Genomic DNA, 230,686 nt, shown 5'->3' with positions numbered 1-230,686 from the left:
TATCAATACGTTGGTATCGAGCACGTAAAGGATTGGCTGGTTAGTGGAAGGGGTGCGTCCGTGGTCATCCATACTCGCTCACCTTTTTAGAAGCCGGGCGACGCAGAACCACGACAGTACTGCGCCACGAAAAGGCCGCCGGATTCTTCCCTTCAGGCAGGGGAGAAATGTCGCTCAAGGTGGGTCTTGGAAGACGCCACCTGTGTTGCAGGTTTCGGCGGTCTGTATTCGTAATACAGCAAAAGGGATGACAGAAAAAAGCTCTTTGACAGTTTTTTGAAGTTTATTTCACAGCCTGACGAATAGAGCTTGGCGGACGTACACAGCACGTTTAAAGTCGGAAGTCCGCCCACGCCGAATCTGCCTTCATTCCCCCTCGGGCGCAGCCTTTTCACTGCTCTGCGGTCCTTGTTCTACGGGGCTTTCAGAGATATTCCGGCAATCGTCCCAGATCAACTCGCTTTGCGCGGTATTGGCCAGCAGCAATGGCAGTGCAGACTGCGCCTTGTTGGCCACGTCGTGGAAGACCACCGTGCCCTTGCGCCAGAGCAGCATGAGGGTTAGTACGCGGTCGCCAACCTGCTCTGCCGAAAGCCGCCCGGTATTGTCCTCGGCATCGATGTTCCACAATGACACGCGTAAATGCTCGGCGCGGAAAAAGTCGCCGCTGTCGGCCCGCCGATGGCCGTAAGGCGGGCGAAACAGAGGCACGAAATTATCCGGCAGCACACGCTGAACCAGTGCCGCACTGCGTTGCACTGAATCCTGCCAGTCCAGCCACTGGCTATGCGAACGATACTCCCACCCTTGAATGCCCACGCACTGCTGGCGATACAGCGCCTGCAAGCTTGTGGTCGATGTGCTGTCGAGGCGTTCCTGAAGACTTTTGCCCAGCACAAAGAAGGTGGCGGTCATCTTCTGCTGACGCATGAAGTCGGCCAACCAGTCGGTTCCGCCATCGACCGGACTCGGGCCGCTTTCGAAATTGAGCATGAAGGTGCGGTCCGGCATCTCGTCGCCACTCATCTCATCAGAGTTGTAGCGCTCGATCTCGCTGCTGGTCTGCGGGAACAAGGCAGCCATGAATAGCAGCTCGTTCAAATAACGCTGATGGAACACAGCGCCGGGTCTGGCCCAGTTGGCGTAGAACGAATCGTTCGACACCTGAAATTCTTCAGCGCGCTGACGCAGCTGGTCCATATCCTCGACCAGCACGCAAAAGTTGGCATCCTGCTCGCAGCTCTTTTGAGCATTCTGATAGTTTTCCAGCAAGCGCAGCCACAGACGATGGCGGACCACGTTCAACGAAGGCACGTTGACGAAGCGCAGGCCGAGGCGCTGCTTGAGCCCTTCCTCGTCCAGCTTCTCGCTGAGGTACAGTTCGTGGGCAAAGGCAAGGATTTCCGCGCGCGACGCGACGTCGAACAACCCCGGCGTTTCAAGGCGCTCAGGCCACACACTGCGGTCTATGGTGGCAGTGACCGGCACTGCCGCCTGCGCCTGGAGCCAGAACAGACCTGCACACACTGCTAAAACAATACGCAAATCCGATGCCCTCTCGATCAACCATTAACATCATGACCAGCGCGCCACTATAGCTGATATGAGCCTGGCTTCTTATGTCGGAGCGCATACAAAGCCGCATGGCATGTTGACGTGGCACACACGGCCTGACTCTATCGCCACCATAGCTGGAGTCGTGGGCCATCAGCCCATAGAATCCCCGGACGATCAAAGGAGACGACTTCATGCTGATGGTGATTTCCCCGGCAAAAACCCTCGATTTCGAGACCCCGCCCACTACCGGACGCTTCACTCAGCCGCAGTATCTGGATCACTCTCAGGAGTTGATCACCCAACTGCGTGAACTGACGCCAGCGCAGATCAGCGAACTGATGCACCTGTCCGACAAGCTTGCCGGGCTGAACGCGGCACGCTTCGGCAGCTGGAACCCGGCCTTCACGCTCGACAATGCCAAGCAGGCGCTGCTGGCCTTCAAGGGCGATGTGTATACCGGCCTACAGGCCGAAACACTAAGCGACGCGCAGCTCGACTATGCACAGGATCACCTGCGCATGCTGTCCGGACTTTATGGGCTGCTGCGCCCGCTGGACCTGATGCAGCCCTATCGCCTGGAAATGGGTACGCGACTGGCAAACGCTCGCGGCAAGGATCTCTACGCGTTCTGGGGCACGCAGATCAGCGAATGGTTGAATGAAGCGCTGGCAGCCCAGGGCGACGACCTGCTGCTCAATCTTGCGTCTACCGAGTACTTTTCTGCGGTCAAACGTTCAGCGCTCAAAGCCCGGATCATTGACACCGAGTTCAAGGACTTCAAGAACGGTCAGTACAAGATCATCAGCTTCTATGCCAAGAAAGCGCGCGGCATGATGAGCCGTTTCGTCATTGAGGAACGTATCAACAGCCCCGAAGCGTTACAGGCGTTCGATGTTAAGGGCTATCGTTATAACCGTGAGCAGTCGACGCCCGACAAGTTGGTGTTTTTGCGCAACGTCGTAGAAGACTAGACACTGTAACCGTCGTGTAACGCATCGCTGTTACACGACCTGTCCTACGATCCAACAGCAAATGCCAACATCGTGACGCCAGATAAACGTCAACTTTTCGACGACGCAATCTCGCCTGATTTTTTCATTAAAAAAAATCCACTTTTTTACGTAGTGGCTTTTTGGCTTTTTGCAGTAGTAGCACTTTCATATCCACCCCGCTGAAGTCCCCGCGCAATAAGGCTTTTAAGAAAAACGCCATCACCGCGATACTGCCCCTGTCACAAACTGGCTACAGCAAAATCCGCAAATCAGGACGAGTGGCCCGGAACTAAATGCGAATTCCTACGCTCCTACATCCCGTAACAATTCTGGACTGACGTGTAAGAGATCACTTACAGGTCGACTGGAAAAATGGGAAGTTACCGACAGGGAAGCCAGGTTCATGTAACGCTGGCGTCAGGTACCAGAACTAAACTCACATCACTAGTTGATGTTGTAGACAGGCGAAGCGCCCAACAGGTGTGATGCGCAGGATTCGACAAGGTCAGCCAAGGCTCTAGCCGGAGGCTTTCCGAACGAGGTCCGCCGTCGATCGTCAAACAGGAGTGGTTTACTACATCCAAGGAGAGCAGGGCCCTGCCCACCGGACAGGTCACTTGCCGCTTGTACTTAGTGTCATTTGAGTTCGCCTCACCTATTTGGGCACTCACTCATTAAATATGCCTGCGTTAGTTCCACGGCGTTGTTAGCCGTAGAGGATGGCGTGTGACATCTGCTGGCCAAAATTAATATCCAGCCAATTTATGGCGTGAAAAATCGAGGAGAATACGATGCGTATCAGCATATTTGGTTTGGGTTATGTCGGTGCAGTCTGTGCCGGCTGCCTGTCTGCCCGCGGTCACGATGTAGTTGGTGTGGATATTTCCAGCACCAAGATCGATCTGATCAACAACGGCAAATCACCTATCGTTGAACCGGGTCTGGAAGAACTGCTGCAGAAAGGTATCAGTACCGGAAAACTGCGCGGCACTACCGACTTCGCCGAAGCCATTCGCGCCACTGACCTGTCGATGATCTGTGTCGGTACGCCGAGCAAGAAGAACGGCGATCTGGAACTCGATTACATCGAGTCGGTGTGCCGCGAAATCGGCTATGTCCTGCGTGACAAAGCCACCCGCCACACCATCGTTGTTCGCAGTACTGTGTTGCCAGGCACGGTTGCCAACGTGGTCATCCCGATTCTGGAAGACTGCTCCGGCAAAAAAGCCGGTGTTGATTTCGGTGTCGCCGTAAACCCTGAGTTCCTGCGTGAAAGTACCGCAATCAAGGACTACGATCTGCCGCCAATGACCGTGATCGGCGAGTTCGATAAAGCCTCGGGCGACGTACTGCAATCGCTGTACGAAGAACTCGACGCACCGATCATCCGCAAGGACATCGCCGTTGCCGAAATGATCAAGTACACCTGCAACGTGTGGCACGCCACCAAGGTTACTTTCGCCAACGAAATCGGCAACATTGCCAAGGCCGTCGGCGTCGATGGTCGTGAAGTGATGGACGTGGTCTGCCAGGACAAGGCGCTGAACCTGTCCCAGTACTACATGCGCCCAGGCTTCGCATTCGGCGGCTCCTGCCTGCCAAAAGACGTTCGCGCCCTGACCTACCGCGCCAGCAGCCTGGATGTCGAAGCGCCGTTGCTCAACTCGCTGATGCGCAGCAACACCTCGCAAGTGCAGAACGCTTTCGACATGGTTGCCAGCTACGACACCCGCAAGGTTGCACTGTTGGGCCTGAGCTTCAAGGCAGGTACTGACGACCTGCGCGAAAGCCCGCTGGTAGAACTGGCCGAAATGCTGATCGGTAAGGGCTTCGACCTGAGCATCTTCGACAGCAACGTCGAATATGCACGCGTTCACGGTGCCAACAAGGACTACATCGAATCCAAGATTCCGCACGTATCGTCGCTGCTGAATTCGGACTTCGATCAGGTCATCAACGACTCTGACGTGATCATCCTTGGCAACCGCGATGAGCGTTTCCGCGCCCTCGCCAACAAGACTCCCGAAGGCAAGCGCGTCATCGATCTGGTGGGTTTCATGACCAACGCCACCAGCGAAGACGGTCGCGCCGAAGGTATCTGCTGGTAAATCAGCCGCAAGCCACAAGCGCCAGGCTCCAGGCCACAGGCTCAAGCAATGTGCTTGCAGCCTGGGGCTTGAGGCTCGCAACTGACTTAGGGATACGATTATGCAGAGGCTCAAGCACGGCCTGTTACAGGCCGCAGGTTGGCTGTTCTATTTAAGTTTACTCATGGGCCTTGCCGCGGCATTGCCTACCAGTATCTTCGACTCACAATCGAAGAACTTTATATTCCTGATTGGTGCCGTTGGTATCTGGCGCTACTCGATGGGAATCACGCACTTCGTACGCGGGATGATTTTCCTGTACATCGTCTACCCGCACTTGCGCCGCAAGGTTCGCAAGCTGGGCAGTGCAGCAGACCCGTCCCATGTGTTTCTGATGGTCACCAGCTTCCGCATCGACGCGCTGACCACCGCACAGGTCTACAACTCGGTTATCCGCGAAGCCATCGACTGCGGCCTGCCGACGACTATCGTCTGCTCGCTGGTGGAAATGTCCGATGAGCTGCTGGTCAAGAGCATGTGGGCGAAGTTCAACCCGCCGGAGCGCGTCAAGCTGGACTTCGTACGCATTCCGGGCACCGGCAAGCGCGATGGTCTGGCCTATGGCTTCCGCGCCATCTCGCGTCACTTGCCTGACAGCCGTGCCGTGGTTGCAGTGATCGACGGCGACACCGTGCTCAACGAAGGTGTGGTCACCAAGACCGTGCCGTGGTTCCAGCTGTTCGACAATGTCGGCGGCCTGACCACCAACGAGTTCTGCGAAGTACGTGGCGGCTACATCATGAGCGAGTGGCACAAGCTGCGTTTCGCTCAGCGTCACATCAACATGTGCTCGATGGCCCTGTCCAAACGCGTATTGACCATGACCGGTCGCATGTCGGTATTCCGCGCAACCGTGGTAACCGACCCCGAGTTCATTGCCGACGTGGAAAGCGACTCGCTCAATCACTGGCGTCTGGGCACCTTCCGCTTCCTGACCGGCGACGACAAGTCCAGCTGGTTCAGCTTGATGCGCCTGGGGTACGACACGTTCTACGTGCCGGACGCAGCGATCAACACCGTGGAACACCCGCCCGAAAAGAGCTTCCTGAAGGCCAGCCGCAAGCTGATGTATCGCTGGTACGGCAATAACCTTCGTCAGAACTCGCGTGCACTGGGTCTGGGCGTACGTCGCCTGGGGATTTTCACCAGCATCGTACTGTTCGACCAGCGGGTGTCGATGTGGACCTCCATCCTCGGTCTGACCGTCGCCCTGATCGCCAGCTTCAAGTATGGCGGCGCGTTCCTGTTGATGTATCTGCTGTGGATCGGCATGACCCGTCTGATCCTCACCCTGCTGCTGTCCCTCTCGGGACACAGAATCGGGCCTGCCTACCCGATCATTCTCTATTACAACCAGATCGTCGGCGCGCTGATGAAGATCTATGTCTTCTTCCGGCTGGACCGCCAGTCCTGGACACGCCAGGACACCAAACTGAGCCGCGACATGGCCAGCTTTCAAGGCTGGTTCAACACGTGGTCGTCCCGAACCATGACTTTCTCGGCTGGCACCATCTTCGTCGCTGTGCTGTTGACGATGGTTTGACCGGGCCAACGGATTAATCGCTTAAGTAGGAAAATTAGCCATGAATACAGCCGTGAATGCGAACGTCGTACATGAATCCGAAGCCCAGCGCCAACACGCGCGGATCAAGATCCCTGCCAAGCTGCGCCTGCTGAATGATCAGCCCAACGCGCCACTGGTACGTATCGAAGACCTGTCGGCCGGTGGCCTGAGCTTCGTTGCTCCGTCCGGGCAGAAATTCAGCGAAGGGCAGATCGTCAAGGGACGCCTGCAATTCATCATCGACAACCTTGGCCTGGCCATGGACGTCGATCTGCAGGTGCGCTCGATCGACAACGCCAGCAACCGCATCGGTTGCCAGTTCCAGAATCTGGAACCTCAGGACATCGCTACCCTGCGCCACCTGATCACCTCGCACCTGTCCGGCGAAGTCGTCACCCTGGGCGAAGTGCTGGCCACGCTGCAGCGCGACAACTTCACCAAGGCACGCAAGGTCAAGGGCAAGGACAGCGGCATGAGCGCCATGGGTCGCCTGCGCGCCTTGACCTTCAGCCTGGGCGTGTTCATTGTCGGTCTGGCCGCTTTCGGCTTCATCTTCAAGACAATCTACGGCCTGTACTTCGTCAGCCATGCGTCGGCCGGTCTGGTCACCATTCCAAGCATGGACGTGACCATGCCACGTGAAGGTACCGTACAAAGCCTGGTCGCCCAGAATGGCGAAGCCGCCAAAGGCGCGCCACTGGCAACCTTCAACACCAGCATGCTGGAAATGCTCAAAGGCAGCCTGACCGGTGAAGACCTGCAGCCCGCCAAGATCGAAGAGCTGTATGGCAAGCAGATGAGCGGCACAATGACTAGCCCGTGCGATTGCGTCGTGGCTCGCCAACTGGTTGCCGACGGTCAGTTCGCGTCCAAGGGTCAGGTGATCTTCCAACTGGTGCCACGCAACGCGCCGGCCACTGTTGAAGCTCGCTTCACCTATCGCCAGTTCAACGACGTCAAGCCAGGCACACGTGTCAGCTTCCAGATCGCTGGCGAAGACAAACTGCGCACTGGTCAGATCGTCAGCAGCACCAACCTCAGCGACGCCGACCTGTCCACTGACATCCGCGTGCAGATCAAGCCTGACGAAAGCCTGAGCAGCTCGCTTGCCGGTCGCCCTGTCGAAGTGGTCAGCGATCGCGGCCCGTCCGTGAACTGGCTGATCGATAAAGCAATGGCTGCGGGTCTGTAACCATGAACAGCCCACTACGACGCCTGTCGACCCCCACGCTACTGAGCCTCGCCGTCGCGCTCGGCCTGAGCGGCTGTGCCGGCCTGCCTGATCAACGCCTTGCCAATGAAGCCCTGAAAAACGGCGACACTGCATTGGCGGAGCAGAACTATCGGCAGCTGGCGGACCTGGGCTACAGCGACGCGCAAGTCGGCCTTGCTGATATTCAGGTCGCGACTCGCGACCCGGCTCAGCTCAAGCAGGCCGAGGCTACCTACCGCGCTGCCGCGCAGACCTCCCCTCGGGCGCAGTCGCGCCTGGGCCGTCTGCTGGCGGCCAAGCCCGACGCTACCGAAGCCGAACATCGCGAAGCCGAAGGCCTGCTGAAAAAGGCCTTCGCCAATGGCGAATCCGGCACCCTGATCCCGCTGGCGATGTTGTATCTGCAATACCCGCACACCTTCCCTGAAGTGAATGCGCAACAGAAGATCAGTGAGTGGCGCGCTGCCGGTTATCCGGAGGCAGGTCTGGCTCAGGTGCTGCTGTATCGCACGCAAGGCACTTATGCTCAACACCTCGATGAGGTCGAGAGCATCTGCAAACAGGCACTGTCAGCCACGGATATCTGCTACGTCGAGCTGGCTACTGTCTACCAGACACGCGGCCAGGCCGAGCAGCGCACTGCCTTGATCGAAAAGCTCAAGAGCGACTACGCCGCTGGCCGCGTCAATGCCCAACGAGTGGACAGCGTCGCGCGCGTACTGGGTGACTCCACCATCGGTACGCCAGACGAAAAGACCGCTCAGCAATTGCTGGAAAGCGTTGCGCCTGGCTACCCGGTCTCGTGGGTCACGCTGGCCAAACTGCTTTACGACTTCCCCGAACTGGGCGACGTCAACAAGATGATGGAATACCTGAACAACGGCCGCGCGGCCGATCAGCCTCGCGCCGAGCTGCTGCTTGGACGCCTGTACTACGAAGGCAAATGGGTCACGCCCGATGCCTTCAAGGCCGAGGAGCACCTGAAGAAAGCCACAGCAACGGAGATTTCCGCCCATTACTACCTGGGTCAGATCTACCGCCGTGGCTACCTCGGTCAGGTCTACTCGCAAAAAGCCGTGGACGAGTTGCTGACCGCAGCCCGTGGAGGCCAGAACAGCGCAGATTTCGCCCTCGCGCAACTGTTCTCGCAGGGCAAGGGCACGATGCCCGACCCGGTCAACGCCTGGGTGTTCGCGCAACTGGCGCTGGCCAGTCAGACCCCGCAAGCGACCGAGCTTGCCGAGGCCCTCAATACACAACTGCCGCCTGAAAAACTCGCCACCGCCAAAGACCTGTTGGCACGCGAGCAAAAAGTCCGGGGCGCTACCGCTACTCAGAACGCGATGGCGATGCAGGCCCTGCAAGAAGAAAAAGACGGTGAGGAAGCATTATGAAGTTGAATCCCCTGATGGCTGCTGGCATGGGCCTTGGCTTCACCCTGTTGTGGGCCTGCCCGACGCTGGCAGCGCTGACCGAAGAACAGAATTTCGGTATCGAAGTGAAAGCCACGGCACAGGCCGAGGATGATCGCGATCTGGGCACCCGTTCGGGCGGCGACGTCAACGGTGTGGGCCTGGACCTGCGCCCTTGGGTCTATGGTGAGCGCGGCAACTGGAGCGGTTATGCCATGGGTCAGGTGGTCACCGCCACCGACACCATTCAGACCGACCCGCTGGAGCAGAGCAACAGCGACGGCAGCGGCACGCAAACCTCCCGTGGCACTGCCAGCGAACGCGAAGTCGACAAGTCCTATGCTGCGCTGCGTGAATTCTGGATCGGCTACAGTGGCTTCACGCCCTACCCCGGCGAAATCCTCAAAGTGGGTCGTCAGCGTCTGCGCAACGACGATGGTCAGTGGCATGACACCAATATCGAGGCCATCAACTGGAACTTCGATACCACCTTGCTGCGTGCCGAACTGGGTGCCGCCCAGCGCTTCAGCGAATACCGCACCGACCTGACCGAACTGGCACCCGACGACGAAGACCGCAAGCACCTGTTCGGTTCCGCCAGCTACCAGTGGACCCCCGGCCATTGGGCAGGCGTGCGCGCTCATTACAGTCATGACGACGGCAAGCTCAAGTCTCAGGGCGAGCAACTGGATGATCTGGACAAGACGTCCAATGGCAACCTGACCTGGCTGGGTCTGCAAGCCGACAGCGATGCCTACAACTATCGCAACACCACCCCGCTCAATTACTGGGGCAGCCTGACCTGGCTGAACGGTACACGCGACGAAATCGGCGTGACTTCCGCAGGCAACGACCAGTTCATCGCCGGCGAGAAAAACGACCGCGACATGAATGGCTGGGCCACTGACCTGGGTCTGCGTCTGCGTCTTGACCCGCAATGGCAAGTCGGTGCGGCTTACTCGCGCGCCAGCAAGGATTACGTCCAGAACGGTCTGGAGAGCAACCGCTCGAACTGGACCGGCACGCGTTCGCGCATTCATCGTTTCGGCGAAGCGTTCCAGGGCGAAATGGCCAACGTGGAAAGCGGCTCGCTGTTCGCCTCCTGGCAGATGAACGAGGAATACGACGCGTCGCTGATCTACCACAAGTTCCGTCGTGTGGACGGCAACACTGGTATCGGCGGTTCGGGTATCAATGCCGTGCGTGAAAACGGCAACAGCAACACATTCAGTTCACTGCCGCTGGAAGACGGGCGCAAGGACCTGGGTCAGGAAATGGACCTGGTCGTGACCAAGTACTTCAAACAAGGCTTGCTGCCCGCCTCGCTCAGCCAGTCGTTCGACGAACCTTCGGCACTGGTGCGCTTGCGTGCAGGTGTCTTCAAGCCCGGCGATGCGTATCACAACGGCGTGGATGAATACATGCACCGCGCAGTTGTCGACGTCATCTGGCGCTTTTGATGCGAACCGCCAAAGGAGTGCCAGAGATGAACAGTCATACAAGCAATGGGCGTAGCCGAAGCTGGCCGCATGCCCTGCTCGAAAGCGCACTGCTGACCAGCGCTCTGCTGATGGCCAGCGGTGTGGCGCTGGCTAACGCCCCTGTCGTAACCGATGCACAGAAGGCGGTGGTCAAGGAGTTGCACCAGGCCAAGACCTACACCATCACCAGCCCGCCGACCGAGCCCTTGGAAATGTCCAAGCCGGTGTTGCCCGACCTCAAGGGCTATACCGCAGAAGCCGCCTTGAAAAAGATCGTGCGCAACAAGCCGGGCAAGGTCACTGTCTCGCGGATGATGGAAGAAACCGGCCTGAAGGAATTCATCGGCGGTGACAACAAGATGGCCGAATGGGTCAACCGTCAGCGCGGCATCCCGCAGGCCATCATGATTTCCGACGGCTACGTGAACCTGCAGGACCTGGCCAAAAAGGTCCCCAAGCAGTTCCTCAATGAAGTGTCGCCGGGTGTCTATGTGGCGCGCCTGCCGATTCTGATCAAGGAGACCGGGATCTTCGAGATCGACAGCAAGACCAAGGAATTGCGTCTGTCTCAGGAAAAAGGTTCGTTCATCGTCAGCGAAGGCAAGATGCTGATCACACACACTCAGGTCAACGCCTGGAGTGAAACCCGCAACAGCCTGGCGACCTATCGCAAGCCTGACGAGTTTCGTCCGTTTCTGTTGACCTGGGGTGGCTCGGAAACCTGGATCGCCAATACCAAAATGGCGAGCATGGGTTACGACCAGAGCAAGTCCTACGGCATCAGTATTTCCCAGTACACGCCCAACACCGCGAAGATTCTCAAGCGTGCCGAACCGACAGGCTGGATCATCGATTCAGAGTTCTCGGACATGTGGTACGGCTTCTACTGCTATGAAACCCGCGACTTCGTGGTCAAAGGCAACACCTACCGCGACAACATCATTTACGGCATTGACCCGCACGACCGCTCGCACGGGCTGATCATCGCCGAAAACGATGTTTACGGGACCAAGAAGAAGCACGGGATCATCATTTCCCGGGAAGTCGACAACAGCTTCATCTTCCGCAACAAGAGCCACAACAACAAATTGTCCGGCGTGGTTCTGGACCGTAACAGCGTCGGCAACATCGTCGCCTACAACGAGATTTACCAGAACCACACTGACGGCATCACCCTGTACGAAAGCGGCAACAACCTGCTGTGGGGCAATCGCGTGATCGCCAACCGCCGCCACGGTATCCGCGTGCGTAACAGCGTGAATATCAAGCTGTACGAGAACGTCGCCATGGGCAACGGTCTGATGGGCGTTTACGGCCACATCAAGGACTTGAGCGACACCGACCGCGACATTGAGCTCGACCCGTTCGACGCTCAGGTATCGCTGATCATGGTCGGCGGCGAACTGTCCAGCAATGGCTCCGGCCCGCTGTCCATCGACTCGCCATTAAGTGTCGAGCTATATCGCGTCTCGATGCTGATGCCCACCAAAGAAGTCGGTATCAGCCTCAACGGCATCCTCGGTGAGCGCCAGGACGAGATCCTCGACCTGCTTGTACGCCAGAAAAAAGCCGTATTGATCGACCCCGTCGAAAGCCAGACCGAGCTGCGGGAATGAGGAAGGGTATTGTTATGCACGCACATCTGATCAAGCTGTTGAGCCTGTCCAGCCTCACCGCCGCCTTGATGGCCGCCGCTGGTGTCGCTCGGGCGGATGACTCACAAGCGCCGACGTTCAAGGCCGAGCCTTGCTGCTCTCTGTGCCCGGCCGCGCATGACGCGAAAAACTACACCACGCGTTATCAGCAGAACTTCACCACACTGGTCCAGGCTCAGGGCGACTGGCTGTTCCGGACTCAGGAAGACCTGCGCACCGAATTCGACACCACGCCTGCCGGCTACCGCCGCATGAAAGAACTGCACGATGCGTTCAAAAGCAAAGGCGTTGAACTGGTAGTGGTCTATCAACCGACCCGTGGTCTGGTAGATCGCAACAAGCTGTTTCCAGCCGAGCGCGATAAGTTCGACTACGACAAGGCGCTGAAAAACTATCAGGCCATGCTCGGCCGCTTCAGCAAGATGGGTTACTGGGTCCCGGACCTGTCGCCGTTGACCAACGAGCAGCAGGCGCATGACTTCTACTTCCGCGGTGACCAGCACTGGACGCCTTATGGCGCACAACGCACGGCGAAGATTGTCGCTGAAACCGTGAAGAAGGTTCCGGGTTACAGCGACATCCCCAAGCGTGAGTTCGAAAGCCATATTTCCGGACGCATGGGCAAAACGGGCACTTTGCACAATATGGCGGGTCAATTGTGCGGCACCAGCTACGCGATCCAGTACATGGATCAGTTCACCACCGAACCCAAGGGTGAGGCGGGCGACGGTGACCTGTTCGGCGATTCCGGCAACCCGGAGATCACGCTGGTCGGCACCAGTCACAGCGGCAAGAACTACAACTTCGCTGGTTTCCTGCAGGAATACATGGGTGCCGACGTGTTGAACGTAGCGTTCCCTGGTGGTGGTCTGGAAGGTTCGATGCTGCAGTACCTGGGCAGTGAAGACTTCCAGAAGCGTCCGCCGAAAATTCTTATCTGGGAATTCTCGCCGCTGTATCGCCTGGATCAGGAAACCATCTATCGCCAGATGATGGCGCTGCTGGACAACGGCTGCGAAGGCAAGCCTGCGGTAATGAGCGCCAGCACCACCCTCAAGCCGGGCACCAACGAAGTGTTGGTCAATGGCAAGAATGGCATCAAGGATATCCGCAACGGCAGCAATCAGATCGATATCAAGTTTGACGATACTTCGGTGAAAGTCCTTCAAGCCAGGCTCTGGTACATGAACGGGCGTCACGAAGATCTGAAAATCGAAAAACCGGAAACGTCCGATACTGACGGACGCTTCGCGTTCGAACTGCGTGAAGACGAGGACTGGGCTAACCAGCAATTGCTGGCGCTGGAGATCCAGGGACCGGAAGCAGGCACGGCACCACAGAAAGTCGAAGCCAAAGTATGCAAACGCAACGTGTTCCCGAGCGCTGCGACACACACCGCTCAAGCCGGACTATGAGGTGACTTATGCAGACTCCTAAACTGATACGCCCTACCCTGCTGTCGATGGCAATTCTGTCATCGATGGCTTGGGCTACGGGTGCGTCCGCCGCACTGGTTCCACCCAAGGGCTATGACGCCCCGATCGAAAAAATGAAGACTGGCGATCACAATTTCAGCTGTGAAGCCATTCCAAAGCCGTACACCGACAAGCTGGTTTTCCGCAGCAAGTACGAAGGTTCGGACAAGGCACGTGCGACCCTCAACGCCGTGTCGGAAGAAGCCTTTCGCGATGCGACCAAGGACATCACCGACCTTGAGCGCGGCGTCAGCAAAGTCGTGATGCAGTACATGCGCGACGGTCGTCCGGAACAGCTCGATTGCGCGCTGAACATGATGACTACCTGGGCCAAGGCCGATGCGCTGGAATCTCGCGAGTTCAACCACACCGGCAAGTCCATGCGCAAATGGGCACTGGGCAGCATGTCCTCCGCCTACCTGCGTCTGAAGTTCTCCGAGTCGCATCCGCTGGCCAATCGTCAGCAGGACGCCAAGATCATCGAAGCATGGTTCAGCAAGCTGGCCGACCAGGTGGTCAGCGACTGGAGCAACCTGCCGCTGGAAAAAATCAACAACCACTCGTACTGGGCCGCCTGGTCAGTGATGGCAACCGCCGTCGCCACCAATCGACAGGACCTGTTCGACTGGGCTGTGAAGGAATACAAGGTCGCCGCCAATCAGGTGGACAAGGACGGTTTCCTGCCTAACGAGATGAAGCGTCGTCAACGCGCGCTGTCGTATCACAACTACGCCCTGCCGCCGCTCGCGATGATCGCCAGTTTCGCCCAGGCCAACGGTGTCGATCTGCGTCCGGAAAACAATGGTGCCTTGAAGCGTCTGGGTGACCGTGTGCTGGCCGGCGTCAAAGACCCTTCGATTTTCGCTGAACACAACGGCGAGAAACAGGACATGACGGACTTGAAGAAAGATCCGAAATTCGCTTGGCTCGAACCGTACTGCTCGCTCTACCCCTGCAGCCCGGATGTGCTGGAAGAGAAACACGAAAAGCAGCCGTTCAAGACTTTCCGCCTGGGCGGTGACCTGACCAAGGTCTACGACCCGACGCACGAGAAAGGCGACAAGGGCGAGGGCGACAACGACGGCTCCTGATTCACTGTTGTTATTTGTAGGAGCGGACTTGTCCGCGAAGCCCCACGCCCAGGCGATGCATCCATGAGACCGGACCTCGCCTGAGCTGCTTCACCGACAAGCCGTAAAGCGACGTGTTTACCCCCCAATTTCAACGGGGAGTTGGGGGGGCTTTGAGCCCTTGAATGTTGGACAAACGGAGAGATAAGGATGGTTTTCTCATCCAACGTGTTCCTGTTCCTGTTCATGCCGATCTTCCTCGGCTTGTACTACCTGAGCGGGCAACGCTATCGCAATCTGCTGTTGCTGATTGCCAGCTATATCTTCTACGCCTGGTGGCGTGTGGACTTTCTGGCGTTGTTCATCGGCGTGACCGTCTGGAACTACTGGATCGGTCTAAAGGTAGGCGCAGCAGGCGTGCGGACCAAACCGGCACAGCGCTGGCTGCTGCTCGGCGTAATCGTGGACCTGTGTATTCTGGGCTACTTCAAATACGCCAACTTCGGTGTGGACAGCATCAACGCAGCCATGACCTCGATGGGTCTTGAACCGTTCATCCTGACACACGTGCTGTTGCCGATCGGTATCTCGTTCTATGTCTTCGAGTCCATCAGCTACATCATCGACGTTTACCGCGGCGACACCCCGGCCACGCGCAACCTGATCGACTTCGCTGCATTCGTCGCGATCTTCCCGCACTTGATCGCCGGCCCCGTGCTGCGTTTCCGCGACCTGGCCGACCAGTTCAACAACCGCACTCACACGCTGGACAAGTTCTCTGAAGGTGCAACGCGCTTCATGCAGGGCTTCATCAAGAAAGTGTTCATCGCCGACACCCTGGCGGTGGTCGCCGACCACTGCTTCGCCCTGCAAAACCCGACCACCGGCGATGCCTGGCTGGGCGCCCTGGCCTACACCGCGCAGCTGTACTTCGACTTCTCCGGTTACAGCGACATGGCCATCGGTCTGGGTCTGATGATGGGTTTCCGCTTCATGGAAAACTTCAAACAGCCCTACATCAGCCAGTCGATCACCGAGTTCTGGCGTCGCTGGCACATCAGCCTGTCCACCTGGCTGCGTGACTACCTGTACATCACCCTGGGCGGCAACCGTGGCGGCAAGTTCGCGACTTATCGCAACCTGTTCCTGACCATGCTGCTGGGCGGTTTGTGGCACGGTGCCAACGTCACCTACATCATCTGGGGTGCCTGGCACGGCATGTGGCTGGCCATCGAGAAGGCGGTCGGCATCAACACCAAGCCTTACAGCTTCAACCCGATTCGCTGGGCACTGACCTTCTTGCTGGTGGTCATAGGCTGGGTCATCTTCCGCGCCGAAAACCTGCATGTCGCCGGTCGTATGTACAGCGCCATGTTCAGCTTCGGCGAGTGGCAGCTGTCGGAACTCAACCGCGCCAGCCTGACCGGTCTGCAAGTTGCGACACTGGTGGTGGCTTATCTGACGCTGGCGTTCTTCGGTCTGCGCGACTTCTACCAGAACCGCGAAAAAGACACCGGCAAGAGCGCCAAGGCTGACGGTCCTGCGACCGCACAACCGGGCACCATCAAGGCCGTTCCCGGCGATGCTCCCGGCAGTCTGCACCTGCCGGGCTACACCGTGGGCAGCGAAGCCCAGGTGCAGCCCGCGTACTGGGTTGCCGACTGGCCACGTTACGCCATGCGTGCACTGATCCTGCTGCTGTTCGTGGCTTCGATTCTCAAACTCTCGGCGCAAAGCTTCTCGCCGTTCCTTTACTTCCAGTTCTGAGGAGCCTGACATGACCCGTTCATTACGAATCCTCTATATCGCCATCTTCCTGGCCATTTTGTTGGCCCTGGGCATCTGGTCGCTGCGCAGTTTCAGCACCTTCTCGACCTCGGCCGAGACCACCGTGCTCAACGGCAAGTGGACCAAGGCGGCGGAAACTCATTACGACGATGAGTTCCCGATCAAGCGCCTGGGCACCAACCTCTGGGCAGCGCTGGACTTCAAACTGTTCAACGAAGGTCGTCCGGGTGTTGTGCTTGGCAAAGACCAGTGGTTGTACACCGACGAAGAGTTCGACGCGGTTGCCAACGGCGAGCAGAACGAAGCCGACAACCTGGCAATCATTCAGGGTGTGCGTGACGCGCTGGAAAAACAGGGCACCAAACTGGTCTTGGCGATCGTTCCGGCGAAGACCCGTCTGTACCCGGAGCATATCGGTGACAGCAAGCCTGCCAGCCTGCACACCGACCTGTATCAGCAGTTCCACGCTCAGGTCGCCAAGGCCGGGATCTTTGCCCCGGACCTGCTGGCACCGCTGCAAGCTGCCAAGCAACAGGGCCAGGTTTTCCTGCGCACCGACACCCACTGGACGCCAATGGGTGCCGAAGTCGCCGCGCAGCAACTGAGCGCCGCGATTGCCCAGAAAACGCCACTGGAAGGTGAACCTGAGCAGTTCGTCACACAAGCCAAGGGAACCGAAGCCTACAAAGGTGACCTGACTACATTCCTGCCGCTCGATCCGCTGTTCAGCAACATGCTGCCCAAGCCGGACGAGTTGCAGAAACGCAGTACCGATCCGGTAGCAGGCGAAGCGGCAGGCGGTGACGCACTGTTCGCAGACAGCGACATCCCGGTGGGTCTGGTGGGCACCAGCTACAGCGCCAACCCTAACTGGAACTTCGTCGGTGCCTTGAAAGAAGCGCTGCGCAGCGATGTCGTCAACTACGCCGAAGACGGCCATGGCCCGATCCTGCCGATGCTCAAGTACCTGCAGACCGATGCTTTCAAGAACACCCCGCCGCAAGTGGTCATCTGGGAGTTCCCAGAGCGCTACCTGCCGGCACACAACGATCTTGGCGAGTTCGATCCGAAGTGGATCGCCGAGCTGAAGAAATCGCGTGACACCCAAGAAAACGTGGCGCTCAACGCCAAACAATCCGAGTCGCCCAACCGGGCGCAAAACTGAGAGGACTGACTCATGACTTTTAACACTACTGCCAACCGTTCGGCCGCAAAACGCATTTTCAAAACCTGCGCAATGGCCGCAGGTCTGGGCCTGATGTCCCTGCAAGCTTTCGCCGGTGACTCCGCCCTGTACGGCCCGACCGCACCAAAAGGCTCGACCTTCGTGCGTGTCTACAACGCCAGCAACGCCGAAATCAGCGCCACCGTTGGCAACACCAACCTCAACGAAGTGGCGCCACTGGGTAGCACTGCGTTCAGCTTCATGCCACAGGGCGACTACACCGCCAAGCTGGGCAGCCAGAGCCTGCCGGTGAAACTGGCGAGTGATCACTACTACACCATCGTCAACAACGCCAGCGGCAAACCGCAGCTGGTTGAAGAGCCGCCGTTCAAGAACAAGCAGAAATCCCTGGTTCGCGTTCAGAACCTCAGCGACAAGTCCCTGACTCTGAAAACCGCCGACGGCAAGACCGAAGTGGTCAACGCTGTAGCGGCCAAAGGCACCGGCGAGCGTGAGATCAACCCGGTCAAAGTCAGCCTGGCGCTGTACGACGGCGACAAGAAAGTCACCGATGTGAAACCTGTGGCACTGGAGCGTGGCGAAGCCGCTGTGCTCTACATCACCGGCAGTGGCAGCAGCCTCTCGCCAGTGTGGGTCAAGCCACCGGTCGCAACCCGCTAAACGGATTATGCAGGTCGGTTCAGGGCATCAGCGCTGAACCGACCCGCGCGGAACAAGAACAAGACAGAAACGACAGACACCTCGTACGGCCCTAATTGAATGCTTTTGGAGAAACAAAATGATTCCAGTTATCTTGTCAGGCGGTAGTGGTTCACGACTCTGGCCGCTTTCGCGTAAACAATTCCCTAAACAGTTCCTGGCACTGACCGGCGAGCACACCCTGTTCCAGCAAACCCTGGAGCGTCTGGTGTTCGAAGGCATGCAGGAGCCTATCGTGGTCTGCAACAAGGACCACCGTTTCATCGTCAACGAGCAACTGGCTGCGCTGAACCTGGAAACCCAGGCGATCCTCATGGAACCGTTCGGCCGCAACACGGCGCCAGCTGTTGCCCTGACCGCCATGAAGCTGGTCAACGAAGGCAACGACGGCCTGATGCTGGTGCTGCCAGCCGACCACGTCATCGAAGACCAGAAAGCCCTGCAGCGCGCACTGGCACTGGCAACCGTAGCCGCAGAACGCGGCGAAATGGTGCTGTTCGGCGTACCGGCCAACAAGCCTGAAACCGGCTATGGCTACATCAAGTCCACCGCCGATGCTCTGCTGCCCGAAGGCGTCAGCCGCGTATCGCAATTCGTCGAAAAACCTGACGAAAAACGCGCCAGGGAATTCGTCGAAGCCGGTGGTTACTACTGGAACAGCGGCATGTTCCTGTTCCGCGCCAGCCGCTTCCTGGAAGAGCTGAAAAAGCACGATCCAGACATCTACGACACCTGCCTGCTGACCCTTGAGCGCAGCGTGCAGGACGGCGATGCGCTGGAAATCGACGCTTCCACCTTCGCTTGCTGCCCGGACAACTCCATCGACTACGCGGTCATGGAAAAAACCCAGCGCGCCTGTGTTGTGCCGCTGTCGGCTGGCTGGAGCGATGTCGGCTGCTGGTCGTCGCTGTGGGAAGTCAACGCCAAGGACGTCAACGGCAACGTCACCAAGGGCGACGTTGTCATCCAGGACAGCCGCAACTGCATGATCCACGGCAACGGCAAACTGGTATCCGTGATCGGTCTGGACAACATCGTGGTCGTCGAAACCAAGGACGCGATGATGATTGCCCACAAGGACAAGGTCCAGGGCGTCAAGCAGATGGTCGCCACCCTCAACGAACAGGGCCGCACCGAGACCCAGAACCACCTCGAAGTGTACCGTCCGTGGGGCTCCTACGATTCGGTAGACATGGGCGGTCGATTCCAGGTCAAGCGCATCTCCGTCAAGCCGGGTGCCTGCCTGTCGCTGCAGATGCACCACCACCGCGCCGAACACTGGATCGTGGTATCCGGTACTGCGCAGGTCACCTGTGACGAAAACGTGTTCCTGCTCACCGAGAACCAGTCCACCTACATCCCGATCGCCTCGGTGCATCGCCTGCGCAACCCAGGCAAGATCCCGTTGGAAATCATCGAAGTGCAATCGGGCAGCTACCTGGGCGAAGACGATATCGAGCGTTTCGAAGATATCTATGGTCGTTCAAACGCGCTGGAAGCGGGTGTGAAGACGCAAACTATCGCTCGCTGATAGGGTTTTAGCTGCACGTTACATAGCCTCCGGCAACCTTTTGCGCACGTTGACACGCAAAAGGTTTCCAGAGGCTTTTTTATGAGCATTGTCTGTACATAACCAGCTCGTTATTCCCTGCTGCCCGGGTCTCAAGTAACCGAAACCCGAAAATACGCCGCGAATAGCCACTGTCATTTCTGTCAGTAGATACCCCTTCTCAGCATCTTTAGGATGCATGCACGTAATCGACTTTCTCTTTACGCCCAAGCTACGTCTTCAAACAGGAGCTATCAGATATGGCTACGCCATCTGCACCCACCCTCCCGAACCCGGTTGTACAAGGAGCGTCAGCAAAAAAAGAAATCTCGTTGAGTAAAGGCATCGTTCTGGAATTACCCGCATTCAAAGACCCACGCTGTACCTTCGTCATACTGAACCTGGCCAATGCAGATAACAGCAACCGTCCGCTGTTATCAGGCTCATCGTCCATAACATCAGGTGAACCAACAATCATAACGCTTGAGAATACAGGCACGGATCCATCCATGATCTTTAAACCGACCCACAAGGCCAGGATTACCGGCACTGTGCAGGTGACAGATATGGACACTTGGCCCGACACCCCGGAATCTGCCGTTTACAGCTTTATTGAGTAATATCAGCCTGGCGCGAAGAGACCTCGGTGAGCATCGGAGTTTCTTTGACCTGTCTCATGTACCGTCATTGGTCAACCACACTGGTTTCTGTAGGATGTCCGGCACTGCCCCCTGCTGGAGACCTGCATGTTTATCGGCATCCTGTTGATCCTGACCTGGCTTGTGTTGTTACTGCGCTACCCCGCCAAGGCCTTGCCGGTCTCGTTGGCTGCGGCGGTCGGGCTTGGGGTCGTGGCGGCTGTGGTGATCTGGCAGGACAGCCAGGAAACGCGTCAGCTTGAGCGTCTGGATATCCGCCTGAGTTACGATCCGCAAAACTGCCCGGCAGATCGTCCGTTGCAGGTCAGCATCACCAATACCAACCAGGTTGCATTGCAGGAGCTGCGCTGGCGGATCGCGGCCTATGCGCCTGGCGACTCGGTGAATCTGGCGGATAACACCTACACCTCTGCACGCTACCGCGGCCCCGGCGAACTTCAGGCCAAAGGTACGTGGCAGGAATGCGTGCCGCTGCCTGCACTGCGCAATGGCTATCGCCCGCAAACCCTGGAATTTCGCGCAGAACATCTGCAAGGCAGCTTTTCGGACTGACCACAAGGACTTCACCCATGCCTATCGCTCTGATTACAGGCTGTTCCAGCGGAATCGGTCGTGCACTGGCCGATGCATTCAAGGCCACTGGCTATGAAGTCTGGGCGACGGCGCGCAAGGCCGAGGATGTCGCTGCACTCAGTGCCGCGGGCTTCATTGCCGTACAGCTGGATGTCAACGATGGACTGGCGCTGGAGCAACTGGCTGCCGGGCTGGAGCACAGCGGCCTGGATGTGTTGATCAACAACGCAGGCTATGGCGCGATGGGGCCGCTGCTCGATGGCGGCGTGGAGGCCTTGCAGCGGCAGTTTGAAACCAATGTGTTTTCCGTCATCGGCGTTACCCGCGCGCTGTTTGCGGCGCTGCGTCGCAACAAAGGCCTGGTAGTCAATATCGGTAGCGTTTCAGGTGTATTGGTCACCCCGTTTGCAGGTGCTTACTGTGCTTCCAAGGCTGCGGTGCATGCGCTCAGCGATGCACTGCGTCTGGAGCTGGCACCATTTGGCGTACAGGTGATGGAAGTCCAGCCCGGTGCCATTGCGTCAAGCTTCGCAAAAAATGCCAGTCATGAAGCCGAACAGTTGATCAGTGAACAATCACCCTGGTGGCCTATCCGCGAAGGCATTCGCGCTCGTGCCAAGGCCTCGCTGGATAACCCGACCCCTGCTACAGAATTCGCCCGCGACCTGCTCAAAGCCGTGCAACAAACCCATCCGCCACGCCTGCTGCGCCTGGGCAACGGCTCACGCCTGCTGCCGCTGATGGCGTGGTTGCTGCCCAAAGCGCTACTGGATATGGGCCTGAGAAAACGCTTTGGATTGAACACCGACTTGTGACGCAGAGCGTCACGAACTGCATTCCCACGCTGGAGCGTGCGGAACGATCACCTGCCAATCGTGCGACGCTCCGATTCGTCAATCCCAATGCTGGAGCGTAGGGAGCGATCATCGCAATTATCGTGCGACGCTCCGCGTCGCATGCCGTTCTGGACGCTCTGCGTCCTCGATCATCAGCCGTCTAGCGGCCTGACAATCACCGTGCAGGTCATCCCCGCCGCCAGCAATACGCTTTCCGGTACGGAATCCAGATGAATACGCACCGGTACGCGCTGGGCCAGACGCACCCAGTTGAAGGTCGGGTTCACGTCAGCGATCAATTCGCGACTTTGCGGGTTGTCGCGGTCGTAGATACCGCGTGCGATGCTTTCGACATGGCCTTTGAGCACCTCGCCGCTCATCAACTGCATATCGGCAGGGTCACCCACATTCAGGTGCGGCAACTTGGTTTCCTCGAAAAAACCGTAAACCCAGAACGAGTTCATATCGACCACGGCCATCTTCGCTTCGCCGATACGCGCATAGTCGCCGCGATGCACGTTCAGGTTGGTGACATAACCGTCCACCGCCGCCAGCACACGTGTGCGGGACAGGTTCAGTTCGGCCGCTTCCAGCTGCGATTGCGCCAATTGGTAATCGGCCAGCGCCGAGGTGGCAACATTGCTCGCGTCGTCACGGTTCTCTGCCGAGATGACCAGTTCATCCATGTCGGCACGGCGCTTCGCGTTGAGCTTGCGCATCTCCCACGTCGCCTTGCGTGAGGCCAGCAACGCCTGCGCCTGTTTGACTGCGATCCGGTAGTGCTCCGGATCGATCTGCATCAACAAATCGCCGCGTTTTACCCGTTGATTGTCGTGCACCGGCACATCGACCACGGTGCCGGACACATCGGCGGCTACATTGATGATATCGGCGCGTATCCGACCATCACGGGTCCACGGCGTATCCATGTAGTCGACCCACAGCGTACGACCAACCCAGAGCGCGATTGCCAACACCAACAACGTGGCAAGCAGGCTATAGAACTTTTTCATGCGGATATTTCTCGACTCAGGCGTCAACGATAAAGGGGCAGCGCCAGAGCGCCGAAGATGCAGATAAACAGGCCCAGACGCAGTAACGCCGGGTGCCAGAAATGCCGATACAGGTCAAAACCAGCCAGCAGACGATCCAGCGCCCATGCCAGAACCACGGCCAGCAGAAAGATCAGCGTGAGGGTCGGCATATACAGACCGTGGAAGGCTATTTCACGCGGCATGGGCGACTCCTGAAGCGGTTCGCTCGACGCCATAGACAGCAAGCGGCGATTGCGGGTCCAGCAGAGAGGTGCGGATAAAGTGCAGGTAACTTTTCACCCGGCGCAGCACCGACGTGTCGAAATGCGAGGCGAACGGCTCATCAGCGTCCTGTACCCGCTTGATCGCCTGATCGACCGCCGACAGGCAGCGCTGCAGATTGACCGCATCGGGCTGGATGAACAGGCGTACCAAGGCGCGCCCCATGACGCGCAACGCGATGCGCCAGGGCTGGTATTCGGCGTAGGCGGGATGAATCGGCAGAATTGCCTGTTCGCGGCGCAGCTCGATAATGGCGTGGCCGATTTCCAGCACCACGAACATCCAGCGCAACAGCTCGCGCTGCACCTGGGGTTTGCTGATCGCCAGACCGTACGCCTGATGCATCAGGTCGCGGGTCTGGCTTTCGAAGCTTGAACCCAGACGCTTGAGCGGTGCGCCAATCGCAAACACCACCTGATTGCGCAAGGCCTGCTCCAGACGCTGCCACATCCAGCGGCTGTTGGGTGGCAGGATGATCGCCCCCGCTGCGGCACAGATGAGCATGCCAATGACCATCGCGAGGTAATCGTTGATGAAGGTGTAAGGGTTGTAGACCGTCAGGTTGTCCGGCACCGAGCCCAGGCTAAAAAAAATCAGCAGCCCCAGGCCGTATCCCGTCCACTGCGGACGTGAGCCCAGAAAGGCGCCGAGCACAAACACAGGGGCCAATAACAGGCACAGCAGCGGGAAGCCGTCGATGTACGGGAACAGAAAAAAGGTTTCGACAAAACCCAGCAGCGCGCCGAGCAACGTACCGCCGGCCATCTGCAAAGACATGCGCCTGGGGTTGTGGGTGGTCGATGAAAGCGCAACAGTCGCCGCTGAAGCCAGAACCATGCTCGCGCCGCTGGGCCAGGCCGTCAGCACCCAATAGGCACTCATCAGGCCGACCACGCAGGTCGCGCGGGCTCCAGACGCGAGGGCTGTCATCCAGTGGGTACGCGGCACGAATGACGCTTTCCACTGCTCACGCGCATGAGAGTGATTGGCCAGCGATGCATGGGTCAGCGCGTAATCATGCAGCTCGCTGACCAGCCGGTACAGCAGCTCGAACGCCGTATGAAAATCGAGTCGTTCGGCGTCGCTCGGCAGGGTATGCTCCAGCTCGGCGCGCAGGCTTCTGACCCGCTCGGGCAACTGCGCCCTGCAGGCCTCAAGGCGCGTGACCAGCACCGCGGCATCATCGTTGGTCAATGCGCGGTCGGCGAAGCCATCAAGTAATTCTGCGAGGGTTTCAAGGCCGGGTCCGATGTGCTCTAACACGGTATCGGCGCATTCCAGACGCAGCCGTTCAAGCAACTGATGCAGTGCATTGAAGCGCGTCGTGACGGCCATGAACTCGCTGTTCAGGCGATTGAGCCACCCGTTGCGTCGGCGCATGTGCGGGTCTTCGAATACCGTGACGCTGCGCAGCCCTTCCAGACCGATGGCCTCGGCCACGAAGCGCACGTTTCCGGTTTCAAATGCCGTGCGTGAAATGTCCCCGCGCAAACCCTCGGCCATGAAGCGAGCGAATACGCCGAAGCGCTGGTACAGCGCATTGCGCATGGCGGCACTTGCGCTCTGCGGCAGGATCGCCGCACTCACCGCAGTGGAACAGAGGATACCCAGAGTGATTTCCAGTACCCGCCACACCGCCGACATGAATGAACCTTCGGGGTGCGCCAGGGCGGGCAGCCCTACCATCGCAGCCGTATACCCCGCCAGCACAAAGCCGTAAGCGCGAAAGTTGCGATAACGCGCCGCACCTGCGGAGCAAATCCCGACCCAGAGCGCCAGGCTGCCGAGAAACGGCAGCGGGTTCTGCGCAAACAGGGCCATCAACAGCACCATCATGGCCGACCCGGCCAGCGTGCCCAGCAGGCGGTAAAAACTTTTGGCGAACACCTGCCCGCTCTGCGGCTGCATGACGATGAACACGGTGATAATCGCCGTATGCGGCTGCGGCAACTCCAGGCGCAGAGCCAGCCAGTAGGTCAGAAAAGCAGCGATCAATACTTTGAAAAGGTAAACCCAGGTCACCCCGTCACTGCGCGCCCAACTGCGAAATTCACGACGCCAGGGCAACGCCGCCATGTGCTCAAAAGCAGCAATCATTTCGCACACTCAAGATCGGCAGTGGTGCGTAAGGAATGGCAACTGCCGCTCTCCCCACCTAGCGCCACCACCAATCCTGCATAGGCATTCAGGCGCGCAGCCTCGACCTGTTGCTGAATCTGCTGCTGGCGAAACAACTGGGTCCGGGCGTTGAGCACGTTCAGGTAATCGGTCAGCCCGCGCTGCCAGGCAATCAATGCGATGTCGTAGGTCTTTTGTGCCGACGCTACCGACTCGGCGGCAAATGCCTGTTGCTTGTCCATCGAGGCGCGACGAATAAGCTGGTCGGAAATACTTTTCAACGCCATCACCAGCGTCTGGTTGTAATGCGCCACGGCCTGGTCATAAGCGGCCGACGCCTGCCCCAGTTCTGCCCGCAAGCGTCCACCGTCGAAGATCGGCAGGCTGATGGCCGGTCCGACCTTGTAACCCAACTTGCTGCCGGTCAGAAACTCCAGCATGCCGCCGCCCGTGGCCATGTAGCTCAGGCTGCCGACCAGATCGACATTGGGATAAAAGCCCGCATGCGCGACATCGATACCGCGCGCCTGCGCCGCAACCTGCCAGCGCGCGGCCACCACATCGGGCCGCCGTCCCAACAGTTCGGCGGGCAATGCCGACGGCATTTTCAGCTCGGTGTGCAACGACAGCGTGGGCCGTTGCAGCGCCGCGCCCTCACCCGGCCCTTTACCTGCCAGAGCAGCCAGCTGATTGCGGCTCAGGGCGATGGCCTCTTGCAGCGCATCAATCTGCCGGTGGGCCTCGGGCAATGGCGTTTCGGCCTGACTGATTTCGAAATGCGTGCCGATCCCGCCTTTGAGGCGACGCTGCGCCAGATCGAGTATCTGTTGCTGCTGGGCCAGCGCTGCCTCGGCGATATCCAGTCGGGCGTATTCAAGGGACAGCTGAATGTAGGCGCGAACCACGTTTTCCTGCAATTCGAGCTGCGCCTGACGCTGCTCGGCAGCACTCACGTGAGCCAGATCAAGGGCCTGCTCGCTGGCATTGCGTTCACGTCCCCAGAGGTCCAGCGCGTAGCTCAGACCCAGCGACGCATTGTTGTCCCAGGTGCGAGTATCGGCCAGCGCTCCGGGACCATAAAACTGATCCTCGGGCCAGTCGTGGCGCATCAGGCTGGCACTGCCCTGCACCTGCACCGACTCGGATGACTCGGCGATCTGCTCCATCGCTCTTGCCTGGCGCACACGGGCAGCGGCCAGCGCCAGACCCGGGCTGCCAAGCGTAGCAATATCGACCCAGTGATTGAGTTGCGCATCGCCGTAGGCACGCCACCATTGCGCTGCGGGCCAGTGGGCGTCGAGGGCAGCGCTCTGAATCGCCTGATCGGTGGCCAGGCTGTCCGCGTGCAGAAGACTGCCCTGCGGTTTGATTCCATGTGTTCCGATACAGCCGTTGAGGACCAGCGTAAAAGCCAGGATACCGACGGGCCAGAGCCCTCTGATGATGCGACGCGGCACAGCTGCGAGTTCCCGAACGGAGGTAATACACCTTGAATGGCGGCGATTCTAGGCGGCGCTTGACGCGGCGATAAGCGGGGAGATATGTGAATCTTTGTTACTGAAACGGCGATAATCCTTTGGTCTGGATACATGCATCCGTTACTTCATGTCACAATTTGCCATCTACTCAGAGAAGTACCCATGGACACCCTGCAAAACATGCGTGCCTTCAGTTGCGTGGCGCAAGCGGGCAGCTTCACTGCTGCCGCCGCCGTGCTGGATACCACCACCGCCAACGTCTCGCGCGCGGTCTCCAACCTTGAAGCACATTTACAGACGCGCCTGCTCAATCGCACCACTCGACGCATTGCCCTCACCGAAGCAGGCAAGCGCTACTTGTTGCGCTGCGAGCAGATTCTGGCCTCGGTCGAAGAGGCAGAAGCCGAAGCCAGCGACGCGCATGCCCGCCCGGCCGGGCAACTAAAGGTGCATTCGATGCCCGGCGTCGGCCAGCATTACGTGATCGACGCCATCGCCCGTTATCGCCGCAACCACCCTGATGTCGCGTTCGACCTGACCATGACCCACCGCGTGCCGGACTTGCTGGAAGAAGGCTATGACGTGTCGATCGTGCTGGCCAGCGAACTGGCAGACTCGGGCTTTGTGTCTCAGCGGCTGGGCATTACCTACAGCATCGTGTGTGCATCGCCCGAGTACGTCAAAACCTTCGGTATGGCACACAAGCCTGCCGACTTGCTGAATCATGCGTGTCTGCGCCTGGTCAGCCCGGTGTTCCCGCTGGACAAATGGCTGTTCGATGGCCCGGAAGGTCAGGAGATGGTCACCATCAACAGCTCGCCGCTGCTGGTCAACTCTGCGGATGCGATGAAAACCGCGATTTCCAGCGGCATGGGGATTGGCATTCTGCCGATCTACTCGGCGATCGAGGGGCTGCGCAACGGCACACTGGTGCGCGTATTGTCCGATTACCGCTCGCAGGAGCTGAACCTGTACGCCATCTATCCGTCACGCCAGTATCTGGATGCCAAGATCAGAACCTGGGTCGAATACCTGCGAGGTTCCCTGCCGGAAATTCTCGCGGCCGATGAAGCGGATCTGCATGTGCAGGCACTCAAGTCCTCGTTCTGACATCGTACAACTGTAAAAAGCGGCTGCCAAAGAGCGGAGAGGAATGTTAGCGTGCTACTCATTCAACCGCTAAAGAGTGACTGCCCAATGAAAAAAACCGTACTCGCCTTCAGCCGTGTTACTCCAGAAATGGCCGAGCGCCTGGCGCAAGACTTCAACGTGATCGTGCCCAACCCCAAGCTGGGCGACATCAATGCCCAGTTTGATGAGGCCTTGCCTGAATCCCACGGGCTGATCGGCTCCGGCCGCAAGCTGGGTCGCGAGCAGCTGCAAAACGCAGCGAAACTGGAAGTGGTTTCCAGCATCTCGGTGGGCTACGACAACTACGATGTCGACTACCTGAGCGAGCGCGGCATTCTGCTCACCAATACGCCGGATGTACTGACCGAGAGCACCGCCGACCTGGGCTTCTCGCTGATCATGAGCAGCGCCCGGCGCGTCGCCGAACTGGACGCCTACACCAAGGCCGGACAGTGGACACGCAGTATCGAGCCTCCGCACTTCGGCACCGACGTGCACGGCAAGACGCTGGGCATCGTCGGCATGGGCAATATCGGCGCAGCCATCGCCCGCCGTGGTCGTCTGGGCTTCAACATGCCGATCCTGTACAGCGGCAACAGCCGCAAGACCGAACTTGAACAGGAACTGGGCGCACAGTTTCGCAGCCTGGACCAACTGCTGGCCGAAGCGGATTTCGTCTGCCTGGTAGTGCCGCTGAGCGAAAAGACCAAACATTTGATCGGCCGTCGCGAGTTGAGCCTGATGAAGCCCGGCGCCATCCTGATCAACATCGCCCGTGGCCCGATTGTCGACGAGCCTGCGCTGATCGAAGCCCTGCAGAACGGCACCATTCGCGGTGCCGGTCTGGACGTCTATGAAAAAGAACCGCTGAAAGAATCGCCGCTGTTCCAGCTCAAGAACGCCGTCACCCTGCCGCATATCGGCTCAGCCACTACTGAAACCCGTCAGGCGATGGCCGACCGCGCCTACCACAACTTGCGCAACGCGTTGCTGGGCGAGCGGCCGCAGGACCTGGTCAATCCGCAGGTGTGGAAGGGCTAAGGCGTTCCTGCTCTATAACCGAGGATGAACATCGACTCAGGCCAGTTTGCCGCCGACCAGGACGGCAACCGGCCTGGTCTTCCTGAACACCAGCACATTGCCCGCCATCACCAGCACAAGCCCGAGCAAGGCAGCCACGGTCCACTGGTAGTCTTCGACCCACGTCGAGATGTTTAGCGCCACAATCGGGAACAGCACAGTGCAATAAGCTGCGCGTTCCGGCCCCATGCGCCCGACCAGTGTCAGGTAGGCGGTGAACGCAATCACAGAGCCGGGAATAACCAGAAACAGCAGTGAGCCTACGTAACGCGTGTTCCATTCGAAGGTGAACGGCGTGCCGCTGAGCAGGCAGTAGAGGCCAAGTATGGTCGCCCCGTAGAACATTCCCCACGCATTGGTGGTCAGCGGACGCAGGCCGGCTTTCTGTTGCAGGCTCGACAGCATGTTGCCCGCCGAGAAGCACAGTGTGCCAAGCAGGGCCAGGCCCAGACCGATCAGGGTCTCGCGGCTGGCGCTGTGCCCGGACAGCTCGGGCCAGAACAGACACGCCAGCCCGAACAGGCCCATCGCGCCACCGGCCATAACATTACCGGCGATTTTCTGGCGAAAGAATACCCGCGCATTCAGCGCATTCCACAGCGTCGAAGTGGAGAACACCACCGCGATCAAGCCGCTGGGTATCCATTGGCTGGCCGTGTAGAAACACATGAAGTTGACGCAGAACAGGCACACACCTTGCGCCAGACAGATCAACTGGCCGCGACGATTGACCGGTTGCAAGCGCTTTGTCAGCAGCAGGAATGCAAACAGCACCAGGGCCGCCAGCGCGAAGCGATAGACGATAGATACCGGAATCGCGACATCGCCGAGTTGAAGTTTCAGGGCGATCCAGGTCGTACCCCAGATCAGCACAGTCAGCAGATAAAGCGAAATGTTCATGGTGCAGGCTCCTTGATGAGCCATCAGTCTGCTGCGTGCCGGTCTGCCAGCGCTTGCACAATCTTGCGCATTTGCTTCAAGCGCTACTGGCAGCGGCGTCGCCAGCGAGTAGGATACAAATCCTAGAGGAATCATCATGCCCGCCATTGAATCCATCCAGGTCTTTCAGGCCCTGAACAGCTCACCCAATGCCAATCTGGAGCAGAGCGCGCCGCTGGGCGACGGGTTGGTGGCGGCGTTGTGGAACAATCGGCATGACTCGCAGGAATATCACGCACCGACCCACCATACGCTGTCGTGCTATATCGAGGACGGTACCGGGACTTTTCGGCGCGGCAGACCCGACCAGAAAGGTGCGCCGGGAAAGCTGTGCATCTTGCCTGCCGGTCATGAGTCCGCCTGGGTGGTGAACGGCGAGATCCGTCTGGCACATCTGTATTTCAGCCCGGAACAGTTTGCGCTGGGCTGCGTGACACTACTGGATCGCGAGCCGCGCGAGATGCAACTGCGGGAAAACACCTTTCTGGAAGACCCCGCACAAGCCGCACGCTTCCGGCAGTTGATTCGCCTGAACTGGGCAGAACCCGGTGAGCGTTTGTTGACCAGCAGCCTGGCGCACGAGATGGTCAGCCATGCGTTGCTCAGTCAGGTAGGGTTGCGCGAGGGGTTGCGCCTGAAAGGCGGCCTGGCACCACACCTGCGGCGGCATCTGGTGGACTTCATCGAAATGCACCTCGCCGATCCGCTGAGCCTCGGTCAACTGGCTGGCATGTGCGCGCTGTCGGAATACCACTTCGCGCGAATGTTTCGCGAAAGCTTCGGCTTGCCGCCACACCAGTACTTATTGGCGCGACGTATCGAACAGGCTCGCCAGTTGTTGCGCAGCACCGGCAAGCCATTAGGCGAGATAGCGCTGGCCTGCGGCTTTGCCAGCGCCAGCCATTTCAGCAATCGGTTTCGTCACGCCGTGGGGGCCACGCCGGGCGAATACCGGCTGGCGTTAGGCCAATAATTGACTCACGGCTGCCAACGGGCTGAGCAGCACGCCGCATCCTGCCAGCGCCAGCACCCAACGCGGCCGGAACGGCAGCAACGCAACCAGCAACACCGCACTGCTCATCAATGCGGCGAACCAGTGCACCGTGCCCATCATCCAGCCATCAGCCTGAACCGCCGCCCATGACGACAACAGCAGCGCGCCCCAGCCAACCAGTTTGAGCGCCCGACGCCGCTGTTCGGTAAACGGCCCCTTGAGCAGTTCGCTGTAATGGCGCGCCATGGACAGGCACAGGCAGGTAAACCCTACGTAGCACAGTAAGGCAGCCAACAGCATCAGTGGCTCTCCCGAGGTATGGCTTGCAAGGCGACGCGGGCTGTTTCGGCGGCGGGTAGCGCTTTGAATTTCAGCGCTGCCCAGCCAAGAAACAGCCCGGTGACCAGCGCCGTCAGGTCAAAGGCCGTCATTACCCAGCTTCCCGACATCAGCGAACCCAGCAGATAGCGGCCGCTGGTCAGCAGATCGAGCAGCGGCAGCCCGGCAAACAGCACCGCGCCCAGCCCCAGTTGTTCGCGCCATGCGCTGCGCCCTTTGCGCACCAGGGCGTGCACCACTGACAACGCCCAGCATGTGAAGAACACGCTGACTTCCCAATCGGCACGCCCGGTGAACCCCGAAGGCAGCAGACGATTGGCCCAGAAGAAGCTGGCCACGGCAATCATCAACCCGGGCATGCTGGCGATGTTCAGCACTTCCACCAGACGCAACTCCAGTGGCAGCACGCCGGTTTTGGCGTGCTTGAGCTGACGCTTGCCCAGCCACATCACCAGCCCGGTGCCGATCATTGCGGTTCCGGCGACACCGAAAATGAAGTACATCCAGCGCAGCAGCGGCTCGGCAAAATGGCCTACATGCAGACCGTACATCCCACTGGAGATCAGCAGCGCAACGGGGCGCTCGGGTACTTCGTTCAGCAACGCGCCGCTGGCCCCGCTGAACGTCAGCGCGCCGCCCCGATCCGGCACGATGCTGCCCTTGTCATCACGCGTCAGCAGAACCGTGGCGGTGCTGTCGCCCGGATTATTGACGATCACCCGACCCACCTGCCCGCTGTCCCACTTCGCGTTCGCCGCATTGACCAATGGCGCAAGTGCCACCAGCGGCGCAGGTTTGCCTTCTCGCTTGAGCATTTCCGGGGTCGGATAGGCTTCGCGGTAGAACGCCTGAACCGTGTCGTACTGGCTGAGGATGCTCGCGGGCATCACCATCGACATGAAGATCACCAGACTGCTGTAAGTGATCATCAGATGGAACGGCAACACCAACACGCCAAGCGCGTTATGCCCATCCAGCCAGGAACGCTGGCCCTTGCGTGGACGAAACGTGAAGAATTCCTTGAAGACTTTTTTGTGAATGATGATGCCGGTGATCAACGCAACGAACATCACCATCGCGGCGCTCGTCGCCAGCCAGCGCCCCCAAGGATAAGGCATCTGCAGTTGATAGTGAAAACGGTAGAAGAAATCACCGCCGCGCGTGTCGCGTGCCTGCACCTCGCTGCCGGTTTGCGGGTCGAGCAGCTTGCGCACGAAGTTGTTGCGTTGGCCCTGCTTGCCTTCACCGCCAGGCCTGGCGTGCGCTCGTCCGGCAGGCTGATGAACCAGCGCGTGGCCCCGGCGGCGTGGCTTTGCAGATAATCCTGAGCCCGCTGCACGCTGGCACCGGCATCCAGAGCGCGCACCGGAATTTCCGGCTGCATCCACTGGGTAATTTCATCTTTGAAGTAGGAAAGCGTGCCGGTCAGAAAAATCGCGAACAACAGCCAGCCGAACAGTAAACCGACCCAGGTGTGCAACCAGGCCATCGACTGACGAAAACCCTCTTTCACAATAGCCACCGACCGCAGGCGCAGGCAGCCGCCAGCAATGCGCACGGCGCCAGCACTCCGACCCAGGCCTGCAACGCCGTGCGACAGGCAAAACACCAGAGCACCGCGGCCAGATAAACCAGAAAGGACAGCATCATACCTGTCACCACTGCTTCGGCGCGGGGGATGGGCAGCCACTGCGAAACGCAAATGCTGACCACTGACGCGAGCAGATAACCGGCAAACACCGCCGCCAGCGCCCGCGAGGTAACGGCAAGCCGATAAGCAACCGTCAGGCCCTTGCTTCTGGCTTTCGCCATGCGTTTTTCCGGCAGCGAACCGCTTGCGGTGGTGACATCCATCAAAGGGTCTTCATTGATTCATGAAACCTGGGAAGCCGGATCACGAGCCCTCGGGAAGAGGCCGCGATGAATGCCAGCTGTTTGCGCCATTCGTCCCTGAGCAAGACAAATGAACCGCAATATTAATGATAAATATTCTCATACGCAAAAGAGTCTGCCAGAATCCACGCCATCAACGAGTCCCCGTGGATTGTTCCCTGTGATGCCCATCGCCCACTCCGCTCTCAATCACACTGTCGAAAGCCTGTACAGGGCACACAACACCTGGCTGACGACCTGGTTGCGGCGCAGGCTCGGCTGCCCGCACAGCGCAGCGGATCTGGCCCAGGACACCTTCATCAAGGTATTGGGCGCACGCGATACGCAGCAGATCGTCGAGCCTCGCGCTTTTCTGACGACGATTGCCAAACGTGTATTGTGCAATCACTACCGGCGTCAGGACCTGGAGCACGCCTACTATCAGGCGCTGGCTGAGCTGCCGGAATGCGTGGCACCTTCGGAAGAAGAGCGGGCGATCATTCTCGAAACCCTGGTGGAACTCGATCAACTGCTGGACGGCCTGCCGGTGCTGGTCAAGCGAGCGTTCCTGATGTCGCAGGTCGACGGGTTGAGCCACGGCCAAATTGCCGCCGAACTGGGCATCTCCATCGCAACGGTCAAACGCCATCTGAACAAGGCCGCACTGCGCTGCTATTTCGCCTTATGAACCCGAACAATGAGTCCTTGAACAAATCCGACATCTCGCTTGGCGTGGCGCAGCAAGCGGTCGGCTGGCTGCTGGAAATGCAGGAAGGCACGCTGGATGCGCGTCGTCAGCAGGCCTGGCAGCTCTGGCTCAATGGCAACGCTGAACATCAACGGGCGTGGGCGCACATGCAGCGGGTCAACCAGCGCCTCAGCGGGCTGTCCTCGCCGCTGGCGCATGCGGCACTCAATGCGCCGAAATCCGCCAGCCGTCGGCACGCTCTGAAACTGCTGTTGTTGCTGGGCGCAGGCTCGGCAGCGGGCTGGAGCCTGCGCGAGCAGATCGCCCTGCAACCCTTGCTGGCTGACTACAATAGTGGCGTTGGCGAGCAGCGCAAGGTGGCATTGAGCGATGGCAGTCAGGTGCAGTTGAATACGGCCAGCGCGGTCGATGTGCGTTTTGATGCTCAGCAGCGCCTGATCAAGCTATTACAGGGCGAAATCCTTATCAGCGCCTCGGCGGACAGCCGCCCGCTGAGCCTGCTGAGCACCGAAGGCACGGTCAGGGCGTCGACGGGGGCCAGCCGTTTCAACCTGCGCCAGCTGGACGGGCGCACGCAATTGGCGGTGTTTGCTGGAGCCCTTGAAATAGCCCCGCTCGGCAGGAGCGGTCCGGGTTTGATGCTGCGGGCCAGCCAGCAAGCGACCTTCAGTCGTGACGCTTGGGACAGCGTGAAACCTATAGATGCGGGCAGTGGCGCGTGGGCGGACGGGATGCTGGTGGCGTCGCGCATGAAGCTCTCCGACTTCCTTGCGGAGCTGGGTCGCTATCGACGCGGTCGTTTGAACTGCGACGCGAAAGTGGCCAACCTGTTGATCTCCGGCAACTATCCGCTGGCCGACAGCGAGCGCATCCTCGACATGCTGGAACTCGCCCTCCCTGTGCATGTACAACGCTTCACCTGGTATTGGGTGAACGTGCAGGCGCGGGTTTGATCGTGATTACCCGTTTATACGCTCAGCGCTCATGGTGACACAGTCGTCCTGGAGAGCCCGGAAAACGGGACTGAAACTACGCCGATTATCGTTCCCACGCTCCGCGTGGTAATGCAGTTCGTGACGCTCCGCGTCACACAACTCTGCGATTCAGTGAGATTTCGGCTCGACTCAAGTCACCTTTTCGCCCCTCGCTCCTGTTTCCGGCCCGACTTCGTCGCGTTCCTTCGCCCTGTCACTGATCCGGGGGTCGCCAAACGCATCACCACGCGAGGCGCGGGTACGATAATCAAACCCGGAAAAAATAATTTCAAAACCCGTGAGCCGTTTTCTGTTGCTCGCGTGACAGACAGGGAAAGCATCTCTCAACCTTCCGGTCAAAGGACTCCTGCATGTCAGCCCGCCCTACCCAACTTTCACCGCTGGTGCGTACGTTGCGCCATGTCATTTTCGGTGCCAGCCTTTCGGTCGGCAGTCTGTCGATGGCGCAGGCTGCCGAGGTGGCACCCAAGGCGTATCACATTGCGCCAAGCGAGCTTGAAGCTGCGCTGAGCCAGTTCGGTCGAGAGTCCGGCGTGTTGATTTCCTATGGTTCGCAAATCACCAGCGGCCTGAAGAGCCGCGGCCTGGAAGGTCAGTACACGCCCGAGCAGGGCCTCAATGCGTTGCTCGAAGGCACCGGGCTGCAGGCCCTGGCCGACGGCAATAACGGCTTCACCCTGCAACCGGTCAATGCTGCTGGCGCGCCTATCGAGCTGGGTGTGTCCACCGTGGTCGGCGACTGGCTGGGTGCCGCGCAGCAGACCAACGTTTTCGAACACCCCGGCGCACGTGATGTGATCCGTCGTGAAGAATTCGAGCGTGTCGGCGCAACCTCGGCGCGTGAAGTGCTCAATCGCATCCCGGGCGTCAATGCCCCGGACAACAACGGCACCGGCAGCCACGACATGGCGCTTAACTTCGGCATTCGTGGCCTCAACCCGCGTCTGGCGTCACGCTCCACCGTATTGATGGACGGCATCCCGGTGCCGTTCGCACCTTATGGTCAGCCGCAGCTGTCCTTCGCGCCGATCAGCATGGGCAACATGGACGCGGTCGACGTGGTGCGTGGCGGTGGTGCTGTGCGTTACGGCCCGCAGAACGTGGGCGGTATCGTCAATTTCGTGACCCGTGCCATCCCTGACGCACCCACCCTCAAAGGCGGCATACAGACCGAAACCAGCCCGTCGTCCAGCCACGATGGCTTCAAGACCACCGGCAACCTGCTGGCAGGCGGCACGGCGGACAATGGTCTGGGCGGCGCGATTCTGTATTCCGGCGTACGCGGCGGTGACTGGCGCGAGCACAGCGATACCCAGATCGACGACTTGATCCTCAAGGGCAAATACCAGATCGACGAAGCCAACAGCCTCAATGCCATGGCGCAGTATTACGATGGCGAAGCGCAGATGCCCGGCGGCCTGAACGTCAGGGATTACGATGCCGATCCGTACCAGTCGACGCGTCTGAAGGACAAGTTCTGGGGCCGTCGCACCATGTTCAACTTCGGCTACCGCTATGAAGAGGATGCCCGCGTCTTCACCGCCAACACGTTCTTCACCAAGACCCTGCGCAGCGGCTATCTGGATCAGGGCAGCTTCGTCTCTCTATCGCCCCGCGAATATTGGGTACGCGGTCTGGAAACGCGCTTCTCGCAAGGCTTTGCACTGGGCGAGACCTGGCATGAAGTGGGCGTCGGCTACCGCTACGTCAACGAAGCGGGTCACGAACTGCGCTATCGCGAACCGGTGACCGGCAACCTGCCGACTACCGCCAGCCGCAACGACCGTGACACCCGCGGCGCGACTGAAGCGCATGCGTTCTACATTGATGACCGTATCGACATCGGCAAGTGGACCATCACGCCCGGCGTTCGCTACGAGATGATCGACACCGCGCAGAACAACAATCTGACCAACGCCCGCTATCAAGGCGACTACAGCACCGCACTGCCAGCGCTGAATGTGCTTTACCACCTCACCGACACCTGGAACCTGTACGCCAACACCGAAGGCTCGTTCGGCAGCGTGCAGTACAGCCAGATGCCTAACCGCGTTACCGGCGATGAAGTCAAACCGGAAAAAGCCCGCACCTGGGAGCTCGGCACGCGCTATGACAACGGCAACCTGCGAGCCGAGATCGGTGCATTCCTGATCAACTTCGATAACCAGTACGACAGCAATCAGACCAACGACACCGTGATTGCACGCGGCGAGACTCGTCATCAGGGGATCGAGACCAGCGTCAACTATGCGCTGGAAGGCCTGAGCCCGGTATTGGCCGGTTACGATGTCTACGCGAGCTACGCTTTCGTTGACGCGACAATCCGTGAAGACGGCCCGAACAAAGGCAACCGTGTGCCGTTCTCGTCAAAACACAAAGGAACGATGGGCGTCAGCTACACCGAAGGGCCGTGGAAGCTGAATTTTGACAGCTCTTTCCAGAGCGACCAGTTCGCCGACAACGCCAACACAGCGGCTGAGAGCGCCGACGGCAGCACTGGCAAGATCCCTGGGTACATGCTGTTCAGCACCCGCGCCAACTACGATTTCGGCCCGCAATTGTCGGACCTCAACGTAGCGGTCGGGATGAAGAACATCTTCAACCGCCAGTACTACACCCGCTCGTTCGACGACAACAACCGTGGCAAATACGTCGGCGAACCGCGCACGGTGTACGTACAGACGTCAGTCGCATTCTAGTTCCCGGACGCCAGAGCGTGAGAGAAGTGTTCTCCCGGACACCTCTCGTTCCTCACGCTCCGCGTGGGAATGCCGTTCTGGACGCTCTGCGTCCGCTCCTGATTCTCAGCCTTGAATCAGGGCGGCCATTTTTTGCTGCGAAATATTTCTTACATATTGGGGTTGAATTGTCAGGCCATTGCCGCCAACACTGTGAATGAGCGCAAACGAAATCGATTCCGCAAGGAATCACGTAGTCCAGCCTCGCACGAGCAAGCCCTAATAAGGATTAACTATGCAAATCCAGGTCAATAGCGATAATCACATCGAAAGCAGTATCCGACTGGAGGAGTGGGTTCGTACCACCGTTGAAAGCACGCTCGAACACTACGATGAAAACCTGACCCGCGTGGAAGTCCACATCCGCGACGAAAACGGCGACAAGCCTGGCCCGCACGACATCAAGTGCCAGATGGAAGCTCGCCCCAAAGGACACCAACCTATTTCTGTTTCCCACAAGGCCGATACGGTAGATCAGGCTGTGGATGGCGCTGCTGTAAAACTCGATCACGCCCTCGAGCATCTGTTTGGCAAGCTGCGCGGCAAACGAGGTGCCGCACCGATTATCGCCGAACAGGATGAAGATCCGGTCAGCCCGGACGCGCTGCTCGAAGAAGAATTTCTGGAAAAAGAGCAGGAGAAAGAAGCCGCTCGTCTGACCTGATGTTCCACTGAAACGTTTTGCAAAAAAAGGGCGAACCGGCAGCGGTTCGCCCTTTTTGCTTGCCATGCATTGTTCCCCATGAGTGGGCAAGCGCAGCGCTCCACGTACTACGACAATCTGTCGACCAGCGTGCCCTACACACGGTTGTGCCCCAATCAGTGCGCACCACAAATGCTCGCTGCACAGCTTTGGCCACCTTGCACCATCGCTCGACTAGCAGCCATCTCGATCGCCGGCTGCCGTCCATCGAATTTAACATTCAGCACCGGGCAGCCCGAGCGCTGCATCTGACAGCCATCGGCGAGCAAAAAATCATGCCGCTCGCCTACATGAGCAGTCGGCTCAGCCCTTCATACGGCAAGCGTTCAACACTCACCCCGCCGCTCTGCAGCAAGACGGTCAACGTCAGGACCTGGACAGCAGGCGATTACGGTTTCGACCCGTCTTTACGAATCTTTGACGCCAGGATTCGGTTGTCGGAGTGTCAGACAATCACTCAAAAAAGTCGTACGCAAACTGCATTCGCGAAAGGAGCAGGCCATATCCGGGAAGTGTTCTCCTCCCCTTTTCGAGAGCACGTTTGCCGGCCGGATCGACCGGTTCGCATTGCAGCAGAGTAAGCCGTGAAGCAACTGCAATGGGCTCCCGTTCAGCGGCCTCTCGCGCATCACCCATGCAATATGGCCCGAACCATGCAGTGTCCTGTAGTACGCGCCACGAGGCCGGCCATCAGGACGGCCACCTCCAGGCGCGGACTCACGCCGTGGGTGCGTTAAAGCGTCTTAAACGAAACCTCTCATCAACGCGAAAGACGACAGCAAACCTGTCAGCAGCAAGCGAAGGAGTAACGCAACCGCTGATCAGTCGTCGAGAACCAAAAGGACTATTACCCGGTCAACTTATGCAAACCATTTAGCAGGTGAATGATATGGACAATCCTTTTCAGATGATCACGGATACTTTTCACCCCGACTATCGGGTGAATCTGAGCATTCAAGGGCTGGACGGCAGCATCATGCTGACCCTGTCCAACGAATGCGGAGTCGTTGCCAAGCGTCTGATCAGCGCAGCGCAACGCAATGACCCGCAACGCCTGCGCAAGCTTATAGAAAGCGTGCAATTCGGCATCGCCATCGAACGTGGCGAAAGCGCGATCAAGATTCTTGCAGCGATGACCGACGGTGCCACGCTCAAAAAGACACCTGGCCCGGCCAATGGTCTGTGGTCGCAGAATCAGGCCGCGGTGAATGCCGGGGTTTGATGCGTAATGACATCCATACAGGTTGGATGACCAGACCGGGAGTCACGTAATTGCCTCCCGGTTTCCGTTTCTGGCGGTTACAGCAGAATAGTCGTCGAACAACGCTTGTAGAGGCGCGGCACGATCACGCCGATGTGCTTTCGCACCGACCATCAGTCTTCCTTGCTGTACACAGGCGATCCCGGCATTGGCTTACCTGTTTTAGGATCGAGAACCATGGCTTTAGCCAGTAACTCGATCAGCGCCTCGGATGGCTTGGGCGGCGGGATATTGGCTTTACGTTCTTCAATCCATTTCAGCTTGCCATCCCAAGTAGGCAGTCTGGCTGGTGGAAGGGGAACGATTTCATTGATTTCAGGAACGCTTGGGTTGGCGTAGGACCAGTCGCCTAATATCTTGCTAATAAGCGTATAACGTTCTGCGCGCTGTAAGTCTTCTTCCTGAGCCATAAAGTACAAACGATCATCCGGTTTTGGGCCGCGAAAAACTTTACTCAAAAAAGATGCAGCAATTTCATCACCTGATGCAACGCCATTCTGAAACGCTTGAAGCGCATCTTTATAGCTTCTATCTGTTTTTAGATCAAAGCCTAAGGCAACGGCCGCATCGCCATTACTCTGCGTGGCTGCGCAACGTCGCATCTGGCGTGCAATCTCGGGAGCAATGTCGATTGGCTCCAGCTTGTCGGCCAAGAAAGCCTGGGCTTGGGGGTTGCCTTCATCTGCTGCTTTCCGATAGTAGCGCAAGGAAATTTCTTGATCTTGCTGTAAACCTGCAACGCCCCGTCGCAGAAATATAGCAATGAAGTAATAGCCGGACGCAACGTTGGCGTCGATCAACTGCTGACTAAGGCGCAGATGCTCCGATCCACTCAGATTGAAATGACCACGCATGCTTCCGTTCTGCAGATTGACGTTGGCTTTGTAATGGTGGTTCTCAGCAGAGATGCGGTAAAGCCGTTCGATCTCAAGGTCAACTGCTTTGTCCTGCTTTAGCTGATTATTTTTCTGTAGCCAGCGCGCGTACTGGAACAGAACATCTGTTTCTGCCGAAGACGTCGGAATCGTCTCATGCGCACAGGTAAATTTCAGCTTGGCGTTGACTTCGCTTAGTTGCTTCAAGGGAGCATCCTTTGTCCAAAAATTGATGGCATTGCCAGCGCTGCAGGCAACCAGTAATAAGCTCGGGAGCAGTGAAGTCATGCGCATTAGTCAAAGTCCGCCACAGTCGTTTCGCCGTAATAAAATTCGACAAGGGAAGCAACAGGAGACAGCTTTTTTGACTTGAACTCTTTATTTTGCCTAATCATCTCGCCTCACGCTTTGAACGCCAGCTCAGGCTCATCCTGCGCCCCCATCCTATTCGTATGCATACCCCACAACCGCTGCCTTAACGGCCGGCTAAACGCCGGATGCTCATGACATATGTTCAGTTCGCTATCAACCATCATGCTTCGGGTATTAAGGTTGGCCGACCCATGTGTGGTGAATACGTCATCGACGATCATTAGCTTGGAGTGGATGTACACCGGCATCCATGGCTGACCTTCGGGCGAGTCGGGAGCAACGAGTGAGCAGACATGGACTTTCAGGCCGGGCACTTCTTGCGCCTGCACCGTGCTGTTTTCGGCCTCTCTGGTTTTCCTGCCCTGCTCGGCCTGCCACTCATCCAGCTTTCTCTGGCCTGCATGATCATTTGCGGTTTCGGGTTGAGGCTTGGGTGGCGCGTCTGCTCTGATCTGCTTGATACGCAGCAGCCGGGTCACGCCGGGGATGACGTCGGCGCGGCCCAGTTGTGCGAGCATTTCCTGAGTCTTGAGCGTGCCCATGCCGATCCCGTCGTTGGTGTCATTGGTGATCACGAATAAATGGATGGCGTTGTGCTGCGCCGGATCACGCCCCCAACTGGTTTGTCGCTCTGCAATCTGTTTGATTTTCTCGGCCAGCGGTCCCCAGCGAAAATACTGGTTCTCGATGTAGATAAACTGGCAAACGTTGTTGGCCGCATTCAGATAAAGCTTTTCGATGTCGTACACATGCTCCTGGGCCTGAGTACGCAGCAATTGAGTCATTATCCGGGTGCCGCGGTCACACTGCGGCTTCTATGGACTGACGTGACTGAAACAGGTCTTCACCGGTCTCCCTGCGCCATGCCCAGGCAAAGTTGCAGTGCAGGTGTTCAAGGACAGGGCCGGATATCTTGCAGGAGATGTCCTGGCGCGGCAGGGCACCCCGTGGTCCGCGATCAGGATTGGGCGCGGTCGCTTGGGTGCGGTTCAGTGCCGAGTGGCTGTCGGTGTCCCAGTATTCGTCCAGCATGTTGTGGCCCATGACAAAACCGACGGCGTTCGGTAGTTCGTAGTCGACCAATATGCTTTTCTGATGGTGTGTCGCGCTTGCACTCATGGCTTTACGCGCACGCCAACTGACGTTCGGGTCCATGCTTCGATACTTCACCCAATGGTCAATTTCGGCTCTTTCCAGCACACTGAAACCCCGGCTCACCAGCACCGGCACATTGTCTGCGACACGTCGGGCGGCCTGCTCGTCTGCCATGGCGTAATGGTTGAACCAGTCACGGTCATAGTCGTACTGAGCCCGAGTCGAGTTTTGCAAAACCCGGTCCTTGATGCGTATCGGCCCCTTGCCCGGCAAATTGGCTTCACCAGCCACCCCCGCGCTGTTGAACGGCATTTCCCATGCAAGCACACGGACCTTCACGCCCTGCGCCGCTTTGAGCATGAGCAGTTCACCGATGCAGGGATGGCACCCGTCGCGGATGAAATACATGGAGGGTTGAAAGCCCCAGCAGACGATGTCGATGGACGCCTTGGCGCTATCAATCGCCTGATGCACAGCGCGAAAGGTATCTTCACCGTTTATCAAAGGTTCGTAGACGGCTGGTACTGGGGTGAACTCGGTTTTCTGAATGAACCATGGCAGCGTCAGATTGACTGCAAGCCGCTGGCTGGTAGCGACCGGTACGGTGATGTTATGGGTGATCACAGGTTGTCCCTTACGTGCGACTGAGTCCTGGCTTCCTGCCCTCAGAGAGTTGAGGATTCAAAGCGTAAGGGAAGGACATTGGCAGTGAATACCCAGGCATAGGGGCAGGACTGCCATCTTCAGCAACGTCATACAAGGGGTAGGGCTGTGACTGTCAGAAAGGTCCTATGCCCCGACACCTGCACGGTATAGAACACGCCAAACATCACGGCCATACGCCACCATCCGCTCTCCCGAATGTTCAGCAAAAGTACAGATACATCCTGCTACAACAATCCTTGCGCAGAAACATTTGAGCGACTGGGCACTGCGTTCAGCGCCACTGCACCTGCGGATGATTCCGAGGAGGCAACATGTTCTTAAGGTATGGGGTATTGATCGCATCACTTGCGATAGCGTCAGGCTGTGTCGAAGAGCGGGTAGTCCATGAGCGACCACACGTACATCATGAATACGTCGAAGAAGTCATCGCGCCGCAACCACCCCCTGAGCGGGTAATCGAAGTGGAACCAGCGCCTCGTCCCGGCTACATCTGGGCGCGCGGTTACTGGCACTGGAACGGGCAGCGGTTCGTGCCGGTTCATGGTCACTGGGAGGCCGAACGACCTGGCTACCACTATGTGCATCCGCACTGGGAAAGCGCCGGAGACGGCTGGCACTGGCGTGCCGGTGTGTGGCTTAACTGACAGGCGACTTCCATAGCAACCTACTGGCGGCATCGATCACCGATGCCGCCAGTGTCTCGATCAGATCTCGCCCTTCTCCTCCGTCACCGCGCCTTTGACCGCGCTGGACGAATCGGGAATCTTCGCCGACGGGTATTTGTAAGACGCGTAGCGCACCACCAGAATTGCAAACGCCAGCAGCAGAATGCCGCCACACAGGTAGATGATGCCGATGTCCGGCGGGTTGTGGTGGGACACGTCGGAAATCAGCAGGCGGGTCAGTGCAGTGATCGCAACGTAGATCAGGAAGCGCACGGGCATGTGGTTGGTCTTGAAATAAATCCCGGTCATCGCCCCCAGTTCCAGGTAGATGAACAGCAGCAGGATGTCATCGACCGTGACGTTGCCTTTCTCGACCATACCCAGGAATGCAACCACTGACGCCCAGGCAGTGATCGCGCCAATCGCGAACAGCGCCAGAAAGTGAAAGCTCTCGACGCAGAGATTACCCAGTGACTCGGCCTGGCCATGCACGCGGTGTCTTATCTTTACTGCCCATTTGTTTCCCATGACGCTCTACCTCTGAACCTTCGTTTATGCCGACCGGATGATGCCGGGTACTCGTGACACCTTTGTGGCCTGCTTTTTAAAGCAGGAACAGGGCCATAGGCTATGGTTGAGAGCGCGACGGGTTGTCGCAAGGCACATTTGCGGCGCAAAAAAGATGCTTAAACGCCACTATTCAGAGAGGGGTTGATTGGTGCAGCCTTTTTACTGTATAAAAACACAGTAATCAAGAAATCACCTTCAACGCCGATGCGTCGGAGAGCGGCCTTCATGCAGACCCTCATTTGGATATGCATGCAGCGCTCCGCTACACCTGACCGGCATGCTGGTCTTGCAGGATCACTGCTTTTGCATACCCGCTGGTCAGAGCGTGAAGCGCTGAACGTCCGGGTCTAGCCCCTTTCAACACTGGATAACACGACGAGGCCAAAATGGCTGTTGAAACCCTTTACCGCAGCACCCGCGATCTGGAGACTACTTTCGTGGACCGTAAACTCGCCGATGCGCACGATCAAATGCTCGAGCTGGCCGAGCTTCTCACCGACGTCCTGATCAAGAACGTGCCGGGCATCTCGGAGAAGCATGCAGAGGATGCGAGTATCTACATGGCGAAAAATCGCGCCGTCTTTGCCGCCGCCTTCAAAAACAACGCGACTGCACTCAGTGAGCTGTCGGAGCCTGCCGAGTCAGAAGGCTGATTGCGTTCTGCACCGCGACCCCCTCATTCGGAGGGGGTCGCTAATCATTCTCATTTAATAACTGGGCAACTGCCCGCATTGCTGCTACAACTCAATAGTGCAGCTCACCTAACTTTAGCGGTATGTAAGCTATTCCTTAACATCTCGTTCACCTGCAGCGCATCAAACTCGATACAAAAGCAAAGTTCCACACTGTCATTATATCAGCGCCATTTTTGTGAACCCCTTCGCTTTTCCTGTCATTAATCAGGCGTCAGTATTCTGCTGTAGTGATGCACGCCACAGCACGGCTATTTTTGTTGGAACTTTTTGCCATCATGGCGAATTTCAGCACATTAGCGACCTTTGAAAACAGCCTGACCGACGCTATCATGCGCCCGCAACCCCCCGTATTCATTGGGCAAAACGGATTTTTCAAAAGTTATAACCCTGAACTGACCATCCTGAAAAACCAAAGTTCCTGAAAACTATTACTTTGAAAAATAGTTAATAAAACATTTTGCTTTATTATTTTGTTCTGCTAATAATCCCGACAATTCCGGGTAACAAGGCACATTGCTACATCACATTGAAGTGAATATCGAGCTATGCACTCCGATCTTCCCCGCCCGAGAAACTCATTAACTCGCCAGCTGGCCACGCTGCTCTCAGCCTGGCTTTGCTATTGCGCGGCGCGCTCAAAGCGCGGGAGGAAATAATGGCTGGTCAGCAACCCAGGATGAAGGTCCTTTCCATATTCGGCACTCGCCCAGAGGCCATCAAGATGGCTCCGTTGGTCAGAGCACTGGCCGCAGAGCCGGGTATCGATTCGAGAATCTGCATCACCGGACAGCATCAGAGCATGCTGCAACAGGTGCTGGACATGTTTGAGCTCAAAGCCGATTACAGCCTTGATGTGATGCGTCCCGATCAGACGCTGAACTCCCTGACCGCGGCGCTTTACGCGGCTATCGATCCGATTCTGGACGAGATGAAACCGGACAAGGTGCTGGTTCATGGCGACACAACCTCAGCAATGGTGGCGGCCATGTCGGCTTTTCATCGCCGCATCCCCATCGGCCACGTCGAAGCCGGTTTGCGCACCGGTGACATCCGTCAGCCATGGCCTGAAGAGATGAACCGCCGCTGCATCGATCTGATTTCCGATCATCTGTTTGCACCGACGGCCGAGTCGCGCCGCAACGTGCTGGGCGAGCGCCTGCAAGGTATCTCGTTCGTGACCGGTAATACCGTGATCGACGCCCTGCACCTGACCGCTCAGCGGATCGACAGCAACCGCCAGCTGCGCCACGCACTGGATCGCCAGTTTTCCTTCCTGGTACCTGAACGCAGGGTGTTGGTGGTGACCGGGCATCGGCGCGAGAATTTTGGCGACGGCTTCCTGAACATCTGCAAGGCGCTGGGCGAACTGGCACGACGCGACGACATACAAATCGTCTACCCGGTGCATTTGAACCCCAACGTACTGGGGCCGGTCACCGAGCACTTGGGCGATTTGCCGAACGTGCACCTGATCAAGCCTCTGGATTACCTGTCGTTCGTGCGCCTGATGCAACGCGCCCACGTCATCCTTACCGACTCCGGCGGCGTGCAGGAAGAAGCGCCGTCGCTGGGCAAGCCGGTGCTGGTCATGCGCGATGTCACCGAGCGTCCCGAGGCAGTCGCAGCGGGTACCGTACGCTTGGTGGGCACCGAGACCGACGCGATCATTCGCGGCGTGAACGCCCTGTTTGATGACGACGCCCTGTGGCAGAGAGCCTCCCATGCCGCCAACCCTTACGGCGACGGCAAGGCCAGTGCGCGCATCGTCGATGCCCTGATGGGTCGTCCGGTGGATGAATTTGTCGCCGAGCTGCCGCGTTATCGCACCGACCCGGTCGATGTGCAGCTCGACACGCTTATCCAGCCTCAGCCTCAGCACCAGCATAACCAGATGCGCTCGATGGCAGGTTAGCGAGAACACGCGCAGGTAGCGCAAAAGAACACCAAACATATCCGCAGGAAGCAGTCCGCAGACGATACGGGCACCCGGTTCAGACCGAGTGCCCGAAAAACGTTGTAGCAGACCGGCAGCCTGTATCAAGACCCAATGGCCTTGAGCCTTTACCGAGATCTGCACGATGAAATCTTCCGTTGCCGTAAACATGGGCGCGTTGAACGTCCTTGCCTGCGGGATGAGCCTGCTGGCTCTGATGCCTGCATTTGCCCTGGCTGCCGAAAGCCCGTTGACCCAGGCGATCAACCGAATCAATGCCGACAGTCGTCAGGAGCGAGTGATCGAGCTGCGGGAACTGGGCATTGATCGCCCGATCATTCTCAATGCCACTGATGCGCGCCGTGAACTTTACCTGCCAGTGCCCGCCAATGTGCCGCTGACGGATGCGACGCTGAATTTTGACGCCAGCTATCTGAATGGCGAAGCAGGCCGCAACACACTGCTACTGTCGCTGGACGGTTATCCGGTGCGCGCGCTGGGCCTCAACGAAGAACAGGGTAATGCCAGCGCCGTACTGGGCGTCGACAAGGCAGCCCGGGAAAGCGGCTCGGTGCGCCTGGGCATTGCCTGGTCCTCTGTGATCTCGAAAGTGCTCTGCGAAGACGAACGCGCCATCGGCAATGTGCTGCGCATCGATCCGCACACGCGCCTGACTTACGGCTATGACGCCAGCCAGTTGCAGGATGTGGGTGCAGCGTGGAACGCGCTGCCCGGCAAACCTGGCCTGTTGGTCGCCCCCGGCACCTTGTCGAGCGCCAGCTACGACGCCGCCTGGCGTCTGGGCGTAGCGCTGGAACGCATCGGTAAACAGGCACGCATCCTGCCGTTTCCTGCCGTGCAGGACAGCGTGGACCTGAGCGGCCTGAATATTCCGGCAGAACTCAAGCAGATTCCGGCGTTTGCAGGGCTCGAAGGCAAGGGCCAATACACCCTGCGCGACCCGGCGGAAATCGGTGCATTGTTGATGCTTGGCCAGACACCTGCGTTGCAGGCCGACCTGGCGATCAGCGATCCGCAACTGCTCAAGGCAATCGACGACGCCCTGAACGCCCTTCAGGCTCAGGTACAAGGACTTGACGCAACGGCCGCCGCCGCACTGGGCCAGTGGCGCGAACGTCATATCAAGCAACCGCTCGCCAATAGCACCGAGGACGTGAGTCTGGCCCTGCTGGGTAATCGCGCGCTGCTGATGATCAAGCCGGAGTCGGCGAACAAGGCCATCGGCCTGTTCAGTTCTGCGTGGAACAAACTGGCGCGCAATCGCCAGTTGACCATCGGTGAAGAAGCCGCGATGCCACTCAGCGAAGACGGTCGCGTTGCGCTGACGCGCCTGGGCGGCAAGCCCGGCACGGTGGATGTGCTGGCTAAAACCGACTGGAGCGCCTCGTTCCCGCTGGGCAGCGTGGCCTATGACGGGCGCGTACCGGTAACCGCGATGATTGATGTTGCTGCGGCCCCCGGCGCATCCGGAACGCCACCGGTTGCGACGCTGTTTCTCAACGACTACCTGATCGGTGCGATGCAACTGACTGCCGATGGCAAGAAAGAGCGCATCGAAGCAAGAATTCCGCAATATGCACTGGCAGCGCAGAACACCTTGCGTGTCTCGTTCCAGCGCCAGCCGGTCAGCAACCAGTGCCTGGAAACGCCGCAGGCGTTCCCGATCTCGGTATTGCCGACCAGCCATGTGGTACTGGACAAGGTCACGCCTGACGAAAACTTCTCGGGCATGGCAGCACGCTTCGCCACCGACACGCAGATCATGGTGCCCAAGGGCTACCTTGAGCGCCCGGCCAGCAGCCTGCCGCAAGTGATCCGCGTCGCCAGCGCTTCCGGTGTCTCGCCGTTGCGTGCGCAACTCAGCGTCAGCGATGACGCCAGCGTAGCCGTGACGCCCGCCAAAGCGTTTCTGGCGTTCGAACTGCCAGTCAAGGATGGCGCCGAGTCGGTCAAGGCCAGCAACGACGGCCATCTGCTGATTAATCACAAAGAGCAGACGCTGCTCGATCTCAAATCCCTCAACCACCTGGCCTCGCTGCAAGTGATCGACGCGGGCGGCCAGCACGGTATGGTCTATCGCACGCTTGGTGGTCAGGCCCCGGTTTTCGAGCGCCCGCTGCTGCTGGAGCGCGGCAACGCCACGCTGCTGGCTGACAACGGCCCGATCGCCACCTTTGACGCCAAGGACCCGACCGGCAGCCAGATGATCGAGGACGAGCAAAGCACTGGCCTCGACGCCTGGCGCAAACCATCGCTGCTGTGGCTGATTCCGGCTGGCATCGTACTCTTTCTCATCCTGTTGCTGGCTGGCCGTAGCGCCCGTCGCAATCGCTCGTAACGGGCCGCCGCAATGACGTCACTCTATTGGCCTTACTGGCTGGCCCATTACTACAGCGTGCTGGAAGTCGCGACGATCGTTGTCGGGCTGATTATCCTGGTATCGAGTATTGATGACCTGTTCATCGATATCTGGTACTGGGCCAGACGGCTGTACCGCAAGTTCACCGCCGAACGTCGCTACCGGCCACTGACTGCCGAGCAGTTGATTGCCCGCGACGAGCAGCCACTGGCGATCATGGTCCCGGCCTGGCTGGAATACGACGTCATCGCGCCGATGATCGAAAACATGGTGTCGACGCTCGATTACCAGAACTACGTAGTGTTCGTCGGCACCTACATCAACGACCAGCGCACCATCGATGAAGTGGAGCGCATGCGTCGTCGTTACAAGCAATTGCACCGCGTGGAGGTGCCGCACGCCGGCCCGACCTGCAAGGCCGACTGCCTGAACTGGGTCATACAGGCGATTTTTCTGTATGAGAAAACCCACGCTGTACAGTTTGCCGGGACCATCCTGCACGACAGCGAAGATGTGCTGCACCCGCTTGAATTGCGCCTGTTCAATTACCTGCTGCCGCGCAAGGACATGATCCAGTTGCCGGTCGTGTCGCTGGAACGCAACTGGTACGAATGGGTGGCCGGCACCTACATGGACGAGTTTGCCGAATGGCACGGCAAGGATCTGGTGGTACGCGAAAGCATGACTGACACCGTGCCCTCGGCGGGCGTCGGCACCTGTTTCTCGCGACGTGCACTGATGGTGCTGGCCGATGAAAACCAGAACCAGCCCTTCAATACCGAAAGCCTGACCGAAGACTACGATGTAGGCGCTCGGCTGGCGAAATACGGCATGCAGGCGATCTTTGTGCGCTTCCCTGTGCAATTTCGGGTGTTGCGCAAATCGTGGTTCCGCAAGCCGTATGAGTCGATGCTGGAAATGCCACTGTGTGTGCGTGAATTTTTCCCGGACACCTTCCGTACCGCCTTTCGCCAGAAAGCGCGCTGGACTCTGGGCATCGGCCTGCAGGGCTGGGAGCAAATGGGCTGGACCGGGTCGCTGGCCAACCGTTACCTGCTGTTTCGGGACCGCAAGGGAGTAGTGACTTCGTTCGTCAGCATTCTCGCTTACTTTATCCTCATTCAATTGCTGGCCTTGATTGTGCTGCGCTCCAGCGGACTGTGGAACACCAGCTTTCCGACCCCGTTTGAAACCACAGGTCTGATTCAGTACCTGCTGGTGGCCAACGGCATCGCATTGCTGTGGCGAATTCTGCACCGCTGCTACTTCACCACTGTTCTGTACGGCTGGCAGCATGGCTTGTTGTCCATACCGCGCATGGTGGTGGGCAACTTCGTCAACTTCATGGCTGCGGCACGCGCCTGGCGCATGTTTCTGGTGGGCAAAGTGCTCAACCGCAAGCTGGTCTGGGACAAGACCATGCATGACTTTCCGTCTACCGATCTGGTCGCCGTCGCGCCACGTCGTCTGGGCAGCGTGCTGATCTCATGGCAGGCCATCAACGATGAAAAACTGCAAACCGCACTGGCTGAACAACAGACCCGTCAGCTGCCGCTGGGCAGGATTTTGCTTAGCCACGGCTGGCTCGACGATGAAACCCTGGCTGAGGCCATCGCTTTTCAGAACGACTTGCCACGGGTATTCGACATTGCCGGCAAACGTGCGACAAACGATGTGCTGGCCGATGAGTTCTGCCTGCGCTGGCGTGTCGTGCCGTTGCAAATGAATGCGCTGGGTCGCCAGGAAATTGCCGTGGCCAGCCCGCTGCCGCCTGACGGTCTGCAACAGATTACCGAGCAACTGGGTGCCGAGCCGGTGCAGTTGATTGCCCGTGAAAGCGACATCGTCGCGCAGTTGCGTCAGCTTCAGGTGGTCGAGGGTCAGCCGCTTCCAGCCAGAGCGCCACTGCTCGGCGATCTGCTGATCGAGCAAGGCCTGCTGGACCGCGAAGTGTTTCAGAAAGCCATGCTCGGCTACCGCCCGCATGTGCATGGCCGGATCGGCGATTACCTGGTCGACATCGGCGTGCTGTCCAGAGAAACCATCGAACAGGCTGTGGCACGTCAGCACAACCATTACCGATCTGACGATCAAACGGAGCAGCCACTATGAAGCGCCCCTTCATCCTGTCGCTGCTAGTGAGCGGCCTGGGTCTTGTTGCACCGCTCAGCCAGGCGGAAACACTGCCCTTGCCGTTGACCGGACCCGCCTACGCCATCGCCAACGAAGCCTACATGGCCTACAACCGCAAAGACTACGACCTGGCCATCGCTAAGGCCCGCGAAGCATTGCGCCAGCGTGCGGATGCCGATCAGTTGCGCGATCTGATTGCTCTGGCCGAACGCGACAAATACCGACGAGATCACCCTCAGCGCTTCCCCAAGGCTCGCCCAAAACCGGGCTATCTGGAGGGCAATCAGGCGCTGCGCGCGTATGCCAATCGCGACTACGACGGCTCGGCAAACCATGCGCGCAAGGCCATCGCACAGGCACCGAAAAATCTTGATTACCGCATGATGCTGATCGAGGCGCTGCAACGTCAGCAGCGTCTGGACGAAGCACAGCTGGCCATCAACGATGCAGAGCAGGCAGTCGGCCCGCAGCCGGTTTTGACTCGTCGTCGGCAAGCGATTCAGGAACAGGCAGCAGTCGATAAGGCAGCCTCGGGTTATAAGGCACTGGCACGCGGAGATAACGACACCGCTGTCAGCGAGGCGCGGGAGGCTGTGCGCAGTTTTCCCAAACAGATGGCCTACCGCAAGCTGCTGGTCAGCGCCCTGATTGCTCAGGGGCAATATGCCGAAGCGCGCTCTGCGGCTACCGAAGCACTGGCGCTCAATGGCAACGACGCCACCCTGCTCGTCCAGCGCGGACAAATGCGTCAACGCCTGGGCGATCAGGACGGTGCGCGTCAGGACTTCGCTCAGGCACTCGCCGTGGGTAATCTGCCCCTGCGCGAGCAAGCTTCCTTGTACGCAGTGATGGGCCAGCCGAACGAGGCGCTGCAACGTCTGCAGAAAGCTCGCGATGCGGGCGAACTGCAACCCGGCGATGAAGTGCAGATTGCCTATTTCCTCAGCCAGGCGGGCGACGATCGTGGCGCGCTTGACGAGTTCACACGGGTCGACCGCAGCTCCGGACTCAAGCCGCGTGAAGTTCAGGACGCAGCCTACAGCGCCATGCGTACGCCGGACGATGCACAGGCCATCGCCTACTTCAAGCGCGTGCTCGATTATCAAAAGGCCGGTGATTTGCAGATGCCCGCGCAACAGGTATTCGATACCCGACGCGCCGTCTCCGACCTGTCCCGTGAATGGGGTTTGACCAACACCACGACGTATCGCGGTGCCAGCACCAGCAGCGGCAGCGGCCTGAACAGCGCACCGAGCAGCAACACTGACAGTGTGCAGAACAGCACCGAAGTGTTCTGGCGCCCATTGGGCTACCGCAATGCACGCTTCGTCGAGCTTTACGGGCGCGTGACCGACACGTTGTGGAGCAAGGACGGCGACTCCGACACCGGCGTGGATGCATTGCAGGGAGCTCTGGGGATCAGGGTCAAGCCGTTCAGCTCAGTCAACGTCATCGGTGCCTTTGAGCGCACCTTTCCGTTGGGCAATTCCAACGCCGATGGCGACTGGCTGGTACGTCTGGGCTACGGCTCCAGCATCGGTACTGACTTGCGTGTCGACGTGCCCAGTTGGTGGACCTCGCAGCTGTATGCTGAAGGTGGGCGTTATTTGCAGGACAAGCGCAACTATTTCAACAGTGAATGGCAGGTCGGACGCAGCTTTCGTCTGGACAGCATCAGCCCCAGGCTGGTGGTGTTTCCACATGTGGTCGCCGCAGTGGACTACGATTCAAAGATGCGTAGCGAAGTCGACAGCCTGGGCCGCAGCAGTACGTCATCCGGTAACGCTGGCGGGCTGGGTGTTGGTACCGGCGTACGCTACTGGTTTCGCGAGGACACGTACAAGGCGCCACAGTCGTATGTCGACTTCTCGGTGCAATACCGCGAGAAAGTCTTTGGCGACGACCGCGCAGAAGGCGTGTTCGCACGTATGACATTCTCGTGGTGACAATCGCGAGTCATCCATCAGGGAGTAATGTTTGAAGGCTTTGGCCGCACTGCTACGACAGACAATATTGATCAAGACCTCGCTGGCAGCCGCCCTGGTAGGTGCGCTGACCCTCGCCTCCAGCGAGCTGTATCAACTGATACAGCCCAGCGGACCGGGAATTGTCGGCATCGTCTGGCAACCGGATAACGCAACGGTGGGCATAAGCGGCAATTGGGACAAACTCGGCGCACGGCAATTGCTTGTGCAGTGGACGGCGGTCGATGACCAGTCGTTCATACCAGGTACTCAGATGACCAACGTGCCGGTGCTACCGGACTGGGCGCGGATCGCCAAGGAGCCTTGGGCGCAGGAGGTGATTCTCGGGCTGGCGGGGTACTTCAGCGAAAACCGCTCACGGGACAATATCGAACAGTTGGCGGTGCTTTCGGCACAGCTGGCCAAAGTGAAAACGCCGCTCAATGTCACCGGCTGGTACTTCCCGGCCGAGGTCGACCCCAGCTGGAGTCGTGCCAAGGAATTACCCGCGCTGCTGGCGAAGCTGCCCAGGCCGTTATGGATCAGCGTCTACGATGGTGCCAACATCGGCCCCGCCGCCACTGCGGACTGGCTGAAAACCTGGCTGCCGGACGATATCGGCGTGTTCTTTCAGGACGGTGTGGGTGTCTATGCGCGCACCGCTCCGGTTGCCCGAACCTACGCAGACGCGTTACGTAAACGGCTGGGCAAAAATCGCGTCAGAATCATCGTCGAAGCGTTTCGCCCGCAAGTGGGTGGAGGTTTCCGACCGGCGACGGCTGCCGAACTGAAACCGCAAATAGCGGCTTTCGATGGCTATCCGCTGTACCTGTTCGACGGTCCGCACTATGTGACGCCCGACTTGATAAAAGCCCTGAACAAGTAGAAACAACTGGCGCTGGACGAAATTCCCGCGCGGGGCTACAAAGAGTCTTCCTACTGGATTTTCAGTTGCACGGAGCGGTCGATGACTCCACGTCAGCATTGCCTGGCCTGTCTGCAACAGACACCGCCCTCGGTGTTTGAAGCAGCGCTATGGGTGTCGAGCGAGCATGACGCACACTTCGCCCGGCATGCGGTGATCAGTGACATGGACCAGTTACAGCGCCAGATCGACGCTGCGCTGCCGGTCCTGCCTGCCCCCGAACTCGCGCAACCGCTTTTGCGACAACTCAATGCATTGGGTTTTCAGCAATATGACTGGAACCCGCCCAAACCCGACTCGGCGCTGCTGCACAAGGTTGTGCAGCAGCGTCGCGGCCAGCCATTGGGGCTGGCACTGATCGCGCTGGAGATAGCACGGCGGCTGGAGATTGCGCTGGAGGGCGTGAACTTTCCAGGCCACTTTCTGCTGCGTGTGCCAGGTGCCGATCATTTGCTCGACCCCTGCAGCGGGCGCAGGCTTTACCCCAGAGACTGCCGCGAGCTGTTGATCCGGCAATTCGGCCCGACCATGCAATTGCGCGCCGACCACATGACACGCGCCACACCCACCAGCATGCTGCAGCGATTATCGCGTAACCTGCGGCATCTGCATCAGATCAACGATGATTTTCTCGCTGCGCTCAAAGACGCCGACCGCATCGTCGAGCTGGGTCAGGCAACCAGCGGAGATCACTTGGCCCGTGCCAGCCTGTATCAACTCCTTGAATGCCCGCAGGCCGAACGTTTCGACCTGGAACGCGCGCTGTTGCTCAGCGAAGACCCACTGCAACGAATCGAGCTTGCCGAGCGCCTGAGTCGGTTGCCAGCGAACCACAGCGTTCATTGAGCCACTGGCACACTTCCCGCGAATTGTTACCTGTCGGGTAATGCTGCATATCCTGTACGGGGATTTTTCAGAACAGTGATGGAGGGTAACCTGCGCCCGTTAAATCGACGTGGATTTGCAAGCTCCCTTGATCCTGCGTTTTGTTTGGCCGCTGCGTGGCTATCCATGCAGCGGCCTTTTTTATTGCCGGACGTTTTAGTATCAAGACACCCTCACGCTTTGGCGTTTGGTGTTTTTTTGACCAGCCCCTTGTTTTCCATATCCTTGATCTTGCGCATCTCGTAACTGTCGCCAGACTCGGCAAACGTTTGAAGATTCTGCATGATATGAATCGTGCGAATGTAATCAGGCAATAACACTTTGGCGTATGGGTCTCCGCTCATTGCCTTTTCTTTCATTTCAATGATCCGATTGGCAAAGAACTCCAGCGCATTGATTTCCTTGCTCGGGTCGACCAGCTTGCCTTTCTTGTCGAACTCATCACCCGCTCGACTCATGAGTTCGGCCGTATGATTGTCGATCATCCCGAACTTGTACAAGATCATTCCTGCCCTGTTGAGATCCTTGGGCGTAATCTGTTCGGGGTTGAAACCCTTGAACAGTGGCTTCATCTTGCGTTTTTCCATCGCCAGCGAGTTGAGCGCAACGGCGTTCTCACCGACCTCCTGCAACACCTGACTGACCTGCGCTGCGGCCTTCTTGAGCTTGAGTCTTTCAGGCGGCGCAGCAACAGTGACCGGTGGCAGGTCACCCCACATTGTTCTTCCCACGTGATACTCCCTATATGAATGTGTTCAAACTTCATATCGGAGTAAAAGCTGCTTAATGAATAGTTATACAGAAATCCATACCAAACCTACAAAGCCAAAAGACAGTTCTTACAGAACACGGTAAAAATTCCGATAAATAATTAACCAGTTATAAAGTCGTGCACCAAACAGAGACTTCTTTTCCAAAGCCGCCGCATATCTCAGAACCTGCTTAATTAGCGTATTTTTGCAGATTGGCCATCATTTCTTTCAACGCCTCGATATTGTCGGCGGGGTGCGCGGCTTGATCGAAATCACCAATCGTCTGCCATTGTGCAGCAACGTCCTCCGGGCTGAAGCCCGCCTGTGGGTCGAAGCATGCTCCCTGACTGCGCTCCCAACGGACCTTGCCGATCCAGCCGCCGCCCACTTCAAACAGATCGCCACTGTCCTGACACTGTTCGCTGCCCAGATACACCACCAGCGGGCTGATCAGTTCAGGTTTGAGCAGCTCGAATACGTTGGCAGGAATAAGCCCCTCGGTCATGCGCGTGCCCCCGGTCGGGGCTATGGCGTTGACGAAAATCCGGTGCTTGCGGCCTTCCAGCGCGAGGGTGCGAGTCAGTCCGTAAAGCCCGAGCTTGGCGGTTGCGTAATTGGATTGGCCGAAATTGCCATAGATGCCGGATGTTGATGAAGTGAAAATCACCCGCCCGTAGTTCTGCTCACGCAGGTATGGCCAGGCGGCATGTGTGACCTTATAGGCGCCCTCGACATGGACGCGGTAAACCAGGTCCCAGTCGGCGTCCTCCATTTTGGCGAAGGTCTTGTCGCGCAGGATGCCAGCGTTGTTGACCAGCACATCTATGCGACCGAAGGCATCGAGCGCGTGTTGCACTATGCGCCCGCCGTCGGTCACCGAGTCATGGTTGGCCACAGCGGTGCCACCGGCTTCACGAATCTCGGCCACAACGCGATCAGCAGCAGAAGCACTGGCCCCTTCGCCATGGGCAGAGCCACCCAGGTCGTTGACCACCACCCGCGCGCCGTGCTTTGCAAACAGCAGCGCATGAGCCCTTCCCAGCCCGCCTCCCGCGCCAGTCACAATGACGACTTTATCTTCAAAACGCACCGACTCACTCATCGCAGGCTCCATGATCAAAGGAAACGTTGCGATGAGTGTCGTCCAGGCACCTGCCAGTCACAATCAACACGCGCAGTGCTGAATCATGCTCAATAAAGCAGAGGGATGATTTCAGCCCAAGTGCTTGATGAACGCTGCCAGCCAAGGCTCGGCGTCGGTTTCCGGGGTTACGCTTTCACTTCCGTCCAGACGCAGCATGTCCTGCACTTCATTCACACCCAGTTCAGCGAACAATTCACGCATCTGCTCGCCGCCTGCACAGAAGGTGTCGCCGTAGCTGGCATCACCCAATGCGATCACACCACCCGGCAAGCCACGCAGTTGGCCAGGCAAAAGATCACGAAGCTCTGAATAGAGAGGCATGAGGTTGTCGGGCAGCTCACCCATCCCGGTGGTAGACGTCACCGCGAGGATGGCCTGAGGCTCGAAAGCCAGTACGTCGGGCAACGCGAGCCGAGGGTTGACTAGGGTCTCGTGACCAGCGGCACGCAACAGTGCAGAGGCGTGTCTGGCAACTTCTTCGGCCGATCCGTAAACCGTTCCACACACGATGGCAACTTTCATGGCTATTCCTGCAGCAGCTGAAAAAAAGTGAAACATTATGCCCTAGAATGCCATCTGAATTTTCTACGGACCCTTTTGCCTTTGGCCGGCACGGAAAAAGCACAGCCAAGTTGAAACATTAAAATGGAAAAATATGATGAGCGGTCCGAACAACCTGCGGAATCAATGGTCTTTGTTCTCAATAACCGGTCAGACCGAGCTTTCCGCCAATGCAACCTGATTCTCTCCTCACACAGGCTGAACTGGATTTTATCCAGAGCATGCAGCGCAATCCGAAGCTGAACGTGCGCGACAGCACGCGTAGCCTTCTGGTCAATGGCGGGGTTCAGATTCAGGATCTGCTGACACGTCTGGCTGCTCACGAGCAGGTCACGATCCATGCGCAGTTCGAAAACCAGCAGATGAATTTCCCTCTGCATCTGGTCGAGGACGAATTCCATGCGCTGCATCTGGAACTGGGCGCACCGAGTATTTTCGAGGAAGGCCCGAAGATTCGCCCCTGGCGGCTCGTGCTTGAAGAGCCAATCCCGCTTGAGACCGAAAAGGGTGCATTGACGGCGCTCTGGGTTCACGAGCTGTCGTTCAAGGGGGTGCTGCTTGAGTACCGCAAGGAAGGCAAGCTGCCGAGAAACTTTTCCGCCTGGTTCAACCCGCCAGGTCAGGCCCCTATTCCAATGCGCGGCAAGCTGGAGCGAATGACCGAACACAGTTTCGGTGCCTATCACTTCAGCAAGCATGGCAAGGACGACGCCGAGCGCTTGCGTCAGTACATCCTCCAAGAGCATCGCCGCAAGCACCCTTCCCTGCACAAGTAATCAGCCAACACCGCAAAGCTCTACCGGTCCGTCAGCGTTTCAGGAATAAACCTTGCTTGCTTTTCAAGTGAAGCTGTCGCGACCCACCACCCCGGATCGCGGCATGTGACCTCCCTACCCGGGAATCTCACGCCTCTACCGGAGATACACAATGTCTACCTCACCCGTCACCTTGATGGTCGCCCGCCGCGTGGCACAGGGTCGTTACCATGAAATGATGGCCTGGCTGCACGAAGGCGAACAGTTGGCCACGGATTTCCCGGGGTATCTGGGTTCCGGGGTGCTGGCACCTCCGCCTGGCGATGATGAATTTCAGATCATTTTCCGCTTTACCGATGAGCACACCATGCACGCCTGGGAGCATTCCGCCTCTCGACGCTCCTGGCTGGTGCGCGGCAGCGGTCTTTTCGCGCAACCCTCGGAACATCGCGTCAGTGGTATTGATGGCTGGTTCGGCGCAATCGATCAGCGCCCGCCACGCTGGAAACAGGCTGTCGCGATCTGGCTGGCGTTTTTTCCCGTGTCACTGATCTTCAATTTCCTGCTTGGCCCGCTGCTCAATCATCTGGACCTGTTGCCGCGCATCATGATCAGTACAGCGGTGCTTACCCCGCTGATGGTCTACCTGTTCATTCCCCTGTCCACGCGCCTGCTTGCCCCTTGGCTGCAAAGCACGCCTGCACCGGCACGCCCGACGCAATCACCTTCCCCTCGCTAGACTCATAAAGACCTGTACACCTTTACACCTCGGTACAGGTCTTGGTCGCGTCCCAGCCCCGCTCGTTCCCTCAGCCTCCCCGTGCTCAGCGCCTTCGAACACTGCCTCGGCGAGTTTCATGATGTCCAGGGTTGTACAAAAAAATTCTCTGGTATAACTTTGCCTGTAAACCGGAAGAAGCAATCGACCGTACAATCCCCGACCACTGTGGATAACCGATACGTGAGCTGTCGATGACATTATCTTCTGCACCGATTCTGATCACCGGAGCCAGCCAGCGCGTAGGCCTGCATTGCGCCTTGCGACTGCTTGAGCATGGGCATCGGGTTATCATCAGTTATCGCACTGAACACGCAAGCGTGACGGAACTGCGCCAGGCCGGAGCGGTGGCCCTCTACGGCGATTTTTCGTGCGAAACCGGGATCATGGCGTTCATTGATCTACTGAAAACCCAGACTTCAAGCCTGCGTGCCGTTGTACACAATGCATCCGAGTGGCTGGCAGAAACCCCGGGCGAGGAAGCGGATAACTTCACGCGTATGTTCAGCGTACATATGCTGGCACCCTACCTGATCAATCTGCACTGTGAGCCGTTGCTGACCGCCAGTGAAGTCGCTGACATCGTGCATATCAGCGATGACGTGACCCGCAAGGGCAGCAGCAAGCACATCGCGTACTGTGCAACCAAGGCCGGCCTGGAAAGCCTGACGCTGTCCTTCGCTGCCCGGTTCGCCCCTCTTGTCAAAGTCAACGGCATAGCACCGGCGCTGTTGATGTTTCAACCCAAGGACGATGCGGCCTACCGCGCCAACGCCCTGGCCAAATCGGCTCTGGGCATAGAGCCTGGTGCAGAAGTGATCTACCAGAGCCTGCGTTACCTTCTGGACAGCACCTATGTCACCGGCACAACACTGACCGTAAACGGCGGACGGCACGTCAAGTAAGCCGCCCCGAGGAACATTCTGATGAGTTCGTCCCTGCCCCAGCACTATCGAGACATTCTGCTCGGCCTTGGTGAAGATCCAGACCGCGAAGGCCTTCTGGACACCCCGAAACGCGCTTCCAAAGCGATGCAGTATCTGTGTCACGGCTACACCCAGAGCGTTGACGAAATCGTCAATGGCGCCCTGTTCGCATCCGACAATGATGAGATGGTCATTGTCCAGAATATCGAGCTGTATTCACTCTGCGAGCACCACCTGTTGCCATTCATAGGCAAGGCGCATGTGGCTTATATCCCTACCGGCAAAGTGCTGGGCCTGTCGAAGATCGCGCGCATTGTGGACATGTTTGCCCGCCGCCTGCAGATTCAGGAAAATCTGACCAAGCAGATTGCCGATGCCATTCAGCAAGTCACGGGGGCGGCAGGTGTAGCCGTGGTCATCGAGGCAAAGCACATGTGCATGATGATGCGCGGTGTCGAAAAACAGAATTCGACCATGAACACTTCAGTGATGCTGGGGGCATTCCGTGACTCGAGCACCACCCGCATGGAGTTTCTGCAATTGATCGGACGGAGCAGACAATAATGGCAAGACTCGAACCTGGCACCGCGCGCATCCGGGTCAAGGACTTGCGCCTGCGTACATATATCGGTATCAACGAAGACGAAATCGTCAACAAGCAGGATGTGCTGATCAATCTGACTATTCTCTACGCCGCACAGGAAGCCGTTCGCGACAACGACATCGAGCATGCTCTCAACTATCGCACCATCACCAAGGCCATCATTCAGCATGTCGAGGGCAACCGCTTCGCTCTGCTGGAAAGACTGACGCAGGAAGTGCTGGACCTGGTGATGAGCCACAAGGCCGTGACCTACGCAGAAGTGGAAGTCGACAAGCCGCATGCGCTGCGCTTTGCCGAATCGGTATCGATCACGCTCGCCGGTCAACGCTGAAACTCTTATCATGACGCGAACCGTCTATTGAAAAGAGCCCGTCATGACCGAGCAAGAACGCCTCGAACTCGAAGCTGCAGCATTCCGTCGCCTGGTCGCGCATCTGGACAGCCGCAAGGATGTCCAGAACATCGACCTGATGAACCTGTCCGGTTTCTGCCGTAACTGCCTGTCCAAGTGGTACAAGGCCGCCGCCGATGAAAAGCACATCGACATCAGCCTCGATGATGCTCGCGAGGTGGTTTACGGCATGCCGTACAGCGAGTGGAAAGCTCAATACCAGAAAGAAGCAAACGCCGAACAACAGGCGGCGTTCGCCAAGGAACCCAAACATGACTGATCTGAACTCCCTGCGCACCAGCCTGCGCAGCGGCGAGCATGTGTTCGCTGATACCCTGGCCTTTATCGCAGAAGGTTACGATTATCAGCCTCAGCCGTTCAGAAACGGCGCCGTCGACAATGCTGCCGGGCAAAACGAAGGGTCTTGCAAGACGCTAGGTCTGGCATTGCTGGAAGGTTTGAGCGATGAAGAGGCACTGTTGGCATTTGGCGAGCACTACCGCTCGGTGCAAGCCACACCTGAAGGCAGCGACCACGGCAATATCCGTGCGCTGATCGAGTATGGGCTGGCAGGTGTGAAATTCGAAGGCGAGCCGCTCAAGCGCAAGGCTTGATCTGACAGGTTTTCGTGCCAACGAATTGGCACGAGAACCTGGTTGCAGAGGCCTGGAGGGACGCCAATCAGAACGTGGCGTTTGCCAGACCGTCCAGATAACGCTCGACGTCCAGTGCCGCCATACAGCCTGCACCAGCCGAGGTGATGGCCTGACGGTATACGTGGTCAGCCACATCACCGGCCGCGAATACACCTTCAACGCTGGTAGCAGTCGCATTGCCTTCACGGCCACCGTGCACAACCATGTAGCCATCTTTCAAAGCCAGTTGCCCTTCGAACAGCGAGGTGTTCGGCGTGTGGCCGATGGCGATGAATACGCCGTCGACTTTCAGCTCGTCACTGGTCCCGTCATTGTTCTTCAGACGCGCACCGGTCACGCCCATGTTGTCACCCAATACCTCGTCCAGCGTGGCATTGAGCTTGAGCTCGATCTTGCCTTCGGCGACACGTGCGTGCAGCTTGTCGATCAGGATCTTCTCGGCGCGAAAGGTTTCGCGACGGTGAACCAGAGTCACCTTGCTGGCGATGTTGGCCAGATACAGCGCTTCTTCCACCGCCGTGTTACCGCCACCGACTACCGCGACTTCACGGTTGCGGTAGAAGAAGCCATCGCATGTGGCGCAGGCAGAAACCCCCTTGCCCATGAACGCTTCTTCCGAAGGCAGGCCCAGGTAACGGGCGCTGGCACCGGTGGCGATGATCAGTGCATCGCAGGTGTAGGTTGCGCTATCGCCCTGAAGGCTGAACGGCTTGCCGGCCAGATCAACGGAGTTGATGTGGTCGAAGACGATTTCAGTCTCGAAACGCTCGGCATGCTCACGCATACGCTCCATCAGCGCCGGACCGGTCAGACCGTGCGGGTCGCCAGGCCAGTTATCAACTTCTGTAGTCGTGGTCAATTGGCCGCCAGCCTGCATGCCGGTGATCAGCAGAGGCTTGAGGTTGGCGCGAGCGGCGTAGACCGCAGCGCTATAACCGGCAGGGCCGGAACCGAGAATGATCACTCGGGAATGACGTACGTCTGACATGACACACTCCTATCGACCGACCGTTTACGCCGCGGTCGGGACGGCTGGATAAAAAGGACCACCGAAACGCTTGGGGAAGCGTCGTTTGGTTCGGCAGGTCCTGAAAATTCTGACCTGAAGGACAGGTCCTAGATTGCCGAACAGCCTATCGGGGCCGCAGAGGTTAAGGAAATATCGTTTCACAATCCACCCTATAGGTCACTTCTATAGCGCGGGCGCTTGAAAGCGGCGCCATCCGGATATTCTTCGTCGCCAAGGATACGCCACAAGTCTGACATGCTCAAAAACCGTCGGCTCTCCGCTCTTTCATGACCATCACAAAGCCGGTAAGGTCACGCCTTTCAAGCACCTGGAGACTGCCATGCCCGCGCCCGCCCTTACCGGCCCGCAATACCTCAAAGAGGGACTGAACCTGGTCCTCAGTCCTGGTTTGCGATTGTTCGTCCTGCTGCCCTTGAGCATCAATGTGGTGTTGTTCTGCGGCCTGATCTATCTGGCGGTGCACCAGTTCGAGCTGTGGGTCGACACCTTCATGCCTACGCTCCCTCACTGGCTGAGCTTTCTCAGCTATATCCTCTGGCCGCTGTTCGTGGTGCTGGTCCTGCTGATGGTGTTTTTCACCTTCACCGTGGTCGCCAACATCATCGCCGCGCCGTTTAACGGGTTTCTCTCCGAAAAAGTCGAAGCCGTGGTTCGTGGCGTGGACGATTCACCGGATTTCAGCTGGGCCGAACTGGTGGCTATGGTGCCACGCACCCTGGCCCGCGAAGCCCGCAAGCTTGGCTATATGTTGCCGCGCATGCTCGGGCTGTTCATTCTGTCGTTCATCCCTGTGGCCAACATCATCGCCGCTCCGCTGTGGCTGTTGTTCGGCGTCTGGATGATGGCGATCCAGTACATTGACTACCCCGCCGACAACCACAAACTAGGCTGGAACGAAATGCTCGGCTGGCTGAAAAGCAAGCGCTGGCAAAGCCTGAGCTTCGGCGGCATTGTCTACGTCGCCTTGCTGATACCAGTGGTCAACCTGCTGATGATGCCCGCCGCAGTGGCCGGTGCGACATTGTTCTGGGTGCGCGAGCGCGGGGCGGATGCGTTGCCGGTGACGCAGGCACGGGGCTGAACCCCGAAACATTGCCGGGCCGCGCAACACGGCCCGGACTATCTGAAAAAAATCACTCGCTATATATATTTACCGCACAAGGCTCTTTCGACTGAGGCTCAATAGAGCCTCAACAAACCCGTTCATGTGAAGTCTGCTTCCATCGAACATGCGACACATGAACTTAACAAGGAAGTTAAATCATGAATACTCCAGTAAACCCTGCAGCATTTGCCGCTGAAAACGCCACAGTCGAAGAAAAGATTCGTGCGTTTCTGGTCAGTGAACTGGCCGAATGGTCGATCAATCCAGACAACGTTTACATCAACGGCGTAAACAACCCGGAAGAACGTTTGGTCATCAGTTCCAGCTCCCTGACTGCCGAGGCAGCCAACCGTGTTTTCGAGAAAGACGCTCCGTCCTACTCTACTCGCACCGCAGGCCTGTTCACCGTGGCGTATTCATATGCCGATGAACATCGCCTGGCTGCGCCGGACCTAGCCAAGGTAGGTGAAGTGATCGGCCAACTGGTCAATGACCTGGGCTGATTACTCTGATTGACTGGCTGAGTGACGACAAAGCCTGAAAGAGTGCCGAATAGATAATGGATGATCTGTTCGGCACTTCAATTGGCGTCAGTAGCATCTACGCTGCAGCAGACGCAGAGGTAGGTGGGAGTATCAGTTTTTTTGTGTTCGGGCTGGTTAGGGCCTGCCGTCAGGCAGGCCCTTGTTTTACCAGCTCGGTCTGGTAAATCGGTCTCCGTACAGGATCGCAAATTGATTCATTGCCACTTTCCAGTCGTGTGCCGCATGACCCCAGTTGGCGGTGATGTTGCGCAACCCAAGCCATATCAGTTTCGTCGCAGCCTCATCGGTCGGGAAGTGCCCTCGAGTCTTGATGATCTTGCGTAACTGGGCATTGATGCTCTCGATGGCATTGGTCGTGTAAACCACTTTGCGAATGCCCGCCGGAAAAACAAAAAACGGTATAACCCGATCCCAGGCGCGACGCCATGCAGCAACTACAGTCGGATACTGCTTGCCCCAGGGGCCCGCTTCAAAGGCGTTAAGCTCTTGCTCAGCCACATCGGCATTGATCGCCTGGTAGATCGGCTTGAGTGCTTTGGCCAGTGCCCGACGTTTATCCCAAGCGGCATAGTCCAAGCTGTTGCGGATCAGATGCACGATGCAGGTTTGCAGCGTCGTGGCAGGAAAAACCGCCCCCAACGCCTCCGGTATTCCTTTGAGGCCATCCGTGACGGCGATCAGAACATCTTCAACGCCACGAGTCTTGAGGTCGTTGAACACCTTCATCCAAAACTTGGCACCCTCGGTGCTCTCGATCCATATACCCAGAATGTCGCGCGTGCCATCAGGTAATACCCCCAGCGCCAGATAAATAGCCTTGTTGCACACTAACCCCTCGTCCCGGATTTTGACCCGTAACGCATCGAAGAAGATCACCGGATACATCGGTTCCAAGGGTCGTTGCTGCCAAGCGCCCACCTCTTCCATGACCGCATCGGTGACTGAGCTGATGAAGTCATGGGACACGTCAGTTCCATACTGCTCAGATAGAAAAGCGCGGATCTCACGCACCGTCATGCCCCGGGCGTACATGGCAATTATCTTGTCGTCGAAGCCTGTAAAACGTCGTTCGTGCTTGGGAATCAGGATCGGGGCGAAGCTACCATCGCGGTCTCTGGGGATATCCAGGCGAAGCGGCCCGTCGTCGGTCAGAACCGTCTTGCTGCTTTTGCCATTGCGCTGATTGGTCGACTCCTCAGGGCGCTCCGCGCCCTGAGGATAACCAAGGTGGTGACCCAGCTCGGCGCCTAGCGCACGCTCGATCAGAGCCTTCTTGAACGCCATGGACGCGTCTTGAATGGCTTCGGCGCTCATCGGGCCTTTAACAAACTGCTCGATCAGCTCTTGGGGAATCGAGGGCAACTCCCTCGCTGTTGCATTGGCGGACTTCTTTTTGGTCGGCATACATGCACCTCTAGCTACATGTTATGCCCGAACACAAAATTTCTGACAGTCTCAGGTAGGTCGGTATACTCATCAACCAGATAGCACACCCGGCAAGAATCCATAGGCCATTGGCCCATGTCAATTTTGAGTTGGTACTTCCGTCTGGATCAAGCGCCGCAGCATTCATCTTCGACTGCACCAGCATTAAATTAAATGTTTGCGCAGTGGCCAGCAGAACCGCCCATACCAGCCAGCCGCCGACCGGTTTGAATTGCACATGCCCGGAAACACCTTGCGAAAGCACCATCCCCGCAATAGTCAATGCCAGCAACACCAAGCCGCTAATCGCCCAGTACGCCATGTGACCACGCCCCTGTCGCCGCAGACTTTTGTCCACAGTGCGAAATAGTGGAAAGGCGTAAATAACGGCGAAGATCACACGCGCAGCGGGCCACACCTTACTGCCTGAAAATTTCTTGTTCAGCGACCAGTTTCGATAAAACCAGTGAATCGCGAAAAAGCCCGATGTCAAAAGATACAGAATGAAGAATTTCTTTAGAGACACGACATAAAATTCCGGACCTCTACTGTCCGTTTCATCTTTTTCCAGGCTGGCTTTCGGTGGCGCATACATTAAATCTGACATTTCATATCCCTTTGAAAAGAGAGCGGATGTTATCAGACGAATCAAAACCCTGCAAAAAATATAGCTACAAAGAAGCTTCCTACAAACAAAAACCTCAAGCCTTACAACCATGACCAAACTCGTCTATCTGACAGTCGGCAAGCGGTTGCCGCTAAAAAACAAACGTTGCCAGCGTTTCAAAAAATTTCATGTAGTCCGTCTCTGTCGGCCAAAAAAATTAACACCCTGCCCACTCGGCTCAAGCGTGTAGGACCAAACTAATATTTCAATATTGGCATTGCGCTTGCTCTGTTGCGTCTAGACAAAAGGAGCCATAGAGCAATGGAAATTAAGAGAGGACCGTTGAAATGACCTATATCAACTCTAAGCCGTTTTTGAACGTTACGCCGTTGGGAGTACGACAAAAAACAACACCGCTCACCACCACATCGACACCTGGAATCTTCGCTAACGTGCTCCAAAAAACCATCCTTGAAAAAGAAGCCCCTCATACAATTCTGCGAGGGGGAGAGCTCAGGCACAAGTTGATGGCACAGGCTGAAAACGACCCAAGGGAAGCAAGCTTCCTTGCCACGCAATATGCTCATAACTCACTGAATGGTGAAGCGGTGGATTTATCTGATTATCCTGTCATTCGTTACTGTGCTACTGGAAAAGTCGTAACACCCGAGTCAAGCGCTTACTTTCAGAAAACAGAGGGTTGGATGCATAAAGAGAGAAGAGCCCTTTATGAAGAGGAGTACTCGAAAGGTACGCCGACAGCTAAAATCCTTGAGAAAATATTAAACTTTAATGACGCTCTTCCTAAAGCATTTCGAGACATGGCTAATTGGTAGCATGAGCGCCCTCCCCACTCGAGGGGAGGGCGCCTGTGAAATTACCAATCGACAGTGATTCTTCCTTGCTGTCCCGCCACCGGGACTCTTCCTGTCTCTCCAATCTTCATCGTGTAATAAAACGTGCGACTTGCCAATTGATTGCCAAAGAAAGTTGTGGAGCCCGTTCGCTGGCGGGATACGTTAAGGCACACGCTGGCCCCTTGGCATAAATAGACCTCAAGGCCTTGAGGCCAGCCCGCCACGTTCCAGTTCCAACTGACATTTTTGATCGTTGCCACCGGCGGCACATGCCTGCTTACTGGCAGCGCGGCAGTGTGCATGTAGCCTTTTGAATGAATAACCGGCAAAGCGACCGATGATTGATAGTTTCCAGCCAGTGCAAGATTTGAATAGGCTAAAAGCGCCAAAGCAATTCCTGAGGCCGAATAATTCCACTTCAACTTTTTGTCATTAAATTTCATTTTATTTCCCAGTATAGATATAAGCAGAAATAACTGAAAACTCAGTCTTTCCAACTCAGCGCTAACGAACCATTAAGTTCGATAACCAGACATTACCGGGTAGACCGTTAACATCAACACCTATTGGCGCGCACTACACACCTTTGGGAAATCTTTTAAACTTTTGTAGGACGTCAATATGCTTAATCATGTTTTTTTATAAAAACATTTTACAATTGATCCATTTACCTATTTGCTACTACGCGCTTTTTCACGTCCGCTAACCTATCTCCCAGCGTCCTATCACCAATCCATCACACAACTGCCACATAACCGAAATGTAACCAGCCGAAACTGCTCCCATGAGCAAAATTCTTAACGTCACCCTGATTACTGAAACCTTCATTCCCGAGATCAACGGCGTTGCCAATACCCTGGGGCGTCTTTGTGAAGGGTTGCGGTTGCGCGGGCACCGGGTCGAGCTGGTTCGGCCGCGCCAGAATGACGAGACCCATGCAGGTGCCGCAGAAGACCTATTGCTGTGCCGGGGCTGGCCGATACCGGGCTATCCAGGGTTGCAATGGGGTCAGTCTTCGATGCACAAACTGCTGCGCCGCTGGCAGCGGCGTCGACCGGATGTGTTGTACATCGCCACTGAAGGCCCGCTGGGGCTGTCGGCGCTACGGGCAGCGCGGCGTCTGGGTATAGCGGTGATCAGTGGCTTTCACACCAACTTTCCACAGTACACGCAGCAATACGGCATGGGTTTTATCACCCGGCTGCTGACCCACTACCTGCGCTGGTTCCACAACCGCTCGCGCATGACGCTGGTGCCGAGCATCAGCCAGAAGATGGAACTGGAGCGGCGCGGCTTTGAAAGAATCGAGTTGTTGTCTCGCGGCGTGGACAGCCAGATGTTCAACCCGTCCAGGCGTTCGCAGGCTCTGCGCGAAAGCTGGGGCCTGCAAGCGGGTGATATCGGCGTCATACACGTCGGCCGCCTGGCACCCGAGAAAAACCTGGGCCTGCTCAAAGCCAGCTTCGAAACGCTCAAGGACAGTTACCCGCAACGTAATATCAAACTGATTGTTGTCGGCGATGGGCCTCAGCGCCAGCAGCTTGAGCAGCAGATTCCGGATGCGATCTTCTGCGGCACTCAACGCGGTGAAGTGCTGGCCATGCACTATGCCTCGGCAGATATGTTTCTGTTCCCCAGCCTGACCGAAACGTTCGGCAACGTGGTCCTTGAAGCGCTGGCCTCAGGGCTGGGTGTGGTTGCTTACGACGAAGCCGCTGCCGGGCAGCATATTCGTCATGGCCACAATGGGGCCTTGGCCATGCCGGGTGACGAGGCGGCGTTCATCGACGCAGCACGCTGGTTGCTGGAAGACAGCGAAACGTTGCGCCGGGTGCGCCTCAATGCCCGTCAACACGCCAGTCGCCAGGGCTGGACGGCGATCATCGATCAGTTCGAACGACAACTGCGTGAGGCCTGCCCGGGCGAAAAACCTGTAAATGCCAAAGAGACCAGGCAGGTGGCTACCAAGAAGATCAGACCAGTGTCGTCAGTGCCTCTCGACTGAATGGCAGGATATCCTGCTCGCGTCCCTCACGCACTTTCAATGCCCAGTCCGGGTCGACCAGCAAGGCACGTCCCACCGCAACCAGATCAAACTCGTCGTTGCCCAGCCGCTTCAGCAGATTTTCCAGGCTGGCCGGCTGTGCGACCTTATCGGTGTTGACCATGAACTGCAGAAACTCACCGTCCAGCCCGACACTGCCGACGGTAATGGTCGGTTTGCCGGTCAGTTTGCGCGTCCAGCCTGCGAGGTTCAGGTCAGAGCCTTCAAACTCGGGTTCCCAGAAACGACGCGTAGAGCAATGGAAGATATCCACTCCGGCGTCAGCCAGCGGTTGCAGGAATTCGCCCAGCGCCTCAGGCGTCTGCACCAGACGTGCGGTGTAATCCTGCTGTTTCCATTGTGAGAAACGGAAGATGATCGGGTAGTCCGCCCCTACCGCGACGCGCACTGCCTTGATCAGCTCGATGGCAAACCGCGAACGTTTGGCCAGGCTGCCACCGTACTCGTCACTGCGCTGATTGCTGCCCTCCCAGAAGAACTGATCAATCAGATAACCGTGGGCCCCATGAATTTCGACACCGTCCATGCCAATCGCCTTGGCATCGACAGCAGCCTGAGCAAAAGCGGCCACAACATCGTCAATGTCCTGTTTGCTCATGCCATGCACCAGCACTTGACCGTCCTTGACCTTCTCCATCGGCCCATAGGCAGGCACGCTACCGTCCGGCTCGGTACCGGGACGACGAACCGCACCTACGTGCCAGAGTTGCGGGACGATCTTGCCACCCTCTGCGTGCACCGCCTCAACAACCTTGCGCCAGCCCGCCAGTGGCGCATCACCAAAAAACTGCGGAACGTTCGGGTAGCCGTTGGAAGCCTTGTGGTTGACCGTCGTTCCTTCGGTGACAATCAGCCCGACACCTGCCGCCGCGCGACGCCGGTAGTACTCGATCACCTTTGAGTTGGGTACATGTCCCGGCGAGAACGAACGGGTCATGGGTGCCATCACCACCCGCGACGACAATTCCAGGCTGCCCAGACGGAAAGGCGTAAACAAGGCTTCTACCGACATGCGAAACTCCGGAAAAATGGTTGCACTACGGCGACAAGCGCCGGATCAGGCGCGCAGAATATCGCTGGGCATCAGCGCTGGCCCAGTACTATTGATTTGGCTGATTTGAGTGCAAAAGCCGCCAAGGCGCAAGACAGCCGGGCGAGCACACGCTAACCCGGTGCTACCTCGACGAGGTGATCAGCTTTGTGCCAAGGCCTTTTCAATGGCCTGAATCACTGCGGGATCATCCGGTGCGGTACGCGGAGAGAAACGCGCGCTCACGCCACCGTTCTTGCCGACCAGAAACTTTTCGAAATTCCAGGTGATATCCCCGGGAAACTCGGCGCCTTCGCCAGCCAGCAGGCGATAAAGCGAATGCCGGTCAGGGCCATTGACGTCGAGTTTTTCACCCAGCGTAAAGGTCACGCCGTAATTGAGTTCGCAAAATTCGGCGATCTCTTTTTCGCTGCCCGGTTCCTGCCCGGCAAACTGGTTGCACGGCAGCCCGAGAATCTCCAGGCCCTTGTCCTTGTATTGCTGATAGAGGTTTTCAAGTGCTGCGTATTGCGGTGTCAGCCCGCATTTGGACGCGACGTTGACCACCAGAACCACTTTGTTCTTGAAACCCGCCATCGGCAGTTCCTGACCACCCAGCGCTTTCAATTTGATGTCGTGAAAAGCACTCATGAGAACCCCTTTTGAAACAAGTAACCCAAAGCCACAACCTGAAAAAAGGCACCGTGACCGCACGCGTAACGAAAGTCGTCATCGCAGAACAGCCAGGGCGCCTTTTCAGTGACCTGAGCTTAGCAGCACAAATCAGTGTTGATGACCGCCTTCACCGTGAACATGGCCGTGAGCCATTTCTTCTTCACTGGCATCGCGGATAGCCACAACCTTTACGTCGAAGTTCAGGCGCTGGCCCGCGAGCGGGTGGTTGCCGTCAACAGTAACGTCATCGCCGTCCAGATCGCGGATGGTCACGATCTGCATGCCGCCGTCCGGACCGGATGCGTGGAACTGCATGCCGACTTCGAGTTTGTCGACACCTTCGAACATGCTGGCGCTCAGGGTGCTGACCAGTTCGGCGGAGTATTCACCATAGGCATCTTCCGGCTCGACGGCTACCTTCAGCTCGTCACCGACGTCCTTGCCTTCCAGCGCCTTTTCCAGGCCCGGGATGATGTTGCCTGCACCTTGCAGGTAAACCAGCGGCGCACCACCGGCAGAGCTGTCGATGACCTCACCAGCGTCGTTGGTCAGGGTATAGTCAATGGAGACAGCCTTATTGGTGGCGATCGGCATGGGGACAAGACCTTTTGCTTAAGATTGAAGAACGAGCAAGTTTAACCAAGCAATCGCCCGAAAGCGAACGCAACTCTGACAAACGGCCCAGAATGGAAGGTTCAACTGTTCTCAACTTGCAACAGGATCAAGAAGGGCACTGGATTGCCCTGCTGTCCTGCGGCCACACTCAGCACCTGCGCCATCAGCCGCCATGGCAGTCGCGAGCCTGGGTTCTTGACCCGATAAAACGCCAACAGATGACAGGTCAGGCCTTTCGCTGCGGCTGGTGTGCTAACGCCGCAGATAACGATAGTCTTGCCGCAGAGAAATCGCGTTAGACGATTTCCGGACTTTTTTGGTCAGCAGCTGTTCCCTATGTGCTGCGACCCTTGCACTGCTCAATCGAGAAGCCAGTATGCAGACTTTTTTTATCGCCCCCACTGACTTCGGCGTGGGGTTGACCTCTATCAGCCTGGGCCTGGTGCGCACACTGGAGCGCGCAGGCTTGAAAGTAGGTTTTTTCAAACCGATTGCCCAGCCGCACCCCGGCGATCTGGGCCCCGAGCGCTCGACTGAACTGATGGCCCGCACCCACGGCCTGAAGCCGCCCAAGCCTCTGGGGCTGGCGCATGTCGAGCGCATGCTCGGCGATGGTCAACTGGATGAACTGCTCGAAGAGATCATCAATCTTTATCAACAGGCAGCTGTCGGCAAGGACGTGCTGGTGGTCGAAGGCATGGTCCCGACCCGCAGCGCGAGCTATGCCGCGCGGGTCAATCTGCATCTGGCCAAGAGCCTGGATGCTGACGTCATTCTGGTCTCTGCCCCGGAAAACGAAGTGCTTGCAGAGCTGTCGGGCAGGGTCGAATTGCAGGCCCAGCTGTTTGGTGGCCCCAAGGACCCGAAGGTGCTGGGTGTGATACTCAACAAGGTGCGCACCGAAGAGAGCATGGAAGTCTTCTCTTCTCGCCTGAAAGAGCACTCTCCACTGCTGCGCAGTGGCGATTTCCGACTGCTGGGCTGCATTCCCTATCGTGCTGAACTCAATGCCCCGCGCACTCGTGATGTGGCCGAATTGCTGGGCGCGCAGGTACTCAACGCAGGCGATTACGATCAGCGGCGCATGTCCAGAATCATTATCTGTGCCCGAACGGTGCTCAATACCGTTCCACTGCTCAAGCCGGGCGTGTTGGTCGTGACGCCGGGCGACCGTGACGACATCATTCTGGCAGTGAGCCTGGCCGCAATAAATGGCGTACCGCTGGCGGGCCTGTTGCTGACCAGCGATACCGTGCCCGACCCGCGCATCATGGAACTGTGCCGAGGTGCATTCCAGGCCGGTCTGCCTGTGCTGTCGGTCAGCAGCGGTTCCTATGACACGGCAAACCGGCTCAATCAGTTAAACAAGGAAATCCCCATCGATGACCGCGAGCGCGCGGAAAACATCACCGATTTCGTGGCCGGCCATCTGGACGCCGGCTGGCTGCACCAGCGCTGCGGAACACCCCGCGAGTTGCGCCTGTCGCCTGCCGTGTTTCGCTATCAACTGATCCAGCGAGCGCAGGCAGCCAACAAGCGTATTGTCCTGCCCGAAGGCAACGAACCGCTGACCATTCAGGCGGCAGCCATCTGCCAGGCGCGCGGTATCGCGCGCTGTGTGTTACTGGCCAGACCCGAGGAGGTGCAGGCCGTGGCTCAGGCACACGGTATCGAGCTGCCACCGGGGCTGGAGATTCTTGACCCGGAGCTGATTCGCGAGCGCTATGTTGCGCCAATGGTGGAACTGCGCAAAAACAAAAGCCTGAACGCGCCCATGGCCGAGCAACAGCTCGAAGACCCGGTGGTCATCGGCACCGTAATGCTGGCGCTGGACGAAGTCGACGGGCTGGTATCGGGCGTCATTCACTCCACCGCCAACACCATCCGGCCTGCCCTGCAACTGATCAAGACCGCGCCGGGCTGCACGCTGGTGTCTTCGGTATTTTTCATGCTGTTCCCCGAGCAGGTGCTGATGTACGGCGACTGCATCATGAACCCGCATCCGAGTGCCAGCGAGCTGTCCGAGATCGCCTTGCAAAGCGCCGACTCAGCCACTGCGTTCGGCATTTCGCCACGGGTAGCGATGATCAGCTATTCCAGCGGCAACTCGGCCAGCGGCGAAGAAGTGGAGAAGGTCCGCGAAGCAACGCAACTGGCACGGGAAACCCGGCGCGATCTATTGATCGACGGGCCGCTGCAGTATGATGCGGCCGCCAACGAACATGTCGCCCGACAGCTGGCTCCGGACAGCCCGGTGGCAGGACGTGCCAACGTGTTCGTGTTCCCGGACCTCAATACTGGCAATACCACTTACAAGGCGGTGCAACGCAGTGCCGACTGTGTAAGCCTTGGCCCGATGCTGCAAGGCCTGCGCAAGCCGGTGAACGACCTGCCACGTGGCGCACAGGTGGATGACATCGTCTATACCATCGCACTGACGGCGATACAGGCCGACACGCTGTCCTGATGCCTACTCATGATGCCGCAGACCCATCTGCGGCTTCCGACAACTTCCGGAGCCATCTCCTTCATGGATTTCCTGCCTGCCCCGTTGCGCGGCGTCATCGCATCGCTGTTATTGGCGCTGAACACCATCGTCTGTTGCACGGTGCTGTTCGCGGTCACGATCCTCAAGATTTGCCTGCCCTTCTCTGCGGCACAGCGCTTTACCGACTGGCTGATGAGCCACATCCATGAAACCTGGATCGGCAACAACAATGCCTGGATCAAGCTGCTCTGCCACACCCGCTGGCACCTGAGCGGGCTGGAAGGGCTCGATTACAAACACTCGTATCTGGTCACCAGCAATCACCAGAGCTGGGTCGACATCATGGTCTTGCAATACGTGCTCAACCGGCGCATTCGTCCGTTGAAATTCTTCCTCAAGCAGGAGTTGATCTGGGTCCCGATCATCGGTCTGGCGTGGTGGGCGTTGGGTTTTCCGTTCATGAAGCGTTACTCCAAGGCGTACCTTGCGAAACACCCGGAAAAGAAAGGCAAGGATCTGGAAACCACCCGCCGCACCTGCGCGAAGTTTCGTCACAACCCGGTGGGGATTTTCAACTTCGCAGAAGGCACGCGCTTCACCGCCGGTAAGCACGCGCAGCAGAACTCGCCCTTCCGCCACTTGCTCAAACCCAAGGCTGGCGGCATTGCCTTCGTGCTCGATGCGATGGGCGAACAGCTGGAGTCGATCATCAACGTGACCATCCACTACCCGGGCGGGCAACCCGGCTACTGGGACCTGTTGTGCGGCAATGTGAGGGAAGTGGTTGCCCACTTCGAAGAGATCAAAATCCCGCAGCAGTTTCTCGGCAGGAACTACGACCAGGACGACGAGTACCGCCTGGAATTCCAGCAGTGGATCAATGCGCTATGGGAAGAAAAAGACCGGCTGCTGGACAGCCTGCATGAGCAGTATCCAGCGCAGCATTGATAGTGACTCGTGGGAGCGAGCTTGCTCGCGAAGAGGCCATAAAGGCCGACGCAAAACTAGCGTTTTAGCCATCGCCTTCGCGAGCAAGCTCGCTCCCACTTTGCCCCGCATTCAACCAACCCGCGACGCAACGTTGTTGATCAGTACTGCTGACCCGGAATCGGCTTGAGGTTGACCTCTACGCGGCGGTTCTGGGCGCGGCCATTGACATCGGCGTTGCTGGCAATCGGTTGGTCGGGGCCCGCGCCGCGCACTGACAGGTGCGATTGATCAACGCCCTGCGAAGTCAGGTAAGTCGCAACGCTTTGTGCGCGCTGCTGCGACAGGTCCATGTTGTGCTGGCGGCTGCCGGTGCTGTCGGTGTAACCGACGATTTCAATGTTGTTCTGGTTGAACTGCTTGAGTGAATTCGCCAGGTTGTTGAGCGGCGAATAGAAGCTGCTGGCGATTGCCGAAGAGTCCGTTGCGAACGTGATGTTACCCGGCATGATCAGTTTGATCTGGTCACCCTGACGCTGCACCTCGACGCCAGTATTGGCCATGCTCGCGCGCAATGCTGCTTCCTGCTTGTCTGCGTAATAGCCATACCCCGCCGATGCAGCGCCCGCAACGGCAGCACCAATCAATGCGCCCTTGCCACGATGATTGTGGTCGATGGCGGCACCTGCTACTGCACCGGCCAATGCGCCGAGTCCGCCGTACTTGGCTGTTTTGCTCATGCCACCGGAGCTTTGCGCCTGGCCTTGATTGTCATAGGGATTGGATGTTGCACAGCCCGACAGCATGGCTACGGCGGTGGCAACAATGATCAAACGACGCGAGGTAAACATTCAGGAGCTCCTGGTTTTGACGAACGCTGGTAACCGGATTAGAGCATGCCGGCTGTCAAAAATTCCTTAACCCCTGCTGAACCGCCCGTATTACGGCGCTTGACGTGTTTTGCTCAGCGTCGTTCCTCACGAATATAAGGCTCGCCCAACGCACCCGGCTGACTGCTGGATTGACGCTTGCCGCTTGCCACCCAGACCATCACCAACAACGTGACCTCGTAGGGCGTCATCAAGACGAAATACTGAGGCAGGCGCACCCCCGTGGCCGCCAATTGCGGAATCAGCGCCTCGATGCCACCGAACAGCAAAGCACCGGCCAACGCACGCCAGGGCGACCAGCGAGCGAAGATCACCAGTGAAACCGCAATCCAGCCGCGTCCGCCTGTCATGTCCGCGATCCACATCTTGGTACTGAGTACGGCAATGAAGCCGCCCGCCAGCCCCATCAATGCAGAACCGGCGACAATCGCCGCCAGGCGGTAACCCAACACAGAAATGCCTGCGGCATCGGCGGCCTGCGGGTTCTCGCCAACCGCCCGCAAACGCAGCCCGGTTCGGGAGCGGTCAAGCAGCCAGACCACCGCAATGAAAATCACCACGGTCAAATACACCAGTGGGTTCTGAACAAACACCCTGCCCACCACCGGCAGCTCGGACAAAGGCCACAGTTCCAACGCCTGCAAGCCGCTGACTGGCCGGTTGGTCCAGCCAAGCAGCGTACCCAGCAGCCCGGTCAAACCCTGACAGAAGAACACCAGCGCCAGGCCGGCAATCACCTGATTGATCCGCAGCACCAACACCATCAGCGCAAACAGCAACGAAACCAGACCTGCCGCCACCATCGACGCCAGCAGCGAAAGACCAGGCGAGCCCAGGCTCAACTGCATACCGATGCCCGCCAATGCGCCGACCAGCATCAGCCCCTCGACGCCCAGCGCCAGTACACCGCTGCGCTCGATGAGGATCAGGCCCAGTGCGGCCAGCGCAAACGGCACGGCGAAATCCGGTGCGCTGCCCAACCAGTGGGAAATAAGCTCCATCAACGTTCTCCTGCCTGAATGCGCCGCAGGCGATGGCGGATGAAAAAGTCCGACGACGCGACGCAAATCACCAGGATTGCCTGGATCAGTTGCACCATCGAAAACGGAATCTGATAGAACACCTGCAGGTTGCGCCCGGCCACGAACAGCATGGCGATCAGCAGCGCGACCACGGTGGCGGCCACCGGGTTATTGCGGGCCAGAAAGGCGATGAGAATCCCGGAAAAACCGTATCCCTGATAGAACGACTGGGTAAGGCGCCCTTCCTGCCCGGACGTCACAACGAAACCTGCGAGCCCTGCCAGTGCACCTGAAAGCAGCACAGTGCCGATAATCATCTTGCGCACCGGCACACCCACAGCCCCGGCGACCTTCGGGTTGGCATCGACGAAGCGCAGGTACAGCCCGGCCCGCGAGACGCCGACAAACCACAGGGTCAGGCCGGTGACCAATAGCGCCAAGGGGATCGCTGCGTTATACCCCGCAAACAGATCAGGCAAACGCTCAAAGCTTTGAAACGCAGGCGAGTAGGGAAAGTTGTCTCGCGGGTCCTTCCAACTGCCATAAACCAGATGCAGAAGGAAGTTGGCGGCGATGTAATTGAGCATCAGGGTCGAGATGATCTCGTTGACCTGCCACTTGAGCTTCAACAGCACCGGCCCCAGGCTCCACAGCAACCCGCAGATCACAGCCGCCGCCATCATCAGCGGCAGGCGCAGAACTTCCGACCCCACCTGGAACAGCGAAATCGCCGTGGCACCAATCGCTCCCCAGATCATCTGGCCCTCCAGCCCCAGGTTCCAGAAGCGCGCACGAAACGCCATGCACCCGGCCAGGCCGACCATAATCATCGGCGACGCCTGAAACAGCACAGCCTTGAAGTTTTGGGCATCGAACACCGTTTGAACGACGAATTCGTTGAGCAACTCGTCAGCAGGCACCCCGGCAAGAATCAGGATAGTGGTACAGATCGCCAGGCCGACCAGCAACGCCAGGGCTATGATCAGCGCCTGCAAGGGCCAGCCAGTCTGCTGACGAAGTTCCAGCGTGTAGCGGCGCGACAGCAACGGTTGGCGTGCCGGAGCAGTCTGTTGCAATGCAGTTGTGTCACTCATGGCTCACCATCGCTTTGCCGATAGCCTGACGGTCAGCGGGGTAATCGAACTCGGCGACAATACGCCCGCCGTTCATTACGCCGATACGGTCAGCCAGGCTCAATACTTCGTCCAGGTCTTCGCTGATCACCAGCACCGCAGCGCCTGCATCGCGTGCCGCGCGCAGGCGGGCATGCACCGCCTGTGTGGCACGAACGTCCAGGCCACGGCTCGGGCTATGCACCAGCACCAATTGCGGGTCGCGGCTGAATTCACGGGCGATCACCAGTTTCTGTGCGTTGCCGCCCGACAGCAGTGCAGCTTTCTGGTCGAGAGAGCGCACGCCCTGCACATCGAAGTCCGCCACTGCGCGTTGCGCGTCCTGTTTCAGGCGCTTGTAGCCCAGACGCCAGAAAGAACCGTATTGCCCGCTATGGATGTTGCCGATGCCGAAGTTCTCGGCCACCGACAGCGACCCGGCCAGCGCCGCGCCGTAGCGGTCCGCCGGGATGGAAGCGATGCGCAGTTGCCGACGCTGATCAGCTGACGCACTGCGCAGGTCGCCAAAAGAGGCCATGTGGATTTCGCCCTCGGTGGCCTGCGGCAGCCCCATCAATGCGTTGGCCAGTTCGGCCTGACCATTACCGCCAACGCCTGCAATACCGTAGATCTGCCCGGCGTGCAGGGTCATGTTCACACCGTTGAGTGCGCCGTCGACGCTGCGCAAATCGCGTACCTGTAAACGCACCTCACCAGGCATTGCGCAATGATGTTCTGCGACCGGCACCGACTCGCCCACGGTCAGTTGCACCAGTTGCTCGACACTCACCTTCTGCGGGTCAACAGTCTGCACGGTGCGCCCGCCGCGCATCACGGTCACACGGTCGACATAGCGTTTGACGTCGGCCATCTTGTGCGTCACCAGAATCACCGCAGCGCCCTGCCGCGCAAAGGCCTGAACGGTCAGCAGCAAACGTTCGGCCTCCTGATCGGTCAGGACTGCGGTCGGCTCATCAAGGATCAGAATGCGCGCACCGGCCAGCAGCACCTTGAGAATCTCGACGCGCTGCTGCTCGGCAACCGACAGGCTGTCGACGGTCCGGGCAGGGTCAATCGCAAACCCCAGTTCGTCCGCCTTGCTGACAATCTCTTGCTCCAGCGCACGCAGACGCTTTCGATAGCTGCCTTCGCCCGGTTGCTCGGGCAGTGCCAACAGAATGTTCTGCGCCACTGTAAAGGGCTTCACCAGCTTGAAGTGCTGGTGAAACATGCCAATCCGGTAACGGCTGGCGTCCCTGGGCCCCTGAAGCTGAACCGGGTTGTCGTCCAGCAGCAGCGTGCCGGTTTCCGGTGCGTACAGCCCGGCTGCAATGTTCATCAGCGATGACTTGCCTGCACCGTTCTCGCCCAGCAACGCATGCACTTCGCCCCAACAGGCGGTGAAGTCGGCATCGATCAGCGCCTTGAAGCCATCGAACGATTTACTGATGCCAGTGAGTTGCAGCGCGTTGACCTGACTCATTGCTGAGTCTTCACGCCTTCGACAAACCAGTCCATTTTCCACAGATCCGGGTCAGACAATTGCTGACCGGCCGCAACTCGCTCCTTGCCGTCACGGTCCGCCAGCGGTCCGCTGTAGATGATTTTCCTGCCTGCCAGCAGTTCGTCACGCTCGGCCATGATCTTCTTGCGATTGTCTTCCGAAATGATCGGGTCTTTGCTCAGCGTGATATCGGTGCCGCCCTGCTGCATCGACAGCAGTGCACCGTTGGCGGGCGGGGTCCAGTTGCCCGCGATGACCTTTTTGAGCTCTGGCCCCAGGAAGCGGTCCCAGACCCACAACGAGGAACAGACGGTTGCCTTGGGGGCAAACTCGCTCAGATCCCGATGGTGGCCGGTGCCATGAATGCCGCGCTCCTGAGCGACGATCTGCGGTGTCGGGCTGTCGACGTGCTGGCCGACCACATTGACGCCGTTGTCGATCAATGCCATGGTTGCCGCGCGCTCCTTGACCGGGTCATTCCAGGCGCCGGTATAAACCACAGTGACGGTGGCTTTCGGATTGATCTGCCGGGCACCCAATTCGTAGGCGTTGATGGTCCAGTTGACCTGGCCGAACGGGTTGGCGGCGACGAAGCCCAGCTTGCCGGTTTTCGACGCAGCACCAGCGGCCATGCCGCACAGGTACTGGCTCTCGTAGGTACGGCCATAAAACGATTCGAGGTTCGCCGCGTTGGTGGTGCCCGAGCCGTTCAGGAACGCGACATCAGGATATTTTTTTGCCAGCGCAAGGAAGGTGTCTGAGTAACCGAATGCAGTACCGACGATGATATTGGCTCCGCGCGCGATGAGCCGGTCGACCACTGGGGTAATGGCAGCGGCGTTCTCGGGCACGCTTTCAACGAACTGGATTTTTGTGTCCAGATCCTTCTCAAGCTTCACGCGCGCCTCATCGAATGCCTGAGTCCAGCCGCCATCATTGCGCGGGCTGATGTAGACCATGGCGATTTTCGCAGGTCCCTTCAGGGTCAAGCCCTCGGCCTGAGCGAAGCCGGCGGCCCCGAACGCTACAGCCGCACACAATGTCCCGGGCAACAGTTTCTTGTACATAGACGTTTTCCTGATGGTAATGGCCGATGAGGGCAGCACGTGGCCGACTCTCAGGCCGTAGCAGCATCCATGCCACTACCGGGAAAACGCTATGGAACAACGGCCTGACTCGATTTCACCGCGCAGAACAGATCAAATGGTCTGAATCAGAGCACTTGGTTTGTGCATGACCTGCATTCACTGCGCGTCCAGGGTGCGCGTGTCGGGGCCCGCGCAATTTTTCAGGCAGTACGCGGCAGGATGCCGTCCATGATCATGCTGCGCAGGCTCGCCAGCACTTCTTCGAAAAACACCGGGTCGTCCAGCGTCTTGCCGGTCACGGCCTCGACCTGAGTGCGGAAATCGGCGTAATGCTGAGTGGTCGCCCACAGGGTGAAAATCAGATGGTGCGGGTTGATCGGGGCCAACTGGCCGCTGTCGATCCAGTGCTGAATGACTGCCACCTTGGCCTGCACCGTGTCGCGCAACGGGTGCTGCAACTCGCCCTGAATCAGCGGCGCGCCCTGCATCACTTCCATACAGAACAGCCGTGATTCGGCCGGGTGATCACGGGACATTTCCAGTTTGGCCTTGATGTAGGCGCCGATAGCCTGCACCGGCTCCTTGTCGGCAGTGAAATGCACCAGCGGGCTCAGCCAGACTTCAAGCAACTGACGCAGTACGTTGAGGTACAGATCATCCTTGCTGCTGAAGTAATACAGCAGGTTGGTCTTGGAAACATCCGCCAGGCTCGCGACCTGATCCAGGCTGCTGCCGTGCACGCCATAGCGGGAAAATATCTCCAGCGCCGCATCGAGAATCAGCGTGCGCTTGCCTTCCATCAGGCGCATGCGCCGCTTCAGTGAAGTAGCGCTGGGCTCGCGAGTGGTCTTGACCACGGTTTCGGGCTTGACCTTGCGTCCGCGCTTGCTCGCGGGCTCCGTCACAGGAGGTTTCTTGTTCACGCACATCCATCCAGTGATGCCGAAATGAGCGGGCATCTTAACGGGCGCAGCTGTTTTGTCGATATGGGTTACCCAGCCGGTCGACTCTGCCCCATCTGCGTGCGCCCTGCACAAACCAAGTGCTCTGATTCAGACCAAATGGTCTGCAAAAAATGAATTTTATTTGTAAGCAATTGAATAAAAACAATAAAAATTTATGGCCCGCTTAATGCAATGGCGAATTAAGAGATGAATCAAGTGCTCTGGCACGCATCGACCAACGCAGAGAGGCCTTATATGGACATCGGTATCTTCATCCCCATCGGCAACAACGGCTGGCTGATTTCCAGCAACGCACCGCAGTACATGCCGACTTTCGAGCTGAACAAACAGATCGTGCAGACGGCCGAGGGCTACGGTTTCGACTTTGCGTTATCGATGATCAAACTGCGCGGCTTCGGCGGCAAGACAGAGTTCTGGGAGCACAACCTGGAGTCCTTCACGCTGATGGCGGGTCTGGCGGCAGTGACCAGCAAGATCCAGCTGTTCGCCACCGTGGCCACTCTGACCATTCCACCTGCCATCGCGGCACGCATGGCCTCGACCATCGATTCGATCTCCAACGGCCGCTTCGGGATCAACCTGGTCACCGGCTGGCAGAAACCCGAATACGAGCAGATGGGCCTGTGGCCCGGCGATGAGTTCTTCCATACCCGCTATGAATACCTGGCCGAATACGCCCAGGTTCTGCGCGACCTGTGGGCCACCGGCAGCAGTGATTTCAAGGGCGAGCATTTCAGCATGCAGGACTGCCGCGTCAGCCCTCGTCCAAAGGCCGACATGAAGCTGATCTGCGCCGGTCAAAGCGAAGCAGGCATGGCTTTCTCAGCGCAGTACGCCGATTACAACTTCTGCTTCGGCAAGGGCGTGAACACCCCTACTGCGTTTGCGCCCACCGCACAGAAACTGATCGAAGCCAACGAAAAGACCGGCCGCAACGTTACCTCCTGCGTGCTGTTCATGATCATCGCCGACGATACCGATGAAGCGGCAAGGGCTCGCTGGGAGCACATCAAGGACGGTGCCGACGAAGAGGCCATCGCCTGGTTGAGCGAGAAGGGCTCGGCGGATAAGAGCGCCGGTTCGAACCTGCGGCAGATGGCCGACCCGACCTCGGCGGTCAACATCAACATGGGCACGCTGGTCGGCTCTTGGGCCACCGTGGCGCGAATGCTCGATGAAGTCGCCAGTGTGCCGGGGACTCAGGGCGTGATGCTGACCTTCGATGACTTCGTGAAAGGCGTCGAGGATTTCGGCGAGAAAATCCAGCCGCTGATGACCAGTCGCAAGCACATCGCGCAGCTCAAGGAGGTGGTCTGATGAATGCTTCGGCAACTGTCGCAGGCGTCGACCTGCCGGACGGGCAACCCGCCCGTGTGCTGCACGCCCGTCCCGAGCCGCTGCGCATGAAACCCGGCGAAACAGCGCTGGTGGTCGTCGACATGCAGAACGCCTACGCATCGCTGGGGGGTTATCTGGACCTTGCCGGGTTCGATGTCAGCAGTACCGGGCCGGTTATCGTCAATATCAACAAGGCTTGTGCCGCAGCGCGTGCAGCAGGCATCCCGGTGATATTTTTCCAGAATGGCTGGGACCCGGCCTATGTCGAGGCGGGAGGGCCCGGCTCGCCGAACTGGCATAAGTCCAATGCCCTGAAAACCATGCGCAAGCGCCCGGAGCTCGAAGGGCAACTGCTGGCCAAAGGCGGATGGGACTATCAACTGGTCGATGAACTCAAGCCACAGCCTGGCGACATTGTGGTGCCGAAAATCCGTTACAGCGGCTTCTTCAATTCCAGTTTTGACAGCGTGTTGCGCAGCCGCGGCATTCGTAACCTGGTATTCACCGGCATCGCCACCAATGTGTGCGTTGAATCCACCCTGCGTGACGGTTTCCACCTGGAGTACTTCGGCGTAGTGCTGGCCGATGCAACCCATCAGGCAGGCCCCGACTTCGCTCAGCAAGCTGCGCTATTCAACATCGAAACCTTCTTCGGCTGGATTTCCAGCGTCGATGACTTCTGCACCACCTTCAGCCCTGTCGGGCAACCCTCGTGAGGACATACGCATGACCAAGAAAGCGATTATTCCTGCTGGCACCACCAAGCCCATTGCTCCGTTCGTGCCGGGCTCCATGGCCGATGGCGTGCTCTACGTTTCGGGCACGTTACCGTTCGACAAGGACAACAACGTGGTGCACGTCGGCGATGCGACCGCCCAGACCCGTCATGTGCTGGAAACCATCAAAAGCGTGGTCGAAACCGCTGGCGGGACAATGGACGATGTCACCTTCAACATGATCATGATTCGCGACTGGGCCGATTACGCCAAGGTCAACGAGGTGTACGCCGAATACTTCGCGGGCGAGAAACCGGCCCGTTACTGCATCCAGTGCGGCCTGGTGAAACCCGAGGCCCTGATCGAGATCGCCAGCATCGCCCACATTGGCTGAGCACTGACTTAAAAACCGACCTGAAGCCCACCCGGAGAACGTGCATGTTTCATGAAATTCATCGATGTCAGCATGCCGATGCGCCCCTGTTGGTGCTCAGTTCCGGGTTGGGCGGATCCAGCCGTTACTGGGCGGATGACCTGGCGGCGCTGACCCGCGACCATGACGTACTGGTCTACGATCACGCTGGGACTGGACGCAGCCCTGCGGATTTGCCGGCAGACTATTCGATCCGCCATATGGCCATGGAATTGCTGACCCTGCTCGACTCGCTCGGTATCCAGCGTTGCCATTTCATGGGCCATGCGCTGGGCGGGCTGGTGGGCCTGGAGATTGCGCTGTTGCGCCCCGAATTGTTGCAAAGTCATGTGCTGATCAATGCGTGGAGCAGCCCCAACCCACACAGCGCGCGCTGCTTTTCAGTGCGCAAAAAACTGCTGTTGAACAGCGGGCCGGACGCCTACGTGCAAGCGCAGGCACTGTTTCTGTACCCGGCAGACTGGATCGCCGCCAACGGTGCCCGGCTGGCCGATGACGAGGCCCATGCGCTGGCGCATTTTCCCGGCACCGACAACCTGCTGCGACGTATTCATGCACTGCAAACCTTCGACGTTGAGGCAAGTCTGGCTCGTATCCAGACGCCGACCCTGCTGATTGCCAACCGCGACGACATGCTGGTGCCCTGGCAACAATCGCAACATCTCGCCGAGGCACTGCCCAACGCCAGGCTGGTGCTGCTGGAATATGGCGGCCACGCCTCGAACATCACCGACCCATTGCCCTTCCAACGCACCCTGCTCGACTTTCTCAACGCACAGACCTGAAAGGACTCATCCCATGCATGCCGACTCTGAAGCCCTTGCCACCCTCCCCGCTGACCCGGTCAGCCAGCTGGCGTTTCGCGATGCAATGTCCAGCCTCGCCGCAGCCGTCAACGTCATCACCACCGATGGCCCCGGCGGTCGCGCCGGTTTTACTGCGACAGCGGTCTGCAGCGTGACCGATCAGCCTCCCACGCTACTGGTTTGTATCAATCGCAGCGCCTCGGTGTATGAAACCTTCATCGAGAACGGCCTGTTATGCGTCAACACACTGGGCAACGGTCAGCAGGACTTGTCCAACCTGTTCGGTGGCAAGCGCTCACAGCAGGAGCGTTTTGACGGTGGCCAGTGGGAAAGCGGGGTGACGGGTGCGCCGATACTGAACAGCGCCAAACTGGCCCTCGACTGCAAGGTGACCCAATCCGTCAGCGTCGGCACACATGACATTCTCTTTTGCCAAGTGCTGGATATAAGGGATCAGGGTGAGTCAGACGCCTTGGTGTACTTTGCCCGTCAGTATCATCACTTGCCAGGTGCGGCACCGGCTGCCTGAAAATACTTTTCAGCACTTGAACGCGTCAGGAAATCTACACTGCGCCTGTTTTGCACAGGGCACTGCGGGCTGCCTGACGGGTTGCTGACACAACAAATAGACAAGATTTTTTCGCAGGCAGCGCCCTATACTGGCACCTTGAGATCAGGATGATCCTTGCAGTCAACGAGGTGAAATCATGTCGATCGGTAGCTCTTGCACTCTGCTGGCCTCATCTGGCAGTTGGCCGTCTGCTTTCTTCGCTTGCCCGTTGCCTGCCGTGCCAACACACCCGGGTGACTGAGCATGCTGAAAAAAATCCCTGTCGCTGAGCTTGCCCTTGGCATGCACATCCATAAAATCTGTCGCCGCTGGACCAACGATCCATTCTGGATAGGCTTGGTCGAAGTCATGCTTGCTGACGTCGAGGTGCTCAAGCGCATCCAGCAATCGGGCACCCGGGAAGTCTGGATCGAAACCGGCAAAAGCCGTGTACTGGCACCCCAAACAGCACCAGCACCCTCCATACATGACACCGCACCAGCCAGTCTGGACAAGGAAGTCCTGCGCGCCCGGGCCATTTGCGGTAGAGCCAGAAACGCGGTCATGGCCATGTTTACCGAAGCCCGCATGGGCCAGGCGATGGATGTCGACAACGTGCAGTTGCTGGTGGAAGAAATCTCCAGTTCGATCCTGCGCCACCCGCATGCGCTGATCAGCCTGTCACGCTTGAAAACGTCCGACGAGTACACCTACATGCATTCGGTGGCGGTCTGCGCGCTGATGGTTGCGCTCGCCAGACGCATGGGCCTGCCTGATGATCAGGTGCGCGAAGCGGGTGTGGCCGGGCTGATGCACGATGTCGGCAAAATGATGATTGCTCCGCAAGTGCTCAATAAACCGGGCCGCCTCACCCATGACGAATTCGAGATCATGAAGGCTCACCCGGAACTGGGTCTGAAGATCCTCAAGGAAAATCAGCCCGTGGCGGCGACGGTAATGGATGTCTGCCTGCATCATCATGAGAAGGTCGACGGCTCGGGCTACCCCCACGGCCTGAAAGGCGACCAGATCAGCATCTTTGCGCGCATGGGCGCAGTCTGCGATGTGTATGACGCCATTACTTCCGACCGCCCCTACAAAAAGGGCTGGGGCGTTGCCCATTCGATTCGCGAGATGGCTTCATGGAAAGGCCATTTTGATGATGTGGTGTTTCAATGCTTCGTCAAGACCGTGGGCATATACCCGACCGGTACGCTGGTGCGTCTGGAAAGCGGGCGTCTCGGCGTTGTGGTCGAGCAAAGTGAGGCGTCGCTGCTGAAACCGAGGGTGAAGGTCTTCATGTCGGCGCGGACCGGCAAGACGTTCGCTGCGCAGATCATCGATCTGGGCAGTTTTGCCGACCCGGACGCGATCGTCAAAATCGAAACGCCGACCGACTGGGGGCTGGAAGAGGTTGATACGCTGTGGGCGGGCAGCCCGGCCTGATCAGTTGATGAGTCGCCCTGCCGGCTAACCCAGCAAGCCCAGTACCTTCGCCCTCGCCACCGCCTGGGTACGCCGCTCGACGCCCAGTTTGCTGTTGATGTGGCTGGCGTGAGTCTTGACGGTATGCAGGGAAATGAACAGTTGCTCGCTGATCTCCTGGTTGGAACAGCCCTGTGCAATCAAATGCAGTACGCCCAGCTCACGCACACTCAGGCAGTCGCTGCCATGCGCAGGTTCGAGTGTCGGCGTGCAGGAGGCCGGGAGTTCTTCCAGCAAGGCCTCGCGAACCTTGCAGGACGGCAGTTGCAGCAGTTGCTCATGCAGCCACTGGGAATGCTCGCCCAGCAGCGTTTTGAAGGGAATAAGAGCCCCTCCGGCCGCTGACTGCAGGCTGCGCAGCAGCAGCTCTCGCGCTTCGTCGCGACGCGTCTGGCTCAGCAGCAGACCTATCTGCTGAGTCATCGCGATAAGCCCGAGCAGTGGCGCGCCCACCTCCCGGGCATGCCGCTCCAGCGCCTGCAAACGTTGCTCGCTGGCAACATCATCACCCTGCAGTCGATCCAGCACCGCACGCTGCAATTCGATGTGTTGTGGCAGTTGCGGATGACACTCGGGGGCCGCAGCGCCCGGCTCGCCGTTGTAGGCCTGAGTCAGGCGCAACAACCAGGCTTCGGCGAGGTCCATGCGCCCTTGCAGCAGCCACAATTCGCATTTCACCAGAGTCACCATCGCCAGATAGTAGATCGGTGGCACATCCCAGATGTGCATCAAACGTTCGACCTCGGCGAGTTCGGCGAAAGCTTCGGCAAACCGACCGGCGCAGCCCTCCATGGTGGCAATCACGCAGTGGCCGATCAGCACACTGATGTCGCGACAGGCGCGCGCTTCGGCCAGCCCGGCCAGCAATAAAACCCGCCCTTGGTCCACTTGCAGGCGCAGGGTCAGCAAATAGCCTTCATACAGCGTCAGGCGCGCGCGAACTGCGTACAAGCGCACGGTGGACAACCCTTTGAGGCGCTGCTGCCCTCGTCGTACTTCATCAAGCGCACGCAGAATTTCGCCTCGAGCCTGCAAGACCCTGGCGCGATCGTAATGCGCCAGCGCTTCGAACAGTGGATTGGCAACCCGCTGTGCCAGCTCAAGCGCATCACGATTCAACACGCGGGCGCGCCACAGATCACCATTGGCAACCGCAAGGTTGGCCAGCGTCGACAGGCAGACAAGCCGTTGGCCATAGCGTTTTTCCGGCAAGGTCAGCAGGGCTTCAGTGCAATAGCGTTCGGTCTTTTCACTGTCTCCACGGCCACGCGCGATGATGCCGCTGAGCGCCAGCCACTGGGCGAGCATGGATTTTTGCGCAGTCGCCGAGGGCGCTGGCAGGAACCGGCTCAATTGATTGGCCAGTTCCTCGGCGGCGTCCAGTTGGCAGGCCAGCCCCAGCGCCCAGGCGTAGAGCACAATCAAGCGTGGCGTGCTGGTCAACAGATCATCCGGCAAGTCCATCTTCCAGCGCAGCAACATGCCGACATTCTGCTCGGCCAGCAATTGCTCTTCAGAGAGGCTCTGCACCAGATTGGCGGCCACATCCAGATGCCCGGCGCGCAATGCCTGTTCCACCGCTTCATCCAGCTGGCCCTGAGTGCTGAACCAGCGACAGGCGTTAAGGTGCAGCCGGGTCGGTTGCGCGCCGCCAGCCTGACGCGCGCGCAACAGATCGGAAAACAGATGATGATAGCGAAACCAGTGGCCCTGCTCGTCCAGCGGCACCAAAAAGACCTGATGCGCCTGTAGATAACGGATCATCTCGACGCTGTCATGGCTGTCCCGCGCGGCGTCGCACAGCCCGACGCAAAAACGCTCAAGACACGCAGTGTCATAAAGAAACGCCTGAACATCGGCCGGCAGGCAGTCGATCACCTCTTCAAGCAGGTACTCGCGAATCAGCACCTCACTACCGCGCAGCGCCTGCGACAAAGCGCTTTCATCACCCGCTTCAGACGCTGCCAGCAACCAGAATCGCAACCCGGCCACCCAGCCTTCGCTACGCTGAATCAGGTTTTGCAGCACCTCACTGTCGAGCGAGCTGCTATGGCGGTCCAGCACTGCCATTGATTCCGCGTGCGTCAGGCGCAGATCCTGCTCGTTGATTTCCAGCAACTGGCGCGTCAGACGCAGGCGTGCCAGGTGCCAGGTGCCAGTCCGGGCGCTGTCGGCTGGTCACCATGACCACCAGCCCAACCGGCAAATGATTGAGAAAAAACTGCAGGCAGCGGTCAAGCACCGGGCCTTGGGCCAGATGATAATCATCCAGCACCAACAGCAGCGGTTTGCTCAGCATCAGGTGCATGGCCAGTTCGTCGAGCAGACCGTCGAGCCATTCCTCGAACGCGAACGGCTGATGGCGCTGACGCATTTTCAGCAGGCTCATTGCCTGCGTGCCCAGTTGCGGGAAAAACTGCTGCAGGCTGCCCAGCAAACGCTCCAGAAAACGACCCGGGTCGCTGTCCCGCGCGCTCAGCCCCAGCCATACGTTCTGCCATTTGTCCGGCAAGCCCTGACAGAACTCGACGGCCAGCGAACTCTTGCCAAACCCGGCCGGGGCGCATACCAGCAGCAGCCTGCCGCTCAGCCCGTCCTCGAGGCGTTGGCACAGGCGGGAACGAGGGACGTAACCCTCAGGGAGTGGCGGGCGAAAAAAACGCCCCTCCAACGCAGGAATCGCGCTGTCTGCGAACCCTTGCATTCGGGACAGATCAGTCATGGCCGGCTCGTGTGAAAATCGTTGTCGCGGCATAGCGGTGTTCGGAGACTAGCGGGTAAATCGCCTCTTTTGAAAGGTCATCACGGAAAAGACTGTAACAAAATTCCTACAGCTTATAAGACCATGTCCTCTACGTGAAAAAGCCCCATTAAAGGGGCTTTTCAAGCACATGGCCATGACATTGATTTACAGCGTGTATCGGTCAGGTATCAACGAACCCTTTCCTGACGCAGCGCGTTGGGGGTGAAGTCGCTGGTGCCGGCAGTGAAGCCGAACTCATACGCCCTCTTCTCTTCGTTTTTCATGCCCAGTGCCACGTAGCGACCGGATTGCAGGTCGTACAGGGTTTCAATCGCGTACCAAGGCACTTGTTTGTCGTAGTAGTTTTCCGAGTGTGCCTCGGCAACGCGCCACAGCTGGCCACGGCCGTCATAGTGGTCGATAACGGCGGCCTGCCAGGTGTCTTCGTCGATGAAGAAGTCACGTTTGGCGTAGATATGACGCTGACCTTCCTTGAGGGTGGCGGTCACGTGCCAGACGCGACGCAGCTCATAGCGGGTCAGGTCCTGGTTGATATGGCCAGCCTTGATGATGTCAGCGTACTTGAGCGTCGGATCGTCCAGCTTGTGGCTGTTGGAGGCGATGTACATTTCCTGCTTGCCGATCAGTTTCCAGTCATAGCGATCAGGCGCGCCGTTGTACATGTCCAGGTTGTCGGAAGTACGCAGACCATCCGACGCGGTGCCCGGCCCGTCATACGAAACCTGCGGCGCACGCCTTACACGGCGCTGACCGGCGTTATACAGCCATGCCGAGCGCGGTTCGGCAACCTGATCCAGGGTTTCATGCACCAGCAGCACACCGCCCGCCAGACGTGCTGGGGCGGTCACCTCCTGTTTGAAGTAGAACAGGATGTTGCCCGGGTTTTTCGGATCGAAATCCCTCATCTTGTCGCGAAACACGAATTGATCGTAGAAATACACCAGGCTGTACGAGCCATTGGGCTGCGGCGTGGCCTGGGTAACCAGACGCTTGACGCTGCCGCCCCGGTAACGGGTGATGTGGTTCCAGATAACCTCGACGCCACTGGCCGGGATCGGAAACGGGATGGCCGTATCGAAGTTTTCCAGACCGCTGCCGCCACCGACCAGTTTGGTGGTCGTCGCGTTCTTTTTGATGGCGGCAAACACTTCATCCGGCACGGTGGCACCGCGATGGGTCGGGTAGACCGGAATCCGGTAGCTGTCCGGATAACGTTTGAACATCGCGTACTGGCCCGGTGCGAGTTTGTCCTTGTACTGCTCTACATTGGCCGCGGTGATGGTAAACAACGGCTTTTCGCTGGCATACGGGTTGGCGAGGAACCCTTTGCTGTCCACCGCTCCGGCATTTTTCGGCAGCGGGCTCCAGGCAGGGATGGTGTTGGCCGCATTGCCAGCCTTTTCAGCGCCCATCGGCGTCAGCGAGGTACCCAGCTTTGCCGCGTCGGAGGCGGAGACCGCCGCCATCACGCTGGTCGCCAGCAACGACATGCCCAGAACCCCGGCTTGCAACAGACTTTTTGTTATTTTCATATTCATCGTCATCCTGAAAACCATGCTCTTAGAAGTTCATGCCAAAGCTGAGCGCCACGAAATCCCGGTCATCAACCGTGGTGTATTTGCCATCAAAGAAGTTGGTATAGGAAAGGTTCGCGGTGTAGGTGTTCTGGTACTCGGCATCGAGCCCCAGGCTGACGGCCTTGCGTCCCTCTTCGAAGTTGCCGCCAGGGCCCGGCGAATAGCCTTTGACGTCGTGCGACCAGGCCACGCTCGGCTTGAGGTTGACCCCGGCAAACACACTGTTGTAATCCCAGATGGCACGGGCGCGGTAGCCCCAGGAGTTGGCCGTGGTAAAGCCGTCGTCTTCGCAATAACGGGTCAGGTTGTTCTGCTCGGCGCCGGTCAGCGTGCCTGCGTTGAGCGTCGCGCATTGGCCGCCAGGCAGCGGGCCAGGGCCGTACACAGGGTCACGGCCGTAGCGAATTTTGGAAGTGCTTTCCAGGCCACCCACGTGGGTCCAGCCCACTTCACCGACCACCGTCAGACGCTCTGCGCCCATGACCTGGTCGAAGAACTGGGTGAACGTGGTTTGCAGTTGAGTGATTTCCTTGCGGCGATAACCGGGCTGATCGGTATTGGGCTGCCCGCTCAGCAGCGAAACGTTGGGGTTGAGCGGCGAAATACCCGAATACAGGATGTCGGTGGTGTTGACCTGAATCGGTGCATTCGGGCGGTAGCTGATCTCGCCGCTCCACGCGGTGCCGGTAGGCAAGGTGGTCGAGAAGCTCAGACCGTACAGACGGATGTCTTCCGGGTATTCGACGTAGTAACTGGAGTTGCCTGCCACGACAACCGGCAGTAGCGTGGGTGCGAGTCGCGTCGCCGTTGCTGCCGGTATACCGTTACGGACCAGCGAGCCCACCAGGCCTTGAGGGCTGAACGAAGCAGCCGAGCCGCCGCGTCCGCTGAAGATCGGCGCACGGCTGTGGTAATTCATCATGTAGGCACCGAACTCGGTATCCAGCGGCTCGAAGTTGTAACGCAAGGCAAAGCCGAACTGGCCACTGTCACGCGCATCGCGGTCAGGCCCACGGCGCACCACAGCGCCCTCATCCGGGTTACCGAACACTACGCCCTGCTGCGACAACGAGTTGAACACCGCGCCGCGTGCGCCTGCTGGCAAACCGGCAGCCGTCAGCGAACTGTTCAGGCCGCTGCGGCTGCGCAATACCGCGAGGTTGTTGTTGCAGCCATCGGCGATCACGTCCGGCTGCGAGAAGAAGGTGCCGCAGTTGTCGACGACAGTCTGGTCCCATTCAAGCTGGTAGAAGCCCTCGGCAGACAGGTTGTCGGTCAGGCTTTGCGACAGGTAGAACATGTTGACCGGGATCAGGCCTTCCTTGATTTCAGAGCCTGGACGCCGAAAGGCCGAGACATCGACTGGGTTGACGCTGTTGATGCCCCCCTGAATGAAGGTGCTTTCACCCCAACTGATAACCTGCTTGCCGAAGCGCACCGCACCCGGCTGATCGGCAATCGAATAGTTGTGGTAGACAAACGCATCCAGCAACTGAAACCCGGACGACTTGGCGCCCTCTTTGCGGCCCGAGTCGCTGATGTCCTTGAACTCGCGGTTTTCATCCTTGAGCTCAAAGTCGTACCAGTATTTGCCACGCAGGAACACGCCGGTATCGCCGTACTTGAGTTCCAGGTCATGGATGCCCTTGAAAATCTTCGAAAACGTCTCCCCACGCTTGAAGTTCAAGTGGCCGTCATCGGAGGTCTGCGACAGACCACGCCCGCCATTGTTGGCACCGATCAGGTTTTTATTGGGGTTTGCAGTCGACCAGCTGGCACCTACCGACAGCGATGAGTCGAAACTGCCTTCGATCTCACCGACGTTGAAGGTCACGCCAAAGGCCGGGCCGGCGAGCGAGGAAGCAAAGCTGACGGCCAGAGGCAGCCTGGCCCGACGCCAGAATGGGGGTGTGCTTGTCATCGACGCTACTCCTTGTGTTTTATTGTTATGGCAGTGGGAAAATCCAAAAACGACTCTGTCTTCGAATCACTACACACAGCCAGCTCCGCTCTTGCTCATTCCCTGTGCTGACTATAGCCAGCACGCCCTGACGCTAGATCCCTCTAAAGTGTGATTTGCAGGACCAACGCCTCTGGCCCGCCCGTTTCCGGAAGGCCGCTAAAAAACCTGTGGCAGGGAGAATGGATTAAATTGGAAATTTGGCAAGTCGCAGAACAGGACCTGCGACGCAGACACTTGCCGCGCCCGACGGGCGCGGCAAGCAGATGGTGTCAGAGCGTGGAAAGGAACGTGCTGTTGCTGTTCTGCCATTCCACAATGTCCAGACGCATGCGCTTCTTGTCTAGCTTGCCGACGCTGGTCTTGGGAATTTCAGTAACAAGCGCGATCTGGCTGGGAATTGCCCACTTGTTGATGTGACCTTGCTCGACGAACGGTTTGAGATGCTCCTTCAAGCCCTTGGCATCAAGCTGATGGCCGTCGCGAATCACCAACAAGGCAAAAGGCCGCTCACCCCATTGCGGGTCGGCGATACCGACCACAGCCACTTCGCGCACAGCCGGATGCCGGCTGCACAGGTCTTCAAGCTCCAGCGAGGAAATCCATTCGCCACCGGTCTTGATCACATCCTTGATGCGGTCGCGAATATCGATGAAGCCCATATCGTCCAGCGTTGCCACATCGCCAGTGTGCAGCCAGCCGCCCGCCCACAACTCAGCACCTTTCTCAGGCTCGCGGAAATAGCTTTCGGTCAGCCAGGGCGCACGCAGGACCAGCTCACCCTGGGTTTCGCCATCGGCCGGAAGGAAGTTGCCTTGCTGATCGACGATGGCTGCTTCTACCAGCATGCCAGGCACACCGGCCTTGATGCGGTAGGTAATCTGCTCGTCTTCGCTGCTGGCCTTCAGTTCGTCGTTGATGTGCGCGACAGAAATCAGTGGCCCGGTTTCAGACATGCCATACGCGGCGCTGAGCTGGATGCCTCTGGCCTTGGCAGCCTGATACAGGCTGCGGTTCAGCGAGCTGCCGCCAATGATGATTTTCCAGCCGCCAAAGTCCGCATCCTGAGCAGACTTGGCGTTAAGCAGCATCTGCAGGATGGTCGGCACGCAATGGGAGAAGGTCACTTTCTCCTTGCGCCAAAGCTCTACCAGCAATTCGGGCTCGTAGCGGCCGGGGTACACCTGTTTCAGGCCCAGCATGGTCGCTACATAGGGAATGCCCCAGGCATGCACATGGAACATCGGAGTGATTGGCATATAGACGTCATCGTTGCCCAACTGCCGCGGACTTTCGACGCATCCCAGGATGGCCGCCACGCCCATGGTGTGCAGCACCAACTGGCGATGGGTGAAATAGACGCCTTTGGGGTTGCCCGTGGTGCCTGTGGTGTAAAACGTGGTCGCGACCGAGTTCTCGTCGAAATCCTCGAAAGCGTACTCGGGGCTGGCTGCCGCCAGCAGGGTCTCGTACTCGCCGACGAGGTTTGGCAGGTCGGCGGTCTTGTCGGGCAGGTCCGTCAGCAACAGGGTCTTTTCAACGGTGGTCAAATGTCCGGACATCGCCTGATACAGGCCCGTGAAGTCGCTGTTTATCAATACGAGCCGGTCATCGGCATGATTGATGGTGTAGGCGATCTGCTCGGGCGATAGCCGCACGTTGACGGTGTGGATCACTGCACCAATCATCGGGATCGCGAACATGCATTCCAGATAGCGATGGCTGTCCCAGTCCATGACCGCCACGGTGTCGCCAGCTTTCACGCCTGCCGCCGTGAGAACGTTGGCCAGGCGGCAGATGCGCTCGTTGAGGGTCGGGTAGGTATAGCGAACGGAGTCGCGGTAAATAATTTCACGCGTCTTTTCATAACGACTGCCGGACGACAGCAGGCGCTTGATCAACAGAGGGTACTGGTAAGCGCCATCGGCGGGCGCAAGAACGCGAGTCTGTAACATATGAGTCCCTTTTCAAAGTCCACAGGCGGAGCTGGAAATATGGACTCTAGAGCCCTCGCCTGCCAGTGAAATCAGTAAAAGGGATGTTTTTTCGAAGCGCCTCTCGCCGCCTGAAAGAGGCACTCATACTCGGTATACGCTCGGCAAAAGCGTTGTTGAATGCAGGCTTCAGTGCACTTCAGTGAACGCCAGTTTGATACCCAGCGCGACCAGCACTCCGCCCATGGCCCGATCAAACCAGTGGCCCATGCGCGCAAAACCCGCGCGTACCCGCGCCTGGCTGAACAGCCGCGCCACCAGGCAGAACCACGCGGCCGTCGCCACTGCGAGGTAGACCCCATAACCGCCCTGCACAAGCAGCGGCGTGTGCGGATTGATCACTACGGTGAACAGCGAGAGGAAAAACAGCGTGGCCTTGGGGTTAAGGCCGTTGGTGACGAAGCCGCTGATGTAGGCACTCTTTGCTGTGCGCTCGCCCGGGATTGCCTTGATAGCGGCATCGCCCGTCGCAGCCGCCGGTCTGGCACGCAGGGCCTTGATACCGATGTACAGCAGGTACGCGGCGGCCGCCCATTTCAGCGCGTTGAACAGCACGATGGACTGGGAAACGATAATCCCGATACCCAGCAGCGAATAGCCCACATGAAGAAAGATGGCCGAGCCGACGCCAAGCGCTGACCAGGTACCAGCCTTACGACCATGCGTGACGCTTTCACGCACCACCACCGCGAAGTCCGGACCGGGGCTGGCGACGGCCAGCAGGTGGATCAGCGCAACGGTAAGAAATTCTGCCCAATACATGTGGGACCTCCTGGAGGATTGACGTCAGACCCGGCAGATTACGCTGTCTGATGTCTGCGCAACAGTTACTGGCAACGATCACCTCAACTATCGTGCGGCGCTCCGCGTCGCATGCCTTTCTGGACGCTCTGCGTCCTCTTGACGACGCAGAGCGTCGTGAACTGCATTCCCACGCTGGAGCGTGCGGAACGATCATCTCAACTATCGTACGATCATCTCGATTATCGTGCGACGCTCCGCGTCGCATGCCGCTCCGGACGCTCCGCGTCCTCCTGACCCATATCCTGTTAGACTGCGCGCTTTTTCAGGAGCCATTCCATGGACCCGCGCAGTGAAGTGTTACTCCGTCAGGCCGAGCTGTTTCAGGGCTCGCTGTTGCTGGTGGGGCTGCCCGCCGATGACCTGCTCGGAAAACTGCCGGACGCGCGTGGATGGTGCTGGCATGCCGGTGATCAGGCCGCGCTGGATGCGAGGTTCGAGGGCCGTGTGGATTTCGGCGTTGAAGCGCCAGAGGCCGCCTTCGAAGCCGCCGTGCTGTTCCTGCCCAAAGCCCGCGACCTGACCGATTACCTGCTCAACGCCCTGGCTTCCCGCTTGGCCGGGCGCGAGTTGTTTCTGGTCGGCGAGAAACGTGGCGGTATCGAAGCGGCTGCAAAGCAACTGAGCCCCTTCGGCCGCGCGCGCAAGCTCGACAGTGCTCGCCACTGCCAGCTCTGGCAGGTCACTGTCGAGAACGCACCACAAGCCGTTACGCTGGAAAGCCTCGCCAGGCCCTACCAGATCGACCTGCAGGACGGCCCGCTCACAGTCGTCAGCCTGCCCGGCGTTTTCAGCCATGGCCGACTTGATCGTGGTTCGGCGCTTTTGCTGGAAAACATCGACAAGCTGCCGAGCGGCAACCTGCTCGACTTCGGCTGTGGTACCGGCGTACTCGGTGCAGCGGTCAAGCGTCGCTACCCGCACAACGACGTCATCATGCTGGACGTGGATGCGTTCGCAACCGCAAGTTCGCGCCTGACCCTCGCCGCCAATGGCCTGCAAGCCCAGGTGCTGACCGGTGACGGAATCGACGCAGCGCCAATGGGTTTGAACACGATTCTCAGCAACCCGCCGTTCCATGTGGGGGTTCATACCGACTACATGGCAACCGAAAACCTGCTGAGAAAAGCACGCCAACATCTTAAATCAGGCGGTGAACTACGCCTTGTGGCGAATAACTTTCTGCGTTATCAGCCACTGATCGAAGAGCACGTCGGGCAATGTGAAGTCAGGGCTCAGGGCAGCGGTTTTAAAATCTACAGCGCCAAACGCTCCTGAAATAAGCACTTGCCGAAACGTTTTTGCGGAGGCAGAATCCGCTCCGTCCTAGGGGAGTAGTCTCCCACGAGCGCCATGCTCGTCCGGCACGTATCAACATACTTGGTCCTCAGACCATGGTACGTGCGACCCGGAATCCGCTCAGACGGATCGGTGGTTTGACAAGACCTATGATACGAACACCTTACCCGGGGCGGGGAGGTCGTACGTGTCATAGCCGTGTCGACCCGCCCCTTAGGAAACCTGATGCTGGAATCATTCTTAATCCCTACCGCTGTGGTTGCGCTCGCCGAAATTGGTGACAAGACGCAATTGCTCGCACTCATTCTCGCCGCACGCTTTCGCAAACCCTGGCCGATCATTGCGGGCATTGTCGCCGCAACGCTGGCCAACCATGCGGCAGCAGGCGCTGTAGGTGCATGGTTCAGCAGCTTCCTGTCAGACGCAGTGCTACACTGGATCCTCGCGGCCAGCTTTACGGCGACGGCGCTGTGGACACTGGTTCCAGACAAGATGGACGATGACGAAGCCAGCACGGCACGTAAATTCGGCCCGTTCATGACTACCTTGATCACCTTCTTCATCGCCGAAATCGGTGACAAGACGCAGATCGCCACGGTGATGCTGGCGGCGCAGTATTCCTACCTGTGGCTGGTGATTCTCGGCACCACGGTGGGCATGCTGCTGGCCAACGTGCCGGTGGTGCTGGCGGGCAATTTTGCCGCCGAGAAATTGCCATTGACCCTGATTCGCCGCCTGGCTGCCTGTGCGTTTTTCGTGCTGGCTCTGGTGGCGGTGTACAAGGCAATGCAGGTCAGCGGCTGGGTGTGATGCATTCCCGTGGCGTTGCAAGACGCGCAACGCCACGGGTGTTTCAGCCGATCAGGATTTGGGGGCTGCCTGATACAGCGGCATCACTTTGGGAATCGCGGCCTGCAGCGAAGCAATGCGACTCTGCGATGCCGGGTGAGTACTCATGAACTCTGGCTGCGAACCCCCGGAGTTCTGGGTCATTTTCTGCCACAGGGTAATGGCCGCATTCGGGTTGTAACCCGCACGCGCAGCCAGCTCCAGGCCAATCAGGTCGGCTTCGTTTTCATTACTGCGGCTATTGGGCAGTGTCAGGCTGTAATTGACCACAGTGTCGGCCAACGCCAGGCTATCTTGCCCAAGCCCCAGAAAGGCACCCGCCCCCTGCTTGGCCATCGCCACACCGTAAGCCTTGGACATCGCCTCACGCCCGTGCTCACGCAAGGCATGTGCGATCTCGTGTCCCATGACCGCAGCGATTTCATCGTCGCTCAGCTTGAGGGTGTCGATCAGACCGGTGTAAACGAAGATCTTGCCGCCCGGACCACAGTTGGCGTTCAGTTCGTCACTTTTGATCAGATTGACTTCCCACTGCCATTGAGCCGAATCAGGACGCAGTTTCGGGGCCTGGGCGATCAGCCGATCAGCGATTGCGTGAACACGTTTGGCGTTGGCGCTGGTGGTATCCAGCACACCTTTGCTGGTCGCTTCGCCGACGGTCTGCTGATAGGACTGGGCGTACATTTTGTTGACTTCATCGGTGGAGAGCATGCTGAACATGTACTGCTTGCGCTCCACACCAACCGAGTCACCACTGGTGGTATTGACTGCCTGACACCCGCCGAGCAGCAACGCAGCGCTCAAGGCACAGAGGGCAAATGACTGACGCATGGTGAATCTCCTTGTTTGTGAAACGGCCATTGCGGGGCAGATCTCTGCGCCAGATGCCGGCCAACTGGCATCTTGGTCTTTGAGAGAGGTGGATGGTTCCCGCACGTATGTCCAGTTTGTATCAGATGCGCTTCAAGGCGGATATCGGATTTGTCTGATTCATCGGTCTTATCCCTGCCCGTCTAACTCAATGGCGTCAGACATTCAGGTGCATTGAGCTTCGGATCGTTGACCAGATTGGCCAGTGGTCGCTCTCGCAATGCGGTCTGCGGAGCTGCCAGCAAGGCTTGCAGGGTCGGCAGCGGTGTGTCGGCGGCCAGCCAGTCTTTCTGGCCCTTGGCATCCAGAATCAATGGCCGACGCTGGGTCGCAGCCGCCTGCGTGACCACCGCCACGCTCAGGTATGTATGCCCCTGCACCGGATAGGCTTCCCAGATGGCGGCGAAAAACAGCGCGGCGCCCTCCCCCGGCGTCAGCCAGAACGGACGCTTGCGCAGTGTGCCGCGCCACTCGTAAAAGCCGTTGGCGGGCAGCAGGCAGCGGCGATGGGTAAAGGCATCACAAAACATGGGTTGCTCGGCCACGGATTCGGCGCGTGCATGGGCAGGTGTTTTCGACAGATCGGTGAGCCAGGCCGGGGTCAAACCCCAGCGCGCACGCACCAGTTCGATACCGCCCTCGTTTTCGGCGGCACGCATGATCAACACCCAGTCGGCTGGCGAAATGTTCCATTGCGCCTGCTGATCGGCGGGAAAACCGGGCAAGGCGGCAAAGGCAGGGGTCCAGCGAAACAGGGCGAAGCGTCCACACATGGGGGCTAATCAGACTCTATTGAAGGTGCTCAGCACACCAATACATCGGGAAAGTCGTCCGGCTCATCGCCAGACAAGGGCGAAGCGCTATTGTACGCAGTGATCAGCTCGCGTGCCCGTTCGACCTGTGCATCGTCGACCTTGAGCGCCAGAAGCCCCAGCCCCGGCAGCTCGCCCATCGCACCGAGCAGGTCGCGACCGGCCAGATGCGCCTCGATGCCTTCGCTGGCGAGCATCGCCAGCAGCAACTCGGCCTCCATGAGGTTCTCGGGCTCGTAGATCTTTCGCATCACTCGTTCTCGCTGCGAACATCCAGGTTCCAGTCTTCGCCGTCGGTCTGCAGATCGAAAATGATCGGGCGGCAACAGACCGGACAGTCTTCAATGTACTGTTGATCGCCACCGGACAGGTCCAGTACGGCCTCGACAGGTTCGCCGCAATAAGGGCAGTCGTAACTCTGTAATTCCTGCATCACGGTCTCCGGGATCAGTTATGCGTATAATTGCCCCATTCTTCAGAAGGCTGTTTTAACAAGTACGTCTTCTTTTTACCCTATCCGATTCCAACAAGAGAGCATGATGGGCGAATTTGATGCCATCCGACCGTACAACGATGCAGAAGTCCCCGCCGTCTTGGCACGCCTGCTGAGCGACAAAGCCTTTCTCGCAATTCTGATCCGATTCCGTTTTCCCCGCCTGGCGGGCGCATTCGGCTGGCTGCTGCAGCCGACCCTGGCGCGCAAGCTGCGTCGCGAGTTTGCCGGTATCGACTCGGTCGCGACGCTGCAGGACAAAGTCGAATATTACGTCGACCACACCATTGAGCGCGCTACGGACGGAGTCACCTACACCGGCGTCGAGCAGCTCAAGTCCGGTTGTGCCTATCTGTTTCTGGCCAACCACCGCGATATCGTCATGGACCCGGCGTTCGTCAACTATGCCGTGTACCACGCAGGCCTGCCAACTCCGCGCATTGCCATTGGCGACAACCTGCTGCAAAAGCCGTTTGTCAGCGATCTGATGCGCCTGAACAAGAGCTTCATCGTGCACCGTTCGATTATCGGGCGGCGCGAGAAAATGGCGGCTTACCAATTGCTGTCGGCGTATATCAACCACTCGATCACCAATGATTGCCAGTCCATCTGGATCGCCCAGGCCGAAGGCCGCGCGAAGGATGGTGACGACCGCACCGAGTCGGCGATCCTCAAGATGTTTCACATGAGCCGCAAGGATGAACCGTTTGGCGACGTGATTCGCTCTCTGAACCTGATCCCGGTTTCGATCAGCTATGAGTACGATCCGTGCGACAGCGCCAAAGCGCGCGAGCTGTACATTCGTGCGACCACCGGCTCATACACCAAGACGCCGGGCGAAGACGACGTGAGCATTGCATTGGGCATCACTGGCTATAAAGGTCGCGTGCATGTGAACTTCGCGCCGCCGATCACCGAGCACTTTGAGGACACCAAGCAGCTGGCTATCGAAATGGACCGGCAGATTCTAGGCGGCTATCGTCTGTTCCCGGTGCATTACCTGGCGTACGCGCAATGGAGCGACGCCGACCCGAGCCTCGACGTACCGCCAGCGTCCGCAGTGTTTGCGGCCGACGAACTCGAACGCGCCAAAGATGAATGGGAAGGCCGCCTGGCAGGCGTGCCGACCGAGCATCGCCCTTACCTGATTCAGCAGTACGCGACACCGGTACGCAACCAATATCGGGTCAAGGCCGGGTTGGCGCTTTAAGAACCGGAACGTCTATCGTGCCCATGCTCCGCGTGGGTACGCCGTTCTGGACGCTCGTCAGCGCGCCGTGACGCAGAGCGTCACCCAAGGCATTCCTACGCTGGAGCGTGAGGAACGATAGGTGTACGGGAGAGCACGTATCATGTCCGTGCTCCGCATATTCATGCAGCCCCCGAAACATCCTGCATGACAATTCGCTGCCGCTGTCACCCAAGCGTAACGTGACACCCTCATTGTGTGGCTCCTCGAGAAACGGACTTCCCTCTTTTTGGAGCTTGTCATGCTGCACGCAAAAAATCAGGATCGCCTTTACCTCATCGCCCAGAGCGATGAACAGCAGGAGTTGATCGACGGTCTGGCCTTCAACGTTCAGGACCGCCACTGGCTGGTCTATTGTGCACTGGGCGGGCACGTTCATCATGACCTGCCGGATATGGATCAGAACACCGGTTTCAGTTTTCTGGATTTTTATCAGCAGGCAGCTTGAGCCCTACCTCAGACACACATCAGAAAGCAAAAAGCCCGCCCCCTTCAAAAAAGGCCGGGCTTTTTTATCACTTTGCCGCTATCACAGGATGATGGGCTCGAGTTTTTTTACCAGCGACCAGCCTCTTGCTCAAGGACCTCTTCAGCGATACCTCCGAAAAAATTCCGGGTAATGCTGAAAAACTGACTTAAGTTCGCACCCACAGGGATGAGATCAATCCCCGCCAGACAATGCAGACTCATATTTTGATTAACATGCTCTTCAAAAAGAGCTTCCAGCTCATCCCACCAGGATTGTCGCAAGCCTTGGAGATAAGGGCTGTTAAGGTTCAGCAGGCCGATGGTGTATTCAGCTCGGTCAACTTCCTCCGGTGACAACCCGTCAGCAGGCACCACACGGCCGTCAGACAAATAGGCGAAGAAGCGCGAACAGTCGGGCATGTGACACGAAACGAAGCGAGCCATGTCGACCCCTTTCGACTTACCTGACGCGTGCCCACCAAATACCTCAGCGCCTTGTATTTTCAATACCTCCAGATCGCTCTGACTGTCCAGCGCGCAGGCAGCGAGGTTGTTGTAGTCAAAAGTACGCTGAGGGTTTTGGCTCTTGTTTTCGACGTGCTCTATATGGAAACTCAGGCCAACCCGGTCAGGTCGAATTTCGCTATAGCAACATAATCCGTACTGCTCCTCCAAAAGACAGCCCAGTACCTGAGCCTTGTAGCCAAAACTACTCCACCGGCTTGTGGAAGTGTCGCTGGTAGCAGGTGGGCTGCGATGTGAACGCGCCAACTGATAAGGTCCTCCTCCCCGCTTGTGCACTGACCTCATCCCCGCAATGCCTTCTGCCGCTTTATGCTGCGCTGCAGTTGAGGGTGTTGTTCAGTGAGAGCCTCCGTTATCTGCTGCATCAGCAAGATCGCCTGTGGTTCGTCATAGCGACCTTTGTCCACCCATTCCGTGAGTTGTAGCAGGCCCGGCTTTTCATCCACCGGAGGCTGCGGATCGACCTGCATCACGCTTCGCAGCACGCTGTTGCTCGGCTCACCGTAGGTCATGGCAAGGGGCCGGGATGCAATCAAACGCCCTTGGGCATCTTTACCGATCACCCGAATATTTTCGCGTCGGACCGTACTCAACACCTGCGGGCTGTGCGTGGTGACAATAAACTGCATGGCGGGAAAAGCCGCACGTAATGAACCGACTATCGTCTGTTGCCAGAAGGGATGCAGAAACATATCCACTTCATCAATCAAGGCGATACCTGGCGTTTGCAAGGGCGCCCTCTCGCCGAGGTGCGGGTTGAGTTTGCAGGCACGAAAAGCGAGGTCCGCAACCATGGCGATAGTGTTACGCAGCCCATCGCTAAGCATTTCGACAGGTAAAACCCCCTGGTCCGGATGATGCATGACCAGTTGCTGTTGATGACTGGCACTGTATTCCAGTCTGTGCCACCCCGTAGGAGCCTTTATCAACCTGTCGATGGCTTCTTTGACAGCTGAGATGATTTTCTCAAAGCGCTGCCCGGCATCAGACATTTCTTCATCGCGCTCCAGAGCGATCAACTGAGCTTCACGATAGCTGCGGTACATCCAGATGTACCATGCGGTGAAGGTCTTGAAACTGGATGAATAAGACAGGCAATTTAGGTATGCGGACGTTCTGGAGTACTCACTTTTATCGAGTGTTGTCTGAGCCGCCGCCGAACTGAAGCGTCCCTCGAACCATAGCCTGGAAGTGCCAAGGTAAGTCACCATTGGCAGAGTGACATGTGCATCGCTTCGCACACACTCCTGAAGCGACTTACCGTACGAAGTCAGTGCTTTCGATCCAGCATCGCCAATAGTGTTAGTGGACTTTTTCAGGCTGACGCGCTGCTGCAGCCAGCTACTTTCAACGGCGCTTTCCCACCAGACGCCCTTTGCCTCGATAACGCTGGGTACCTGCGACTCCATATTGCCACTGCCGAATTGGGCCAGTCGCACATCTTCAATCTGAATAGTGGCGGATTTTCCTGTCTGACCGCCAAGATCAAAACCCTTGACGAAAGGCCACAGCGCAACTCGAGCGGCATCAAGAATAGTGGTTTTTCCGCCTCCGTTGGAGGCAATAAGTATGGTCAGATGCGGATCGAAGTCGATCTCGAATTCACCGAAGCAGCGATAGTTCTGCATTCGCAGTGTGTCGAGCCTCACAATATTTTCTCCGGTTTCGTCATCTGGCCAAGCATATGGAAAACACCTCCCGTTGCAGTTGGGAGAGCATACTAAATGCAAACCATAAAAAGGCGACACAAAGAGCGTAGCCATGAGTTTCGTACCTGGTGGCAACCCCGCTTCCATCCAGCCTGCGCTTGCCAAGACGTAACCCCCGGAAAAATAAAAGCCCGGCCCCTTCAACAAGGGCCGGGCTTTTTGTCTAGCGCTGAAGCTTACTGCGCCAGGGTCGAACCGATGGTCGGGTCCTGGAAGACGCGGGTCAGTGCATCGCTCAACACGTCACTCACCAGCTTGGTGTTGGTTTCCTGGTTCGGAGCCATGCCGAAACGCTGATCCAGCGATGCTGCGTAACGGCCACTGTAGCTGCGACCGTTATTGCGTACGTCAGCGCGGAATGTCGAGCTGATGGTGGCTTCAGTCACGTACAGACCTTCTTTGGGCGACTGGTACTTCAAGTCTGCCAGGGTCACGGTCAACTGCGGAGCGTTGCCACCCTGAGTCAGTGTAAAGCCCAACAGGCGTACTGCCGCCTCGGCCTGAGCCTGGAGCTTGGGAACGATATCCGCACCGTTGACGCTGATGGCGCTGGTTTCCGGGTACATGCCGCCACGCGTGCCCAGCGTCGGGCCAGGACGGCCGTCGACTACGCGCACCACTACAGGCTGACCACGTCCTACGGCCGCAAGCTGTGCGTTGAGCTTGGGAGTGGGGCTGAGTTGTTGCGGACTGTGGGCACAGCCCACCAGGGTCAAACTGCTTACAGCAAGCAAACCGAACAAAACGCGACGCAGCATGCTCATTTCTCCATGGGCCAGACACTGAATGTGCCGCAGTATAGCGGCCAGCAACAGCCGCTAACCAGAGGGCGCTGACCGTTAAGCCTCGGACATTCGGCACGTCTCGGGGTTCAGGCAGCAGCTCAGGCAATCATTCGTGCAGCGCAATGTAATCAGGGCGTCACATCCAGTCGGCAGACTCGCCCTCATCGCACAGACGCTCATCCACGTCACAGGAGCTGCGCCATGAATCTGTTCCGGTCTTTGTTCACCACACGCCACCAGCATCGCCATTACGCACGCATTGATCAGACGGGCATCTGCCGCGCATTCAAGCATTGTGCGCAACGCCCGTCTGGCGTCGAATGGGTGGAAGTGAACGAGCAACGACTTGCCTGGCTGAACCAGCCACTGCCCGCCAGCGCCCGAGTGGCGCAGCGTAGCGCGCGTTCAACGCGCGGCCAGTTGCTCACCGCCTGACCCGACAGCGAATAAAAGTCATTTAAAGCGATCAATTCCTGCCATTTCATCGCTATAATCTCCCCCCGATTATAAGGACGTCTCCTGATCGGGCCTCGCAGCATTGCTAATCGCCGTATTAGCGCCTTCGTACTGCCCACAGAGAGCCGCCCACACAGGTCATGTGCGCACGAGTGTGCTCGAGAAAGGTGAAGAATGCTCGAATCGTATCGAACCTTTCTCGCCCGCCAGCGCCTCACTCTTGGTGCCCCTGACCTGCCAGCGCTGTCATCGCAGCCATTTTGAGGTTTGGTTCACGTTCCCAAAAGGACGTGAAAAACGGGTTTCACTACTTCACAAGAGTGTGGCGAGCAAATGAATAGGTACGCGTTTGTAAATGCACCATCAGCCTCTGAACCGGCTCTCTTGAACAGGACTGACCGCGACTGCGCCTCCATGACCGGAGCCTGACGCCATCGTCAGGGAGCCCATCGGGCGATGGGCTCCCTGACGATGGTCGAATGGCCTTGCAGGCCTGGAAATGCGTTCATGAAACATTGATGAACCATGACCGGGCCTGACCGGGACCTGCGCTTTAGATGCGGAAAATTGCGAAGAATCGGTCAGGCGATCCTGGCCAGGAAAGCGAGGGCACCCTTTTGATCCAGACCCCGAACACCTGGCAACCAGCCTCAGGATCGTATGCCGTCAATTTGGTGCTGCAGATTTTGGAGACGCGTTAATGGCGCATAACGAAGCAGTCGACGTAGTACTGGTCGGAGCGGGCATCATGAGTGCCACTCTGGCGGTATTGCTCAAGGAGCTCGACCCCGGCCTCAAGCTGGAAGTCGTTGAGCTGATGGACTCCGGTGCTGCGGAGAGTTCCAACCCGTGGAACAACGCCGGTACCGGCCACGCTGGTCTGTGCGAGCTGAACTACACGCCGCCTGCGGCTGATGGCTCCATCGACATCAAGAAAGCGGTGCACATCAACACCCAGTTCGAAGTCTCGAAACAGTTCTGGGCTTACCTGGCGCGCAAAGGCACCTTCGGTTCAGCCCGTTCCTTCATCAATCCGGTCCCGCACCTGAGCTTTGTGCAAGGCGAAAACGGCATCTCGTTCCTCAAGACCCGTTTTGAAGCCATGAGCAAGCATCACGCCTTCTCGTCGATGGAATACACCGAAGACAAGGCAAAGCTGGCCGAGTGGATGCCGCTGATGATGCCTGGGCGGCCTGCTGATGAAAGAATTGCCGCAACACGCATGATGAACGGCACCGACGTCAATTTTGGCGCACTGACCAATCAACTGCTCAGCCATCTGTCCAGCGCTCCGGGCACGCAGATCAAGTACCGCAGCCGGGTCACCAACCTGACCCGCAATGGCGCAGGCTGGACCGTGAGCGTCAAGGACGTGAATGGTGGCGGCACACGTGAGATAGATGCCAAATTCGTATTCCTCGGTGCAGGTGGCGCAGCATTGCCGCTGCTGCAACTGTCGGGCATCGAAGAGAGCAAGGGTTTTGGTGGCTTCCCGGTGAGCGGCCAGTGGCTGCGTTGCGACAACCCGGAAGTGGTCAAACACCATCAGGCCAAGGTCTACAGCCAGGCAGCCGTGGGTTCGCCGCCCATGTCGGTGCCGCACCTGGACACCCGCGTCGTCGACGGTAAGAAGTCCCTGCTGTTCGGACCGTATGCCGGCTTCACCACCAAGTTCCTCAAGCACGGTTCGTTTCTCGACCTGCCGTTATCGGTACGCGTCGCCAACATCAAACCGATGCTGGCAGTGGCCCGTGACAACATGGACCTGACCAAGTACCTGGTCAGCGAAGTGATGCAATCGATGGAGCAACGCCTGGAATCGCTGCGCCGCTTCTATCCGGAAGCGAAAGCCGAAGACTGGCGTCTCGAAATTGCCGGCCAGCGGGTGCAGATCATCAAGAAAGATGCAAAAAAAGGCGGCGTGCTGCAATTCGGTACCGAGCTGGTGTCCGCAAAGGACGGTTCACTGGCCGCCCTGCTGGGTGCTTCGCCGGGGGCTTCTGTCACCGTGTCGATCATGCTGGAACTGCTGGAACGCTGCTTCCCGGAGAAAACCCGCACCGAGTGGGCTGCCAAACTCGACGAGATTTTCCCGGCTCGGGAAAAGATCCTCGAAACCGACGCGCAGTTGTATAACCGCGTCAGCGCCCAGAATGACGAGGCGCTGGAACTGGTCGAGAAAAGCAGTCAGGAACAGAGTTTCGCCTGAGCTGATTGCGGTGTCATGAAAGCCCTGCGCATCTGACACGCTGTATAAACAAAAAGCCCCGAGGCTCTGCCGAGTCACGGGGCTTTTTGTTGCGAATGTCAGTCAGAGGCTTTTGGACAATACGGCGATGTGCTCCGGACCAATTCCGCAGCAGCCGCCGATGTGTGTGGCACCGCGCGTTACCCAATCTGCCGCCCACTGTTGATAACCCTGCGGGTCAAGGTCTTCGCGCAGCTCATCCAGACCGTCGTTGGCCTTGGCGTCCTTGGGTTGCGGCGGGAAAGCGTTGGCGTAGGCACCAATGGCAATGTCGACGTTCAGGGCTTTGAACACCTCACGCGCCGCATCGATTGCACCGCCTATTACCTCTGGCTGGCTGCAATTGAACAGCAGCGTCGCCACGCCCATCCCGGCGGCAGCCTTTGCCGCGTCGGCAACGGGCTCGCCTGAACGCAAACGCGGCACCTCATCGGTGTCTTCATCCTGAAGAGTAAACGACAACCAGAACGGTTTGCCGTCATTGGGCAGCCCGGCGCGGATGGTTTGCGCTTCAAGAATGCAGCTTTGCGTCTCGGCCAGCCACAGATCGACATACGGCGACAAGCCGGCCACCAGCGGCCTCAGGACATCGGCGGCCAGCTCCGGCTTGTACAGGTCAGGGCGATAGGAGCCGAACAATGGCGGAATGGAACCTGCCACCTGTGCACGTCCGCCAGAAGCGTCGGCCGACTCACGCGCCAGTTGCCCGGCCAGCGCAGCCAATGCCTGACCTTCGTGGGCAAAACGTTCTTCGCCAATATGAAACGGCACGACGGCGTAGCTGTTACTGGTGATGACCTGAGCGCCACTTTCGATGTAAGCGGCGTGTACCGCACTGACGGCCTCAGGCGCCTCGCTCAATGCCAGAGCCGACCATTCAGGCTGGCGAAACGGGGCACCGCGACGCTGCAGTTCACGGCCCATGCCTCCATCAAGAATTACAGTTGTGCCTTGCGTCATATGTGATCTGCTTATATGTATATGAAAAAAACTCATTATGAGTCAGTCTTGTATAACGTATTTAATACGGCCCTTTAATCAAACTACAAACACTTTTTTCAGGGGATTTCTGTGAACTATCGCGCTCTGCTGGGCATTGGCTTGGTCACTCTGGCTGCCTCCACTCAAGCCCTGGCCGGTGCCACGCTGGATCGCGTGCAGAAAAACAAAGAGCTGGTCAACGTCCTGATGGAAAGTTACCCGCCCTTCTCTTTCCTGAATGACAAGAACGAACTCGACGGTTTCGACGTGGATGTCGCCAAGGCCGTGGCGCAAAAGATGGGCGTCAAGTTGCGCCTCGAAACGCCCTCCTGGGATGTCATCGCCGCAGGCCACTGGAGCGGCCGTTACGACATCTGCGTCTGCTCGATGACCCCGAGCAAGGCACGCGCTGAAGTCTTCAACTTCCCGGTCGAGTATTACGCATCGCCTGCGGTGATTGTGGTCAATGCCTCGGATGATCGCATTCATTCGGCCAAGGACCTGAGCGGCAAGAAAGTCGGCCTGACCAGCGCCTCGAGCTACGAAAGCTACCTGAACAAGAATCTGGTCATTGATGGCGCGGAAGACAAGCCATTGCAGTACCCGTTCGACGACGTGCAGATTGCCCCGTACGACAACGACAATGTGGCGTTTCAAGACCTGGGGCTGGGCGCTGGCAAGCGGCTGGACGCCATACTGACCAATCTGGTGACGGCAAAACCGCGTCTGGACCAGGACAAGCGCTTCAAGCTGGCGGGCGAAACGCTGTACGAAGAACCCAACTCCGTGGCCATCGAAAAGGACGACCCGGAATGGGACGCCAAGGTTCGCGAAGTGTTCGCCGAACTCAAGAAAGACGGCACGCTGAGCAAGCTGTCGCAAAAGTGGATCGGTGCTGATATCAGCAAATGACTTCTTTCCAGCCCCAGCGCCCACCCGAGCAGGCTGATCAAGGCCTGCTCAAGCGAGTTTTCGGTTTCCGTACGCGGCTGTACCTGACCTGGCTGGTCATGTTCGCGCTGTTCGCCGGCTTCTTTCTGAGTTTCGATCTGAAGCTTGCGATCATCCTCGACAAACTGCCCAACCTGATCGGCCTGCATCTGGCTCCCAACGGTTTCCTGCAAGGCGCTGCGCTGACGCTTTTTGTGTCGCTGTGTTCGATTGTGGTTTCAGTGCTGCTGGGGTTTGTCACCGCGTTGGCGAGGCTGTCCAGTAGTGCCGTGGCGTTCGGCATCGCCAGCTTTTATGCGTCGTTCTTTCGCGGCACGCCGCTGCTGATCCAGATTCTGCTGATCTATCTCGGCTTGCCGCAACTGGGCATCGTGCCCGGCGCCATCACGGCGGGCGTCATCGCGTTGTCGCTCAACTACGGGGCTTACCTGAGCGAGATTTTTCGCGCTGGAATCATCGGCGTCGCAGCCGGACAGCGAGAAGCGGCACTGGCCCTGGCATTGCGCCCTGCGCAGATATTCTGGCGCGTCACCCTGCCCCAGGCCATGCGCACGATTATTCCGCCGACCACCAACCAGTTCATCTCCATGCTCAAGGATTCGTCACTGATTTCAGTGATGGGCGTCTGGGAGGTGATGTTTCTGGCCCAGTCGTATGGCCGCTCCAGCTATCGATACATCGAAATGCTGACCACCGCAGCGGTGCTGTACTGGATCATGTCGATCGGCCTGGAGCTGTTGCAGTCCAGGCTGGAGCGGCACTACGGCAAGGCGTATCAGGCGCGCAAATAGGGCTGAAACGTTGGTTGATTAACTGATAATACATATTACTGTGGGAGCGAGCCGGGCGACGCTTCGCTTGCTCGCGAAGAGGCGCGTCATTCACAAAAGATTTATCGTCCGAAATAAAGCCTTCGCGAACAAGTTCGCTCCCACCTGAAAAGCGTTTCAGCCAAATTCAGGTTTCAACTACGGGCTTTTTCGATCAGTTCGATGTATTCATCGGCGTTGCGCTGATCCTTGATCAGGGCAATGAAGTCATTGCCGTGCTCGTCCTTGCCATCGAAGTCGTGGCCCGCCTCCCTGAAAAAAACCAGAAAGCGCTCAAAATCGTTGATGCGCAGCCCACGGTAGGCCTTGATCAGTTTGTGCAGCGACGGCGAGGTAGCATCATACGGCTCGAAGTCGAGGAACAGTTTGATCTGCTCATCGCCGATCTCATCGCCAATCAGCTGCTTCTTATCTTTACGCATTACAGGCTCCAGCAGGTCGCAGACACTTTCACGGGCGGGCAGTTTACCCCTCGGCAAGCACAGCGCTCAACGCGCACGTGCAGAGGTGGTATGCAAATCGGCCCAGATATGCCCGTTGGCGTAACTGAGGAACTGGCAATAAACCTTCTCGTTGCGCAGCAAGTCGACCAGTACGCGGTACTGGGCCAGTGGGTAATAAAGCGTCAGGGTGCTGGTTGGCTCGTCGTAGGTCGGTTTTTTCAGGCTTTTGCTGTCGCCACCATCAAAGTGCACAAGCACCTGTGAAATGGACGCGCCCTTGTTCAGCGACTTGCCTTTGAGGCGCAACGACAGCGGGGAAGTAACCGGAATCGGCTGCTGGCTGGATTGCCGCTGGTTACCGGCAACGATGGTGTATTCGGTGACACGCATCAACTGTTGCTGCTCGGGCGCACCCTCACGCAGGCTCAGGTCGTCAGGCGGCAGGTATTGATCGTGCATGGGGCTGGCCGAAACCGGCGCAGCAGGTGCGGCAACTGCCAGACCAGACAACAGCACCAACGCCACGGCGCCGGGAATCAGTAGCTTCATTGAGGGTTTCCAGATAATTGCGAATCGTTGACCGCCCCTGTTCGCAGAAGCGGTCGTCAGAATGCCTTACATCCCTTTGACGGCATAGATGCCGGCAGCATTACGCCAGTAGCCTTTGTAGTCCATACCGAAACCGAAGATGTAACGGTCGATGCATGGCAGGCCTACGTAGTCGGCCTTCAGGTCCGGGCGGGCCTTGCGGTCGTGGTCTTTATCGATCAGCACGGCAGTGTGCACAGCGCGGGCACCGGCGTGTTTGCAGAAGTCGATGATGGCGCCCAGGGTGTGACCTTCATCGAGGATGTCGTCGATGATCAGCACGTCACGGTCGATGAACGAGACTTCGGGTTTGGCTTTCCAGAACAGATCGCCGCCAGTGGTTTCGTTGCGATAGCGTGTAGCGTGCAGGTAGGACGCTTCCAACGGGAAGTTCAGATGAGTCAGCAGCTTGCCAGAGAAAATCAGGCCGCCATTCATCACGCAGAACACAACCGGGTTGCGTTCGGCCAGTTCGGCATTGATCTGCGCGCCGACGCGGGCAATGGCAGCATCCACTTCGGCCTCGGTGTACAGGCAGTCGGCTTCGCGCATGATTTGACGGATATGCTCGAGATCAGCGGACATGACGCTCTCCAGGTAAGGCAGTTTGAGAAAAGCGGGCAAAGGTACGCATCCGTTCAAGCCAGAGCAAGTGATTCTGGACTAACGTTGCGAGTGTCTTGCAAAAGCCGCGAACGTCGAAGCTTCGTAACGATACTGCACGTGCTTTAAGACAGTAACAGCTGAATAGATTAACCTAGACCGATTTTTGCCCCGCTGGAGCCTTTCCCCATGCCTATTCGTGAGATCCGTCACCCACTGATCCGCCACAAACTCGGCCTTATGCGCCGTGCCGACATCAGCACCAAGAATTTTCGTGAGCTGGCTCAGGAAGTCGGCGCACTGCTGACCTACGAGGCCACCGCCGACCTGACCCTGGAAAACTACGACATTCAGGGCTGGGCCGGTACGGTTTCAGTCGAGAAAATCGCGGGCAAGAAAATCACTGTCGTGCCGATCCTGCGCGCCGGTATCGGCATGCTCGACGGCGTCCTCAGCCTGATTCCGGGTGCCAAGGTCAGCGCGGTCGGCGTGGCCCGCAACGAAGAAACCCTGCAAGCGCATACCTATCTGGAAAAGCTGGTGCCGGAAATCGACGAGCGCCTGGCAATGATCATCGACCCGATGCTGGCCACCGGCAGCTCGATGGTCGCCACCATTGACCTGCTGAAGAAGGCTGGCTGCAAGGAAATCCGCGCGATGGTTCTGGTCGCGGCACCTGAAGGCATCGCGGCCGTAGAGAAGGCACACCCGGACGTGATGATCTACACCGCCTCCATCGACGAGCGTCTGAACGAACACGGTTACATCATTCCGGGCCTGGGCGATGCCGGTGACAAGATTTTCGGCACCAAACAGAAGGACGCGTAACCCGATGACGCAGCAGGAGTTCAACGATCCACTGTGGCGCACGATTCTTTCCGGCGCGCAAATGCTGTTCGTGGCCTTTGGCGCACTGGTATTGATGCCGCTGATCACCGGGCTCGATCCAAACGTGGCGCTGTTTACGGCAGGCCTTGGCACATTGCTGTTCCAGATTGTCACCGGGCGTCAGGTGCCGGTGTTTCTGGCCTCGAGCTTTGCGTTCATCACCCCGATCATCCTCGCCAAGGGCCAGTTCGGTCTGGCCGCGACCATGGGTGGCGTGATGGCGGCAGGCTTCGTCTACACCTTTCTCGGTCTGGCGGTGAAGATCAAGGGCACAGGTTTCATCGACCGGCTGCTGCCTCCGGTGGTGATAGGGCCGGTGATTATTTCCATCGGTCTGGCCATGGCCCCGATCGCGGCCAATATGGCGATGGGCAAGACCGGCGACGGCGTAGTGCTGATTCCTTATCAGACCGCCATGCTGATTTCGATGCCCGCGTTGCTCACGACTCTGATCGTGGCGGTGTTCGGCAAAGGCATTTTCCGTCTGGTGCCAATTATCTCAGGTGTGCTGGTGGGCTTTGCGCTGTCGTTCTACTTTGGCGTAGTCGACACTAAAAAGATTGCTGACGCGGCCTGGCTGGCACTGCCGCACTTCACCGCACCGGAATTCAATTGGCAGGCGATTCTGTTCATCGTCCCGGTTGCTCTGGCCCCGGCCATCGAGCACATCGGCGGCGTGATCGCAGTCGGCAGTGTGACCGGACGCGACTACCTGAAAAAGCCGGGCCTGCATCGCACGCTGTTCGGTGATGGCATCGCCACGACAGCGGCAGGCCTGTTTGGCGGCCCGCCCAACACCACTTACGCCGAAGTGACCGGCGCAGTGATGCTGACCAAGAACTACAACCCGCAGATCATGATCTGGGCGTCGTTCTTCGCCATAACACTGGCATTCATCGGCAAGTTCGGTGCGTTGCTGCAGAGTATTCCGGTGCCGGTAATGGGCGGGATTCTGTGCCTGCTGTTCGGTTCGATTGCAGCGGTGGGGATGAACACGCTGATCCGCCACAAGATCGACCTGGCCGAAGCCCGCAACCTGGTCATCGTCTCGGTGACGCTGGTATTCGGCATCGGCGGCGTACTGATCGGCACCGGCAACGGTCCGAACGACTTTGGCCTGAAGGGCATCGCCCTGTGCGCCATCACCGCGATCATCCTCAATCTGGTCCTGCCGGGACATGACAGCTGGAAGCGCAACAAGCCGGATGATCAGTTGCTGTAATGGCTGGAGCGTGAGGCACGATAGTTTGACTATCGTGCGACGCTCCGCGTCGGCATGCCGTTCTGGACGCTTCGCGTCCGATTTTGAAGCTGTGGCGCTGCACAGACCTGTGACGCAGAGCGTCACCCAAGGCATTCCCACGCTGGAGCGTGAGGAACGATAGTTCTGCGACTATTGCGTGCGGCGCATCACAGCATCAACGGCGCTCGCTCGCATAGTCTGTTCAGCTCTTTCGCCCAGTTGGGGTCGTCGTTCAGGCACGGTACCAGCACCAGTTCCTCTCCCCCCGCTTCCTTGAACTGCTCGGCACCACGGTCGCCGATCTCTTCCAGGGTCTCGATGCAGTCAGCCACGAATGCGGGGCACATGACCAACAGCCTTTTCACGCCCTGCGCAGCCAGTTCGTCGAGACGCGCCTCGGTGTAGGGTTCGATCCACTTGGCACGCCCCAGACGTGACTGAAACGACACAGACCATTTGCCGTCAGGAATGCCCATGCGCTTGGCGAACGTCGCCGCCGATTGTATGCACTGGGCGCGGTAGCAGGTGGCAAGCACTTCGGCCGGCGCGGTCATGCAGCAATCGTCCTTGAGGCAGTGCTTGCCGGTCGGGTCGAGCTTGTGCAGATGCCGCTCGGGCAAACCATGGAAACTCAACAACAAGTGGTCGTAAGGTTGTTCCAGATGCGGCCTCACGCTCTCCACCAGCGCACTCAGGTATTCAGGCTGATCGTAGAACGGCTGCAAAACCGAGAACTGCATCTTCAACGATTTTGCGCGCACCACGCGCTTGGCCTCTTCGATCACAGTGGTCACTGTGCTGTCGGCAAACTGTGGATAGAGCGGCGCCAGAGTGACTTTCTTGAAGCCCTGCTCTGACAGGCGCGTCAGCACCGTTTCGATAGACGGCTCGCCATAGCGCATCGCCAGCTCGACCGGCCCGTGCGACCACTCTTTTTTCATCGCCTGCTGCAGGCGCTTGCTCAGCACCACCAGCGGCGAACCTTCATCCCACCAGATGGACGCATAGGCATGCGCGGACTGCTCTGGTCGTTTGATCAGAATCAGCGAGACCAACAGCCTGCGAACGGGCCACGGCAGGTCGATCACATAAGGATCCATCAGGAACTGGTTCAGATAGCTGCGTACATCTGCCACTTGAGTAGAAGCAGGCGAACCCAGATTGACCAGCAACAAAGCGTGATCGGTCATGCAACATCCTATTTCAAAGCGTTCAGTGGCGACCCAGCAAATCTTGCAGGGCAGTGTCGAGTTCGGTGTACGTGAATGTGAAACCGGCTTTCTGCAAACGCTCTGGCCGGGCACGCTGACCACCGAGCAGCAGCACCGAAAGTTCGCCCAGCAATACTTTCAGGGCCAGCGCAGGCATAGGCATGAATGCCGGTCTATGCAGAATACCTGCCAGTGCCTTGGCAAACTGACGATTGCGCACCGGTGATGGCGCACAAACATTATAAGGACCCTTTGCTTCATTCAGATTCAACAGAAAATCAATCGCCGCAATTTGATCGTCAATATGAACCCAGGGCATCCACTGCCTGCCATTGCCAATAGGTCCGCCCATGCCGAATTTGAAGGGCGGTAACAGGCGTTGCAGGAAGCCGGCGCGGTCCGACAGCACCAGCCCGGTACGGATCAGCACCACGCGCACACCCAGCGACTCGGCACGTTGCGCGGTTTCTTCCCAGGCGTTGCACAGCTGACTGGCAAAATCTTCTTTGGCAGGCAGTGAAGTTTCATCGATTTCACGCTCGCCGCTGTCGCCGTACCAGCCGACCGCAGAACCGGAAATCATCAGCGCAGGTTTTTGCGAGCGGGTGCCCAGCCAGGTCAGCAGTTGTTCGGTCAGCCCGATGCGGCTGTCCCACAGCAGCAGGCGACGCTTGCGGGTCCAGGGGCGATCCGCAATAGGCGCGCCCGCCAGATTGACGATTGCATCCACCGGCTGCGCACCCAGCTCATCAAGGCTGGCAATGCCACGCACCGAGGCGCCGCATAGCTCGGCGACATCGGCGGGTTTTCGGCTCCATACCGTCAGTTCATGGCCTTGAGCAGACCAGAAACGGCAGAGCGCTCGTCCTATCAAACCAGTACCACCGGTCAGCAATATGTGCATGGCAGATAACCTCGCGTGGCGTGCGTGACAATTGAGTAGTCTTATTTTTACCAGTGACGATCTCCGTGACGCTTGTCCGGAAAACGAAACTGTCAGTTGAACCATAGGCCACAGCTTAATGGAGCGCAGCCATGAGGCCCTTGCCTTTATGGCTGCCCCGTTCGACCCTCAAAGCAGCAATGTGACTCAACAGGCAAATTCCAAAACCACTGCAAGTTATACCAAAGAAGAAGATTGTACAGGTTTTAACTACGGCGTAGTCTGTACAGACAAGGTAACGAGGCCCCTATGACTGTCCCTATCGCAATCATCGGTACCGGTATCGCCGGACTCTCAGCAGCCCAGGCGCTTACATCAGCCGGGCATCAGGTGCACCTTTTCGACAAAAGCCGCGGCAGCGGCGGTCGAATGTCCAGCAAGCGCAGCGACGCAGGTTCGCTGGACATGGGTGCACAATATTTCACCGCTCGTGACCGGCGTTTCGCCACCGCCGTGAAGCAATGGCAGGCTCAAGGGCACGTCTCCGAGTGGACGCCCTTGCTCTACAACTTTCACGGCGGCAGGCTCAGCCCATCGCCGGATGAGCAGGTGCGCTGGGTGGGCGAGCCAGGCATGAGCGCCATCACCCGGGCCATGCGCGGCGACTTGCCAGTGTCATTCTCGTGCCGCATCACCGACGTGTTTCGCGGAGAGCAGCACTGGAACCTGCTGGATGCCGAAGGCGAAAATCACGGCCCTTTCAGCCATGTGATCATCGCCACCCCGGCGCCGCAGGCCACTGCTCTGCTGGCTGCCGCACCGAAGCTGGCAAGTGTGGTGGCAGGCGTCAAGATGGACCCGACCTGGGCAGTGGCCCTAGCCTTCGAAACACCCTTGCAAACGCCCATGCAGGGTTGCTTCGTGCAGGACAGCCCGCTTGACTGGCTGGCCCGCAACCGCAGCAAACCGGGGCGCGACGACACGCTCGATAGCTGGGTCCTGCACGCCACCAGCCAATGGAGCCGGCAGAACCTCGACGCCTCCAGAGAACAGGTTATCGAACACTTGCACGGCGCATTTGCGGAATTGATCGATTGCGCCATGCCCGCGCCGGTATTCAGCCTGGCGCACCGCTGGCTGTATGCACGACCTGCCGGCTCTCATGAATGGGGCGCGCTGTCGGATGCCGACCTGGGCATTTATGTCTGTGGCGACTGGTGCCTGTCGGGTCGCGTCGAAGGCGCCTGGCTGAGTGGCCAGGAAGCGGCACGCCGACTGCTGGAACACCTGCAATGAATCAGATCAACCCTCGCAAACTGCTGCTGTCGAAATGGACCGCAGCCACCCCGCTCAACCGGGAGAAACATTTTCTGGTGACTGAGCTGTTCAAAGATGAAGAAGGCACTGTGCTGGAAATCGAACTGCAGGCCGTGCTGACCCAGCGCAGCGAACGACTGCCGTGGCAGGTGCTGCAGCAGGCGGATACATGGCGGATGGGCTGGAACTAGCGGGTTTGCCCGGATTCAGATGATTATCGTGCCGATGCTCCGCGTCGGCATGCAGTTCGTGACGCTCTGCATCACAGGATGCGTGCGAACGCAGCTTTGGCACTGGCCAGTTCAGAGCAGTCTTCAAAACCCTCTACAAAGAATTTGACTTGTACACCTATCCCCCTATGATGAAGACAAGTTGTACAGCGCGAACTATCTGTACAAGTCTTCTGTAGAGGTGACCGATGCCAATGTCCGCAATCGAAAAACCCAAGCTCGGCATCAGTGCCTGCCTGATGGGTGCCGAGGTTCGTTTCAATGGCGGCCACAAGGAGTCCCATCTGTGCACGCGGGCACTGAGCAAGTATTTTGATTTCGTCCAGGCGTGCCCCGAGGTCGCTATCGGCATGGGCATCCCGCGCGAGCCGATCAGGCTGGTGGGCGACGCGGAAAACCCCAAGGCGCTGGGCACCGTCAACCGTGAGCTGGACGTTACCGAGGCGCTCGCCAATTACGGCATACAGATGGCCGAGGAGCTGGGTGATATCTGTGGTTACATTTTCATGCAGAAATCCCCGTCCTGCGGCCTGGAGCGAGTCAAGGTCTACCGCGAAAACGGCGCCCCGGTAGACGGTGGCGGTCGTGGTATCTACGCACAGGCCTTTTGCGAGCGCCACCCCAACCTTCCGGTCGAGGAAGACGGGCGTCTGAATGACGCTGTGCTGCGGGAAAATTTCGTGACCCGCGTGTTTGCCTATGCCGCCTGGCAGCAATTGTTGAAAGACGGCGTCACCCGGCGTGCACTGACCGAATTTCACTCGCGCTACAAATACCAGCTGATGGCCAATGACCCGGTGCAATACAAGGCACTGGGCAAAATGCTTGGCAGCATGGGCCGCACCGACCCGAACGAAATCGCACCGCTGTATTTCAGCGAGCTGATGGCGGCGCTGAAGAAGTGCGCAACGCGTCGCACTCATACCAACGTCCTGCAACACCTGTGCGGCTACTTGAAACAAACCATCAGTGCCGAGGACAAGCAGGAAATTCAGGAAGTGATCAGCCAGTATCACCAGGGCATCGTCCCCCTGATCGTACCGCTGACCCTGCTCAAGCATCACTTTCGCCAACATCCGGATCCGTATGTAGCGCTGCAGGTGTACATGCAGCCCCATCCGGAAAACCTCAGCCTGCGTAATGCGATTTGACTCATGAATGAAACAGACACAGAGGTGCCGGGCGACTGGCTGCCTATCCGCGAGGTCGCACGGCAGACAGGCGTCAACGCCGTTACCTTGCGCGCCTGGGAACGCCGTTACGGACTGATCGTTCCGCACCGCACCGCCAAAGGCCATCGGCTGTATTCGGACGAGCATGTGCAGCGCGTCATGAAGATTCTGACCTGGCTCAACCGTGGCGTCTCCGTGAGCCAGGTCAAAGGCCTGATCGATGACAACCGTCAGGACGCCCTGCCGCCGACCAACGACTGGGACGCCTTGCGTCAGACCCTGCTGGTGGCGATCGGCGAGTTGGCTGAACGCCGGGTTGATGACGTGTTCAATCAGGCGATGTCGCTGTACCCGCCACGCACGCTGTGTGAACAGTTGCTGCTGCCGCTGCTGGCCGAACTGGAGCAGCGCTGGCAAGGCAAGTTCGGCGCACAACTGGAGCGCACATTTTTCTACTCCTGGCTACGCAGCAAGTTTGGCGCGCGGATCTATCACAACAATCGCCAGCTCAATGGCAGCCCGTTGCTGCTGGTCAATCAGTCCGATCTGCCGCTGGAACCACACCTGTGGCTCACGGCCTGGCTGGTGAGCAGTGCCGACTGCCCGGTCGAGGTGTTCGACTGGCCATTGCCGGTCGGTGAGCTGGCGCTGGCCGCGGAATACCTTAAGCCACGTGGCATATTGCTGTACTCCAGCAAAGCCCTGAATGTGGCCCAACTACCCCGCTTGCTGGCCAATATCACCTGCCCCGTGGTGCTGAGCGGACCAACGGTGCAGATCCATAACGCCGAGCTGCTCGTACAGGCTAGCGAGATAGCTGGACTGACCCTTGCCCACGACGCACTCGGCGCGCAGATAGAGCTGGGCAAGCTCGGACTTATCTAAGGACTTCTCATGCAACTGATCTGGCTGCGTAGCGACCTGCGCGTTCACGATAATACCGCCCTGACCGCTGCCATGGAGCGCGGTCCGACGCTGGCGGTTTACCTGCTCAGCCCGGCACAGTGGCGCAGCCACGACGATGCTGACTGCAAGGTGGATTTCTGGCTGCGTAATCTGGTCGAGCTGGAAAAGGCACTGGGCGCGCTGAACGTACCGCTGTTGATTCGCGAGGCCGATACTTGGGATCAGGCACCTGAAGTGCTGTCGACACTGTGCACGCAGCTCAAGATCGAAGGCCTGCACCTCAATCAGGAATACGGCATCAACGAAACACGCCGTGATCAGGCGGTGCAAAAGGCGCTGGAAAAAGCCGGTGTGCAGGTCACCAGTTACCTTGATCAGCTGTTGTTCAAGCCGGGCAGCATACTGACCAAGACCGGCAATTATTTCCAGGTGTTCACTCAGTTCAAGAAAGTCTGCTACAACCGGATGCACCAGGCCATGCCGCAGCCGGTGCGCACACCCAAAGCGCAGCAATCACTGTCGATCAAGAGCGATTCGATCCCTGATCAGGTCGAGGGCTTTGCTACGCCCTCGAAAGCATTACGTGACCTGTGGCCAGCAGGCGAGGCCGAAGCCAGGCGGCGCATGGCGACCTTCGCCGACGCGCAAATCAGTTACTACAAGACCGAACGCGACTTTCCCGCCAAACCCGGCACCAGTCAGCTGTCAGCGTATCTGGCGGCAGGGGTGATTTCGCCGCGCCAGTGCCTGCATGCGGCGCTGGGCAGCAACCAGGGGGAATTCGAGACCGGCGACGTTGGCACTGTGACCTGGATCAACGAGCTATTATGGCGAGAGTTTTATAAACACACGCTGGTCGGCTACCCTCGTGTATCACGGCATCGTGCCTTCCGCCCGGAAACCGAGGCGTTGAAGTGGCGCGATGCCCCCGAAGAACTGCTGGCGTGGCAAGAGGCGCGTACCGGTCTGCCGATTATTGACGCAGCGATGCGCCAGTTGCTGGAAACCGGATGGATGCACAATCGGCTAAGGATGGTCGTTGCGATGTTCCTCACCAAAAACCTGTTGATCGACTGGCACGAGGGCGAGCGCTTTTTCATGCGCCACCTGATCGACGGCGACCTGGCGTCGAACAATGGTGGCTGGCAGTGGAGCTCGTCCACCGGCACCGACTCGGCGCCCTACTTCCGTATTTTCAATCCGTTGTCGCAGTCGGAACGCTTCGACCCAGAAGGCGTGTTCATCAAACGCTGGCTGCCAGAGCTCGCCGATCTGAATAAAAAGCAGATTCATGACCCCGCGTCCATCGGCGGCCTGTTTGGCGCTGCCGACTACCCGAAACCTATCGTCGATCTGAGCAAAAGCCGCGCCCGCGCCCTGGCAGCATTCAAGGCGCTTCCGGCCCGCCAACCCGCTGCGGGAATCGAACATGACTGATTTCCTGCATCGCTTCGCCGAAGGTTTTGCTGCGCTGAACAAGGACAACCTTGATCAGATCGCTGAGCTGTACAGCGACGACGTGTCGTTCAGCGACCCGATGCATGACATCCACGGCCTCGCCGCCATGCGACGTTATTTCGACGAGCTATATGCCAACGTTCAGGATCTGCACTTCGACTTTCATGCCTTCGATGAAGTGCGCCCCGGCGAGGGCTATCTGGTCTGGACCATGAGCTATTCGCACCCGCGTCTGGCTGGGGGCCGGACGATTCGTGTCGAAGGCTGTTCGCACCTGAAGTGGCACGACAAGGTTTATCGACACCGGGATTACTTCGATGCCGGTGCATTGCTCTACGAACATCTGCCCATCATGGGTCGAGTCATCCATTGGCTGAAGAAGAGGTTGGGATGAGCACTCCTGTTGCACGACGCATCTGGTTGACCGGAGCTAGCAGCGGCATTGGTCTGGCGCTGGCCAAAGAACTGCTCAACGCCGGACATCGGCTGGCGTTGACCGCCCGTACGCTTGAACCGCTGCAGAACCTGGCGACTGTTTACCCGACCCAGGTGCTGCTGGTGACAGGCGACATCACCGAGCCTGCGCAGGTCAAGGCCATGGCCGACCTGATCGCGCAGCAATGGGGCGCGCTGGACACCGCCATCTTCAACGCGGGTACCTGTGAATACATCGACGTGCGGCAGTTCGAAGCGGCAATGGTCGAGCGCGTGGTGCGCACCAACTTGCTGGCCAGCAGTTATTGCATCGAGCAAGCACTGCCGCTGTTACGCAAGGGGCATCAGCCGCATCTGGTCGGCGTGGCCAGTGCGGTGACCTACCTGGCGCTACCTCGCGCAGAAGCCTATGGCGCCTCGAAAGCCGGCCTGCGTTATCTGTTCGAAGCGCTGCGTCTGGACCTGGCCAGCGAGAACATCGACGTGACCGTGGTCAGCCCAGGATTCGTCGACACGCCCCTGACGCAGAAAAATGATTTCCCCATGCCGATGCGCTGGCCTGTCGAGAGGGCCGCCAAACATATCGCCAGCAAACTGGGGCGCAACAAACGCCCACTGGATATCGCGTTCCCGGCGCTGTTCATTTTCAGCATGCGCGCGCTGGCAATGCTCCCGGCACGCGCCAGACTGGCCCTCGGCAAACGTATGGCGCGGACCGAGTCGTCGAATAAGGATGCGCAATGAAAATCGCCGTCATTGGTAGCGGGATCGCTGGCCTGACCAGTGCCTACCTGCTCAACCGCGCGCATGAGGTGACAGTGTTTGAGTCCTCCGACTGGGTCGGCGGGCACACTCATACGGTGGACGTGCAGGTCGAAGGCCGGGCTTACGCCATTGACACCGGTTTCATTGTATTCAACGACTGGACCTACCCCAATTTCATTCGCTTGCTGAGTCAGCTGGGTGTTGGCTTCAAGCCCGCCGAAATGAGCTTTTCGGTGCATGATCCGCGCACTGGCGTGGAATATAACGGCAACAACCTTAACAGTCTGTTCGCCCAACGCAGCAACCTGCTGTCGCCCAGGTTCTGGGGCATGCTGCGCGATATCCTGCGTTTCAATCGTCAATCGGTCGACGACCTGGAAAACCAGCGTATCGCGGCCGACACCACGTTGGGCGAATACCTGAAGAGCGGCGGCTACGGGCAGCGTTTCATCGATCATTACATCGTGCCCATGGGCGCGGCCATCTGGTCGATGTCGCTGGCCGACATGCTCGGCTTTCCCCTGCAGTTCTTCGTGCGCTTTTTCAAGAATCACGGCCTGCTCTCGGTCACCCATCGGCCGCAATGGTGCGTGATCGAAGGTGGCTCCAGAAGTTATGTCGAACCGTTGACGGCGTCGTTCCGCGAGCGGATTCGTCTGTCATGCCCGGTCACACGGGTCGAGCGCGACAGTGACGGTGTGACGCTGCAAAGCGCCATGGGCAGCGAACGCTTCGACAAAGTCGTGTTTGCCTGCCACAGCGATCAGGCCCTGGCCCTGCTGGCAAAACCCTCAAGTGCCGAGCAGTCGGTGCTCGGCGCACTGCGCTATGCCGAAAACGACGTGGTGCTGCACACCGATACACGACTGCTGCCCGAGCGCAAACTGGCCTGGGCCAGCTGGAACTACAGGCTCGGCGGCAGCGAACAGCAATCGGCAGCCGTCACTTACGACATGAACATCCTGCAAGGGATCGACAGCGACACAACCTTTTGCGTCAGCCTCAACCAGACCGCTGCCATCGACCCGAAAAAAATCCTCGGCCGCTACCGTTACGCGCACCCGCAATACAGCCTTGATGCAATCGCCGCGCAGGCGCGCTGGGAAGAAATAAATGGCGTCGACCACACGTGGTACTGCGGCGCGTACTGGGCCAACGGCTTTCACGAAGACGGCGTGGTCAGCGGCTTGCGTGTCGCCCAGGCGTTTGGTGAAACGCTGTGAACAGCGCGCTCTACAGTGGCTGGATCAGCCACCGGCGATTTGCGCCGCGTGCCCATGAGTTCACCTATCGGATAGGCCTGCTTTATCTGGATCTGGATGAACAGGACAGCGTGCTGGGGCTTTCGCCACTGGCTGGCAGCAAGCGTTTTGCGCCCTTCTCGTTCCGCGAACGTGACTACCTGCCAGCGCTGACCGGGCAAGGCATGAGCCTCATAGAGGCGGTCCGCGAGCAGGTTGGCAAAGCGCTGGGCCGCGTACCATCAGGTCGTGTCTGCCTGCTGACCCAGGCACGCAGCTGGGGCTTGTCGTTCAATCCGGTAAGCTTTTTCTACTGCCATGAGGCAGACGGCACACTGGCAGGCATTCTCTGTGAAGTCACCAACACACCGTGGGGCGAACGCTACAGCTATGTGCTGCCCGCGACAGGTGAAGGACATCAGTATTTCGCGGTGGCAAAGGCCTTTCACGTTTCACCGTTTTTGCCGCGCGACCTTGAATACCGTATGAGCTTCAGCCAGCCCGCCGAGCGGATTGGTGTGCACATGGCTGACTGGCAAGGCGAACTGAAAATGTTCGACGCCACGCTCAACCTGACCCGCCAGAACCTCAGCCGCCAGACGCTGCATCGTTACCTGATCGCTTACCCGTGGATGACCGCCAAAACCTGTCTGGCGATTTACTGGCAGGCGATGCGTCTGCTGGTCAAGCGCATACCCATTTTTTCTCATCAGGCCGCCGACGGCGAGTACCGTGCTGCCGCCGCGCAAACCAAGGACTCACGCCATGAAAAGCAGTAGCAGTAGTTTTTCTGCCAATCTGGGCACCAATGGTCTGACGGCCAATATCCTGCGCCGAGGTGTGTTACGGCAATTAGCAGGACTGCGCAACGGCCAGTTGGTGGTTATCGAACGGGGTGAGCGCCATGTGTTCGGCAAGAACAACGCGCTGATCCAGGCTGAAATCCACATTCTTGATTCGGCAGCATGGGGCATGGTTGCCAGCAACGGCTCCATCAGCGCTGGCGAGGCGTTTATTCACGGCTACTGGACTACCCCGGACCTGACGGCAGTGGTGCGGGTATTTGTCAGCAATCTGGATGTGCTGGATGCAATGGAAGGCGGCGTGGCTCGCCTGACCCGTCCGTTCATTCATGCCCTGCACTGGCTAAATCGCAATACACGCGAAGGCTCGCAGAAAAACATTGCTGCCCATTACGATCTGGGCAACACGCTGTTCGAGCAGTTTCTCGACCCGACGATGATGTACTCCGCCGCACAGTTCCTCAGCGAAGACGACACGCTGGAACAGGCGCAGTTGAATAAACTGGAACGCATCTGTCAGAAGCTGGCCCTGAAACCTGAAGATCACCTGCTGGAAATCGGCACAGGCTGGGGCAGCATGGCTATTTATGCTGCGCAGCATTACGGCTGCCGGGTGACCACCACGACCCTGTCCAGAGAACAGTTCGCCTACACCGAGCAACGCCTGATCGAACTGGGCCTGCAGGAACGCGTCACGCTGCTGCTGACCGACTACCGGGACCTGACCGGTGAATATGACAAGCTGGTGTCCATCGAGATGATCGAAGCGGTCGGCCATCGTTTTCTGCCGACGTACTTCAAGCAATGCGCGAACCTGCTCAAAAGCAACGGCATGATGCTGCTGCAGGCGATCACCATCCGCGAGCAGCGTTATGCTCAGGCCAAACGCAATGTGGACTTCATCCAGCGCTACATCTTCCCCGGTGGTGCTCTGCCCTCGGTGGCGAAGATGCTGGACATTGTCGGCAGCGATACCGACATGAACCTGCTGCACATGGAAGATTTCGGCCTGCACTACGCGCGCACGCTGCGCCTGTGGCACGACAACTTCAAACACGCGCACGGCAAACTGGCCGAACTGGGTTACGACGAACACTTCCTGCGCCTTTGGGAGTTCTATCTGTGCTACTGCGAAGGCGGCTTTCTGGAGCGGACCATCGGTACGGCGCAGCTGCTCCTGGCCAAACCCGATGCCCTGCGAGAACCCTTGCTTGGGCGCTTCAATGCTTAAATCAATCGCCAACGCGCTGCTCTTTCAGATCGGCTGGTTCGCCTGCGTATTGGGCGGTAACAGTTACTGGCTGCTGATTGCAGTCGGCGTGCTGGCGGTGCATTTTCTGTGGACCAGCTCATGGGCAGCGGAAGGCCGGCTGATCCTGACGGTTACGTTAATCGGGATCGTGCTCGACAGTGCCTTGATGACACTCGGCGTTTTCGACTTTGGCAGCGGCGGCTACCTGCTGCCGCTGTGGCTGGCGGTATTGTGGGCGGTGCTGGGCACGACGCTCAATCATTGCCTGGCGTGGACCGCAAAGCCGCTATGGCGCGCCGCCGTGCTGGGCGCTATTGGCGGCCCGATGTCGTACTATGCCGGCTCACAACTGGCTCAGGTCCACCTTCCCCTCGGAGTGTGGCCTGGCATGCTGGTGCTGGGGCTGGTCTGGGCGGGGCTGTTTCCCTTGCTGCAATGGCTGGCAGCACGCGCAGCCAGACAATCGGGAGAAACGCTCTGAACGCTACGCTCATTCCGCTCGCAGACATTCACAGCGAAACGGAAGTCACCTGCTCGACCTGCGCAGCCTGCTGTTGCCAACTGGAAGTGATGCTCATCACCGACACGGGCGTGCCTGAGCGTTACATTGATACCGACGAGTGGGGTGGCGAGGTCATGCTGCGTCTGGACGACGGCTGGTGTGCAGCACTGGATCGCAACACCATGATGTGCACGATCTACGAGAAACGCCCGCTGATCTGCCGTGAGTTCGAAGCCGGAGCAGAAGACTGCCTGAACGAACGCAAAGGGATTGCGACGGCGTATCTCTGATCAGTGTTGCCTGGTTGATAACTATCATTCCCACGCTCCGCGTGGGAATGCAGTTCGTGACGCTCCGCGTCACATGGCGGTTCTTCGACATCAGGTGAATTGGTGCCCGACTCAGGTCACCTTTTCGCCCCTCGGCGAGTTACTTTGATGAGGCCAAAGTAACCAAAGCCTTTCGCTCCTGTTTCCGGCCCGACTTCGTCGGGTTCCTTCGCCCTGTCACTGATCCGGGGGCCGCCGCACCGGGCCATCCTTGGCCCGGTGCAGCTTGCTCGGCGTGCTGCCTCGCATCCCCCGGATCAGCGTCAGAGCTCAGCCGTCACTAACGTCGCACTCTGCGTTGTCAGTGCCATCGCGATAAAAAAGCATTTTATGCGCAATGGCTTTTGGGCAGGGCATTACGTTGTGCTGCAGCGAAACGTTGGCACGAATGCCAGTCAAATCAGAACGGCATCTTGTAGTGCAGTGCGTAGCTTTCTATACCGTCGTTCCGCTCTTTGATGCCTGCGTTGGAATAGTGAGTCGCGCGGATGCCGACTTCATGCCCGCCCGCGAAGCGCAGACCGAAACCAATGCGGTCTTCGAAGTTGAAGGCAGAACCGAACTTGCGATCTTCAACCTGGGTGTTGGAGAACACCGAGACGCCGATACCGGCTTCTACGTAAGGCTTGACGTTGCCGTTGCCGAACTCGTAGACCAGAACCGGGGAGAACGACAGGCTGTGGTTATCCTTGTAGTCCTTGCCATCCCAATAGGTGTAAGCGCCATCCCAGTAGCCGGTCAAACGGCCGATGTCGCTTTGCAGCCAGGTTTTATCCCAATCGAACTGCACGCCCAGACGATAAGTCATGGTCGACTCGCCGGTCTGACCGACCGAAAACTCAACACCATCAGCCTGCGCGATTGAAGCTTGCCCTGCCAAAGCGGCCGCAATCACGGCCAGGCAAAAGAGTCTCTTCATGAGAAACGTCCTAAATATATTAAATTGTACGAAAAGTGTTGGAATTCATCAGCCGCTTTTATAGAAGCCGCTGAGGCGACGTTAGTTCACCCCAAAAGCGCCTTTTTTCACGTTTTTTTTACAAACGGAAGCTTCTCACATTGCCAGGACTTTGCGACAAAAAAGGTAGGATTTTTCTGAAATTGTCCGGTATGTCACTAGACCAATACATAGTCTCTCGCGCGGTGCCAGTGGCAAGAAGGCTGGAACGCGACAAAAGACGCTGTAACTGACGCGCTACCGCAGCCCCGGTGTCGATCAGGGTGACCGACTCGGGAAGCATCTCCCGCAACAAAGGTTTGAGAAACGGGTAGTGAGTACAGCCCAGAATGATCGTGTCACAGCACGCTGCCAGCAGCGGCTCGACATAATGCAGCAGCAATCGACGGATTTGCGGACTGAGCAGATCACCGGTTTCGATCAGTTCGACCAGACCTGGGCACGGCTGGGTCACTACCCGAACATCGTTGGCAAATCGGTCCAGCAACGCCGCAAACCGGGCGCTTTGTAGCGTTCCGGTAGTCGCCAGCACACCGACAACACCGCTGCGGGTCGCCTCGGCAGCAGGTTTGACAGCAGGTTCCATACCCACAATTGGCCAGTCCGGGTAGCGTTGACGAATGTGCGCCACACCCGCCGCCGTCGCGGTGTTGCAGGCGACGACCAGTGCCTTGGCACCCTGCTCGCGGAAGAATCCCGCAATTGTCAGGCACCGTTCGGTAATGAATTCAGGGGTCTTTTCGCCATAAGGAATATGTCCGCAGTCCGCCAGATACAGCAGTGACTCGCTGGGCAGCAACTGGCGGATTTCATTGAGCACTGACAGGCCACCGACCCCGGAATCAAAGATTGCGACAGGCGCATCGCTGGCATGGCTCATCTGCATGTCAGGCATGTTCGCTCTGCCCGCTTGCTGCACTGCAAACGCTGCACGCCGGGTCGCGCTTGACTTTCAGTTCACGGAAACGGGTACTCAAGGCATCAATCAATAACAGTCGCCCGACCATTGGCTCGCCAAAACCGGCCAGCAGCTTCAAGGCTTCGAGTGCTTGCAGGCTGCCAACCAGGCCAACCAGCGGCCCGATGACACCGGCCTCGCTGCAGGTCAGTTCGGCTTCGCTGCCGTGACCGTACAGGCAGTGGTAACACGGGCTGTCCGCACGACGCGGATCGAACACCGATAACTGTCCTTCAAGCCGAATGGCAGCACCGCTGACCAACGGCTTGCCGGCAGCGAAACAGGCGGCATTCACCGCTTCGCGGGTGGCGAAATTATCCGAGCAATCCAGCACCAGATCGACAGCCTGCACCGCCGCCTCCAGTGAGTCGGTATCCAGCGCTGAGCGATGGGCGACGAGAGTGATCTCGGGATTGATCGCCTTGAGTCGGCCCAGAGCCGAATCTACCTTGGCCTGTCCGATGCTCTGGGTATCATGAATGATCTGGCGTTGCAGGTTGGTCAGGTCGACGTGATCAAAATCCGCCAGATGCAGTTCACCGACCCCTGCGGCGGCCAGATAAAGGGCCACCGGCGAACCAAGCCCGCCGACGCCGACGATCAGCGCGCGACTTTGCTTGAGGCGCAGCTGGCCGTCGATATCAACGTGTTGCAGCAGAATCTGGCGACTGTAGCGCAGCAGCTCCTGATCACTCAGCACGGCTTGCATCCGAACGTGATGCGCTCGTGCTCACCCAGATCACGACGAGTCTGGATGCGCTCGAAACCATGACGGATCAACAGTTCGCGCACCGCCGGGCCTTGATCGTAACCGTGCTCCAGCAGCAGCCAGCCATCGGCGCTGAGGTGCACCGGCGCATCGGCAATGATCGTGCGCAAATCGTCCAGCCCGTCGGAACCGGCAGTCAACGCGCTGCTCGGCTCGAAACGTACATCACCGGCCGACAGATGCGGATCAGCGTCGGCGATGTACGGCGGGTTACTGATGATCAGATCAAACTGCTGCCCTTCCAGAGCATTGAACCAGTGGCTGTTGAGCACTTGGGCGTTATCCAGTTGCAGACGCTGGCGGTTGCGTTCGGCCAGCGCCACCGCTTCAGGCACACGGTCGACCGCTGTGACTTTCCATTGTTGGCGCTCGTTGGCCAGCGCCAGCGCAATCGCCCCAGTGCCGGTGCCCAGGTCAAGTACCTTGGCAGGCGCGAACGCAGGCACCAGTTCCAGCGCTGCCTCGACCAGCATTTCGGTCTCTGGCCGCGGGATCAAGGTATGTGGCGCTACTTCCAGATCAAGCTTCCAGAAACCTTGCTGACCGAGAATGTAAGCCACCGGTTCGCCCGTGCGTCGACGCTGCAAATAACCTGCAAAGGCCAGCGCAGCCTCGGTGCTGACGATGCGCTCAGGCCAGGTGTGCAGAAAGCTGCGCGGTTTGCCCAGCGCTGCCGCCAGCAGCAGCTCTATGTCGAGCCGCGCGGTCGGTGAATCGGGAAGCTCGGCGCTTCTTAACAAACTTGCGATGATGGTCATTTACTCACCCAGTGCCGCAAGTTGATCAGCCTGATATTCAGCGAGTAGCGGCTCTATCACTGCATCGACCCCGCCCGCCAGAACTTCATCCAGCGAATACAGCGTCAGGTTCACGCGGTGATCCGTCACTCGCCCTTGAGGGAAATTATACGTACGAATACGCTCGGAACGATCACCCGACCCCACGAGCAGCTTGCGCTCGCTGGCGATGGCGTTGGCCGCCGCGCTGGTCTGCTGATCATTCAGTTTGGCAGATAGCCAGGACATTGCCCGGGCCCTGTTCTTGTGCTGCGAACGCTCTTCCTGGCATTCGACGACAATACCCGATGGCAAGTGGGTAATGCGGATCGCCGAGTCGGTTTTGTTGACGTGTTGGCCACCGGCCCCTGAGGAGCGATAGGTGTCGACACGCAGGTCGGCCGGGTTGATCTCGATCGCCTGTTGCTCGTCAGGCTCCGGCAGCACTGCAACCGTACAGGCAGACGTGTGGATGCGACCCTGCGACTCGGTCTCGGGCACGCGCTGCACACGGTGCGCGCCGGACTCGAATTTCAGCTTGCCGTAGACACTGTCACCTTCAACACGCGCAATGACTTCCTTGTAGCCGCCATGCTCGCCTTCGTTTTCGGACAGAATTTCCACCCGCCAGCCACGCCGCTCGGCGTAACGCGAGTACATGCGAAACAGGTCGCCGGAGAAGATCGCGGCTTCATCACCGCCGGTGCCCGCACGGATCTCCAGAAACACGTTGCGGCCGTCGTTCGGGTCCTTGGGCAACAACATGCGCTGCAATTGCGCTTCCAGCTCGACCAGTTGCTGTTTTGTTTCGCGAACTTCCTCGACGGCCATTTCGCGCATGTCCGGGTCGCTGTCCTTGAGCAGCGCCTGCGCGCCCTCCAGATCACCCTGCACCCTGATCAGCTGTTGGTAAAGCGCAACGACCGGCTCCACTTCGGCGTACTCACGGGAATAGGCGCGAAAGCGTGTCTGATCGCTGATCACTTCGGCATCGCCGAGCAGCGCGGTCAGTTCCTCGAAACGGTCGCTGAGGACATCCAGCTTATTGAGCAGTGAAGCTTTCATTGCGGGGTTTTATCCGTCGAGCCCTCACCGAGGGCAAAAAGTTCCTGGGCCATGGCCAGCGCATCGACGCGACCTTCGGCAGACAGCTTCTTGAGCTGCACGCTGGGTGCGTGCAGCAATTTGTTGGTCAGACCACGTGCCAGCTGGATCAATACGTCCTCGGCATTGCTACCGTTGGCCAGCATACGTTGCGCCTTGCTCAGTTCTTCGTCACGCAGCCGTTCGCTTTGCTGACGATAGGCGCGCAACACATCGACCGCCGCCAGTTCGCGCAGCCGCGACATGAAGTCTTCGGCCCCCACGCTGACCAGCTGCTCGGCAGCCAGCGCAGCCCCCTGGCGACTCTTGAGATTTTCTGCCACCACTTCGTGCAGATCATCAACGCTGTACAGGTAAACGTCGTCCAGTTCGCCGACTTCAGGCTCGATATCCCGCGGTACGGCAATATCGACCATGAAAATCGGTTTGTGCTTGCGCAGTTTCAGCGCACTTTCCACGGCCCCCTTGCCCAGGATCGGCAACTGGCTGGCGGTGGAGCTGATCACGATATCGCTGTTGACCAGCTCGGCCGGGATATCCGACAGCAACACCGCATGGGCACCGAACTCGGCAGCCAGCATGCTGGCGCGCTCCAGCGTACGGTTGGCAACCACGATACGCTTGACGCCCAGGTCATGCAGATGCCGGGCGACCAGAGTAATGGTCTCGCCCGCACCGATCAACAAGGCCTGACTGCGTTGCAGGTCACTGAAAATCTGTTTGGCCAGACTGACCGCGGCGAAGGCCACGGACACCGGGTTTTCACCAATTGCAGTGTCTGTACGCACCTGTTTGGCAGCGCTGAACGTGGCCTGAAACAGACGTCCCAGTAACGGCCCGACCGTTCCGGCCTCGCGCGCAACGGCATACGCAGACTTCATCTGGCCGAGAATCTGCGGCTCGCCGAGCACCAGGGAGTCGAGCCCCGAAGCGACACGCATCATGTGTCGCACGGCGGCATCGTCCTCATGGACGTAAGCGCTGGCGCGCAGTTCTTCCAGGCTGAGGTGATGGTAATTGGCAAGCCAGGCAAGAATGCTGTCCGCACCGAGATGCTCGTGCTCGATGTACAACTCGCTGCGATTACAGGTTGAAAGAATCGCAGCCTCGCGACTTTCGGTCAGGTGGCAAAGCTGCTGCAACGCCTCCACCAACTGTTCCGGGGTAAATGCCACGCGCTCGCGAACGTCGACCGAGGCGGTCTTATGATTGATACCGAGTGCAAGGAAGGCCATTCAGGGTCGCAGGTGGTGACGTGAAGCCGGTAATTGTCCTACTTCAATAAGCTCAGAACAACCACCACATATTATTGTCCCACTACAATCGATCGTCACAGCCTGCGTTTTCAGGCTCGCGACACTGCAAACACACGCATTGCATCAGTTTTTCCGACGGCTGTGGGTTTTGCCAACAGCCTTGTGTCATGATGCTCCCACCGCAGGTAAGCCGCCCTTCTTATATATGAATAGATCCTCCGCGTTGTTCCTTGCTCTTGCCTTTCTAGGCGGCTGCCAGTCAATGGCCCCCGCCTCGTCACAGCCCGTGCCCGCTCAGAAAGACGCCCCTCCCGCGCCTGAAGCCAAGCCGAAGGTCTATGGTTCGTTCACTCAGGACACCCTGGTCAGCCTGTTGAGCGCGGAGCTGGCCGGCCAGCGCAACCGCTTCGACATCGCCCTGGATAACTACGTGACCCAGGCGATCAAGACTCAGGACCCGGGGGTCTCCGAACGCGCCTATCAGATCGCCGAATACATGGGCGCTGATCAGTCTGCGCTGGAAACCGCGCTGATCTGGGCAAGAAACGCACCGACCGACCTTGAAGCGCAACGCGCCGCAGCCATTCAACTGGCGCGCGCGGGACGTTACGACGATTCTCTGGTGTACATGGAGAGAGTCCTGCAGGGTCAGGGCGACACGCACTTCGACTTTCTGGCACTGTCCGCGGCCGAAACCGATCCGGACACCCGCAACGGCCTGCTCAAAAGTTTTGATCGGTTGCTGGGCAAATACCCGAACAACAGCCAGCTGATTTTCGGCAAGGCGCTGTTGCTTCAGCAGAATGGTGACGCCGAACAGTCGTTGAAGCTGCTGGAAGACAACCCGCCCAAAGAAGGTGAAATCGCGCCCATCCTGCTGCATGCCCGTCTGCTGCAAAGCATGAACCGGGGCAAGGAAGCGGTGCCCCTGCTGGAAAAAAGCATCAAGAAATACCCGGACGACAAACGCCTGCGCCTGACGTATGCGCGCATGCTCGTCGAGCAAAACCGCATGGAAGACGCCAAAGTGCAGTTTTCCGCCCTTTTGCAGCAATATCCGGACGACGACGAGCTGCGCTTCTCGCTGGCTCTGGTGTGCCTTGAAGCCAAGGCCTGGGACGAAGCGGCTGGCTACCTGGAAGAACTGATCGCCCGTGGTGCACACGTCGATTCAGCGCATTTGAATCTGGGTCGCATTCACGAAGAACGTGAGGACCCGCAAAGCGCGCTCAACGAATACGCTCAGGTCGGACCGGGCCCGGACTTCCTGGCGGCTCAATTGCGCCAGGCCGATATTCTGGTCAGCAATGGCAACGGCGCAGAAGCGGCCAAACGCCTGGCTGAAGCACGTGCCGAAGAGCCCGATTTCGCCATTCAGCTGTACCTGATCGAGGCCGAAACCCTGACCAGCAATGATCAACTGGATCGCGGCTGGCAGGTGCTGAACACGGCACTCAAGCAATACCCGGACGACGCCAACCTGCTCTATACCCGCGCCATGCTGGCTGAAAAGCGCAATGATCTGGCTCAGATGGAAAAAGACCTGCGCAGCATCATCAAGCGCGAGCCGGAAAACGCCATGGCGCTGAATGCACTGGGCTACACCCTCTCCGATCGCACCACGCGTTACGCCGAAGCCCGCGAACTGATCGAGAAAGCCCATCAGATCAGCCCCGACGATCCGGCAGTTCTCGACAGCCTTGGCTGGGTGAATTACCGCATGGGCAATCTGGATGCTGCCGAACGCTACCTGCGCCAGGCGCTCGAACGCTTCCCTGACCACGAAGTAGCCGCACATCTGGGCGAAGTACTCTGGGCCAAAGGCGAACAGCGCGAAGCCCGGAAAGTATGGGCCAAGGCCCTGGAACAACAACCCGACAGCACCGTCCTGCGCAGCACACTGCGACGCTTGACCGGTTCAGAGACCCTTTGACGTTATGTTTTTGCGCCACGTAATCGTATTCAGCCTCATCGCCCTGCTCACCGGCTGTGCCGGTCTCACTTCCCGCGAAGCCGTTCAGGGCAAGGGCGACCCCGCGCAATGGCGCGAACACAAACAGCAACTGAGCAGCCTCGATGGCTGGCAGATCAACGGCAAGGTCGGTATTCGTGCGCCGAAAGACTCAGGCAGCGGCACCCTGTTCTGGCTGCAGCGTCAGGATTACTACGATATCCGCTTGTCCGGTCCGCTTGGCCGTGGCGCAGCACGACTGACCGGCAGGCCCGGCGCTGTCGCGCTTGAAGTCGCCAACCAAGGCCGCTACGAAGCCACAACGCCGGAAACACTGCTTCAGGATCAACTGGGCTGGAAACTGCCGGTTTCCCACCTCGTATGGTGGGTGCGTGGCTTGCCGGCACCGGACAGCAAAAGTAGCGTGACACTCGACGGTGACAGCCGTCTGGCCAGCCTTGAACAGGACGGCTGGCAGGTGGAATACCTCAGTTATGTCGAACAGAATGGCTACTGGCTGCCCGAACGCGTCAAGCTGCACGGTCAGGACCTCGATGTCACGCTGGTCATCAAGGACTGGCAGCCTCGCAAACTGGGGCAATGACCATGACTGCATTACAGGATATGGCCAAGGCCCAGCTGGTTTTGCCTGCTCCGGCAAAGCTGAACCTGATGCTGCACATTCTGGGACGCCGTCCGGACGGCTACCATGAGTTGCAAACCCTGTTTCAGTTTCTCGATTACGGTGACGAACTGGGCTTTACCGTTCGCGAGGACGGCGAGATTCGCCTGCAGACCGATGTCCCCGGTGTCCCGCATGACAGCAACCTGATCGTCAAAGCCGCCCGCGCGCTGCAAAAACAGTCCGGTTGCACACTGGGCATGGATATCTGGCTGGAAAAACGCTTGCCCATGGGCGGCGGCATCGGCGGCGGCAGCTCGGATGCTGCCACCACACTGCTGGCGCTGAATCATTTGTGGCAGCTTGGCTGGGATGAAGATCGTCTGGCGCAACTGGGCCTGACTCTGGGCGCTGATGTACCGGTTTTTGTCCGTGGACACGCCGCATTTGCTGAGGGTGTCGGGGAAATTCTCACCCCGGTTGACCCCGAAGAACCCTGGTATTTGGTGCTCGTTCCGCAAGTCGCTGTAAGTACAGCAGAAATTTTTTCAGATCCGTTGTTGACACGCGACACGCCGCCCATTAAAGTGCGCCCCGTTCCCAAGGGAAACAGTCGAAATGACTGTAAGGCGGTTGTAGAGAGGCGTTACCCAGAAGTACGTAACGCTTTGAATTTGTTAGGTAATTTTACCGAAGCAAAATTAACCGGAACTGGAAGTTGTGTGTTTGGGGCATTCCCAAACAAAGCTGAAGCTGATAAAGTCTCGGCCCTTCTTACAGAGACCCTTACAGGGTTCGTAGCGAAAGGAAGTAACATTTCGATGTTGCATCGCAAGCTGCAAATTCTGTAACAGGAATTGAGTGCCAGGCACTCGATTGATTCAATACAGGGGCGTCGCCAAGCGGTAAGGCAGCAGGTTTTGATCCTGCCATGCGTTGGTTCGAATCCAGCCGCCCCTGCCATTTTCTATACTCATCCAGGTTACCCTCAGCCTCTAGGTACTGCGCGTGTCCAAGATGATGGTCTTTACGGGGAATGCCAACCCCGATCTCGCTCGGCGTGTAGTACGTCAGCTGCATATCCCACTCGGTGATGTTTCTGTCGGAAAATTTTCCGACGGCGAAATCAGCACTGAGATTAATGAAAACGTCCGCGGTAAAGACGTCTTCATCATTCAGCCGACTTGCGCACCAACGAACGATAACCTGATGGAACTGGTTGTGATGGCTGATGCCTTCCGCCGCTCCTCAGCGTCCCGAATCACTGCTGTGATTCCCTACTTTGGTTATGCCCGCCAGGATCGCCGTCCGCGCTCCGCACGTGTTGCCATCAGCGCGAAAGTTGTTGCTGACATGCTCACCGTGGTGGGAATCGACCGTGTTCTCACGGTTGATCTTCATGCTGACCAGATCCAGGGTTTCTTCGATATTCCGGTAGATAACATCTACGGCTCCCCCGTTCTGGTGGATGACATCGAAGACCAGCGCTTTGAAAACCTGATGATCGTTTCCCCCGATATCGGCGGCGTCGTGCGTGCACGTGCTGTCGCTAAATCCCTGGGCGTCGATCTCGGTATCATCGACAAACGCCGTGAGAAAGCCAATCACTCTGAAGTGATGCATATCATCGGTGATGTCGAAGGGCGTACCTGTATTCTGGTCGATGACATGGTCGACACCGCCGGCACCCTGTGCCACGCGGCCAAGGCCTTGAAAGAGCATGGCGCAGCCAAGGTCTTTGCCTACTGCACACACCCTGTGCTGTCAGGCCGGGCGATCGAAAACATTGAAAATTCCGTGCTGGACGAACTGGTGGTCACTAACACCATCCCGTTGTCCGCAGCAGCACAAGCCTGCAGCCGTATCCGTCAACTGGATATTGCGCCGGTAGTCGCCGAAGCGGTTCGCCGCATCAGCAATGAAGAATCGATCAGCGCGATGTTCCGTTAACTGACATCACGCAGACGAAAAGCGCCCCGCCCTGACATCCGGTCAGGGCGGGGCTTTTTTGCCCATACCGCCCAAGCGCTGGTCGCAAACGCAACGGCGGATGTGGTTAATTTGGAGATACAACATGAACGAATTTACCCTGAATGCAGAACAGCGTTCCGACCTGGGGAAAGGTGCGAGCCGCCGCCTGCGTCGTCTCGCCAGCCTGGTTCCAGCTGTCGTCTACGGTGGCGACAAAGCCCCTGAGTCCATCAGCATGCTGGCCAAGGAAGTTGCCAAACTGCTCGAAAACGATGCGGCCTACAGCCACATCATCGAGCTGAACGTTGGCGGCCAGAAGCAGAACGTCATCATCAAGGCGCTGCAACGTCACCCGGCCAAAGGCCACGTGATGCACGCTGACTTCGTGCGCGTTATTGCCGGCCAGAAACTGACCGCAATCGTGCCGATCCACTTCCTGAACGAAGAAGCTCCAGTCAAGAAAGGCGGCGAGATCTCGCACACTACCACTGAACTGGAAGTGACCTGCCTGCCTAAAGACCTGCCTGAGTTCATCGAAGTTGATCTGGGCGCGCTGGAAGTAGGCGACAACGTTCACCTGTCCGAGCTGAAAGCACCTAAAGGCGTCGAGTTCGTTGCCTTGGCACACGGTACTGACCTGGCAATCGCCAACGTCCACGCACCGCGCATCGTCAAAGACGAAGCAGAAGAAGGTGAAGAAGGCGCAGCCGAGTAATTCATTACTTGGTAACGTCGGAGTTGCTCAGGAAACATCGCGAGCGATAGCAGGCAAAGCGGGCGAGATCGCTGAGTTTACATCATGGTAAATGAGCAGTTTTCGCCCACATTGCCGCTGTCGTCAGCGGTTTAACCCTCAACTCCAAAGGAAGAGCCCCTGTCGTGACCGCCATACAACTGATCGTGGGCCTGGGAAATCCAGGCGCTGAATACGAACAGACCCGGCATAACGCAGGGGCTTTTTTTGTTGAGCGTATTGCTGCGGCGCAGCGAGTCAATCTCGTTCCCGAGCGCAAATTCTTTGGCCTGACCGGGCGTTTTACGCATCAAGGTCAGGATGTTCGTCTGCTGATCCCCACCACCTACATGAACCGTAGCGGCCAGGCCGTCGCGGCACTCGCCGGTTTCTACCGTATTCCGGTTGAGTCGATTCTGGTGGCGCATGACGAGCTGGACCTGCCTCCGGGCGTTGCCAAACTCAAAGTGGGTGGCGGCCATGGCGGTCATAACGGCCTGCGCGACATCATCGCGCAGCTCGGCAACCAGAACACATTTCATCGCTTGCGGCTTGGCATCGGCCACCCGGGCGATGCCAGCAAGGTATCCGGCTTTGTCCTGGGTCGAGCGCCACGCGCCGAACAGGAAAAACTGGACGCCAGTATCGACTTTGCCCTCGGCGTGCTGCCGGATATCTTCGCCGGTGAATGGAACCGGGCGATGAAAAACCTGCACAGCCAGAAGGCCTGATATCACTCGAGGGGAAACACCATGGGATTCAATTGCGGCATCGTCGGCCTGCCTAACGTCGGCAAGTCCACCCTGTTCAACGCCCTGACCAAATCTGGTATTGCGGCCGAGAACTTCCCCTTCTGCACCATTGAACCGAACAGCGGCATCGTGCCGATGCCTGACCCGCGCCTGGCGGCCCTGGCAGCCATCGTCAACCCGAAACGCATCCTGCCGACCACCATGGAGTTCGTCGACATCGCAGGCCTGGTGGCAGGTGCCTCGAAAGGCGAAGGCCTGGGCAACAAGTTCCTCGCCAACATCCGCGAGACCGACGCCATCGCTCACGTGGTGCGCTGCTTTGAAGACGAGAACGTAATTCACGTCTCCAACAGCGTCGACCCCAAGCGCGACATCGAGATCATCGATCTGGAACTGATCTTCGCTGACCTCGACAGCTGCGAAAAGCAGCTGCAAAAGGTCACGCGCAATGCCAAGGGCGGTGACAAGGACGCAGTGGTCCAGAAAGGCCTGCTTGAACAACTGATCGCCCACTTCAGCGAAGGCAAGCCAGCACGCAGCCTGATGAAGAGCATGAGCAACGACGAGAAGGCCACCATCCGTGGCTTCCACCTGCTGACCACCAAGCCGGTCATGTACATTGCCAACGTTGCCGAAGACGGTTTCGAGAACAACCCGTTGCTGGACGTGGTCCGCGCCATCGCCGAAGAAGAAGGCGCAATGCTGGTGCCGGTCTGCAACAAGATCGAAGCCGAAATCGCCGAACTGGATGACGGCGAAGAAAAAGACATGTTCCTCGAAGCGCTGGGCCTCGAAGAACCCGGCCTGAACCGCGTCATTCGCGCTGGCTACGAAATGCTGCACCTGCAGACCTACTTCACCGCTGGCGTCGAAGAAGTTCGCGCCTGGACCGTCCGCGTCGGTGCAACCGCACCTCAGGCCGCAGGCGTCATCCACACCGACTTCGAAAAAGGCTTTATTCGTGCCGAAGTCGTGGCCTATGACGACTTCATCCAGTTCAAGGGTGAAGCCGGAGCCAAGGAAGCGGGTAAATGGCGTCTGGAAGGCAAGGAATACATCGTCAAGGATGGTGATGTGATGCATTTCAGGTTTAATGTGTAAGTTGTAGGTAACATTGCAGGTGATTGCATAAGCTTGCTAGAAGGCTTGAAAATTGCTCCGAAAGCCCCATTATATGGGGCTTTCGCGTTTTTATGGGTTGCATGCGATTGCACGAGCATGCAGCAAGAAAGCGACTACGCTGGTGTATATAATTTTTGGACAGGCAGTTTTTAGGTGTATACGATGAATGCATCCTGTGAAAACCGAGTCATCCAATGCTCACCGACGCTCACTGCCGGGCTGCAAAAGCCAAAGACAAGCTGTATTGTTGGCGCGGATTGAAAACTGACCCACCCTGCCGATTGAAAATTGACCCAGGATGGATTGCTGATTTTTGCCCCAGCAATTGTGAATAAGCTTAGCAGCAGTGTGCCGATTCAAGACGCATCAAGCCCCACCGCATGCAGCAGGGCATTTATGGTGCGGATCAAAATGGCTCATCGTCCTCGATATCATTTCCGTCCTTTCGCTTTCGTTCGCGTGTTTTGATCTTTGTCTGGGCAGCCAATGTGCTGTGTTGTAGGCGGTAGGACTCGTTGCCCGTTTCGACGATGTGGCAGTGGTGTGTCAGCCGATCCAGCAACGCGGTGGTCATCTTGGCGTCGCCAAACACACTCGACCATTCCGAGAAGCTCAGGTTGGTGGTGATGACCACGCTGGTGTGTTCGTACAGTTTGGACAGCAGGTGAAATAACAGGGCGCCACCGCTTTGGCTGAAGGGCAAATATCCGAGTTCATTCAGTATCACCAGGTCTGTGCGCAGCAGTGCCTGGGCGATTCGCCCTGCCTTGCCATCGTACTTCTCACGCTCCAGCAGATTCACCAGATCCACCGTGGAAAAGAAGCGCACGCGTTTGTTGTAGGCCGTGATTCCGGATACAGCCAAGGCACTGGCCAGGTGTGTTTTCCCGGTGCCAGGGCCGCCGATGAACACGACATTCTGCGCGGTTTCAGTGAACGCCAAGCTGGATAGATCGCTGACCAGCCGGGCATCAGCGCTGGAAGCGCTGAAGTCAAAGCCAGCTAAGTCACGGTGCATGGGGAGTTTTGCCATGTTCATCTGATGATTCACCGAGCGCACCGCGCGATCCGCATGTTCCTGCTGAAGCAGATGTTCCAGCAGCCATTTCGATGAAGCCGTCGACGCTGTTCCTTGAGAGACCAGTTCTTCCCAAGCACTGGCCATGCCGTGCAGGCGCAGTTCTTTGAGTTCAGTCATTAGGTCACGCATTGCGATTCTCCTCATCGGTCGTACGGAGCCGGTCGTAGCGTGCTGTATTGGCAACCGGCGCCACTTTGAGTTGCAGGCTGGTTTCTACACAGGGAGGTGGTGCGGTGGAGGTCAGGCGGGCAACGACATTGAGGATGTGATCGGCGCTCAGACTTCCCGATTCAAGTACCAGCTCCACCGCCACCAGCACTGGTTCGAGACCGGCGATGGGCACAGCAGCCAGTACCTGCATCATGATTCGATCACCGTTGGTGTGACGCCTCAGTCCGCGTTTAAGAAGCTGTAACGGTTTTGGCAGATCAGCAAATGGAGCGCCATTGCGCAGTGCACCAGGCTTGCGTTCGATGAGTGGGATGTAGTGCTGCCAGTCAAAACCGACCTGATCTCGATCAAAGAGGCGCTCGTGACTGGCGATCACCGTTTCGTCGGCAATGACCACGATTCGCGAAGGGTACAAACGGCTGCTGACCCATTGACCCACACGCTCGCAAGGCACCGAATAACGATTGCGCGCCACGCTGATCAGGCAGGTGCTAGAGACACGGACGGTGCGTTCCACGTAGCCATCAAAGGCCGTCGGCATCGGCATCATTTCAGCCTGCTCCAGCTCCAGGACTTCTGCCACCGTCAAACCGTTGTACTGCGGATGTACAAGTTCAGCCCAGAGCGTACGACAGCGTTGGCCGAGCCAGACGTTCAGCTCCTCGAAGGTATGGAACATGCAATTTTGAGCATCGAGCCAGATTCGCCTCCGGCTGTCTTGCACGTTCTTTTCGACGATGCCTTTCTCCCAGCCAGAGGCCACGTTGCAGAAGTCCGGATCGAACAGATAGTGCGCGCACATCACGGAAAACCGGGCATTGACCGTGCGGCCTTTGCCTTTGTTAACCTTGTCGACAGCCGTTTTCATGTTGTCGTAGATGCCGCGACGTGGCACGCCACCCAACGCTCCAAACGAACGTGTATGGGCATCAAACAGCATCTCGTGGCCTTGACTGGGGTACGCAACCAACCAGAACGCGCGACTTGCGCACAGCTTCATATGGGAGACCTGGATACGTCGAAACAGGCCACCGATCAGCAGGCCTTCTTCGCTCCAGTCAAACTGAAAGGCCTCACCGAGGGCAAAAGTCAGCGGTACAAAAGCGCGTACAGACTTGCCTTGCTCGCACCGCCAAGAGCGGACAAACGCCGTGAGCTGGCTGTAACCGCCGTCATAACCCTCGGCCTTGATCTGCTCAAAAAGTGCCTTGGCGCTCCTACGGTTGTGTTTTGGCCGGAACGAATCAGCCTTGAGCGCCTGCTCTAAGGTCTCGTGAAAAGGGTTGAGCTTATTGAAGGATGCGCACCGTTGGTACGCTGGTTGATTGGCTTCGGGCGCTCTGACCCATTTTCGGATGGTGTTTCTCGACAGCCCGGTACGCTTGGCTATCTGATGCAGCGAGAGCTTGTCGCGGAAGTACATCCGCCGGATTTTTCCCAACATTTCCATGCTGATCACCCTGTGTTCTCCTGCTCAAAAAGTGAGCAGAAGCAGTTGAACACCTGGGTCAGTTTTCAGTCGGCAGAACAGCCTCTACTGGGTCAGTTTTCGGTCAGCGGCAACACACATGAATCAGGTCGGCGGCATCTTTCCTCTCATGACGTTGATCCAGGGCCAGCGCTTTCAAAATTACAAATGCTGGCACGTCTGCGTATCGCACAATATCTACCGACAAACCGTCACCGTCCAAAAGCCGGGCAGCAATCTCCCTCTCCTGATACCAGTCGTGGACGATTCGCGCGTGCTTGATTGTAAGCGCCGATACTCTTTCCCCATCAACGTTGATGAGCCTGCCGGGGGCCTCATCACCTGCATCCCGGAGAAGCTCAACGACTACCTCGATATGGTCATTGACCTTGCGACGCCAGCGCCAGGATGCGGTCTTCCCCTCTTCGACCCAGCGATTGAAACCACGTGCATTTAGCTGCTCTGCAAGGCTAGCGTATTCGTTGCCAGCAGCCAGTACTTCCAGACTCAACACAATATCCACGTCCGAAGTCCCCGCGTGCATCGGAACATCTGGCGGGGTCGCTGGAGTGAGATAGCGAGGAACAAGGCCTCCGACGAGTCTCAGGGTTTCCTTCAAAGTTCCGAAGGCACTCAGCAATGTAAGCAACGTCCTCTCGCACGCAGATGTAACGTCTTGATCATATCCAGCCGCTGTACGAGGCTTCAGTTCCGTTGCCATAAAGACTCCAATTGTTCTCTGAGATGGTCGGCCAGTTCTTTGTTTCTACCACGGCCGTCCAACAGGTCCAGGTACAGGATGTAGGCACTGGCAAAAAATGCAGGGTGGTCTGAATGTCTATATCGGTAAAGCAAGCTCGCAGGTTCGCGCTCGATGAGCGTGACATTCGCGCCTTTGCTGACTGACTTGAGGCCCAGCACGTCAGCCATCCTGTCTGCGTAGCCTTTGGGCACAATGATTTCTGCACCTTCAGTGCTGGTCAACAACGGGGCAACAACATTCGCAGCAGTTGCTCCGGTAAACGCCCATGGAAAATCAATCCTCTGGTCGTCTATCCGATCTGCCAAGTCAGCCAGCATGTGCTTGGGGTTTTCAACGAATGTGTACCATTTCGTCTGTTTCTCTTTGCGCTCTTGCCATTGCTCAGCCCAAGCGTGCAAGAGCTTTTCGGGGCGAGTGAGCATTCTGCGCTTGCTCGGCCCTCCACCAGAAGATTCCACCCACTCACGCAACGTCAGCTCCTGCAGGACGACAGAGCAGGTATACGAAGAAGTTTCAGCCTGCTCGGCCAGCTCCGCGCCTGTAAGCCATACGTTGGCATGCATCAAAAGTGCATGAACCACGCTCCCACGTGCGTCGGTGAATATATCTATGCCATTTGAGTATTTTTTCAGGCGCTTGGAGGGCTTATCGATACTGATCAGCCAGGTCTTGTGCTTCAGATAAAGGCTGCCTCCCAGATCGAAGTAAGCTATGTTTTGAGTTTTCAATTCTTCCCTGGCTCCAGGGCTTAGCGAACCGGCAGCAAGCATCCCAACAGCGTCGTAAGCATGATCCTGATAGCGCATGCAGTTATTGAGCGCCCATACGGTGTCTCTGATGTCTCGTGGGTAGACATCTCTTTTGACCTCTACATAGACCAGCAAGGTTTTGTAAGGGGTTTGGATCTCAATCAACCCGTCAGGATCGGACTCAGTGCTTGAGGAAAATGGCAATCCCGACTTATGTCGCACCTCAGCATCAGGACCCAACGCTTCTTCAAGGGTTTTCACCAGCTCCTCTAGAGCATGCCTCTCGAACTCGTACCTGCCAGAATGTTGAGGGTGATATTGATCCATAACCTTAGCCTCCTACGCCTCTTTAGCTGGACAGCAAAAATTACCGAATTAGCTAAACATTAGGAATAATTCTAGCATTAGCTGTTCAGCTAACAAAGGCCTAAAAGCTAAAGAAAATCTTATGGTCACCGGGAACGCGTTTTTGCATCCGCCGCTCTTTTAACCGCCAAGACATCAAAACATTCCCAAACCAAACAAAAACGCCCCACAAGCGAGCTTGCGGGGCGTTTTGCCAAACGTGGAGCGGTGCCTGAGAAACTTACTTCTTCAGACGCCCGTAGCGGTCTTCAAAGCGGACGATATCGTCTTCACCCAGGTACGAGCCCGACTGCACTTCGATGAGCTCCAACGGCACCTTGCCGGGGTTGGCAAGCGAGTGTTTGACGCCCAGCGGGATGTAGGTGGACTGGTTCTCGGAGAGGATCAGTTCCTGATCGTCGCAAATTACCTTGGCGGTACCCGATACTACGATCCAGTGCTCTGCGCGGTGGTAATGCATCTGCAGCGACAGGCACTCGCCCGGCAGCACGCTGATGCGCTTGACCTGATAGCGCTCGCCGAGATCGATCGTGTCGTAGTGGCCCCACGGGCGGTTGACCAGTGGATGAGTGACGAACTCGGGACGCTCTTCTGCCTGCAGACGCTTGACCACGTCCTTGACCTGCTGGCTGTTGTGCTTGTTGGCGACCAGAACGGCGTCCTTGGTTTCGATAACGATCAGGTCCTCGACGCCAACAGTGGCAACCAGTCGATGGTGCGACTGCACCAGGCAGTTGCGCGTGTCGATTACCATCACATCGCCTTCCAGGCGGTTGCTATTGGCATCATGTGGGCCTACATCCCAGATCGCAGCCCAGCTGCCCAAGTCGTTCCAGCCAGCGTCCAGCGGTACTACCAGCCCGGCAGTGGTGTGTTCCATGACGGCGTAATCCACTGACTCGTCAGGGCACAGGGCGAACTTCTCGGACGAAACGTGCAGGAAATAGCTGTCGGCTTCGGAGTTTTCCAGCGCTATACGGCACGCAGACAATATGTCGGAACGATGCTTGCGCAGTTCGGCCAGAAATACCGAGGCACGGAACATGAACATACCGCTGTTCCACAGGTAAGCACCCGAAGACAAGTATTCGGCGGCCATTTCCGGCGATGGCTTTTCCTTGAAGGCCTCAATGGCGAAACCGCCCTCGGCAATCGCATCGCCGCAGTGAATGTAGCCAAAACCGGTTTCAGCGTGAGTCGGGGTGATACCGAAGGTCACCAGTCGGCCTGCCTCGGCATGTACCTGAGCAATCTTCACCGCTTGTCGGAAAGCTTCTTCGTCATGGATGTGGTGGTCAGAAGCCAGCACCAGCAGAATCGGGTCGGTGCCGTCGGCAGTTGCTTCCAGCGCGGCCAAAGCGATAGCTGGAGCAGTGTTTCGAGCCAGTGGTTCAAGAATGACGCGACGGCTGGCCATCTTCGCCACACGCAATTGTTCGGCGACGATGAAACGGTGATTTTCATTACTGACCACTACCGCAGGAGTGTGCTCCAGGCCATTGAGCCGGGCCAGTGTGCGTTGAAACATCGTTCCCTGATCCTGACCATCTAGGGCAAGAAACTGCTTCGGGAAACTCTGCCGCGACAAAGGCCATAACCGCGAACCGTTACCGCCAGCCAGAATTACAGGGGTGAACATAGACGCTCCATTCTTGGGCCACAAAGGCGTAGCAAAGGCCGCATTATCCGGGTGCTCCAGCAGGTATGCAACATGAAGGCCACTACAATATGCATAACATTCAGCAACTCCCTCGCCGCGACCATCCTGCACCCCGTGCGAGCCGGGCTTACCCATGTTAGTCTTCGCGCCCGATTCCGTACCTGCCTTTATATATCCACCGCACGCAAGCGCAAATTTGCTGCCTGAGTACGCCATTGAGAAGTGATGCAATTGATCGACATCGAGAACAACAGAACATGGATATAGGCTTGAGCTGCACGGTCTGGGCAAACGGCGAGCGCGCCGGGCATCTGGACGGCATCGGCATCTATTCCAGAGCCCTGTGGCAGAGTCTGGACAGGCTTGGTCAGACTGAAGATATGCATGTGAAGCCATATGCCTTTGGCCATGACCTGCCAGTCATAGACTGTGGCAAACCGGAACAGCTGGCCAGGGATTACCGCATCCATGCGGTGCTCAGCGGTGTACTCAAGCTGCCATTGAGCAACTCGGCGAACATTGCCAGAAACGTGCAGCTCTTCCATGCCACTGACCACCAGATCCCGCTGATCAAGGGCGTGCCTGTAGTCGCCACAATCATGGATGTGATTCCGGTGTTGTATCCGGAATGGATCAAGCAGGACCTCAAACGCCTGAAAAGCTGGCTGTTCACCACCAGCATCGAGCGCGCCGAGCACATCATCACCATCTCCGAATACAGCAAGCAGGACATGGTTCGTCACCTGGGCATTGCGCCAGAACGCATCAGTGTCACGCCACTGGGCGTGGATCCTGTGTATTTCGAGCGCATCGACACTGCCGAGCGTGACAGAGTGCTGGTTACACACGGCCTCAAACCTGGCTTCTTTCTCGTGGTGGGCACCCTGCAACCTCGCAAGAACCTGCAACGCGTGCTTGAAGCCTTCCAGCAACTGCCCGCGCAGGTGCGCAAAGAGCACCCGCTGGTGATCGTCGGTCGTGACGGTTGGAGCAACGAAGAACTGCTGCCGCAGCTTGAGGCCTTGCAGCAAAGGGGCGAAGGCCGCTGGCTGAGTTATCTGCCACAGAAAGAAGTATTGTCACTGCTGCAAAGTGCCGGGGCGCTGGTGTTTGCTTCGCTGTATGAAGGGTTTGGTCTACCGGCTATCGAAGCGTTCGCTGCCCAGTGCCCACTGATCGCATCCAATAACTCTTCGCTGCCGGAAGTGACAGGCGATGCCGCCTGGGCTGTGGATCCGCATAACGCCGACAGCATCAGTGCCGCAATGCTTGACGTGCTGGAACGGCCTGAAGAACGTGAGCGCAAGGTGCAGCGCGGGCTGGAGCGTGCGCGTCACTTCAGCTGGGATGCCTGCGCGCAAAACACGCTCGACATCTATCGCAAGGTACTGGCAGCGCGCAAATAGCGCGCCTGCCGCCAGTACGCAGCCCTGAAACGTGCCGCTGGCGCGATCAGGGCTTCTTTTTCAGAGCAGATTCGGCTGCTTTCTCGACTGCCGGGTTAGCCCCGCCCAACCACACATTGACGCTGTCGACACTCTCTTGCGGCGGGCGGCCAGCCCATCGGTTGAGAATAAACAGGTTGGTGATGAAGTCGTATTGGGCCTTGAGCAAGTCACGCCGGGCCTTGAACTCGTTCTGCACGCTGGTCAGTACGTCGACCGCGTTAACCACCCCGTAGGAAAATGCTTTCTGCGCAGCAATGCTCGACTGTTCTGCAGACGCCAGCGCATTCTTGTTGGCGCGGATCTTTTCGACGCTGGAGAACGCTGTCAGGTAAGCGTTGGTGGTTTCCTTGACGACCTGGCGACGCACGCTCTCGACGTCCTGCTCGGTGGCCAATTGCTCGTTGTACAGGCCCCGCACACGCGCTGACGTCGACCCGCCACTGTAAATAGGCACACGCACGCCGATGGTAGCCACATAACTGTCGCTGCGCGGCGAAAGGGTGTTGTCGTAACCCACGTCACTTTGCTGAGCGCCCAGAGTGAAGGTCAGGGTCGGGTAATGCCCGCCCTTGCCTTCGCGCACTGCCGCATTGGCAACGTCCAGACTGCTTTCCCGCGCCTTGAGCAAAGGGTTGCTGTCGATAGCTTGAGCCACCCAGGTATCCATGGACTTGGCAGGCGCCTGCAAGGCGATATCGTTTCTGATCCGGCTCAACGGCTCGTTGATCGGGCGACCGACAATTTCCGAGAGCCCGGCACGGCTGAGCCTGATCTGGTTGCGAGCATCGATTTCCTGCGCTGCAAGCAAGTCGACACGGGCCTTGAGGTCCAGCAAGTCGGTCACGGCAGCCATCTTTTTGTCGTACATCGCACTGACGCGATCCAGGCTTTTTTGCGTCGCCCGGCGCTCGGCCATGATCAGCTCAAGCTCGTCATCGGCAGACAGCGCCAGGAAATACCGCTTGGCTAGATCGACGGTGGCCTCAGCCTGAGCATCTTCTGCCTGATGGCTTTTCTGCTCCGTCGTGCTTTTGGCTTTCTGATACGTTTCCCAGGCCTGCTTGTTGTACAGGTACTGGGTCAGGTTGAGCGAGTAGCTGGAGTTGTTGTAGATCTCGCGCTCTGTCTCGTCCTTGCGCAAAATGCGGTTGTAGCTGCCGTTTGCAGTAACCTGCGGCAACAATCCACCAAACGCGTCACGCTCGCTGTCCACTGCGGACTGAGCGCGCAGATAAGCAGACAGTACGCGCGGGTCTTCAAGCCGCGCTTCACGAAACAGCGCCATCAGATCAACCGAGTACGCCGAAGCGCTGGTAACTTGCGGTGCAGCAGGCTGAGTGGCGTCTGCCTGGGCCTGCGCACTGATCAGACCCAGGGAAAAAAACACAGGAACGAAGCGCAGCACGATCATTCCTCGATCATCGATTTGATGAAGACGCTGGAGGCCGGTTTCATCAGGTATTGGAGCATGGTCCTTTCACCGGCGTTGATCAGCACTTCGGCAGGCATGCCCGGCTGCAACTTGCGGTCGCCAAGGCGCTTCAAACCCTTCTCGGTAAGTTTTACCCGTACCAGGTAATAAGGTTCGCCAGCATCATCTTTCAAACGGTCGGCAGAGATACGTGTCACCACGCCTTCTATCACAGGAGTCGTCGCACTATTGAATGCACTGAAGTGGACATCGGTCAGCTTGCCAATTGAAATCCGGTCGATGTCGTTAATAGCAACATGGGCCTCTACAACCAGTTCGGAAGATTCCGGCACGATATCCAGCAACGGCGTGCCAGCACTGACAACACCGCCGACGGTATGAACCTTCATGTCCAGTACCATACCGTCTTCAGGGGCTCGAATGACCACGCGAGACAGGCGGTCCTGCAGCGCTGTAGCGGTCTCCTGCAAATCGAATACCTTGGCCTGCACATCGCTCAACTCTTTTGCCACTTCCGAGCTGAAATTCTTGTTCAACTGGATGATCTGCAGTTCGGTTTCGCTGATCTGCAACTGAGTCTTGGTGATGGTCGATTCGAGATCCGCCACCTCGGACTTGAGCATGTCCAGCTTGCGCTCCTGTTCAAGCAGCCGTTGCTTATCAACAAAGCCCTGGGACAGCAGATCCTTCAGTTCGGTAATTTCACTGCTGTAGGATTTTTCCAGGCTGACCTTGGTACGGATCATGTCCCTGAGACCAATGATCTGCTGCTTCAACTGCCCAATGCGTTCGCGCTGTACCGATATCTCGGTCTGACGGGAGTTTTTCCGGGTTCTGAATACCTGCTCTTCGCCTTCGATAGCCTCTCTGGCCCGCTGACTGTCGGTACCGCTGATGGTCAGCGGCGGAATCGAGGACAGTTCGTCGCGCTCAGCGCGCAGTCGCGCCTCCCGAGCCTGGGTGGAAATCAGCTGATTACGGGTCGACTCGTATTGAGAGCGTAGTTGAGAGTCGTCCAGCACGATCAGTGGATCGTCCTTGTGAACAGTGTCGCCATCACGAGCCAGCAGCTCTTTGACGATCCCGCCTTCCAAGTGCTGAACCGTCTTACGATAGCTTTGCACCATCACGACACCGGAGCCGTAAACCGCATTGCCCAATGGAGCCAGTGCCGCCCAGGTACCGAACAGGCCAAATGTAACCAGCACGATTGCCACACCAACCCGGCGAATACCCCGATCGGAAGTAGGCATGTCATCAGAGTGCGCGTCGAGCGTGGATATTGTCTTAATGCTCATTCATGAATTCCTTTCACGCGCCAGGTTGCGCAGGTTGCGCCGGGGCAACACCGGTGGCTGCCGGAGCCACTCGCTGCTGAGCCTGCTGAGCCTTGGCCTGTTGCTGTGCCAGCTCGGCAATGACCTGGTCACGCGCACCGTACAGGGTGATGGTGCCAGCGTTCATGACCATGACCCGGTCAAGCCGCGACAGAATATTCGGGCGGTGGGAAACGATGAATACTGTGGCACCTGACTCTTTGATCAGTTGCAGGGCGACACTCAACGCGCGCTCGCCAACCTCATCAAGATTGGAGTTGGGCTCATCGAGCACAATCAATCGTGGGCTGCCATAGAGCGCGCGAGCCAGACCGATGCGTTGACGTTGCCCGCCAGACAGATTCGCGCCGTCACCGCCAATAACGGTGTCGTAGCCGTCGGGCAGTTGCAGGATCATTTCATGCACACCAGCGGTTCGCGCAGCCAGAACGACCTTCTCGGGGTCCACCTTGGTGAACCGGGCGATGTTGTCGCTGATGCTGCCCTCAAACAGTTCGATGTCCTGCGGCAGATAACCCAGGTGCGGGCCCAGCTTCTGTTTGTCCCAGGCACTGATGTCGGCACCGTCCAGGCGCACCGTACCGTGCTGTGCAGGCCAGATGCCGAGCAGAGCCCTGACCAGTGTCGACTTGCCCGCGGCACTGGGGCCGACAATACCGACGATGGTGCCTGCTGGCGTAACAAAGCTGATGTTGCGGATCACCGGAGTTTTTGCGTTAGGAGGTGAGACCACCAGATTTTCAACCTGAATGTGTCCTTCAGGATCAGGGAGTGACATACGGTCAGGCTCGGCATGCAGCTTTTCGAGCGTCTCGTTCAAGCGGTTGTACTGCACGCGCGCAGCCACAAAGCCTTTCCAGCTCCCAATAATCTGATCGACGGGAGAGAGGGCACGCCCCAACAGCAATGAGCCTGCCATCATCAAACCAGGATTCATTTGATGAGTGATGACTAGATAAGCCCCCAAGGCCAACATGATCGACTGCGACCAACTCCTGAAGGTCTTTGATATCGAGGTAACTATGCCGCCCTTGTCACTTGCGTCAGACTGCAGCACCAGCACCCTGCGCTGGCGCACACCCCAGCGAGCCATCAAGGTGTCAAGCATCCCCATCGACTCAATGACTTCCGCGTTACGAAGGTTTTTGGTGGTTACGAGATTGGCAACCATGCTCTGCTGATTCGCTTCTGCCAGCGCCTTACCGGTGAAACGGTGGTTCAGATAAGCAAGTATTATGAGGACAATTGCAGAACCGACCGTCATCCAGCCAAACCAAGGGTGAAACAGGAACATCACGGCGGTGTAAATAGGCAGCCAAGGCGCGTCGAAAAAAGCGAAAAGGCCATTACCGGTAAGGAATTGCCGTAGTGAAGTAAGATCGTTCAGCGACTGGGCAGACGCATCAGCACCACCGCTTCTCAACGCTTTTCTGAAGCTGGCGCGATAAACGTCTCGACTGAGCAGGATGTCTAGCCGATTGCTGATACGGACCATGATTCTGGAGCGAACCCACTCAAGCGCGCCCATGGTGATCATCAGCACGGTCAGGATCAAGGTCAACATGATTAAGGTTGGAACGCTACTGCTGGGCACCACCCGCCCAGAGATCTGAATCATGTAAAGCGTAGGGACCAGCATCAAGGCGTTTACAAACAGACTGAAGAAACCGACTGAGATAAAGCTGCCTTTGCAAGCCTTGAGGGCTACCTGCAAATTATTTTCGTGTGAGCGACTCATAGAATCCGTACTGATGAGAAAACGGTAAACGCGCGGCAGTGTAGCACCTGCTTTTGGCGCAACTCAGCATTAAAGCGCCATCAAAATACGCAAAATGCAGCCAGATACAAGTGAAGGTTTCTTAAGCGTCAAGGTGCAACAGCCCTCGACACTCAATTGCCGGATACCTATACATTTACCGAAAGTTCAATTTTTTAACAAGCAAAACAAATAAAAGTGTGCATTGTAGAAACTGTCATGCAGGCAATAGTGCCTTGGCGACTTTATAAGTTGCCCTTTGATAAAGCCTATATAAATGCACCCAAGCGGTGCAGTTTCAGGCTGGAACGATTCATGTCCAGCTGCGCCGAGGATTGTAGAACGATCCCATTATCGAGAACCGCTTGAAGCGACATATGACTGACTGAATAAAGCCGTCCACCCTTTGCAGCCTCTGAAAGGCACGGACACATCTTGAATCAGTCTGATCGAGCATATGAAAAGATCCAAAAAATCTAAGGCATTCCGCTACCTATCGATCAAGCTGCTGCACCTTTGGGTGGCATCTAAGCGTCAGAAATTTCCCACAATCAGCGACGAAAATTCATCTGATTCAAATTGACTTTTCCTACCAAAGGACTAATCTCGCAATCTGGCCAGCACAGAGCCACCAATCCTATGTAGTAGTGCCCGGGTAGCGTGTTATCAGCCTTGTAAAAGGACTAACGGTATAGCCGCTCTGGATAAGAAGGAAGCTTGTTGGGTGCAGTCTCCAGAACTTGATGGACTAAAGATCAGCTCTCGCGTCACGCTGCTCGAGCCGGGAATGTATATTTTCCGCTATGCCTCGCAGCCGCCCGCGGACAAACCTGTGTGCATTGCACTGCAGCAAGCACCGCTTGGTAAGGGCTCCATTGATTTCTTCCCGGCTGAAGGCGTCAGCAAGAACATGCTGACCCGGCTTGGTGACACCATAGTTGCACGCGTTAAAGGCGGTACCACTACCGTTCTGATTACCGAATACCATATGTTCGACGCAGTCATCGATCCCATCGACTTGCGTATCGACCGAATCGACACCTCCACTGCCATCATGCGCAATTTCGCTATCGTTGCGACCGCAGAGCCGAGCGCGGCGATTTCATCAAGCCCAATGCCTGTTGCGCTGAAGCTGGTTGCGCACCTGCAGGGTGAAGGTGACGTGGTGTCTACGGAAGGCTGGGCGGGTGAGCCTGACGGCTCCAGACGCCTTGAAGGTTTTTCCATTCTATGGGGCGAAAAGCCAGCAGGCGTGGATCTGGTCTACACCAGCACAGTGGCCGGTTCAGGCCCTAGCCCAAATGTCGCTACAGGCGCCTTCACCGGCACTCGTGGCAAGTCTTTGCCTCTGGTCTCGGCAGGTTTCAGCCTGGTAGGACCCAATCAGCATTTTTACGAATTGTCTGGCCACCTTGTATTCCGCGGCGCTGCGCCGCAGGTCATCGTTGCCAACCAGATGATGTACGGCCCCACTGGCAAAGAGCCCCTGGTGGCGTTACACATTTGCATCGCACCCGCTACGAAGATGAACGCTGCCCGCTATAAGTCTCCGTGGGAAAACTCTGCATTGACGCAGAAAATCAGTAGCACAGGCCAGAAGGCTTGAAGTAACAGGAATTTCCCATGCAATAAGATGCCCCGGTAACCGCAACCGAGTTCAGCTCGTTCTTGACCGCTACCAGCCTGACCGACAGCACCACTGCCGCAATCAGCACTCTGCTGGCTCTGGACAGCGCTTCCACTGTAAACCTGGCTAGCTGGGAAGGCGTGAACCGCCTGGAAGTCCCTACTGGTCAAACCGGTACTACCGACGTTATCACCGGCACCATCGCTGGTGCACGTGGCGACCTCGTTACCCTGAATGTTACCGCTGAAGTGGCTGCTGCCAAGGCAATCATTCTGGACAGCCAGGCCAACCTGAGCGTCAACATCACTCCGACCCTCGCTACTGATGCTGCTGCCGACGTTTCCTCGCTGGCTCGCGTTGCTGTTTCTGCTGATGCTTCTGCTACCACTCAGTTCCTGCTGACCACTGGTTCGGGCGACGACGTAATCATCGTCAATGGCGATCAGAACAACTACATCGACGCTGGTGCTGGCAACGACACCATCATCACTGGCAACGGTAACAACACTGTTATCGCTGGTGCTGGCAACAACAACAACAACAACAACAACAACAACAACAACAACAACAACAACAACAACAACAACAACAACAACAACATCATCACCGGCAGCGGTAATGACACCATCGTTCTGAGTGGCACCAACCACGCAGACGTCGTCAATGCTGGCGCAGGCTTCGACGTTGTACAGCTGGACGGTTCGGTTGCTGACTACAGCTTCAGCACTGGCAACAACTTCAACGTCAACCTGACCGGTGCACAAGCTGCATCGATCACTGGCGCTGAGTTCCTGACTTTCGTCAACACGACTACCAGCGCTGTTGAAACTGTTGTCCTGGCACAGAACGAGACTGAAGCTTCGGCTCTGCGTCTGTTTGAAGGACTGCTGGGTCGTGACGCAGATCTGGGTGGCGCTCAAGGCTTCGCAGCCGCAGCGAATTCCGGCACATCGTTGACCGATCTCGCCAACAGCTTCCTGAACTCCGCCGAGTTCATCGGCGCTTCTGCCGTTGCACCTATCAACACCCTGTACAACGAGCTGCTCGGCCGTACCGCTGGTGCAGACGAAAGTGGGCTGGCTGGCTGGCAGGCATTGCTGGCTAACGGCAGCTCCCTGGCTGACGTAGCGGCTGGCATCGCAGGCTCTGTTGAAGCACAACGCTTCGATCAGTCGAACGGTGACTTCGTTCGCGACCTGTATACCGCTGCATTGGGTCGTAGCGCTGACCAAAACGATCTTGATGGCTGGGTTTCCCTGCTGTTCAACGGCACCAGCCTTGCAGAAGTGGCTCAAGGCATCGTAGGTTCGCAAGAAGCTGCACTGAAGGCAGATAGCGATTTCGTCGACAATCTGTACCTGACAGCTACCGGTCGTGCTGCTGATGCACCAGGCAAAGCCGGCTGGATTAACGTTCTGAACAACGGCGGCACCCACGCTGACGTTGCTATCGGCATCGTTGGTTCGCAGGAAGCAATCGCACATAACGACAACGTTATCGTGCTGCACGGCGCGGTGTAACCAGCCCCGTCGTTGTTACAAATACACCCGGCCGCAAGGTCGGGTCGTATGCAAAAAGGGGCGACTTTCGGGTCGCCCCTCTTTTATTTTTAAAGTGAACACGCCAGCTTATGTCCAGACACCTCGACCGTGGGCGAGAAACGCTCATGGATACGTTCCATCGCCATCGCCAGGCCGATGAGCGTGGCCTTGCCGCCATGGCACTCGAGTGTGCGCTGCAAACCCCTGAATACCGTCCGGAAGCACTTGTCTGGAAAGGTATCGAGGCCCTGCCGCAGGACCCAAAGCTTGCCTTTATTTATTTGCTCAACGCCGCCCACGCCTTTCATTTGCGTGCAGACACTCATGCCTTGCTTGGGCGTAGCATCATTGCCGCGGGCCACTCGTCACTTGCCAACCTCTATCTGACCAGCGCCTGGCAAAAAATGCCTGAGGACCCATCGCTGCGCATGATGCTCTGGCAGGCGCGTAGCCAGTCAGAGGTGCCTGAAGACCTGCGCCGCATCATTCTGGCTCACCTGCCTGACATCACCGCTGCCAACGAGCTGGCTTTCGTGCTCCGCCTGCTGGCCGCGCAAACCGGATTGCCCGGCACAATAGGTGTGGTCCGCTACCTGCCTGACGCGCAGGAAATTCACGGCTGGGCAATCGACCTGAACAACGTGCACACACCTGCCTCGTTGCAACTGGAAGCCAATGGTCAACTGATCAACATGCTCGCCAGCGCGCCGCACCCTTTGCTGACCGCCGCCGGGTTGCCTGCCACTCATGGTGGTATTCGCATCAAGGTGCCCAACGCCACGCCGTCAGTGCAGGTGCGCTTCGATAATGGCACCGCGCTGCTGGGCAGCCCCGTCTCGGCGATGCCGACATTCGTGGCACCGCCCGCGACGTTGAAGGTGGGCGACAAACAGCCGGTGGACGTACTCATTCCTGTCTACGACGGGCTGGCAGAAACCCTTGAGTGCATTAATAGCGCACTTGAGGCACGCAAACTCAATCGCACGCCCCATAGGCTGGTGGTCATCGAAGACGCAACGCCGGTTCCCGCGCTGCGCAAAGCCCTCAAGGTGCTGGCGGGCAAAGGCAAGATTACGCTGGTACAGAACCCTATCAACCTGGGCTTCATCCGTAGCATGAACCGTGCGATGGCACTGAGCCCGCGGCAGGATGTGGTCTGGCTGAATGCCGATACCCGTGTGCATGGCGATTGGCTGGACCGTCTGCGCAACGTAGCGTACAGCGATGAAGCCATCGCCTCGGTCACACCGTTCACCAATAACGGTGAACTGATGAGCTTTCCAGAAAGCCGTTTCAGCCACCCGATGCCCAGCGCACCAGAACAAGCCCGACTGGATGACCTGGCCCGGCTGACTGACAGCCCGGCCATGGAGATCGAAACCGGCTGTGGCTTTTGCCTGTATCTCAAGCGCGAGGCTCTGAACAGCGTTGGCTATCTGGATGAAGTCGAGCTATTACGCGGTTACGGTGAAGAAACTGACTGGTGCCTGCGTGCACGCGGCCTGGGCTGGAGTCATGTAGGGGCGCCCAATGTGTTCGTCGCGCATCAGGGCGGAATTTCATTCGGCGCTGAAAAAGCGCTGCGAGTGGCGCACAACAACGCCATTCTCAAGCGTCGCTATCCGGACGCCTCATCGCGCTATGACAACTTTTGCCTTCGCGACCCGATCAGGCCAGCGCGCCAGGCCTTGCAGCGCGCGCGTTGCGCAACTGGCAGAACAACTGTCGACGCCGCAACTGAAACAACTGCACATCGGTAACCGTATAGCGCCGCAAGCCCCGTTCAGCCTGACTTGGCGTAACAAGGGCCAGCATGCGCAGGCTACCTTGCACGCCAGCGTTTTACCGCTGGCCTTCAGCCTCGATTACCAGTTACCTGCCGACAACCAGCAACTGCTGGAAGACCTGCGCAGCCTGCCGGTGGACGAGCTGATCTATCAAAATCTTGCCAACTGCCCGGTCGAGTTGTACGCATTGGCTGCACAGCTTGAGAAGCCTTACCGAATCATCTGTCGTGACGACGAGCTGCTCAAGCCAGACAGCCACTGCAAGCAGGAAGATTTCGCGCGCAAGGCGCAGAGCATCCAGTTGCCATGGCGAGCCCTGCGCGAGCGTTACGCCGCCGTTCTGCCACAGGCCAATATTCTGATAGGGCCAGAGCCGCAAAAGCTGGCAACAAACGACACTGCGCCGAGCACCCTGCTGATTGCCGACAGCCTTTCAGGTGCCGACATTGCCGAGCAATGGCTGGAACTGGGCAGACGCATCACACGCGAAAAACTGCCGTTGGTGGTGCTGGTTCCGGGTGACAATCCATGGGTTAAACCGCTGCTCGCCACTGGCGCAATTCATGCGTTACCCAACGCGCAAGGCCTGAGCCTGGCCGACTGCGTCCTGATCGCCGGATGTACCGCCGCGCTGAGCCTGGAACAGAACCCCGGCGCATCGTGGCGCGCTGCGGATCTGGCCGCCGAACTGGGTCTGCCGCTGTACGCAGTACCAGGACCGGTCGCCCAGGAAGCTGGAGCATTACCGATCAACACATTACCTATTTCAATGAGTCGGGCATGATGTCAGAACAAATTTTGGGTGAATCCGACCCAACCGGCCAGCCCGTCAGCACTGCCTGCTTCAGTGGCACCATTACCGGACTGTATGGCGACGTGCTTCAAGGCTGGGCGCTGGACACCCTGCAGCCGGATGAGCGTCTGGTCGTTGAAGTTTACATCGATGGTGCCTGCGTCTCGTTGGTACGAGCCGACCAGTTTCATCCCAATGCCGATGCGGGTGATCAATTCCACGGCTTTGGTGTACAACTGCGCCAAAGCTGGCTGGAGGATGCAAAACACATCAGCGCCCGAGTGGCCAATAGCGATTGCTGGCTTGCCGGTGACTTGCAGCTGCCCACCACGCCCAGCAAAGAGCCCGCACCGATCGCGTCTCAGGTCTGGCACAGCGGCGGGTTGCGTATCGGCGGCTGGTCATGGGACCCGGACGCGCCGCAGCGTCATGTGCAAATCACAGTCCGTGAAGGCAGCCGGGTACTTGGCCAGGTTACTTGCGATACCCATCACCAGGCACTGGTTTATCGCGCCACCAGCGACCACGGCTTCAGTTTTGATCTGCCTTGGGAACTGGCCGACGGCAAACTGCATACGCTGGACATCGAAAACGATCTCGGACATACGCTTTCCGGCAGCCCGATAACCCTATGCTGCTGGCACGACGGGCTGGAGGGTTTGCTTAAACAGCATGACCGCGCACCCACCGAGCAAAATCTGGAATTGCTGACCCAGGTTGCAGCGGACCAAGCACTGCGCCTGCCGAAAAGCGCGGGCTTTCATCATTACCCGGAATGGTTTGAACGCTTCCGGCCTGCGGCACCGAAAGACGATCAGACACCGCAGTGCAGAATCGGCCTGCTGTTGATCAGTCAGGGCGACGCCACGCTGGAAGCTGCCAGCCTCGCCAGCCTGAAAAACCAGCCAACAGCGCCTCATCAGCTTGCCAAGGCAGCGCCGAGCGACGTGCTACCTGCGCTTAAGCAATTGCTGGAGGCGGGCTGCGACGCCGTGGTTCCGCTAGTGGCCGGTGATCATCTTGGCCCCTACGCGCTGCAACACCTCGGCGCACTGCTTGCAGATGGCAGCGCCTGGGGTTATGCCGATTGTGATCGGGATGGCCCGCAAGGCGAGCGCAGCCTGCCGTGGATGAAGCCCGTGTGGGATCTCGACCTGTTCATCGGCGCGGATATATTCACCCCCGGTGCAATCTTCGGCGCTGCGATCATCGACAAGGCACTGGCCTTGTTACCTGCAACCGACGCCCCGCAAACCCTCGATTGGCATCACCTGAGCGCAGCCATCGCCCTGGCCACTGAAACCAGCCAGGCCACGGTAGCCCATTTGCCACAGGTGCTCTACCACCGCAGCCAGTTCGCACCGGCCAGCCCGGAACAGGCAGAGCCCTCAAGCCCACGCCTGAACGCGATTGCCTGGCTGAGCGAACGCCTTGCACCGGGTGCAGACGTCACGCAAGTGCCGAACTTCCCGGCACTGCTGCGCACGCAGTGGCCATTACCGACCACCCTGCCCCGCGTCAGCCTGATTGTTCCAACCCGAGACCAGTTGGGACTGCTGCGTGCCTGTATCGAAGGGCTACTGACCGCGACCGATTACCCGGAGCTGGAAATCATCGTTGTCGACAACCAGTCCAGCGATCCGCAGACCCTTACTTATCTGGAGCAATTGTCTGAGCGCGGTGTAAGGGTTCTGCCCTACCCTCACCCGTTCAACTACTCAGCGATCAACAACTACGCCGTCACTCATGCCACAGGCGAGCTGATAGGCCTAATCAATAACGACATTGAAATCATCGAAGCAGGCTGGCTCAAGGAAATGGTCAGCCAGCTAGTGCGCCCAAATGTCGGCGCAGTGGGGGCCAAACTGCTGTGGCCCAACCGCATGGTGCAACACGGCGGCGTGGTAGTTGGCGTCAATGGCCTGGCCGCACACACCGGCAACAACCTGGAACAACGCGACCCCGGCTACCTGGGCATGAATCAGATCACCCGCCGCCAAAGCGCTGTGACGGCCGCATGCCTGCTGTTGCGCAAATCGGTCTTCGACGAGCTTGAGGGGCTGGATGAACAGGCTTTCCCGGTGGCGTTCAATGACGTGGATTTGTGCCTGCGTATTCGCCAACAAGGCTTGAACCTCATATGGACGGCCTTCGCAGAACTCATCCATGCCGAATCCGCCAGCCGCGGCAAAGATCAGACTCCGGAAAAGCGCGCCCGCGGGCAACGCGAACAACAAGGCTTTATCGAACGCTGGTCCCAATCTGGCCAAAGCGATCCGTATTATCATCCGGCGCTGAGTCTGGATTATCTGAGTGGGCCTTATGGGAGGTTGGCGATGCCGCCAAGGAGTGACTCAAAAAGGGACGCTGTTATGGTTCATCGGGCTCCAAAAAGTAGTGAACACACAAATTGCGTAGTATATGTACCATGCAGCTAACGATCCAAAGGTAACTGGCGAGTAAAATGAACTCAAAAACAAGCTCTATGAGCTACGCATATTTGAGGGATCAACGCGCTACGGATAGCGAATCACTAGGCCTCTTTTCCGAGAAGCCTAAACGTTCGCTGCTGGAAGAGGAACCTAAAAAAGAATGGTATTTAGTTCAATGTAAATCAGGACAAGATAGCCGCGCAGAAGAAAACCTTACTGCTCAAGGCTATGCCAACTTCAGGCCAACAATAAATGCCTCAAGCGAAAGCAGAAGCGTAAATACTAAACACAACTCGCCTTTATTCCCAGGTTATCTATTCATACACCTAAGTGCGAGCGACAATTGGGCACCTGTACGCTCAACCAAAGGTATTTTGACTATCGTCAAATTCGGCGGACGTGCCCACGCTGTAAGAAATGAGATAATTCAGGATATAAAGACGCGAGCAGAGTCTCTAAATTATTCTCACTCATCGCACTCGGAAAAAGACTCTGCCCCGTTGGATAATCGCGGCAGTGAAATAAGCGATATTTTATCTGCCAAGAGCCACGAAGAACGAACGCTACTATTGGTCGGCTTTCTCCAACGGGAAAGCCTGAACAAAACATAACAGCCTTTTAACGTGGGCTTATAAAGTTAAAAAATATAAAGCATCAAACTGCTTTATATTAAACATACAGGCCCTGAGCAGAAGGGCTTGTTTTTAAATGTCGTCAGGAAAGAACGATAAATCCTGGGGCGGTAGCGTACCAAAAGGGCACGCATTTAATATGTATCCATTAATTGGCAGCGCCTTTAAAACTTGAAAAAAATTAGAGCCAACAGCCAATCAGGAAAGAAGGCACAGACACATGAAAACAGATAGTAGCTTTCCGTTAATTAGCCAGTTACATGAACTTCAGGAGGACTTCGAACGACTATTGCTTACCGAAGAAGCGAAATCTTCCACGTTGGCCAGCTTAATATCTGAAAAAACGACACTGGAAAAACAGCTCAATGCCCTCGTAAATAAAGAGCCTCAGAAAGTGGCCTCCGTATTCTCACAGAAAAAGCATGATTCCGAGGTAAATGATCTCATTTCAGAATTGCATAACCTGCAGGAGCGCTTTGAGCAATTGACGTTGCTTGAACGTGAAGACACTGAAGCCGCAGAATGGAAATCTCAAAAAGTAGAGATTAAACATAAGTTACATATTGTCGCGATAGAACAGCAACAATTTCAGACGATGCTAAATGAAAAAGAAAAAGAAAATCAGCAGCTATTGACTGCTCTGCACGAGGCTCACGAAGAGCTGGAGCGTTCTTTTATTGCTCAAGACATCATTGATGCCGGGCAAAGACGTCTGAATCGCTTGCTTGAGCGCAATCCAGAATGGTGGGAATTTGATACGCTGGAAATATCTCATTCCGTAATTGATGATGACTATCAGGTTGCTCAGTGGCGACTTACTGACGTTAATCTCGACAATCGCTTGATTTCCGAGCTTTGCTTCAGAACAGTTTTATCAAACGGCATTGTAGGTATCATTATCCAACGGGCAGATAAATCAATGTCTGCACCGCTGGTGCGTTGGCCCATCATCTATGCGCAACACAAAGAGCTTCCATGCGTAGCGTCCAGAGCGTGTGACGCACCCGGGAGCGACAATGTGTTTAACGTGCTGGGGGCCTCTGACTGGAACATGATAAAAGCACTTGTAGTGCGGCTCATCGATCTGTTGAGCCATCCAGAGGATAGCAGGCTCCCCGAAGGGCTGGATGTTGATTACCTGAAAAATGGGCTTATCGAGTTTAAAACTATCCTGGCCGAATGGCCTAATGTGCTTCGTTATGACACGATTGAGCTGTACGACTCTCTAGAGATAGGCGATTACCATAGCATTGGAATTCGTCTTAAAGCCCTGCAACTGGGTGACTGTTCATGGGCGGATATGGACTATCGACTGGCCACTGTTAGCGAACCTGGCAACGCATTCGATCAACACCCTCGCCTAGAGTTTCCAGAAAAAACTTCCGAGGTACTGAGAAGTTGGTTTGCAGAAAGTAAGGACGAGCGTAGCGATCGACTGGAGCTAAGTTTTGCTCAGCCGAATATGATAGATACCCGGGTCTGGAACGCCTTGGACGGAGATGATCGACTCACCATCGTCTGCCTGATCGCCAGCCTTGATACCCAGATGATGGAGCTTCAACAGAAATACCTTTACGAACGCAGTGATTGGCAGTCATGGCGACATCTTGGCAGCTCGATAAAAGCTATTCTTGCCCGCAAAAGCACTGAGAGTCAAAAGTTGCAGAAAGCCTGATGCTTACTTGTATGCGCTTTTCGGAAATCATCAAAATAATGTGACAAATATATCAAGGAAGATCTATATATACACCAAAGCATAAAACAAAAGAAAACATTCCCCGCGAATACGCTACTTCCAGGCAATGGCGTGATAATCAAATTAAGCACCGCCGACACTCCAACTAATCGATCATGTGAAATTTAACCTCTATGAATGACAAGAGCCTACTCTCAATCGCTAACGAAAAATTCAAACTTGGCAAACTAAAAGACGCCATCAAATACTATGAGCTTGCCCGCAACGAAAATCCGAAACTAGAAAAAATTGCCAGTTACAACATTGATTATGCCAAAAGAAAACTAAAAGACAAAGGCAAAACAATAGAGACCCCCCAAGATAAGCTATTTAAGAAAGTCAGTAAACAACGCAAGAAAGTGATCAACACCTTAAAAAACTCCATACATGATAAAGAGCTAACCCTTAAAATAATCGAACGTGGCCCTGGCGATAAAATAGCTTTTAACAGTTCTGTGTATCTCGCCATGTACCCTGACATTGAAAGCGCCATCAATGACCACGTATTTACCTCCGCCAAACAACATTTTGAAATGTTTGGAAAAAATGAGAACCGCGTTCACTCTTACCAAAGCTACATTGACAAGTTAAAGCAAGAATTAAATGTCTTAAAAGCAGAATTCAGGGCTATTGAAAACCTGTTTAGCCAAGATGAATGGCCAACGTCGCTGGATGAGACGGCTGAAAATTATAGTATTGCTGCGATTCCTTTCTATCTTGAAAACTCCAGCCATATTAACTTCAATGAGTCAATAGAAGACATGAGGATTGGAGTATATCTGCACCTTTACTACACTGACCTCCTGGGCGCCATTAGTAAGCACCTTAACAACATTCCTTTGGCTTTTGATTTATTTATATCAACACCTCACGAACTGGATCATAAAAAACTTAGAAAAATAGTTTCAGATAGCGTAACAAATGTTAAAGAAATAAGTATCAAACATGTTCCTAATCGAGGTCGGGACATTGCCCCTTTTATCATTGAGTTCGGTAACGAGCTTCAAGCTTACGATGCTATCTGCCATATTCATACCAAAAAGAGTGAACATACCAAAGGGCTGTCAGATTGGGGAGATGACATCCTTAGCTCTTTGCTCGGCTCACGCGAAGACGTTAAAAAAATCCTAACCTTATTAAAAGGTGATGCAAAAATAATTTATCCAGAGGGACAAAATTATTATATGAAGGACCCGACTGGGTGGTCCGAGAATCATGAGATAGCCAAGCATATTTTAAGCGACCATCTGGAAACTGACATTTCCAACTTCCCCAAAGCAGAGTTCCCAGAAGGGTCTATGTTTTGGGCTCGACAAGAAGGTATCCAATCGTTCTTGAATATTCCTCTTGACTGGGAGGACTTTCCCGAAGAACCGATCCCTACAGACGGCACACTGGCACATGCACTTGAAAGAATAATACTGATCAGCGCTTATGCAGCGCCAGGCCGAATATTTAAACTAATCAAAAACGACTATCTAGATAACAAATTTTATTATGAACATAGAAAATCTTACGCAGGAAAAATAAAAGAAAACACCGTCAAAATTCTTTCTTTTTATCTGCCGCAATTCCACCCTATTCCTGAGAACGACGAATGGCATGGGAAAGGTTTTACTGAGTGGACTAAAGTAAAGGCGTCTAACCCATTATTCAAGGGTCACTACCAGCAGCATAGGCCTCATGAAGACATTGGGTACTACCTTCTGGACTCACCTGCTATTCTAAAAAAACAAGCAAGCCTAATGCATGATGCAGGTGTTCACGGTCAAATTTTCTACCATTACTGGTTTTCCGGAAAGTTGATTCTGGAAGAGCCTATAAAAATGCTGTTGAAAAACAAAGACATTGAGATGCCATTCTGCTTTTGCTGGGCAAATGAAAACTGGACAAAACGGTGGGATGGCAACGATGCAGAGGTGCTATTAGCACAACATTATAGCGCGTCAGATGCCACAGACTTTATAAACTACCTTATTCCGTTTCTTAAAGATGAGCGATATATAAAAATCGGGGGCAGACCCGTACTTTATATCTACCGTCCTTCCTCAATACCCGACCCACAACAGTACGTAAATATCTGGAATAAAATCTGTGCTCAACATGGCATTCCACCTCTCTATATAACAGCGATCCTCACCAGGGGGGCGCATGACCCTAGAGATTATGGCATGGACGGGGCTCTGGAACGAGTTCTTCACGATTGGACAGGAGGCAATGCTCCCGAAATCAAGGATTCGCTACAAAAATACTGGCCCGTTAATGGTAGTGTTCTAGACTACGGTGATGTCGCTGCGTATTACGCTGGACAGGATGCTCCAAAAGAGTTTGAATACTTCAGAAGCCTCGTGCCAACGTGGGACAACACTGCACGGTATGGGTCTGAATCGTATGTTGTGCATGAAAGTACACCAGAAAAATTTCAAGGATGGTTGGAACAGTCTATCGCGTTCACCAAAGCCAACTTGCCTGAAGACAGGCACTTGGTCGTTATTAACGCTTGGAACGAATGGGCAGAAGGCGCGCACCTTGAGCCTGACACTTATTCTGGTTACGCCTACTTGAACAGCGTAGGTCGAGTTCTTTCTGGAATCAAATACCTGGATGACAAGCCCACTGCCTTGGGAACCAATGCCAAGCTTATCGTTGAAATCGAGTTACCTACGTACCTTACCAATAATCTGGAGCTTGATAAATTTGTAAGCACCAAATTTTTTAAACATCTGGCTGAAGCCATAAAACATTGTAAACATGCTATTTACATAAAAAATGCCGAAGCGGTCAGAATCCTGAAAGAGCTCAAATGTCATGTAAAACATGATCTTCCGGAAAAAACAGACTGCAAAATACAATTTCGACAGCTGGCCTTGATCAGTGACACTTTCCTCGCGGAAATATTGAAGACACATAATATTTTCAAAGATTCTGTGGTCATTTCTAATGAGTATGGACGCCATCACCAGCTTCAAGAATATTACGGACTGGATTCAGTTACGGCAGAAAGTGCGTATGAGAACTCGGTCATCCTGATACCCGATGACAGAAAATCTGGCACGTACAAGATAAGCCACAAAGCACGGGCGTTTTCGACTCAGACGTCCACACTTTTGACTGCCGAACTTCCAGAAATAACAACGATCATAAGATTCCACAAGAATGACAGTATTTTTGAGTTGAAAAATGCACTGTTAAGTCTTTCTGCTGTCCACTCATGCATCGTAAGGCCGGTTATTTGTGCTCAAGACCTCAAGCCTAACCAGCTGAAGGATCTGATACAACTTTGCGCTAAATTTGAGTACAAAGGCCTCACCGGCGTAAAAATAAATAAATTTTCCTCGAAAAATAATAACGGGGATATTCGCGCAAAACTGCTTCATGACGGGTTGCAGGCTGCGAAATCCCGCTATGTCGCTTTTCTTGACCATGATGACCTGATGATGTGTAACTCCTATTCCTATCTGGTCAATCGTCTGAGCGTGACTGGAAAAGCAGTCAGCTTTGGCAGAGTGTACGACACGTCATATGAATCCAATAAAGAGAAGCTTATAAAAAGAAATAAGACGTATGAGTATGGATTTACCTACCATGAATTTCTAGACGTTAATCATGCGCCCCTCCACAGCTTCATGATGGACACCACAAAAATAGATATTTCTAGCCTTCATTACTTTGAAGACCAGAAATTCATGGAAGATTATTATCTGACCTTGCAAGTTTTTGATGAAAACAACACTGACTGGGCGTCACTTCAAGATAATTTCTATGTAGGCGATTATTTGCACTGCACTGACAGGTCGCACACATTAGCAATCTCAGATACAGTCTCCAGGGACACCGTAATTACCAATATTGAATTTGAAAAGTGCAAGAAGCGTGTAGAAGATCTCAAGGTGGAGATAAAGAAAAAACTAAACGGCCATTGAGGATACTTCATGAACAAAATCTTAAACTTCGTACCGTCCAAGGCAAGTGCCGTCAAAGAACTGTTGAAAGGCTGGAATATTGAAGAACCTGGAGCAGAAATAAGTCAAGTACTGGCTGAAGAATATTTAAAAGTCAGCGGTTGGGCTGTCGGGCATCGTCCTATAAAAAAGCTTGCTGTAGAAATCTCGGGGGAGATTTACTATGCTGACCTTGATACTCAGAGGCCTGATGTTATTGAAGCCCTCTTCAGTAACGCCGAAGGGGGAGCACACGATAACTCATGCGGATTTTCTATAATCATAGCTTCCGAGTTATCTTCCGTTGCTTCTTTTGACATAGGTTTCATCTTCGAGGAAAAGATTGAGTGGGTAGGTACCTTCTTTTTTGAGGCCCCCCAAAAAGTATTGATAGGAAAACATCAATGGCTTTTCCTTGATAATGACTCTAATGACAGTGTTGATCAGTTTACTGGAATGCTGGAATTTCCCGTCTCGGATCAAGAAAAATGGAAAACCTACATTTCAGATATTCAATCCATTTCGACAATTAACAAGTTCGAATGGCTTATGGTGCTGGCGCCGTCAAAAGAGTATGTTTTTCAGGACTATTACCCCCATGAATTGAGCGAGAACAATACACCCAGCCAATTCATGAGGCTTTTTGAAGGCCATCAAAAAATTGTCTACCCTCTCAATCTGCTTATCCATCATAGGGAGTTGAGCTATTGGAAAGGCGATACTCACTGGACGGATTATGGAGCCTATATTATATTCAAGGACACTCTTGAAAGGTTCCATCTACCTGTTCTGAATTTCGATACTCACTGCCGCATCGAGTTCTCCATAAAAAACTCGATTGGTGATCTCTCAGAAAAGCTGCCCGGCCACGCTAAGCAGCCAAAGGTTCAACTATCTGATTGTCCCCACGATCACTCCGAGTTCGTCATCTATGACAATCGCATTCCAAATAACGGACGTATTATTATTTCCGAAAACGCACAACCGCTGTGTTCAGAATCGATACTGATTTTCGGAAGTTCGTCTGCGTACAACTTGGTCAAGTTTTTTCAAATGTATTTTCGTCGCGTTGTTCTGGTCCACAGCGCTGCGGAGCTTGATATGGAGATCATCAACCATGAAAAGCCAAAATACGTATTATTGCAATCAAACTCAAGGTTCATCAACGTAGCACCAGAATATCTTGGCACCCATAGCGTCAGAAGACTAACAAGTTCCAAAATCGAAAACTTTAGCGCTCTCGAGGTAAGGAAGATCATGAAACTTCAAGATCATTCACTTAGTGCCAACGAAGTCTTCTACTCATCTATGCTATAACCTCGCAAGGTCTAACATAACATTCATCATGCCATGAGTATCCGTGCTGTGATCAGGATTCAGCTACACTACTCACAAGCTGAAAACAGCTCAATCGACGGCACTGGTTTACACAAGGATAGTCTTTATGTCTCTCGCACAACTTTATGCAACTCACGAAGGATTCGTATCGGACAAGTGGGATATTTATCTATCTGAATATGAGCGCCTATTCAACCGCTTACGTTCAGAACCTGTTTCAGTTTTGGAGATCGGAGTACAGAACGGAGGCTCTGTTGAAATCTGGAGTAAATACTTTCCAAACGCCACCAGCATTATAGGATGCGATATAAACCCCAAATGCGAACAGCTGACCTACACCTCTGACAAGATAACTATCATTATTGGTGATATTAAAGACACTCAAACCCGATCCGCCATTTCCGACATTTCAGCGACATTGGATATCATCATCGATGATGGCTCTCATACCAGCAGCGATATTATTCAAACCTTTTGCTTTCTTTTCCCGCGCCTCAAACAGGGCGGGATTTTTGTCGCAGAAGATTTACACTGTAGTTATTGGGTTGAATGGGAGGGAGGACTTTACAATCCTTTTTCATCAATGGCTTTCTTCAAAGTGCTTGCTGATATAATCAATTATGAACATTGGGAGCTGGGCCGTAGCAGAACTCAGGCATTGCAGCCGTTTGGCATTAACTCTGACTTGAGTGAAGCGCTGCTGGCAGAGATACATTCGGTTGAGTTTGTTAACTCCATGTGTATCATTAGCCGCCGTCCGATTGAGCAAAATGTACTGGGCGTACGCCACGTGATTGGCCAAAACGAGCCTGTCTGTGCCGTCAAACACGTTAATGGCACTTTTTGCGAATCACCACCGCAACACATTGATGCAAGACTATTAGAGATTACCGAGCTGGAGCAAAAACGGCAACAGTTAATGGAGCAACTTGCACACACAGAAAGGCAGTTAAATTTACTGCGCAGTAATACGGAGCCGGTTACTCAGAGTTGAGGCAGCGCTCCTTTATTCAGGTCACGCTACCTGCCGAACGTCTGCGTCATTTTGGCTGAATATATTCGTCCCCTCAGTATCAAATATTTACTAAAGAGCCTCATCATGATCCTAGTCACAGGCGGAGCCGGCTTCATCGGTTCAAATTTCGTTCGGCAGTGGTGCGCTCGCAATGACGAGCCGGTGTTGAACCTGGATGCGCTGACGTACGCTGGCAACCTGGCCAACCTGCAGTCGCTGGAAGGCAATGATCAGCATCGTTTTGTACACGGCAACATCGGTGATGCCGAGCTGCTGACGCGGCTGTTCGCCGAGCATCGGCCGCGGGCTGTAGTGCATTTTGCTGCAGAGTCGCATGTGGATCGCTCGATCACCGGTCCGGAAGCGTTTGTTGAAACCAACGTGATGGGTACGTTCCGGTTGCTGGAGGCTGCTCGCGCTTACTGGAATGGCCTGGAAGCAACCGACAAGACTGCGTTTCGCTTCCTGCATGTGTCCACCGATGAGGTGTATGGCACGCTTGGCGCGAATGATCCGGCGTTTACCGAAACCACGCCTTACCTGCCAAACAGCCCCTACTCGGCCAGCAAGGCTGCCAGTGATCACTTGGTGCGTTCCTATCACCACACCTACGGCATGCCGGTACTGACCACCAACTGCTCAAACAACTATGGGCCGTTTCACTTTCCGGAAAAGCTGATCCCGTTGATGATTGTCAACGCGCTGGCGGGCAAGGCGCTGCCGGTTTATGGCGATGGCCAGCAGATTCGTGACTGGTTGTATGTCGAAGATCACTGCTCCGGCATACGCCGCGTTCTGGAGGCCGGTGCATTGGGTGAGACTTACAACATCGGTGGCTGGAACGAGAAGGCCAATATCGATATCGTGCATACCCTCTGTGCGCTGCTTGATGAACTGACCCCCGCGGCTGCGCGTCAGGTCATCAATCAGAAAACAGGCGAGCTGGTCAGCAACTACGCTGAGCTGATTACCTACGTGACCGATCGCCCGGGACATGACCGCCGCTATGCGATTGATGCACGCAAGATCGAGCGCGAGCTGGGCTGGACGCCTGCGGAAACCTTCGATACCGGCATTCGCAAGACGGTGGAATGGTACCTGGCCAATCAGCAATGGGTGGGGGGTGTCATGGATGGCAGTTATCGTGACTGGATCGTGCAACAGTATGAGGTCAGCGACGCATGAAGATTTTGTTGTTGGGCAAGAACGGACAGGTTGGTTGGGAGTTGCAGCGTTCTCTGGCAGCGCTGGGTGAGGTGATTGCGCTGGATCGTCAGGGCGCTGATGGCCTGTGTGGGGACCTTGCCGACCTTGAGGGTCTGACCGCCACGATTCGTAAGCTGGCCCCCGACGTTATCGTCAACGCAGCAGCTTATACCGCTGTGGACAAGGCTGAAAGCGAGCCGGATCTGGCCGTGCTGATCAACAGCGAGGCGCCTGGCGTGCTGGCTCGGGAAGCTGCGGCGCTGGGTGCCTGGCTGATTCACTATTCTACCGACTACGTGTTTGATGGCAGCGGCGATAGCCAGTGGCAGGAAAACGCACCTACCGGCCCACTGTCGGTCTATGGCCGCAGCAAGCTGATGGGAGAGCAGGCCATTCAGGCCAGTGGTGCCAAGGCGCTGGTTCTGCGCACCAGTTGGGTGTACGCGGCGAAAGGCAACAATTTTGCCAAGACCATGCTGCGCCTGGCGAGCGAGCGCGACTCCCTGAACGTGGTGGCGGATCAATACGGTGCGCCGACCGGCGCCGAGCTTATAGCCGACGTGACAGCGCACATGCTGCACCGGGTATTGGGTGATAAGCACTCAGCGGAGCTGCGCGGCGTTTATCATCTGGCTGCAGCCGGTGAAACGTCATGGCATGGCTTTGCCCGGTTCGTTCTGGAACATGCCGAGCGTAACGGGGTGCAGCTTAAGGTCTCGTCCGACAAGATCGGCGCGATTCCTACAGAAGCATATCCACTGCCTGCACCGCGTCCGCACAATTCCCGGCTGGCTTTAGGTAAACTCGAAACCACTTTTCAACTGAAGATGCCGCCCTGGCAACAAGGCGCACAACGCATGCTGGATGAAATTCAGCGCTAAGGACTCTCATGGCTCGTAAAGGAATCATTCTGGCTGGCGGCTCGGGTACCCGTTTGCACCCGGCCACGCTCTCTGTCTCCAAGCAGTTGTTGCCGGTATACGACAAGCCGATGATCTACTACCCGCTGTGCACGCTGTTGCTGGCCGGTATCCGCGATATTTTGATCATCTCGACACCTCAGGACACGCCGCGCTTTACCCAGTTGCTGGGCGATGGCAGCCAGTGGGGCCTGAACCTGTCCTATGCCGTGCAGCCAAGCCCGGACGGCCTGGCTCAAGCGTTCACCATCGGTGCGGACTTCATTGGCAACGATGCGTCGGCATTGGTATTGGGCGACAACATTTTCTACGGCCATGACTTCCAGTCGCTGCTGCTCAACGCCAGTAACCGTGAGTCGGGAGCCTCGGTGTTCGCTTATCACGTACAGGACCCCGAACGTTATGGCGTGGCCGAGTTCGACGACAGCGGTCGAGTGCTGTCGCTGGAAGAAAAGCCCAAGGTTGCCAAATCGAACTATGCCGTCACCGGCCTGTATTTCTACGACAATCAGGTGGTGGATCTGGCTCGTCAGTTGAAGCCTTCTCCACGCGGCGAGCTAGAGATTACTGATCTCAACATGCTGTATCTGGAGCAGAAGCAGCTGCACGTTGAGATAATGGGCCGCGGCTATGCCTGGCTGGACACTGGCACGCATGACAGCCTGCTGGAAGCCGGTCAGTACATCGCCACCCTGGAAAAACGCCAGGGCCTGAAAGTCGCCTGTCCTGAAGAGATCTGCTACCGCGCAGGCTGGATTGACAGCGCACAGCTTGAAAAGCTTGCACAGCCGTTGATCAAGAATGGCTACGGGCAGTATTTGAGGAATGTTCTCAAAGAGCGGATATTTTGAGCCCCCTGCCTACCGGGCTTTATCCCGTGACTATTACTGCAGGCCCTTAAAACGGCCTGCAACAAAAGAAAAAACGGCAATAGACGCAGTTTTCCGCATGAGCGGCTTTCAAACGTCAACAGTCAATGGTCACTGCGGGCCTTAGTTTAAATCAATACAGCGCCCGCCAAGGCATTTACTGTTTAAAGGGCGGGGAGCGACCAAGCTGAACTGACCGTAATTCATGGAGACACCTGAAAAAATGAGCGTCCATCAGGAGCCGAGGTTTAATATATCGACATATGCCACCTACGTGACTATTTTTATATTCGCGGCAACGGCAGTGGCAATATTGACGTCATTACTGTCTGGGCCCAATCAGCTTTTATATTGGAAAAGCGATTATGCCATTTTTTTAATAGACATGTATCACACGTTACAATTTGACCAAGAGATTGGTATTTCATCGCGTTTTGGCTGGGCGCATCCAGGCCCTTTCAATTATTACATGCTGGCCCCTTGGTATTCGCTTTTTGGTGAAAAGGAAGGGGGACTGATAGTCGGGACCTTCCTCTACAATATCGGATTCATTGCGGCATCCACATGGACAGTTGCCAAGATCAGCGAGAGAAACACGGCAGCTCTGTTTTTGACGACGTTGATTATCTATTCGTCCATTGCTTTGGGGACAAAAGTTTTCCTGGATGTTCTTCTACCTGTCAACGCCAACTAAAAAGTGACCCCCTTCCGTGCTAAATCGCCAACTTAGTTTTGACCCCCCTCGGGTTCGTATTTTCGAGCCGGTTCGGCCCGGGAAGATTTGATTCCTGCTTTGCGCTTGTCCTTGAGTCGATAGCTTTCACCTGTCATCTGCACGATATGGGCATGATGTAACAGCCTGTCCAGCATGGCCGCTGTCAGTGTTTGATCATCCGCAAAGGTTCCGGCCCACTGGGTAAACGGCAAGTTACTCGTGAGGATCAGGCTGCCTTGCTCGTAGCGCTTGAAGGGGTCGATTTTGCACGGACGTGCGGGTCTCACCTTGTCACTGGGTAGCGACCGGGCCTTTCGCAGGTACTTGCGCACGGTGTTACGCGAAATACCCAGCTCACGGGCGATGAATTTGATGCCATGGCCCTGACGGGCCAACACTTTAATTTCCACAGACTGCTCCTGGGTCAACATATTGGCAGCTCAAAGCCGCCAGTTTTACCCAGGGGGGTCAATTCTAGGTTGGCGTTAGGGGGGCATTTTTACAGTGGCGGTGACATCTACCCTACTCAACCATATTCCCTTGGATATTTGCCCTGTGCATGTCCGTTGCCATCATACAAAAACACAGTTACTTCATCCCACTGTTTGCTTTAATGCTGAGTTGCGTTACACAAATGCACGTTGCATTTTGGATGCCCGCGGCCGTGCTGGGATTGAGCACGCTGGCAGGCTCACTTTTATATAAACGACCTGAACGAAAAGAAATACTACTGTGGATAGCCGCCGCCCTTTTATTCGCCATCACTTGGCTACCGCCACTCCATGAGCTCCATAATCTCTCGAAAATTTTCGAATTCTTCACATCACGACCACGCTCAGACCATTCACTCTTCGATGCCGCTCATGCGCTTGCAGTGTTGATGGGAGAACCCATGCAAGGGAGCGCTTTGAGTTATGGCGACGCAAAACCGGGGGGTGTGCCGTTGTATTTGGGGTTACTGACCATCATGGCCTCGATTTTCTGCACCCTTGCAGCGTGGAAAAACAATAATAAACCTGCGCTGATACTGGGATGCCTGGTTCTGATTCAACTGACAACCTATTTGTATGCATTATCAAAAGTCGCGGGCCCCATACTGCATCACAGCATTACGTTCATTCCGATGATCAGTGTATTTATCGTATTGCAAGGCCTATTACTTATAAACCAGAAAAGTTCGAACACCCACACAGCTACCACACTGACTATCGCAGGCAGTCTGGCAAGCGTGTTTTTTATAGCAATACATTATACGCAGATAAATAACGCGACTGTCATAGCCAAAACACCCGACGAGAAAATAGCACGCTTATATACCGACGTAGAAAAAGCAATACATAGCTGTACGGGCACTCCGACCCTTAATATGAATCAACCCATTTGGGAACCTGTGCTGGGTGCAGTATCTGCTGTTTACCGGAGTGGTAAGACCTTTAGTATAACGCCTTCATTCTGGTCAATTATATTTGGGTGGCGCGTCCAAACAGAACCTACCCAGTGCATCATAAGTTTTACTCAAAAGAATGAGCGCATTGTTGTAGACGTCAAAGACTTTGAGAAGATCGGTAAAATAGAAGGAACTGTTGTTATCAATCTCGGTGCGTTAGCGTTCGAACCATACGGCGCAGCGCTTTTCGATAAGGGAAGTTTGCGCGTGTCGTCCGAAGCGTTTACCGATGCTGGTTTTCTATCCCAGGAACTGACGCTACCAGCAGGGTCCTACAGGATAAAAGCGACGTTGAATTGGGTAGCCACTTCTGAAAAAACCGACAACAATGCGGGGCACCTTTCATTTCATGGCAACAGCATAATTTACGCAATAACCGAACCGACTGCGACAAATAAGCCTGTCACCGCATATTTTACATCGGATGGCAAACCATTCAGGTTGTCGTTTGGATTGGGCGGCTGGTCTACCGGAAAAGGGTATGTCCAGCTGAAAAGTCTGCAAATAGAGCATTTAAAAGAGTCATGAGCTGCCGAAAAAACCACACTGCCCGAACAATGATTGTCGGGCAGTGTTGGACCGCTCTTGTATCAACCAGGGTACTACTTTACTTGAAGGTAACGGCCTTTATGAACAGACTCAAAGAGCGTGCATCTTCACTCATACCTAATTGTTGAGGGGAGACTGAATCAGGCGTCGAAAAAGTGACAACCAATCTATCACTGTCTAGACGCGGCAGGTTAATTTCTGTAGCCGTCCCTGACGCATCGGTCAACACCGAACTGTATTGCTCCACACCGTTAACAAGAACCTTTACTGCTTGCTTTGGATGCTTGCTGCTCACAAACGGACGCCAGTCTATGACCATCACACTAGGAGACTGAGCATCGACAATACAATTAAACTCGGCGCTACTTCCTACGATCCAGGCTCCAGTGCTTTCTGCCGAACCAAAACCCTTCAAACGCCGCGGGTCAACCAATCCGGTTGTTGAGAAGTCGACACGCCCGCGGCAATAGCTTGATTCGTTTGCCCGTTCTGACAAACATTGCGCACTGGACACTGACACACCGCCGCCTGAGAACGTCCGGCATTCTTTCGTGTCATATTTCTTGACACCCGCGCTTGTAATGACTCGACTGTACTTGGCGTAATCCTGCAATGCGTTAGCAATGAGCACATCTGATATAGCCAATTCTCTCTGCGTTTTGAAAATAGAGATCGAAAAGAGGTAGTCAAAAACGGGCGACCTACCTTCCAGCCCGATAACCACATCATTTTCTCCATTCTCGGTAGCAGGCAACTGCAGCGCCAGCGCATCCATTTTTTTCTCCAACTGCACCAGCTCCGAGAGATCGTAAGCTTCAGGAGACAGTATCGACGCCTTGAAAACAGCATAAAAGCTGATGGCGACAAACAGAGCATATGCTGGAGAATAGTTATTCGAGGTGTCCAAATCTCCAGATGCTTTGCGACAAAATACAAAACCTATCAGAATCGCCAGCGAGACAAAGAGATGGGTAACGATGCCATATACATACTTTTTTACCGCATAATCCGAGCCCATTCCAAACTTCACAAGTACCATTTGCAATAAGCACAGGCACGATACAGCCCCGCCATAGATAGCAAAGTACTTTACAGCCGGATAACCCAGCGCCGGTTTATTCTTTACATACAGCGTTAACAGCACAACTGAAAGAATAACCCCCAACACGCACAGCGTTGCAACGCCTGTCGGATAAGTAATATTGAAAAAGCTCAATGCTCCGTCATTTTCTGAAATCTTTCTCATTGAAGAGAAGGCAGGATTTAAAACAACTCCGGCCAAGGCCACAATGGGAATCAGAAGACTGGCCACTGCAGCAGGAACACTGAGTTCCCTTTCAAGAAAGTCTGAATACGCATTAAACAGAACCAGCCCGCCCAAGAGGCCAAGCAGTTCCAGAGTTGGCAGCAGGTGAACGCCTGTGTTGAGTGCGATAACACCGATCAAAAAGACATACGCTGTGCCTCTACCTCTGCGTACCTCAAGAAAAACAGCGACAGCCATGCTTAGAATAGCGACGGCCTGACCTACCAGTTGGGAGTAGAAGTAGTTGCCTACTATCTCCCCGCCGTGTACGTCGAAATGGAATACGTACCTATTGACTACCAGCAGCAAAACAAGCGTTAACGTGGACGCCCGCGCAACACGCCTGGGAAGCGTGTTAAGCATATAGATAAAAGCACCCCATATGGCAGCAAGCGACAGCAAAGAGACTACCTGCAGCCCCAGGAATGTCGAGTGCAGTGGCCAGCCGACTATCGCAGCCACTATGTGGCTGAGCCTGGGGTAGTAATTCATCTCTCCTAACGTAGGATCGTTTGAGTTTACCAGATTAAAATTTTCAGCTATACGATAGGCCAGCGCATAGTGATGTGCCAAATCGACAGACTGACTCCTCAGCACATCAATATTTGACACCAACAACCACCCTGTCACCAGAAGCAGCGTATAGCAGAAAAATCGCGACGGTAATAACTTCACTTGATTCACTCAGACGATCCCTTTCAGATTACAGCTTTTGGGCGATCAAACGACCTTCGCGAATGGCGTAGTTCGTTCCCCGATCCTCTGGATAAATCTGAGCCATCGTCGAAATCAACGCATTATCGAATGGCGTGGATGCATCAGGTACGTACTGAGAGTAATTACGCTCGGTTACTGGCTGAGCATACTCGGAACGCCAGACCTTGAAATCGACGACCCAGTCTTTTTCGAAGTGAGGGAACATCCGCTTCAAATGCGAGAGGGCGAAATCAAGGTACTCATCGTCACTGTAGGCCCACACTGGATCTTCAGTGGCCAGGTAGCGAGACAGATAGGCAATGTGCGTGCCCTTGTAATTTTCCGGCGTGTCAAAGTTGGTGTGTTCGATAACACCCACAAACGGGAAGCCCGGATCATTGACATTGAGCCAGTAGGTATCCGACAGGCTGTGCTTGAGGCGCAGCACCAGGCACATGTTGCCCAGGTACTTGACCCTGCGCAATTTTGCCAGCCACGCATCGTCTGCGGAGTTCTGAAACATGTCCGCAATCAATGGGAACGAAGGCGTGAACAAAAACTTGTTGCCCGCCACTTCACCATCCTCGGTAGTGACGGCAGTGAGCTGTTTGCCTGCGGTGACCAAACCGGTGACTTTGGAGTTGAAGACGACCTCGCTGCCATTGGCACGAATGGCCGATACGAGCGCCTCTGCAAGTCGGCCGAAACCGCCTTTGAAGTAAGCAAGCTCTTCGCCGCCTTTATCGTTGCGCGTGCTGCCGCGCAATACCAGCTTCTTCCACATCCAGACAGCGTTGACGGCCTCTGCATAAACGGAGAACTTGGAGTTGATCAGCGGCTCCCAGACCACCTTGTAAACAGACTTGCCGCACATGCCTTCCAGCCACTCGCGGATACTCAGGTGCTCGATTGTCTTCCAGTCCTTGATACGGCGGACCTGAAAAACAAGAAGCCCGAGACGTATGCGGTCTACAAGGGAGAGCGCCTTGAAGCGAAGCAAATCCAAGGGAGTGGAAAGCTTCCACATTCTTCCATTGAAGTACATGCCGGTTCGCGTTGGGAGCAGAATAACATCGCCTTCCAGCCCCAGTTCCTTGACCAGTTCCGGTACAAAGACGTCGTTATTGAACCAGTGGTGGTAAAACTTTTCTACGCGAACGCCATCGTTGAATTCAAAAATCCCGGCCAATCCGCCTGGCGTGGAATCAGCTTCAATAACCTTTACTCGCTTGCCCTGCTTCGACAGCACGTAAGCAGCTGTGAGACCTGTGAAACCGCCTCCCACTATCACCACATCATAGTTATTCATTTACATTTACCAAGGTAGAATTTTTCATAATTATGTCCGCGCTGCTTTGAATAACGCAGGGCGCGACCATATCGCCAATGCCCCAACAATCGTTGTTGGTAGCCAGAGGGCCAGATGTACAATTATCGCGTAGCTGCCTGCTTGAGCAGCAGAACCACCAATAAGCGTGACGGCAGTGAACGCCGCGAGATGAAACGGACCTACATAGCCGGGTGACGAAGGTGCCAAGGTAGAAAGCGTTGCGATTGCCATTACCAGCAAGGCCATAAGAGGACTCGCGTCCAACCCCAGGCCCATCAGTGCAAAATAAAACAAGCCCGCCTCACCAACCCATACAAGCACTGACAAACCAAGCATCGTGCCAAGTATGCGAGGCCGCGACATCACATCGAAGCTCGCGAAAAGTCCCCCGACGGCGTGAAAAATCTGCTGCAGCCTGGAGGGCTTGACAGAGCCTGACTGTTCGCCTGCCAATGAATTAAACAGACGCGCGAAGCTGCCGGAAAAGAAAAATCCGACCGTAAGAGCCATACCGCCCAACAAGGCAAGAATGACAGCAGTCTGTCGCAGTGCCGGGGGCACCTCTATCGTTTGTATGGCAAGCACGCCGAGCGCCAGGCAGGCCAACAGAGTGACCAGATCGATAAGCCTTTCCACAACCAGACTTGTAGTCGCTGCGGTCTTGGTGACGCCCATTGCATAAGGAAATACCAAAGCGCGCACGACGTCGCCCAACCGCAACGGCAGCACATTATTGAGCGCGATAGCGCCCAGAAAAGGTGCCGCACAGTTCTTGAATCCTACGTGGGTCCCTGTCGCAGAAAGCATGGCAGACCATCGAAAGATACGCACGGCATAGCCGAAGCCCAACGACAAAATTCCCAGTATCAGGTAGCGCCATTGGAAATGCTCAAGTGCTTCCATAACCTCCGAGAACTTCACCAGACGAAAAATTGCGATAAGGCAAATGAGCGTGATGCCCCCGCCAATCACATGTTTTATCCAGCGCCTCTCTTTGGTCTGCGACTTCTGTGTCATGTTTATCTCAAATCCGCCAAGGGGCATTGTTGGTCGCCCACAACGCTTCCAGTTCGCGCTTGTCGCGCAAGGTGTCACAGGGCTGCCAGAAGCCATGATGCTGAAAGGCGCAGAGGTTGCCGTCTTTGGCAAGATTAGTCAGCGGCTCGCGTTCCCAGGAGATGCTGTCGCCGTCGATATACTTGATGACCTCTGGCTCGAGGACGAAGAATCCGCCATTGATCCAGCCAATTTCATCGGCAGGCTTTTCAGAAAAGCTGGACACATTGTTCTCGGCATCTATGTTGAGCACGCCGAAACGCCCAGGAGGCTGCACGGCAGCCACCGTCGCCAGTTTTCCATGCTGACGGTGAAACGCAACTTCTGCACTGATATCAATGTCTGAAAGGCCATCGCCATACGTGAGGCAAAAGGTTTCATTGTTCAGATACGGAGCCACGCGCTTGAGGCGCCCGCCGGTCATGGTTTCAGCTCCGGTATCGACTAACGTAATCCGCCAGTCTTCGGCCTGGCTGTTCAGAATCTTTTGATCCCCGGTTGCAAGATCAATCGTCATGTCCGACATGTGATTGTAGTAGTTGGAGAAAAACTCCTTGATCACATAGCCTTTGTAGCCCAGGCAGATGACAAAATCCTTGATACCGTGATTAGCGTATGAGCGCATGATGTGCCAAAGCAGGGGCTTGCCGCCTATCTCTACCATTGGTTTCGGTTTGGTGTCCGACTCTTCCGCGATGCGAGTTCCCAAGCCACCGGCCAAAATTACAGCTTTCATGTTTTCTCCTTATAACTTGAGATCGGAAGTTTCAAAGTTAAGACTTTGCTGAATGACAGCAACGGGGTCTGCACGCAACACGAGATAAATACGCAACAGGTATTCACCGATGATGCCCAACAGAAAAGAATTCAGGCCGATGCCGAAGAGAACCAGAATATGGATACTGGCCAGCCCAGGCGGCAGTTCTGGATGAAACAGGCGCAACAACACATAATAAAGAGCGCCCAAAACACTGACAGCCAGAATTATCAATCCCAAGAAAGAAGCCATACGAAGCGGCACTGTCGAGTGGTTGAAAACCGCCGTCAGACCCAACTGAAGCAGCCGGCTGATATTGAATTTGCTGACACCTGCAATACGCGCATCCCGATCGTAAGGGATGCCCGTCTGGTTGAAGCCAATACCCGCGATCATTCCTCTGAGATACGGGTTGGCGGTCTTGGTCTTGAGCAACACATTAACGACTTTTCTGTCAATCAGACGAAAATCACCGACGTCACGCGGGATTGGGTGCTCGCTCACTTTATCGATTGCCCAATACCCAAGGCGACGAAAGTTGTTTAATAACCAACCTTCCGGCCTCTTGCGACGGACCCCGTAAACCACCTCATGGCCTTCCTGCCAGCGAGCAAAAAACTCTTCGAGCATTTCCGGTGGGTCTTGAAGGTCGGCGTCAATCTGCATCACCGCATCGCCCTTGGTGTGCATGTAATTGGCGAGAATAGAACGCTGAAAACCGTAGTTTCGAGAGAAGCGAATGGCCTTGACCCTTGGATCTTTCGCAGCCAGCTCTGCCAGCATCATCCACGTGTTGTCATCGGAGTGATTATCTGAAAATACAAACTCCAGATCACACCGGTCTTTCATCCTGGTCGCAAGCGCGTCCAGCCGACTGTAAAGGGCTTCAATATTTCCCGACTCATTGAGCACCGGGATCGAGATTGATACCAAGGGGCGCTTGCCTGACATTAAATTTTCCATGACGAATTTTGCACTCAAGCGGTTATCTGTTTTTTCATATAATCAACTACCGACTCTGTGCTGTCGCGAAACACGAGGCCCTCTAGAACTTCAGGGCGCTCAAAGACGTGGCCAAAATTCTCTTGAGTCGGCTCAGGTAACGCACCGAGGCGAAGTAGATGAGTTTTGTCAAATGCCTTGAAAATCGCCTTGGCGAGGTCACCAAGACTGACAGGCATGCCATGGCTTAACTCAATGATGCCCTCGACACGATTATCCACCAACGACTTGATGGCCACAGCATCGTCCATCACATGATGATACTCACGCAGTTGCCGACCTTGGGTCATCTCAAAAGGTGTGCCTGCACGCAGAGCACTCAATATCTGTCCGAGAAACATGAAAGGGCTTGGCTCGGCCAAACCGTAAAGTGTATGAATCCGGATATGAGCGGGCCTAAGGTCGCCACCCCCAACGCTTTCCACAAACTGACTCAACAACAGTTTGCTTTGTACATATGGATTGGAGGTCAGCGTTCGTTCCATTGCAGTTCCGAACGTGACACCCCTTACGCCTGCGGAAGAGACAGCGGTGATTATGTTGTGTGGCAGCCTGAAGTTTACGTCGTGCAACTGCTGAGCCGGTAGCCGAGGGTCAAGCAAACCGGAACAGATGTACACCACAGCACCAACCTGCGCACATTTCGAAAAATAGGTGGTAATCGCCGGTATTGAATCAGGCTCAGCCCATCGTTCATAGACAGCTCGATCAATACAGGTTACTTCATTCGCAGGATATTGCTCAGCGATTGCCTGCCCGAGTCGACCGCGGCTGCCTATGATGAAATTCATTCCTGAATGCCCGCTCGCCACCCATCGATTTGAGCGAGTGTGATTGCCCGGGCACTACCTGGAAGGGCGTAGAAATCCCGGTACCAGGAGGCGGTTTTCTCCACAACTTCTTCCGTGTTCCACACCGGAATCCAGTTCAGTTGATTTCTCGCGATTGAACTGTCCAGCGCCAATGCGCCTGCCTCAGGCAATGGGTTGTCCATGAACTCGAGATTCGGACGCTGCCAGTCAGCACTCATCAGTTCGAGCACATCTCTGACCGAATACTGCTTGAGCTCCTGAGGCCCGAGGTTCCAGGCTTTAGCAACACGGCCCGGGTTTTCAGATAGCAGCCCTGCAAGAATGACGAGATAACCGTGCACGAGTGCCAGAACATGCTGCCAGGGCCGTGTGGCATCAGGGTAACGAAGGGTCATGACCTGCCCTTCGTTCACAGCACGAACGAAGTCAGGAATAAGACGGTCTTCAGACCAATCCCCGCCGCCGATTATATTGCCGCCCCGTGCGGTAGCGATGGCAGGACCGAGCCCTTGAGAGAAGGGGTAGGAAGCGCCATAGCTCTGGATAATCATTTCCGCAGCGGCTTTGGATGCACTGTAAGGATCTTTGCCGCCCAGTGGGTCGTTTTCGCGGTACGGCCATGCCCATTCGTTGTTTTTATAGACTTTGTCTGTTGTGACACAGAGCACGCCGCGAACACTTTTTACCAGCCGAGCCGCTTCAAGAACGTGCGCAGTCCCTTGAGCGTTGACCATGAACGTCTGCACGGGCTCGCGGTAAGACCTGCGAACGAGGGGTTGAGCGGCGAGATGCAAGATCAAATCCGGCTGGAAGGCTTCGACAGCCTGCAGCAGCTTGTCAAAATCACAAATATCACCCAACACGCTGGTGACATCGTCTTCAAGACCTATCTCTTCAAAAAGAGAAGGTTTGGTCTCAGGAGCGAGCGAATACCCTGCAACTTGAGCACCGATAGAATTCAGCCAAAGACATGCCCACCCTCCGGTAAACCCGGTATGACCGGTGACCAAAACCTTTTTTCCAGCAAGGCTGTCTTCGAACTTCAGTCTGGATGTCATTTTCCTACGCCATCGGTGTTGTGAGAATAACTCGCCCCTGATCAACAAAAACCAAGGGCATGAACAATAAAATTAGCCATCAAGAATACATGGCTATCGCAGCTTTGTGGAGATAAAGGACACGGGAGTCCCAGTGAGCCCAAAGGGTGATGCCGAAAACTTGCACCGTCTAAAATGCACAGTGACTGTCTAAGCCACCGTTGCAATGGTCCCTCGCACTTCGAGCACACGCTCACAATTGAACGACCCAGGATTCAGACTGGAAAGCGCCTTCCACATTATTTTGTGATCTCGCAGAGAAGCTGCTGTGCACTCTCTTCCCATGTGAGCCACGGCATTGTCACTGATGTTGGGTGCTCGCCAAGTTCAAAAAGCTGCAGCCAGGCCAAAACTGCGGCGGCCAGCTCGCGTGCGGCCATGCCTTGGAAATAAAACGCATGCTCACCGGCAATTTCCCTGAACACGGGTAGATCGCGAATAATCATTGGCATGTGATGTTGAGCAGCCTCAATCAATGGCAGCCCGAATCCTTCACCCTCAGAGGCAGCAATCAGGCAAGTCGTCGCCGAATAGATTTTCTCGAGGTATTCATCACTGATGCCTTCCAGCCAAAAAAGTCTGTTGCTTTTTTCAGGGTGGTTTTCGAGACGCACAACAAGTTCGTCGACAAGCCAGCCTCTTTTGCCGACGATCACCAGGTTGATATCCTGGCCTTGCTCCCAAAGCGTCTCAAAAGCAGCCAGTGTCTGTGCATGGCCCTTGCGCGGCTCAATGGTGCTTACCATCAGAAAGCTCGGCTTTTGCGCCAAGCGTGCCAACAGGTCCCACGCATCATCAGGTAAACCTGCTGAAGGCATGCTGTTGTCGATATCGGCGCCCAGGTGGAAGCTTTTGACAGTCGGCTTGTTGCCGGCACATTTGTCTGTGTTGTCCGCGAGCCATTGCTTGAGTTCATCTGCAACGGCGCCTGATATGCAAATCAGGTTACTCGCGACCATACTGATTTTCTGCAGCCAGTCGTTGAACAACTCGGCGTTAGGTGCCACCCACCAGTCAGGGCGATGGAACAGCAGCAGGTCGTAGACGATGTAGCTGACTTGCACACCCATCTGACGCATCTGGCTGTGCAGCGGATAGAGCTGGCTGGCCAAATGCATGTTCAGGTCCAGAGACAGATAAATGTCATCCTGAGCGAAATCGATAATGGCGTCGGTCGTTTCCGGGAATTGCGCATAGATCCGCGAGGCGAAAGCATTGGCATAGTAATACTGGCCGTCTGCGTAATAGATCGGTCGAACATTCAAGCCTGCGGGCTGCTCGTTCAGAAACTCGTGAAGCAGGCTGCGCACAACGCGCTGAATACCTGACTTGGCATCACTGTGAACGATGCTGGATACATCCAGCAGCAACTGTCTCTGATCGGCCCCGACGAAATCGAAAGCAATACTTTTTGCGATCTGGAACAGTTCGATATCCGTAGGCGCGCTGTCCGATAGCGAAACCAGACGTTCCAGCAACTCGGCACCCGGATCAAGTTGATCAATGGTGTCGTCAACAATCGGGGAATGCCTGAGCTCAAGGGCAGCAATGGCCTTTTTGGCGGACTCGTCCCACGAGAACTTTGTACATTGCTCACTGGCATTGGCAAGCAATCTTCCCCGGAAGCCTTCGTCTTCCAGTCCTTCGATCATTTTCTCAGCGATGGACTTGACCGACAGCGGATCAAACAGCGCATCAGCAAAGCCGATGACCTCCGGAACGCTACTGCAGTTGGAACCAATAACAGCAGCACCGCATGCCATGGCTTCCAGTACCGGAAGACCGAAACCTTCGTGCGTGGACGGGAAGACAAACAGTTTGGCCAACGAATACAGGGCAATCAGATCAGCGTCATTGACGTAACCGGTAAGCACCAGCTCCGAAGATTTGACTCCGTATTGCTCTGCAAACGCGAGCAGCTCCATTCTCTGCTGGGCATGCAACTTACTGGCGATCACCAACTGATGACGGCTCTTCAGGGTTTGGGGCAACAAGCTATACGCTTCAAGCAACCGCGCGAAATTCTTACGAGGATCAAACCCGCCCGGTGCGTAAAGGATGAATTCGGACTTGATGCCTAGGCGCGCGAGCATCGCCGTGCTTTTGCTCAGGTTCACTTCATCTGGAATGAACTGGTCGCCAATGGCTGCTGAAATGTTGGCTATTTTCGCCCGATCAATGCTCAGGTGAGTAACCGCTTCCTGGCGCGAGGAGTCGGAAATGGCCAACAGCGTATCGGCTTTCTTCAGCCAGTCTATTTTACGGTGGTAGTAATCCTTCAGTTCCGCCGTAGGGAGATAGACATCCTCATTCATGAACGGAATCAGGTCATAAAGAATAACGGCCGTCTGATAGGACGCGGGGATAGCCCCGACGGAAGTTACGGCGTTTGCCCAGTAACCTTCAAACAGGCTACTGACCAACACTGCGTCTGGCTTGAGCGAGGCCAGGAAGGACTCTCGGACAACTTCGGATGCTCGCGCCACCCAGGGAGTGGGGTTGGCGTCACTGGGCACATCGAAGATACGAATTCGGCTTTCCGGGATAATCCCGGAGAACGCTGCCCTGATGTCCGGAATGCTCTCGGACATGCAGTTGTTGAGTGCCAGCCAGATTTCATGCTCTCCGGCATTGCGCGCCATGGCCTGGGCCAGGGAAAGAGAGTAACGGCCAATACCGCGAAAACGACTTTCAGACTGAGCGCCTTGTAGATCAATGACGATACGCATTAACGGTTTTCCTTGCGCTCAAAAGCCAGCTTCAAATCAGAATAAACACGCGCCACTCTTGGGCTTGCAGTTGGAAAACCATCGTCAGATGCTTCTGTTACCGCAGTAACAGGACTCACCTCATGAGGCTGAGGCTGAATAATTCCGTGGCGCAAAGCAAATTGCCGGACGCTGTTGAACAGGCTCGGGTATGCACGGGCCTTGTTGGCAAGGCGCGTCCGCAGACCCGGCCTGTTCAGAACGAACCTTAATGAACGAGCCAGTACCGAGCGCGTTGCGCGCCTGGCTACATTGAATGGCAACCTTGCTGCTGTGCCGGAAAGTTTGGCGGAAACACGCAGAGGCCGGGTGATGCGCCAGGACCTGCTGTGTTCGAGCTCGTTAATACGCGCTTCGTAAGCAGTTGCCTTGAGCCACCAGTGGTGTGCATTGATCAGCGAGTCGTTCAAGCGAACATGAAGATCATGCAGCTCCTGATGTTGGGCTTGTGCAGCAGAGACCTTATGCGCCGCAGCATCCTGCTGTAGCTGCTCCACCTGAGCCTGAACGTGCTGGAGCGCCGAAAGCGACTGACTCAGATGCTGCTCAGCCTCACGGGCACGCAGCAGAGCGACATCCTGATTCAGCTGGACATTATGAAACCGTGACTCGGCCAACTCCGCACGTAGCGTTGCCTCTCGTATCTGCGCTTCCAGACCGCCTACCCGAATTTCCAGATCATTATTTTCTTCCAGGGCACGGACGGCAAGCTCAAGATCCTGCCCCTTTTGCTGGACCTGACTCAGTTGCTCACGCAACTCGGCGTTGGCCACATGACTTTGCTCGACCCAGCCTGCTATCTGAGCGTCATAACGTCTGGAGATTGACTCAAGCGACAGGCCGTATTCTCTATCAAAAACAGCATCGAACTTCTGCATCTGCTCAGGCGCTGCTTGTTTTTGCGCGACGATCGCGTAGTCAGGGCTGACACCGTGCAGCACGCTGAACAAGTCGACAGGACCACCTTCGGCCAGCGCGGACGATTCTTGCAGACGAAGGAGTTGCGAACGGCCGAACCGGGAGTATTCAGCCAGAAAGCTCAACAGCAAATGTGGTATCGGACAGTTATGCGTGGGGTCCAGATAAAACGTCTGCGTGCCGACCACCAGGTTTTCTGAGTTGGGCGTTTCGAGAATCAGCAGCCCGGCGGGCTTAAGCACCCGAAGCGCCTCGGCTACCAATACTTTCAGGTAATCAAACGGAATATGCTCAGCGATATGAAAGCCTGATACAACGGTCAGGCTTTCATCCGGCAGGCTTTTCAGTTTTTCCAGCGCATCAATATTTTCAACAGGAAGCCCTGACGCCTTACAGGCCTCTAGCATGCCAGCATCCAGATCGATGCCAAGCGCCTGAAAACCGTTCTGGATCAGAATTTCCAGCCACTCGCCGCGTCCGCACCCCATATCAAGAGCAGAACGCTCTGGATACATTTGCTTCAACGGCTCAAGGAATGGTATGTAAACCTGCTGGCGCTCATGAATCAGCTCACGCGAGCCACGATAACGATCTTCAAAGGCGCGGTAGAACGGAATACTCATCGGCTGCACTCCACGACAGGTGGCAACCAGGCCATTCCGACAAACTCACTTTGTGAAATATTGACGACGTTGAACACGAGCGTTAGATCCACCCATTCATAGTTGCGTGATAGATGACTGTCGGTTGTATGCAGTGCCACGGCAACCGAATACGAGCCAGGCCCGAGATTGGCCGTGAAGTTGAAAGAGTAATCCAGGGATTCGCCCGCCTGCAGATCACTGACTTTGCAGCCCATGTGATGGGTATTGGTCCCATAGACCGGCTGGCCCAGGCGATCCTTGATCAGATAACCCACAACCAGTTCGGGAATTGCACTGTTTACTTTGGCATTGATGCGCAAGGACACCGACTCGCCAACTGGAACATATTCAATACGCTCGCCAGCAGCGTTATGTAGAGTCACCGGGCCGATGGTAGCTTCGCCACTACCAGACCGCGTCTGTACCGAACCGTCTTCGAGTTCGCGAAGCTGAACCGTTGCGTTCTCTTTTTCAGCGATCAGGGCATTGTAGAAGTCCATGACCTCTTCAGGCTTGCCGTCTTTTATGACGGTACCTTTTTCAAGCAGGATTGCCCGATTGCACAAGGCCTGGATCGAGCCGCGGTCGTGCGAAACAATGAGCAGAGTCGTGCCCTGCTGCTGAAACTCGCGAATGCGATCAAAGCTTTTATGCTGGAAATAGCTGTCGCCGACCGACAGAGCTTCGTCGACAATCAGGATTTCGGGCCTGATCGCAGTGGCTACGGCAAACGCCACACGCATTTGCATGCCGCTGGAATAGGTGCGCACTGGCTCGTCGAAGTATGTGCCGATTTCGGCAAACGCTTCGATTTCCTTGATGACTTCGTCAATACGGTCAGCATTGAAGCCCATCAAGCCAGCAGCGTGATACACGTTCTGCCGACCTGTAAGGTCAGGCGTAAAGCCCATGCCCAGTTCAAGAATTGCAGCGATGCGCCCATTGACCTGAACATTGCCTTCAGTTGGTTGCAAGGTACCGGTGATCATCTTCAACAGCGTTGATTTGCCCGCGCCGTTCTGCCCGACGATGCCAATGGCCTCACCGGCATGAATCGAGAAATTGACGTGCTTGAGGACCCAGTGTTCTTCCTTGGGTTTGGTGCTTATTCCGAACCAGCGACCTATACGCTGAAACTCGGAGGCGTAAACACGATAGGCCTTGCCCAGATTCTTGACAGTCAACAGACTCATAGTACGTCCACCATTTCCGGTGCTGCACGGCGAAACATGAACAGCCCCAACAGCATCAGGCCAACGGCAACCGCAGCGGTTACAGCCATGCTTTGCAGATCAGGCGCTCGCGCGTAAACCAGAACATCGTGATAAGCACTGACGATCGGGAACATGGGATTGATGCCCATGACGCTTTTGAATTGCTCGGGAATGATGTTGAGCGGGTACACGATCGGGGTGAACCAGAACCAGACCTGCAAGAGAATCGGGATCACCTGGCCAACATCGCGCACAAATACGTTCAGGACGCCAAGGATCAGACCCAGGCCGACGGCCAGGGCAGTCACGACCAGGGTCAGCGGAATCAACCAGAGCATTTGCCAGTGCGGCCATTGCCCCAGTGCAGCAAAGACCAGCAGTATCGCAGCGAACAGCAGGACATAATTGAGCAGGCATGAACCCGCGACAATCACCGGCAATGTAATGCGCGGAAAGCGCATCTTCTTCATCAAGTTGCCCTGGTCTATGAACAGCGTCAGGCAACGACCGATGATTTCCGAAAAATAGCTCCAGGCCAGCATGCCCGCCATCAGGTAGACCGCGTACGCGTACTTGTTATCGATGCCGGGTAGTTTGGCTGCCAGAACGTTGGACAGAACCAGCGCGTAGATCGCAACCTGTGCCAGAGGGTTGATGATCATCCACAGCCCGCCCAGGCGGCTACGGGAGAATCGTGCGGAAAACTCGTTACGTATAGATGAAAAGACGAATCCCCGGTAACCCCAAAGGCTTCTGAACAGCTCCAACATTGATGACTCCTGAAAAGGGTGAAGTCGTGCTTACCCTGAGTGTTCCTGTTTCGTGCAGTTAACATGCAAGGTCCCGACGACAGTGCGCGGGGCGATGGTTTCACCTGACGACGAAACGCAAAAAACAGAAAAAGGTTTCTGGGGGCGCACTATATCGCCTTCGCTGAAATAGTCACCGTTTAGTCTATAAATCGGCACCTTGCAGACGAATTATTCATGAATCCTGTCGGCGAAAAATGATGAAATCCATCTGAAAATCAGGCAATTGGAGAACACCTGCGCATCCGCACCGTTATGAGTGGCGACGAACGATCAGGTCAGGGTAATGCCCTTTGGCCACATTAATAATTACGGCAAGCGGTCGATAGCAGAGGGGCGCGGTGTTCAAATTGGCATAATATCTGCCAGACAACCGGGTGCAGCAGTCGTCTACACGCTTGCTAACCTGTATCATTAGCCGCCTCGAATACAGCACAAGCCCCCCGTGAACAATCTGGGGCACCCGATCTTTGATGGAGTTAAAAAATCTAGCATGAAAGCAATCATTACCGGCATTACTGGTCAAGACGGCGCTTACCTGGCTGAGCTGCTGCTCGAAAAAGGCTATACCGTTTACGGCACCTACCGCCGTACCAGCTCTGTCAATTTCTGGCGTATCGAAGAGCTCGGGATTCAGAACAACCCTAATCTGCATCTCGTCGAGTATGACCTGACTGACCTGTCTGCCAGCATTCGCTTGCTGCAAACCACCGGCGCTACCGAGGTCTACAACCTCGCGGCACAAAGCTTCGTGGGTGTGTCGTTCGAACAGCCGTTGACCACTGCCGAAATCACCGGCATTGGCGCGGTCAACCTGCTGGAAGCCATCCGTATCGTCAACACGAAGATCCGCTTCTACCAGGCCTCTACTTCCGAGATGTTCGGCAAGGTTCAGGCTATTCCGCAAGTAGAGAGCACACCTTTCTACCCACGCAGCCCGTACGGCGTGGCCAAGCTCTACGCACACTGGATGACCATCAACTACCGCGAGTCGTACGGCATCTTCGCCACCAGCGGCATTCTGTTCAACCACGAGTCGCCACTGCGCGGCCGTGAGTTCGTGACCCGCAAGATCACCGATTCGGTTGCCAAGATCAAACTGGGCCTGATCGAGTCGTTCGAACTGGGCAACATGGACGCCAAGCGCGACTGGGGTTTTGCCAAGGAATACGTCGAAGGTATGTGGCGCATGCTGCAGGCTGATGAGCCGGACACCTTCGTCCTGGCCACCAACCGCACTGAAACCGTACGCGACTTCGTGAGCATGGCATTCAAGGCCACTGGCGTGACCATCAAGTGGGAAGGCGAAGCCGAGTCGGAAAAAGGCATTTGCGCAGACACTGGCAAGGTACTGGTTTCGGTCAATCCGAAGTTCTACCGCCCAACCGAAGTCGAGCTGCTGATCGGTAACCCTGCAAAAGCCAAGGAAGTCCTGGGCTGGGAACCGAAGACCAATCTGGAAGAGCTGTGCCGCATGATGGTCGAAGCGGATCTGCGTCGTAATGAAAAAGGCTTTTCGTTCTGATGAGTATTGCCGGCAAGCGCGCACTGATCACCGGAATCAACGGCTTTACAGGCCGTTTCATGGCGAACGAGCTTGCCGCCCAGGGCTGTGAAGTCCTTGGCGTCGGCAGTCAGCCTTCCGACAGCCCTAGCTACTATCAAGTGGATCTGGCAGACGTGGCCGGTCTTCGCAAGCTGCTGGCAGACACTCAGCCGGATATCGTCGTGCATCTTGCGGCGCTGGCGTTCGTCGGGCATGGCGCAGCGGACGCGTTCTATCAGGTCAACCTGATAGGCACCCGCAACCTGCTTGAAGCGATTGATGCCTGCGGCAAGGTGCCTGACTGCGTGTTGCTGGCGAGCAGCGCCAATGTCTATGGCAATGCTTCATCTGGCATGCTGGATGAAACAACTCAGCCTGCACCGGCCAATGACTACGCCGTGAGCAAACTGGCGATGGAATATATGGCCAGCCTTTGGCATGCCAAACTGCCCATCGTCATTGCCAGGCCGTTCAATTACACCGGCGTCGGGCAGGCAGAAAACTTTCTGCTGCCCAAGATCGTTTCGCACTTCACACGCAAGGCCAGCACTATCGAGCTGGGCAACCTTGATGTGTGGCGTGACTTCAGCGATGTGCGTGCGGTTGTCAGTGCCTATCGCGGCCTGCTGGAAGCCCGCCCGCTGGGGCAGACGATCAACGTCAGTTCCGGTGTAACGTACTCGCTGCGTGAGGTGATCGACATGTGCAGGGAGATCACTGGTCAGGATATCGACGTTCAGGTAAACCCTGCGTTCGTCCGGGCCAATGAGGTCAAAACCCTGTGTGGGAACAACGCTCGCCTGCGCGCGCTGGTCCACGACTGGCAGACCCCGCCGCTTCGGGAAACACTGAGCTGGATGTTGCCCTCCGCTTGATTGGTGGGCCGTTACAAAATAAGGCCTGTCTACCTGGTAGACAGGCCTTTCCTTTTTAAACACCCTTAAAGCCCGTGGTGAAAGACTCAGCACGCATGGCTGAATCAGGCAGACGATGATCAAGGTTCTTCACTTCTTCAAAACCTACTACCCGGACACTACCGGCGGGATAGAACAGGTCATTTTCCAGCTCGCACAAGGCTGCCGGGCTTTCGATGTGGAAAGTCAGGTGCTGACGCTAAGCCCGTCTCCCTCCCCCGCTCGCCTGCAGGTCGGCGACCATCAGGTCACGCGGGTAAAGGAGAACTTCAATCTGGCGTCTACCGGCTTTTCCGCCAGGGTCTTCAGCCAATTCAGGGAAATGACCGCAGAGGCTGATCTGGTCCACTTCCATTTTCCGTGGCCATTGATGGATCTGGTGCATTTCGCCACCAGCCATGGCCGACCGACAGTGCTCAGTTATCACTCGGACATCATCAAGCAGCGCACATTGCTGAAGCTGTACGGCCCGTTGATGAACCAGTTTCTCAAGCGCATGGACCGCATTCTGGTGGCCTCGCCCAACTACCTGCGGACCAGCGAAACCCTGAAGCCTTTCGCTGACAAGACTGTGGTGGTTCCTTACGGACTGGATCAGTCGGCGTATCCGCTGGTCCCAAGTCAGAAACGAGCAGAATGGCAGCAGCGTGTGCCCGCCAGGTTCTTCCTGTTCGTCGGTGTGCTGCGTTATTACAAAGGCCTCCATACGCTGCTCAGTGCTCTGGAGGGCGTTGATTACCCGGTGGTTATTCTGGGTGGCGGGCCTCAGGAGGCAGAGCTCAAGGCGCAGGCCGAGAAGTTGCAGTTACGCAACGTGCTGTTTCTCGGCCGACTGGATGATGAAGACAAGGCGTGCCTGCTACAGATGTGTTATGCGCTGGTCTTCCCTTCCCATCTGCGCTCGGAAGCGTTCGGTATCTCGCTGCTTGAAGCATCTATGTACGGCAAGCCGATGATCTCCTGCGAGATTGGCACGGGTACTACCTACGTGAACATTGACGAAGAAACCGGGCTGGCAGTACCACCAGAAAATCCGCTGGCCTTGCGCGAAGCGATGCGTCGCTTGTGGGAAGCCCCGGGCGAAGCTTCAGGTTTCGGGGAAAACGCTTTTGCACGGTTCCAGCAGCTATTCACTGCCGAGCGAATGTGCGCATCGACCGTACAGGTTTATCAAAACCTGCTGAAGTGAATGCCTCGCGCGCCATTCAATGAAAAGCCCCACCAGCGGGGCTTTTCATTGATAGCGTGAAGCATCACCCCAGCCGGAATCGCGCCGTATTGTCATTCAACGCCCGACTGCCCTGGCTCAGGGTATCCGCTGCCTGATTGACCGCTCGCGCACCTTCCAGCAAACGCCCGGCTGCCTGATCGACCTGCTGGATGTTGCTGCTGACCTCGTCGGCGGTCGATGCCTGTTCTTCCACGGCCGTCGATATTTGCGCCAGCGTATCGGTAACGCCCTGCACTGCCGTGGCGATTTCGCCCAGACGAACCCCCAGGCCGGTTACCGACTGCGCATCGTTGACGGCCTGTACGCAGGCAGCTTCCATCAGGTTGACCGCCTGAGTCACGGTGGAGCGCAAGCTGTCGACCGTCCCGGCGATCTGAGCGGTCGAGGCCTGCGTGCGTTGCGACAGACTGCGCACTTCATCGGCAACCACAGCGAACCCGCGCCCTTGCTCACCTGCCCGCGCCGCTTCGATCGCCGCATTGAGCGCCAGCAGGTTGGTCTGCTCGGCGATACCGCGAATGGCGTCCACCACCGATTGAATCTGTTGGCCCTGCTCGCTGACCCGGCCCAGGGCGGCGGCGGTTTCGGTCAGACGCTGATTGAGCTGCTGGATGCTATCGGTGGTGCGCTGGCTGTCCTGGCTGCTTTGCTCGGCAATACGCCGGGTATGCCTTGCGCTTTCAGATGCCTGCTCACAGCTTCTGGCCACACCTTGAGAAGTAGCGGCCAGCTCGGTTGCTGCCGCAGCGATCTGGCTGATCTGCTGTTGCTGGTCTTCGACCTCGGTCAGCGTCCCACTGGACTGAGCATTCAGCGTCAGCACTGCATCGCCGACACGCACGGTCTCCTGATTGACGCCCAGCAGGCTGTTACGCAGCTGCACAACCGCGACATTGAGCGCCCTGCTGATAGCGGCAAGCTCGTCACGCCCCTGCACGGCCACTTCGACACACAGATTGCCGTCACGCAGCGATTCAGCCAGCGTGGTAATGCCGCTGGCGCTGTTGCGAATCGAGGATTGCAGGCAGGCGAACAGATAGATGGCCATGATCACCAGAACACAGAAGATCACCGCCATCGGGATGAACTCCATATTGGAGGTTTCATGGTAGTAATCGAGACGGCCGTTGAGCGCATCAAGCGACTGCCTGCGCAGACCTGCCGTGCTGCCGGTCAAGGTGTCGATGCTCTTTTCAAACTCTTCCGGCTTGAGTTTGATGCTACCGCCGAAAACCCCGTCATCAATGACCTTCAGTTCGGTTTCCAGCACTTGCCTGACCGCATTGTACTTGTCGGCCCAAGGCTGCGACTGCTCGGGGAGCTTGGATAACAGCAGGCTGGCAGCCTTCTGCATCTGATCCTTGGAATCATCGATCCGACCGCGCAGATCGCGCATCTGCAAGCGGCTCTGCAGGCTGAACTGACCCGACGCCACCGACGTTTGCCCCACACTCGACAGGCGGCCGATACGCTCGATCAGATCCGGTACTTGCTGGGTGGAAAGCTGCATGAGCATGTAGGTTTCAAGCCAGGGGTCGAGAATCAACCCGCTGTCCATTGCGATCTGCTCACGCAGCGCCTGAACCAGGTTCAACACCGTCGTGAAGCGCTCATAACCATCAGGCCACCAGCCCACTGTACGCAATGACGCAGTGTCCAGACCAGTGACTGCCGCCTGAAGCGCCTTGAAACGGGTCATCGTGTCGGCGGGCGCGTTTTCGCGCTTCAATGCGGCATCAACGCCTTCCAGGGCTTTGCTGATACGCGGGATGCCTGCATCGACGTTGGCCATTGCAGCTTTAGCGGCAGGGGTCGGCTCGCGCAGAATGTCGGCAGCCTTCCAGCGAGCGGCATGGTCGCGCTGGGCAGCCAGTTCAATATTCAGATCATCAAGTGCCAGCAACTGACGCACGCCCGATTGCTCGCCGGAAATGACATCGAGCTTGTTGCTGTACTCCTTGGTGATGACCCATGCGCTGCCCGCCAGCGGCAACATGAACAGCAGGAACAAGACCTGAAACTTGCGAGCAAAACCAAAATGTCCCATCAGGCGCATGCCTGGTGACAGAAGACTGTTCATGTCCTGCGACTCCCCGTGAACACCTGCCGGATCTGAGCAAACAGAGGCGATGCTTTTTTAAAAAAAACGCTAACAGCAAAATGCCATGTTCTTGTTTCAATGGCGATACGTGTCGCCTCACATTGGTACGAAAAGCACGGCCGATGATGGGTTTTCGTACCATATGGCGCAGCAATTGACGTATCACCGACACTGAAGCAAGAACCGGACCGTACACGAGGCTGGGAAGGTTCTTTCAGGGCAGCAAAATATTCATCCCGAACAGGGCACTGGAAACGTAAACTTCGGCAAACCGATTGAACCTGTCCTAGCGGTCCCCTCGTCAAGGAGGTCTTGCCATGACCACACCGCCCGCCTCACCGCGTATCGTCGCGCAACCGTCCAGGCCTCAACTGAGCGCCGGTCAGAAGAAATTCAACACGTTGATGGAAAAGCTCGAAGCCAGGCGCAAACTTTTGCAGCAGTGGCTCGTTATTTCAACAACCTGCGAAAAGCTGTGGATTGAAGAGCTGGTCCCGATGATCAGCGAGCAGGCCGAGAACGAGATTAACAAACTGCGCCTGCTCGACGTGGCCTTCGATCAGTTCCGTCTGAGCAAGAAAGACAGAGCCACGTTACTGGAGATCATCTGTGTCATGACCATGTCGCTCATGGGCGGCGAACACGATGAAGAACTGAAGCAGCTCTACTTCAAATACACCGGCAGCGATTACGACGAGGATGAGCGCCTGCAAAACCAGTTTTTCAAATCCTCACTGGAAGAAGAGCTGGGCGTGGAACTGGGAGACGATGTCGACCTGAACTCCATAGATGATGTGACCCAGCACATTGAAGAGAAACTGCGCGAGCAGGCCGAACAGGCGCAAAGCACCCAACAGCCGAAGAAGCCCACTGCCAGCGAAATACGCCGTGAACAGGAAGAGGCGGAAGGCAGCCAGTCATTGCGCGAAATCTACCGCAAACTGGCCAGCGCCTTGCACCCGGACCGCGAGCAGGATGCCGATGAGCGCGAGCGGAAAACGGCGCTCATGCAACGGGTCAACGAAGCGTACGAAAATGACAACCTGCTGGCGCTGCTGCAAATGCAAATGGAGATCGAGCAGATCGACCAGACGCATATCGACAACATCACCGACAAACGCCTAAAACACTTCAACCGTATCCTGAGCGAACAACTCAGAGAGCTGGAAGACGAAATCCACGACCGCAAAATGCTGATCCGGGAACAATTCCTGATGGACCCCTATGAGGACATCAGACCCAAGACGGTCAATGCAAAATGTGCGAAGCAGCTCAAGGCCATACGTGAACACCTCGACGACGCGCAGGATGAACTGGACGCACTGACTGACCCGAAAAGCCTTAAAGCCTGGCTCAGGGATCAGCGCGACATGGCAGAGATGCTGGAGCGGGTAGAAGAATTCGATGATATGGAGCTGATGGACACCCTGTTCCGGTAAAAGCCCGAAAAACGTGCCTTGCGCGAGGGCAGCCAGCTAACCGGTTGATCGCACGCAATTATTTTTCACAACAACGCTTGACACATATGCGTTCTCCGAGAATAATGCGCGCCACTTGGCTACATAGCTCAGTTGGTTAGAGCATAGCATTCATAATGCTGGGGTCCGGGGTTCAAGTCCCTGTGTAGCCACCAAGTACCTGTTTATAGACGTCTACGGTTGTCTATAAACAACCCCAAGAAGCCCGCCTAGTGCGGGCTTTCTTGTATCTGGCTGTTCATCCTTATCTACCCTTATCCTTCCCAGCCGTGTATGCCCACGTGTATGCTTCAATATTAATTGAACTGAGGCATACATGGATGAGACGCGCAGACATTAAGCGCCGCCCTCTCGCGGACACCACCCTTGCAGGTCTAGAGCCTGAGGCTGGAGCGTATAGAGAGCTCGATAGCTCTGGTCTTTACTTTAGGGTCAAGCCAAATGGCCAAAAGTCATGGGAGCTGCGCTACAAAAAACCTGACGGCAAATGGTCGTGGCTTGGACTAGGGGGATACCCCGAAGTCATGGGACTGGCCATTTCGCGATGAAGGAAGGTCGCCGTAAGGCATTGCGAACGGTCGGCCTCAATGACTGGGTGACTTACTGGCTGGTCGACCAGTCTGGTGGCTTCGCCAATGAGTCGAAGTTTTGGCAGGACTACGTGGCCACCGATCTCGCGACCGAACAGGCCAACAGCGAAAAGCTACACCGCGAAATGCGTCTGCAAGAAGACCGGGCGACTTACATTGAGCAGAGCATTACCGAGCGTCGGGACTACCTGACGGTCATGCATCGCCGTCGATGTAACGAAGATCGAAAAATTCTCGCCTGGCTGAAAGGCGAAGTCCCTGCCCCGCTATTTGACACCGAAACGAAGGCGGCTTGAGCCCTCCCCGTCCCGATCTGCTGGCCCCGATCTGGAACCAGAACGCCGGGCTATCACGTCACAGGTTCGGCGCACGCAAAAACGAAAACGCCTCCGGGGGCAACCGGAGGCGTTGAGGTAAATCTACATGCACGTCAAATGTATTTCGCATCGAGCGCGAGTGCAAGTCGCTCAAACAGTTGCACATCCCAAAACTGGACGTTATTCTCTGGCCGTCGCTGCGAACTCAGCGACCGGGCTTGGCGGCTCGAACAGTACAAGGCGCAACAGCGCCCCCATTACGATTGCAGGCGCTTTTTTTGTGCCCGCATTCTCGCGTTATGGCGGGTTGCGCAGGAGCACCCTCGGGTGCGCCGGTCTCCTTGTACGCCGGTCCGCCAATCCTGTGCAATCCGCCACCCTAATCTGCTTGGCGGCAGACCGTGGCGGTTCCTCAGTACAAGGAGCCTCACCTACCTGCGTCGGCCAGCGGACAAGCTCACCGTGCCGCCGCTCGCTTTGGCCTCGCCGCCGCAGCGGGTGAGCTGGCCACTGCGATGGGGATAACAGGCTGGCCTGACGGTACTGCCACCACTGCTGCTCAGGTTTGCCTCAACGCATGGATGAACGAGCGTGGCGGCGTCGGTAACTTCGAGGGTGACGCAATCGTGTCGCGACTGCGCCAGGTCATCGAGCGCTTCGGCGAGAGCCGATTTACCCGCTGGGAATCGGCAGCGGCAAAGATAGACGAACACGGGCCGCGCACCATCGACCGGCTGGGCTTTCGCAAGACGATGGAGCACGGCCTGGGCGACTCCCTGCACACCACAAACACCTACTACGTGCTGCCCGAGTCATGGCGCTCGGAGATCTTCCGGGGCATGAACATCAATGCGGTGAACAAAGAGCTGCTGCAGCGCGGCGTCATTGAGCCGGGGAACGACGGAAAAGCATCGACTCTGGTTCGACTACCCGGTTTGGGCACGCAACGTTGTTACGTGGTGAAGACGATTCCGGGATTGGCTGAAAGCGAGGCTCGGGCTGCCTGAGTGCATCCCTACCAATCGAGGTAACGCCGGCTGATTCCCGGCCTCGCCAGCCACTCATCTGCCTTGATGACGCTGGCGTCGACCGCAAACCCTTCGCCCTTGACCAGACCTGCGTCCATGCAGCGACGCAGCACCTCGTTGAACAGCCAGCGAAACAGCGAGCTGTCACGAAAGCGACCATGCCGATTCTTGGAAAACGTAGAGTGATTGGGGACTTCGTCTTCGAGGCTTAAGCGGCAGAACCAGCGATACGCCAGGTTCAAATGAGCCTCTTCGCACAACCGACGTTCGGAGCGAATACCGTAGCAGTAGCCCACCACCAACAGGCGAATCATCAGTTCGGGATCAATCGATGGGCGCCCGATTGGGCTATAAAAATCGGCGAGATAATGGCGCAGATCGCTGAGGTCGAGGCATCGATCAATGCTGCGCAGGAGGTGATTGGCTGGGATGTGATCTTCAATGTTGAACGAGTAAAACAGCCGCTCCTGCCCACTCGATAACTGTCCCATCATGCTGCGTATTCTCCCGCTGGCCGATGGAGTGATTTTGCCCCAGGCCAAACAGGAGAGCTACTTTTTCAACAGAATCAGCTGAAGCCTGTCATTCAACAAGAAGCCCGCCTCGTGCGGGTTTTCTTGTTTCTGGTTTCCATCCGGGTCTACCCCCGACCATCGCTCCCGTGTATGCCCTCTCCAATGCTTCAATAAAAATTGACCCGGGAAGTGGGTAACAGGTTAACGACACGAGGCATGTTCACCGACTGGCTACAAACGTATGCCGGAACGCCTACTCCAGAACCGCACTCACATCGCCTTCCAGCATGCTCGCCACCCTGATGGCAAGCGACTCCAGTGTGAAGGGCTTCGTCAGAAGCTGCATATAGGGGCCGAGAAAATCAGCCCTGGTCAACGCACCTTCCGCATACCCCGTGAGAAATAAAACCGGCAGACGCGGACTGAGTTGTTGGAGAATTTCGGCCAGTTGACGACCATTCATTCCTGGCAATCCGACATCCGTGAGCAGAAAGTCGATCTTTTCCAGGTCGTTAAAAACCCTCAAGGCCTCTTCACCGTCACGTGCGACGTGAACCCGATATCCAAGCTCTTCGAGAACCTCTTGGTTGATCAAGCGCACAGAGTCGTCATCTTCGACCAGAAGAATAACCTGACCCTGACCCGTGCTGAATTCCGAGGACGTAAACGGTGGGTCCGATTCAACCTGCTTATATTTGGGCAAGCAGATTGAAACAGTCGTCCCGACTCCGGTTGTGCTTTCGATTGAAAGACGTCCATTGCTTTGATTGGCAAACCCGTAAACCATCGACAGTCCCAAGCCTGTGCCTTGACCAATAGGTTTGGTCGTGAAGAAGGGCTCGGTTACCTTGTCCAGCATATCCTTGGGGATGCCATGCCCTGTGTCGCGCACCTGCACGCATACATGCCGCAAAGGCTCGTCCTGGGCTTCCTGCTCCACGCATGTAGCAATGGTTAAACCACCGCCATGCGGCATGGCGTCTCTTGCGTTGATCACCAAATTGAGTACGGCGTTCTCCAATTGGTTGGCGTCTGCAAAAACCCAGGGGTCTTTGGGGCTCAAATCGAACTTGATAATAATTTTTTCAGTGACGGTTTTCTGGAGCAGGTCGGCAAGAGCAGTGATGAGGTTATTGACCGATACTGCTTTTTCATCCAGGGACTGGCGTCGGGAGAATGCGAGCAATCTATCCGTGAGTGACGCGGCCCTTTGGGCTGAAATGAGTGCGGCGTCCATGAATCGCTCAACGCCTTCCAGTCGCCCACTGGCCATTCGGAGCTTGATCAGGTCGAGCGAGCCAATTACCCCGGTCAGCATGTTATTGAAGTCGTGGGCGATTCCGCCGGTCAATTGACCTACGGCTTCCATCTTCAAGGACTGTCGTAACTGCTCTTCGGCGCGGGCTCGCTCTTCACTCTCGGCCTTGAGCTGCTCAACAGCAGCGTTCAGCTCTTGCGTTCTGGCTTTGACTTGGATCTCTAGCTCTTCATTGAACCTGCGCAAATTCAGCTCAGCCTGTTTTTCATCGTTGATATCAACGATGACGGAGGCCGCACCAATTATGTGGTGTTTTTCGTCATACAGAGGTACAGCACTGACACGCATCCATGATTCCCGACCTGCATCCCGGCGATGATAAAAGTCCACGCCGGTTGCCGCATCGCCTCTCAGAGCTCTGGCACCAGGGAACATGTCGGGCTCCAGGCGCTGACCTTGCGCATCGAGCCCTACCCACCTTGCAGCGCCATCTGTCTGTCTGGAAGGAATCACATTCTCCGGCACATATTGGCGATACAAAGGATTGCTCACCAGGGAGGTCCCTTGTGTGTCCATGAAGCACACTCCAACCGGAATATTTTCCAGCAGGATCTGCAACCGGGTTCTTTCTTCAGCCAATTGAGTGAGACTTTGCCGCATCTCGAACTGACGCTCACGGGCTCGCCAGGCCGCGGCAATCGCGCTCAATAACGAGGACGAGCTGAGAGGGCGCTCCAGGACGATCACATGTCCTGCCGATTTTGGCAGCCTGCGCCTGGCCATCTCGGTGTCTCGCCCAGAACGACCTTTATTCGACGCGAGCAAGATGACGGGGATCTCCGACCATCCCGGTTGCCGGTCCAAAGCGTTTCCGAAACTCAGCACATCCCCGGAAAGGCTCTCCTCCGTGAGTATCACCAGACCAGTGCTTTCACCCAGAGCGATTGAAAGCGAGGCCAGGTCGTGGTGAGCTTGAACGGGGTAAATATCGCCAAGCAGTTTACCGAGGCTGATTGCATCTCCCTTGAAGGGAGCCACAATCATCAGGGTTTTGCGTTCAGAGAATTGCTCAGTCGCCACGCTTGCGCTCTTCCATCAGCGGAAGGTTGGCACCGAAGTACTCTGGAGTACCCGTCAACACGCCGCGAAAATCGACTAATGGCGCACCGACACGAATACCCCTGGAATCAATCCGGAGTTCGCGAATCGCGTCCTCATGGGCTCCGGTGCGATGTTTCAGAACAGAGATGGCCTTGCGCAAACGCCCCTGCGCCTCGAAGAAACGAATGAGGATGACAGAGTCCGCGACATAGGAAATATTCAGGTTGGTTGACATCGACCCTACCAGCCCATGCTGAGGATTGATCAAGAACGTAACGACGCCCAGTTGGCTCAGGTATGAAAGCAACTCGTGCATCTGCAAGATCAATTGCTGTTCCTGTGGCATCGCCGCCATGTAGCCGTTAAGGCTATCGACAACGATCATGGTACTGCCGCGCTCTTCGACCTCTGTGCGAACCCGCCACGCAAATTCCCCGGGAGAAATCTCGGCAGGATCGATTTGCTGGATGATCAACTGACCGCTCGATACGTGGCGACTTAACTCCATGCCCATGCTGTCTGCCCGGGAGATCAAAGTAGCAATGCGCTCATCGAATTCGTAGATGGTGCATTTTTCACCTCGTGCGCAGGCTGCCGCCAGATAGGCAAGGGTAACGGTGGTCTTTCCAGAGCCAGCTGGCCCTGTGACCAAGGTACTGGTTCCCCTGAGCGGACCACCGACCAACAAGTCGTCCAGCTCCTTGACACCGCTAGGCACAGGCTCCGCTTTGAATGGGACATGGTGAGTGGCCGCAATCAACCTCGGATACACCTCCAATCCGCCCCTGCGAATCGTGAAGTCGTGAAAGCCTGCGACAAAGTCAACGCCTCGTAACTTTTGCACCTGAAGTCGCCTGCGGGCAGCACCGAAATCCAGCGTCAGCCTCTCAAGCGTGATCACACCGTGGCATAAGCTATGCAGATGGTTATCGCGTTCCCCCGTGGAAGCCGTGAGATCGTCCACAAGCAGGACCGTGATATCCCGACCTGCAAAATATTGCTTGAGCGCCAACACCTGGCGACGATAACGCAGAGGATCCTGAGCCAGAAGCCGCATCTCGGAGAGGCTGTCGAAGACTAGCCGCCTGGGCTGAAGTTTATCGACTCGCTGCTGAATAAGCTTGATGGTATCGCCCAGCTCCGCCTCCCACGGATGCAGGATAGACTGCTCGTACTCATCGCCCAGTACTTCCTCTGTTGAGGAAAACTCGAACAAATCAATGCCGTCCAATGACCAGCCATGTGAGTGAGCGGCGCTTTCAAGCTCTTCGCTGGTTTCTGAAAGCGTGATGTACAACACGGACTCACCGGCCTTCACCCCATCGAGCAAGAACTGGAGACCCAGTGTCGTCTTGCCTGCTCCAGGCGTACCCTCGAGTAAATAAAGCCTGTTGTTCGGCAGACCACCCTTAAGGATTGAGTCAAATCCGGCATTGCCCGTCGAGACAATCGGACGAGGTAGAGTCATTTTAGCCTCAAGGGAAAATGTGAGAGTACGTGTAAGTGTAAGGCCCATCAGTATGGGGCCACCTTGAAAGCTGCGCCATTGGCAGATGAGCCGTTTCCAAAATAAATCAAACTTTGAAGGAGGGCTATTTCGTCGATTGAAACCAATAGCATTCCCGAGGATGCAATGAAGCTACAGTCCGAATGTTTATGCGGACTGACGGTGCTTAAACTTCTTGGATTGCGAAGCTGAATCACAGCCCTCAACGTCGTCTGTCTGGTCTATGCTGGAAATTGATGGTTCATGAAGGGCCAGCATTTTTCACAAGGAGCAAAGCATGCGCAAACTCGTACTCTCAATGACTGCCGCTCTCTTCCTCGCTGGCGCTGTGGCGCCCGCGGCCTTTGCAGAGAGTGAGTTGGAAAAGGGCGTCCGACACGATAACCGTGAGCTGGATAAGGGTGTTGATCATGACGCCAAAGAAGTGGACAAGGGCGTCAAGCATGATGCTGACGAGGTCGACAAAGGTGCAAAGCATGATGACAAGGAACGTCACAAGGCTGACAAGCATGTCGATAAAGAGGTTAAAAAAGATCTGTGAAAAAAAGCCTGCCACCGAGCAGGCTTTTATAGTCGGACCCCGTATAAAGGGTCCGACCTCTGTTACTGGATGTACGGTCAGATCTTGAAACTGTCGACCAGTTGCTTCAAACGACCGGCTTGTTGCGAAAGCGCGGCACAATCCTTGAGGGTTTCATTAAGGTTGGCCACACCTTGCTGATTAAGTGTGTTGATCTGGTTGATATCGATATTGAGTGTTTCCACAACCGCGGTCTGCTCTTCCGTGGCAGCGGCAACCGACTGGTTCATGCCATCGATATCACCAATGCGGCGCGTTACATCGCGCAGACGACTGCCCGCCTGATTGGCAACTTCGACACTCTCCTGACTCGACACCTGGCTTTCATTCATATTGAGCACGGCATGCTGAGACCCGGTTTGCAGCCCGCCGATCATCTTGTGAATTTCATCAGCCGATGTCTGCGTGCGATGAGCAAGGTTGCGCACCTCGTCGGCAACCACGGCAAAACCACGTCCGGCTTCACCTGCACGGGCCGCTTCGATGGCAGCGTTGAGCGCCAGCAGGTTGGTTTGCTGCGAGATGCCTTTGATCACGTCCAGAATGTGGCCGATGTTGTCGGTACTGGCGTTAAGCTGCTCGATCTGCGTGCACGAGTCGCTGATTTTGGCGGATAACGTACTCATGGCGTGGATGGTTTTTTCGACCACCACCTGACCGTCTTCAGCCTGGGTGCGGGCCTCACTGGCCTGAATCGAAGCGTCCGAGGCGTTGCGGGCAATCTCCTGAGTGGCCGCGCCCAGTTCGTTGATCGCAGCGGCAACGCTGTTGGTACGGGCGCTCTGCTCGTCAAAACCGACGATTGAAGAGTTGGAGGAATTGACCACTCGCTGCGACAGGTCATGCACCTGCAGTGTTGCGGAGGACACCTCAGCGATGGACGCGTGCACGCGCTCCACGAACTGATTGAACGAGCCACCCAGCTCGGCAAACTCGTCCTTGCCCTGAATGCTTAGACGACGGGTCAGATCACCCTCGCCTTGGGCGATGTCCTGCATCGCACGACCCATGTCGGTCAGCGGCCGCATCAGCGCACGGATCAGCAGGCTCAACAGCAAGGCAATCACGGCCACCGCAATCAGTACGGCGACCATCGCCGAGCTGCGGAACTGGCTCAACGGTGCATACGCCTTGTCCTTGTCGATCGACAGACCAATGTACCAGTCGGCCGAAGGCAGCCCGGTGATCGGGGTAAACGACAGCAACCTCTGCTGACCATTGAGCGTGACCTCACGCAGGCGCGCATCCAGACTGAGGGGCTGGCCCGGCTAGACGTCCTTGAGGTTTTTCATCACCTGTTCCTTGTCCGGGCTGACAATGATCTGCCCGTCCCCGCTGACCAGAAAGGCATAACCGAGCCCGCCGAACTCCACCGAGTTGATGATCTTGACCAGCGTGTCCAGGCTCAGGTCACCGCCAGCCACGCCAGTTATCTGGCCTGCAGTCTTGACCGGGCTGGCGATAGTCACCACCAGACCGCCCACGGAAGCCAGATAAGGCGGGCTGAGAATGGTTTTGCCGGCGTCGACGGTGGACTTGTACCAGGGCCGCTGACGTGGATCGTAGCCAGCCGGCATATCGACATTGGGCCGCTGGGTGAACACACCTTTGCTGTCACCGACGTAGGTGAACTGAAAGGTCGACACCAGCGAAGACTGCGACACCAGTCCGCTCAGGTCGGAATTGACCCCTTGGAAGGCTACATTCTGGGTGAGGTTTTCCAGCACCAGAATGCGTCCGCTCAGCCAGTTCTGCACGCTGCTGGCCGTCAATTGACCCGCCTGGCCCACCGAGGACTCAAGGTTCTGATTGATGGTGGTGCGTTGCAGGTAGTCGTTGTACAGGGTGAACAAGGCAAAGGCCAACACCACAACACCGGCCGCAGCCAGAAGAATTTTATGACGAAACTTCAAATTCATGACAAGGCATCTCAACGTGACGGGAAGAAGGCTCAGATGCCAGAACAACTTGTGACGTAAAAATGTCACGCACTGCAAAAGCAATGAACCTGAAGCGGGTAAGGTTTCCACTGTCGCGAGCATAGACAATATTTTGCCGCACCCTATGAGAGGCGGCGCTCTATTTCAGTCTTTTCAGCGATTCTTTATAGCGGTGCATTGCCGTGAACGATAGGGCCTGAAAAAGTATTTCAAGCGTTTTGAAACTTTTTCTTTTTTTTATTTCAGCTTGGCCACCACCTGCCGATAGTGTCTGTATACCACCCCATTCCCCCCTGACCTGTATGCCATGCCTTTCAGGGGCTCTACTGCTTTTAAATGGCTGTTGTTGGAGAATTCAATGAGTAGCTGGTTTGCAAACATCAGCGTCAATATGAAACTGGCCCTCGGTTTCGGTCTAGTACTTGTTTTTACTGCGATTCTTGCGCTGACTGGCTGGACCAGCATGAGCGGACTGATCAATCGCAGCAACTGGATGAGTGACATTACTTCGCTCAACTCCCAGTTGACCAAACTGCGTGTGACCCGTCTGCAATACATGGTCGCTGACGGCGACGAGAAAGTCGCAGAGACCGTTCAGATCTCGCTGGACGGCTTCAAGAACTATCAGCAAAAGCTGCTGACCTCGTTCAAAAGTCCCGAAAACGTGAAAATGCTCAAGCAACTGGGAGTGGTGATCGCTGACTACCAGAAATCGCTGAACAACATGCGCGGCGGGTACAAGGCCAGCATTGTGGCGCGTGATGAGCTGAGCACGAATGCCGGCAAAAGCATTGATGTGTTTGAGCTGCTTCAGGCTGAAGTGAAAAAAATGGACCCTGCCGATGCCAATCGGTTCGAGCAATACCAGATCGTCACCGATGCAAAGGAAAACCTCAGGCTCGCGCGTTATGAGGTGCGTGGCTACACCACCAACCCTACGGCAGAAACTGAACAGACCGCCGTTGCAAGGCTGGATTCTGCCATCAAGGATCTGGACACGCTGAAAACGACGTTCAGCGGCACCCAGGCTGATCAACTCAAGCAGCTGGAAACCTCGTTGGCCGCGTACCGCAAATCCCTGCAGAGCTTCAAGGCCGCAACTGCCGACATCGCTCAGGCTCGTAAGGAGATGACCGTACAGGGCCAGGATATCGTCAAGATCAGCGAAGCCATGTACCAACTGCAACTGGATCGCCGCGATCAGGAAAGCGCACAGGCTCGCACCACGCAGATCACCTGTACGCTGCTGGCAATTATTCTGGGCATGATTGCAGCGGTGATCATCACCCGGCAGATTACCCGTCCATTGCAGGAAACTCTGGCAGTGGTCGACCGTATTGCATCAGGTGACCTGACCCAGACCCTGGCAGTCACTCGTCGTGACGAGTTGGGCGTTCTGCAGCAAGGCATTCAACGCATGGGCAGCACCTTGCGCGAGCTGATTGGCGGTATCCGCGACAGCGTTGTGCAGATTGCCAGTGCCGCCGAAGAGCTGTCAGCGGTTACCGAGCAGACCAGCGCCGGCGTCAACAGCCAGAAAGTCGAAACCGACCAGGTGGCCACCGCCATGCATGAGATGTCGGCAACGGTTGCAGAAGTGGCTCGTAACGCCGAACAGGCGTCGCAGGCAGCGTCCAACGCCGACCGCGAAGCGCGCGACGGTGACAAAGTCGTGGGCGAAGCGATTGTGCAGATCGAGCGTCTGGCCAACGAAGTGGGTCGCTCGGCCGATGCCATGAACCAGCTGGAGCAGGAAAGCGACAAGATCGGCAAGGTCATGGACGTCATCAAGGCTGTGGCCGAACAAACCAACCTGCTGGCCCTCAACGCAGCCATCGAAGCGGCCCGCGCCGGGGAAGCAGGGCGTGGTTTTGCCGTGGTTGCCGACGAAGTCCGCGGCCTGGCACAACGCACGCAGCAGTCCACAGTCGAGATTGAAACACTGGTTGCAGCCCTGCAAAGCGGCACGCGCCAGGTGTCCAGCATCATGCTCAGCAGCCGCGAACTGACCGTCAGCAGCGTACAGCTCAGCCGTCAGGCGGGTACATCGCTGGGCAGTATTACCCAGACGGTCTCCAACATTCAGGCAATGAACCAGCAGATCGCTGCCGCAGCCGAGGAGCAGAGTGCCGTAGCTGAGGAAATCAGCCGCAGCATCGTTAACGTCCGCGATGTGTCCGAGCAAACCGCCTCGGCCAGCGAAGAAACCGCTGCCTCCAGCGTCGAACTGGCACGCCTTGGCGGGCAATTGCAAACGATGGTCAGCCACTTCCGGATCTGACCTCCCGTAGCAACCTTCAAGCCCGGCTTTTGCCGGGCTTGTTTGTTTCAGGCAGGTGTAAACACAGGTTTGCATTCAACGTAGCGAAGCAGCCCGGAACGTTTCCGGGCTGCGGGCATATGACCCTCGTCGACGGCATCAAGCCTGCGGCGGCTGTCCGTTGGACGCGGACAATCCGCCATCCACCGGCAAATTCACGCCGGTCACGAAGCGTGCGTCTTCACTTGCCAGGAAGGCAATGACATCGCCGACATCTTCAGCTTCGCCTGGACGCCCCAGCGGGATGCGCTCCATGAATTTTGCCATCAGTGCCTTGTCGCCAAGCATGTCTTCAGTCAGTTCGCTGCGAGTCAGTGACGGGCAGACGGCGTTGACGCGCACACCGTCGGCACCGTGGTCCATCGCCAGCGCGCGGGTGAAATTGGTGATTGCGCCTTTGGCCGCGTTGTAGAAGCTCATGCCCCAGTCGCCGCCCAGGCCGGAAACCGACGAGACGTTGATGATGTTGCCTTTGCTGGCGATCAGCGCCGGCATGGCGGTGCGGGTGCAATAGAACACGCCGTCCAGGTCCACGGACATCAGCTCTTTCCAGTCCTCTATGCCCAGCTCGGTCACTTTGCCGGACTTGACGATGCCGGCATTGTTGACCAGCACATCCAGACGCCCGAAATGCGTGGCGACTTCCTTGAACAGCGCTTCCACATCGCTGGGGTTCGCCACATCGGTAGCACGGACCAAATGCCCTTCGCCCGCCAGTTGCATGGCCACTTTGTCGAGTTTGTCGCGATTACGGCCGACCAGTACAACGCTTGCACCTTCCTGGGCAAAACGCTTGGCGGTGGCTTCGCCGATCCCGGAACCAGCCCCGGTCACGACAACAACTTTCTGGGTGAAACGATTCATGCAGCAGCTCCAAAAAAATAATGGGGTTATGAGGTGGACTGCCCGGTTGCACACAGCGTTCAGTCCAAATCATTCACTGCCTTATGAGGGGTTAAAAATCAGGTGAATCGGTAAACCTCGACTAACAGCGCGTTGACAAACCGAGGCCGCGCTGCAAATATCACCGCGGTTGTACGACAACCTATAACGCCAAAAATAAAAACAAGACTGGGCCAACCATGAAAACTCTCGTCTGTACGTCTGCTCCACCGATTATCGAAGCCTCATCTGTTCCGACAGTTTCGCAGCACCCGACATCCTTTCAGATTCATAACATTCGCTGATACATGGCGAACGGTACTCGGCCGTCTGTCGGTCGAGGCCATGCCTGGCAACAGGCATCACGTAATCCTCAAAGGTGTCGGCTGCTGCTTGCGCGCGGCCAGAAAAGAGGACGGTTTCGATAAACAAGGGAGCAAAACAATAATGACATCTCACACTTCCCGCTCACGCATCCTGCTGGGTGTTGGCGGCATGACACTGATTTTCCCGATGCTCGGCATGGCAGAGGGTTTCGTCGACGATACCAAAGCCACACTTACGCTGCGTAATGCGTACTTCAACCGCAACTTCACCAACCCGGCCTTCCCCAACAGCGCAGCTTCGCAGAGCAAAGCCGAGGAATGGACACAAAGCTTTATTCTCGACGCCAAGTCGGGCTTCACCCAGGGTGTGGTCGGTTTCGGGGTTGACGTGCTGGGCCTGTATTCGCTCAAGCTCGATGGTGGCAAAGGCACAGGGGGCACTCAGTTGCTGCCGATCCACAGCGACGGTCGCCCGGCCGATGATTTCGGCCGTCTCGGCGTTGCAGGCAAGGCGCGGGTTTCCAAAACCGAACTGAAAGTCGGTGAATGGATGCCGGTGCTGCCAATTCTGCGCTCCGATGACGGTCGTTCGTTACCGCAGACTTTCCGCGGTGGTCAGGTGACGTCCAAGGAGATCGACGGCCTGACGCTGTATGGCGGGCAATTCCGTGGCAATAGCCCGCGCAACGATGCAAGCATGGAAGACATGTCGATGAACGGCCGAGGCGCGTTCACGTCCGATCGCTTCAACTTCGGCGGCGGCGAGTATGTCTTCAACGACAAGCGTACCCAGGTAGGTGTCTGGTACTCGGAGCTGCAGGACATCTACCAGCAGCAGTTTTTCAACCTGCTGCACAGCCAGCCGGTCGGCGACTGGACCCTGGGGGCCAACCTGGGTTACTTCATCGGCAACGAAGACGGAAACAAACTGGCCGGCGACCTCGACAACAAGACCGCTTACGCATTGCTCTCGGCGCGCTATGGCGGCAGCACGTTCTATGTCGGCCTGCAAAAGCTCACCGGCGATACGGCGTGGATGCGCGTCAACGGCACCAGCGGCGGCACGCTGGCCAACGACAGTTACAACTCCAGTTACGACAACGCCAAGGAGAAGTCCTGGCAGTTACGCCATGACTATAACTTCGCAGTGCTCGGCGTACCCGGCCTGACCCTGATGAACCGCTATATCAGCGGCGACAATGTGCATACCGGCAACATCACCGACGCCAAGGAATGGGGACGAGAATCTGAACTGGCGTATACCGTACAAAGCGGTGCACTCAAGAACCTGAACGTCAAATGGCGCAACTCCAGCCTGCGTCGCGATTTCAGCACCAATGAGTTCGACGAGAACCGCGTGTTCATCAGCTACCCTATTTCGCTGCTGTGAAACCTGTGGCGAAGCCTGCCTGAAAGCCCATCTACAGGGGCAGGTTTTGCCTTGTTACAAATGTGTCTGCACAGGCGGGCACACAGGTCGTTTTTATACTTTGGCCGCGTTGACAATCAGCGTATGCGGTGCCGATAATTCGGCAAGTCATACGACAACAGATGACAAAAATAACAATCGGGACTTTTCTCATGGCATCGGCTCATACCACTCAAACTCCCTTCAATCGCCTCCTGCTGACCGGTGCGGCAGGTGGCTTGGGCAAGGTCTTGCGCAAAACACTGCGCCCCTACGCAAACGTGCTACGCCTGTCCGACATTGCCGAGATGGCACCGGCGGTAGACGACAGTGAAGAAGTTCAGGTCTGCGATCTGGCTGACAAGGACGCCGTATACCGCCTGATCGAAGGTGTGGACGCGATAGTGCACTTCGGCGGTGTGTCAGTCGAACGGCCGTTCGAGGAAATCCTCGGTGCCAACATCTGCGGTGTGTTCCACATCTACGAAGCGGCCCGTCGTCATGGCGTGAAACGCGTGATCTTCGCCAGTTCCAACCACGTGATCGGTTTCTACAAACAGACCGAAACCATCGACGCACACTCCCCTCGCCGCCCGGACAGCTACTACGGTCTGTCCAAGTCTTACGGCGAAGACATGGCCAGCTTCTACTTCGATCGTTACGGCATCCAAACCGTCAGCATCCGCATCGGCTCGTCGTTCTCTGAACCGCAGAACCGTCGAATGATGAGCACCTGGCTGAGCTTTGGCGACCTGACTCAGTTGATCGAGCGCTCCCTGTACACGCCAGACGTTGGTCATACTGTGGTCTACGGTGTTTCGGACAACAAGACCGTATGGTGGGACAACCACTTCGCCAGCAAACTGGACTACACCCCCAAAGACAGCTCGGAAATTTTCCGCGCCAAGGTTGAAGCCCAACCGGAGCCTGCGGCTGACGACCCGGCGATGGTTTATCAGGGCGGTGCGTTTGTGGCCTCCGGCCCCTTCGGCGATCAATAAACAGCCCCTTCCGACTACAGAACTCTGGTTGCAGAACGTTGGAGATACGACCTGTCATGGATGCCGAACTGATTGTAGATGCACAAAACGCCACTGGCGAAAGCCCGGTCTGGAGTGCACATGACCAAGCGTTGTACTGGGTGGATATTCCAAAGGGCACCTTACTGCGCTGGAGCCTCGCCGATGGCAGCATACGCAGCTGGAAAGCGCCGCAGATGCTGGCCTGCATCGCAGCCGACAGCCGCGGCGGCTGGAAAGCGCCGCAGATGCTGGCCTGCATCGCAGCCGACAGCCGCGGCGGCTGGATTGCGGGGATGGAAGACGGCATTTATCATCTGCAGCCCTGCGAAGACGGCAGCCTGATCAGTACTCTTCTGGCAAGCGTCGAACATGCACAGACAGGCATGCGCTTCAACGATGGCCGATGCGACCGGCAAGGACGCTTCTGGGCCGGCACCATGCTGATGGACATGGCAGCAGGCGCAGGGGTAGGTGCGATGTATCGCTACAGCGCCGGGCAGAAGACACTCGATGCACATTTGAAGGACTTCATTGTCCCCAACGGCCTGGCGTTCAGCCCGGACGGCAAGACCATGTACCTGTCCGATTCGCATCCCAGCGTGCAGAAGATCTGGGCTTTCGATTACGACACTGATAGCGGTACGCCGCACAACCGTCGCCTGTTCGTGGACATGAACCACCACTTGGGCCGCCCTGACGGTGCAGCAATCGACACCGATGGCTGCTACTGGATTTGCGGCAATGACGCGGGCCTGATCCACCGTTTTACGCCCAACGGAAAACTCGACCGCTCGCTGGTCGTGCCGGTTAAAAAACCGGCCATGTGCGCTTTTGGCGGCCCCAATCTCGATACCTTGTTCGTAACGTCCATTCGCCCGGGTGGCGATATCAGCGACCAGCCATTCGCCGGTGGTCTGTTCGCTTTGCGCCCTGGTGTCAAAGGCCTGAAGGAACCCGAGTTTCAGGGCTGACAGTGCCCAACGAAAATCCCATAGCTCGACCAAAAATAACAAAATCGGAGATATCCATGGATTTCAAACGCAAGCTTCTCATCGCTGCACTTCCATTGGCCTTCTGCGTGTCAGGCATGGCTCAGGCAGAAGTCAAAATCAAGTTCGCCGAGGTTCACCCCGCAGGCTACGCGCCGGTCGTGGCGGAACAGAACATGGGCAAGAAACTCGAAGAGCAATCCAAGGGCGAGATTACCTTCAAGATGTACGCTGGCGGCGTGCTCGGTTCCGAGAAGGAAGTCGTTGAACAGGTCCAGAGTGGTGCCGTGCAGATGACCCGTGTCAGCCTGGGCATCGTCGGCCCGGTCGTGCCGCACGTCAACGTCTTCAACCTGCCGTTCGTGTTCCGTGATCAAGCGCACATGCGCACGATTATCGACGGCGAGATCGGCCAGGAAATTCTCGACAAGATCACCAACTCGCAATTCAACATGGTCGCACTGGCCTGGATGGATGGCGGCACCCGCAACCTGTACACGAAGAAACCGGTACACCAGATTTCCGACCTCAAAGGCATGAAGATCCGTGTTCAGGGCAACCCGGTATTCATCGAAACCATCAACGACATGGGCGGTAACGGCATCGCCATGGCCACTGGCGAAATCTTCAGCGCCCTGCAAACCGGCGTGATTGATGGTGCGGAAAACAACCCGCCGACCTATTTCCAGCACAACCACTACCAGAACGCGAAGTTCTTCACGATTACCGAGCACTTGATTCTGCCCGAGCCCATCGTGATGGCGAAAGCTACCTGGGAGAAGCTCAAGCCGGAACAACAGGCGCTGGTGAAAAAGCTCGCGCGTGAAGCTCAGATGGAAGAGCGCGCGCTGTGGGACAAGTCTTCGGCCGACGCAGAAACCAAACTCAAGGCAGCAGGCGTGGAGTTCATCACCCTGACGCCGGAGCAGAAGAAAGCCTTCTACGACGCCACCCAGCCGGTGCGTGACAAATTCGGTGCGCCTTACAAGGATTTGATCAGCCGCATCGAAGCGGTCCAGACCAATCCGGCACTGGCTGCACCCGGTACCCAAGCGGCCCAATAAGCCTGTCCGATTATGCTGCGCGAATGAGTGAAAGCTCGTTCGCCGCCGCAGTGGTGAGCCCAATGAAAAATACGCTATTGCGCATCAACGACACGATTTATCGGGTCTGCATCGGCATTGCCGGTCTGTCGGTGCTGATCATGACCCTGATCATCCCCTGGGGCATCTTTGCCCGTTACATACTCGGCAGCGGCTCCAGCTGGCCGGAACCCACGGCCATTTTGCTGATGGTGGTATTTACCTTCTTCGGCGCTGCCGCCAGTTACCGCGCCGGTGCACATATGGCCGTTTCGATGGCCGTGGACCGTATGCCGCAACAGGTGCGTCGCAGCGCCTCGATGGTCGTGCAGATCCTGATGGCAATCGTGGCCCTGTTCATGATCTTCAAGGGCTTCAAGCTGTGCGCTACCACGTGGAATCAGTTTGTCGGCGAGCTACCGTTTCTGAGGGTCGGCATCACTTACCTGCCAATCCCCATCGGCGGCATCGTAACCCTGATTTTCGTATTGGAAAGACTGTTTCTGGGCGACCAGAGTCATCGCGCGGTGATGCGCTTCGATGTCATTGAAGAAAGCGAAGGTGCCGCATAAATGGACGCTTTTATACTGCTGGGCAGCTTCATCGCATTGATCCTCATCGGCATGCCTGTCGCCTATGCGCTGGGGCTTTCGGCCCTGATAGGCGCCTGGTGGATCGATATTCCAGCCGATGCGCTGATGATCCAGATTGCGGGCGGCGTGAACAAGTTTTCGCTGCTGGCGATTCCATTCTTCGTGCTGGCCGGGGCAATCATGGCCGAAGGCGGCATGTCACGACGGCTGGTCGCCTTTGCTGCTGTGCTGGTGGGTTTCGTGCGCGGTGGGCTGTCGCTGGTCAACATTGTGGCATCCACTTTCTTCGGCGCGATTTCGGGTTCCTCGGTGGCCGATACCGCTTCGGTAGGCTCAGTGCTGATCCCGGAAATGGAACGCAACGGCTATCCTCGGGACTTCTCGACGGCAGTGACCGTCAGCGGCTCGGTTCAGGCCTTGCTGACGCCACCCAGCCATAACTCGGTGCTCTATTCACTGGCGGCAGGCGGTACGGTATCGATTGCTTCGCTGTTCATGGCCGGGATCATGCCGGGTCTGTTGCTCAGCGCAGTGATGATGGGCCTGTGCATGATTTTCGCGCGCAAGCGCAATTACCCCAAGGGTGAAGTGATTCCGCTGCGCAAGGCGCTGAAAATTGCCGGTGAAGCGCTCTGGGGCATGATGGCCATGGTCATCATTCTCGGCGGCATTCTGTCGGGTATTTTCACCGCCACCGAGTCGGCCGCCATTGCCGTGCTCTGGGCGTTCTTCGTCACCATGTTCATCTATCGCGACTACAAATGGCGCGATCTGCCCAAGCTGATGCACCGGGCCGCACGGACCATTTCCATCGTGATGATCCTCATCGGTTTTGCCGCCAGCTTCGGGTACATCCTGACGCTGATGGAAATCCCGATGAAGATCACCACGGCGTTCCTGACCCTTTCGGACAACCGCTACGTGATCCTGATGTGCATCAACGTCATGTTGCTGCTGCTGGGCACTGTGATGGACATGGCCCCGCTGATTCTGATCCTGACTCCGATCCTGTTGCCGGTCATCGTCGGTGTCGGCGTTGACCCAGTGCATTTCGGCATGATCATGCTGGTCAATCTGGGGATCGGGCTCATAACACCGCCGGTGGGTGCGGTGCTGTTCGTCGGTGCCGCGGTGGGCAAAGTCACTATCGAAGCCACCGTGAAAGCTTTGCTGCCGTTCTACGTCGCGCTGTTTTTGGTGTTGATGCTGGTCACCTACATTCCCGCCATCTCGTTGTGGCTGCCGAGCGTCGTGCTCTAACGTCATCAGTTGCAACGCTACCGGAGCGCTTGAAACCGCTCCGGTATGCACCTCTGTTGTCCAGCCAAGGAGGCTGGTTGCGTATGTCTGCCCCTGCCCTGTTCCCCCGCCACATTGCCGTGCTGATCCTGGCATTGCTGGCCTGTTCGTTTGCCGGCAACCACATTGCGGCACGCATCGCTTTCGATCATGACACCGGCTTGCTGCTAGCCATTCTCTGCCGCTCCGGCGTCACCCTGCTGGTGCTGGTCAGTCTGGTGCTCTGGCAACGTGAAAAGCTCAGTCTCCCTGCCAGCACCTGGCGCTGGCAATTGCTTCTGGGCTTGCTGATCGCGACTCAGAGTTTTTGCATTTATTCGGCGGTAGCACGTATTCCGGTGGCTCTGGCATTGCTGGTGGTCAACGTCTCGCCGATTCTGCTGGCGCTGTTGACCTGGGCACTGGGCGGCGCAAGGCCCACACGACGTGCCGCAGGCCTGATGGCGTTGATTCTGTTCGGCCTGACGCTGGCGCTGGATGTGCCGCAGCGGCTGTCAAACCCTGGCAGCAGCGAACCGCAGTGGCTGGAAGGTATCGCCTATGCGTTTACCGCAGCGGTGGTGTTCGCCTTTGCGCTATGGATCACCGACAACAAACTGGCCAGCATGCGCGGCACTGTGCGCAGTATGCTGACCATGGTCGTGGTGTTCGCTGCGGCTGCGCTGGCCGGTGCCAGTGGCCTGTTGCCCGGTGGCGTGGATCTGCCTTCAAGCCGCATCGGCTGGACTGCGCTGGCCAGTCTGGTGGTGCTCTACGGGTTGGGCTTTTCGCTGCTGTTCATCTGCATGGCACGGCTGGACATCGCCCGCAACGCGCCGGTGATGAATATCGAGCCGGTGGCAAGCCTGCTGTTCGGCTGGCTAATTCTTGATCAGTTACTCAGCAGCGGCCAGGTCATCGGCGGGCTGATCGTCGTCAGCGGTATCGTCCTGCTGACCTGGCGGCGCGCCACGCCATCTGCCTCTCAACCATCCAGCCCATCATCCAAGAAGGTTTTGCATCATGCCCGCGAACGTACTGACCCTTGAAGATGGCCTGACCCGCCTCACTCTGGCTCCCGACATCGGTGGCAGTATCGTCAACTGGACCGTATTGGCCAGCGGGCACCCCCTGCTGCGCCCGAGCGACGAACAGGCACTGGCTGCCGGTACACCTCGCCGACTGGCCTGCTACCCGCTGGCGCCTTGGTCGAACCGGATAGGCAATGGCGGTTTCGACACGCCGGATGGCTGGCTCGCACTGGCCGCCAACAGCGCCAACGACCCGTTGCCGATTCATGGCAGCGCCTGGCAACAGGTCTGGAGTGTTATCGAGCAGACCGCAGAGCAGGTCTGCCTGCAACTCGACAGCCAGACGCCGTTCGCCTACCGCGCGCAACTGCGCTACACCCTGCAAGACGGCAAGCTGAGCATCGAACTGACCACCACCCACCTGGACAGTCGCGCCGCCTGGCACGGGCTGGGCTTGCACCCTTACCTGCCGCGCACGCCTCACACACGCTTGCAGGCCAAGGCTGCGCAGGTATGGATGTGCGACGACGCTGGCTTGCCTGCCAAGTTGCAGGACTTACCCGCCGAGTGGGACTTCCGGCACAGCAATACGCTGCCTGAAGCACGACTGGACAACGGCTTCACCGGCTGGGACGGCCTGAGCATCATCAGCCAGCCGGACCTGGGCTATGAGCTGCACTGTCAGGCCACTGGCAGCGACTACTTTCTGATGTTCTGCCCGCCGGGGTTGGGTTTCTTCTGCTTCGAGCCGGTCAGCCACCCAGTCAACGCACATCATTTGCCCGGCCGGCCGGGATTGAGCCTATTACGTCAGGAGGAGTCGATGGAGTTGACGATCAGTCTGCATTACAAGCCCTTGTAGCAGCTTTATGCGTGCATGCTCCATGCCTTTCGTTACGGGGTAATCAACAGTGTTGAAAGACCGCTGACGCTGGTAACGCCGGTGGCGGTGTCGCAGCCGTTGTTCAACGTTGACTGAAGATTGCCAAGTAAAAATGTACTTGTCGCATTGGCGCCTTTATAACGGCCATCCACAATTGCCCCGACACCAACAATGGTCGTGTTCAAAGTACCAATATTATTGATCGTCGCGTTGAACTTGTAAGTGCTGGTAACTCCATCGCTCCAGCTAATGACCCATGTTCTGCTGGACGTTGGTAGCAGTAACGACTCGCAGGAAAACGTAGACTGGAAGCTTTCGCTGGACGAAGCGCTGGTAACCAAAGGGAATGAGAGCGAAACACACGTGTTCCAACTGCTCATCGTCGATACAACAATCGTCTGACTGGTGTTGGTCAATCCTGGCGACCAGTTTGTAGTATGGGTTCCTGTACAGGTAACCAGATTTACAGCCTCAGCCTGAACTCGCGAACAGGGCAGCCTGCGGCTGCAAATCGCCCGTTCTTACGATCGCGTAGCAGCAGAAACATCGATTTGAGCTTTGCCATGAGGCCCGTTATTGACCATCATGAAGCCTGCTTACCCACCGCTGCTGCTTCAGATGAGTCCTGCCTACACACCTCGACCGCTCAAAAACCTCTTCACCGCTAACCAGTGCTGGGCACACCTCCTCGAGGAGGGCGGCTTACGCGACATCGAAGTCGAGTCCGTCACCAAAATGCTCGCCTGCGGCACCTCGATACTGGGCGTCAAACACTACACCTGCGGCAACCACAGCTGCCCGCACGTCAAATACCTGTGCAACACCTGCCATTGCCGGGCCTGTCCCTCCTGCGGCAAAAAGGCCACCGACCAGTGGATCACCGTGCAAAACAACCGTCTGCCCGACTGCCCCTGGCAGCATCTGGTGTTCACGCTGCCCGACACGCTATGGCCCCTGTTCTTCTACAACCGCTGGCTGCTCGATGCGCTGTTTCGGCTGGCGGCCGATAACCTGATCTACGCCGCCAAGCGGCGCGGTTTGCGCGTCGGGATTTAAGGGGCGCTGCACACCTATGGCCGGCGGCTCAACTGGCATCCCCACGTCCACCTGTCGGTGACCGCGGGCGGCCTGGATGAGCAGGGCGTCTGGAAAAATCTGTCGTTCCACAAAGAGGCCCTGCGGCGGCGCTGGATGTGGCTGGTGCGCGATTACCTGCTGGGACAGCCGCTTTCGCAACTGACGATGCCGCCGCCGCTGGCCCACATCCTCTGTGAAAGCGACTGGCGCCGTTTGATACTGACCGCTGGTGGCCAGCACTGGCACATCCACTTGTCGAAGAAGACGAAAAACGGCCGAAAGACCGTCAATTACCTGGGCCGCTACCTGAAAAAACCGCCCATCTCGGGCAGTCGTCTGGCGCATTACACCAACGGGGCCACGTTGAGCTTCACCTACCTGGATCACCGCACACAGACCTATCAGCAGGAAACGCTGAGCCAGGCCGACATGCTTTTCCGGGTGGTGCAGCACATCCCGGAAAAGCATTTCCGGATGATCCGGTATTTTGGTTTTCTGGCCAATCGGGTCTGCGGGCAGTACCTGCCAAAGGTCTATGAAGCACTGAAGATGGCGACGCCAGGACCGACACCGAAGCTGTATTTTGTGCAGATGGCCAAAGCCTTTCTAAACGTCGATCCGTTCCGCTGCGTGCTGTGTGGCGCGCGGATGGTATACACGGCGGCAATCAGCGGGCTGACGGTGCAGGGACTGAACCTCAACGCTCAGGCGATTGCGCAGATGAGGTACGTGAAGCCCTGACAGGGCCTAGGTGCGTCCGCACCTAGGCTTCGCGGTGAAATAACCTGCATTAATGCTTGTTGATAGGGATTTTCACTGCATAAGTAACGCATCAGCGTCTTCCTACCCATCGCTTTGAAGGCATGACGCCTCCGTCATAGCGTCAGCCTGATGCATAGGCATTTTGAAATTCCTATGCATCAAGGTGCAAAAAGAAGCCCCATACAAATGATAACCAGCAGTACACACGCCGCCTTGGCCAGCGTAGATGAAGCACGTGCAACGTGAGTGTCCATAATGGTCTCCCTGACCTTGATAGCATCCAGATCACAGGTTAAGCAGCCAGCTGCTCATAGCGCTACTGGCAGAAATGACAGCGACTGTCTGCATGACTGGCCCGTGGTCATTGTCATGGCCGCACCTGTAAAATTCCTCCACGCCGCTCGTCATATCCTGTGATCCACTCCCCATCCCGTTGCGTAACACCTCTGCATTGCGAACCAAAACCAGACAATGGTGATCAGAAGGTGGATCATGCGCACTACTGCCAGTCTCAGGACCTTCTGTCACTTGTCCCCCCCTCACAGCGAATCGACAATAACCCGACTTTGGATTGATGAAGTCGCCGCCGTGGCCCGCCAGAGGGACCGCGAAAGCTTCATGCGCATTTACGATCACTTCGCGCCGCGCCTTTTACGTTATCTGACCGGGCTGAATGTGCCTGAGGGGCAAGCCGAAGAATTGGTGCAGGAAGTGCTGCTCAAGCTGTGGCACAAGGCCGATTCCTTCGACCCGACCAAGGCCAGCCTGGGGACATGGCTGTTTCGCATCGCCCGCAACCTGTACATCGACAGCGTGCGCAAGGACCGCGGCTGGGTGCAGGTGCAGAATTCGCTGGAACAACTCGAGCGCCTGGAGGCACCGGTAGATCGAACGCTCGATTACAGCCAGCGCCAGGAGCAACAACTGAACATTGCCATTCAGAACCTGCCCACCGATCAGGCTCGGGTATTGCGAATGTCTTATTTTGAAGCGCTCAGCCATCGGGAAATTTCCGAACGCCTTGGTATGCCACTGGGCACGGTGAAATCGTGCCTGCGCCTGGCGTTTCAAAAATTGCGTTCGCGGATAGAGGAATCATGATGAGCCCACGACATCATCCGGATGACGCGACGCTGGTCAGCTATGCAGCAGGGGCGCTGTCGCAGGTCCTTGCGGTGGTGACTGCGGCGCACCTTGAACGCTGTGCCGAGTGCCGTGCGCGACTCAGGCAAGCCGAAGAGATTGGCGGTGTATTGATGCAGCAGCACACCAGCAGCGTGGTGCCGCTCAAGGGCAGGTCAGCAATGCTGGCGCGCCTCGATGAACGGCAAACGGGCGCTGAGCCGGCAATGTATTCGACGCCGGCAGCCAATCAGGACCCGGACTTGCTGCCTGTCTGCATGCACGCGCATTTCGGTCGGCAACTGAGCACACTGAAGTGGAAGACACTGGTTCCTGGCGTGCAACGAGTACGTGCGCAAGGTATTGAACAAGGCAACCTGATGCTGCTGAAAATCGCCCCCGGCGTCAGCATGCCGGTGCACAGCCATGAAAGCGGCGAGATGACTATGGTGCTCAAGGGCGCGTATCACGACATACAGGGAGCGTTCGCGCTCAATGATGTGGCCGATCTGGACAGCCACATCCAGCACCAGCCCATCGCTTACCCTGACCGGGAATGCATCTGCGTACTGGCGACAGAATCAAGGCTGCGCTTTCACGGGCTGCTGGCGCGGATGATGCAGCCGTTCTTCGGGATCTGAAAAACGGCTCCATAGCTGCTCTCAGCGCTGAACACGCACCCCCAGCGAAGCCAGTGCATCCCAGTAACCCGGGTAGGTCTTGCCGACGCAATCTGGGTCGAGAATGCGAATACCGGCAATCTTCAAGCCTGCCAGCGCAAAACACATGGCGATGCGATGGTCGGAGTGGGTGTCAATCAATGCGTCTACCGTGGTGCCTGCCAGCGCCGGGTTGGCGTGCACCAGCAGGTCGTCGCCCTCCTCTACAGCAAGGCCCGGCGCGATGGCACACAGGCCGTGGGACAGTGCTGAAATACGGTCACATTCCTTGACCCGCAGGTTGGCGATGCCGACAAAGCGCACTGGCTGACGGTTGAAGGCGGCGAGTACCGCCAGCGTCGGAATCGCGTCCTGCATTTGCGAACCGTCGATCACGGCAGGCATGTTCGGGAAGCTTGCGATGATCTGACTGGCCAGGGCATCAGGCTGAGTGAATGCGTCGCTGGCCACGCCGAGGTCGATATCGCCCTCGGTCAGTGCTTGGGCGGCCCACAGGTAGGTGGCCGCCGATGCATCCGGTTCGATATGGAAGTCCGTAGCGCGATAACCAGTGGCCGAGACTTTCCAGGCGGTTTCGCCGATGGCCTGAACCTCGGCGCCGAAGGCCTGCATGGCCGCCAGGGTAAGGTCGACGTAACCACGTGCGCCAATCTCGCTGCCGGTCAAGGCGACTTCGACCGGGCCCTTGCCGCAGGCTCCGGCCATCAGCAACGCTGACACGTACTGGCTGGACAGGTTGCCATCGATTTCAATACGTCCGGCTTCCAGACCGCCTTTGCCCTTGATCGCCACCGGCGGGCAGCCACTGGGCGCACTGACCTCCACACCCATGCGCTGCAAGGCATCGACCAGCGGGCCGATCGGGCGCTTGCGCATGTACTCGTCGCCGTCGACCACAAAGTCGCCTTCGAAGTTGGCCAGTGCAGCGGTCAGAAAGCGCGTTGCGGTTCCGGCGTTACCGAGAAACAGTGCCTGCTGCGGTGCCTGCCAGTGGCCGCTGCTGGTGACCACGAAGGTGCTGTCATCCGGCTCGTCGACCTGCACGCCCATCAGACGCAGTGCTTCGGACATCACGCGGGTGTCGTCACTCTTCAGCGCGCCGGTCAGGCGGCTGGTGCCTTTGGCCAGCCCGGCCAGCAACAATGCGCGGTTGGTGATCGACTTGGAGCCCGGCGGGCTGACGCGCCCGACCAGCGGGCGCTCGACAGGCAAAACAGTGAGGGTGGCTTGAGGTCGCATGATGTCCCTGAGCGTCAGCGGAAAAATCGCGATCCTAGCACGAGCGGGATCAAGCCCGCAGTGCGGTTTTGCTGCCCCAACGGGCCAGACAGCCGTTTACTTTTGTTCAGCACCCGACAGTTGCTGCAGCTTGTCATTGGCTGCCTGCAATTGATTGCGGTTGGCTGCCACGTCGGTGACGTCATAGATCACCAGGCACACATGGCTGATCGCCCCGGTGGTTGAACGCAGCGGAAACAGCGTGGTGTTCTGGTACATGAACTCTTCGTGCCCGGTGATCGGCTGGTAATTCTTGAAGCGCACCAGATACGGCCGCTGTTCCCAGATGGTGAATGCCGGTGTGCCAAGGGTCACGACGTTATCGATTTTCTTGCTCAGCCATTGGCGGTTGACCTCCGGAAACAACTCGAAGAAGGTCTTGTCGATGGCCACATAAGGCACCACGCCAGAGCGGTTTTCCATGAAAGTATTCCAGACCGTCACCCGATAGTTCAGGTCCAGCACCACAATGCCTACGTCAATGTTCTGCGTGACGGCCAGCAACCAATGGAGCTCGTTGATTTCGATAGCGTTGCTCATGGGTCAGCTCATCATGTAGGCGAGTTTTTTGGTAAGCAGCTCGACCGAGTCTTCGGTGAACAGCATCAACAGATCGAAATGAATGTTATGGCCTTCTACGCTGTAACTGATTTCAACCGCCAGGGTCTTTTTCCAGCGCTGCTGATTAATACGAATAAGCTCGTCGATGCCACCCTGCGCGCCCAGCAACTGTGGATGGCCTTGCGAAAACGCGATGTCGATCTGCTCGGCAATACCGCTCAGGCAGGCACCGATCAGGATCGTGGACAGGTCCAGAAGCATCTCCATGTTGGAGCTGTCGGAGTTATCGTCGCCCATCAGTTTCGACATGCCGGATATTTCCGAGTCATGGAAAATCAGCAGCGCTTCACCTGCAATGCCGCCACCGATGTAGCCCTGACACACCGCCGTCAAACGCTGATCAGCGTGGGCATCGGCCAGCGCCATGTGCAACTCGCCGACTTCGAGCATGTTGACGTTGGGCACCGGCAACTGCACGAACACGCCCAGCACCTTGGCCAGCAACGCCGCAGCGCGGCCCATGGCAACGTTGATGGTTTCGCGGAAGGCATCCTGAAAGCTGATCACCCCGCCCTTGTTGTTGAGGGCCGGCAGCGCAACAGGTGACACCGCCGGCTTGCCCAGCAGGCCCAGGCGTTCCAGCGTGCTCTTGAGTTCGTCCGGGTCGGCAGGTTTTTTCAGAAACGCCAGCGCGCCCAGCTCCATGACCCGGCGCACCGCTTCGTCCTGCACGTCACCCGACACCACAATCACCTTGGTGTCGAGGTTTTCGGCACGAATCGCCGTCAAGGTCTGGTAACCGTCCATCACCGGCATGGTCAGGTCGAGCAGCACCACTTGGCCCTGGCCTTTACGGATAGCTTCCAGACCTTCCTGCCCCTGGGTAGCGAGCGTTACCGATACATCCCAATCAGCAGGCAGGGCACGCAAAAGCTGCTTTCGCGCCATGTTCGAGTCATCGCATATCAATAGTGCAAGCGTGGACATCGTGTGGTTCTCACTGCAAAAAAATCAGGCTGACAACGGCGGACAGCACGTATACGTTCGACAGCACTATCGAAATCGACTGACACTGAGCCTATAACGCTCGATCAGCAACATTCAAACTAAACCTATAGCCTTAAGTCGGCGATGTTTGCAGTTTCTGTAATTTAAGTCGCTTTCTGTTGCTGCAAATCACTACCGCGACCACCCAAACCAGCCTATTATCAAGTGATAGATTTAATAGCAATCACTCGATAGACAGGTGTGTCCATGTCTCTTCCTATAAGCGACTACCATCCGGCCCTGCCCCGGCAGGACGATTTCTGGCAGCATCTGGGTATTCCGGCCCGTGGCACGCGCCTGTACTCGGCGCTGCACGACGGTTTGCCGTATGAAGTATTCGAGCGTCTGGCGCATTACACCGACCTGAACCGCTCGACCCTGGCCGAGCATCTGGGCATCGCTCCCGCCACCTTGCAGCGACGCCTCAAGGTGCGCCGCTTCAATGCCGAGGAAAGCGATCGGCTGTTCCGCCTGGCAGCGGTTTACAAAGCAGCGCTGGACCTGTTCGAAGACGATGCCGAAGCGACCCGTCTGTGGCTGGCCAACCCGGTCTATGGGCTGGGCAATCGCAGGCCGCTGGAAATGCTCGCTACCTCGGCCGAGGCGCAGGCAGTGCTCGACCTGATCGGTCGGCTGGAACACGGTGTCGTGGCGTGATTGCAGTCTATCGACTGGTAAAGCGCAAATGGCTGGCTCAGGCGTTCGACGGTGAAGGCGCCAAGCTCTATGGCGGACGCTGGAACAGCAAAGGCAACGCCTGCGTGTACTGCGCAGGCAGCGAATCGCTGGCGCTGCTGGAAGTGCTGGTGCACCTGGGCAACGCTGGCGTGGCCCGACATTACGCGATGCTTGAGCTGCAGATTGGCGAAGAGCACATCCTCAATGCACGGCCGGACACCCTGCCCCCCGACTGGCGCGAAGAGCCCGCACCACCGGCAACAGCCTCGTTCGGCGACGACTGGCTTGCCTCGGGTCAGAGCCTGGCACTGGCCGTGCCCAGCGTGATCATCCCGCGTGAATCGAATTACCTGCTCAACGTCCAGCACCCGGAATTCCTGGCCGTTGTGGCAACGGCCAAGGAGCTGGAGTTTGTGGTTGATCCGCGTTTGGGGTGAGTTGACTGAACGGTTAGCTCGGCTATGGGAGGCTCTTGCTGCCACATGGGTTTAAAGCAATGTACGCCGCGACCAATGCATTCAGCACCTGATGTAACGCCTGAACACTGCGATGGATTATAAAACCGGCAACACTACGTGCGGCCGCTGACCAGTCCTACATCAGCATGCGCTTCAATCGCGTGCCTGAAAGCCTGAACAAAAAAACAATTACCTATAACTATATACCGCACTTCGTGACTATTAATACTACCTAATATCAAGGAGATATCATTCGGCTAATTAAACCTTAAGGATAAGCACATGCCGCAAAACGTCATTACTCTTCCACCCACCATCGTAACACCTGGCCAGCCGTTGCCCAGGCCATTAGGCCCGCTATCGGGAGCCGGAGTAATCGCCAGACCGCTGCGATGGGACGGCACTATTCCTGCAAACCATGAGATGGATGCATTCTTCAGTAAAAGGGGTATAAGAAACGAGCAGTACACGATATCCATTATCGTGACGGCCTCTTCAACACAGCGAAATATCGATCAGTCTTACATAGACTTTTTGCCCCTCCTTCCGGCTGACGTTGACGCGGAAATATCTGCCGGCGTAGGAGACTACCCCTTCTCTGAGTTAGAAAAGTCTACGATTGAAAAAAACGTGGTGGACAGCCTGATTTCACAGCGCGCTGCTGAGTTAGCCAAAAGCAACGAAGGCGCTCATGCTTTCTTTGGCAGGCATGCATTGGCGGTAGATATTAAAAAAAACGCTGTGGATTTTTTAAATATCTTTCAAACAAGAAGAGACCTGGGCTCTCCCCTTGACGTTTATAAAAGCTGGGAAGCCTCAGTTACAGCAGGCTACAGAGCAAAAATTCTTGAAGAGAAAATCAGGATTCTCACAGAGAGGTCTGTATCACTGAGCCATACTATTGCTGCAGCGCAGGCCAGGGAGGACGAACGTATCGCGGCAGAAACCGAGTCGACGAGGCTGGCCGTTGAAGCTGCAGAGCACGCTCGACTTGCTGCCGAAACCGCTGAACAAGCTCGTATGGAGGCGGAGGCAGAGGCGCAGGTCCAGCGTGACGCTGACGAGCACGCGCGCGTGACGGCAGAAGCTCAAGCGCTAGAAGCGGGCAAGACGCTCAAGCTCCAGGAAGCTGCTACACCGCAGTTGGGTGCAGTTGCAGGAGTCATTTCCGTTACAGCAGGATCCGGCCTCTTTCTGGACGCTACCATTCAAGCCGCTATCGAAATATTAACGGCTCTCGCAGGCACGGCTGTCAGCGCTACCACAGCCGTAGGCATCGGCACGTTGCTGTACTCCCCTTCGCTTGGCAATGGAGAGTTACCGGGAAGAATGCTGGACCTTCCGGCCAGGGTTCTTATGCCTGATCTGCCCGACGCCTTGAATGACGTGGCGGCAACAGGTGGAACGATCGATATGCCCTATAGAATTTACGGCGATCGGTCGAAGTATTCAGTCGTGGCAACACAAGCCGAAGGCGGATTTTCTCCCAGGGTGCCTGTGAGGGCTCTGACACTGGACCCAGTGGCCAACGCCTACACATTTACCACTTCGGACACCCCGCCCATCACCTTGACGCTTCCAATCGCAGCACCTGGAAACAGCTCAACGACGACAGTGGCGCAACCAGTCGAAACTCCGGCGTACGCTGGAATTACACTGGAGCCTATCGAGGTGAAGGGCGAACCTTTACCCGGCACCAGCCAGATGGACATTCGGGATGCCATTTACGTTTACCCGTTAAATTCGGGTCTGCCTCCGGTCTATGTGGTGTTCAACAGCCCCTATGACGGAGCAACGACCAGAGGGGAGCATAGCGGTCGAATGTACGATCCTGAAAAAGCGGGCGGCCCCACCCAAAACCTCGACTGGACAACCGCCTCAGTCACTCAGGACGGCATTGATCTCGTTAAGCTGCACACAGGCCGATTCGGGGCATCAGATGCAAATACTATAATGATTGATCGTCTGGAGAAAATTTTGCGGGGCGAGTTAGTCGTGACGGATACTGATAAAATATTTTACACCCACGAGCTCAGGGAATTGGAACGTTACAGGGCACTGGGGGTGGCTGATGGCGTGCAAGGTAACGTATGGAATAACGCTCATACGGCAGCCCTTGAGGATTACAGAATTAACGAAAACCGTGATTTTCTTTACACCGAAGCGGCTCAATCGGCTGGTGACAGACAAGATCATGCTGACGCATTGAGAGGCCTATAAAATGACTAACATCAAAGACATTATCATTAACGAAACCGTCGCAGATGTATTGGCGGTCCTTGCTCTAAATTCATCCCAACCACGAATAGACAGACTCTACACCGCTTATAAATTTGAAGCTCTCCAGTCCGGTGAACTCTGGGGCACTTATACCAGACTTTTCCGTGAAGGCATTCTGGCGTTAGATGAAAATGGTCGCACGGCTAAAGGACCTAACTGGAAAGAGCCCGCTTTCATCGCTGAGAAAAAATATACTTTTCAATAAACTTCACCACATCTAAAGAGCGCCCGACTTCGACCGGGCGTTCTTCCATCTAGAGCTTGATATAGTAACCGTGCCTCGAATAGCGTATGCCCTACGTCTATTTTACAGTTACATCTGACTTGTCGACCCCCCGATTCCGCTCGGAGATTTCCCATATGAGCAGGTTGGATGGCGTCTGGCGGAATGCAGGGTGTAGAAGTAGGACAGGTATGCACGATCCCTGTGTAAAAGCCTCAATACCAACACGTAATATCATTATGATGCCCCCCATAATCCGATGTATTTCTTCCCTGATTTACATATGAACGTTAAGTTTTCTTTTCTGTATATATTTCTGTCTCTGAAAAACGTGCATTTGGCTGTTTCAAATGCGTTTGGAAGGAAAACGGGGGTTCTCAATGGATAGCTACCTATCCATTGAGCAGGACGGTAGCTATCGAGGTGAGAGGATGTCAGTGACTGGCAGGAGCCGGGGTTGTTGCAGGAACTGTTTCCGTGGACTGAGGCAGTGGCATGCCCTTGGGCCACAACAACCAGATATTGCCTTTCTGTTTCATATCGCCTGCCAGCTTGCCCGCTTCATCTCCCGTGCCCCAGAACAGATCGGCGCGTACCTCACCGGCAATCGCACCGCCTGTGTCCTGCGCCGCAACCGGGCGCACCACGCTGCTTCCATCCGGCCGTGTGGTGGAGAGCCAGAGCAGACTACCCAGAGGGATCGCCTTGCGATCGATGGCTACGCTGTAGCCCGGTGTCAGCGGCACGTTGAGCGAGCCGCGCGGGCCTTCATTGCTGTCGGGGTTACGGGCAAAAAACACATAGCTGGGGTTGCTGGCCAGCAACTCGCTGACCCGCTCCGGATGCGCTTTGGCCCAGGCTGCGATGCTGCCCATGGTTACGTCTTCCTTCTTCAACTGGCCCTGCTCCACCAGCCAGCGACCAATCGCGCGATAAGGGCGACCGTTCTGATCGGCATAGCCCAGACGCAGCTGCGAGCCATCCTCCAGACTCACCCGCCCGGAGCCCTGAACCTGCAGGAACTGCACATCCATCGGGTCGGTCAGCCAGGCAATCACCGGCGCATTCAACCCCTGCGCGTTGATCGTCGCGGCATCGTCGTAAGGCTTGAGCACCCGCCCCTCAAGCCGACCGCGCAAGCGCTTGCCCTTGAGTTCGGGATAAATGCTGTCCAGATTGACCACGATCAGATCGTCCGGAATGCCGTAAACCGGCACGTTAGCCGTGGCGGTCTGAGTCAGGCTGCCAGGGTAGACAGGCTCGTAATAACCGGTGATCAGGCCATCGGCACTGCCGCCATCAGCGCGCAGGCTGTAGACCTGCAACTGACTCTGCAAAAACGTGCGGATCTGCGCCGCATCCGGAGCCGCCACAAGGCTGCCCGCCGCCGCACAGGTCGGTCCCCACACGGCATCAGCCTTCAGACGAACACACGCACTGCGCCATGAGGCAAACCCGGCTTGCAAGTCGGCGTCCGACACGGCTGGCAGCGCGTCCCAACCAGCCTGGCTATAAGTGGTGTGTGGCGGTGCAGGCGGCGTCACCGGCTTATCGGACTTGTCACACGCGGTCAGCAGGGCAGCCAGCGGCAAAGCCAGCGCCAGCCCCCGAAACCATGGCTTGAAAGAGAGCATCATCAGCAGCAATCCTTTTACAGCCCACAGCAGGCTGGAGGGTAAAAGGCGTCATTGTGGCTGAAGCGGGCAGAGGGGCCTAGTGGGGAGCTTCATTCATCACCAAAGCCGGGCATATTGCCATCAAGAGCGGGTCTATTGAAGGCCGCTCCTGCCACCCCATTCAGAGCACCTCAGTAGACTGCCGCCATACTGAAAGCATCTATGTATTCACCATCCCGATAGGCAAATTTCCGGTGCGTCCCCTCTATGACAAAGCCATTCTTTTTATAAAGCGCAATAGCAGGCTCGTTATCAACGAAGACGGTAAGCTCCAGGCGTTTTACATTCATCCATCGGCAGGCGGTTGCAGACAGCTCTTTCAATAATTCGTCGCCAATGCCCTGGCGATGATGACCGTCTGCGACCCCCATCCAGAAATCAGCTACGTGCTGCCTTCGCCCCTGAAAGCGATAGAGCATGGCGCACCCGACAACGATGCCATCTCGCTCGGCAACCAGGGATAGGCCTGAAGCGCTGCGACCTTCAACAAGTTTTTTTATGTCGTTGACTGACTGGTATGGCATCCGAAGCGTCCACCAACGGAACACCGGCTGTTCAAAAATCTGAGCCAGCGAAGACCAGTCACTGTCTGCCATCGCACGAACGATCAAACTCATTTCAGACTCCTTGCCAGACCTGTTCCGTCCGGACTCAGACGCATTCTGATTGTCGATACAACCCGCCATGCTTAGAGGGTGTAGACAAAATCATGTAGTGAGTCGGCGCGCGAGTATTCGAGCCTCGGCCAACCAAACCCATGCCTCGCTTACCGCAAAAAGGCGATCATGATGCATGATCAGTCGCCGAGCTCTCTCATTCCAGGCATGAGTTCGCTCCACTACCCATCGCTTGGGCATGACCACAAATCCAGTCTGAACAGGCTCCACGGAAAATAGATCGCCTTGTTCAGAGTGCCATTGCCCTGTTCTTCTGTTATTCGGGCCACGGATCACTTGAACATCGATAGCGTGCAGTTGATGGGTGCGCTGTGCCCATTTTCCTGCGTACGCACTATCAACAAAAAGCGTGCTCAGTGACGGATATTTTTCCTTCGAGTACGCCACCGCATCATCCGCCGCGTCACGATCCTGCACGCTTGCAGCACTGATACTGACAGCCAGCAGCAGGCCCAATGTATCGACAATCAGACTTCGTTTACGCCCCTTGACTTTTTTTTCCGCGTCGTAGCCGCTGTCACCGCCTTGAGGAGAACTGCGGGTCGACTGTGAATCCAGGATCGCTGCTGACGGGCTGTCAGCGCGTTCTTCCCGCTCACGCCATTGAGCTCGCAAGCGATCATGCATTTGCTCGAACTTGCCTTGAGCGCTCCACCGGCGGAACGTTTTGTAGACATTGTCCCAATGAGGAAAATCGCGGGGTAGCATTCGCCATGAGCACCCCGTGCGTACGACATAGCAACAGGCTTCCAGCAACGTGCGCCGAGAGTGAAGCGGTGGCACTCCTCGTCCGCCCTGGCTTTCAAACAGGTCGGCGACCAGTGCCCACTCGGTATCTGTCAAGCAACTCGGATATAGCTGCTCCGGCAGTTGGCGGCGGTGGGTTTCATTGTAGCCATAGGCTTTATTAGGTTCAGGTGACTGAAAACTTCCCTTGGCCCGCTGCTTTACACGCGTAATCCCTGCCATTTTCAACGCTTTTGCAAAGGTGTCGGGATGCGCAGTGATACCGGTTTCGGCGAAGAATACGAGCGCCAATTCGGCCTGGCTGGAATAGGGCTGTGCATGAGCGAGTTTCACCAGCACGGGATAGTGCTCGGCGGCAATCGAGCGAGGACGTCCGGTTTTAGGCATGGCTTGAGGGCTATTCAGACAAGGGAGTGAAAGTTTAATTTATTTTGTCTACACCCTCTTAGCGCCCGGCGTCGCCCTTCCGGCTGCCCGTCTGTTTACTGTCAAGGCCGGCCCGGATGCGGTTCCGGGTAGTCGCGGTTGATGTCGATTGGTTTGGCATACGGCCCATCCCATAGCTGCTCATGCAGAACGCCGATGCGCTTGGCCATTGTGCTGTCGTGCATCACCACTTCCAGGTTGCGCGAGTTGTCGAGGTAGCCGCCGAGCCAGTTACTTGTGCCGACCCATGCGACCTGATCATCAATGTCCATGGTCTTGCTGTGAATCACGCGTGCATACGGGATGAACCCCTCGGCGGCTACGGGCAGTGTGACAATGCGCACCTGCACGTTTGGCACCAGGGCCAGACTCTTCAAATAGGCTACTTCGGGCATGCCTGTGTTCCAGTCCGACACCATGAGTTTGATCGACACGCCACGGGCGGCAGCGCTGCGGATGGCGTTATCGATGACCGCATAGTAAGGCCGGGTTT

Annotated in this window: 197 protein-coding genes, 2 tRNA genes, 12 pseudogenes and 1 riboswitch (2 of these 212 running past the window's edge); of the genes and pseudogenes, 124 read left to right on the top strand and 87 right to left on the bottom strand. The window is 56.9% G+C overall.

What is annotated here, in order from left to right:
* Positions 1–72, bottom strand: partial view of a PhoH family protein gene (locus FFH21_RS05810; RefSeq protein WP_002552259.1) — the start only. 1,323 nt of this gene lie to the left of the window's left edge; 72 of the gene's 1,395 nt are visible here — the first part of the coding sequence; its start codon is at positions 70–72; its stop codon lies off the left edge, out of view.
* A gap of 294 nt (positions 73–366) precedes the next feature.
* Positions 367–1,545: a polysaccharide deacetylase family protein gene (locus FFH21_RS05805; RefSeq protein ID WP_004658313.1), complete on the bottom strand. Its 1,179-nt coding sequence runs from the start codon at positions 1,543–1,545 to the stop codon at positions 367–369.
* 203 nt (positions 1,546–1,748) lie between these two features.
* Here FFH21_RS05805 and yaaA point away from each other — a divergent pair, with 203 nt between their 5' ends.
* The 16 genes from yaaA (at position 1,749) to FFH21_RS05725 (ending at position 21,835) form a co-directional block, all read left to right on the top strand.
* Positions 1,749–2,528, top strand: a complete 780-nt coding sequence (gene yaaA, locus FFH21_RS05800) for a peroxide stress protein YaaA (RefSeq protein ID WP_004658314.1) — start codon at positions 1,749–1,751, stop codon at positions 2,526–2,528.
* Between the two features lie 812 nt (positions 2,529–3,340).
* Complete coding sequence (locus tag FFH21_RS05795) at positions 3,341–4,657, top strand: nucleotide sugar dehydrogenase (RefSeq protein WP_002552256.1); 1,317 nt, start codon at positions 3,341–3,343, stop codon at positions 4,655–4,657.
* 100 nt (positions 4,658–4,757) lie between these two features.
* Positions 4,758–6,239 (top strand): mannuronan synthase, encoded by a 1,482-nt coding sequence (gene alg8 / locus FFH21_RS05790; RefSeq protein ID WP_011167903.1) that lies wholly within the window; start codon positions 4,758–4,760, stop codon positions 6,237–6,239.
* Positions 6,240–6,279: 40 nt separating this feature from the next.
* On the top strand, positions 6,280–7,452 hold the full coding sequence (locus tag FFH21_RS05785) for an alginate biosynthesis protein Alg44 (RefSeq protein ID WP_011167902.1): 1,173 nt from the start codon (positions 6,280–6,282) through the stop codon (positions 7,450–7,452).
* A gap of 2 nt (positions 7,453–7,454) precedes the next feature.
* Positions 7,455–8,867 (top strand): alginate biosynthesis TPR repeat lipoprotein AlgK, encoded by a 1,413-nt coding sequence (algK, locus tag FFH21_RS05780; RefSeq protein ID WP_004663968.1) that lies wholly within the window; start codon positions 7,455–7,457, stop codon positions 8,865–8,867.
* Positions 8,864–10,345, top strand: coding sequence for an alginate export family protein (locus FFH21_RS05775; RefSeq protein WP_004658317.1), 1,482 nt, complete (start codon positions 8,864–8,866; stop codon positions 10,343–10,345). Before algK ends, FFH21_RS05775 begins: the two co-directional genes overlap by 4 nt.
* Positions 10,346–10,371: 26 nt before the next feature.
* Positions 10,372–11,982 carry a mannuronan 5-epimerase AlgG gene (gene algG, locus FFH21_RS05770; RefSeq protein WP_004658318.1) on the top strand — a complete coding sequence of 537 codons (1,611 nt, stop codon included), beginning with the start codon at positions 10,372–10,374 and terminating at the stop codon, positions 11,980–11,982.
* A gap of 14 nt (positions 11,983–11,996) precedes the next feature.
* Complete coding sequence (locus FFH21_RS05765) at positions 11,997–13,436, top strand: alginate biosynthesis protein AlgX (protein WP_004663967.1); 1,440 nt, start codon at positions 11,997–11,999, stop codon at positions 13,434–13,436.
* 8 nt (positions 13,437–13,444) lie between these two features.
* A complete protein-coding gene (locus FFH21_RS05760; RefSeq protein WP_004658320.1) occupies positions 13,445–14,587 on the top strand; it encodes a mannuronate-specific alginate lyase in 1,143 nt (380 codons plus the stop codon).
* Positions 14,588–14,776: 189 nt separating this feature from the next.
* The gene (locus tag FFH21_RS05755; RefSeq protein ID WP_005746022.1) at positions 14,777–16,333 is read left to right on the top strand and encodes an MBOAT family protein; all 1,557 of its coding nucleotides are present in this window, start codon (positions 14,777–14,779) and stop codon (positions 16,331–16,333) included.
* A gap of 10 nt (positions 16,334–16,343) precedes the next feature.
* A complete protein-coding gene (locus FFH21_RS05750) occupies positions 16,344–17,519 on the top strand; it encodes an alginate O-acetyltransferase (RefSeq protein WP_011167901.1) in 1,176 nt (391 codons plus the stop codon).
* A 12-nt stretch (positions 17,520–17,531) separates the two neighbouring features.
* Complete coding sequence (locus FFH21_RS05745) at positions 17,532–18,200, top strand: alginate O-acetyltransferase AlgF (protein ID WP_011167900.1); 669 nt, start codon at positions 17,532–17,534, stop codon at positions 18,198–18,200.
* 118 nt (positions 18,201–18,318) lie between these two features.
* Positions 18,319–19,770: a mannose-1-phosphate guanylyltransferase/mannose-6-phosphate isomerase gene (locus tag FFH21_RS05740; protein ID WP_011167899.1), complete on the top strand. Its 1,452-nt coding sequence runs from the start codon at positions 18,319–18,321 to the stop codon at positions 19,768–19,770.
* Positions 19,771–20,048: 278 nt separating this feature from the next.
* Positions 20,049–20,408, top strand: coding sequence for a hypothetical protein (locus FFH21_RS05735; RefSeq protein WP_041924461.1), 360 nt, complete (start codon positions 20,049–20,051; stop codon positions 20,406–20,408).
* A 126-nt stretch (positions 20,409–20,534) separates the two neighbouring features.
* Positions 20,535–20,999 (top strand): hypothetical protein, encoded by a 465-nt coding sequence (locus FFH21_RS05730; RefSeq protein WP_011167898.1) that lies wholly within the window; start codon positions 20,535–20,537, stop codon positions 20,997–20,999.
* A gap of 17 nt (positions 21,000–21,016) precedes the next feature.
* Positions 21,017–21,835, top strand: a complete 819-nt coding sequence (locus FFH21_RS05725) for an SDR family oxidoreductase (RefSeq protein WP_004663962.1) — start codon at positions 21,017–21,019, stop codon at positions 21,833–21,835.
* Between the two features lie 173 nt (positions 21,836–22,008).
* On the opposite strand, the gene FFH21_RS05715 is transcribed toward FFH21_RS05725, so the two are convergent.
* The 4 genes from FFH21_RS05715 to FFH21_RS05700 are packed head-to-tail and all read right to left on the bottom strand — an operon-like array spanning position 22,009 to position 26,747.
* Entirely contained in the window at positions 22,009–22,869 is an 861-nt protein-coding gene (locus tag FFH21_RS05715; RefSeq protein WP_041924460.1) for an HlyD family secretion protein, read from the bottom strand.
* A gap of 23 nt (positions 22,870–22,892) precedes the next feature.
* On the bottom strand, positions 22,893–23,093 hold the full coding sequence (locus FFH21_RS05710; protein WP_005752937.1) for a DUF1656 domain-containing protein: 201 nt from the start codon (positions 23,091–23,093) through the stop codon (positions 22,893–22,895).
* Positions 23,083–25,269 (bottom strand): FUSC family protein, encoded by a 2,187-nt coding sequence (locus FFH21_RS05705; RefSeq protein ID WP_011167896.1) that lies wholly within the window; start codon positions 25,267–25,269, stop codon positions 23,083–23,085. Before FFH21_RS05705 ends, FFH21_RS05710 begins: the two co-directional genes overlap by 11 nt.
* Complete coding sequence (locus tag FFH21_RS05700; RefSeq protein ID WP_011167895.1) at positions 25,266–26,747, bottom strand: efflux transporter outer membrane subunit; 1,482 nt, start codon at positions 26,745–26,747, stop codon at positions 25,266–25,268. Before FFH21_RS05700 ends, FFH21_RS05705 begins: the two co-directional genes overlap by 4 nt.
* 183 nt (positions 26,748–26,930) lie before the next feature.
* Here FFH21_RS05700 and FFH21_RS05695 point away from each other — a divergent pair, with 183 nt between their 5' ends.
* The gene (locus FFH21_RS05695) at positions 26,931–27,878 is read left to right on the top strand and encodes a LysR family transcriptional regulator (RefSeq protein WP_002552240.1); all 948 of its coding nucleotides are present in this window, start codon (positions 26,931–26,933) and stop codon (positions 27,876–27,878) included.
* Positions 27,879–27,965: 87 nt separating this feature from the next.
* Complete coding sequence (locus FFH21_RS05690) at positions 27,966–28,940, top strand: D-glycerate dehydrogenase (RefSeq protein ID WP_005733186.1); 975 nt, start codon at positions 27,966–27,968, stop codon at positions 28,938–28,940.
* A 36-nt stretch (positions 28,941–28,976) separates the two neighbouring features.
* On the opposite strand, the gene FFH21_RS05685 is transcribed toward FFH21_RS05690, so the two are convergent.
* Entirely contained in the window at positions 28,977–29,879 is a 903-nt protein-coding gene (locus FFH21_RS05685; protein WP_011167894.1) for a DMT family transporter, read from the bottom strand.
* 136 nt (positions 29,880–30,015) lie between these two features.
* On the opposite strand from FFH21_RS05685, the gene FFH21_RS05680 reads away from it, so the two are divergent.
* Positions 30,016–30,891 carry an AraC family transcriptional regulator gene (locus tag FFH21_RS05680; RefSeq protein WP_011167893.1) on the top strand — a complete coding sequence of 292 codons (876 nt, stop codon included), beginning with the start codon at positions 30,016–30,018 and terminating at the stop codon, positions 30,889–30,891.
* Here FFH21_RS05680 and FFH21_RS05675 read toward each other — a convergent pair.
* The 3 genes and pseudogenes from FFH21_RS05675 to FFH21_RS05665 form a co-directional block, all read right to left on the bottom strand.
* Positions 30,880–31,212, bottom strand: coding sequence for a DUF3325 domain-containing protein (locus FFH21_RS05675; protein WP_002552236.1), 333 nt, complete (start codon positions 31,210–31,212; stop codon positions 30,880–30,882). The two genes, FFH21_RS05680 and FFH21_RS05675, sit on opposite strands and share 12 nt — an antisense overlap.
* Positions 31,212–32,740, bottom strand: a pseudogene (locus tag FFH21_RS05670) (PepSY-associated TM helix domain-containing protein). Before FFH21_RS05670 ends, FFH21_RS05675 begins: the two are co-directional and overlap by 1 nt.
* 20 nt (positions 32,741–32,760) lie before the next feature.
* Positions 32,761–33,105 (bottom strand): DUF3649 domain-containing protein, encoded by a 345-nt coding sequence (locus tag FFH21_RS05665; protein WP_004658338.1) that lies wholly within the window; start codon positions 33,103–33,105, stop codon positions 32,761–32,763.
* A 202-nt stretch (positions 33,106–33,307) separates the two neighbouring features.
* Here FFH21_RS05665 and FFH21_RS05660 point away from each other — a divergent pair, with 202 nt between their 5' ends.
* The 5 genes from FFH21_RS05660 (at position 33,308) to FFH21_RS05635 (ending at position 39,490) form a co-directional block, all read left to right on the top strand.
* Entirely contained in the window at positions 33,308–33,811 is a 504-nt protein-coding gene (locus tag FFH21_RS05660; RefSeq protein ID WP_004658339.1) for a sigma-70 family RNA polymerase sigma factor, read from the top strand.
* The gene (locus tag FFH21_RS05655) at positions 33,808–34,785 is read left to right on the top strand and encodes a FecR domain-containing protein (RefSeq protein ID WP_011167891.1); all 978 of its coding nucleotides are present in this window, start codon (positions 33,808–33,810) and stop codon (positions 34,783–34,785) included. The genes FFH21_RS05660 and FFH21_RS05655 overlap by 4 nt, the downstream gene beginning before the upstream one ends.
* Before the next feature lie 392 nt (positions 34,786–35,177).
* The gene (gene fecA, locus FFH21_RS05650; RefSeq protein WP_004658341.1) at positions 35,178–37,526 is read left to right on the top strand and encodes a TonB-dependent Fe(3+) dicitrate receptor FecA; all 2,349 of its coding nucleotides are present in this window, start codon (positions 35,178–35,180) and stop codon (positions 37,524–37,526) included.
* 274 nt (positions 37,527–37,800) lie between these two features.
* A complete protein-coding gene (locus FFH21_RS05645) occupies positions 37,801–38,229 on the top strand; it encodes an HPF/RaiA family ribosome-associated protein (RefSeq protein WP_002552231.1) in 429 nt (142 codons plus the stop codon).
* A 928-nt stretch (positions 38,230–39,157) separates the two neighbouring features.
* Entirely contained in the window at positions 39,158–39,490 is a 333-nt protein-coding gene (locus tag FFH21_RS05635; protein WP_004663953.1) for a DUF3509 domain-containing protein, read from the top strand.
* A gap of 152 nt (positions 39,491–39,642) precedes the next feature.
* Here FFH21_RS05635 and FFH21_RS05630 read toward each other — a convergent pair whose 3' ends face one another.
* Positions 39,643–40,698, bottom strand: a complete 1,056-nt coding sequence (locus FFH21_RS05630; protein ID WP_004663952.1) for a sel1 repeat family protein — start codon at positions 40,696–40,698, stop codon at positions 39,643–39,645.
* Positions 40,698–42,495, bottom strand: a pseudogene (locus FFH21_RS05625) (phosphatidylserine/phosphatidylglycerophosphate/cardiolipin synthase family protein). Before FFH21_RS05625 ends, FFH21_RS05630 begins: the two are co-directional and overlap by 1 nt.
* 353 nt (positions 42,496–42,848) lie before the next feature.
* Here FFH21_RS05625 and FFH21_RS05620 point away from each other — a divergent pair.
* The gene (locus FFH21_RS05620) at positions 42,849–43,181 is read left to right on the top strand and encodes a YXWGXW repeat-containing protein (RefSeq protein ID WP_011167889.1); all 333 of its coding nucleotides are present in this window, start codon (positions 42,849–42,851) and stop codon (positions 43,179–43,181) included.
* A 60-nt stretch (positions 43,182–43,241) separates the two neighbouring features.
* Here the strand turns inward: FFH21_RS05620 and FFH21_RS05615 are convergent, their stop codons facing one another.
* Positions 43,242–43,730, bottom strand: coding sequence for a phosphate-starvation-inducible protein PsiE (locus FFH21_RS05615; protein WP_002552228.1), 489 nt, complete (start codon positions 43,728–43,730; stop codon positions 43,242–43,244).
* A gap of 428 nt (positions 43,731–44,158) precedes the next feature.
* Here FFH21_RS05615 and FFH21_RS05610 point away from each other — a divergent pair, with 428 nt between their 5' ends.
* The 8 genes from FFH21_RS05610 to FFH21_RS05575 all read left to right on the top strand — a co-directional run bounded on the left by FFH21_RS05610 (position 44,159) and on the right by FFH21_RS05575 (position 54,648).
* Positions 44,159–44,425 (top strand): YebG family protein, encoded by a 267-nt coding sequence (locus FFH21_RS05610; RefSeq protein ID WP_005615333.1) that lies wholly within the window; start codon positions 44,159–44,161, stop codon positions 44,423–44,425.
* A 272-nt stretch (positions 44,426–44,697) separates the two neighbouring features.
* Positions 44,698–44,889 (top strand): hypothetical protein, encoded by a 192-nt coding sequence (locus FFH21_RS05605; protein WP_041924459.1) that lies wholly within the window; start codon positions 44,698–44,700, stop codon positions 44,887–44,889.
* A gap of 233 nt (positions 44,890–45,122) precedes the next feature.
* Positions 45,123–46,379 (top strand): non-hydrolyzing UDP-N-acetylglucosamine 2-epimerase, encoded by a 1,257-nt coding sequence (gene wecB / locus FFH21_RS05600; protein ID WP_004663949.1) that lies wholly within the window; start codon positions 45,123–45,125, stop codon positions 46,377–46,379.
* A 166-nt stretch (positions 46,380–46,545) separates the two neighbouring features.
* Positions 46,546–48,759: a cellulose biosynthesis cyclic di-GMP-binding regulatory protein BcsB gene (locus tag FFH21_RS05595; RefSeq protein ID WP_041924458.1), complete on the top strand. Its 2,214-nt coding sequence runs from the start codon at positions 46,546–46,548 to the stop codon at positions 48,757–48,759.
* A gap of 12 nt (positions 48,760–48,771) precedes the next feature.
* Positions 48,772–50,892, top strand: a complete 2,121-nt coding sequence (locus tag FFH21_RS05590; RefSeq protein ID WP_004658356.1) for a glycosyl transferase family protein — start codon at positions 48,772–48,774, stop codon at positions 50,890–50,892.
* Entirely contained in the window at positions 50,889–52,859 is a 1,971-nt protein-coding gene (locus FFH21_RS05585) for a tetratricopeptide repeat protein (RefSeq protein WP_004658358.1), read from the top strand. Before FFH21_RS05590 ends, FFH21_RS05585 begins: the two co-directional genes overlap by 4 nt.
* 31 nt (positions 52,860–52,890) lie before the next feature.
* Complete coding sequence (locus tag FFH21_RS05580; RefSeq protein WP_002552222.1) at positions 52,891–53,763, top strand: hypothetical protein; 873 nt, start codon at positions 52,891–52,893, stop codon at positions 53,761–53,763.
* 81 nt (positions 53,764–53,844) lie between these two features.
* Positions 53,845–54,648 carry a SirB1 family protein gene (locus tag FFH21_RS05575; protein ID WP_004663946.1) on the top strand — a complete coding sequence of 268 codons (804 nt, stop codon included), beginning with the start codon at positions 53,845–53,847 and terminating at the stop codon, positions 54,646–54,648.
* 212 nt (positions 54,649–54,860) lie between these two features.
* Here FFH21_RS05575 and FFH21_RS05570 read toward each other — a convergent pair whose 3' ends face one another.
* The 3 genes from FFH21_RS05570 to FFH21_RS05560 all read right to left on the bottom strand — a co-directional run bounded on the left by FFH21_RS05570 (position 54,861) and on the right by FFH21_RS05560 (position 57,105).
* Positions 54,861–55,406: a hypothetical protein gene (locus FFH21_RS05570; protein ID WP_005733202.1), complete on the bottom strand. Its 546-nt coding sequence runs from the start codon at positions 55,404–55,406 to the stop codon at positions 54,861–54,863.
* 223 nt (positions 55,407–55,629) lie between these two features.
* Positions 55,630–56,541 (bottom strand): SDR family oxidoreductase, encoded by a 912-nt coding sequence (locus FFH21_RS05565; RefSeq protein WP_005733204.1) that lies wholly within the window; start codon positions 56,539–56,541, stop codon positions 55,630–55,632.
* Positions 56,542–56,652: 111 nt separating this feature from the next.
* Entirely contained in the window at positions 56,653–57,105 is a 453-nt protein-coding gene (locus FFH21_RS05560) for a flavodoxin (protein WP_002552219.1), read from the bottom strand.
* A 209-nt stretch (positions 57,106–57,314) separates the two neighbouring features.
* Here FFH21_RS05560 and FFH21_RS05555 point away from each other — a divergent pair, with 209 nt between their 5' ends.
* The 7 genes from FFH21_RS05555 (at position 57,315) to FFH21_RS05525 (ending at position 61,212) form a co-directional block, all read left to right on the top strand.
* Entirely contained in the window at positions 57,315–57,920 is a 606-nt protein-coding gene (locus FFH21_RS05555) for a hypothetical protein (RefSeq protein WP_002552218.1), read from the top strand.
* Positions 57,921–58,071: 151 nt separating this feature from the next.
* Positions 58,072–58,638, top strand: coding sequence for an antibiotic biosynthesis monooxygenase (locus FFH21_RS05550; protein WP_003346204.1), 567 nt, complete (start codon positions 58,072–58,074; stop codon positions 58,636–58,638).
* Between the two features lie 233 nt (positions 58,639–58,871).
* Positions 58,872–59,582: a dihydromonapterin reductase gene (folM, locus tag FFH21_RS05545; RefSeq protein WP_002552216.1), complete on the top strand. Its 711-nt coding sequence runs from the start codon at positions 58,872–58,874 to the stop codon at positions 59,580–59,582.
* A 21-nt stretch (positions 59,583–59,603) separates the two neighbouring features.
* A complete protein-coding gene (folE, locus tag FFH21_RS05540; RefSeq protein WP_004659974.1) occupies positions 59,604–60,167 on the top strand; it encodes a GTP cyclohydrolase I FolE in 564 nt (187 codons plus the stop codon).
* Positions 60,167–60,538: a dihydroneopterin triphosphate 2'-epimerase gene (folX, locus tag FFH21_RS05535; RefSeq protein WP_002552214.1), complete on the top strand. Its 372-nt coding sequence runs from the start codon at positions 60,167–60,169 to the stop codon at positions 60,536–60,538. Before folE ends, folX begins: the two co-directional genes overlap by 1 nt.
* Before the next feature lie 43 nt (positions 60,539–60,581).
* The gene (locus FFH21_RS05530; RefSeq protein ID WP_002552213.1) at positions 60,582–60,878 is read left to right on the top strand and encodes a DUF1244 domain-containing protein; all 297 of its coding nucleotides are present in this window, start codon (positions 60,582–60,584) and stop codon (positions 60,876–60,878) included.
* Positions 60,871–61,212: a HopJ type III effector protein gene (locus FFH21_RS05525; protein ID WP_005733208.1), complete on the top strand. Its 342-nt coding sequence runs from the start codon at positions 60,871–60,873 to the stop codon at positions 61,210–61,212. The genes FFH21_RS05530 and FFH21_RS05525 overlap by 8 nt, the downstream gene beginning before the upstream one ends.
* A 67-nt stretch (positions 61,213–61,279) precedes the next feature.
* Here FFH21_RS05525 and trxB read toward each other — a convergent pair whose 3' ends face one another.
* Positions 61,280–62,242 (bottom strand): thioredoxin-disulfide reductase, encoded by a 963-nt coding sequence (gene trxB / locus FFH21_RS05520; protein ID WP_004659967.1) that lies wholly within the window; start codon positions 62,240–62,242, stop codon positions 61,280–61,282.
* Between the two features lie 361 nt (positions 62,243–62,603).
* On the opposite strand from trxB, the gene cysZ reads away from it, so the two are divergent.
* Together cysZ and FFH21_RS05510 are read left to right on the top strand one after the other, a co-directional pair.
* Positions 62,604–63,365 (top strand): sulfate transporter CysZ, encoded by a 762-nt coding sequence (gene cysZ / locus FFH21_RS05515; RefSeq protein ID WP_011167887.1) that lies wholly within the window; start codon positions 62,604–62,606, stop codon positions 63,363–63,365.
* A 182-nt stretch (positions 63,366–63,547) separates the two neighbouring features.
* Positions 63,548–63,892, top strand: a complete 345-nt coding sequence (locus tag FFH21_RS05510; RefSeq protein ID WP_004659963.1) for a hypothetical protein — start codon at positions 63,548–63,550, stop codon at positions 63,890–63,892.
* A 186-nt stretch (positions 63,893–64,078) separates the two neighbouring features.
* On the opposite strand, the gene FFH21_RS05500 is transcribed toward FFH21_RS05510, so the two are convergent.
* Positions 64,079–65,338, bottom strand: coding sequence for an IS256-like element ISPsy17 family transposase (locus tag FFH21_RS05500; protein ID WP_004666928.1), 1,260 nt, complete (start codon positions 65,336–65,338; stop codon positions 64,079–64,081).
* A 10-nt stretch (positions 65,339–65,348) separates the two neighbouring features.
* Positions 65,349–65,966, bottom strand: coding sequence for a hypothetical protein (locus FFH21_RS05495; RefSeq protein WP_011167885.1), 618 nt, complete (start codon positions 65,964–65,966; stop codon positions 65,349–65,351).
* Between the two features lie 347 nt (positions 65,967–66,313).
* Here FFH21_RS05495 and FFH21_RS05490 point away from each other — a divergent pair, with 347 nt between their 5' ends.
* On the top strand, positions 66,314–66,802 hold the full coding sequence (locus FFH21_RS05490) for a hypothetical protein (protein WP_041924457.1): 489 nt from the start codon (positions 66,314–66,316) through the stop codon (positions 66,800–66,802).
* Positions 66,803–66,843: 41 nt separating this feature from the next.
* Here the strand turns inward: FFH21_RS05490 and FFH21_RS05485 are convergent, their stop codons facing one another.
* Positions 66,844–67,266: a flagellar protein FlhE gene (locus FFH21_RS05485; RefSeq protein ID WP_230383613.1), complete on the bottom strand. Its 423-nt coding sequence runs from the start codon at positions 67,264–67,266 to the stop codon at positions 66,844–66,846.
* Between the two features lie 341 nt (positions 67,267–67,607).
* On the opposite strand from FFH21_RS05485, the gene FFH21_RS05480 reads away from it, so the two are divergent.
* Positions 67,608–68,828, top strand: a complete 1,221-nt coding sequence (locus FFH21_RS05480) for a glycosyltransferase family 1 protein (protein ID WP_005746186.1) — start codon at positions 67,608–67,610, stop codon at positions 68,826–68,828.
* Here the strand turns inward: FFH21_RS05480 and FFH21_RS05475 are convergent.
* The 3 genes from FFH21_RS05475 to FFH21_RS05465 all read right to left on the bottom strand — a co-directional run bounded on the left by FFH21_RS05475 (position 68,797) and on the right by FFH21_RS05465 (position 71,187).
* Positions 68,797–69,900 (bottom strand): NADH:flavin oxidoreductase, encoded by a 1,104-nt coding sequence (locus FFH21_RS05475; protein ID WP_011167882.1) that lies wholly within the window; start codon positions 69,898–69,900, stop codon positions 68,797–68,799. The two genes, FFH21_RS05480 and FFH21_RS05475, sit on opposite strands and share 32 nt — an antisense overlap.
* Positions 69,901–70,080: 180 nt before the next feature.
* A complete protein-coding gene (locus FFH21_RS05470) occupies positions 70,081–70,569 on the bottom strand; it encodes a glutathione peroxidase (protein WP_002552206.1) in 489 nt (162 codons plus the stop codon).
* Between the two features lie 132 nt (positions 70,570–70,701).
* Entirely contained in the window at positions 70,702–71,187 is a 486-nt protein-coding gene (locus FFH21_RS05465; protein ID WP_011167881.1) for a peptidylprolyl isomerase, read from the bottom strand.
* Between the two features lie 14 nt (positions 71,188–71,201).
* Between FFH21_RS05465 and FFH21_RS05460 the strand changes: the two genes are divergently transcribed.
* The 3 genes from FFH21_RS05460 (at position 71,202) to FFH21_RS05450 (ending at position 74,644) form a co-directional block, all read left to right on the top strand.
* A complete protein-coding gene (locus FFH21_RS05460) occupies positions 71,202–71,507 on the top strand; it encodes a DUF3565 domain-containing protein (protein WP_011167880.1) in 306 nt (101 codons plus the stop codon).
* Between the two features lie 77 nt (positions 71,508–71,584).
* Positions 71,585–73,675, top strand: coding sequence for a phosphate acetyltransferase (gene pta, locus FFH21_RS05455; protein ID WP_002552203.1), 2,091 nt, complete (start codon positions 71,585–71,587; stop codon positions 73,673–73,675).
* A 63-nt stretch (positions 73,676–73,738) separates the two neighbouring features.
* On the top strand, positions 73,739–74,644 hold the full coding sequence (locus FFH21_RS05450; RefSeq protein ID WP_011167879.1) for an acyltransferase: 906 nt from the start codon (positions 73,739–73,741) through the stop codon (positions 74,642–74,644).
* 140 nt (positions 74,645–74,784) lie between these two features.
* Here the strand turns inward: FFH21_RS05450 and FFH21_RS05445 are convergent, their stop codons facing one another.
* From FFH21_RS05445 to rutR, 6 genes are all read right to left on the bottom strand, one after another.
* Positions 74,785–75,474: an OmpA family protein gene (locus FFH21_RS05445; protein ID WP_005733218.1), complete on the bottom strand. Its 690-nt coding sequence runs from the start codon at positions 75,472–75,474 to the stop codon at positions 74,785–74,787.
* Between the two features lie 113 nt (positions 75,475–75,587).
* On the bottom strand, positions 75,588–76,514 hold the full coding sequence (locus FFH21_RS05440; protein WP_011167878.1) for an ABC transporter permease: 927 nt from the start codon (positions 76,512–76,514) through the stop codon (positions 75,588–75,590).
* A complete protein-coding gene (locus tag FFH21_RS05435) occupies positions 76,514–77,629 on the bottom strand; it encodes an ABC transporter permease (protein WP_011167877.1) in 1,116 nt (371 codons plus the stop codon). Before FFH21_RS05435 ends, FFH21_RS05440 begins: the two co-directional genes overlap by 1 nt.
* Positions 77,622–79,130 (bottom strand): ABC transporter ATP-binding protein, encoded by a 1,509-nt coding sequence (locus FFH21_RS05430; protein WP_011167876.1) that lies wholly within the window; start codon positions 79,128–79,130, stop codon positions 77,622–77,624. Before FFH21_RS05430 ends, FFH21_RS05435 begins: the two co-directional genes overlap by 8 nt.
* Positions 79,127–80,218 (bottom strand): BMP family ABC transporter substrate-binding protein, encoded by a 1,092-nt coding sequence (locus FFH21_RS05425; RefSeq protein ID WP_011167875.1) that lies wholly within the window; start codon positions 80,216–80,218, stop codon positions 79,127–79,129. The genes FFH21_RS05430 and FFH21_RS05425 overlap by 4 nt, the downstream gene beginning before the upstream one ends.
* 221 nt (positions 80,219–80,439) lie before the next feature.
* On the bottom strand, positions 80,440–81,168 hold the full coding sequence (gene rutR, locus FFH21_RS05420) for a pyrimidine utilization regulatory protein R (protein ID WP_041924456.1): 729 nt from the start codon (positions 81,166–81,168) through the stop codon (positions 80,440–80,442).
* A 270-nt stretch (positions 81,169–81,438) separates the two neighbouring features.
* On the opposite strand from rutR, the gene rutA reads away from it, so the two are divergent.
* The 6 genes from rutA (at position 81,439) to FFH21_RS05390 (ending at position 86,493) form a co-directional block, all read left to right on the top strand.
* The gene (gene rutA / locus FFH21_RS05415) at positions 81,439–82,521 is read left to right on the top strand and encodes a pyrimidine utilization protein A (protein ID WP_002552196.1); all 1,083 of its coding nucleotides are present in this window, start codon (positions 81,439–81,441) and stop codon (positions 82,519–82,521) included.
* On the top strand, positions 82,521–83,258 hold the full coding sequence (gene rutB / locus FFH21_RS05410; protein WP_011167873.1) for a pyrimidine utilization protein B: 738 nt from the start codon (positions 82,521–82,523) through the stop codon (positions 83,256–83,258). Before rutA ends, rutB begins: the two co-directional genes overlap by 1 nt.
* Before the next feature lie 10 nt (positions 83,259–83,268).
* Complete coding sequence (rutC, locus tag FFH21_RS05405) at positions 83,269–83,652, top strand: pyrimidine utilization protein C (protein ID WP_002552194.1); 384 nt, start codon at positions 83,269–83,271, stop codon at positions 83,650–83,652.
* Between the two features lie 44 nt (positions 83,653–83,696).
* Positions 83,697–84,476, top strand: coding sequence for a pyrimidine utilization protein D (rutD, locus tag FFH21_RS05400; RefSeq protein WP_054073186.1), 780 nt, complete (start codon positions 83,697–83,699; stop codon positions 84,474–84,476).
* A gap of 13 nt (positions 84,477–84,489) precedes the next feature.
* On the top strand, positions 84,490–85,026 hold the full coding sequence (gene rutF / locus FFH21_RS05395) for an NADH-dependent FMN reductase RutF (protein WP_011167871.1): 537 nt from the start codon (positions 84,490–84,492) through the stop codon (positions 85,024–85,026).
* A gap of 285 nt (positions 85,027–85,311) precedes the next feature.
* Positions 85,312–86,493 carry an HD-GYP domain-containing protein gene (locus FFH21_RS05390; protein ID WP_011167870.1) on the top strand — a complete coding sequence of 394 codons (1,182 nt, stop codon included), beginning with the start codon at positions 85,312–85,314 and terminating at the stop codon, positions 86,491–86,493.
* A gap of 24 nt (positions 86,494–86,517) precedes the next feature.
* Here FFH21_RS05390 and FFH21_RS05385 read toward each other — a convergent pair.
* The 5 genes and pseudogenes from FFH21_RS05385 to FFH21_RS05365 form a co-directional block, all read right to left on the bottom strand.
* Positions 86,518–89,254 (bottom strand): annotated as a pseudogene (locus tag FFH21_RS05385) (LuxR C-terminal-related transcriptional regulator).
* A 209-nt stretch (positions 89,255–89,463) separates the two neighbouring features.
* Complete coding sequence (locus tag FFH21_RS05380; RefSeq protein ID WP_041924455.1) at positions 89,464–90,828, bottom strand: DUF1329 domain-containing protein; 1,365 nt, start codon at positions 90,826–90,828, stop codon at positions 89,464–89,466.
* Between the two features lie 28 nt (positions 90,829–90,856).
* Positions 90,857–92,794 (bottom strand): DUF1302 domain-containing protein, encoded by a 1,938-nt coding sequence (locus tag FFH21_RS05375; protein WP_011167868.1) that lies wholly within the window; start codon positions 92,792–92,794, stop codon positions 90,857–90,859.
* Positions 92,795–93,105: 311 nt separating this feature from the next.
* Complete coding sequence (locus FFH21_RS05370; RefSeq protein ID WP_011167867.1) at positions 93,106–94,788, bottom strand: fatty acid--CoA ligase; 1,683 nt, start codon at positions 94,786–94,788, stop codon at positions 93,106–93,108.
* A gap of 168 nt (positions 94,789–94,956) precedes the next feature.
* Positions 94,957–95,589, bottom strand: a complete 633-nt coding sequence (locus tag FFH21_RS05365) for a LysE family translocator (protein ID WP_002552186.1) — start codon at positions 95,587–95,589, stop codon at positions 94,957–94,959.
* A gap of 318 nt (positions 95,590–95,907) precedes the next feature.
* Between FFH21_RS05365 and FFH21_RS05355 the strand changes: the two genes are divergently transcribed.
* Positions 95,908–96,906, top strand: coding sequence for a class I SAM-dependent methyltransferase (locus FFH21_RS05355; protein ID WP_011167866.1), 999 nt, complete (start codon positions 95,908–95,910; stop codon positions 96,904–96,906).
* Between the two features lie 39 nt (positions 96,907–96,945).
* A riboswitch (yybP-ykoY riboswitch) is annotated at positions 96,946–97,139 on the top strand.
* A gap of 13 nt (positions 97,140–97,152) precedes the next feature.
* The gene (locus FFH21_RS05350; protein ID WP_002552184.1) at positions 97,153–97,737 is read left to right on the top strand and encodes a TMEM165/GDT1 family protein; all 585 of its coding nucleotides are present in this window, start codon (positions 97,153–97,155) and stop codon (positions 97,735–97,737) included.
* A gap of 51 nt (positions 97,738–97,788) precedes the next feature.
* On the opposite strand, the gene FFH21_RS05345 is transcribed toward FFH21_RS05350, so the two are convergent.
* The 4 genes from FFH21_RS05345 to FFH21_RS05330 form a co-directional block, all read right to left on the bottom strand.
* Complete coding sequence (locus FFH21_RS05345; protein WP_004663924.1) at positions 97,789–98,607, bottom strand: M48 family metallopeptidase; 819 nt, start codon at positions 98,605–98,607, stop codon at positions 97,789–97,791.
* 182 nt (positions 98,608–98,789) lie between these two features.
* Positions 98,790–99,419 carry an SOS response-associated peptidase gene (locus tag FFH21_RS05340; RefSeq protein WP_011167865.1) on the bottom strand — a complete coding sequence of 210 codons (630 nt, stop codon included), beginning with the start codon at positions 99,417–99,419 and terminating at the stop codon, positions 98,790–98,792.
* Between the two features lie 29 nt (positions 99,420–99,448).
* Entirely contained in the window at positions 99,449–99,709 is a 261-nt protein-coding gene (locus tag FFH21_RS05335; RefSeq protein ID WP_004659906.1) for a DUF2007 domain-containing protein, read from the bottom strand.
* Positions 99,709–99,891, bottom strand: a complete 183-nt coding sequence (locus FFH21_RS05330; RefSeq protein ID WP_002552181.1) for a CPXCG motif-containing cysteine-rich protein — start codon at positions 99,889–99,891, stop codon at positions 99,709–99,711. The genes FFH21_RS05335 and FFH21_RS05330 overlap by 1 nt, the downstream gene beginning before the upstream one ends.
* Before the next feature lie 106 nt (positions 99,892–99,997).
* On the opposite strand from FFH21_RS05330, the gene FFH21_RS05325 reads away from it, so the two are divergent.
* Positions 99,998–101,161: a 1-acyl-sn-glycerol-3-phosphate acyltransferase gene (locus FFH21_RS05325; RefSeq protein ID WP_011167864.1), complete on the top strand. Its 1,164-nt coding sequence runs from the start codon at positions 99,998–100,000 to the stop codon at positions 101,159–101,161.
* A gap of 280 nt (positions 101,162–101,441) precedes the next feature.
* Positions 101,442–101,648 carry a hypothetical protein gene (locus tag FFH21_RS05315; RefSeq protein WP_002552179.1) on the top strand — a complete coding sequence of 69 codons (207 nt, stop codon included), beginning with the start codon at positions 101,442–101,444 and terminating at the stop codon, positions 101,646–101,648.
* A gap of 107 nt (positions 101,649–101,755) precedes the next feature.
* Here the strand turns inward: FFH21_RS05315 and FFH21_RS05310 are convergent, their stop codons facing one another.
* From FFH21_RS05310 to FFH21_RS05300, 3 genes are all read right to left on the bottom strand, one after another.
* Complete coding sequence (locus FFH21_RS05310) at positions 101,756–102,439, bottom strand: retron system putative HNH endonuclease (protein WP_223886626.1); 684 nt, start codon at positions 102,437–102,439, stop codon at positions 101,756–101,758.
* Positions 102,440–102,474: 35 nt separating this feature from the next.
* Positions 102,475–103,956, bottom strand: coding sequence for an AAA family ATPase (locus FFH21_RS05305; protein WP_256667940.1), 1,482 nt, complete (start codon positions 103,954–103,956; stop codon positions 102,475–102,477).
* Positions 103,957–104,078: 122 nt separating this feature from the next.
* Positions 104,079–104,660 carry a YajG family lipoprotein gene (locus tag FFH21_RS05300; protein WP_011167861.1) on the bottom strand — a complete coding sequence of 194 codons (582 nt, stop codon included), beginning with the start codon at positions 104,658–104,660 and terminating at the stop codon, positions 104,079–104,081.
* 228 nt (positions 104,661–104,888) lie between these two features.
* Here FFH21_RS05300 and FFH21_RS05295 point away from each other — a divergent pair, with 228 nt between their 5' ends.
* Both FFH21_RS05295 and mqo read left to right on the top strand, forming a co-directional pair.
* Positions 104,889–105,122: a hypothetical protein gene (locus FFH21_RS05295; protein WP_004659896.1), complete on the top strand. Its 234-nt coding sequence runs from the start codon at positions 104,889–104,891 to the stop codon at positions 105,120–105,122.
* 721 nt (positions 105,123–105,843) lie between these two features.
* Positions 105,844–107,352 (top strand): malate dehydrogenase (quinone), encoded by a 1,509-nt coding sequence (gene mqo / locus FFH21_RS05285; protein WP_002552176.1) that lies wholly within the window; start codon positions 105,844–105,846, stop codon positions 107,350–107,352.
* Between the two features lie 102 nt (positions 107,353–107,454).
* On the opposite strand, the gene FFH21_RS05280 is transcribed toward mqo, so the two are convergent.
* Positions 107,455–108,351 carry a homocysteine S-methyltransferase family protein gene (locus FFH21_RS05280; protein ID WP_011167860.1) on the bottom strand — a complete coding sequence of 299 codons (897 nt, stop codon included), beginning with the start codon at positions 108,349–108,351 and terminating at the stop codon, positions 107,455–107,457.
* A 111-nt stretch (positions 108,352–108,462) separates the two neighbouring features.
* On the opposite strand from FFH21_RS05280, the gene FFH21_RS05275 reads away from it, so the two are divergent.
* Complete coding sequence (locus tag FFH21_RS05275; RefSeq protein ID WP_011167859.1) at positions 108,463–109,284, top strand: ABC transporter substrate-binding protein; 822 nt, start codon at positions 108,463–108,465, stop codon at positions 109,282–109,284.
* On the top strand, positions 109,281–110,114 hold the full coding sequence (locus tag FFH21_RS05270; RefSeq protein WP_004659887.1) for an amino acid ABC transporter permease: 834 nt from the start codon (positions 109,281–109,283) through the stop codon (positions 110,112–110,114). The genes FFH21_RS05275 and FFH21_RS05270 overlap by 4 nt, the downstream gene beginning before the upstream one ends.
* A gap of 173 nt (positions 110,115–110,287) precedes the next feature.
* Here the strand turns inward: FFH21_RS05270 and FFH21_RS05265 are convergent, their stop codons facing one another.
* The 3 genes from FFH21_RS05265 to FFH21_RS05255 form a co-directional block, all read right to left on the bottom strand.
* A complete protein-coding gene (locus FFH21_RS05265; RefSeq protein ID WP_002552173.1) occupies positions 110,288–110,575 on the bottom strand; it encodes a PA4642 family protein in 288 nt (95 codons plus the stop codon).
* Between the two features lie 66 nt (positions 110,576–110,641).
* Positions 110,642–111,145: a hypothetical protein gene (locus FFH21_RS05260; protein ID WP_011167858.1), complete on the bottom strand. Its 504-nt coding sequence runs from the start codon at positions 111,143–111,145 to the stop codon at positions 110,642–110,644.
* A gap of 66 nt (positions 111,146–111,211) precedes the next feature.
* The gene (locus FFH21_RS05255) at positions 111,212–111,769 is read right to left on the bottom strand and encodes a hypoxanthine-guanine phosphoribosyltransferase (protein ID WP_002552171.1); all 558 of its coding nucleotides are present in this window, start codon (positions 111,767–111,769) and stop codon (positions 111,212–111,214) included.
* 207 nt (positions 111,770–111,976) lie between these two features.
* Here FFH21_RS05255 and upp point away from each other — a divergent pair, with 207 nt between their 5' ends.
* A complete protein-coding gene (upp, locus tag FFH21_RS05250; protein WP_002552170.1) occupies positions 111,977–112,615 on the top strand; it encodes a uracil phosphoribosyltransferase in 639 nt (212 codons plus the stop codon).
* A 4-nt stretch (positions 112,616–112,619) separates the two neighbouring features.
* Positions 112,620–113,897: a uracil-xanthine permease family protein gene (locus FFH21_RS05245; RefSeq protein ID WP_002552169.1), complete on the top strand. Its 1,278-nt coding sequence runs from the start codon at positions 112,620–112,622 to the stop codon at positions 113,895–113,897.
* A 188-nt stretch (positions 113,898–114,085) separates the two neighbouring features.
* Here the strand turns inward: FFH21_RS05245 and hemH are convergent, their stop codons facing one another.
* Positions 114,086–115,108 carry a ferrochelatase gene (hemH, locus tag FFH21_RS05235; protein ID WP_011167857.1) on the bottom strand — a complete coding sequence of 341 codons (1,023 nt, stop codon included), beginning with the start codon at positions 115,106–115,108 and terminating at the stop codon, positions 114,086–114,088.
* Positions 115,109–115,130: 22 nt separating this feature from the next.
* A complete protein-coding gene (locus FFH21_RS05230; RefSeq protein WP_041924453.1) occupies positions 115,131–116,033 on the bottom strand; it encodes a TIGR01777 family oxidoreductase in 903 nt (300 codons plus the stop codon).
* A 288-nt stretch (positions 116,034–116,321) separates the two neighbouring features.
* Between FFH21_RS05230 and FFH21_RS05225 the strand changes: the two genes are divergently transcribed.
* The 12 genes from FFH21_RS05225 (at position 116,322) to FFH21_RS05170 (ending at position 126,383) form a co-directional block, all read left to right on the top strand.
* Entirely contained in the window at positions 116,322–117,308 is a 987-nt protein-coding gene (locus FFH21_RS05225) for an NAD(P)/FAD-dependent oxidoreductase (RefSeq protein ID WP_011167855.1), read from the top strand.
* On the top strand, positions 117,305–117,520 hold the full coding sequence (locus tag FFH21_RS05220; protein ID WP_011167854.1) for a TIGR02450 family Trp-rich protein: 216 nt from the start codon (positions 117,305–117,307) through the stop codon (positions 117,518–117,520). Before FFH21_RS05225 ends, FFH21_RS05220 begins: the two co-directional genes overlap by 4 nt.
* Before the next feature lie 233 nt (positions 117,521–117,753).
* Positions 117,754–118,710, top strand: coding sequence for a DUF523 and DUF1722 domain-containing protein (locus FFH21_RS05215; protein ID WP_004663916.1), 957 nt, complete (start codon positions 117,754–117,756; stop codon positions 118,708–118,710).
* 3 nt (positions 118,711–118,713) lie between these two features.
* Entirely contained in the window at positions 118,714–119,616 is a 903-nt protein-coding gene (locus tag FFH21_RS05210; protein ID WP_011167853.1) for a MerR family transcriptional regulator, read from the top strand.
* A 9-nt stretch (positions 119,617–119,625) separates the two neighbouring features.
* Positions 119,626–121,074, top strand: a complete 1,449-nt coding sequence (gene phrB, locus FFH21_RS05205) for a deoxyribodipyrimidine photo-lyase (protein ID WP_011167852.1) — start codon at positions 119,626–119,628, stop codon at positions 121,072–121,074.
* Positions 121,067–121,489 carry a nuclear transport factor 2 family protein gene (locus tag FFH21_RS05200; RefSeq protein WP_005746214.1) on the top strand — a complete coding sequence of 141 codons (423 nt, stop codon included), beginning with the start codon at positions 121,067–121,069 and terminating at the stop codon, positions 121,487–121,489. The genes phrB and FFH21_RS05200 overlap by 8 nt, the downstream gene beginning before the upstream one ends.
* Positions 121,486–122,274, top strand: a complete 789-nt coding sequence (locus tag FFH21_RS05195; RefSeq protein ID WP_011167851.1) for an SDR family oxidoreductase — start codon at positions 121,486–121,488, stop codon at positions 122,272–122,274. The genes FFH21_RS05200 and FFH21_RS05195 overlap by 4 nt, the downstream gene beginning before the upstream one ends.
* Positions 122,271–123,518 carry an NAD(P)/FAD-dependent oxidoreductase gene (locus tag FFH21_RS05190; protein WP_011167850.1) on the top strand — a complete coding sequence of 416 codons (1,248 nt, stop codon included), beginning with the start codon at positions 122,271–122,273 and terminating at the stop codon, positions 123,516–123,518. The genes FFH21_RS05195 and FFH21_RS05190 overlap by 4 nt, the downstream gene beginning before the upstream one ends.
* Positions 123,515–124,315, top strand: coding sequence for a DUF1365 domain-containing protein (locus tag FFH21_RS05185; protein ID WP_004663913.1), 801 nt, complete (start codon positions 123,515–123,517; stop codon positions 124,313–124,315). Before FFH21_RS05190 ends, FFH21_RS05185 begins: the two co-directional genes overlap by 4 nt.
* On the top strand, positions 124,302–125,570 hold the full coding sequence (locus FFH21_RS05180; protein ID WP_011167849.1) for a cyclopropane-fatty-acyl-phospholipid synthase family protein: 1,269 nt from the start codon (positions 124,302–124,304) through the stop codon (positions 125,568–125,570). The genes FFH21_RS05185 and FFH21_RS05180 overlap by 14 nt, the downstream gene beginning before the upstream one ends.
* Entirely contained in the window at positions 125,563–126,072 is a 510-nt protein-coding gene (locus FFH21_RS05175; protein ID WP_002552155.1) for a DUF2878 domain-containing protein, read from the top strand. The genes FFH21_RS05180 and FFH21_RS05175 overlap by 8 nt, the downstream gene beginning before the upstream one ends.
* Positions 126,027–126,383, top strand: a complete 357-nt coding sequence (locus FFH21_RS05170; protein ID WP_044294123.1) for a YkgJ family cysteine cluster protein — start codon at positions 126,027–126,029, stop codon at positions 126,381–126,383. The genes FFH21_RS05175 and FFH21_RS05170 overlap by 46 nt, the downstream gene beginning before the upstream one ends.
* Before the next feature lie 439 nt (positions 126,384–126,822).
* Here the strand turns inward: FFH21_RS05170 and FFH21_RS05160 are convergent, their stop codons facing one another.
* From FFH21_RS05160 to hemA, 6 genes are all read right to left on the bottom strand, one after another.
* A complete protein-coding gene (locus tag FFH21_RS05160) occupies positions 126,823–127,341 on the bottom strand; it encodes an acyloxyacyl hydrolase (protein WP_011167846.1) in 519 nt (172 codons plus the stop codon).
* Between the two features lie 118 nt (positions 127,342–127,459).
* The gene (gene murI / locus FFH21_RS05155) at positions 127,460–128,275 is read right to left on the bottom strand and encodes a glutamate racemase (protein WP_011167845.1); all 816 of its coding nucleotides are present in this window, start codon (positions 128,273–128,275) and stop codon (positions 127,460–127,462) included.
* Positions 128,268–129,038, bottom strand: coding sequence for a molybdopterin-synthase adenylyltransferase MoeB (locus FFH21_RS05150; RefSeq protein ID WP_162885688.1), 771 nt, complete (start codon positions 129,036–129,038; stop codon positions 128,268–128,270). The genes murI and FFH21_RS05150 overlap by 8 nt, the downstream gene beginning before the upstream one ends.
* Complete coding sequence (gene prmC / locus FFH21_RS05145) at positions 129,032–129,865, bottom strand: peptide chain release factor N(5)-glutamine methyltransferase (RefSeq protein ID WP_011167843.1); 834 nt, start codon at positions 129,863–129,865, stop codon at positions 129,032–129,034. The genes FFH21_RS05150 and prmC overlap by 7 nt, the downstream gene beginning before the upstream one ends.
* On the bottom strand, positions 129,866–130,948 hold the full coding sequence (prfA, locus tag FFH21_RS05140) for a peptide chain release factor 1 (protein ID WP_002552150.1): 1,083 nt from the start codon (positions 130,946–130,948) through the stop codon (positions 129,866–129,868).
* Entirely contained in the window at positions 130,945–132,222 is a 1,278-nt protein-coding gene (hemA, locus tag FFH21_RS05135; protein WP_002552149.1) for a glutamyl-tRNA reductase, read from the bottom strand. Before hemA ends, prfA begins: the two co-directional genes overlap by 4 nt.
* Positions 132,223–132,448: 226 nt before the next feature.
* On the opposite strand from hemA, the gene FFH21_RS05130 reads away from it, so the two are divergent.
* The 8 genes from FFH21_RS05130 (at position 132,449) to ychF (ending at position 139,373) form a co-directional block, all read left to right on the top strand.
* Positions 132,449–134,176, top strand: coding sequence for a tetratricopeptide repeat protein (locus FFH21_RS05130; RefSeq protein WP_080164756.1), 1,728 nt, complete (start codon positions 132,449–132,451; stop codon positions 134,174–134,176).
* Between the two features lie 4 nt (positions 134,177–134,180).
* The gene (gene lolB, locus FFH21_RS05125) at positions 134,181–134,798 is read left to right on the top strand and encodes a lipoprotein insertase outer membrane protein LolB (RefSeq protein WP_011167841.1); all 618 of its coding nucleotides are present in this window, start codon (positions 134,181–134,183) and stop codon (positions 134,796–134,798) included.
* Between the two features lie 20 nt (positions 134,799–134,818).
* Positions 134,819–135,667 (top strand): 4-(cytidine 5'-diphospho)-2-C-methyl-D-erythritol kinase, encoded by an 849-nt coding sequence (ispE, locus tag FFH21_RS05120; protein WP_004663909.1) that lies wholly within the window; start codon positions 134,819–134,821, stop codon positions 135,665–135,667.
* 37 nt (positions 135,668–135,704) lie between these two features.
* Positions 135,705–135,779 (top strand) — tRNA-Gln (locus FFH21_RS05115).
* A 45-nt stretch (positions 135,780–135,824) separates the two neighbouring features.
* Positions 135,825–136,766: a ribose-phosphate pyrophosphokinase gene (locus tag FFH21_RS05110; RefSeq protein WP_002552145.1), complete on the top strand. Its 942-nt coding sequence runs from the start codon at positions 135,825–135,827 to the stop codon at positions 136,764–136,766.
* A 124-nt stretch (positions 136,767–136,890) separates the two neighbouring features.
* The gene (locus FFH21_RS05105) at positions 136,891–137,502 is read left to right on the top strand and encodes a 50S ribosomal protein L25/general stress protein Ctc (protein ID WP_002552144.1); all 612 of its coding nucleotides are present in this window, start codon (positions 136,891–136,893) and stop codon (positions 137,500–137,502) included.
* 164 nt (positions 137,503–137,666) lie between these two features.
* Positions 137,667–138,251: an aminoacyl-tRNA hydrolase gene (pth, locus tag FFH21_RS05100; RefSeq protein WP_003317127.1), complete on the top strand. Its 585-nt coding sequence runs from the start codon at positions 137,667–137,669 to the stop codon at positions 138,249–138,251.
* 21 nt (positions 138,252–138,272) lie between these two features.
* Positions 138,273–139,373, top strand: coding sequence for a redox-regulated ATPase YchF (ychF, locus tag FFH21_RS05095; protein ID WP_004663905.1), 1,101 nt, complete (start codon positions 138,273–138,275; stop codon positions 139,371–139,373).
* A gap of 427 nt (positions 139,374–139,800) precedes the next feature.
* Here the strand turns inward: ychF and istB are convergent, their stop codons facing one another.
* The 5 genes from istB to FFH21_RS05065 form a co-directional block, all read right to left on the bottom strand.
* Positions 139,801–140,604 carry an IS21-like element ISPsy20 family helper ATPase IstB gene (gene istB / locus FFH21_RS05090; protein WP_011167363.1) on the bottom strand — a complete coding sequence of 268 codons (804 nt, stop codon included), beginning with the start codon at positions 140,602–140,604 and terminating at the stop codon, positions 139,801–139,803.
* Positions 140,597–142,096: an IS21-like element ISPsy20 family transposase gene (gene istA, locus FFH21_RS05085; RefSeq protein WP_102136187.1), complete on the bottom strand. Its 1,500-nt coding sequence runs from the start codon at positions 142,094–142,096 to the stop codon at positions 140,597–140,599. Before istA ends, istB begins: the two co-directional genes overlap by 8 nt.
* A gap of 103 nt (positions 142,097–142,199) precedes the next feature.
* Positions 142,200–142,637, bottom strand: coding sequence for a hypothetical protein (locus tag FFH21_RS05075; RefSeq protein WP_205417098.1), 438 nt, complete (start codon positions 142,635–142,637; stop codon positions 142,200–142,202).
* A gap of 182 nt (positions 142,638–142,819) precedes the next feature.
* Positions 142,820–143,887 (bottom strand): type IV toxin-antitoxin system AbiEi family antitoxin, encoded by a 1,068-nt coding sequence (locus tag FFH21_RS05070; protein WP_230383609.1) that lies wholly within the window; start codon positions 143,885–143,887, stop codon positions 142,820–142,822.
* Between the two features lie 325 nt (positions 143,888–144,212).
* Positions 144,213–145,631, bottom strand: coding sequence for a mannose-1-phosphate guanylyltransferase/mannose-6-phosphate isomerase (locus FFH21_RS05065; protein ID WP_011167837.1), 1,419 nt, complete (start codon positions 145,629–145,631; stop codon positions 144,213–144,215).
* A 278-nt stretch (positions 145,632–145,909) separates the two neighbouring features.
* Here FFH21_RS05065 and FFH21_RS05060 point away from each other — a divergent pair, with 278 nt between their 5' ends.
* Entirely contained in the window at positions 145,910–147,058 is a 1,149-nt protein-coding gene (locus FFH21_RS05060) for a glycosyltransferase family 1 protein (RefSeq protein WP_004661782.1), read from the top strand.
* Positions 147,059–147,104: 46 nt separating this feature from the next.
* Here the strand turns inward: FFH21_RS05060 and FFH21_RS05055 are convergent, their stop codons facing one another.
* From FFH21_RS05055 to FFH21_RS05045, 3 genes are read right to left on the bottom strand one after another with little or no spacing between them, the layout of a single operon-like run.
* Positions 147,105–148,511, bottom strand: coding sequence for a TolC family outer membrane protein (locus FFH21_RS05055; protein WP_041924451.1), 1,407 nt, complete (start codon positions 148,509–148,511; stop codon positions 147,105–147,107).
* Positions 148,508–149,830, bottom strand: a complete 1,323-nt coding sequence (locus FFH21_RS05050; RefSeq protein WP_011167835.1) for an HlyD family type I secretion periplasmic adaptor subunit — start codon at positions 149,828–149,830, stop codon at positions 148,508–148,510. The genes FFH21_RS05055 and FFH21_RS05050 overlap by 4 nt, the downstream gene beginning before the upstream one ends.
* A gap of 13 nt (positions 149,831–149,843) precedes the next feature.
* On the bottom strand, positions 149,844–151,607 hold the full coding sequence (locus tag FFH21_RS05045) for a type I secretion system permease/ATPase (RefSeq protein ID WP_011167834.1): 1,764 nt from the start codon (positions 151,605–151,607) through the stop codon (positions 149,844–149,846).
* An 805-nt stretch (positions 151,608–152,412) separates the two neighbouring features.
* Here FFH21_RS05045 and FFH21_RS05040 point away from each other — a divergent pair.
* The 13 genes and pseudogenes from FFH21_RS05040 (at position 152,413) to FFH21_RS04980 (ending at position 172,155) form a co-directional block, all read left to right on the top strand.
* Positions 152,413–153,231 carry a hypothetical protein gene (locus FFH21_RS05040; RefSeq protein WP_019741939.1) on the top strand — a complete coding sequence of 273 codons (819 nt, stop codon included), beginning with the start codon at positions 152,413–152,415 and terminating at the stop codon, positions 153,229–153,231.
* 62 nt (positions 153,232–153,293) lie between these two features.
* The gene (locus tag FFH21_RS05035; protein ID WP_256667934.1) at positions 153,294–154,772 is read left to right on the top strand and encodes a DUF4214 domain-containing protein; all 1,479 of its coding nucleotides are present in this window, start codon (positions 153,294–153,296) and stop codon (positions 154,770–154,772) included.
* A 146-nt stretch (positions 154,773–154,918) separates the two neighbouring features.
* Positions 154,919–157,364: pseudogene (locus FFH21_RS05030) on the top strand (glycosyltransferase family 2 protein).
* Positions 157,364–159,811, top strand: a complete 2,448-nt coding sequence (locus tag FFH21_RS05025) for a glycosyltransferase (protein WP_230383612.1) — start codon at positions 157,364–157,366, stop codon at positions 159,809–159,811. The pseudogene FFH21_RS05030 and the gene FFH21_RS05025 overlap by 1 nt, the downstream one beginning before the upstream one ends.
* Before the next feature lie 26 nt (positions 159,812–159,837).
* Positions 159,838–160,416: a transcriptional activator RfaH gene (locus tag FFH21_RS05020; RefSeq protein ID WP_011167828.1), complete on the top strand. Its 579-nt coding sequence runs from the start codon at positions 159,838–159,840 to the stop codon at positions 160,414–160,416.
* Positions 160,417–160,657: 241 nt separating this feature from the next.
* Positions 160,658–162,112, top strand: coding sequence for a hypothetical protein (locus tag FFH21_RS05015; protein ID WP_011167827.1), 1,455 nt, complete (start codon positions 160,658–160,660; stop codon positions 162,110–162,112).
* A 194-nt stretch (positions 162,113–162,306) separates the two neighbouring features.
* Positions 162,307–166,095: a glycoside hydrolase family 99-like domain-containing protein gene (locus FFH21_RS05010; RefSeq protein ID WP_011167826.1), complete on the top strand. Its 3,789-nt coding sequence runs from the start codon at positions 162,307–162,309 to the stop codon at positions 166,093–166,095.
* A gap of 9 nt (positions 166,096–166,104) precedes the next feature.
* Positions 166,105–167,430, top strand: coding sequence for a hypothetical protein (locus tag FFH21_RS05005; RefSeq protein WP_011167825.1), 1,326 nt, complete (start codon positions 166,105–166,107; stop codon positions 167,428–167,430).
* A 127-nt stretch (positions 167,431–167,557) separates the two neighbouring features.
* A complete protein-coding gene (locus FFH21_RS05000) occupies positions 167,558–168,445 on the top strand; it encodes a class I SAM-dependent methyltransferase (RefSeq protein WP_011167824.1) in 888 nt (295 codons plus the stop codon).
* Positions 168,446–168,550: 105 nt separating this feature from the next.
* The gene (gene rfbB / locus FFH21_RS04995; RefSeq protein ID WP_011167823.1) at positions 168,551–169,651 is read left to right on the top strand and encodes a dTDP-glucose 4,6-dehydratase; all 1,101 of its coding nucleotides are present in this window, start codon (positions 168,551–168,553) and stop codon (positions 169,649–169,651) included.
* Entirely contained in the window at positions 169,648–170,553 is a 906-nt protein-coding gene (gene rfbD, locus FFH21_RS04990; RefSeq protein ID WP_011167822.1) for a dTDP-4-dehydrorhamnose reductase, read from the top strand. The genes rfbB and rfbD overlap by 4 nt, the downstream gene beginning before the upstream one ends.
* An 8-nt stretch (positions 170,554–170,561) precedes the next feature.
* Positions 170,562–171,443 (top strand): glucose-1-phosphate thymidylyltransferase RfbA, encoded by an 882-nt coding sequence (gene rfbA, locus FFH21_RS04985; RefSeq protein ID WP_011167821.1) that lies wholly within the window; start codon positions 170,562–170,564, stop codon positions 171,441–171,443.
* Positions 171,444–171,666: 223 nt separating this feature from the next.
* The gene (locus FFH21_RS04980) at positions 171,667–172,155 is read left to right on the top strand and encodes a hypothetical protein (RefSeq protein ID WP_230383611.1); all 489 of its coding nucleotides are present in this window, start codon (positions 171,667–171,669) and stop codon (positions 172,153–172,155) included.
* Positions 172,156–172,187: 32 nt separating this feature from the next.
* Here the strand turns inward: FFH21_RS04980 and FFH21_RS30450 are convergent, their stop codons facing one another.
* Positions 172,188–172,607: an ATP-binding protein gene (locus FFH21_RS30450; protein ID WP_011167820.1), complete on the bottom strand. Its 420-nt coding sequence runs from the start codon at positions 172,605–172,607 to the stop codon at positions 172,188–172,190.
* A gap of 86 nt (positions 172,608–172,693) precedes the next feature.
* Here FFH21_RS30450 and FFH21_RS04970 point away from each other — a divergent pair.
* Positions 172,694–174,151, top strand: a pseudogene (locus tag FFH21_RS04970) (hypothetical protein); the annotation flags it as partial.
* Positions 174,152–174,230: 79 nt separating this feature from the next.
* Here FFH21_RS04970 and FFH21_RS04965 read toward each other — a convergent pair.
* The 11 genes from FFH21_RS04965 to FFH21_RS04915 all read right to left on the bottom strand — a co-directional run bounded on the left by FFH21_RS04965 (position 174,231) and on the right by FFH21_RS04915 (position 188,542).
* Entirely contained in the window at positions 174,231–176,153 is a 1,923-nt protein-coding gene (locus FFH21_RS04965) for a hypothetical protein (protein WP_041924736.1), read from the bottom strand.
* A gap of 28 nt (positions 176,154–176,181) precedes the next feature.
* The gene (locus tag FFH21_RS04960) at positions 176,182–177,483 is read right to left on the bottom strand and encodes an NAD(P)/FAD-dependent oxidoreductase (RefSeq protein WP_011167817.1); all 1,302 of its coding nucleotides are present in this window, start codon (positions 177,481–177,483) and stop codon (positions 176,182–176,184) included.
* Between the two features lie 30 nt (positions 177,484–177,513).
* Positions 177,514–178,548: a lysylphosphatidylglycerol synthase transmembrane domain-containing protein gene (locus FFH21_RS04955; protein WP_011167816.1), complete on the bottom strand. Its 1,035-nt coding sequence runs from the start codon at positions 178,546–178,548 to the stop codon at positions 177,514–177,516.
* A complete protein-coding gene (rfbF, locus tag FFH21_RS04950; RefSeq protein ID WP_011167815.1) occupies positions 178,529–179,296 on the bottom strand; it encodes a glucose-1-phosphate cytidylyltransferase in 768 nt (255 codons plus the stop codon). Before rfbF ends, FFH21_RS04955 begins: the two co-directional genes overlap by 20 nt.
* Before the next feature lie 9 nt (positions 179,297–179,305).
* Positions 179,306–180,268: a glycosyltransferase family 2 protein gene (locus FFH21_RS04945; protein WP_011167814.1), complete on the bottom strand. Its 963-nt coding sequence runs from the start codon at positions 180,266–180,268 to the stop codon at positions 179,306–179,308.
* Positions 180,269–180,294: 26 nt separating this feature from the next.
* Positions 180,295–181,110: an NAD-dependent epimerase/dehydratase family protein gene (locus FFH21_RS04940; protein ID WP_011167813.1), complete on the bottom strand. Its 816-nt coding sequence runs from the start codon at positions 181,108–181,110 to the stop codon at positions 180,295–180,297.
* Positions 181,107–182,189, bottom strand: a complete 1,083-nt coding sequence (rfbG, locus tag FFH21_RS04935; protein ID WP_011167812.1) for a CDP-glucose 4,6-dehydratase — start codon at positions 182,187–182,189, stop codon at positions 181,107–181,109. Before rfbG ends, FFH21_RS04940 begins: the two co-directional genes overlap by 4 nt.
* Before the next feature lie 278 nt (positions 182,190–182,467).
* Positions 182,468–184,957, bottom strand: coding sequence for a glycosyltransferase family 1 protein (locus FFH21_RS04930; protein WP_011167811.1), 2,490 nt, complete (start codon positions 184,955–184,957; stop codon positions 182,468–182,470).
* On the bottom strand, positions 184,957–186,537 hold the full coding sequence (locus FFH21_RS04925; protein WP_004660887.1) for a bifunctional 2-polyprenyl-6-hydroxyphenol methylase/3-demethylubiquinol 3-O-methyltransferase UbiG: 1,581 nt from the start codon (positions 186,535–186,537) through the stop codon (positions 184,957–184,959). The genes FFH21_RS04930 and FFH21_RS04925 overlap by 1 nt, the downstream gene beginning before the upstream one ends.
* Positions 186,534–187,751, bottom strand: coding sequence for an ABC transporter ATP-binding protein (locus FFH21_RS04920; RefSeq protein ID WP_004660889.1), 1,218 nt, complete (start codon positions 187,749–187,751; stop codon positions 186,534–186,536). Before FFH21_RS04920 ends, FFH21_RS04925 begins: the two co-directional genes overlap by 4 nt.
* A complete protein-coding gene (locus tag FFH21_RS04915; protein ID WP_004663883.1) occupies positions 187,748–188,542 on the bottom strand; it encodes an ABC transporter permease in 795 nt (264 codons plus the stop codon). The genes FFH21_RS04920 and FFH21_RS04915 overlap by 4 nt, the downstream gene beginning before the upstream one ends.
* A 532-nt stretch (positions 188,543–189,074) precedes the next feature.
* Between FFH21_RS04915 and gmd the strand changes: the two genes are divergently transcribed.
* The 3 genes from gmd (at position 189,075) to FFH21_RS04900 (ending at position 192,230) form a co-directional block, all read left to right on the top strand.
* Positions 189,075–190,106, top strand: a complete 1,032-nt coding sequence (gene gmd, locus FFH21_RS04910) for a GDP-mannose 4,6-dehydratase (RefSeq protein WP_004660895.1) — start codon at positions 189,075–189,077, stop codon at positions 190,104–190,106.
* The gene (locus FFH21_RS04905; protein ID WP_004660897.1) at positions 190,106–191,002 is read left to right on the top strand and encodes a GDP-mannose 4,6-dehydratase; all 897 of its coding nucleotides are present in this window, start codon (positions 190,106–190,108) and stop codon (positions 191,000–191,002) included. Before gmd ends, FFH21_RS04905 begins: the two co-directional genes overlap by 1 nt.
* A 115-nt stretch (positions 191,003–191,117) precedes the next feature.
* A complete protein-coding gene (locus FFH21_RS04900; protein ID WP_011167810.1) occupies positions 191,118–192,230 on the top strand; it encodes a glycosyltransferase family 4 protein in 1,113 nt (370 codons plus the stop codon).
* A gap of 64 nt (positions 192,231–192,294) precedes the next feature.
* On the opposite strand, the gene FFH21_RS30995 is transcribed toward FFH21_RS04900, so the two are convergent.
* The gene (locus tag FFH21_RS30995; RefSeq protein ID WP_371217773.1) at positions 192,295–193,320 is read right to left on the bottom strand and encodes a methyl-accepting chemotaxis protein; all 1,026 of its coding nucleotides are present in this window, start codon (positions 193,318–193,320) and stop codon (positions 192,295–192,297) included.
* 1,370 nt (positions 193,321–194,690) lie between these two features.
* Between FFH21_RS30995 and FFH21_RS04890 the strand changes: the two genes are divergently transcribed.
* From FFH21_RS04890 to FFH21_RS04865, 5 genes and pseudogenes are all read left to right on the top strand, one after another.
* On the top strand, positions 194,691–195,812 hold the full coding sequence (locus tag FFH21_RS04890) for a J domain-containing protein (protein WP_011167808.1): 1,122 nt from the start codon (positions 194,691–194,693) through the stop codon (positions 195,810–195,812).
* A 117-nt stretch (positions 195,813–195,929) separates the two neighbouring features.
* Positions 195,930–196,006, top strand: a tRNA-Met gene (locus tag FFH21_RS04885).
* A gap of 165 nt (positions 196,007–196,171) precedes the next feature.
* A pseudogene (locus FFH21_RS04880) lies at positions 196,172–196,381 on the top strand (Arm DNA-binding domain-containing protein); the annotation flags it as partial.
* Positions 196,375–196,737: pseudogene (locus FFH21_RS04875) on the top strand (hypothetical protein); the annotation flags it as partial. The pseudogenes FFH21_RS04880 and FFH21_RS04875, both read left to right, overlap by 7 nt.
* 452 nt (positions 196,738–197,189) lie before the next feature.
* A pseudogene (locus tag FFH21_RS04865) lies at positions 197,190–197,765 on the top strand (hypothetical protein); the annotation flags it as partial.
* A gap of 11 nt (positions 197,766–197,776) precedes the next feature.
* On the opposite strand, the pseudogene FFH21_RS04860 reads toward FFH21_RS04865, so the two are convergent.
* From FFH21_RS04860 to FFH21_RS04850, 3 genes and pseudogenes are all read right to left on the bottom strand, one after another.
* Positions 197,777–198,280, bottom strand: a pseudogene (locus tag FFH21_RS04860) (IS1182 family transposase); the annotation flags it as partial.
* Positions 198,281–198,554: 274 nt separating this feature from the next.
* A complete protein-coding gene (locus FFH21_RS04855) occupies positions 198,555–200,639 on the bottom strand; it encodes an ATP-binding protein (RefSeq protein ID WP_011167804.1) in 2,085 nt (694 codons plus the stop codon).
* Positions 200,629–202,176 carry an ATPase domain-containing protein gene (locus tag FFH21_RS04850; protein ID WP_011167803.1) on the bottom strand — a complete coding sequence of 516 codons (1,548 nt, stop codon included), beginning with the start codon at positions 202,174–202,176 and terminating at the stop codon, positions 200,629–200,631. Before FFH21_RS04850 ends, FFH21_RS04855 begins: the two co-directional genes overlap by 11 nt.
* A 268-nt stretch (positions 202,177–202,444) precedes the next feature.
* Between FFH21_RS04850 and FFH21_RS04845 the strand changes: the two genes are divergently transcribed.
* Positions 202,445–202,708: a hypothetical protein gene (locus tag FFH21_RS04845; RefSeq protein ID WP_005747060.1), complete on the top strand. Its 264-nt coding sequence runs from the start codon at positions 202,445–202,447 to the stop codon at positions 202,706–202,708.
* Positions 202,709–202,785: 77 nt separating this feature from the next.
* Here the strand turns inward: FFH21_RS04845 and FFH21_RS04840 are convergent.
* A pseudogene (locus tag FFH21_RS04840) lies at positions 202,786–204,666 on the bottom strand (methyl-accepting chemotaxis protein).
* A 328-nt stretch (positions 204,667–204,994) separates the two neighbouring features.
* On the opposite strand from FFH21_RS04840, the pseudogene FFH21_RS30990 reads away from it, so the two are divergent.
* Both FFH21_RS30990 and FFH21_RS30985 read left to right on the top strand, forming a co-directional pair.
* Positions 204,995–206,065, top strand: a pseudogene (locus FFH21_RS30990) (methyl-accepting chemotaxis protein); the annotation flags it as partial.
* A 39-nt stretch (positions 206,066–206,104) separates the two neighbouring features.
* Positions 206,105–206,968 carry a methyl-accepting chemotaxis protein gene (locus FFH21_RS30985; protein WP_371217771.1) on the top strand — a complete coding sequence of 288 codons (864 nt, stop codon included), beginning with the start codon at positions 206,105–206,107 and terminating at the stop codon, positions 206,966–206,968.
* Between the two features lie 138 nt (positions 206,969–207,106).
* Here the strand turns inward: FFH21_RS30985 and FFH21_RS04830 are convergent, their stop codons facing one another.
* Complete coding sequence (locus FFH21_RS04830) at positions 207,107–207,871, bottom strand: SDR family NAD(P)-dependent oxidoreductase (protein ID WP_011167801.1); 765 nt, start codon at positions 207,869–207,871, stop codon at positions 207,107–207,109.
* Positions 207,872–208,336: 465 nt separating this feature from the next.
* Here FFH21_RS04830 and FFH21_RS04820 point away from each other — a divergent pair, with 465 nt between their 5' ends.
* From FFH21_RS04820 to FFH21_RS04785, 8 genes are all read left to right on the top strand, one after another.
* A complete protein-coding gene (locus FFH21_RS04820; protein WP_011167800.1) occupies positions 208,337–209,605 on the top strand; it encodes an OprD family porin in 1,269 nt (422 codons plus the stop codon).
* Positions 209,606–209,796: 191 nt separating this feature from the next.
* A complete protein-coding gene (locus tag FFH21_RS04815; RefSeq protein ID WP_011167799.1) occupies positions 209,797–210,624 on the top strand; it encodes an NAD(P)-dependent oxidoreductase in 828 nt (275 codons plus the stop codon).
* Positions 210,625–210,680: 56 nt separating this feature from the next.
* The gene (locus FFH21_RS04810) at positions 210,681–211,616 is read left to right on the top strand and encodes an SMP-30/gluconolactonase/LRE family protein (RefSeq protein ID WP_011167798.1); all 936 of its coding nucleotides are present in this window, start codon (positions 210,681–210,683) and stop codon (positions 211,614–211,616) included.
* A 56-nt stretch (positions 211,617–211,672) separates the two neighbouring features.
* Complete coding sequence (locus tag FFH21_RS04805; RefSeq protein ID WP_011167797.1) at positions 211,673–212,698, top strand: TRAP transporter substrate-binding protein; 1,026 nt, start codon at positions 211,673–211,675, stop codon at positions 212,696–212,698.
* Positions 212,699–212,760: 62 nt separating this feature from the next.
* On the top strand, positions 212,761–213,288 hold the full coding sequence (locus FFH21_RS04800) for a TRAP transporter small permease (RefSeq protein WP_002556153.1): 528 nt from the start codon (positions 212,761–212,763) through the stop codon (positions 213,286–213,288).
* Positions 213,289–214,569 (top strand): TRAP transporter large permease, encoded by a 1,281-nt coding sequence (locus FFH21_RS04795; RefSeq protein WP_005746510.1) that lies wholly within the window; start codon positions 213,289–213,291, stop codon positions 214,567–214,569.
* Positions 214,570–214,652: 83 nt separating this feature from the next.
* Positions 214,653–215,636: a DMT family transporter gene (locus tag FFH21_RS04790; RefSeq protein WP_005733974.1), complete on the top strand. Its 984-nt coding sequence runs from the start codon at positions 214,653–214,655 to the stop codon at positions 215,634–215,636.
* On the top strand, positions 215,611–216,480 hold the full coding sequence (locus tag FFH21_RS04785) for an aldose 1-epimerase (protein ID WP_054072915.1): 870 nt from the start codon (positions 215,611–215,613) through the stop codon (positions 216,478–216,480). Before FFH21_RS04790 ends, FFH21_RS04785 begins: the two co-directional genes overlap by 26 nt.
* 32 nt (positions 216,481–216,512) lie before the next feature.
* Here the strand turns inward: FFH21_RS04785 and FFH21_RS29900 are convergent, their stop codons facing one another.
* Positions 216,513–216,917 (bottom strand): hypothetical protein, encoded by a 405-nt coding sequence (locus FFH21_RS29900; protein ID WP_230851972.1) that lies wholly within the window; start codon positions 216,915–216,917, stop codon positions 216,513–216,515.
* 169 nt (positions 216,918–217,086) lie between these two features.
* On the opposite strand from FFH21_RS29900, the pseudogene FFH21_RS04770 reads away from it, so the two are divergent.
* The 3 genes and pseudogenes from FFH21_RS04770 to FFH21_RS04760 all read left to right on the top strand — a co-directional run bounded on the left by FFH21_RS04770 (position 217,087) and on the right by FFH21_RS04760 (position 220,103).
* A pseudogene (locus FFH21_RS04770) lies at positions 217,087–218,319 on the top strand (IS91-like element IS801 family transposase).
* A gap of 609 nt (positions 218,320–218,928) precedes the next feature.
* Positions 218,929–219,441 carry a sigma-70 family RNA polymerase sigma factor gene (locus FFH21_RS04765; RefSeq protein ID WP_004642487.1) on the top strand — a complete coding sequence of 171 codons (513 nt, stop codon included), beginning with the start codon at positions 218,929–218,931 and terminating at the stop codon, positions 219,439–219,441.
* The gene (locus FFH21_RS04760) at positions 219,441–220,103 is read left to right on the top strand and encodes a ChrR family anti-sigma-E factor (protein WP_005733971.1); all 663 of its coding nucleotides are present in this window, start codon (positions 219,441–219,443) and stop codon (positions 220,101–220,103) included. The genes FFH21_RS04765 and FFH21_RS04760 overlap by 1 nt, the downstream gene beginning before the upstream one ends.
* A 21-nt stretch (positions 220,104–220,124) precedes the next feature.
* Here FFH21_RS04760 and aroA read toward each other — a convergent pair whose 3' ends face one another.
* From aroA to FFH21_RS04745, 3 genes are all read right to left on the bottom strand, one after another.
* A complete protein-coding gene (gene aroA / locus FFH21_RS04755; protein WP_005746506.1) occupies positions 220,125–221,381 on the bottom strand; it encodes a 3-phosphoshikimate 1-carboxyvinyltransferase in 1,257 nt (418 codons plus the stop codon).
* 96 nt (positions 221,382–221,477) lie between these two features.
* Positions 221,478–221,960, bottom strand: a complete 483-nt coding sequence (locus FFH21_RS04750; RefSeq protein WP_002556144.1) for a PAS domain-containing protein — start codon at positions 221,958–221,960, stop codon at positions 221,478–221,480.
* A 3-nt stretch (positions 221,961–221,963) separates the two neighbouring features.
* A complete protein-coding gene (locus tag FFH21_RS04745) occupies positions 221,964–222,968 on the bottom strand; it encodes a response regulator (RefSeq protein WP_011167792.1) in 1,005 nt (334 codons plus the stop codon).
* A gap of 267 nt (positions 222,969–223,235) precedes the next feature.
* On the opposite strand from FFH21_RS04745, the gene FFH21_RS04740 reads away from it, so the two are divergent.
* The 4 genes from FFH21_RS04740 to FFH21_RS04725 all read left to right on the top strand — a co-directional run bounded on the left by FFH21_RS04740 (position 223,236) and on the right by FFH21_RS04725 (position 226,649).
* Positions 223,236–223,685 carry a DUF2384 domain-containing protein gene (locus FFH21_RS04740; RefSeq protein ID WP_004663867.1) on the top strand — a complete coding sequence of 150 codons (450 nt, stop codon included), beginning with the start codon at positions 223,236–223,238 and terminating at the stop codon, positions 223,683–223,685.
* The gene (locus FFH21_RS04735) at positions 223,682–224,143 is read left to right on the top strand and encodes an RES family NAD+ phosphorylase (protein ID WP_005777906.1); all 462 of its coding nucleotides are present in this window, start codon (positions 223,682–223,684) and stop codon (positions 224,141–224,143) included. Before FFH21_RS04740 ends, FFH21_RS04735 begins: the two co-directional genes overlap by 4 nt.
* Before the next feature lie 303 nt (positions 224,144–224,446).
* Positions 224,447–226,384: an S-type pyocin domain-containing protein gene (locus tag FFH21_RS04730; RefSeq protein WP_011167791.1), complete on the top strand. Its 1,938-nt coding sequence runs from the start codon at positions 224,447–224,449 to the stop codon at positions 226,382–226,384.
* Position 226,385: 1 nt separating this feature from the next.
* Entirely contained in the window at positions 226,386–226,649 is a 264-nt protein-coding gene (locus FFH21_RS04725) for a hypothetical protein (RefSeq protein WP_004655449.1), read from the top strand.
* 452 nt (positions 226,650–227,101) lie between these two features.
* On the opposite strand, the gene FFH21_RS04720 is transcribed toward FFH21_RS04725, so the two are convergent.
* The 4 genes from FFH21_RS04720 to FFH21_RS04705 all read right to left on the bottom strand — a co-directional run.
* Positions 227,102–228,304: a murein transglycosylase A gene (locus FFH21_RS04720; RefSeq protein WP_011167790.1), complete on the bottom strand. Its 1,203-nt coding sequence runs from the start codon at positions 228,302–228,304 to the stop codon at positions 227,102–227,104.
* A gap of 170 nt (positions 228,305–228,474) precedes the next feature.
* Positions 228,475–228,960, bottom strand: a complete 486-nt coding sequence (locus FFH21_RS04715; protein WP_004655458.1) for a GNAT family N-acetyltransferase — start codon at positions 228,958–228,960, stop codon at positions 228,475–228,477.
* A gap of 90 nt (positions 228,961–229,050) precedes the next feature.
* Complete coding sequence (locus FFH21_RS04710) at positions 229,051–230,154, bottom strand: IS5-like element ISPsy19 family transposase (protein WP_011167789.1); 1,104 nt, start codon at positions 230,152–230,154, stop codon at positions 229,051–229,053.
* A 101-nt stretch (positions 230,155–230,255) separates the two neighbouring features.
* Positions 230,256–230,686: the final stretch of a phospholipase D-like domain-containing protein gene (locus tag FFH21_RS04705; RefSeq protein ID WP_011167788.1), read on the bottom strand. It continues 811 nt past the right edge of the window; the window shows 431 of its 1,242 coding nt (coding positions 812–1,242); its start codon lies off the right edge, out of view — the gene reads right to left on this strand; the stop codon is at positions 230,256–230,258.

The organism is Pseudomonas sp. KBS0707, from assembly GCF_005937945.2.
Classification (GTDB): domain Bacteria; phylum Pseudomonadota; class Gammaproteobacteria; order Pseudomonadales; family Pseudomonadaceae; genus Aquipseudomonas; species Aquipseudomonas amygdali.
This window is presented reverse-complemented; position numbering and strand designations above follow the sequence as displayed.

Bases quoted from the DNA above. Each gene is read 5' to 3' on its own strand.
- FFH21_RS05655 (WP_011167891.1), top strand. From the start codon at position 33,808: ATGAACCCGAACAATGAGTCCTTGAACAAATCCGACATCTCGCTTGGC.
- FFH21_RS04715 (WP_004655458.1), bottom strand. From the start codon at position 228,960: ATGAGTTTGATCGTTCGTGCGATGGCAGACAGTGACTGGTCTTCGCTG.
- FFH21_RS05260 (WP_011167858.1), bottom strand. From the start codon at position 111,145: ATGAAGCTACTGATTCCCGGCGCCGTGGCGTTGGTGCTGTTGTCTGGT.
- FFH21_RS05525 (WP_005733208.1), top strand. From the start codon at position 60,871: ATGACTGATCTGAACTCCCTGCGCACCAGCCTGCGCAGCGGCGAGCAT.
- FFH21_RS05130 (WP_080164756.1), top strand. From the start codon at position 132,449: ATGAATAGATCCTCCGCGTTGTTCCTTGCTCTTGCCTTTCTAGGCGGC.
- FFH21_RS05255 (WP_002552171.1), bottom strand. From the start codon at position 111,769: ATGTCCGCTGATCTCGAGCATATCCGTCAAATCATGCGCGAAGCCGAC.
- FFH21_RS05490 (WP_041924457.1), top strand. From the start codon at position 66,314: ATGACCTATATCAACTCTAAGCCGTTTTTGAACGTTACGCCGTTGGGA.
- FFH21_RS04800 (WP_002556153.1), top strand. From the start codon at position 212,761: ATGAAAAATACGCTATTGCGCATCAACGACACGATTTATCGGGTCTGC.
- FFH21_RS05765 (WP_004663967.1), top strand. From the start codon at position 11,997: ATGCACGCACATCTGATCAAGCTGTTGAGCCTGTCCAGCCTCACCGCC.
- FFH21_RS05015 (WP_011167827.1), top strand. From the start codon at position 160,658: ATGAAAACAGATAGTAGCTTTCCGTTAATTAGCCAGTTACATGAACTT.
- FFH21_RS05305 (WP_256667940.1), bottom strand. From the start codon at position 103,956: ATGGCTACGCTCTTTGTGTCGCCTTTTTATGGTTTGCATTTAGTATGC.
- alg8 (WP_011167903.1), top strand. From the start codon at position 4,758: ATGCAGAGGCTCAAGCACGGCCTGTTACAGGCCGCAGGTTGGCTGTTC.
- FFH21_RS05210 (WP_011167853.1), top strand. From the start codon at position 118,714: ATGAATGAAACAGACACAGAGGTGCCGGGCGACTGGCTGCCTATCCGC.
- FFH21_RS05750 (WP_011167901.1), top strand. From the start codon at position 16,344: ATGACCCGTTCATTACGAATCCTCTATATCGCCATCTTCCTGGCCATT.
- FFH21_RS05440 (WP_011167878.1), bottom strand. From the start codon at position 76,514: ATGGAGCTTATTTCCCACTGGTTGGGCAGCGCACCGGATTTCGCCGTG.
- FFH21_RS05220 (WP_011167854.1), top strand. From the start codon at position 117,305: ATGAATCAGATCAACCCTCGCAAACTGCTGCTGTCGAAATGGACCGCA.
- FFH21_RS05200 (WP_005746214.1), top strand. From the start codon at position 121,067: ATGACTGATTTCCTGCATCGCTTCGCCGAAGGTTTTGCTGCGCTGAAC.
- FFH21_RS05465 (WP_011167881.1), bottom strand. From the start codon at position 71,187: ATGCCGATCGCCACCAATAAGGCTGTCTCCATTGACTATACCCTGACC.
- FFH21_RS05630 (WP_004663952.1), bottom strand. From the start codon at position 40,698: ATGCGCATGACTTCACTGCTCCCGAGCTTATTACTGGTTGCCTGCAGC.
- FFH21_RS05180 (WP_011167849.1), top strand. From the start codon at position 124,302: ATGAAAAGCAGTAGCAGTAGTTTTTCTGCCAATCTGGGCACCAATGGT.
- FFH21_RS05045 (WP_011167834.1), bottom strand. From the start codon at position 151,607: ATGAGTCGCTCACACGAAAATAATTTGCAGGTAGCCCTCAAGGCTTGC.
- wecB (WP_004663949.1), top strand. From the start codon at position 45,123: ATGGCTGGTCAGCAACCCAGGATGAAGGTCCTTTCCATATTCGGCACT.
- istB (WP_011167363.1), bottom strand. From the start codon at position 140,604: ATGCGTGACCTAATGACTGAACTCAAAGAACTGCGCCTGCACGGCATG.
- FFH21_RS05570 (WP_005733202.1), bottom strand. From the start codon at position 55,406: ATGTGGGGTGACCTGCCACCGGTCACTGTTGCTGCGCCGCCTGAAAGA.
- rutA (WP_002552196.1), top strand. From the start codon at position 81,439: ATGGACATCGGTATCTTCATCCCCATCGGCAACAACGGCTGGCTGATT.
- FFH21_RS04905 (WP_004660897.1), top strand. From the start codon at position 190,106: ATGAGTATTGCCGGCAAGCGCGCACTGATCACCGGAATCAACGGCTTT.
- prfA (WP_002552150.1), bottom strand. From the start codon at position 130,948: ATGAAAGCTTCACTGCTCAATAAGCTGGATGTCCTCAGCGACCGTTTC.
- FFH21_RS05705 (WP_011167896.1), bottom strand. From the start codon at position 25,269: ATGATTGCTGCTTTTGAGCACATGGCGGCGTTGCCCTGGCGTCGTGAA.
- FFH21_RS05105 (WP_002552144.1), top strand. From the start codon at position 136,891: ATGAACGAATTTACCCTGAATGCAGAACAGCGTTCCGACCTGGGGAAA.
- gmd (WP_004660895.1), top strand. From the start codon at position 189,075: ATGAAAGCAATCATTACCGGCATTACTGGTCAAGACGGCGCTTACCTG.
- rutD (WP_054073186.1), top strand. From the start codon at position 83,697: ATGTTTCATGAAATTCATCGATGTCAGCATGCCGATGCGCCCCTGTTG.
- FFH21_RS05485 (WP_230383613.1), bottom strand. From the start codon at position 67,266: ATGAAATTTAATGACAAAAAGTTGAAGTGGAATTATTCGGCCTCAGGA.
- FFH21_RS05695 (WP_002552240.1), top strand. From the start codon at position 26,931: ATGGACACCCTGCAAAACATGCGTGCCTTCAGTTGCGTGGCGCAAGCG.
- FFH21_RS05610 (WP_005615333.1), top strand. From the start codon at position 44,159: ATGGCTGTTGAAACCCTTTACCGCAGCACCCGCGATCTGGAGACTACT.
- FFH21_RS05375 (WP_011167868.1), bottom strand. From the start codon at position 92,794: ATGACAAGCACACCCCCATTCTGGCGTCGGGCCAGGCTGCCTCTGGCC.
- aroA (WP_005746506.1), bottom strand. From the start codon at position 221,381: ATGCGACCTCAAGCCACCCTCACTGTTTTGCCTGTCGAGCGCCCGCTG.
- FFH21_RS05055 (WP_041924451.1), bottom strand. From the start codon at position 148,511: ATGATCGTGCTGCGCTTCGTTCCTGTGTTTTTTTCCCTGGGTCTGATC.
- FFH21_RS05195 (WP_011167851.1), top strand. From the start codon at position 121,486: ATGAGCACTCCTGTTGCACGACGCATCTGGTTGACCGGAGCTAGCAGC.
- FFH21_RS04760 (WP_005733971.1), top strand. From the start codon at position 219,441: ATGAGCCCACGACATCATCCGGATGACGCGACGCTGGTCAGCTATGCA.
- yaaA (WP_004658314.1), top strand. From the start codon at position 1,749: ATGCTGATGGTGATTTCCCCGGCAAAAACCCTCGATTTCGAGACCCCG.
- FFH21_RS05435 (WP_011167877.1), bottom strand. From the start codon at position 77,629: ATGAGTGACACAACTGCATTGCAACAGACTGCTCCGGCACGCCAACCG.
- FFH21_RS05480 (WP_005746186.1), top strand. From the start codon at position 67,608: ATGAGCAAAATTCTTAACGTCACCCTGATTACTGAAACCTTCATTCCC.
- FFH21_RS05585 (WP_004658358.1), top strand. From the start codon at position 50,889: ATGAAGCGCCCCTTCATCCTGTCGCTGCTAGTGAGCGGCCTGGGTCTT.
- FFH21_RS04725 (WP_004655449.1), top strand. From the start codon at position 226,386: ATGACTAACATCAAAGACATTATCATTAACGAAACCGTCGCAGATGTA.
- FFH21_RS05295 (WP_004659896.1), top strand. From the start codon at position 104,889: ATGAATCTGTTCCGGTCTTTGTTCACCACACGCCACCAGCATCGCCAT.
- FFH21_RS05745 (WP_011167900.1), top strand. From the start codon at position 17,532: ATGACTTTTAACACTACTGCCAACCGTTCGGCCGCAAAACGCATTTTC.
- FFH21_RS05740 (WP_011167899.1), top strand. From the start codon at position 18,319: ATGATTCCAGTTATCTTGTCAGGCGGTAGTGGTTCACGACTCTGGCCG.
- FFH21_RS05370 (WP_011167867.1), bottom strand. From the start codon at position 94,788: ATGTTACAGACTCGCGTTCTTGCGCCCGCCGATGGCGCTTACCAGTAC.
- FFH21_RS04900 (WP_011167810.1), top strand. From the start codon at position 191,118: ATGATCAAGGTTCTTCACTTCTTCAAAACCTACTACCCGGACACTACC.
- rutC (WP_002552194.1), top strand. From the start codon at position 83,269: ATGACCAAGAAAGCGATTATTCCTGCTGGCACCACCAAGCCCATTGCT.
- FFH21_RS04890 (WP_011167808.1), top strand. From the start codon at position 194,691: ATGACCACACCGCCCGCCTCACCGCGTATCGTCGCGCAACCGTCCAGG.
- FFH21_RS05010 (WP_011167826.1), top strand. From the start codon at position 162,307: ATGAATGACAAGAGCCTACTCTCAATCGCTAACGAAAAATTCAAACTT.
- folE (WP_004659974.1), top strand. From the start codon at position 59,604: ATGAGTTCGTCCCTGCCCCAGCACTATCGAGACATTCTGCTCGGCCTT.
- FFH21_RS05270 (WP_004659887.1), top strand. From the start codon at position 109,281: ATGACTTCTTTCCAGCCCCAGCGCCCACCCGAGCAGGCTGATCAAGGC.
- FFH21_RS05450 (WP_011167879.1), top strand. From the start codon at position 73,739: ATGGATTTCCTGCCTGCCCCGTTGCGCGGCGTCATCGCATCGCTGTTA.
- FFH21_RS04820 (WP_011167800.1), top strand. From the start codon at position 208,337: ATGACATCTCACACTTCCCGCTCACGCATCCTGCTGGGTGTTGGCGGC.
- FFH21_RS04920 (WP_004660889.1), bottom strand. From the start codon at position 187,751: ATGAGTCTGTTGACTGTCAAGAATCTGGGCAAGGCCTATCGTGTTTAC.
- ychF (WP_004663905.1), top strand. From the start codon at position 138,273: ATGGGATTCAATTGCGGCATCGTCGGCCTGCCTAACGTCGGCAAGTCC.
- pta (WP_002552203.1), top strand. From the start codon at position 71,585: ATGCAGACTTTTTTTATCGCCCCCACTGACTTCGGCGTGGGGTTGACC.
- FFH21_RS04730 (WP_011167791.1), top strand. From the start codon at position 224,447: ATGCCGCAAAACGTCATTACTCTTCCACCCACCATCGTAACACCTGGC.
- FFH21_RS30985 (WP_371217771.1), top strand. From the start codon at position 206,105: ATGGGCAGCACCTTGCGCGAGCTGATTGGCGGTATCCGCGACAGCGTT.
- FFH21_RS05615 (WP_002552228.1), bottom strand. From the start codon at position 43,730: ATGGGAAACAAATGGGCAGTAAAGATAAGACACCGCGTGCATGGCCAG.
- FFH21_RS05620 (WP_011167889.1), top strand. From the start codon at position 42,849: ATGTTCTTAAGGTATGGGGTATTGATCGCATCACTTGCGATAGCGTCA.
- FFH21_RS05795 (WP_002552256.1), top strand. From the start codon at position 3,341: ATGCGTATCAGCATATTTGGTTTGGGTTATGTCGGTGCAGTCTGTGCC.
- hemA (WP_002552149.1), bottom strand. From the start codon at position 132,222: ATGGCCTTCCTTGCACTCGGTATCAATCATAAGACCGCCTCGGTCGAC.
- lolB (WP_011167841.1), top strand. From the start codon at position 134,181: ATGTTTTTGCGCCACGTAATCGTATTCAGCCTCATCGCCCTGCTCACC.
- algG (WP_004658318.1), top strand. From the start codon at position 10,372: ATGAACAGTCATACAAGCAATGGGCGTAGCCGAAGCTGGCCGCATGCC.
- FFH21_RS05365 (WP_002552186.1), bottom strand. From the start codon at position 95,589: ATGTATTGGGCAGAATTTCTTACCGTTGCGCTGATCCACCTGCTGGCC.
- FFH21_RS05605 (WP_041924459.1), top strand. From the start codon at position 44,698: ATGCACGCCACAGCACGGCTATTTTTGTTGGAACTTTTTGCCATCATG.
- FFH21_RS05565 (WP_005733204.1), bottom strand. From the start codon at position 56,541: ATGAGTGAGTCGGTGCGTTTTGAAGATAAAGTCGTCATTGTGACTGGC.
- FFH21_RS05685 (WP_011167894.1), bottom strand. From the start codon at position 29,879: ATGAACATTTCGCTTTATCTGCTGACTGTGCTGATCTGGGGTACGACC.
- FFH21_RS04750 (WP_002556144.1), bottom strand. From the start codon at position 221,960: ATGAGCAACGCTATCGAAATCAACGAGCTCCATTGGTTGCTGGCCGTC.
- FFH21_RS05635 (WP_004663953.1), top strand. From the start codon at position 39,158: ATGGACAATCCTTTTCAGATGATCACGGATACTTTTCACCCCGACTAT.
- FFH21_RS04940 (WP_011167813.1), bottom strand. From the start codon at position 181,110: ATGAATTTCATCATAGGCAGCCGCGGTCGACTCGGGCAGGCAATCGCT.
- cysZ (WP_011167887.1), top strand. From the start codon at position 62,604: ATGCCCGCGCCCGCCCTTACCGGCCCGCAATACCTCAAAGAGGGACTG.
- FFH21_RS30995 (WP_371217773.1), bottom strand. From the start codon at position 193,320: ATGGCCATCTATCTGTTCGCCTGCCTGCAATCCTCGATTCGCAACAGC.
- phrB (WP_011167852.1), top strand. From the start codon at position 119,626: ATGCAACTGATCTGGCTGCGTAGCGACCTGCGCGTTCACGATAATACC.
- FFH21_RS04930 (WP_011167811.1), bottom strand. From the start codon at position 184,957: ATGCGTATCGTCATTGATCTACAAGGCGCTCAGTCTGAAAGTCGTTTT.
- FFH21_RS04790 (WP_005733974.1), top strand. From the start codon at position 214,653: ATGTCTGCCCCTGCCCTGTTCCCCCGCCACATTGCCGTGCTGATCCTG.
- FFH21_RS05760 (WP_004658320.1), top strand. From the start codon at position 13,445: ATGCAGACTCCTAAACTGATACGCCCTACCCTGCTGTCGATGGCAATT.
- FFH21_RS05330 (WP_002552181.1), bottom strand. From the start codon at position 99,891: ATGCAGGAATTACAGAGTTACGACTGCCCTTATTGCGGCGAACCTGTC.
- FFH21_RS05170 (WP_044294123.1), top strand. From the start codon at position 126,027: ATGGCTGGCAGCACGCGCAGCCAGACAATCGGGAGAAACGCTCTGAAC.
- FFH21_RS04830 (WP_011167801.1), bottom strand. From the start codon at position 207,871: ATGAATCGTTTCACCCAGAAAGTTGTTGTCGTGACCGGGGCTGGTTCC.
- FFH21_RS05445 (WP_005733218.1), bottom strand. From the start codon at position 75,474: ATGTTTACCTCGCGTCGTTTGATCATTGTTGCCACCGCCGTAGCCATG.
- FFH21_RS04945 (WP_011167814.1), bottom strand. From the start codon at position 180,268: ATGTCAGGCAAGCGCCCCTTGGTATCAATCTCGATCCCGGTGCTCAAT.
- folM (WP_002552216.1), top strand. From the start codon at position 58,872: ATGACATTATCTTCTGCACCGATTCTGATCACCGGAGCCAGCCAGCGC.
- FFH21_RS05425 (WP_011167875.1), bottom strand. From the start codon at position 80,218: ATGTACAAGAAACTGTTGCCCGGGACATTGTGTGCGGCTGTAGCGTTC.
- FFH21_RS05315 (WP_002552179.1), top strand. From the start codon at position 101,442: ATGCTGCACGCAAAAAATCAGGATCGCCTTTACCTCATCGCCCAGAGC.
- FFH21_RS05710 (WP_005752937.1), bottom strand. From the start codon at position 23,093: ATGCCGCGTGAAATAGCCTTCCACGGTCTGTATATGCCGACCCTCACG.
- FFH21_RS05785 (WP_011167902.1), top strand. From the start codon at position 6,280: ATGAATACAGCCGTGAATGCGAACGTCGTACATGAATCCGAAGCCCAG.
- rutF (WP_011167871.1), top strand. From the start codon at position 84,490: ATGCATGCCGACTCTGAAGCCCTTGCCACCCTCCCCGCTGACCCGGTC.
- FFH21_RS05495 (WP_011167885.1), bottom strand. From the start codon at position 65,966: ATGTCAGATTTAATGTATGCGCCACCGAAAGCCAGCCTGGAAAAAGAT.
- FFH21_RS05560 (WP_002552219.1), bottom strand. From the start codon at position 57,105: ATGAAAGTTGCCATCGTGTGTGGAACGGTTTACGGATCGGCCGAAGAA.
- FFH21_RS05005 (WP_011167825.1), top strand. From the start codon at position 166,105: ATGAACAAAATCTTAAACTTCGTACCGTCCAAGGCAAGTGCCGTCAAA.
- FFH21_RS05470 (WP_002552206.1), bottom strand. From the start codon at position 70,569: ATGAGTGCTTTTCACGACATCAAATTGAAAGCGCTGGGTGGTCAGGAA.
- FFH21_RS04815 (WP_011167799.1), top strand. From the start codon at position 209,797: ATGGCATCGGCTCATACCACTCAAACTCCCTTCAATCGCCTCCTGCTG.
- FFH21_RS04710 (WP_011167789.1), bottom strand. From the start codon at position 230,154: ATGCCTAAAACCGGACGTCCTCGCTCGATTGCCGCCGAGCACTATCCC.
- FFH21_RS04785 (WP_054072915.1), top strand. From the start codon at position 215,611: ATGCCCGCGAACGTACTGACCCTTGAAGATGGCCTGACCCGCCTCACT.
- rutB (WP_011167873.1), top strand. From the start codon at position 82,521: ATGAATGCTTCGGCAACTGTCGCAGGCGTCGACCTGCCGGACGGGCAA.
- FFH21_RS05225 (WP_011167855.1), top strand. From the start codon at position 116,322: ATGACTGTCCCTATCGCAATCATCGGTACCGGTATCGCCGGACTCTCA.
- FFH21_RS05350 (WP_002552184.1), top strand. From the start codon at position 97,153: ATGCTGGAATCATTCTTAATCCCTACCGCTGTGGTTGCGCTCGCCGAA.
- rfbG (WP_011167812.1), bottom strand. From the start codon at position 182,189: ATGACATCCAGACTGAAGTTCGAAGACAGCCTTGCTGGAAAAAAGGTT.
- FFH21_RS05340 (WP_011167865.1), bottom strand. From the start codon at position 99,419: ATGTGTGGACGCTTCGCCCTGTTTCGCTGGACCCCTGCCTTTGCCGCC.
- FFH21_RS04925 (WP_004660887.1), bottom strand. From the start codon at position 186,537: ATGAGTATTCCGTTCTACCGCGCCTTTGAAGATCGTTATCGTGGCTCG.
- mqo (WP_002552176.1), top strand. From the start codon at position 105,844: ATGGCGCATAACGAAGCAGTCGACGTAGTACTGGTCGGAGCGGGCATC.
- FFH21_RS05735 (WP_041924461.1), top strand. From the start codon at position 20,049: ATGGCTACGCCATCTGCACCCACCCTCCCGAACCCGGTTGTACAAGGA.
- FFH21_RS05380 (WP_041924455.1), bottom strand. From the start codon at position 90,828: ATGAAAATAACAAAAAGTCTGTTGCAAGCCGGGGTTCTGGGCATGTCG.
- FFH21_RS04845 (WP_005747060.1), top strand. From the start codon at position 202,445: ATGCGCAAACTCGTACTCTCAATGACTGCCGCTCTCTTCCTCGCTGGC.
- folX (WP_002552214.1), top strand. From the start codon at position 60,167: ATGGCAAGACTCGAACCTGGCACCGCGCGCATCCGGGTCAAGGACTTG.
- FFH21_RS05300 (WP_011167861.1), bottom strand. From the start codon at position 104,660: ATGCTGCGTCGCGTTTTGTTCGGTTTGCTTGCTGTAAGCAGTTTGACC.
- FFH21_RS05000 (WP_011167824.1), top strand. From the start codon at position 167,558: ATGTCTCTCGCACAACTTTATGCAACTCACGAAGGATTCGTATCGGAC.
- FFH21_RS05190 (WP_011167850.1), top strand. From the start codon at position 122,271: ATGAAAATCGCCGTCATTGGTAGCGGGATCGCTGGCCTGACCAGTGCC.
- fecA (WP_004658341.1), top strand. From the start codon at position 35,178: ATGTCAGCCCGCCCTACCCAACTTTCACCGCTGGTGCGTACGTTGCGC.
- FFH21_RS05715 (WP_041924460.1), bottom strand. From the start codon at position 22,869: ATGAAAAAGTTCTATAGCCTGCTTGCCACGTTGTTGGTGTTGGCAATC.
- FFH21_RS05725 (WP_004663962.1), top strand. From the start codon at position 21,017: ATGCCTATCGCTCTGATTACAGGCTGTTCCAGCGGAATCGGTCGTGCA.
- FFH21_RS04980 (WP_230383611.1), top strand. From the start codon at position 171,667: ATGGAGACACCTGAAAAAATGAGCGTCCATCAGGAGCCGAGGTTTAAT.
- algK (WP_004663968.1), top strand. From the start codon at position 7,455: ATGAACAGCCCACTACGACGCCTGTCGACCCCCACGCTACTGAGCCTC.
- FFH21_RS04795 (WP_005746510.1), top strand. From the start codon at position 213,289: ATGGACGCTTTTATACTGCTGGGCAGCTTCATCGCATTGATCCTCATC.
- FFH21_RS04745 (WP_011167792.1), bottom strand. From the start codon at position 222,968: ATGTCCACGCTTGCACTATTGATATGCGATGACTCGAACATGGCGCGA.
- FFH21_RS05160 (WP_011167846.1), bottom strand. From the start codon at position 127,341: ATGAAGAGACTCTTTTGCCTGGCCGTGATTGCGGCCGCTTTGGCAGGG.
- FFH21_RS04810 (WP_011167798.1), top strand. From the start codon at position 210,681: ATGGATGCCGAACTGATTGTAGATGCACAAAACGCCACTGGCGAAAGC.
- ispE (WP_004663909.1), top strand. From the start codon at position 134,819: ATGGCCAAGGCCCAGCTGGTTTTGCCTGCTCCGGCAAAGCTGAACCTG.
- trxB (WP_004659967.1), bottom strand. From the start codon at position 62,242: ATGTCAGACGTACGTCATTCCCGAGTGATCATTCTCGGTTCCGGCCCT.
- FFH21_RS05040 (WP_019741939.1), top strand. From the start codon at position 152,413: ATGTATATTTTCCGCTATGCCTCGCAGCCGCCCGCGGACAAACCTGTG.
- FFH21_RS05230 (WP_041924453.1), bottom strand. From the start codon at position 116,033: ATGCACATATTGCTGACCGGTGGTACTGGTTTGATAGGACGAGCGCTC.
- FFH21_RS05265 (WP_002552173.1), bottom strand. From the start codon at position 110,575: ATGCGTAAAGATAAGAAGCAGCTGATTGGCGATGAGATCGGCGATGAG.
- FFH21_RS05680 (WP_011167893.1), top strand. From the start codon at position 30,016: ATGCCCGCCATTGAATCCATCCAGGTCTTTCAGGCCCTGAACAGCTCA.
- FFH21_RS05325 (WP_011167864.1), top strand. From the start codon at position 99,998: ATGGGCGAATTTGATGCCATCCGACCGTACAACGATGCAGAAGTCCCC.
- FFH21_RS05690 (WP_005733186.1), top strand. From the start codon at position 27,966: ATGAAAAAAACCGTACTCGCCTTCAGCCGTGTTACTCCAGAAATGGCC.
- rfbA (WP_011167821.1), top strand. From the start codon at position 170,562: ATGGCTCGTAAAGGAATCATTCTGGCTGGCGGCTCGGGTACCCGTTTG.
- FFH21_RS04740 (WP_004663867.1), top strand. From the start codon at position 223,236: ATGTCTCTTCCTATAAGCGACTACCATCCGGCCCTGCCCCGGCAGGAC.
- FFH21_RS05175 (WP_002552155.1), top strand. From the start codon at position 125,563: ATGCTTAAATCAATCGCCAACGCGCTGCTCTTTCAGATCGGCTGGTTC.
- FFH21_RS05575 (WP_004663946.1), top strand. From the start codon at position 53,845: ATGACTCCACGTCAGCATTGCCTGGCCTGTCTGCAACAGACACCGCCC.
- FFH21_RS04915 (WP_004663883.1), bottom strand. From the start codon at position 188,542: ATGTTGGAGCTGTTCAGAAGCCTTTGGGGTTACCGGGGATTCGTCTTT.
- FFH21_RS04805 (WP_011167797.1), top strand. From the start codon at position 211,673: ATGGATTTCAAACGCAAGCTTCTCATCGCTGCACTTCCATTGGCCTTC.
- FFH21_RS05390 (WP_011167870.1), top strand. From the start codon at position 85,312: ATGCTGAAAAAAATCCCTGTCGCTGAGCTTGCCCTTGGCATGCACATC.
- rutR (WP_041924456.1), bottom strand. From the start codon at position 81,168: ATGTGCGTGAACAAGAAACCTCCTGTGACGGAGCCCGCGAGCAAGCGC.
- prmC (WP_011167843.1), bottom strand. From the start codon at position 129,865: ATGACCATCATCGCAAGTTTGTTAAGAAGCGCCGAGCTTCCCGATTCA.
- FFH21_RS05530 (WP_002552213.1), top strand. From the start codon at position 60,582: ATGACCGAGCAAGAACGCCTCGAACTCGAAGCTGCAGCATTCCGTCGC.
- rfbF (WP_011167815.1), bottom strand. From the start codon at position 179,296: ATGAAAGCTGTAATTTTGGCCGGTGGCTTGGGAACTCGCATCGCGGAA.
- FFH21_RS05215 (WP_004663916.1), top strand. From the start codon at position 117,754: ATGTCCGCAATCGAAAAACCCAAGCTCGGCATCAGTGCCTGCCTGATG.
- FFH21_RS05675 (WP_002552236.1), bottom strand. From the start codon at position 31,212: ATGCTGTTGGCTGCCTTACTGTGCTACGTAGGGTTTACCTGCCTGTGC.
- FFH21_RS05590 (WP_004658356.1), top strand. From the start codon at position 48,772: ATGACGTCACTCTATTGGCCTTACTGGCTGGCCCATTACTACAGCGTG.
- FFH21_RS05645 (WP_002552231.1), top strand. From the start codon at position 37,801: ATGCAAATCCAGGTCAATAGCGATAATCACATCGAAAGCAGTATCCGA.
- FFH21_RS05280 (WP_011167860.1), bottom strand. From the start codon at position 108,351: ATGACGCAAGGCACAACTGTAATTCTTGATGGAGGCATGGGCCGTGAA.
- FFH21_RS04720 (WP_011167790.1), bottom strand. From the start codon at position 228,304: ATGATGCTCTCTTTCAAGCCATGGTTTCGGGGGCTGGCGCTGGCTTTG.
- FFH21_RS05245 (WP_002552169.1), top strand. From the start codon at position 112,620: ATGACGCAGCAGGAGTTCAACGATCCACTGTGGCGCACGATTCTTTCC.
- FFH21_RS05060 (WP_004661782.1), top strand. From the start codon at position 145,910: ATGGATATAGGCTTGAGCTGCACGGTCTGGGCAAACGGCGAGCGCGCC.
- FFH21_RS05355 (WP_011167866.1), top strand. From the start codon at position 95,908: ATGGACCCGCGCAGTGAAGTGTTACTCCGTCAGGCCGAGCTGTTTCAG.
- rfbD (WP_011167822.1), top strand. From the start codon at position 169,648: ATGAAGATTTTGTTGTTGGGCAAGAACGGACAGGTTGGTTGGGAGTTG.
- FFH21_RS04955 (WP_011167816.1), bottom strand. From the start codon at position 178,548: ATGCCCCTTGGCGGATTTGAGATAAACATGACACAGAAGTCGCAGACC.
- FFH21_RS05595 (WP_041924458.1), top strand. From the start codon at position 46,546: ATGAAATCTTCCGTTGCCGTAAACATGGGCGCGTTGAACGTCCTTGCC.
- FFH21_RS05510 (WP_004659963.1), top strand. From the start codon at position 63,548: ATGAATACTCCAGTAAACCCTGCAGCATTTGCCGCTGAAAACGCCACA.
- FFH21_RS04850 (WP_011167803.1), bottom strand. From the start codon at position 202,176: ATGGGCCTTACACTTACACGTACTCTCACATTTTCCCTTGAGGCTAAA.
- hemH (WP_011167857.1), bottom strand. From the start codon at position 115,108: ATGACCGATCACGCTTTGTTGCTGGTCAATCTGGGTTCGCCTGCTTCT.
- FFH21_RS05660 (WP_004658339.1), top strand. From the start codon at position 33,308: ATGCCCATCGCCCACTCCGCTCTCAATCACACTGTCGAAAGCCTGTAC.
- FFH21_RS05730 (WP_011167898.1), top strand. From the start codon at position 20,535: ATGTTTATCGGCATCCTGTTGATCCTGACCTGGCTTGTGTTGTTACTG.
- FFH21_RS05665 (WP_004658338.1), bottom strand. From the start codon at position 33,105: ATGGATGTCACCACCGCAAGCGGTTCGCTGCCGGAAAAACGCATGGCG.
- FFH21_RS30450 (WP_011167820.1), bottom strand. From the start codon at position 172,607: ATGTTGACCCAGGAGCAGTCTGTGGAAATTAAAGTGTTGGCCCGTCAG.
- murI (WP_011167845.1), bottom strand. From the start codon at position 128,275: ATGCCTGACATGCAGATGAGCCATGCCAGCGATGCGCCTGTCGCAATC.
- FFH21_RS05550 (WP_003346204.1), top strand. From the start codon at position 58,072: ATGTCTACCTCACCCGTCACCTTGATGGTCGCCCGCCGCGTGGCACAG.
- FFH21_RS05755 (WP_005746022.1), top strand. From the start codon at position 14,777: ATGGTTTTCTCATCCAACGTGTTCCTGTTCCTGTTCATGCCGATCTTC.
- FFH21_RS04960 (WP_011167817.1), bottom strand. From the start codon at position 177,483: ATGAATAACTATGATGTGGTGATAGTGGGAGGCGGTTTCACAGGTCTC.
- upp (WP_002552170.1), top strand. From the start codon at position 111,977: ATGCCTATTCGTGAGATCCGTCACCCACTGATCCGCCACAAACTCGGC.
- FFH21_RS05025 (WP_230383612.1), top strand. From the start codon at position 157,364: ATGTCAGAACAAATTTTGGGTGAATCCGACCCAACCGGCCAGCCCGTC.
- FFH21_RS05430 (WP_011167876.1), bottom strand. From the start codon at position 79,130: ATGAGTCAGGTCAACGCGCTGCAACTCACTGGCATCAGTAAATCGTTC.
- FFH21_RS05345 (WP_004663924.1), bottom strand. From the start codon at position 98,607: ATGCGTCAGTCATTTGCCCTCTGTGCCTTGAGCGCTGCGTTGCTGCTC.
- rfbB (WP_011167823.1), top strand. From the start codon at position 168,551: ATGATCCTAGTCACAGGCGGAGCCGGCTTCATCGGTTCAAATTTCGTT.
- FFH21_RS05050 (WP_011167835.1), bottom strand. From the start codon at position 149,830: ATGAGCATTAAGACAATATCCACGCTCGACGCGCACTCTGATGACATG.
- FFH21_RS05475 (WP_011167882.1), bottom strand. From the start codon at position 69,900: ATGTCGGTAGAAGCCTTGTTTACGCCTTTCCGTCTGGGCAGCCTGGAA.
- FFH21_RS05775 (WP_004658317.1), top strand. From the start codon at position 8,864: ATGAAGTTGAATCCCCTGATGGCTGCTGGCATGGGCCTTGGCTTCACC.
- FFH21_RS05335 (WP_004659906.1), bottom strand. From the start codon at position 99,709: ATGCGAAAGATCTACGAGCCCGAGAACCTCATGGAGGCCGAGTTGCTG.
- FFH21_RS05555 (WP_002552218.1), top strand. From the start codon at position 57,315: ATGCAACCTGATTCTCTCCTCACACAGGCTGAACTGGATTTTATCCAG.
- FFH21_RS05065 (WP_011167837.1), bottom strand. From the start codon at position 145,631: ATGTTCACCCCTGTAATTCTGGCTGGCGGTAACGGTTCGCGGTTATGG.
- FFH21_RS05500 (WP_004666928.1), bottom strand. From the start codon at position 65,338: ATGCCGACCAAAAAGAAGTCCGCCAATGCAACAGCGAGGGAGTTGCCC.
- istA (WP_102136187.1), bottom strand. From the start codon at position 142,096: ATGGAAATGTTGGGAAAAATCCGGCGGATGTACTTCCGCGACAAGCTC.
- FFH21_RS05020 (WP_011167828.1), top strand. From the start codon at position 159,838: ATGAACTCAAAAACAAGCTCTATGAGCTACGCATATTTGAGGGATCAA.